The organism is Ottowia oryzae, assembly GCF_003008535.1.
GTDB classification, from domain to species: domain Bacteria; phylum Pseudomonadota; class Gammaproteobacteria; order Burkholderiales; family Burkholderiaceae_C; genus Ottowia; species Ottowia oryzae.
The window spans coordinates 1,787,501-2,013,439 of sequence record NZ_CP027666.1 but is presented as its reverse complement, the minus strand read 5'-3'; the positions used below and the strand labels follow the sequence as shown (position 1 = coordinate 2,013,439).

At 65.4% G+C, this 225,939-nt stretch carries 201 protein-coding genes, 5 tRNA genes, 2 rRNA genes, 1 other RNA gene, 3 pseudogenes and 2 other annotated features (2 of these 214 only partly in view); of the genes and pseudogenes, 84 read left to right on the top strand and 128 right to left on the bottom strand.

Annotated elements, in window-relative coordinates:
- Positions 1–762, top strand: the 3' portion of a protein-coding gene (locus C6570_RS09355; protein WP_245896145.1) for a 4Fe-4S binding protein. 711 nt of this gene lie to the left of the window's left edge; 762 of the gene's 1,473 nt are visible here — the last part of the coding sequence; its start codon lies off the left edge, out of view; its stop codon occupies positions 760–762.
- 137 nt (positions 763–899) lie between these two features.
- Here the strand turns inward: C6570_RS09355 and C6570_RS09350 are convergent, their stop codons facing one another.
- A complete protein-coding gene (locus C6570_RS09350; protein ID WP_164675520.1) occupies positions 900–1,676 on the bottom strand; it encodes a transporter in 777 nt (258 codons plus the stop codon).
- A gap of 356 nt (positions 1,677–2,032) precedes the next feature.
- Between C6570_RS09350 and rpsU the strand changes: the two genes are divergently transcribed.
- The 3 genes from rpsU (at position 2,033) to C6570_RS09335 (ending at position 5,343) form a co-directional block, all read left to right on the top strand.
- Positions 2,033–2,245 (top strand): 30S ribosomal protein S21, encoded by a 213-nt coding sequence (gene rpsU / locus C6570_RS09345; RefSeq protein ID WP_106702960.1) that lies wholly within the window; start codon positions 2,033–2,035, stop codon positions 2,243–2,245.
- 113 nt (positions 2,246–2,358) lie between these two features.
- The gene (locus tag C6570_RS09340; protein WP_106702959.1) at positions 2,359–2,805 is read left to right on the top strand and encodes a GatB/YqeY domain-containing protein; all 447 of its coding nucleotides are present in this window, start codon (positions 2,359–2,361) and stop codon (positions 2,803–2,805) included.
- A gap of 300 nt (positions 2,806–3,105) precedes the next feature.
- A complete protein-coding gene (locus C6570_RS09335) occupies positions 3,106–5,343 on the top strand; it encodes a DUF6600 domain-containing protein (RefSeq protein ID WP_106702958.1) in 2,238 nt (745 codons plus the stop codon).
- A gap of 71 nt (positions 5,344–5,414) precedes the next feature.
- On the opposite strand, the gene pmbA is transcribed toward C6570_RS09335, so the two are convergent.
- The gene (pmbA, locus tag C6570_RS09330; protein ID WP_106702957.1) at positions 5,415–6,788 is read right to left on the bottom strand and encodes a metalloprotease PmbA; all 1,374 of its coding nucleotides are present in this window, start codon (positions 6,786–6,788) and stop codon (positions 5,415–5,417) included.
- A gap of 550 nt (positions 6,789–7,338) precedes the next feature.
- Here pmbA and C6570_RS09320 point away from each other — a divergent pair.
- The 4 genes from C6570_RS09320 (at position 7,339) to C6570_RS09305 (ending at position 11,151) form a co-directional block, all read left to right on the top strand.
- Positions 7,339–8,409, top strand: coding sequence for an IS30 family transposase (locus tag C6570_RS09320; protein WP_425437858.1), 1,071 nt, complete (start codon positions 7,339–7,341; stop codon positions 8,407–8,409).
- Positions 8,410–8,659: 250 nt separating this feature from the next.
- Positions 8,660–9,358, top strand: coding sequence for a ribosome biogenesis factor YjgA (gene yjgA / locus C6570_RS09315; RefSeq protein ID WP_106702955.1), 699 nt, complete (start codon positions 8,660–8,662; stop codon positions 9,356–9,358).
- Positions 9,359–9,392: 34 nt separating this feature from the next.
- The gene (gene mog / locus C6570_RS09310; RefSeq protein ID WP_106702954.1) at positions 9,393–9,986 is read left to right on the top strand and encodes a molybdopterin adenylyltransferase; all 594 of its coding nucleotides are present in this window, start codon (positions 9,393–9,395) and stop codon (positions 9,984–9,986) included.
- A 145-nt stretch (positions 9,987–10,131) separates the two neighbouring features.
- The gene (locus C6570_RS09305; RefSeq protein WP_106702953.1) at positions 10,132–11,151 is read left to right on the top strand and encodes a PDDEXK family nuclease; all 1,020 of its coding nucleotides are present in this window, start codon (positions 10,132–10,134) and stop codon (positions 11,149–11,151) included.
- A 75-nt stretch (positions 11,152–11,226) separates the two neighbouring features.
- Here the strand turns inward: C6570_RS09305 and cysE are convergent, their stop codons facing one another.
- Positions 11,227–11,997, bottom strand: a complete 771-nt coding sequence (gene cysE / locus C6570_RS09300; protein ID WP_106702952.1) for a serine O-acetyltransferase — start codon at positions 11,995–11,997, stop codon at positions 11,227–11,229.
- 354 nt (positions 11,998–12,351) lie between these two features.
- On the opposite strand from cysE, the gene C6570_RS09295 reads away from it, so the two are divergent.
- Complete coding sequence (locus tag C6570_RS09295) at positions 12,352–13,245, top strand: IPTL-CTERM sorting domain-containing protein (RefSeq protein WP_123812241.1); 894 nt, start codon at positions 12,352–12,354, stop codon at positions 13,243–13,245.
- Here C6570_RS09295 and C6570_RS09290 read toward each other — a convergent pair.
- A complete protein-coding gene (locus C6570_RS09290) occupies positions 13,175–14,077 on the bottom strand; it encodes an RNA methyltransferase (protein WP_106702950.1) in 903 nt (300 codons plus the stop codon). The genes C6570_RS09295 and C6570_RS09290 overlap by 71 nt on opposite strands.
- Before the next feature lie 86 nt (positions 14,078–14,163).
- Here C6570_RS09290 and ppnP point away from each other — a divergent pair, with 86 nt between their 5' ends.
- From ppnP to C6570_RS09270, 4 genes are all read left to right on the top strand, one after another.
- On the top strand, positions 14,164–14,481 hold the full coding sequence (ppnP, locus tag C6570_RS09285) for a pyrimidine/purine nucleoside phosphorylase (protein WP_106702949.1): 318 nt from the start codon (positions 14,164–14,166) through the stop codon (positions 14,479–14,481).
- A 162-nt stretch (positions 14,482–14,643) separates the two neighbouring features.
- The gene (locus C6570_RS09280) at positions 14,644–15,585 is read left to right on the top strand and encodes a bifunctional helix-turn-helix transcriptional regulator/GNAT family N-acetyltransferase (RefSeq protein WP_245896144.1); all 942 of its coding nucleotides are present in this window, start codon (positions 14,644–14,646) and stop codon (positions 15,583–15,585) included.
- Positions 15,586–15,848: 263 nt separating this feature from the next.
- Positions 15,849–17,123: an MFS transporter gene (locus C6570_RS09275; RefSeq protein ID WP_106702947.1), complete on the top strand. Its 1,275-nt coding sequence runs from the start codon at positions 15,849–15,851 to the stop codon at positions 17,121–17,123.
- 26 nt (positions 17,124–17,149) lie between these two features.
- Entirely contained in the window at positions 17,150–17,410 is a 261-nt protein-coding gene (locus C6570_RS09270) for a TOBE domain-containing protein (RefSeq protein ID WP_106702946.1), read from the top strand.
- Position 17,411: 1 nt separating this feature from the next.
- Here C6570_RS09270 and tsaA read toward each other — a convergent pair whose 3' ends face one another.
- The 3 genes from tsaA to murB form a co-directional block, all read right to left on the bottom strand.
- A complete protein-coding gene (gene tsaA / locus C6570_RS09265; protein ID WP_106702945.1) occupies positions 17,412–17,912 on the bottom strand; it encodes a tRNA (N6-threonylcarbamoyladenosine(37)-N6)-methyltransferase TrmO in 501 nt (166 codons plus the stop codon).
- Between the two features lie 88 nt (positions 17,913–18,000).
- Positions 18,001–18,459: a hypothetical protein gene (locus C6570_RS09260; RefSeq protein WP_106702944.1), complete on the bottom strand. Its 459-nt coding sequence runs from the start codon at positions 18,457–18,459 to the stop codon at positions 18,001–18,003.
- Positions 18,460–18,520: 61 nt separating this feature from the next.
- Complete coding sequence (gene murB, locus C6570_RS09255; RefSeq protein WP_106702943.1) at positions 18,521–19,573, bottom strand: UDP-N-acetylmuramate dehydrogenase; 1,053 nt, start codon at positions 19,571–19,573, stop codon at positions 18,521–18,523.
- An 84-nt stretch (positions 19,574–19,657) separates the two neighbouring features.
- Between murB and C6570_RS09250 the strand changes: the two genes are divergently transcribed.
- The 3 genes from C6570_RS09250 (at position 19,658) to C6570_RS09240 (ending at position 21,231) form a co-directional block, all read left to right on the top strand.
- The gene (locus C6570_RS09250; RefSeq protein ID WP_106704615.1) at positions 19,658–19,924 is read left to right on the top strand and encodes a DUF2164 domain-containing protein; all 267 of its coding nucleotides are present in this window, start codon (positions 19,658–19,660) and stop codon (positions 19,922–19,924) included.
- Between the two features lie 48 nt (positions 19,925–19,972).
- A complete protein-coding gene (locus tag C6570_RS09245) occupies positions 19,973–20,458 on the top strand; it encodes a YajQ family cyclic di-GMP-binding protein (RefSeq protein WP_106702942.1) in 486 nt (161 codons plus the stop codon).
- Between the two features lie 131 nt (positions 20,459–20,589).
- The gene (locus tag C6570_RS09240; protein ID WP_106702941.1) at positions 20,590–21,231 is read left to right on the top strand and encodes a retropepsin-like aspartic protease family protein; all 642 of its coding nucleotides are present in this window, start codon (positions 20,590–20,592) and stop codon (positions 21,229–21,231) included.
- 134 nt (positions 21,232–21,365) lie between these two features.
- Here the strand turns inward: C6570_RS09240 and C6570_RS09235 are convergent, their stop codons facing one another.
- From C6570_RS09235 to C6570_RS09215, 5 genes are all read right to left on the bottom strand, one after another.
- Positions 21,366–21,725 (bottom strand): RidA family protein, encoded by a 360-nt coding sequence (locus tag C6570_RS09235; protein ID WP_106702940.1) that lies wholly within the window; start codon positions 21,723–21,725, stop codon positions 21,366–21,368.
- The gene (plsY, locus tag C6570_RS09230; protein ID WP_425437924.1) at positions 21,722–22,354 is read right to left on the bottom strand and encodes a glycerol-3-phosphate 1-O-acyltransferase PlsY; all 633 of its coding nucleotides are present in this window, start codon (positions 22,352–22,354) and stop codon (positions 21,722–21,724) included. The genes C6570_RS09235 and plsY overlap by 4 nt, the downstream gene beginning before the upstream one ends.
- Before the next feature lie 145 nt (positions 22,355–22,499).
- Complete coding sequence (locus tag C6570_RS09225) at positions 22,500–22,997, bottom strand: aminoacyl-tRNA deacylase (protein ID WP_106702938.1); 498 nt, start codon at positions 22,995–22,997, stop codon at positions 22,500–22,502.
- Between the two features lie 34 nt (positions 22,998–23,031).
- Entirely contained in the window at positions 23,032–23,298 is a 267-nt protein-coding gene (locus tag C6570_RS09220) for a hypothetical protein (protein ID WP_106702937.1), read from the bottom strand.
- 113 nt (positions 23,299–23,411) lie between these two features.
- Complete coding sequence (locus C6570_RS09215; protein WP_106702936.1) at positions 23,412–24,470, bottom strand: aldo/keto reductase; 1,059 nt, start codon at positions 24,468–24,470, stop codon at positions 23,412–23,414.
- A 298-nt stretch (positions 24,471–24,768) separates the two neighbouring features.
- On the opposite strand from C6570_RS09215, the gene C6570_RS09210 reads away from it, so the two are divergent.
- From C6570_RS09210 to C6570_RS09175, 8 genes are all read left to right on the top strand, one after another.
- Positions 24,769–25,710, top strand: a complete 942-nt coding sequence (locus C6570_RS09210; RefSeq protein ID WP_106702935.1) for an alpha/beta fold hydrolase — start codon at positions 24,769–24,771, stop codon at positions 25,708–25,710.
- Between the two features lie 333 nt (positions 25,711–26,043).
- A complete protein-coding gene (locus tag C6570_RS09205) occupies positions 26,044–27,705 on the top strand; it encodes an L-lactate permease (protein ID WP_106702934.1) in 1,662 nt (553 codons plus the stop codon).
- Between the two features lie 188 nt (positions 27,706–27,893).
- Positions 27,894–28,998 (top strand): peptide chain release factor 2 gene (prfB, locus tag C6570_RS09200; protein ID WP_106702933.1). Its coding sequence is split into 2 segments (ribosomal slippage): positions 27,894–27,974 and positions 27,976–28,998, totalling 1,104 coding nucleotides; the frame shifts between segments, so codons are not numbered across the junction.
- 511 nt (positions 28,999–29,509) lie between these two features.
- The gene (gene pepN, locus C6570_RS09195; RefSeq protein WP_106702932.1) at positions 29,510–32,314 is read left to right on the top strand and encodes an aminopeptidase N; all 2,805 of its coding nucleotides are present in this window, start codon (positions 29,510–29,512) and stop codon (positions 32,312–32,314) included.
- The gene (locus C6570_RS09190; protein WP_106702931.1) at positions 32,311–33,330 is read left to right on the top strand and encodes a class 1 fructose-bisphosphatase; all 1,020 of its coding nucleotides are present in this window, start codon (positions 32,311–32,313) and stop codon (positions 33,328–33,330) included. The genes pepN and C6570_RS09190 overlap by 4 nt, the downstream gene beginning before the upstream one ends.
- Positions 33,331–33,695: 365 nt before the next feature.
- Entirely contained in the window at positions 33,696–36,959 is a 3,264-nt protein-coding gene (locus C6570_RS09185) for a helicase-related protein (protein WP_342747924.1), read from the top strand.
- A 76-nt stretch (positions 36,960–37,035) separates the two neighbouring features.
- Positions 37,036–40,236 (top strand): Eco57I restriction-modification methylase domain-containing protein, encoded by a 3,201-nt coding sequence (locus C6570_RS09180; protein ID WP_106702929.1) that lies wholly within the window; start codon positions 37,036–37,038, stop codon positions 40,234–40,236.
- Entirely contained in the window at positions 40,233–40,751 is a 519-nt protein-coding gene (locus C6570_RS09175; RefSeq protein ID WP_106702928.1) for a DNA-processing protein DprA, read from the top strand. The genes C6570_RS09180 and C6570_RS09175 overlap by 4 nt, the downstream gene beginning before the upstream one ends.
- Positions 40,752–40,850: 99 nt before the next feature.
- On the opposite strand, the gene polA is transcribed toward C6570_RS09175, so the two are convergent.
- Positions 40,851–43,628, bottom strand: coding sequence for a DNA polymerase I (gene polA, locus C6570_RS09170; protein WP_106704614.1), 2,778 nt, complete (start codon positions 43,626–43,628; stop codon positions 40,851–40,853).
- Between the two features lie 142 nt (positions 43,629–43,770).
- Here polA and C6570_RS09165 point away from each other — a divergent pair, with 142 nt between their 5' ends.
- The 3 genes from C6570_RS09165 to C6570_RS09155 are packed head-to-tail and all read left to right on the top strand — an operon-like array spanning position 43,771 to position 45,951.
- Complete coding sequence (locus C6570_RS09165) at positions 43,771–44,133, top strand: hypothetical protein (protein ID WP_106702927.1); 363 nt, start codon at positions 43,771–43,773, stop codon at positions 44,131–44,133.
- Positions 44,134–44,155: 22 nt separating this feature from the next.
- Positions 44,156–45,142 carry a homoserine kinase gene (locus C6570_RS09160; RefSeq protein WP_106702926.1) on the top strand — a complete coding sequence of 329 codons (987 nt, stop codon included), beginning with the start codon at positions 44,156–44,158 and terminating at the stop codon, positions 45,140–45,142.
- Positions 45,139–45,951: a BPSS1780 family membrane protein gene (locus C6570_RS09155; protein ID WP_106702925.1), complete on the top strand. Its 813-nt coding sequence runs from the start codon at positions 45,139–45,141 to the stop codon at positions 45,949–45,951. The genes C6570_RS09160 and C6570_RS09155 overlap by 4 nt, the downstream gene beginning before the upstream one ends.
- Before the next feature lie 152 nt (positions 45,952–46,103).
- Here C6570_RS09155 and C6570_RS09150 read toward each other — a convergent pair whose 3' ends face one another.
- Complete coding sequence (locus tag C6570_RS09150) at positions 46,104–48,503, bottom strand: UvrD-helicase domain-containing protein (RefSeq protein WP_106702924.1); 2,400 nt, start codon at positions 48,501–48,503, stop codon at positions 46,104–46,106.
- Positions 48,504–48,854: 351 nt separating this feature from the next.
- Between C6570_RS09150 and C6570_RS09145 the strand changes: the two genes are divergently transcribed.
- From C6570_RS09145 to C6570_RS09135, 3 genes are all read left to right on the top strand, one after another.
- Positions 48,855–51,032 (top strand): TonB-dependent receptor domain-containing protein, encoded by a 2,178-nt coding sequence (locus C6570_RS09145; RefSeq protein ID WP_211297582.1) that lies wholly within the window; start codon positions 48,855–48,857, stop codon positions 51,030–51,032.
- An 89-nt stretch (positions 51,033–51,121) separates the two neighbouring features.
- The gene (locus tag C6570_RS09140) at positions 51,122–51,865 is read left to right on the top strand and encodes a hypothetical protein (protein WP_245896143.1); all 744 of its coding nucleotides are present in this window, start codon (positions 51,122–51,124) and stop codon (positions 51,863–51,865) included.
- Positions 51,866–51,989: 124 nt separating this feature from the next.
- Entirely contained in the window at positions 51,990–52,967 is a 978-nt protein-coding gene (locus C6570_RS09135) for a GMP reductase (RefSeq protein WP_106702922.1), read from the top strand.
- Positions 52,968–53,131: 164 nt separating this feature from the next.
- On the opposite strand, the gene azu is transcribed toward C6570_RS09135, so the two are convergent.
- The gene (gene azu / locus C6570_RS09130) at positions 53,132–53,578 is read right to left on the bottom strand and encodes an azurin (RefSeq protein WP_106702921.1); all 447 of its coding nucleotides are present in this window, start codon (positions 53,576–53,578) and stop codon (positions 53,132–53,134) included.
- Positions 53,579–53,807: 229 nt separating this feature from the next.
- Positions 53,808–54,689, bottom strand: coding sequence for an alpha/beta hydrolase (locus C6570_RS09125; protein ID WP_106702920.1), 882 nt, complete (start codon positions 54,687–54,689; stop codon positions 53,808–53,810).
- 261 nt (positions 54,690–54,950) lie between these two features.
- On the opposite strand from C6570_RS09125, the gene C6570_RS09120 reads away from it, so the two are divergent.
- A tRNA-Ala gene (locus C6570_RS09120) sits at positions 54,951–55,026 on the top strand.
- 186 nt (positions 55,027–55,212) lie between these two features.
- Positions 55,213–55,542 (top strand): thioredoxin family protein, encoded by a 330-nt coding sequence (locus tag C6570_RS09115; protein ID WP_106702919.1) that lies wholly within the window; start codon positions 55,213–55,215, stop codon positions 55,540–55,542.
- A 66-nt stretch (positions 55,543–55,608) separates the two neighbouring features.
- Here C6570_RS09115 and C6570_RS09110 read toward each other — a convergent pair whose 3' ends face one another.
- Both C6570_RS09110 and C6570_RS09105 read right to left on the bottom strand, forming a co-directional pair.
- Complete coding sequence (locus tag C6570_RS09110; RefSeq protein ID WP_106702918.1) at positions 55,609–55,983, bottom strand: copper-binding protein; 375 nt, start codon at positions 55,981–55,983, stop codon at positions 55,609–55,611.
- 42 nt (positions 55,984–56,025) lie between these two features.
- Positions 56,026–57,009 (bottom strand): LysR family transcriptional regulator, encoded by a 984-nt coding sequence (locus tag C6570_RS09105; protein WP_106702917.1) that lies wholly within the window; start codon positions 57,007–57,009, stop codon positions 56,026–56,028.
- A gap of 111 nt (positions 57,010–57,120) precedes the next feature.
- Between C6570_RS09105 and C6570_RS09100 the strand changes: the two genes are divergently transcribed.
- Entirely contained in the window at positions 57,121–58,353 is a 1,233-nt protein-coding gene (locus tag C6570_RS09100) for an MFS transporter (RefSeq protein ID WP_106704612.1), read from the top strand.
- 203 nt (positions 58,354–58,556) lie between these two features.
- On the opposite strand, the gene C6570_RS09095 is transcribed toward C6570_RS09100, so the two are convergent.
- The 3 genes from C6570_RS09095 to C6570_RS09085 form a co-directional block, all read right to left on the bottom strand.
- Positions 58,557–59,975, bottom strand: a complete 1,419-nt coding sequence (locus tag C6570_RS09095; RefSeq protein WP_106702916.1) for a phenylacetate--CoA ligase family protein — start codon at positions 59,973–59,975, stop codon at positions 58,557–58,559.
- Positions 59,976–60,335: 360 nt separating this feature from the next.
- Positions 60,336–60,767: a ribonuclease HI gene (gene rnhA / locus C6570_RS09090; protein WP_425437856.1), complete on the bottom strand. Its 432-nt coding sequence runs from the start codon at positions 60,765–60,767 to the stop codon at positions 60,336–60,338.
- 1 nt (position 60,768) lies between these two features.
- Entirely contained in the window at positions 60,769–61,635 is an 867-nt protein-coding gene (locus C6570_RS09085; protein ID WP_425437855.1) for a class I SAM-dependent methyltransferase, read from the bottom strand.
- A gap of 82 nt (positions 61,636–61,717) precedes the next feature.
- On the opposite strand from C6570_RS09085, the gene gloB reads away from it, so the two are divergent.
- Positions 61,718–62,488, top strand: coding sequence for a hydroxyacylglutathione hydrolase (gene gloB / locus C6570_RS09080; RefSeq protein ID WP_106702914.1), 771 nt, complete (start codon positions 61,718–61,720; stop codon positions 62,486–62,488).
- Entirely contained in the window at positions 62,485–64,212 is a 1,728-nt protein-coding gene (locus C6570_RS09075; protein WP_106702913.1) for a transglycosylase SLT domain-containing protein, read from the top strand. Before gloB ends, C6570_RS09075 begins: the two co-directional genes overlap by 4 nt.
- Positions 64,213–64,309: 97 nt before the next feature.
- On the opposite strand, the gene C6570_RS09070 is transcribed toward C6570_RS09075, so the two are convergent.
- The 4 genes from C6570_RS09070 to dnaX form a co-directional block, all read right to left on the bottom strand.
- The gene (locus C6570_RS09070) at positions 64,310–65,245 is read right to left on the bottom strand and encodes an ABC transporter substrate-binding protein (protein ID WP_164675519.1); all 936 of its coding nucleotides are present in this window, start codon (positions 65,243–65,245) and stop codon (positions 64,310–64,312) included.
- A gap of 490 nt (positions 65,246–65,735) precedes the next feature.
- Entirely contained in the window at positions 65,736–66,326 is a 591-nt protein-coding gene (recR, locus tag C6570_RS09065; RefSeq protein ID WP_106702911.1) for a recombination mediator RecR, read from the bottom strand.
- Between the two features lie 129 nt (positions 66,327–66,455).
- Positions 66,456–66,791, bottom strand: coding sequence for a YbaB/EbfC family nucleoid-associated protein (locus C6570_RS09060; protein ID WP_106702910.1), 336 nt, complete (start codon positions 66,789–66,791; stop codon positions 66,456–66,458).
- Between the two features lie 37 nt (positions 66,792–66,828).
- The gene (gene dnaX, locus C6570_RS09055) at positions 66,829–69,060 is read right to left on the bottom strand and encodes a DNA polymerase III subunit gamma/tau (RefSeq protein ID WP_106702909.1); all 2,232 of its coding nucleotides are present in this window, start codon (positions 69,058–69,060) and stop codon (positions 66,829–66,831) included.
- 206 nt (positions 69,061–69,266) lie between these two features.
- Here dnaX and C6570_RS09050 point away from each other — a divergent pair, with 206 nt between their 5' ends.
- Both C6570_RS09050 and ffs read left to right on the top strand, forming a co-directional pair.
- Positions 69,267–69,515 carry a hypothetical protein gene (locus tag C6570_RS09050; protein WP_106702908.1) on the top strand — a complete coding sequence of 83 codons (249 nt, stop codon included), beginning with the start codon at positions 69,267–69,269 and terminating at the stop codon, positions 69,513–69,515.
- Positions 69,516–69,520: 5 nt separating this feature from the next.
- Positions 69,521–69,617: signal recognition particle sRNA small type (ffs, locus tag C6570_RS09045), an RNA gene on the top strand.
- A gap of 331 nt (positions 69,618–69,948) precedes the next feature.
- Here the strand turns inward: ffs and C6570_RS09040 are convergent.
- From C6570_RS09040 to C6570_RS09000, 10 genes and pseudogenes are all read right to left on the bottom strand, one after another.
- The gene (locus tag C6570_RS09040) at positions 69,949–70,215 is read right to left on the bottom strand and encodes a hypothetical protein (RefSeq protein WP_106702907.1); all 267 of its coding nucleotides are present in this window, start codon (positions 70,213–70,215) and stop codon (positions 69,949–69,951) included.
- Between the two features lie 37 nt (positions 70,216–70,252).
- Positions 70,253–70,594 (bottom strand): FixH family protein, encoded by a 342-nt coding sequence (locus tag C6570_RS09035; RefSeq protein WP_245896377.1) that lies wholly within the window; start codon positions 70,592–70,594, stop codon positions 70,253–70,255.
- Between the two features lie 4 nt (positions 70,595–70,598).
- Positions 70,599–72,008 (bottom strand): cytochrome c oxidase accessory protein CcoG, encoded by a 1,410-nt coding sequence (gene ccoG / locus C6570_RS09030; protein WP_106704610.1) that lies wholly within the window; start codon positions 72,006–72,008, stop codon positions 70,599–70,601.
- Between the two features lie 155 nt (positions 72,009–72,163).
- Complete coding sequence (locus C6570_RS18400; protein ID WP_245896456.1) at positions 72,164–72,388, bottom strand: OmpA family protein; 225 nt, start codon at positions 72,386–72,388, stop codon at positions 72,164–72,166.
- Positions 72,389–72,535: 147 nt separating this feature from the next.
- A pseudogene (gene ccoP, locus C6570_RS09025) lies at positions 72,536–73,447 on the bottom strand (cytochrome-c oxidase, cbb3-type subunit III); the annotation flags it as partial.
- Between the two features lie 23 nt (positions 73,448–73,470).
- The gene (locus C6570_RS09020) at positions 73,471–73,611 is read right to left on the bottom strand and encodes a cbb3-type cytochrome oxidase subunit 3 (protein ID WP_106702904.1); all 141 of its coding nucleotides are present in this window, start codon (positions 73,609–73,611) and stop codon (positions 73,471–73,473) included.
- Between the two features lie 24 nt (positions 73,612–73,635).
- Positions 73,636–74,253: a cytochrome-c oxidase, cbb3-type subunit II gene (gene ccoO / locus C6570_RS09015; protein ID WP_106702903.1), complete on the bottom strand. Its 618-nt coding sequence runs from the start codon at positions 74,251–74,253 to the stop codon at positions 73,636–73,638.
- Between the two features lie 14 nt (positions 74,254–74,267).
- The gene (gene ccoN / locus C6570_RS09010) at positions 74,268–75,704 is read right to left on the bottom strand and encodes a cytochrome-c oxidase, cbb3-type subunit I (protein WP_106702902.1); all 1,437 of its coding nucleotides are present in this window, start codon (positions 75,702–75,704) and stop codon (positions 74,268–74,270) included.
- 68 nt (positions 75,705–75,772) lie between these two features.
- Positions 75,773–75,910: a cbb3-type cytochrome oxidase assembly protein CcoS gene (gene ccoS, locus C6570_RS09005; RefSeq protein ID WP_106702901.1), complete on the bottom strand. Its 138-nt coding sequence runs from the start codon at positions 75,908–75,910 to the stop codon at positions 75,773–75,775.
- A gap of 1 nt (position 75,911) precedes the next feature.
- Positions 75,912–78,344 carry a heavy metal translocating P-type ATPase gene (locus C6570_RS09000; RefSeq protein ID WP_425437914.1) on the bottom strand — a complete coding sequence of 811 codons (2,433 nt, stop codon included), beginning with the start codon at positions 78,342–78,344 and terminating at the stop codon, positions 75,912–75,914.
- 117 nt (positions 78,345–78,461) lie between these two features.
- Between C6570_RS09000 and C6570_RS08995 the strand changes: the two genes are divergently transcribed.
- Positions 78,462–78,905: a universal stress protein gene (locus tag C6570_RS08995; protein WP_106702899.1), complete on the top strand. Its 444-nt coding sequence runs from the start codon at positions 78,462–78,464 to the stop codon at positions 78,903–78,905.
- 318 nt (positions 78,906–79,223) lie between these two features.
- Here the strand turns inward: C6570_RS08995 and C6570_RS08990 are convergent, their stop codons facing one another.
- The 8 genes from C6570_RS08990 to C6570_RS08955 all read right to left on the bottom strand — a co-directional run bounded on the left by C6570_RS08990 (position 79,224) and on the right by C6570_RS08955 (position 88,414).
- Complete coding sequence (locus C6570_RS08990; protein ID WP_123812240.1) at positions 79,224–79,859, bottom strand: LapA family protein; 636 nt, start codon at positions 79,857–79,859, stop codon at positions 79,224–79,226.
- Positions 79,860–79,981: 122 nt separating this feature from the next.
- Complete coding sequence (locus tag C6570_RS08985) at positions 79,982–81,571, bottom strand: malonate--CoA ligase (RefSeq protein ID WP_106702897.1); 1,590 nt, start codon at positions 81,569–81,571, stop codon at positions 79,982–79,984.
- Between the two features lie 40 nt (positions 81,572–81,611).
- Positions 81,612–82,415, bottom strand: coding sequence for an enoyl-CoA hydratase/isomerase family protein (locus tag C6570_RS08980; protein WP_245896453.1), 804 nt, complete (start codon positions 82,413–82,415; stop codon positions 81,612–81,614).
- A gap of 33 nt (positions 82,416–82,448) precedes the next feature.
- Complete coding sequence (locus C6570_RS08975; RefSeq protein WP_106702895.1) at positions 82,449–83,435, bottom strand: Bug family tripartite tricarboxylate transporter substrate binding protein; 987 nt, start codon at positions 83,433–83,435, stop codon at positions 82,449–82,451.
- A gap of 90 nt (positions 83,436–83,525) precedes the next feature.
- On the bottom strand, positions 83,526–84,914 hold the full coding sequence (locus tag C6570_RS08970; RefSeq protein ID WP_106704609.1) for a malonyl-CoA decarboxylase: 1,389 nt from the start codon (positions 84,912–84,914) through the stop codon (positions 83,526–83,528).
- A 51-nt stretch (positions 84,915–84,965) separates the two neighbouring features.
- Entirely contained in the window at positions 84,966–85,817 is an 852-nt protein-coding gene (gene lgt, locus C6570_RS08965) for a prolipoprotein diacylglyceryl transferase (RefSeq protein WP_106704608.1), read from the bottom strand.
- Positions 85,818–86,092: 275 nt separating this feature from the next.
- Positions 86,093–87,958 (bottom strand): dihydroxy-acid dehydratase, encoded by a 1,866-nt coding sequence (gene ilvD, locus C6570_RS08960; protein WP_106702894.1) that lies wholly within the window; start codon positions 87,956–87,958, stop codon positions 86,093–86,095.
- 207 nt (positions 87,959–88,165) lie between these two features.
- Positions 88,166–88,414, bottom strand: coding sequence for a TIGR04438 family Trp-rich protein (locus C6570_RS08955; RefSeq protein ID WP_106702893.1), 249 nt, complete (start codon positions 88,412–88,414; stop codon positions 88,166–88,168).
- Positions 88,415–88,511: 97 nt separating this feature from the next.
- Here C6570_RS08955 and C6570_RS08950 point away from each other — a divergent pair, with 97 nt between their 5' ends.
- Positions 88,512–88,823, top strand: a complete 312-nt coding sequence (locus C6570_RS08950; protein ID WP_106702892.1) for a c-type cytochrome — start codon at positions 88,512–88,514, stop codon at positions 88,821–88,823.
- A 130-nt stretch (positions 88,824–88,953) separates the two neighbouring features.
- On the opposite strand, the gene acs is transcribed toward C6570_RS08950, so the two are convergent.
- The gene (acs, locus tag C6570_RS08945; RefSeq protein WP_106702891.1) at positions 88,954–90,936 is read right to left on the bottom strand and encodes an acetate--CoA ligase; all 1,983 of its coding nucleotides are present in this window, start codon (positions 90,934–90,936) and stop codon (positions 88,954–88,956) included.
- A gap of 174 nt (positions 90,937–91,110) precedes the next feature.
- On the opposite strand from acs, the gene C6570_RS08940 reads away from it, so the two are divergent.
- A complete protein-coding gene (locus C6570_RS08940; protein WP_106702890.1) occupies positions 91,111–91,728 on the top strand; it encodes a TIGR00645 family protein in 618 nt (205 codons plus the stop codon).
- A gap of 220 nt (positions 91,729–91,948) precedes the next feature.
- Here C6570_RS08940 and C6570_RS08935 read toward each other — a convergent pair whose 3' ends face one another.
- On the bottom strand, positions 91,949–92,884 hold the full coding sequence (locus tag C6570_RS08935) for a LysR family transcriptional regulator (protein ID WP_106702889.1): 936 nt from the start codon (positions 92,882–92,884) through the stop codon (positions 91,949–91,951).
- Between the two features lie 190 nt (positions 92,885–93,074).
- On the opposite strand from C6570_RS08935, the gene C6570_RS08930 reads away from it, so the two are divergent.
- On the top strand, positions 93,075–93,692 hold the full coding sequence (locus tag C6570_RS08930; protein WP_106702888.1) for an NAD(P)-dependent oxidoreductase: 618 nt from the start codon (positions 93,075–93,077) through the stop codon (positions 93,690–93,692).
- A gap of 250 nt (positions 93,693–93,942) precedes the next feature.
- On the opposite strand, the gene fumC is transcribed toward C6570_RS08930, so the two are convergent.
- Both fumC and C6570_RS08920 read right to left on the bottom strand, forming a co-directional pair.
- Entirely contained in the window at positions 93,943–95,331 is a 1,389-nt protein-coding gene (gene fumC, locus C6570_RS08925; protein WP_106702887.1) for a class II fumarate hydratase, read from the bottom strand.
- Positions 95,328–95,582 carry a DUF6582 domain-containing protein gene (locus C6570_RS08920; RefSeq protein WP_106702886.1) on the bottom strand — a complete coding sequence of 85 codons (255 nt, stop codon included), beginning with the start codon at positions 95,580–95,582 and terminating at the stop codon, positions 95,328–95,330. Before C6570_RS08920 ends, fumC begins: the two co-directional genes overlap by 4 nt.
- A gap of 213 nt (positions 95,583–95,795) precedes the next feature.
- Here C6570_RS08920 and C6570_RS08915 point away from each other — a divergent pair, with 213 nt between their 5' ends.
- Positions 95,796–97,346 carry a fumarate hydratase gene (locus C6570_RS08915; protein WP_106702885.1) on the top strand — a complete coding sequence of 517 codons (1,551 nt, stop codon included), beginning with the start codon at positions 95,796–95,798 and terminating at the stop codon, positions 97,344–97,346.
- A 197-nt stretch (positions 97,347–97,543) separates the two neighbouring features.
- Positions 97,544–98,389 carry a glutamate racemase gene (murI, locus tag C6570_RS08910; protein WP_106702884.1) on the top strand — a complete coding sequence of 282 codons (846 nt, stop codon included), beginning with the start codon at positions 97,544–97,546 and terminating at the stop codon, positions 98,387–98,389.
- Positions 98,390–98,523: 134 nt separating this feature from the next.
- On the opposite strand, the gene C6570_RS08905 is transcribed toward murI, so the two are convergent.
- The 11 genes from C6570_RS08905 to C6570_RS08855 all read right to left on the bottom strand — a co-directional run bounded on the left by C6570_RS08905 (position 98,524) and on the right by C6570_RS08855 (position 109,821).
- On the bottom strand, positions 98,524–99,147 hold the full coding sequence (locus C6570_RS08905; protein WP_106702883.1) for a DUF6806 family protein: 624 nt from the start codon (positions 99,145–99,147) through the stop codon (positions 98,524–98,526).
- Positions 99,148–99,164: 17 nt separating this feature from the next.
- Positions 99,165–99,256 (bottom strand) — tRNA-Leu (locus C6570_RS08900).
- Between the two features lie 157 nt (positions 99,257–99,413).
- Positions 99,414–99,487, bottom strand: a tRNA-Cys gene (locus tag C6570_RS08895).
- A gap of 87 nt (positions 99,488–99,574) precedes the next feature.
- Positions 99,575–99,650 (bottom strand) — tRNA-Gly (locus C6570_RS08890).
- A gap of 107 nt (positions 99,651–99,757) precedes the next feature.
- Positions 99,758–102,199 (bottom strand): endopeptidase La, encoded by a 2,442-nt coding sequence (gene lon / locus C6570_RS08885; protein WP_106702882.1) that lies wholly within the window; start codon positions 102,197–102,199, stop codon positions 99,758–99,760.
- A gap of 208 nt (positions 102,200–102,407) precedes the next feature.
- On the bottom strand, positions 102,408–103,673 hold the full coding sequence (gene clpX, locus C6570_RS08880; RefSeq protein WP_106702881.1) for an ATP-dependent Clp protease ATP-binding subunit ClpX: 1,266 nt from the start codon (positions 103,671–103,673) through the stop codon (positions 102,408–102,410).
- 128 nt (positions 103,674–103,801) lie between these two features.
- Positions 103,802–104,413, bottom strand: a complete 612-nt coding sequence (gene clpP / locus C6570_RS08875) for an ATP-dependent Clp endopeptidase proteolytic subunit ClpP (protein WP_106702880.1) — start codon at positions 104,411–104,413, stop codon at positions 103,802–103,804.
- A 157-nt stretch (positions 104,414–104,570) separates the two neighbouring features.
- The gene (tig, locus tag C6570_RS08870; RefSeq protein WP_106702879.1) at positions 104,571–105,884 is read right to left on the bottom strand and encodes a trigger factor; all 1,314 of its coding nucleotides are present in this window, start codon (positions 105,882–105,884) and stop codon (positions 104,571–104,573) included.
- A 426-nt stretch (positions 105,885–106,310) separates the two neighbouring features.
- Entirely contained in the window at positions 106,311–107,996 is a 1,686-nt protein-coding gene (locus tag C6570_RS08865; protein ID WP_106702878.1) for a rhodanese-related sulfurtransferase, read from the bottom strand.
- The gene (locus tag C6570_RS08860) at positions 107,993–108,610 is read right to left on the bottom strand and encodes a cysteine dioxygenase family protein (protein ID WP_106702877.1); all 618 of its coding nucleotides are present in this window, start codon (positions 108,608–108,610) and stop codon (positions 107,993–107,995) included. The genes C6570_RS08865 and C6570_RS08860 overlap by 4 nt, the downstream gene beginning before the upstream one ends.
- Entirely contained in the window at positions 108,607–109,821 is a 1,215-nt protein-coding gene (locus tag C6570_RS08855; RefSeq protein WP_245896449.1) for an acyl-CoA dehydrogenase family protein, read from the bottom strand. Before C6570_RS08855 ends, C6570_RS08860 begins: the two co-directional genes overlap by 4 nt.
- A gap of 346 nt (positions 109,822–110,167) precedes the next feature.
- Between C6570_RS08855 and C6570_RS08850 the strand changes: the two genes are divergently transcribed.
- The 4 genes and pseudogenes from C6570_RS08850 to C6570_RS08835 form a co-directional block, all read left to right on the top strand.
- The gene (locus tag C6570_RS08850) at positions 110,168–111,277 is read left to right on the top strand and encodes an LLM class flavin-dependent oxidoreductase (RefSeq protein ID WP_106702875.1); all 1,110 of its coding nucleotides are present in this window, start codon (positions 110,168–110,170) and stop codon (positions 111,275–111,277) included.
- Between the two features lie 262 nt (positions 111,278–111,539).
- Positions 111,540–112,541, top strand: a complete 1,002-nt coding sequence (locus tag C6570_RS08845) for an ABC transporter substrate-binding protein (protein ID WP_106702874.1) — start codon at positions 111,540–111,542, stop codon at positions 112,539–112,541.
- Between the two features lie 11 nt (positions 112,542–112,552).
- Positions 112,553–113,620 carry an ABC transporter permease gene (locus tag C6570_RS08840; protein WP_106704607.1) on the top strand — a complete coding sequence of 356 codons (1,068 nt, stop codon included), beginning with the start codon at positions 112,553–112,555 and terminating at the stop codon, positions 113,618–113,620.
- Positions 113,614–114,072 (top strand): annotated as a pseudogene (locus C6570_RS08835) (ABC transporter ATP-binding protein); the annotation flags it as partial. The gene C6570_RS08840 and the pseudogene C6570_RS08835, both read left to right, overlap by 7 nt.
- Positions 114,073–114,179: 107 nt before the next feature.
- Here C6570_RS08835 and C6570_RS08830 read toward each other — a convergent pair.
- From C6570_RS08830 to C6570_RS08790, 9 genes and pseudogenes are all read right to left on the bottom strand, one after another.
- A protein-coding gene (locus C6570_RS08830; protein ID WP_106701051.1) for an IS3 family transposase occupies positions 114,180–115,414 on the bottom strand; the annotation gives its coding sequence in 2 pieces (ribosomal slippage) (positions 114,180–115,126 and positions 115,126–115,414; 1,236 coding nt in all).
- Positions 115,020–115,136, bottom strand: a sequence feature (AL1L pseudoknot). Its footprint overlaps the gene before it by 117 nt.
- A 49-nt stretch (positions 115,415–115,463) precedes the next feature.
- Positions 115,464–116,662: pseudogene (locus tag C6570_RS08825) on the bottom strand (IS3 family transposase); the annotation flags it as partial.
- Positions 116,268–116,384 (bottom strand) — a sequence feature (AL1L pseudoknot). It overlaps the preceding pseudogene by 117 nt.
- Complete coding sequence (locus tag C6570_RS08820) at positions 116,562–118,919, bottom strand: copper-transporting P-type ATPase (protein ID WP_106702873.1); 2,358 nt, start codon at positions 118,917–118,919, stop codon at positions 116,562–116,564. The pseudogene C6570_RS08825 and the gene C6570_RS08820, both read right to left, overlap by 101 nt.
- Positions 118,920–119,011: 92 nt before the next feature.
- Entirely contained in the window at positions 119,012–119,437 is a 426-nt protein-coding gene (locus C6570_RS08815) for a c-type cytochrome (protein WP_106704606.1), read from the bottom strand.
- 326 nt (positions 119,438–119,763) lie between these two features.
- Positions 119,764–120,234: a hypothetical protein gene (locus C6570_RS08810; protein ID WP_106702872.1), complete on the bottom strand. Its 471-nt coding sequence runs from the start codon at positions 120,232–120,234 to the stop codon at positions 119,764–119,766.
- Positions 120,235–120,267: 33 nt separating this feature from the next.
- Positions 120,268–120,753, bottom strand: a complete 486-nt coding sequence (locus C6570_RS08805; RefSeq protein WP_106702871.1) for a DUF411 domain-containing protein — start codon at positions 120,751–120,753, stop codon at positions 120,268–120,270.
- A gap of 31 nt (positions 120,754–120,784) precedes the next feature.
- The gene (locus C6570_RS08800) at positions 120,785–121,291 is read right to left on the bottom strand and encodes a cupredoxin domain-containing protein (RefSeq protein WP_106702870.1); all 507 of its coding nucleotides are present in this window, start codon (positions 121,289–121,291) and stop codon (positions 120,785–120,787) included.
- Positions 121,292–121,324: 33 nt separating this feature from the next.
- The gene (locus C6570_RS08795; RefSeq protein WP_245896374.1) at positions 121,325–122,320 is read right to left on the bottom strand and encodes a copper resistance protein B; all 996 of its coding nucleotides are present in this window, start codon (positions 122,318–122,320) and stop codon (positions 121,325–121,327) included.
- Positions 122,317–124,191 carry a copper resistance system multicopper oxidase gene (locus C6570_RS08790; RefSeq protein ID WP_106702869.1) on the bottom strand — a complete coding sequence of 625 codons (1,875 nt, stop codon included), beginning with the start codon at positions 124,189–124,191 and terminating at the stop codon, positions 122,317–122,319. Before C6570_RS08790 ends, C6570_RS08795 begins: the two co-directional genes overlap by 4 nt.
- A gap of 117 nt (positions 124,192–124,308) precedes the next feature.
- Between C6570_RS08790 and C6570_RS08785 the strand changes: the two genes are divergently transcribed.
- Both C6570_RS08785 and C6570_RS08780 read left to right on the top strand, forming a co-directional pair.
- Positions 124,309–125,001: a heavy metal response regulator transcription factor gene (locus tag C6570_RS08785; protein WP_106702868.1), complete on the top strand. Its 693-nt coding sequence runs from the start codon at positions 124,309–124,311 to the stop codon at positions 124,999–125,001.
- A complete protein-coding gene (locus C6570_RS08780) occupies positions 124,998–126,398 on the top strand; it encodes a heavy metal sensor histidine kinase (RefSeq protein WP_106702867.1) in 1,401 nt (466 codons plus the stop codon). Before C6570_RS08785 ends, C6570_RS08780 begins: the two co-directional genes overlap by 4 nt.
- A 305-nt stretch (positions 126,399–126,703) precedes the next feature.
- On the opposite strand, the gene C6570_RS08775 is transcribed toward C6570_RS08780, so the two are convergent.
- The 3 genes from C6570_RS08775 to C6570_RS08765 all read right to left on the bottom strand — a co-directional run bounded on the left by C6570_RS08775 (position 126,704) and on the right by C6570_RS08765 (position 130,297).
- On the bottom strand, positions 126,704–128,023 hold the full coding sequence (locus C6570_RS08775) for a sigma-54-dependent transcriptional regulator (RefSeq protein ID WP_106702866.1): 1,320 nt from the start codon (positions 128,021–128,023) through the stop codon (positions 126,704–126,706).
- Positions 128,001–129,077 (bottom strand): sensor histidine kinase, encoded by a 1,077-nt coding sequence (locus tag C6570_RS08770; RefSeq protein WP_211297668.1) that lies wholly within the window; start codon positions 129,075–129,077, stop codon positions 128,001–128,003. The genes C6570_RS08775 and C6570_RS08770 overlap by 23 nt, the downstream gene beginning before the upstream one ends.
- 371 nt (positions 129,078–129,448) lie before the next feature.
- Complete coding sequence (locus C6570_RS08765; RefSeq protein ID WP_164675517.1) at positions 129,449–130,297, bottom strand: PhnD/SsuA/transferrin family substrate-binding protein; 849 nt, start codon at positions 130,295–130,297, stop codon at positions 129,449–129,451.
- Between the two features lie 169 nt (positions 130,298–130,466).
- Between C6570_RS08765 and C6570_RS08760 the strand changes: the two genes are divergently transcribed.
- Genes C6570_RS08760 through C6570_RS08750 form a run of 3 tightly spaced genes read left to right on the top strand, consistent with a single transcriptional unit; the run spans position 130,467 to position 134,179 of the window.
- The gene (locus C6570_RS08760; protein ID WP_106702864.1) at positions 130,467–131,000 is read left to right on the top strand and encodes an arsenate reductase (azurin) small subunit; all 534 of its coding nucleotides are present in this window, start codon (positions 130,467–130,469) and stop codon (positions 130,998–131,000) included.
- A 12-nt stretch (positions 131,001–131,012) separates the two neighbouring features.
- Positions 131,013–133,496, top strand: coding sequence for an arsenate reductase (azurin) large subunit (locus C6570_RS08755; RefSeq protein ID WP_106702863.1), 2,484 nt, complete (start codon positions 131,013–131,015; stop codon positions 133,494–133,496).
- On the top strand, positions 133,493–134,179 hold the full coding sequence (locus C6570_RS08750) for a nitroreductase family protein (protein WP_106702862.1): 687 nt from the start codon (positions 133,493–133,495) through the stop codon (positions 134,177–134,179). Before C6570_RS08755 ends, C6570_RS08750 begins: the two co-directional genes overlap by 4 nt.
- A gap of 68 nt (positions 134,180–134,247) precedes the next feature.
- Here the strand turns inward: C6570_RS08750 and arsB are convergent, their stop codons facing one another.
- The 19 genes from arsB to C6570_RS08655 form a co-directional block, all read right to left on the bottom strand.
- A complete protein-coding gene (gene arsB, locus C6570_RS08745; RefSeq protein ID WP_425437913.1) occupies positions 134,248–135,294 on the bottom strand; it encodes an ACR3 family arsenite efflux transporter in 1,047 nt (348 codons plus the stop codon).
- A 41-nt stretch (positions 135,295–135,335) separates the two neighbouring features.
- Complete coding sequence (locus C6570_RS08740; RefSeq protein WP_106702860.1) at positions 135,336–135,854, bottom strand: arsenate reductase ArsC; 519 nt, start codon at positions 135,852–135,854, stop codon at positions 135,336–135,338.
- A 48-nt stretch (positions 135,855–135,902) separates the two neighbouring features.
- The gene (gene arsJ / locus C6570_RS08735; RefSeq protein WP_106702859.1) at positions 135,903–137,144 is read right to left on the bottom strand and encodes an organoarsenical effux MFS transporter ArsJ; all 1,242 of its coding nucleotides are present in this window, start codon (positions 137,142–137,144) and stop codon (positions 135,903–135,905) included.
- A gap of 2 nt (positions 137,145–137,146) precedes the next feature.
- The gene (locus tag C6570_RS08730) at positions 137,147–138,190 is read right to left on the bottom strand and encodes an ArsJ-associated glyceraldehyde-3-phosphate dehydrogenase (protein ID WP_106702858.1); all 1,044 of its coding nucleotides are present in this window, start codon (positions 138,188–138,190) and stop codon (positions 137,147–137,149) included.
- Positions 138,191–138,271: 81 nt separating this feature from the next.
- Positions 138,272–140,053, bottom strand: coding sequence for an arsenical pump-driving ATPase (gene arsA, locus C6570_RS08725; RefSeq protein ID WP_164675516.1), 1,782 nt, complete (start codon positions 140,051–140,053; stop codon positions 138,272–138,274).
- 22 nt (positions 140,054–140,075) lie between these two features.
- Positions 140,076–140,492, bottom strand: coding sequence for an arsenite efflux transporter metallochaperone ArsD (gene arsD / locus C6570_RS08720; RefSeq protein ID WP_106702856.1), 417 nt, complete (start codon positions 140,490–140,492; stop codon positions 140,076–140,078).
- A 70-nt stretch (positions 140,493–140,562) separates the two neighbouring features.
- Positions 140,563–140,949 (bottom strand): ArsR/SmtB family transcription factor, encoded by a 387-nt coding sequence (locus C6570_RS08715; protein WP_106702855.1) that lies wholly within the window; start codon positions 140,947–140,949, stop codon positions 140,563–140,565.
- Between the two features lie 450 nt (positions 140,950–141,399).
- Positions 141,400–141,897, bottom strand: coding sequence for a helix-turn-helix transcriptional regulator (locus C6570_RS18575; protein WP_416365995.1), 498 nt, complete (start codon positions 141,895–141,897; stop codon positions 141,400–141,402).
- Positions 141,898–142,243: 346 nt separating this feature from the next.
- Positions 142,244–142,320: transfer RNA gene (locus tag C6570_RS08705), tRNA-Pro, on the bottom strand.
- 36 nt (positions 142,321–142,356) lie between these two features.
- Positions 142,357–142,818, bottom strand: a complete 462-nt coding sequence (locus C6570_RS08700) for a MerR family transcriptional regulator (RefSeq protein ID WP_106704603.1) — start codon at positions 142,816–142,818, stop codon at positions 142,357–142,359.
- 151 nt (positions 142,819–142,969) lie between these two features.
- On the bottom strand, positions 142,970–143,359 hold the full coding sequence (locus C6570_RS08695) for an integration host factor subunit alpha (RefSeq protein WP_245896372.1): 390 nt from the start codon (positions 143,357–143,359) through the stop codon (positions 142,970–142,972).
- A gap of 30 nt (positions 143,360–143,389) precedes the next feature.
- A complete protein-coding gene (pheT, locus tag C6570_RS08690; RefSeq protein WP_106702853.1) occupies positions 143,390–145,831 on the bottom strand; it encodes a phenylalanine--tRNA ligase subunit beta in 2,442 nt (813 codons plus the stop codon).
- Between the two features lie 150 nt (positions 145,832–145,981).
- Entirely contained in the window at positions 145,982–147,055 is a 1,074-nt protein-coding gene (gene pheS / locus C6570_RS08685) for a phenylalanine--tRNA ligase subunit alpha (protein WP_106702852.1), read from the bottom strand.
- Between the two features lie 119 nt (positions 147,056–147,174).
- On the bottom strand, positions 147,175–147,531 hold the full coding sequence (rplT, locus tag C6570_RS08680; RefSeq protein WP_106702851.1) for a 50S ribosomal protein L20: 357 nt from the start codon (positions 147,529–147,531) through the stop codon (positions 147,175–147,177).
- Between the two features lie 26 nt (positions 147,532–147,557).
- Positions 147,558–147,761, bottom strand: a complete 204-nt coding sequence (rpmI, locus tag C6570_RS08675; protein WP_009517525.1) for a 50S ribosomal protein L35 — start codon at positions 147,759–147,761, stop codon at positions 147,558–147,560.
- Positions 147,762–147,919: 158 nt separating this feature from the next.
- Positions 147,920–148,540 carry a translation initiation factor IF-3 gene (gene infC / locus C6570_RS08670; protein WP_106702850.1) on the bottom strand — a complete coding sequence of 207 codons (621 nt, stop codon included), beginning with the start codon at positions 148,538–148,540 and terminating at the stop codon, positions 147,920–147,922.
- Positions 148,541–148,620: 80 nt separating this feature from the next.
- Positions 148,621–150,528, bottom strand: a complete 1,908-nt coding sequence (thrS, locus tag C6570_RS08665) for a threonine--tRNA ligase (protein ID WP_106702849.1) — start codon at positions 150,526–150,528, stop codon at positions 148,621–148,623.
- Between the two features lie 463 nt (positions 150,529–150,991).
- Complete coding sequence (aceA, locus tag C6570_RS08660; RefSeq protein ID WP_106702848.1) at positions 150,992–152,320, bottom strand: isocitrate lyase; 1,329 nt, start codon at positions 152,318–152,320, stop codon at positions 150,992–150,994.
- Positions 152,321–152,559: 239 nt separating this feature from the next.
- Positions 152,560–153,018, bottom strand: a complete 459-nt coding sequence (locus tag C6570_RS08655) for a gamma-glutamylcyclotransferase family protein (protein WP_106702847.1) — start codon at positions 153,016–153,018, stop codon at positions 152,560–152,562.
- 23 nt (positions 153,019–153,041) lie between these two features.
- On the opposite strand from C6570_RS08655, the gene C6570_RS08650 reads away from it, so the two are divergent.
- Positions 153,042–154,055, top strand: coding sequence for a DMT family transporter (locus C6570_RS08650; protein WP_245896370.1), 1,014 nt, complete (start codon positions 153,042–153,044; stop codon positions 154,053–154,055).
- Between the two features lie 250 nt (positions 154,056–154,305).
- Positions 154,306–155,655, top strand: coding sequence for a serine hydrolase domain-containing protein (locus C6570_RS08645; protein ID WP_106702845.1), 1,350 nt, complete (start codon positions 154,306–154,308; stop codon positions 155,653–155,655).
- Positions 155,656–155,717: 62 nt separating this feature from the next.
- Here C6570_RS08645 and rraA read toward each other — a convergent pair whose 3' ends face one another.
- A complete protein-coding gene (rraA, locus tag C6570_RS08640; protein ID WP_106702844.1) occupies positions 155,718–156,218 on the bottom strand; it encodes a ribonuclease E activity regulator RraA in 501 nt (166 codons plus the stop codon).
- A gap of 305 nt (positions 156,219–156,523) precedes the next feature.
- Between rraA and C6570_RS08635 the strand changes: the two genes are divergently transcribed.
- Complete coding sequence (locus C6570_RS08635; RefSeq protein ID WP_106702843.1) at positions 156,524–156,820, top strand: SWIB/MDM2 domain-containing protein; 297 nt, start codon at positions 156,524–156,526, stop codon at positions 156,818–156,820.
- Positions 156,821–157,010: 190 nt separating this feature from the next.
- Here C6570_RS08635 and C6570_RS08630 read toward each other — a convergent pair whose 3' ends face one another.
- Together C6570_RS08630 and C6570_RS08625 are read right to left on the bottom strand one after the other, a co-directional pair.
- Positions 157,011–158,705 carry a thiamine pyrophosphate-binding protein gene (locus C6570_RS08630; RefSeq protein ID WP_106702842.1) on the bottom strand — a complete coding sequence of 565 codons (1,695 nt, stop codon included), beginning with the start codon at positions 158,703–158,705 and terminating at the stop codon, positions 157,011–157,013.
- A 39-nt stretch (positions 158,706–158,744) separates the two neighbouring features.
- The gene (locus tag C6570_RS08625; RefSeq protein ID WP_106702841.1) at positions 158,745–160,013 is read right to left on the bottom strand and encodes an MFS transporter; all 1,269 of its coding nucleotides are present in this window, start codon (positions 160,011–160,013) and stop codon (positions 158,745–158,747) included.
- Between the two features lie 210 nt (positions 160,014–160,223).
- On the opposite strand from C6570_RS08625, the gene C6570_RS08620 reads away from it, so the two are divergent.
- Positions 160,224–161,045, top strand: coding sequence for an AraC family transcriptional regulator (locus C6570_RS08620; RefSeq protein ID WP_106702840.1), 822 nt, complete (start codon positions 160,224–160,226; stop codon positions 161,043–161,045).
- Between the two features lie 192 nt (positions 161,046–161,237).
- Here the strand turns inward: C6570_RS08620 and C6570_RS08615 are convergent, their stop codons facing one another.
- Complete coding sequence (locus tag C6570_RS08615) at positions 161,238–162,137, bottom strand: LysR family transcriptional regulator (protein ID WP_106702839.1); 900 nt, start codon at positions 162,135–162,137, stop codon at positions 161,238–161,240.
- A gap of 117 nt (positions 162,138–162,254) precedes the next feature.
- Between C6570_RS08615 and C6570_RS08610 the strand changes: the two genes are divergently transcribed.
- Both C6570_RS08610 and C6570_RS08605 read left to right on the top strand, forming a co-directional pair.
- Positions 162,255–163,028: an SDR family oxidoreductase gene (locus C6570_RS08610; protein ID WP_106702838.1), complete on the top strand. Its 774-nt coding sequence runs from the start codon at positions 162,255–162,257 to the stop codon at positions 163,026–163,028.
- Between the two features lie 157 nt (positions 163,029–163,185).
- Positions 163,186–163,770, top strand: a complete 585-nt coding sequence (locus tag C6570_RS08605) for a DUF924 family protein (protein ID WP_106702837.1) — start codon at positions 163,186–163,188, stop codon at positions 163,768–163,770.
- 97 nt (positions 163,771–163,867) lie between these two features.
- Here C6570_RS08605 and clpB read toward each other — a convergent pair whose 3' ends face one another.
- Entirely contained in the window at positions 163,868–166,465 is a 2,598-nt protein-coding gene (gene clpB / locus C6570_RS08600; protein WP_106702836.1) for an ATP-dependent chaperone ClpB, read from the bottom strand.
- A gap of 151 nt (positions 166,466–166,616) precedes the next feature.
- Entirely contained in the window at positions 166,617–167,225 is a 609-nt protein-coding gene (locus C6570_RS08595) for a thermonuclease family protein (protein WP_245896369.1), read from the bottom strand.
- A gap of 166 nt (positions 167,226–167,391) precedes the next feature.
- Here C6570_RS08595 and C6570_RS08590 point away from each other — a divergent pair, with 166 nt between their 5' ends.
- Entirely contained in the window at positions 167,392–168,282 is an 891-nt protein-coding gene (locus C6570_RS08590; protein WP_106702834.1) for an acid phosphatase, read from the top strand.
- Positions 168,283–168,525: 243 nt separating this feature from the next.
- On the opposite strand, the gene C6570_RS08585 is transcribed toward C6570_RS08590, so the two are convergent.
- Complete coding sequence (locus C6570_RS08585; protein ID WP_164675514.1) at positions 168,526–169,011, bottom strand: molybdenum cofactor biosynthesis protein MoaE; 486 nt, start codon at positions 169,009–169,011, stop codon at positions 168,526–168,528.
- 45 nt (positions 169,012–169,056) lie between these two features.
- Between C6570_RS08585 and C6570_RS08580 the strand changes: the two genes are divergently transcribed.
- Both C6570_RS08580 and C6570_RS08575 read left to right on the top strand, forming a co-directional pair.
- On the top strand, positions 169,057–169,380 hold the full coding sequence (locus tag C6570_RS08580) for a hypothetical protein (RefSeq protein WP_106702833.1): 324 nt from the start codon (positions 169,057–169,059) through the stop codon (positions 169,378–169,380).
- 96 nt (positions 169,381–169,476) lie between these two features.
- The gene (locus tag C6570_RS08575) at positions 169,477–170,250 is read left to right on the top strand and encodes a transporter substrate-binding domain-containing protein (protein WP_106702832.1); all 774 of its coding nucleotides are present in this window, start codon (positions 169,477–169,479) and stop codon (positions 170,248–170,250) included.
- Between the two features lie 21 nt (positions 170,251–170,271).
- On the opposite strand, the gene moaD is transcribed toward C6570_RS08575, so the two are convergent.
- The 7 genes from moaD to C6570_RS08540 form a co-directional block, all read right to left on the bottom strand.
- Entirely contained in the window at positions 170,272–170,538 is a 267-nt protein-coding gene (gene moaD / locus C6570_RS08570; protein ID WP_106702831.1) for a molybdopterin converting factor subunit 1, read from the bottom strand.
- Positions 170,535–171,830: a molybdopterin molybdotransferase MoeA gene (locus C6570_RS08565; RefSeq protein ID WP_106702830.1), complete on the bottom strand. Its 1,296-nt coding sequence runs from the start codon at positions 171,828–171,830 to the stop codon at positions 170,535–170,537. Before C6570_RS08565 ends, moaD begins: the two co-directional genes overlap by 4 nt.
- A 4-nt stretch (positions 171,831–171,834) precedes the next feature.
- A complete protein-coding gene (mobB, locus tag C6570_RS08560) occupies positions 171,835–172,374 on the bottom strand; it encodes a molybdopterin-guanine dinucleotide biosynthesis protein B (protein ID WP_106702829.1) in 540 nt (179 codons plus the stop codon).
- Positions 172,375–172,443: 69 nt separating this feature from the next.
- Positions 172,444–173,871, bottom strand: a complete 1,428-nt coding sequence (thrC, locus tag C6570_RS08555) for a threonine synthase (RefSeq protein ID WP_106702828.1) — start codon at positions 173,869–173,871, stop codon at positions 172,444–172,446.
- Positions 173,868–174,437, bottom strand: a complete 570-nt coding sequence (locus tag C6570_RS08550) for a DNA-3-methyladenine glycosylase I (RefSeq protein ID WP_106702827.1) — start codon at positions 174,435–174,437, stop codon at positions 173,868–173,870. The genes thrC and C6570_RS08550 overlap by 4 nt, the downstream gene beginning before the upstream one ends.
- Positions 174,438–174,468: 31 nt before the next feature.
- Positions 174,469–175,794 (bottom strand): homoserine dehydrogenase, encoded by a 1,326-nt coding sequence (locus C6570_RS08545; RefSeq protein ID WP_106702826.1) that lies wholly within the window; start codon positions 175,792–175,794, stop codon positions 174,469–174,471.
- A 44-nt stretch (positions 175,795–175,838) separates the two neighbouring features.
- Entirely contained in the window at positions 175,839–177,113 is a 1,275-nt protein-coding gene (locus C6570_RS08540) for a pyridoxal phosphate-dependent aminotransferase (RefSeq protein WP_106702825.1), read from the bottom strand.
- A gap of 95 nt (positions 177,114–177,208) precedes the next feature.
- Between C6570_RS08540 and C6570_RS08535 the strand changes: the two genes are divergently transcribed.
- The 5 genes from C6570_RS08535 (at position 177,209) to C6570_RS08520 (ending at position 180,944) form a co-directional block, all read left to right on the top strand.
- Positions 177,209–177,601 (top strand): Mth938-like domain-containing protein, encoded by a 393-nt coding sequence (locus tag C6570_RS08535; RefSeq protein WP_106702824.1) that lies wholly within the window; start codon positions 177,209–177,211, stop codon positions 177,599–177,601.
- Between the two features lie 123 nt (positions 177,602–177,724).
- Positions 177,725–178,201: a peroxiredoxin gene (locus C6570_RS08530; RefSeq protein ID WP_106702823.1), complete on the top strand. Its 477-nt coding sequence runs from the start codon at positions 177,725–177,727 to the stop codon at positions 178,199–178,201.
- Positions 178,202–178,260: 59 nt separating this feature from the next.
- Positions 178,261–178,395, top strand: coding sequence for a hypothetical protein (locus tag C6570_RS18490; protein WP_281260867.1), 135 nt, complete (start codon positions 178,261–178,263; stop codon positions 178,393–178,395).
- 12 nt (positions 178,396–178,407) lie between these two features.
- Positions 178,408–180,174, top strand: coding sequence for a PhoH family protein (locus C6570_RS08525; protein ID WP_106702822.1), 1,767 nt, complete (start codon positions 178,408–178,410; stop codon positions 180,172–180,174).
- A gap of 14 nt (positions 180,175–180,188) precedes the next feature.
- On the top strand, positions 180,189–180,944 hold the full coding sequence (locus C6570_RS08520; RefSeq protein WP_106704600.1) for a GntR family transcriptional regulator: 756 nt from the start codon (positions 180,189–180,191) through the stop codon (positions 180,942–180,944).
- A gap of 188 nt (positions 180,945–181,132) precedes the next feature.
- On the opposite strand, the gene C6570_RS08515 is transcribed toward C6570_RS08520, so the two are convergent.
- The 5 genes from C6570_RS08515 to C6570_RS08495 form a co-directional block, all read right to left on the bottom strand.
- Positions 181,133–182,167 (bottom strand): PfkB family carbohydrate kinase, encoded by a 1,035-nt coding sequence (locus C6570_RS08515; RefSeq protein ID WP_106702821.1) that lies wholly within the window; start codon positions 182,165–182,167, stop codon positions 181,133–181,135.
- Positions 182,168–182,545: 378 nt separating this feature from the next.
- Positions 182,546–185,137, bottom strand: a complete 2,592-nt coding sequence (gene acnB, locus C6570_RS08510; RefSeq protein ID WP_106702820.1) for a bifunctional aconitate hydratase 2/2-methylisocitrate dehydratase — start codon at positions 185,135–185,137, stop codon at positions 182,546–182,548.
- Between the two features lie 104 nt (positions 185,138–185,241).
- On the bottom strand, positions 185,242–185,847 hold the full coding sequence (locus C6570_RS08505) for a hypothetical protein (protein WP_106704599.1): 606 nt from the start codon (positions 185,845–185,847) through the stop codon (positions 185,242–185,244).
- A gap of 53 nt (positions 185,848–185,900) precedes the next feature.
- Positions 185,901–186,875 carry an HpcH/HpaI aldolase/citrate lyase family protein gene (locus C6570_RS08500; RefSeq protein WP_211297666.1) on the bottom strand — a complete coding sequence of 325 codons (975 nt, stop codon included), beginning with the start codon at positions 186,873–186,875 and terminating at the stop codon, positions 185,901–185,903.
- 23 nt (positions 186,876–186,898) lie between these two features.
- On the bottom strand, positions 186,899–187,885 hold the full coding sequence (locus C6570_RS08495) for a malate dehydrogenase (protein WP_106702818.1): 987 nt from the start codon (positions 187,883–187,885) through the stop codon (positions 186,899–186,901).
- A gap of 204 nt (positions 187,886–188,089) precedes the next feature.
- Here C6570_RS08495 and C6570_RS08490 point away from each other — a divergent pair, with 204 nt between their 5' ends.
- From C6570_RS08490 to C6570_RS08450, 8 genes are all read left to right on the top strand, one after another.
- On the top strand, positions 188,090–188,890 hold the full coding sequence (locus tag C6570_RS08490) for a GntR family transcriptional regulator (protein ID WP_106702817.1): 801 nt from the start codon (positions 188,090–188,092) through the stop codon (positions 188,888–188,890).
- A 141-nt stretch (positions 188,891–189,031) separates the two neighbouring features.
- A complete protein-coding gene (gene sdhC, locus C6570_RS08485) occupies positions 189,032–189,463 on the top strand; it encodes a succinate dehydrogenase, cytochrome b556 subunit (protein ID WP_106702816.1) in 432 nt (143 codons plus the stop codon).
- Positions 189,464–189,487: 24 nt separating this feature from the next.
- A complete protein-coding gene (sdhD, locus tag C6570_RS08480) occupies positions 189,488–189,853 on the top strand; it encodes a succinate dehydrogenase, hydrophobic membrane anchor protein (RefSeq protein WP_106702815.1) in 366 nt (121 codons plus the stop codon).
- A gap of 61 nt (positions 189,854–189,914) precedes the next feature.
- A complete protein-coding gene (gene sdhA / locus C6570_RS08475) occupies positions 189,915–191,720 on the top strand; it encodes a succinate dehydrogenase flavoprotein subunit (protein ID WP_106702814.1) in 1,806 nt (601 codons plus the stop codon).
- A gap of 29 nt (positions 191,721–191,749) precedes the next feature.
- Entirely contained in the window at positions 191,750–192,454 is a 705-nt protein-coding gene (locus C6570_RS08470) for a succinate dehydrogenase iron-sulfur subunit (protein ID WP_106702813.1), read from the top strand.
- Positions 192,455–192,480: 26 nt separating this feature from the next.
- Complete coding sequence (locus C6570_RS08465) at positions 192,481–192,762, top strand: FAD assembly factor SdhE (RefSeq protein ID WP_106704598.1); 282 nt, start codon at positions 192,481–192,483, stop codon at positions 192,760–192,762.
- Between the two features lie 40 nt (positions 192,763–192,802).
- Positions 192,803–194,098 carry a citrate synthase gene (gltA, locus tag C6570_RS08460; RefSeq protein ID WP_106702812.1) on the top strand — a complete coding sequence of 432 codons (1,296 nt, stop codon included), beginning with the start codon at positions 192,803–192,805 and terminating at the stop codon, positions 194,096–194,098.
- Positions 194,099–194,543: 445 nt separating this feature from the next.
- Positions 194,544–195,149 (top strand): PadR family transcriptional regulator, encoded by a 606-nt coding sequence (locus tag C6570_RS08450; RefSeq protein WP_106702811.1) that lies wholly within the window; start codon positions 194,544–194,546, stop codon positions 195,147–195,149.
- A 305-nt stretch (positions 195,150–195,454) separates the two neighbouring features.
- On the opposite strand, the gene C6570_RS08445 is transcribed toward C6570_RS08450, so the two are convergent.
- From C6570_RS08445 to C6570_RS08430, 4 genes are all read right to left on the bottom strand, one after another.
- On the bottom strand, positions 195,455–195,883 hold the full coding sequence (locus tag C6570_RS08445; protein WP_106702810.1) for a VOC family protein: 429 nt from the start codon (positions 195,881–195,883) through the stop codon (positions 195,455–195,457).
- A 401-nt stretch (positions 195,884–196,284) separates the two neighbouring features.
- Positions 196,285–197,562, bottom strand: coding sequence for a purine-cytosine permease family protein (locus tag C6570_RS08440; RefSeq protein ID WP_106702809.1), 1,278 nt, complete (start codon positions 197,560–197,562; stop codon positions 196,285–196,287).
- 343 nt (positions 197,563–197,905) lie between these two features.
- A complete protein-coding gene (locus C6570_RS08435; protein ID WP_106702808.1) occupies positions 197,906–198,514 on the bottom strand; it encodes a class I SAM-dependent methyltransferase in 609 nt (202 codons plus the stop codon).
- Between the two features lie 47 nt (positions 198,515–198,561).
- A complete protein-coding gene (locus C6570_RS08430; protein WP_106702807.1) occupies positions 198,562–199,227 on the bottom strand; it encodes a YceH family protein in 666 nt (221 codons plus the stop codon).
- Between the two features lie 67 nt (positions 199,228–199,294).
- Here C6570_RS08430 and purN point away from each other — a divergent pair, with 67 nt between their 5' ends.
- The 5 genes from purN to C6570_RS08405 all read left to right on the top strand — a co-directional run bounded on the left by purN (position 199,295) and on the right by C6570_RS08405 (position 205,420).
- On the top strand, positions 199,295–199,888 hold the full coding sequence (gene purN, locus C6570_RS08425) for a phosphoribosylglycinamide formyltransferase (RefSeq protein ID WP_106702806.1): 594 nt from the start codon (positions 199,295–199,297) through the stop codon (positions 199,886–199,888).
- A gap of 112 nt (positions 199,889–200,000) precedes the next feature.
- Positions 200,001–201,872 carry a M48 family metallopeptidase gene (locus C6570_RS08420; protein WP_106702805.1) on the top strand — a complete coding sequence of 624 codons (1,872 nt, stop codon included), beginning with the start codon at positions 200,001–200,003 and terminating at the stop codon, positions 201,870–201,872.
- Positions 201,873–201,993: 121 nt separating this feature from the next.
- Positions 201,994–203,289, top strand: coding sequence for an RsmB/NOP family class I SAM-dependent RNA methyltransferase (locus tag C6570_RS08415; protein WP_106702804.1), 1,296 nt, complete (start codon positions 201,994–201,996; stop codon positions 203,287–203,289).
- A 188-nt stretch (positions 203,290–203,477) separates the two neighbouring features.
- Complete coding sequence (locus C6570_RS08410) at positions 203,478–203,951, top strand: hypothetical protein (RefSeq protein ID WP_106702803.1); 474 nt, start codon at positions 203,478–203,480, stop codon at positions 203,949–203,951.
- Between the two features lie 257 nt (positions 203,952–204,208).
- Entirely contained in the window at positions 204,209–205,420 is a 1,212-nt protein-coding gene (locus tag C6570_RS08405) for a DesA family fatty acid desaturase (protein WP_106702802.1), read from the top strand.
- Between the two features lie 287 nt (positions 205,421–205,707).
- Here C6570_RS08405 and leuB read toward each other — a convergent pair whose 3' ends face one another.
- From leuB to C6570_RS08380, 5 genes are all read right to left on the bottom strand, one after another.
- Positions 205,708–206,778: a 3-isopropylmalate dehydrogenase gene (gene leuB / locus C6570_RS08400; protein ID WP_106702801.1), complete on the bottom strand. Its 1,071-nt coding sequence runs from the start codon at positions 206,776–206,778 to the stop codon at positions 205,708–205,710.
- A 252-nt stretch (positions 206,779–207,030) separates the two neighbouring features.
- Positions 207,031–207,675, bottom strand: a complete 645-nt coding sequence (leuD, locus tag C6570_RS08395) for a 3-isopropylmalate dehydratase small subunit (protein WP_106702800.1) — start codon at positions 207,673–207,675, stop codon at positions 207,031–207,033.
- A gap of 73 nt (positions 207,676–207,748) precedes the next feature.
- A complete protein-coding gene (locus C6570_RS08390; RefSeq protein WP_106702799.1) occupies positions 207,749–207,943 on the bottom strand; it encodes a pyrrolo-quinoline quinone in 195 nt (64 codons plus the stop codon).
- A 66-nt stretch (positions 207,944–208,009) separates the two neighbouring features.
- Positions 208,010–209,464 (bottom strand): 3-isopropylmalate dehydratase large subunit, encoded by a 1,455-nt coding sequence (leuC, locus tag C6570_RS08385; RefSeq protein ID WP_106702798.1) that lies wholly within the window; start codon positions 209,462–209,464, stop codon positions 208,010–208,012.
- A 45-nt stretch (positions 209,465–209,509) separates the two neighbouring features.
- Positions 209,510–210,499, bottom strand: a complete 990-nt coding sequence (locus C6570_RS08380; RefSeq protein ID WP_106704597.1) for a LysR substrate-binding domain-containing protein — start codon at positions 210,497–210,499, stop codon at positions 209,510–209,512.
- 418 nt (positions 210,500–210,917) lie between these two features.
- Between C6570_RS08380 and C6570_RS08375 the strand changes: the two genes are divergently transcribed.
- A complete protein-coding gene (locus tag C6570_RS08375) occupies positions 210,918–212,126 on the top strand; it encodes an acyl-CoA dehydrogenase family protein (RefSeq protein WP_106702797.1) in 1,209 nt (402 codons plus the stop codon).
- An 18-nt stretch (positions 212,127–212,144) separates the two neighbouring features.
- Positions 212,145–213,260 (top strand): acyl-CoA dehydrogenase family protein, encoded by a 1,116-nt coding sequence (locus tag C6570_RS08370; RefSeq protein WP_106702796.1) that lies wholly within the window; start codon positions 212,145–212,147, stop codon positions 213,258–213,260.
- 108 nt (positions 213,261–213,368) lie between these two features.
- Here the strand turns inward: C6570_RS08370 and C6570_RS08365 are convergent, their stop codons facing one another.
- Entirely contained in the window at positions 213,369–214,100 is a 732-nt protein-coding gene (locus C6570_RS08365; protein WP_106702795.1) for an OmpW/AlkL family protein, read from the bottom strand.
- A 300-nt stretch (positions 214,101–214,400) separates the two neighbouring features.
- Here C6570_RS08365 and mdtD point away from each other — a divergent pair, with 300 nt between their 5' ends.
- The gene (mdtD, locus tag C6570_RS08360; protein WP_106702794.1) at positions 214,401–215,834 is read left to right on the top strand and encodes a multidrug transporter subunit MdtD; all 1,434 of its coding nucleotides are present in this window, start codon (positions 214,401–214,403) and stop codon (positions 215,832–215,834) included.
- Positions 215,835–215,928: 94 nt separating this feature from the next.
- Here the strand turns inward: mdtD and C6570_RS08355 are convergent, their stop codons facing one another.
- Positions 215,929–216,513 carry a P-loop nucleotide/nucleoside kinase family protein gene (locus C6570_RS08355; protein ID WP_106702793.1) on the bottom strand — a complete coding sequence of 195 codons (585 nt, stop codon included), beginning with the start codon at positions 216,511–216,513 and terminating at the stop codon, positions 215,929–215,931.
- Positions 216,514–216,583: 70 nt separating this feature from the next.
- Positions 216,584–217,141: an HNH endonuclease gene (locus C6570_RS08350; RefSeq protein WP_106702792.1), complete on the bottom strand. Its 558-nt coding sequence runs from the start codon at positions 217,139–217,141 to the stop codon at positions 216,584–216,586.
- Between the two features lie 281 nt (positions 217,142–217,422).
- Between C6570_RS08350 and C6570_RS08345 the strand changes: the two genes are divergently transcribed.
- Positions 217,423–218,274, top strand: coding sequence for an enoyl-CoA hydratase-related protein (locus C6570_RS08345; RefSeq protein WP_106702791.1), 852 nt, complete (start codon positions 217,423–217,425; stop codon positions 218,272–218,274).
- A gap of 62 nt (positions 218,275–218,336) precedes the next feature.
- Here C6570_RS08345 and queF read toward each other — a convergent pair whose 3' ends face one another.
- The 4 genes from queF to yaaA all read right to left on the bottom strand — a co-directional run bounded on the left by queF (position 218,337) and on the right by yaaA (position 221,804).
- On the bottom strand, positions 218,337–219,191 hold the full coding sequence (gene queF / locus C6570_RS08340; protein WP_106704596.1) for an NADPH-dependent 7-cyano-7-deazaguanine reductase QueF: 855 nt from the start codon (positions 219,189–219,191) through the stop codon (positions 218,337–218,339).
- A gap of 10 nt (positions 219,192–219,201) precedes the next feature.
- Entirely contained in the window at positions 219,202–220,110 is a 909-nt protein-coding gene (locus C6570_RS08335; RefSeq protein ID WP_106702790.1) for an alpha/beta fold hydrolase, read from the bottom strand.
- Between the two features lie 67 nt (positions 220,111–220,177).
- Entirely contained in the window at positions 220,178–221,026 is an 849-nt protein-coding gene (locus tag C6570_RS08330) for a 2OG-Fe(II) oxygenase (protein WP_106702789.1), read from the bottom strand.
- Between the two features lie 4 nt (positions 221,027–221,030).
- Complete coding sequence (gene yaaA / locus C6570_RS08325; RefSeq protein ID WP_106702788.1) at positions 221,031–221,804, bottom strand: peroxide stress protein YaaA; 774 nt, start codon at positions 221,802–221,804, stop codon at positions 221,031–221,033.
- On the opposite strand from yaaA, the gene C6570_RS08320 reads away from it, so the two are divergent.
- Positions 221,803–222,513 carry a pseudouridine synthase gene (locus C6570_RS08320; protein ID WP_106702787.1) on the top strand — a complete coding sequence of 237 codons (711 nt, stop codon included), beginning with the start codon at positions 221,803–221,805 and terminating at the stop codon, positions 222,511–222,513. The two genes, yaaA and C6570_RS08320, sit on opposite strands and share 2 nt — an antisense overlap.
- A 103-nt stretch (positions 222,514–222,616) precedes the next feature.
- Here C6570_RS08320 and C6570_RS08315 read toward each other — a convergent pair whose 3' ends face one another.
- From C6570_RS08315 to C6570_RS08300, 4 genes are all read right to left on the bottom strand, one after another.
- Entirely contained in the window at positions 222,617–223,432 is an 816-nt protein-coding gene (locus C6570_RS08315; protein WP_106702786.1) for a hypothetical protein, read from the bottom strand.
- A 255-nt stretch (positions 223,433–223,687) separates the two neighbouring features.
- Positions 223,688–224,458, bottom strand: coding sequence for a 3-hydroxybutyrate dehydrogenase (locus C6570_RS08310; RefSeq protein ID WP_106704595.1), 771 nt, complete (start codon positions 224,456–224,458; stop codon positions 223,688–223,690).
- 238 nt (positions 224,459–224,696) lie between these two features.
- A 5S ribosomal RNA gene (gene rrf / locus C6570_RS08305) occupies positions 224,697–224,809 on the bottom strand.
- Positions 224,810–224,919: 110 nt separating this feature from the next.
- Positions 224,920–225,939 (bottom strand): 23S ribosomal RNA (locus C6570_RS08300); it runs 1,847 nt beyond the window's last position.

The following is a 225,939-nucleotide window of genomic DNA, read 5'->3' as shown; positions in this document are numbered from 1 at the left end:
GATTGCGGCCCCATGGTGGCGCTGCGCCACATGGAGGGCAATTCCGGCTGCCACATGTGCGGGCGCTGCAGCAGCCACCACGACGCCATCGCGCTGCAATGGCGTTCGCCCGACGACGAAGTGGTGCGCGTGGCCGCCACCGAGGCCGACCACTGGCAAACCTGGCTGATCGTGTTCGGCCTGCTGGGCGTGGCCATTGGCGCCTTTCACTGGAGCGCCAGCCCCTGGTTCGTGGCCGCCAAGCAGTGGATCGCCACGTGGCTGATCGACCACGACGTGATGTGGCCGCTGGCCGACAACGCGCCCTGGTGGGTGCTGACGCACTACCCTGACCAGAACGACGTGTTCACCTGGCTGGACGGCGGGCTGCTGCTGGGCTACGTGGCCGCGACCGCGCTGGTCTGGGGCAGCGTGACGCTGACGCTGCTGGCGCTGAGCGTGCGCCTGGCCGGGCCGTGGCGCACGCAGCGGCTGCACCACCTGGCGCAGTCATTGATCCCGATCGCGGGCATCGGCGTGTTTCTGGGCCTGTCTGCCGTCACGCTGACGCTGCTGCGCGGCGAAGGCATTGTGCTGAGCTGGATCGGGCCGCTGCGCCTGGCGCTGCTGGCGGCCGCCAGCCTGTGGTCGCTGTGGCTGGGCTGGCGCATTCTGCGCAGCTGGGGCCTGGCCGCGCCACGCACCGTTCTGGCGCTGGTGCCCATGGTGGCCGTGCTGGCCTGGGTCTGCAGCGCCTGGGGCTGGCTGTTCTGGTGGTGGTGAGGGTGGCTGGCGGCGGCCTGGCGCAGCGCGCAGTGCACCGCCGCTGTTCACCATCTTGCCATTTACTATCTATTTGATAGCTTCCAGCGCTGGTCGCACCTGCGCCAGCGGCAGTTTTCATTGCGATCAGCGCTGCGTTACCAGCGCAGCGTCAAGCCTACGCCCACGGTGTTGGACACGGGCTTGGCGCCCAGGCTGCGGCGCCAGCCGATGTCCAGATCGGTCTTGTCGTTTAGGTGGTAGATCGTGCCCAGCACGGCGAACTTGTTCGTGCGGCTCGCGCTGGCGTCGGTGCCGCGGCTGGCGCCCACGTCGGCCACCAGCGACCACTGCTCGGTCAGCTTGTACAGCAGCGCGGTGGATGCCGCCCACAGGTGCTTGCGGTCGCCCAACCGGTTGTCGTTGAAGGTGTAGCCTGCGTTGGCCAGCCACGTCCAGTCGCCCGCTTCCAGCGTTGAAATCAGTGTGGCCGCTGCCGTGGCGCGCCCGTTGCCCAGCCCCTTGCTGTCACTGCCGGTGGGCAAAGTGACGGCCGGGCGCAAGGCCAGCGACCAGCCTTGCTTGTTGTCGTAAAAGCGCCATTTGGCCTGCACCGTGACGTCGGCCACGCCGCTTTGGGCGGGCTCGCCGCTGGCGCTGTTGCGCTGCAGCGGCACGTTGGCGGCGACGTCCAGCTCATCGGTCACGCCCCGAGTCAGCGTGGTGTTCAGCTGGCGCGCCCAAGCGGTCTGCCCATCGTCGCGGGTGCGCGTATGGTCGGTGTTGACCTCCAGTTGCCAGATGCCGGCGCCCTGGGTGCCGCTGTCGTCAGAGATCAGCGGGTGCGCGGCGTACGCTGATGGGGTGAAGCCAGCAAGCAGCAGCAGGGCAGCGACAGCGCCTCGCGGAAGAATGAACGTGATAGGGATTGACATAGCGATTTCGGTATCGGGCAGTATTTTCACAAAGCGTCTTACAGCAGAAAGACAACCCTCCGCCGGCGGCGCCACCAGACCATCTTGCGGCCCCAGCCCAATGGGTGAAGCCACGCTTGGCATCATCAATGACAATACGAACCATTCGCATTGACTTGGCGCAAGGAGTGCGATGAATCGGCTCGGCGTGCACCCGTTTCGCACAATCGGACGATTTCCCCCTATAATTGAAGGCTTTGCTGGCAAACGCCCTGCCGGCCACATACTAGTTTCAAGAGGCAGGGCAACATTTGCGGCGCATGGCGTGAAGCCTGATCTACTTCACACCCGCTGGCCGCGCACCGATCGAAAATCGAATGACCACCATCCGTGTAAAAGAAAACGAGCCGTTTGACGTGGCACTGCGCCGCTTCAAGCGCACCATTGAAAAACTGGGCCTGCTGACCGAACTGCGTGCACGCGAGTTCTACGAAAAGCCCACCGCTGAGCGCAAGCGCAAGAAGGCCGCCGCCGTCAAGCGCCACCACAAAAGGGTGCGCAGCATGCAATTGCCGAAAAAACTCTACTGAGTTTTTCGCACCGCGCGCGGCCCTGTCACCAAGGCCGCTGCGCAACCAAAAAAGGCTCGCCGGGGACGCTCTGCGGGCCTTTTTTGTTTCCGATTCCGACCAAGGACATTGCCATGAGCCTCAAAGACCAGATCACTGAAGACATGAAAACCGCGATGCGCGCCAAGGACACCGAACGCCTGGGCACCATCCGCCTGCTGCAAGCGGCCATCAAGCAAAAGGAAGTGGATGAGCGCGTGACGCTGGACGACACGGCCGTCATCGCCATCGTGGACAAGCTGATCAAGCAGCGCAAGGACAGCATCGCCGCCTTCACCCAGGCTGCGCGCCAAGACCTGGCCGACAAGGAAGCCAGCGAAATCACCGTGCTGCAGGCGTACCTGCCCGCCCGCCTGTCCGCTGACGAAGTGGCGGCCGAGGTGAAGGCTTTGGTGGCCGAACTGGGCGCCACGGGCGCGGGCGACATGGGCAAGGTGATGGGCGCAGCCAAGTCGCGCCTGGCCGGCAAGGCCGACATGGGCGCCGTGAGCGCCGCCGTGAAAGCCGCATTGGCTGGCTGATGGCACAGAGCGCTGAAGGCTGAATCACCGCGATGCGCTGCCACGGCGCGGCTCGCACCAGCGGCTGTGGGGCTCGGCAAGCTTGCCGCTGCGGCAGCGGGCGCATCGCCAACGAGATGCGCTTTCACATCCAAAGCGCAGCGGCTCCCAACAGCCTGCAACACCTCGTTGCAAAAATCGTAACAGCTTTGCGCGAACGCCCCCATCCGCGCAAACCACTTCAGCCCGTCGCGCGTTGAAGAAGGCACGAGAACGTTCTCGGCGGCGGCGTTGACTGGCCGCTGCGCTTTGGAGATGCGAATGCCTTCTTTCACCTTTGTCTCAACCCGCACGCCGCCCGACTGGCGGCGCTGCCTGGCCGCGCTGGCCTTGCTGGCGGCGCCGCTGCTGGCCACGGCGCAGCAGCAAGATCCGCCCGACCGTGTGCTGTACATCAGCGCGCAGCAAGGCACCGCCCGCATGCTGACCGACGGCACCAACTGGTCGGCCGCCAGCGTCAACTGGCCGATCGTCAACGGCGCGCAAGTCTCGACCGACCCCGGCGCCCGGCTGGAGCTGGATGGTGGCTGGGTGGTGCTGCGCACCGCCGGCCAGTCCGACATGGGGGTCACCCAGCTGGACAACCAGAACACCCAGGTAGCCCTGACCAACGGCGGCATGTCGGTGCGCGTGCGCCAGCTGCAGCCCGGTGAGCGCGTGGAAATTGACACACCCCAGGCCGCGCTGGTTGCCAACCAGGCGGGCGACTTCCGGGTGGACGTCGATCCCGTGAGCGCCACATCGCGCGTCACGGTGCAAAGCGGCACCGTGACCGTGTACGGCGCGGGTGGCGAAGCCACCGCCGTGGGCGCGCGCCAGGCCATCACGTTCGCCGGGCGCGATCTGGCCGTGGTGGCCCGCACCGGCCTGCCGCCGCGCGACGGGCTCGATCAATGGGTGGCCGCACGCGAAGGTCAGCTGCAAACCTCAGTCACGTACCAGTACGTGTCACCCGCCATTCCCGGCATCGCCTTGCTTGACCAGCACGGCCAATGGGCGCAAGACCCCACCTACGGCGCCGTGTGGTACCCACAGGTGGTCGAAGCCGATTGGGCGCCTTACCGGTATGGCCGCTGGCGCTGGGTAGAGCCCTGGGGCTGGACATGGGTGGACGACGCACCCTGGGGCTTCGCGCCGTCGCACTACGGGCGCTGGGCGCAGATTGGGCCGCGTTGGGCCTGGGTGCCGGGTCCGCGCGTGGCGCGCCCCGTGTACGCCCCTGCCCTGGTCGGCTTCGTGGGTGGCGGCAGCGGTGGCAACTGGGGCATTTCTGTCGGCGCCGGATTGCCGGCGGCGGCGTGGTTTCCGCTGGCCCCTGGCGAAGTGTGGCAACCGCATTACTACGCCAGCGCCGTCTACGTGCGGCGCCTGAACCCCTGGGTGGCCATGCAGGCGCCTGTGCGCCCACCTGACAGCTTCTATTTCCAGCGGCGGCCCACTGCCGTGTCGTTCGCGCCACCCGGCGACTTTGGCTGGCGCGGCGACCGTGGCCCGGATCACCGCCCCCGCTTCGTTGATGGCTCGCGTCTGCCGCCCGGCGTGCTGGAGGCCGCACGGCCGATCGGCCCGCCGCCGCGTGGTTTTGCGCCCGGCCAGGCCGCGCCGATCGCGCCGCCGGTGGGCCGCCCCGAGCGCATGGCCCTGCCCGCTGCCGCCCATATGCCCCAACCCCTGATCAACCCTGCTCACCCGGGCGGGCCCAACAACGCCGCGGCACCCGGCAGGGGGTTTGACCCGGTGGCCGCCCAGTTGCGGCCTGCCGCGCAGGGTCTGCCAGACGCGGCGGGGCGCCCCGGTGGCGCTGTGGCGCCCGCCGCCCGCCGACCCGATGGCCGCCCTGGCGGCGACGTGGGCCGTCCTGCAGACGGCTGGATGCAGGAGCACGGCCCGAATCCGCGGGCACCGGGCACTTCGGGCGCAGGCAATGCGCCTGGCAACCGCCCGACGCCCAACGGCTTCGACCGCGATCCGGCCCGCATGCCGCAACCCGGGGCCAACCTGCCCGCGCCGCAGCGGCCGGTCTCTGCCCAACCGGCACCGGCCCAGCCCCGGCCGCCCATGCACGTCCCGGAATCGGCCCCGGCGCAAAGCCAGCCAGGCCACCATGACGCCGCCGCGCCCGCATGGCCGCAGCGCCGCCCAGAGATGGCTGTGCCGCAGCAGATACAACCCGCCGTGCAGCAGCCGCAGACGCAGCGCCCGCCGCAGAGCCACCCGGGCGACGCCACGCCCTGGCAGCGGGGCGACCGCCCACCGCGCGCGCAGTTTGAACCCGCGCCCCAACGCCCGGCTGCGCCGCAGCCGATGGAGCGCCCGCACTTCGACCAGCGCCGCCCGCCCGAAGGCATGCCCATGACGCGCGGGCCGGCGGAAACCATGCGCCCGCCGCCTCAGCGGCCCATGCAACAGCCCAACGCGGGCGGCAGGCCTGAGCAGGGCCAGCGGCCACCGCACCCGCCGCGCGAGCAGCACGAGCGCCGCGAGGAGCCCCGCGGCTAAAGCGCCCAGCGCAAACAAAAACCAGCAGCCTGCGCTGCAGGTTTTTTATTCAGGGCACGCCAACAGCCCGGTCAGTTGCCCGCCACCGTCATGCGGTCGATCAGCACCGAACCCACGGTCTTCGCGCCGTAGGTGTACGCATCGGCACCCACCGCCTGGATGCCCGCCAGCATCTTGCGCAGGTTGCCAGCGATGGTGATTTCCTGCACCGGAAAGGCGATGCGCCCGTTTTCAACCCAAAAGCCACTGGCGCCGCGCGAATAGTCGCCCGTCACGTAGTTCACGCCCTGCCCCATCAGCTCGATCACGAAAAGGCCCGTGCCAAGCTTTTGCAGCATGGCGTCCAGGTCGTCACCGGGCCGCGTCTGGCGCGATGTCATCGTCAGGTTGTGCGAACCGCCCGCGTTGCCCGTGGTCTTCATGCCCAGCTTGCGCGCCGAGTAGGTGGTCAGAAAGTAGCCCTGCACGCGCCCGCGCTCGACCACGTTGCGCGCCTGCACCCGCACGCCTTCCTCGTCGAACGGCGACGAGCCCTTGCCGCCGAGGATGAACGGGTCTTCACTCACGTCGATGTGGCTCGGAAAAACCTTCTTGCCCAGCGAATCGGCCAGGAACGTGGTCTTGCGGTACAGCGCGCCGCCGCTCACGGCCTGCGCAAAGCCGCCCAGCAAGCCCGCTGCCAGTGGCGATTCAAACAGCACTGGGCATTCGCGCGTGCTGATCTTGCAGCTTTTCAGGCGGCTCAAGGCGCGCTCGGCCGCGTAGCGGCCCACGGCCTCGGGGCTGGCCAGGTGGCGCGCGTCGCGCTCTGAGCTGTACCAGTAGTCGCGCTGCATGTCCTTTCCCTTGCCCGCGATGGGCGCCACAGACAGGCTGTGGCGCGAACTGGCGTAGCCGCCGCGAAACCCGTGCGTGTGCGCGCTGAAGAAATGGCTTTGCTGGGCCGACACGCCCGCGCCTTCGCTGTTGGCGATGCGCTTGTCCACGCCAAACGCCGCCGCCTCGCAGGCCAGCGCCATCTCGGCCGCCTGTTCGCTGGTGATGGGCCAGGGGTGGAACAGGTCCAGCTCAGGCTGCTCGGCGGCCGTGGCGATGTCCGCCTCATCCGGCAGGCCGGCCGTCGGGTCTTCGGCGGTGAAGCGCGCGATGTCGTACGCGGCCTGGACGGTGCGCTCGATCGCCGCGCGCGAGAAATCCGACGTGCTGGCGTTGCCGCGCCGCTGGCCCAGGTACACGGTCACGCCCAGCGACTTGTCGCGGTTGCGCTCCACCGTCTCCAGGTCGCCCTTGCGCACGCTGACACTCAGGCCTGAGCCTTCCGACGCTTCAGCGCCCGCATCGGTCGCGCCCAGCTTTTTGGCATGGGCCAGCGCGGTATCGACCAGGTCTTCGAAAAACGCGCGGGAATAAGAAAAGCCCGCCAGGGGCTTGGTGGTTTCTTGCATGAGAGCATTTTAGGACTCCCCCCTGAGGCGCTGACGCGCCTTCCCCCCTCTCTCTTCGCGCTGCGCGCTTCGGGAGGGGGGACAACGCGAGTGGCCGCCACAGGTGCGGCCACCGCGTTTGCTGGCACGGCCTGCTCCGCGGCCTTGGTTCGGCGGGGTGCTGGGCGTGGCTGGGCTTTGGCTTGTGGTGTCGTTGAATTCGGCGTTGACAGCGGGTGAAACTAGCGCGGGTAGACGGGCTCCATCTCAGGCCGAGCGCAGCGATCGCCCGTGTCGGGCTTCGATCCCCTCTGGACGTGCCGAGAAGCGCAGCGGGTGAGGCGCGCGGGGGCACCGAAGGATGCCCACGCTTCGTGCTCTGATTTGCCGCAGTTGTCTGAGCGAAGCGCTGCAAGCGCGAAGTGAGTTCTGCGGCAGCGGCTCTCCCGCGAGCATCGCAGGTTGCCCGCAGCGAAGCGGAGGGACACGGCAAGCGGGGTCGCCTTTCTTTTCAGTGGCGGTTTCTATAGTGAAGTGCAACACCTGAATCCAACTGGACAGGAGCCACTTCATGAGCAAGAGTTACCGACAGCTGAGCGAGCAGGATCGAGAGACGATCATGGCGATGAAGCTGGAGCACGCCAGCGCCAGATCTATCGCCCAGGCATTGAATCGCGCCCCCAGCACCATCACGCGAGAGCTCTCGCGCAACGGCTACCAGCCTCCTTGCGATACACCCGTGATAGGCCGCCCCCGGATCGCTGGAGGCTACGACGCACATCGAGCCAGCCTGCGCAGCCGCAGACAGCGCAGGCTGGCTCGGCCCCCACGCAAGCTCCATCCATGCACGGCCCTGTGGGCCCAGGTGCGCATGCTGCTGCAGCAGGGCTGGTCGCCCGCCCAGATTGCCGCCACACTCAAGCGCCAGCACCCGCGATGCGTTGCCTTGCAAGCCAGCCACGAGACGATCTACACCGCCATCTATGCCACGCCCCGCGGGGCCTTGCGCCGGGAGTTGGTCGCCTTGCTGCGCCAGGGGCGCGGAGCAAGACGCCCGCGCTCGCGCGGCGAGGATCGCCGCGGCACGCTGGCGGACATCGTGAGCATCCATGTGCGCCCGCCCGAGATCGAAGAGCGGCTCATGCCTGGACATTGGGAGGGGGACTTCATCAAGGGCTCGCGCAACCAATCCTCGGTGGGCGTGCTGGTCGAGCGCACCAGTCGCTTGGTGGTACTGGCCAAGATGACGGATGCGACAGCGACAACAGCGCTACAAAGCTTTGCAGCCAAGCTCAATGCGATTGCCCAGCCGATGCGCCAGAGCCTGACGTACGACCAAGGCAAGGAGATGGCGCACCATGCGCAGCTGACGGCCAAGACGGGCGTCAAGGTGTACTTTTGCGATCCGCACAGCCCGTGGCAGCGAGGCAGCTGCGAGAACACCAACGGATTGCTGCGGCAGTACCTGCCCAAGAACGCAGACCTGTCACTGCACTCACAGCAAGAGTTGGATGCCATTGCCGATCTGCTCAACACCCGGCCGCGCCAGACGCCAGACATTGGACTGGAGAACACCACTTCAGGTATTTGCCCTGGCTCTCAGTCAGGACCAAGGCAACACCGCATCTCCGCAATAGCCTAGGTGTTGCACTTCGCACTTGACTCCGCCCCTACTTTCTTTTGGCGAAGCAAAAGAAAGCAGGTCGGCCGCCGGGCCGAGACCCGGCCTCCGCCCTCAGCCAAATCCACACGACAATTTCATAAGCAAAATCCCCTTCCAGCGCCCACCCCACCTGCGCCACCAGCTATAAAATCCAAAGCATTCACCGCGACGCACCCACGCCCCGACCGGCGCCCACCCGGCACGCGCCCTTCGCCTGTAGAGTCACACCATGTCCCGTAAACCCAAAAAAGGCTATTTCGTTCGCGGCCAGTTCGTCGCCGAAGGCAGCGAGATGGACGAACAACTGCAGCGCGAAATGCGCGGCGACGGCCCCAGCAAGACCGAGCTGAAAGCGCAAAGCACCGAGTTGCAGGCGCTGGGCGAAGAGCTGCTGGGCCTGCGCGCCGACCTGTTCACGCCGCTCGATCTGCCCACCAAGCTGGTCGACGCGCTGGCCGAGCTGCGCCGCATCACCAACTTTGAAGGCAAGCGCCGCCAGGCCCAGTTCGTGGGCAAGCAAATGCGCCTGCTGGACGAAGAGCAAATCGCCGCCATCCGCGCCGCGCTGGAAGTGCAGCGCAAAGGCTCGGCCAAAGACACGCTGCGCCTGCACGCAGCCGAAAACTGGCGCGACCGCCTGATCGCCGATGACGCGGCCGTCAACGCCTGGGTCACGCAGTTTCCTGAAACCGACGTGCAGCAGCTGCGCGCGCTGGTGCGCCAAGCCCGCAAAGACGCCCCCAGCGCCGCAGAGGCCCAAGTGGCCGAATCCCAAGGACAAGCGCCGCGCCAGGGCCGCGCGTTTCGCGAACTCTTCCAGCTGGTGCGCGACGCGCTGGAGCGCGCCGAAGCCGAGGCCGAGCAGCGCCCGGTGCAGCCGGTTGACCCGGATGACGCAGGTTATACCGGTGAAGCGCACGCCCGATAAGCGCCAGCAGCTACCGATTGAATAGCAAACAAGCATGAGCGAACGCACGCCAGACCCCGTCACCATCGGCATCGTGTCGATCAGCGACCGCGCCTCCACCGGCGCCTATGAAGACAAGGGCCTGCCCGCGCTGCAAGACTGGCTGACGCGCGCGCTGAAGAACCCGATCCGGTTTGAGCCGCGCCTGATCCCCGACGAGCAGGCCACCATCAGCCAAACGCTGATCGACCTGGTGGACGCGGGCTGCGCCCTGGTGCTGACCACCGGCGGCACCGGCCCCGCGCCGCGCGACGTCACGCCCGAAGCCACCCTGGCCGTGGCCGACAAGACCCTACCCGGCTTTGGCGAGCAAATGCGCCAGATCAGCCTGGCCTTCGTGCCCACCGCCATCCTGAGCCGCCAGGTGGCGGTGATCCGCGGGCAATCGCTCATCATCAACCTGCCCGGCCAGCCCAAGGCCATCGCCGAAACGCTGGAAGGCCTGAGGGCGGCCGACGGCAGCCAGAAAGTGCACGGCATCTTCGCCGCCGTGCCCTACTGCATCGACCTGATCGGCGGGCCCTACCTTGAAACGCACGACGCGGTGTGCAAGGCGTTTCGGCCCAAGAGCGCGGTGCGGCCAGCGTGACGCTATCGCCGCTGGCGGCGCATTCGTGCAGGATGTGCCGCAGCGCGGCATGTATCCTGGTGTAAAAACACGGGCTAAATTGCCTTTAAAACAAGTCGCCAGCGCCGGAGGGATCTGCGCGACCAGCTAGCTTTCTCATAGCAACATGCCTATCTACCGCTGCAACGCATGCGGCTTTGTGTCAGAAGACGCAGCCACACCTGTCGGCCAAACCACGGCCTGCAGCCGCTGCGGCCGCGCCAGCACCGTGTACGGCACGGTGTTCTTCGTCGAAAAACTGGTAGAGCGCTACGCCGCCGCCATGCGCGAATTGCAAGCCTTGCGCGCGGCGGACGACGACGAGCCGGCTAACCAGGGCGCTGCCGCGGAGGCTGCTGCCACCGCAGCGGGCGCAGGTGCCCAATTCACGGACGTGGACGCCCAGAACACGGCCAACTTCGCCACCGCAGAGCAACACCTGCCGTTGCAGGCGTGGTTTGCCGGCCGCAAGATCAACGCCACGTTCGACTACGCCCAGGTCGACACGACCGGCTTTTTTGACGACGCCGCGCGCCTGCTGGGCGACCGCCTGGACTTGTTCGGCGAGCTGATCGACCGCGTGGCTTTTGCCTACCGCAAGGGCCACGGCTGGATCAACCTGGAACTGGCGCGCCTGCCGCAGAAGGACGCCCAGGCCGTCAACCAACTGTGCCGCACGCTGTACGGCCACACGCTTTTTGGCCGGTACCACTACCAAAAGCCCGAAAAGATCGTGCGCCTGACGCTGCAAACCGCGCCTGCCGTACGCCGCTTTTTTGAAGGCGGCTGGCTGGAGTGGTACGTGTTTCTGGAAGCGCTGGAGGCCTGCAAAGCCGTCGGTCGGCGCCAAATCTCCTGCGCGCGCGGCGTGAAAGTCACCTTCCCGAATGAGGACCTGCACGAGCTGGACGTGGTGGTGCTACCCGCTGGTCGCACGCCGGTGGTCGTCGAGTGCAAAAGCGGTGAGTTTCAGCGCGACCTGGACAAGTACCTGCGCCTGCGCAAGCGCCTGGGGCTGGAACGCCAGCACTTCGTGATCTGCTCGCCGCACATCGCCGACGACCAGGCTGGCGGCCTGTCGGCCATGTACGACCTGACATTTGTCAACCTGCGGCTCCTGCGGGCACACCTGCAGACCGTGCTGTAGGCGACTTATCCCGATCCTGCGCATGGCCAGTGCTGCGTCGCCGCCCAAGCGCGAAAGCAGCGCGAAGCGTCGTGCCTACTTGCCCACCAGCTCGTTCAGCTTGTCGGCCTCGAAGCTCTCTTCCAGCGCCGCTTCCTTGGGCACGCAGCCCGGGTCCATCTTGCAGGCCAGGCGTTCGACGGCCTGCCACAGCAGGGCGATCTGGTGTTCCTGGCTGGCGGTGCCGTCGATCAGGCCGCGCAGCGCCAGGCTGACCGGGTCATCGCTCTGGGTGATGCCGTAGGCCGAAAAGCCCAGCTTGGCCGCTGCGGCTTCGCGCCGGGCGTCGGCCTCGGCGTGGATGATGCGCGCGGGGTTGCCCACCGCCGTGGCGCCCGCGGGCACCGGCTTGGTGACCACCGCGTTGCTGCCGATCTTGGCGCCGTCGCCCACCGTGAAGCCGCCCAGCACTTGGCTGTTGGCGCCCACGATCACGCCCTTGCCCAGCGTGGGGTGGCGTTTGCTGCCCTTGGTGAGCGAGGTGCCGCCGAGCGTGACGCCCTGGTAGATGGTGCAGTCGTCGCCGATCTCGGCCGTCTCGCCAATCACCACGCCCATGCCGTGGTCGATGAAGACGCGCTCGCCAATCGTGGCGCCGGGGTGGATTTCGATGCCCGTGAGAAAACGCCCCCAGTGCGATATCCAGCGCGCCAGCCAGAACCAGCCGGCGCCCCACAGCGGGTGCGCGATGCGGTGCAGCACCAGCGCATGAAAGCCGGGGTAGGAAAACACGACGTCCCACACGCTGCGCGCGGCGGGGTCGCGCTCCAGAATGGCGTGGGTGTATGAGCGGATGCGCTGCAGCATGGTGGGGAGCGAGTCTACCGCCGCTGCCGGCTATGGGCGGCAGGCTGAGTTGGGAAACCCCAGGGGGCCAGTGCCATGTGAGTGGCGCGGCTCTACACAACTCATCAATCGGCCTCAGAGCGCGCCTAGGCCCGATTTCCTACCAAGCGCAAGCCACCTCCATGGCGTGTCCGGGCACCCCTGCCGGCGGTGCACGCTGGTAGGCAGCGGGTTCAGCGGCTCCCGAGTTCCGGTCGTTCCGCTAAGCCCGGAGCGGCGCGGACCGGAAACATTCGGCTGTATTTAGATGTTTTTTGATACAAAATACCTACCTTCACCAACCGCAGTTCACCCACCTTCGCCAAGGATTCGCCGATGCCCACGCTGCCCCCTCTACGCTTCGCCCCGTTGGCTTCACGCACAGACGCCCCGCGCGGCCGACCGGGCCTGCGTCGTGCACTGGCCGTTGCGGGCTGTGCCTGGCTGCTGGGCCTGGCGGCGCCCTCGGCCCACGCGCAGGCGATGTTGCTGAACTTCGATGCCATTCCTTGTCCCACCAGCGCTATCCCCAACGGCACGGGCGGCCTGAATTGGGCCAACATGTTCTGCGCCGATGGCCCAACAACGGGAGGGGGTTACGCTACTGGCACCGTCTCCAGCCCCAACATCGCGTTCAATGCGGGCGGGAACCCCGCCACGGTCACGCGCAGCGGTGGCGGCGTGTTTTCACTGAGCAGCGCGCAACTGACGACAGCGTTCACACCCGCTCCGCAGGTGCGAGTCGAAGGCTTTGTCGGCGCCACGTCGGTCGCCTTGCTGACCTTCTCGCCCACCAACACGGGCCCCACGCTGGTGGACCTGAGCCCGATCGTCAATGTCGACCGGGTGGTTTTCACCAGTGTGCCTGGGGGAGCGTACCAGCAGTTTGTGCTGGACGACCTGAACTACATCCTGGGGTCGGCGCACACCATCACCGCCACCGCAGCACCCGCCGCCGGTGGCAGCGTGTCCTGCACGCCCAGACCGGTGCCGGACGGCGCCAGCACCACCTGCACCGCCGTGCCGGCCGCCGGTTACACCGTGGCCAGCTTCACCGGCTGTACCCGCGTGGGCACCACGGACACCTGCACCCTCACCAACGTCACGGCGCCGGCCACGGTGTCGGCCAGCTTCGCGGCGGCGGTGCCGGTGCCCACACTCAGCCAATGGGCGCTGGCGCTGCTGGGTTTGCTGGCGGCGGCGCTGGGGCTGCGGCGGCTGCGCCGCTGAAGCGGCTGGCGCGGCGCCGTCTGCCGTGCGCGGCGGCGCCCTGCATCGCCTTCGCGATCCCGCGCAGGATGTGGATTTCCTCCACCGTGGGTTGCGCGCGGTTGAACAGCTGCGTGAGGCGCGGCATCAGCTTCTTGGGCGCAGCTGGGTCCAGAAAGCCGATGTCGACCAGCGCGCTTTCCCAGTGCGCCAGCATGCCGGCCTGTTGGGCGGCGTCGGCGTGGTGGGGGGCGGCGGTGGCGGGTTGCACGCCGAAGCCCCAGCCGCACGCGGCCAGCGCCTGGCGCCAGTCGTAGGCGATCAGCTGCACGGCGGCGGCGATGTTGAGCGAGCCGTAAGACGGATCGGTGGGGATGCTGAGGGCCACGTTGCAGCGGTACACGTCTTCGTTGGCCATGCCGTAGCGCTCTGAGCCAAACAAGAACGCCACGCCCTGCGGCTGGCTTAAATCCAGTGTGCCATTGATAGCCAAATCGCCTTCTAGCGCTGGTGTAGTCTGCGCTGGCAGCTCTGGTTTCAATAGCAAATTGAAGTGCTCGCGCGGGGCGCGCGTGGGCGGGCCGAAGTCGCGCGGGGTCATGGCGGTGGCGCACAGGTGGGTCATGCCGTGCAGCGCTTCTTCCAGCGTGGCCACGCTGCGGGCGCGCTGCAGCACGTCGGCGGCGCCGCTGGCGCGTTCGATGGCCTCGTCGCGGCTCAGCACGTCGGGCCAGCGGGGGCGCACCAGCACCAGGTCGTCAAAGCCCATCACCTTCATGGCGCGGGCGACGGCGCCCACGTTGCCGGCGTGGCTGGTTTCTATCAAGACAAAGCGCGTGCGGGGCTGAAGCATGCGGCGATTGTCGCGCGCCGGGCTGGGCCGCCCCCGGCACGGCAGGCGGCTAACATCGCCGCTTTCCTTTCAACCAACGCCTGAGCATGACCACCGAAACCATCGCCAACGTCACCCTGACCACCAAGGCCAACGTCTACTTTGACGGCAAATGCGTGTCGCACGGCTTCACCGCCGCCGACGGCAGCAAGGCCAGCGTGGGCGTGGTGCTGCCCGCCACGCTGACTTTCACCACCGGCGCCGCCGAAACCATGGAATGCGTGGCCGGCAGCTGCGAATACAAGCTGGCCGGCTCGGACGCATGGCAGCGCTCATCCGCTGGCGAAACCTTCAGCGTGCCGGCCAATTCGTCGTTCGACATCCGCGTGACCGACAGCTACCACTACATCTGCCGCTACGCCTGAGCGCTAACCCAACGCTACTGAAGCGATAGCTGCCAGCGCCGGCTGCACCAGCGCTGGCAGCTTTTTTTATGCCCTGTTCGCACCACCTGACAGTCCGGTATACAGGTGCCATCAGCATCTAATTAATTGCTTAAAGCAATCAATTGCCGTATGCTGACCCGCATGACCCGCGACGAAATCGACCCTGCCGACGTCAAGCTGCTGCGCGCCTTCAACCGCACGTACACCCAGCGCATCAGTGTGCTGGAGCCTTACCTGGGCAGCGCGCTGTCGCTGACCGAGGTGCGCATCCTGTATGAGCTGGCGCACCAGGGGCCGTGCGCGGCGGCCGATCTGGCGCGCGATCTGACGCTGGACGCGGGCTACCTCAGCCGCGTGCTGCGCCAGTTCACGCAGCAGGGCTGGATCACCGCCGCGCCGCACCCCGATGACGCGCGCCGCAAGCAACTGGCGCTGACGCCCGCCGGCTGGGCGGTGTTTGAGCCGCTGCAGCAGCGCTCACGCGAGCAGGTCGCCGATTTGCTGGCCACGCTGGCGCCCGATCAGCGCGCGCAGCTGGTGGCCGCGCTGCGCACCGCGCACGGGCTGCTGGCCCCGGCGCAGGCGCCCACCCGCACTGCCGTGCTGCGCGAGCCGCGGCCCGGCGACATGGGCTGGGTGATCGAGCAACACGGCGCGCTGTACGCCAGCGAGTTTGGCTGGAACAGCGAATTCGAGGCGCTGGTGGCCGAGATCGTCGCGGGCATGCTGCGCACGCACGACCCGGCGTGGGAGCGCGGGTGGATCGCCGAGCTGGACGGCCAGCGCGTGGGCTCGGTCTTCGTGGTGCGCAAAAGCGCCACCGAGGCGCAGCTGCGCCTGCTGATCCTGGCGCCCGCCGCGCGCGGGCTGGGCCTGGGCGGGCGGCTGACCGACGAATGCGTCGCCTTCGCCCGCGCCAAGGGATACGCCAAGCTGGTGCTGTGGACCAACGCCAACCTGGCCGCGGCGCGCGCCATCTACGCGCAGCGCGGCTTTCAGCGGGTGGCCAGCAAGCCGTACCACGGCTATGGGCAGGATTTGGTGGGCGAGACGTGGGAGCTGGGGCTGCAAGCTGCGGGGTAAGGCGCGACTGGCGGCCGGCGCGTCGCGGCGGGCATGGCGTCGGACCGCATGAACCCGTGAGTTTTCGGCGAGTGCGTTCATTCGTTTGACCACCGGCACCGCCCAGCCAACGCTATCGTTCAGATAGCTGCCAGCGCCCATCTGGCCTGCGCCAGAGGCATTTTTCTTCATCCATCCATCGACTGACGGACTGCGGGTAACACCCGTCGCCGAGGCGCCAGAACCACCGCCCACGCGCGCCAGCCCCGTGCTACGCTGACCCGATGCCCCCAAACAATGCACGAGACAGGCCCACCGACGATGGCGCCAGCCTGGTGGATTCGCGCACCGCAGCGTGGCGGCTGCTGACCACGCTGGGGCTGGTGGCGCTGGGCAACAGCAGCATGTACGTGGTGTCGGTGGTGCTGCCGGCGGTGCAGGCCGAATTCGGCGTGGGGCGCGGCGCTGCATCGCTGCCCTACACGCTGATGATGGTCAGCCTGGGCCTGGGCGGCATCTTCACCGGCCGCCTGGCTGACCGGCACGGCATTGCCCCTGTGTTGACGATGGGCGCGGCGGCGGTGTGCGCGGGCTACCTGTGGGCGGCGCTGTCGCCCAGCATCTGGTCGTTTGGGCTGGCGCACGCGCTGCTGGGCTTTCTGGGCGGCGCCGCCACGTTCGCGCCGCTGATGGCCGACACCACGCTGTGGTGGGCCAAGCGGCGCGGCATGGCGGTGGCCGTGTGCGCCAGCGGCAACTACCTGGCCGGCGCGGTGTGGCCGCCGCTGGCGCAATGGGGCATCACCCACTACGGCTGGCGGCCCACTTACATGGTGCTGGGGCTGGTGTGCGGCGTGGGCATGGCGCTGCTGGCTTTGCGCATGCGCCAGCCGCCGCCCGCGCTGAACGCGGCAGCGGCGGCGCCGGTGGCCGGGCGCGCATCGCCCAGCGACCGCCCGTTTGGCCTGCCGCCCGTGCAGGCGCAATGGTGGCTGTGCGTGGCGGGCGTGGCCTGCTGCGTGGCGATGGCCATGCCGCAGGTGCACATCGTGGCCTACTGCACCGACCTGGGTTACGGCGCCGTGCGCGGGGCAGAGATGCTGTCGGTCATGCTGCTGTGCGGCATCGTCAGCCGCCTGGTGTCGGGCTGGATTTGCGACCACATTGGCGGCATCCGCACGCTGCTGCTGGGCTCGGCGCTGCAGGGGCTGGCGCTGCTGCTGTTCTTGCCCTTCAACGGGCTGGTGCCGCTGTATGTGATTTCGGGGCTGTTCGGGCTGTTTCAGGGCGGCATCGTGCCGTCTTACGCGATCATCGTGCGCGAGCATTTTTCGCCGCGCGAAGCGGGCGCGCGCGTGGGCGCCGTGATCATGGCGACCATGCTGGGCATGGCGCTGGGCGGGTGGATGTCGGGCTTCATCTTCGACCAGACGGGCAGCTACCGCGCGGCCTTTCTCAACGGCATCGCCTGGAACCTGCTGAACCTGAGCATCGCCAGCTGGCTGTACTGGCGCACGCGCACCGGCGGCGGCGCACACGCGCGCTGGCGCGCGGGCTGAGGCCGCGCATCCACCAGCAGCGGGCCATGTCTTGGGCGCATGGCTACCATCGGCGGCACCACCTAAGGAACTGCCATGAAATCAGCGCGCGAAATACCCTGCCCGGCAAGATCGTCTCGATCGTGCGGGGGCCTGTTTCCACCGAGGTCACGCTGGAAATAGCGCCCGGCATCCAGATCACGTCCAGCATCACCACGCACTCGGCCGACGCCCTGCAGCTGAAGGAGGGCGGGCAGGCCTACGGCGTTATCAAGGCGTCGTCGGTGATGATCGGCGTGGACGACTGAATCACTTCATCCGCTCGTCCGACAGCGTGGTCGGCAAGCGGGTAAGACCCTGGGCGAACCAGCCGATGCGCTCTGTCTGGCGCACGTCCAGCGCGGGCACATAGGGCTTGATGTCCAGCACCGGCGTGCCGTGCAGCATGTCGTTGCCCAGAAAGTGCAGCACGCACCCTTGCACGCGCACCAGCTGCACGATCGACAAGCCAATGCGGTTGGGCCGCGCCGGTGCGCGCGTGGCAAACACGCCGTGGCTTTGCGTGTCCATAAAGGGCACCACCTCCAGCTTTTCGGTCGCCTGATGCAGGTGGGTGATCAGCATCAGGTATTCAAACCCTTCGATGTCGCGCAGGCCCGCGGCGAATTCGTCGAACACCTGCAGGCTGCCCTGCACTTCGCCCGTCGCCAAGGTCTGGATGGGCATGCCGCCGGTCGATCTGAACGGGCTTTGCACCACACCGATGGGGCGCAGCGTGACGGGGGCTGATTGGGGCAGTGGTGGCGGCATGGCGGCTTGGGCGTTCAATGAGCAGACTGAGGTGCCGAAGGGCACGCCTTGGCATTCTGGCCGCAGCCGAAACCCGCCGTCACCCCGCTCAGCCGTTGCCCTGCCAACCCATCTGCAAGCCGACCTCGATGGCCGCTTCTTGCAAGCCCTGCTGCGCCGCATTGCCCAAGGCGTCTTGCGCACCCTGCAGGCACACGGCCAGCGCGCTTTCCCAGTCGCCTTGCAGCAGCAGCGCGCCAGCGCGGTCGCTGATGGCGGCGGGCAAGTGCGGCACCGCCGCCAGGATCGCGGCCTCGGCCCGGCCCTGCGCGTCAAAGCCGGGTGCGGCCGCAAACCGCGCCACAAAGCCGGTGGGCAGCAGCGCGGCGATGCACTGGCGCGCGGCCGCATCGTCCGGCAGGCGCAGCACGGGCTTGCCGCCGCCCACGGCTTGGTTGACCACGGTGCGCGCTTCGTCGGCATTCAAACCGGCGTGCGCCTGCATCGCGGCCAGCGCGCGCGGCTTGTCGCGCACACGGCGCAGGCGAAAGATTTCAATGGCGCGCACGGGCGACGGATTTGCTACACAGTTGATAGCTGCCAGCGCTGGTGGCGCCTGCGCTAGCAGGCTAAATGACCACAGGCTCCGGCTCCAGCCGGATGCCGAAGCGCTCGTACACACTGGTCTGGATGGCCTTGGCCAGGGTCATCACTTCGCCGCCGGTGGCGGGGTTGTCGGCGCCGCCGCGGTTGACCAGCACCAGCGCCTGCTTGTCGTACACGCCAGCATTACCCACGGCTTTGCCCTTCCAGCCGCAGGCGTCGATCAGCCAGCCGGCGGCCAGCTTCACGCTGCCGTCGGGCATGGGGTAATGCACCACCTTCGGGTCGCGCCCGATGATGTCCTGGCACTGCTCGGGCGTGACGGTGGGGTTCTTGAAGAAGCTGCCGGCGTTGCCGATGACGGCCGGGTCGGGCAGCTTGGCGCGGCGGATGTCCACGATCCAGTCAAACACCTGCTGCGCGCTGGGGGCGGTGACGCCCGTCTCGGCCATCTTGCGCTCCAGATCCAGGTAGCCCAGCATGGGCTGCCAGGCGTGGGGCAGCGCAAACCGCACGCGCAAAATCAAGGCGCGGCCGGCCAGGCCAAAGTCGCCCTCGGCCAGCGCGGTGTGCTTGAACACCGAGTCGCGGTAGCCAAAGCCGCACTGCGCCGCGTTCAGCGTGAACTGCTCGCCCGTGTGCAGGTCGATCGCGTCCAGCTCGTGAAAGCGGTCTTGCAGCTCCACCCCATACGCGCCGATGTTCTGCACCGGGCTGGCCCCCACAGTGCCGGGGATCAGCGCCAGGTTTTCCAGGCCGGGCAGGCCTTGCGACAACGTCCAGGCGACGAAGTCGTGCCAGACCTCGCCCGCGCCAGCTTCCACGATGGTGTGCCGCTCGTCGCTGCGCACCACCCGGCGCCCGGGCACTTCCACCTTCAGCACGGTGGCCTTGACGTCGCCAGTCAGCACGATGTTGCTGCCGCCGCCCAGCACGAAGCGCGGCTGCATCGCCAGTTCGGCATCGGCCAGCACGGCGCGCACGTCGGCTTCGCTGCGCACGCGCACCAGTTGGGCGGCGCGCGCGGCAATGCCAAAGCTGTTGAGCGGCTGCAGGGGCACGTTGCGTTCCACGATCATGGGAGAATTGTCGCACCGCAACACCTCGCCCCCCTGCGCGCCATGCGCCCGAAACGGGCCAATGGCACCGCAGCGATGCACCCCATGGCCATCGAAATCTCCAAGCAGGATCGCCAGCAGGCCATTGAGTCGCTGATGCGCTACGCCGCCGAGAACTTTGACGAGCGCATGGGCAACGTGGGCGCGGGCGCCCTGCTCGGCTTTTTCCTGGAAGAGATCGGCCCGCTTGTCTACAACCAGGCGGTGGCCGACGTGCAGGAGCGCCTGCTGGCGCGGGTGCAAGAGGTGGACCTGGAAGTCCACCAAGACGCTTTTCAATACTGGCGCAAGTTCGACCGGCCCCACCGCTGACCAGCGGCCCCGGCGTGTGCGCGCCACGGCAGCCTAGGAGTGAAAACCATGCCTTCTTTCGACACAGTGTGCGACCCCGACATGGTGGAAGTGAAAAACGCGGTAGAGAACACCGCCAAAGAGATCGGCACGCGCTTTGACTTCAAGGGCACCAGCGCCGGCATCGAGCTGAAAGACAAGGAAATCACCCTGCTGGGCGACGCCGACTTTCAGCTGCAGCAGGTGGACGAAATCCTGCGCAACAAGCTGGCCAAGCGCAACGTGGACGTGCGCTTTCTGGACAAGGGCACCGTGCAAAAGGTGGGCGGCGACAAGGTCAAGCAGGTGGTGAAGGTGCGCAGCGGCATCGCCACCGAAGACGGCAAGAAGATTCAGAAGCTCATCAAAGACAGCAAGCTGAAGGTGCAGGCCTCGATCCAAGGCGACGCGGTGCGCGTGACGGGCGCCAAGCGCGACGACCTGCAGGCGGTGATGGCGCTGCTGCGCAAGGACATGGCCGACCTGCCGCTGTCGTTCGATAACTTCAGGGATTGAGCCCTCTCCCCCCTTGAGTCGCGCTGCGCGCGCCTTCCCCCCTGGGGGACGCGCCTGGTGCCCGGGGAAACCCCGTGCACGGGCGCCCGGGCTGTCGGCGCGCTGATTGATCCTTTTTAGTCCATCTATCCATGCGCCTTCTTCACGCCCTGTTGGCCGCTACCGTGGTCACCGCCAGCCTGTCTGCGGTTGCGCAAAGCGTTTCCCTGCAAGGCATGCTGGGCAACAAGGCGCTGTTGATCGTCAACGGCGGGGCGCCGCGCGCCGTGGCGCCGGGGGACACGCTGCAGGGCGTGAAGGTGCTGTCAACCAACGGCGACCAGGCCGTGGTGATGGTGGACGGCCAGCGCGTCACGCTGCGCGTGGGCGAATCGCCCGCCAGCGTGGGCGGCGCGATGCGCTCGGGCGCAGACCGAGTGTCGCTCACGGCGGATGCCGCCGGGCATTTCTTCACCGCGGGCAGCATCGACAACCGGCCTGTGCAGTTCATGGTGGACACCGGCGCCACCGTGGTCGCGCTGGGGCAGGCCGAGGCCGACCGCCTGGGCCTGAACTACCGCAGCGGGCGCCCAGTGCGCATGGGCACGGCCAACGGCGTCGCCACCGGCTGGGCGATCAAGCTGGGGCAGGTGCGCGTGGGCGACGTGATCGCCTACGACGTGGACGCTGTCGTCACGCCCATGGGCATGCCCGCGGTGCTGCTGGGCAACAGCTTTCTCAAGCGTTTCAACATGCGGCGCGACGGCGATGTGATGACGCTGGTGCGGCGCTGATGCGCGACCCGCGCGGATCTGCCCTTGGCTTGTCGCGGCGATAGCTGATCGGCCTTAGTGACCGAATCGGCCGCGGCGGCAGGCTGCACAAGCGCCGCAAGCTACACAATAAATAGCAAAAAGGCTGCTCGCACTCAGCGCTGCGCGGCCGTCACCACCACTTCAATCTTCCAGCCCGGCTGGCCCAATGCGGCCTGCACGGTGGCGCGCGGCGGCGTGTGGCCTGGGGCCACCCAGGCGTCCCACACCTCATTCATGCCCGCCATATCGGCCATGTCGGCGAGGTAGATCTGCGTGCGCAAGATGCGCGTTTTGTCGGACCCGGCCTCGGCCAGCAGCCGGTCGATCTGCGCCAGCACATCGGCGGTCTGCCCGCGGATGTCGGTGGCGCCGTCCTCGGGCACCATGCCCGCCAGGTAGACCACGCCGTTGAACACCGCCATTTCAGACAGCCGCGCCCCCACGTGAAAGCGCTGGATATCGGTTGATCTCATGGTTTTTTCTTGCTCCCTAGTTTGGATTCGGTGCCTGCCCACAGGCGGCGGATGTTCTCGCGGTGGCGCCAGATCAGCAGCACACCCATGGCCATCAGGGCCAGCGTTTTCTCGCCCGATGCCTGCCAGGCCACGCCGTTGCCCAGCAGGTAGTAGGCCGGGGCAAACAGCGCCGCCACCATGGAAGCCAGCGAAACGTAGCGAAAGAAGAAAACGATGATGGCGAACGTTGCCACCGTGGCCAGCGCCAGCAGCGGCTGGAAGGCCAGCAGCACGCCCACCGCAGTCGCCACGCCCTTGCCGCCTTGAAATTTGAAGAACACCGGGTACAGGTGACCCAGGAACGCCGCCAGGCCCACGGCAGCCATCGTGCCGTCGCCCAGGCCGTAGGGTTCGCCAAACCACTTGACCAGCATCACCGGCAGCCAGCCTTTGAAGGCGTCCAGCAGCAGCGTCGCGATGGCCGCCTTTTTGCTGCCCGAGCGCAATACGTTGGTGGCACCCGGGTTGCCGCTGCCGTAGCTGCGCGGGTCGGACAAGCCCATCGCCCGGCTGACGATGACGGCAAAGCTGAGTGAGCCCAGCAAGTACGCCGCCAGCGCGGCCAACCAGGGCAAGACCATGAAAATACTCCTGAAACAATAGCTGCCGGCGCAGGTGCTTCTTGCGCAAGATGGCTATTTTGCCATCAGCTTCTGCCGGCAAAAGACGGCCACTACCTGCCCCGCCGCCGAGCAGGCGAAGGCGATGCGCGCCCCCGGCGAAGAGGTATGGCTACAGGTCAATGGCGCAGTGCACCGGCTTGGCGCCCAGCAGCTGCATGCACACCTGCGGATCGATGCCCACCAGGTAGCCGCGCCGCCCGCCGTTGATGCCGATGCGCGGCAGCTCGAGGATGGTTTGCTCGATGTAGACGGGCATGTCGCGACGCGTTGCAAAGGGCGATGTGCCGCCCACCAGGTAGCCGCTGTGGCGGTTGGCCACCTCGGGCTTGCACGGTTCGACCGACTTGGCGCCGATCTGGCGCGCCAGGTTCTTGGTGCTGACCTTGCGGTTGCCGTGCATCAGCACGATCAGCGGCTTGGCGTCCTGGTCCTGCATGACCAGTGTCTTGACGACGGTGTACGGGTCAAAGCCCAGCACCTCGGCGCTGTGCTCGGCACCGCCGTGTTCAACGTATTCGTAGGGATGCTCAGTGAACGCCACGCCCCGCGCGCGCAGCAAGGCGGTAGCGGGGGTTTCGCTGACGTGGGCGGCTTTGGCCTTGCTCATGGCGCGGCGACCGTGTCGGGGTGGATGGCGCCCGTCAGGCGGCGCCCGCGTCGTCGTCGGACTCGTGCAGCTCTTCGTCGCGACTCTTCACGGCGGCGCGCAAGTCCAGCAGGATCGAAGTCAGCTCCAGATTGCCCTTGCGACCGGCGATTTCGGCCATGGTGACCAGGTCGCGCCCAAAGCGCTCGCGCTGCTCTTGCGACAGGATCTGCGTCAGGCACAGGGTGACGACGGCCATGGCGTCGATCACGGCGTTGAGCGAGGCCGTGTTCAGCGGCAGTTCGGTGTGGCGTGCGGGCATGGCGTGGGCGTTTCGGGTGACGTGTAAGGCTCAGTGGGCCGGTATCTTAGCCTTCGACGGCACGGGCGCGGCGCGCGGCCGCCTGCCAGCGCAGCCGCACGCGCAGCGGTGGCTTACGCCGCCGGGTCGCGCCACTGCTGGCGCAGCGCATCGCAGGCGGCCAGCACTTCGGGGGTGAGCTGCACGGCCCACGCATCCAGGTCTTGATCCAGCTGGGCCAGCGTGGTCACGCCGATGATGGTGCTGGCCACGCGCCAGCTGCGGTAGCAGAACGCCAGCGCCAGTTGCGTGGGCGTCAGCCCGTGCTCGCGCGCCAGCGCGTTGTAGCGCTGGGCGGCCTGCAGCGCCTCGGGGCGGCCCCAGCGCTGGTTCTTCATGCGGTCGAACAGGCTCATGCGCCCGCGCGGCGCGTCGGCCGCGTGGATGCCGGTGGCGTCGTACTTGCCGGACAGCGTGCCGAACGCCAGCGGCGAATACGCCAGCAGGCTGACGTGCAGGCGGTGGCAGGTTTCGTCCAGACCGTTGTCGTACACGCGGCTGGTCAGCGCATAGGGGTTTTGCGTGCTGACGATGCGCGGCAGGCCATGCTGTTCGGCCAGGCGCACGAATTCGTGCACGCCATACGGCGTTTCGTTGGACAGGCCGATGTGGCGCACCTTGCCCGCCTTGACCAGGGCCGCCAGCGCGTCCAGCTGCTCGCGGATGGGCGTCTCGGTGGTTTCCTTGGTGGGGTCGTAGTAGATGCCGCCGAACGCGGGCACGTGCCGCTCGGGCCAGTGGATCTGGTACAGGTCGATCACGTCGGTCTGCAGCCGCTTCAAGCTGGCGTTGCACGACGCATGGATGTCGGCCGCCGTCATGCCCTTGCCTTCGCGCACCCAGGGCATGCCGCGCGACGGCCCGGCCACCTTGCTGGCCAGCACGATGCGCTGGCGCATGCCCGGGCGCGCAGTGAGCCAGTTGCCGATGATCGTCTCGGTCGCGCCGTAGGTGCCGGCGCTGGGCGGCACGGGGTACATCTCGGCCGTGTCGATGAAGGTCACGCCGCGCTCCACGGCGCGGTCCAGGATGGCGTGGGCGTCGGGCTCGGCCACTTGTTCGCCAAAGGTCATGGTGCCCAGGCAGATGGGGGTGACGCGCAGGTCGCTTTCGCCCAGGGCGACGGGGTTCATGGCAAGGCTCATGCTGAAAGGCGTTGGGTTCGGTTGCTGAAGGCTCGTCAGTTTACGGATTTGCGAACGTGGGCCAAGGCGGCCCTGGCACGGCGCGGGCAGTGCAGGCACTGGGCGATCGGTAGCGACCCGCTTGCGCAGAAACTGACAGCAAAAAACGGCCCCAGCGCACGCTGCACCAGCGCTGGCAGCTATCAACTTGATAGTCTCCAGCCAACCAAATGGGCCCGCGTGCGGCCATGGCGCGATGTCGCCCACGGCTCGCCACGCCAGCGCGGCTTTCGGAATAATCCGCGCCATGCCATCTGTCGCCCCCTACCAGCCCCTGCGCCCCTCGCGCAGCGAAACGCTTGCCATCCGCCACCAGCGCTACCACGTGCGGCTGTGGGGCAACGCGGCGTCCACCCAGCCACCGCTGGTGATGGTGCACGGCTGGATGGACGTGGCCGCGTCGTACCAGTTCACCGTGGATGCGCTGTCGCCCGAGCTGTTGGCGCAGCGCCTGATCGTGGCACCCGACTGGCGCGGCTTTGGCCACACCACCGGGCCCGCCTGCGACCACTACGCCTTTGCCGACTACCTGGGCGACCTGGACGCGCTGCTCGACCACTACGCCCCCGGCCAAGCCGTGGACCTGATCGGCCACAGCATGGGCGGCCACATCGCCATGATGTACAGCGGCGCCCGGCCCGCGCGCATACGGCGGCTGATCAACCTGGAAGGCTTTGGCATGCCCGCGGCGCAGCCCGCCCAGGCGCCCACGCGGTACGCCAAGTGGCTGGATGAGCTGAAGGCGCTGCACCGCGGCGACAACGCCCTCAAGACCTACGACAGCGTCGCCGGCGTGGCCGAGCGCCTGATGAAGACCAACCGCCGCCTGCCCGCCGACAAGGCGCATTGGCTGGCGCGCCAGTGGTCGGCCGAGCGCGTGCAGGCCGACGGCAGCACGCGCTGGGAAATCCTGGGCGATGCCGCGCACCGCGTGGTCAATGCGCACCTGTTTCGCGTGGACGAAATCCGCGCGCTGTACGCCGCCATCACCGCGCCGGTGCTGATGGTGCTGGCCAGCGACGACAGCCTGGGCGGCTGGTGGGGCGGACGCTTCACGCAGGCCGAATTCCAAGAGCGGCTGGCCGCGGTGCCCAACTTGAAGCAAGCCACGCTGCCGGATTCGGGCCACATGCTGCACCACGACCAGCCCGAGCTGCTGGCGCGCCAGATCGAAGCCTTTTTGGGCTGACGGCAGCCCCGCCGGGGCCCGCGCGGCCAAGCGCTCGGCCCCGCCCCCTGAACAGCCCCACCGGGCCTTCGGCCCCTGAGCCCCCGCGCGCCCATCGGCGTACGCGGGGGAGTTTCTGTCTGGCGGCCCCCAAAGCAGCGCCGAGGCCCAAAGCACAGGTTTCTGTGCTGTGCAAGATACAGATTTCGCTAAAAAACTGGCGCGCAGATGCCCTGCCCGCTATAACCGGGGGGCGCAAAAAATTACAAGCGTAATCAACGCCCTGCGGCCAGACCGCACCAGGCTGACTCAGCGACGACGCCTGAACCATTGCACTTAGAGGAGACCCGCAGCATGCCTTGGCAGCAAATTTACGACCCGATGGGCAGCATGGTGCTGTCCACTTTCTTGGCCGCCATCCCGGTGGTGGTGATGCTGGGCGCGCTCGGCTTCTTTCATATCAAGGCGCACATCGCCGCGGGCATGGGCCTGATCGCGGCTCTGGCGGTGGCGATCTTTGCCTACGGCATGCCCGCCGACATGGCTGGCCGCGCCGCCATGCTGGGCGGCTTCACCGGCCTGCTGCCCATCGGCTGGATCGTGCTGAACATCATCTTCCTGCACCAGCTGACCGAGCAAAACGGCAGCTTCAAGGTGCTGCAGGATTCGCTCTCGGGCATCACCGAAGACCGCCGCATTCAGTTGCTGCTGATCGCCTTCTGCTTTGGCGCCTTCTTTGAGGGCGCGGCAGGCTTCGGCACGCCCGTGGCGGTGACGGCGGCCATCCTGATCGGCCTGGGCTTTTCGCCGCTGGCCGCCTCAGGCCTTTCGCTGATCGCCAACACCGCGCCCGTGGCCTTTGGCGCCCTGGGCACGCCGGTGATCACGCTGGCCCAGGTGCACGGCTACGACCTGCACCAGGTCACCGCGATGATCGGCCGCCAGCTGCCCTTCTTCTCACTGCTGGTGCCGTTCTGGCTGATCTGGGCCTTTGCCGGCCGCAAGGGCATGATGGAAATCTGGCCCGCCATCCTGGTCACCGGCCTGTCGTTTGCAATTCCGCAGTACCTGGTGTCCAACTTCATGGGCCCTGAGCTGGTGGACATCATCGCCGCCATCGTCTCCATGCTGACCCTGGTCGCCTTTCTGCGCGTGTGGCAGCCCAAGCGCGTCTGGACGTCGCCCGCCATGCGCGGTAAGGACCCGAGCGCCGCCGAGGCCAAGCCGCCGCAGCCCGTGGTCAAGCATTCCAAGGAAGCCCTGATCGCCGCCTGGACGCCCTGGGCCATCCTGTCGGTGTTCGTGTTCATCTGGGGCCTGCCGCCCGTCAAGGCGTGGCTGAACAGCATCTTTGCGCCCAAGTTCCCGATCGACGGGCTGCACAACCTGGTGATGAAGGTGCCGCCGGTCGTGACCACGCCGCACCCCGAGGCGGCCGTGTACACGCTCAACCTGCTGTCGGCCACGGGCTCGGGCATTCTGCTGGCCGCCATCGTCAGCGCGCTGGTGATGAAGTACAACCCCGTCGCCATCGTGCGCACGTTCTTCAAGACGCTGTGGCTGGTGCGCTATTCGCTGCTGACCATCGTGCTGATGCTGGCACTGGGCACGCTGACGCGCTTCTCGGGCACCGACACCACGCTGGGTCTGGCCTTCGCCAACACGGGCATCCTCTACCCCTTCTTCGGCACCCTGATGGGCTGGATGGGCGTGGCGCTGACGGGCTCGGACACCGCGTCCAACGTGCTGTTCGGCGGCATGCAGAAAGTGGCGGCCGAGCAGCTGGGCCTGTCGCCCAACCTGATGGGCGCAGCCAACAGCTCGGGCGGCGTGATGGGCAAGATGATCGACGCGCAGTCGATCGTGGTGGCCTCTACCGCCACGCGCTGGTTCAACAAGGAAGGCGAGATCCTGCGCTACGTCTTCTTCCACTCCATCGCGCTGGCTTGCCTGGTGGGCCTGTACGTGACGATGCAGGCCTACGTGTGGCCGTTCACGCTGATGGTGGTCAAGTAAGCACGGCGCTTTGCCGCACACTGACCGCAAAGGACCGCTTCGGCGGTCCTTTTTGCTTTTTGGCCGGCTGCGGGCCAGCCCCCGGCTGTCCGCAGCGGCCGCGATGCCGCCACGGCGCAGGCATGAGAAAATTGCGGGTTACGCGCGCCTGAAGCGGCGCCACGCTTTTAATCGAAAGACAGAATTCCATGGACGCAGAACGCATCAACCAGATTGGCTCTCGCATCGACGACCTGCGCGCGCGCGCCGACGCGCTACGGGGGTATCTTTGACTACCCTGCCAAAGCCGAACGCCTGAGAACCGTCAACGCTTCGCTGGAAGACCCGGCGGTCTGGAACGACCCCAAGAAAGCCCAGGAGCTGGGCAAGGAAAAGAAGGCGCTGGACGGCGTCGTCATCGTGCTGGACGAGATCACGCAGCAGCTGTCGGACAACGCCGAGCTGTACGACATGAGCCGCGAGGAAGGCGATGAAGGCGCGCTGCAGTCGATCGACGACGACGTGTCCGGCATTGCCACAACGGTGCAGGACCTGGAGTTCCGCCGCATGTTCAACCAGCCGGCCGACCCGAACAACGCGTTCCTGGACATTCAGGCCGGCGCGGGCGGCACCGAAGCCTGCGATTGGGCCAGCATGCTGCTGCGCCAGTACCTGAAGTACGCCGAACGCAAGGGCTTTTCCACCGAGATCCAGGAAGAAACGCCGGGCGACACGGCGGGCATCAAAAGCGCCACGATCAAGATCGACGGCGAATACGCCTTCGGCCTGCTGCGCACCGAAACCGGCGTGCACCGCCTGGTGCGCAAGTCGCCCTTCGATTCGTCCGGCGGGCGCCACACCAGCTTTGCCAGCGTGTTCGTCTACCCCGAGATCGACGATTCGATCGAGATCGAGATCAACCCGTCCGACGTGCGCACCGACACGTACCGCGCGTCCGGCGCAGGCGGCCAGCACATCAACAAGACCGACTCGGCCGTGCGCCTGACGCACATCCCCACGGGCATCGTCGTGCAGTGCCAGGACAGCCGCAGCCAGCACAGCAACCGCGACGTGGCCTGGCGCCGCCTGCGCAGCCGCCTGTACGACTTCGAGATGCGCAAGCGCCTGGAAGAGCAGCAGAAGCTGGAAGACAGCAAGACCGACGTGGGCTGGGGCCACCAGATCCGCAGCTACGTGCTGGACAACAGCCGCATCAAGGACTTGCGCACCAACGTCGAGATCAGCGCCACGCAGAAGGTGCTGGACGGCGACCTGGACGCGTTCATCGAGGCTTCGCTCAAGCAAGGCGTTTGACGTCGCGGGCGTGAGGCGCCGCCTGCGCCCAGTGCGCGGCGGCGGGCACACGCCTCGGACCCAACAGGCAGCACGGGCTTGGAATGAGGCGCTATCCGTTCCGCCAAGCGCCCTTGGAGCCGCCGCCGGCCCTGTCTGCCTTGGCAAAACCCGCCCGCCAGCTGACCCAGGTGCCTGCCACTTGTACACGTCACCGGATGTACGCAGGCGTTGTCGGCGCCGGCAAGCGTGGGACAATCCGCTGCTTGGCGCGGCTGAGGGGCGGTCGGCCGCAGCGGTTGCCGCTGGGGCGTTCAGGCTGGCGCCCACCGCCTTCGATCCGATGGATGAAAGGCAAAGCCCAGCGGCCTGGTAAAGGCGTTCACGCTCAAGCACCCTGCAGCCCCGGCGATGGCGACCCGCGTGGCGCCCCACAGGCAGACATTCAGCCAAAGATCACATTCATATCGGCCGCCAGCGCTTACGCCAACAGCGCTGGCAGCTATTAACTTCATAGTAAATAGGAGCTCGGATGCGCGAAGGACACAACACCGTCACCCGACGTCAAGACTACGCCCCGCCCGCTTTCTGGATCGACATCGTCCACCTGACGTTCGACCTCGAGCCGACCAAGACGCGCGTGCTCAACAAGATGGTGCTGCGCCGCAACCCCGACGTGCCGGCGCAGCCGCTGCGCCTGGACGGCGACGAGCTGAACCTGGCGCGCGTCATGCTGGCCGGCCAGGGCTGCAGCTTCCGCATGGAAGGCGAAACGCTGGTGCTTGAAAACGTGCCCGAAGGCACCGAGCCTTTCGAGCTGGAGGTGTTCACCACCTGCAACCCCGAGAAGAACAGCAAGCTGATGGGCCTGTTCATGAGCGGGGGCGACTTCTTCACCCAGTGCGAGGCCGAGGGCTTCCGGCGCATCACCTACTTCCTGGACCGGCCGGACGTGATGGCCACCTACACCGTCACGCTGCGCGCCGACAAGGCGCGCTACCCGGTGCTGCTGTCCAACGGCAACCTCGTGGACGAGGGCGACCTGGAAGGCGGGCGCCACTTCGCCACCTGGCACGACCCGTTCAAGAAGCCCAGCTACCTGTTCGCCGTGGTGGCGGGCCAGCTGGTGGCGCGCGAGCAGCGCATCACCACCCGCGCGGGGCGCGAGCATCTGCTGCAGGTGTACGTGCGCCCGGGCGATCTGGACCAGACCGAGCACGCGATGAATTCGCTGATCCACTCGGTGCTGTGGGACGAAGCGCGCTTTGGCCTGGCGCTGGATCTGGACCGCTTCATGGTCGTGGCCACGTCCGACTTCAACGCCGGCGCGATGGAAAACAAGGGCCTGAACATCTTCAACACGAAGTACGTGCTGGCCAAGGCGTCCACCGCCACCGACGCCGACTTCGACGCCGTGGAAAGCGTCATCGGCCACGAGTACTTCCACAACTGGACGGGCGACCGCGTCACCTGCCGCGACTGGTTCCAGCTGAGCCTGAAAGAAGGCCTGACCGTGTTCCGCGACCAGGAATTCAGCCAGGACCTGGCCGGCACGCCCAGCGCGCGCGCCGTCAAGCGCATTCAGGACGTCATCAACCTGCGCGCCGCGCAGTTCCCTGAAGACGCCGGCCCCATGGCCCACCCGGTGCGGCCCGACGAATACCTGGAAATCAGCAACTTCTACACCACCACCATCTATGAAAAAGGTGCCGAGGTGGTGCGCATGTACCAGACCCTGGTGGGCCGCGATGGCTTCCGCAAGGGCATGGACCTGTACTTCCAGCGGCATGACGGCCAGGCCGTGACCTGCGACGATTTCGCCGCCGCCATGGCCGACGCCAACCCCGACAGCGAGCTGGCGCGCCTGCTGCCGCAGTTCAAGCGCTGGTACAGCCAGGCCGGCACGCCGGTGGTGAAGGCGCAGGGCCAATACAACGCGGCCGCCCGCACCTACACCCTCACGCTGTCGCAAAGCTGCGCGGCCACGCCCGGCCAGCCGCACAAAGCGCCTTTTGTCATCCCGGTGCGCATGGGCCTCGTGGGTGCCGACGGGCGCGACCTGCCCCTGCAGCTGGACCACTGGCAGCGCCCGGTGGAAGGCAGCCACACGCTGGTGCTGACCGAGCCCACCGCCACCTACACCTTCGTGGGTGTGGATAGCGAACCCGTGCCTTCGCTGCTGCGCGGCTTCTCTGCCCCCGTCGATCTGGAATGGGAGGCCACGCCCGAGCAGCTGCTGCACCTGCTGGCCAACGACAGCGACCCGTTCAGCCGCTGGGAAGCCGGCCAGCGCCTGGCGCTGCGCACCGCTATCGAACAGATAGCTGCCAGCGCAGGCGCCACCAGCGCTGCACCGCTGAATGATGCTTATCTGGCGGCGCTGCGCACCGTGCTGCGCCACCCCGATCTGGACGCCGCCTTCAAGGCCCTGGTGCTCACCCTGCCTGATGAGGACTACATCGCCGACCAGCTGGACGTGGTGGACCCGCAGCGCATCCACGCCGTGTGCGACGCGATGGCGCTGCAGCTGGCCACCGCCCTGCAGGCCGACTGGGCCTGGGCTTTTGAAGAGCACCAGCACACCGGCGCCTACTCGCCCGACCCGGTCTCCGCAGGCCGCCGCGAACTGGCGGGCCTTGCGCTGCACCAGCTGTGCCTGGCCGCCACGCACGGTGGCGAGCTGGTCTGGCCTGGCCGCGCCTACCAGCGCTTCAAGGACGCGGGCAACATGACAGACCGGCTCAACGCCCTGTCCGCCCTGGTGGGCAGCGGGCACGATCTGGCGGGCCGCGCGCTGCAACGCTACTACGAGCTGTTCCGCCACGAGCCGCTGGCGCTGGACAAGTGGTTTTCGCTGCAAGCCCGTGCGCCCGACCGCGGCGGCAACGTGCTGCCGCAGGTGCGCGCGCTGCTCAAGCACCCGGATTTCAGCCTGCGCACGCCCAACCGCGCGCGCAGCCTGGTCTTCAGCTTCTGCCACGGCAACCCCGCCGCCTTCCACCGCGCCGACGCCGCCGGCTACGCCTTCTGGGCCGACCGCGTGCTGGAGCTGGACGCAATCAACCCGCAAGTCGCCGCCCGCCTGGCCCGCGCCATGGACAGCTGGGCGCGCCTGGCCGAGCCCTACCGCAGCGCCGCGCGCGAAGCCATCGCCCGCGTGGCCGCCAAGCCCAGCCTGAGCAACGACGTGCGCGAGGTGGTGACCCGCTCGCTGGCCGATCACGGCAACGGCGAAGCCGCTGCGGCCAAGGCCCTGGCCGACAGCCCCGAAGCGCCCGCCCCCGAGGCGCGCACCGCCCCCACCCCCGACACCCAGATGAGAGACCAACAGCAATGAGCAGCCGCATTTCCCTCACCCGTTACCTGGTTGAAAAGCAGCGCGTCGACGGCCACATCCCCGGCCAGCTCCGCCTGCTGCTGGAAGTGGTGGCGCGCGCCTGCAAGCGCATCAGCTTCGAGGTCAACAAGGGCGACCTGGGCCACGTCATGGGCAGCGCCGGCAGCCAGAACGTGCAGGGCGAGGTGCAGAAGAAGCTGGACATCATCGCCAACGAGGTGCTGATCGAAGCCAACGAATGGGGCGGCCACCTGGCGGCCATGGCCAGCGAGGAAATGGAAGGCATCTACGTGGTGCCCAACCGCTACCCGCAAGGCGAATACCTGCTGCTGTTCGATCCGCTGGACGGCTCCAGCAACATCGACGTGAACGTCAGCATCGGCACCATCTTCAGCGTGCTGAAGATGCCCGACGACGCCAGCGGCGTGAGTGAAAAAGACTTCCTGCAATCCGGGCGCCACCAGGTCGCGGCTGGCTATTGCGTGTACGGCCCGCAGACCACGCTGGTGCTGACGGTGGGCGACGGCGTGCACGTGTTCACGCTGGACCGCGAGCAAGGCAGCTTCGTGCTCACCCAGGAAAACCTGCGCATTCCTGAAGACACGAAGGAATTCGCCATCAACATGAGCAACATGCGCCACTGGGACAGCCCCGTGCGCCGCTACATCGGCGAATGCCTGGCCGGCAAGGAAGGCCCGCGCGGCAAGGACTTCAACATGCGCTGGATCGCCAGCATGGTGGCCGACGTGCACCGCATCCTGATGCGCGGCGGCGTCTTCATGTACCCATGGGACAAGCGCGAGCCGAACAAGCCCGGCAAGCTGCGCCTGATGTACGAGGCCAACCCCATGAGCTGGCTCGTCGAGCAAGCCGGCGGCGCCGCCACCAACGGCCGCCAGCGCATTCTTGAAGTGCAGCCCACGCAACTGCACGAACGCGTCAGCGTGATCCTGGGCAGCAGGAACGAGGTGGAGCGAGTGACGCAGTACCACCTGGAGGCAGGCTCGGCGACCTGAGCCGCACAAGCCGGTTGGTCGGGCCGAGTGCTGTCAAAAAGCATAGCTGCCAGCGCTTGATGGGCAAGCGTGAGGCCGAGTTTCAATCAGTAAGAACCATTCCCAGCAAGGCCACTAACAGGACAGCCCATCAAAGGTAACAGCAGCGACGACGCATTCGCTTGACACCGCCCCTTCCCCCTCGTAACTGCTCCATCCCACGGTCGAATTCATCAAGCAAGTGCAGAGAAATGCCAAGAATATTTGACAACATCGAAACGCCCTTGATGCCTGCGCTCCAAAAGACGCTTCTGGTTGCAAGGCGCGCCGACTTCTGCGTTGGCTATTTCAACCTGCGCGGCTGGCAGCATCTCGCGCCCCACCTGATGAAATCAGGAGAGGAGAGGAGAGGAGAGGAGAATGGAACATGCCGCCTGCTGGTCGGTATGCATGTCTCGCCCAGTGAAGAACTGCGCCACGCCTTACGTCACCAAAACGACGACGAACTTCTAGACAATCAAACGGCGCAGCGCGACAAGCGCCGCATCGCCGAAGAGTTCCGCCAGCAACTCACCTTCGGCGCCCCGTCCAACGGGGACGAAGCCGCCTTGCGGCAACTGGCCGCACAAATCCATTCTGGCCAACTGACCGTCAAGGTCTATCTGCGCCACCCGCTGCACGCCAAGCTCTACCTGCTATTCACGCCGCAGTTCCCCAACAACCCCGTCACGGGTTTCCTCGGCAGCTCCAACCTCACGCTCGCGGGCCTTTCCAAACAGGGCGAACTCAACGTTGACGTGCTGGAGCACGATGCCTGCAACAAGCTGGCCGCGTGGTTCGATGACCGCTGGAACGACCGCTGGTGCGTCGACATCTCCAAGGAACTGGCGACCATCATCGACGAAAGCTGGGCGGGCGAGCGCCTGTTACCGCCCTATCACGTCTATTTGAAGATGGCCTACCACCTCGCGCAGGAAGCGAGGGCCGGGCTCACGGAATTCCGCATTCCCGCGATCTTCAGCGGCACGCTGTTCGACTTCCAGACCGCCGCCGTCAAGATCGCCGCGCACCACCTCAACAAGCGCGGTGGCGTGCTGATCGGCGACGTGGTGGGCCTGGGCAAGTCGATGATGGCCACGGCGCTGGCCAAGGTCTTCGAAGACGACTATCACACCGAAACCCTCGTCATCTGCCCCAAGAACCTGGTGCCAATGTGGGAGGACTACGTCCACCGCTACCGCCTGCACGCCAAGGTGCTGTCGCTGTCTAGGGTCATCAATGAGTTGCCAGAGAAAACCCGGCGCTACCGGCTGGTACTGATCGACGAATCGCACAACCTGCGCAACAAGGACGGCAAGCGATGGAAGGTCATCCGCGAATACATCGAACGCAACGAAAGCCTCACCGTCCTGCTCTCGGCCACGCCGTACAACAAGACCTACCTCGACCTCTCGGCGCAACTCGGCCTGTTCCTGAATGAAGACGCCGACATCGGCATCCGCCCCGAACACCTCCTCAAAGACCTGGGCGGCGAGCACGAATTCATCCGCCGCCACCAATGCGGCGTGCGCACCCTCGCTGCTTTCGAGAAAAGCGACATCCCCGACGACTGGCGCGAACTCATGCGGCTGTACATGGTGCGCCGCACGCGCGGCTTCATCATGCAGCACTATGCGCAGCAAGACGAACACGGCAAATACCTGCTCTTCGCCGATGGCCGCAAGTCCTACTTCCCCAAGCGGGTGCCCAAAAGCCTGGGCTTTGCCATCGACGAAACCAACCCCGAAGACCCCTACGCCCGCTTCTACAGCAACACGGTCGTGGGCACCATCAACGATCTCCTGCTGCCACGCTACGGCCTGGGCAATTACATCGCACCCAAACCCAAGACGCCACCCACACCGCAGCAGAACAAGATCATCGATGGACTGTCACGCGCAGGCACGCGGCTCATGGGTTTTTGCCGCACCAACCTGTTCAAGCGACTGGAAAGTGCCGGGCCTGCCTTCATCCTGTCCATCGAGCGGCACATCCTGCGCAACTTCATCGTCCTACACGCCGTCGAGAACGGGCTGGACATTCCGCTGGGCACCCAGGGCGCGGAACTGCTGGACACTCGCCACTACGACGAAGACCCGGACGGTGTACTTGCCGATGAGGAAGGCGACGAGGAAGCTGACACCACCAGCAGCAACGGGCTGCGCACCGAAGCCGACTACCGCACTCGCGCCACCCAAGCCTATGCAGCCTACAGCGGCCCACTGAAAAGCCGCTTCAAGTGGTTGCCCGGCGCGCTGTTCAAGAAAACGTTGGCCAAGGATTTGCTGGCCGACGCCCACGCCCTGCTGGGCGTGTTGCGCACCTGCGGCAACTGGCAACCTCAGGCAGACGCCAAACTTGCCGCCCTGGCCGAACTCATCGAGAAGCAGCACCCCAAGGACAAGCTGCTCATCTTCACCCAGTTCGCCGATACCGCACGCTACCTGAATACGCAACTCGCGGCACGCGGCATGCTGCAAGTGGCCGAAGCCACCGGCCAAAGCGCCGACCCCACAGCCCTGGCCTGGCGCTTCTCGCCGCAGTCCAACGACAAGCGTCAACAGGTCAAGAAGGCCGACGAACTGCGCGTGCTCATCGCCACTGACGTGCTGTCCGAAGGCCAGAACCTGCAAGACGCGCACATCATCGTCAACTACGACCTGCCCTGGGCCATCATTCGCCTGATCCAGCGCGCGGGCCGCGTGGACCGCATCGGCCAGCAGTCCGACACCATCCTCTGCTATTCCTTCGTGCCTGCCGATGGCGTCGAGCGTCTCATCAGGCTGCGCGCTCGCGTCAGGCAGCGCCTGATCGAGAACGCCGAAGTCGTCGGCTCCGACGAAACCTTCTTCGACGACGACAGCGATGACGACGACCGTCTGATCCGCGACCTGTACACCGAGAAGAACGGCATCCTCGACGACGACGGCGACACCGAGGTCGATCTGGCCTCCTACGCCTGGCAGATCTGGAAGAACGCCACCGACGCCGACCCATCGCTCGCCGCCACCATAGAAAGCCTGCCCAACGTGGTCTATGCCACCAAGGCACACACGGCCACGCCCGCCGCACCTCAGGGCGTGCTCGTCTATCTGCGCACCGACCAGGGCAACGACGCACTCGCATGGGTGGACGAAAGCGGCCAGCCCGTCACGCAGTCGCAATTCACCATCCTGAAGGCCGCCGCCTGCGCGGCCGACACCCCTGCCCTGCCGCGCACGGACAACCACCACGCCCTCACCCAGCAGGGCATGGCGCACATCGCCGAAGAAGAGAAATCCACCGGCGGCGCACTGGGCCGGCCCTCCGGCGCGCGCTTCAAGACCTACGAGCGCATCAAGCGCTGGCGCGAGCGACAAGGCAGCACGCGCGACCTGTTCATCACCGAAGACCACATCCGCCGCATCGACAAGGCGCTGGAAGACATCTACCGCTACCCGCTGTACCAAAGCGCCACCGACACGCTCAACCGCCAGCTCAAGGCGGGCATCAACGACCACGACCTGATCGACCTCGTCTTCTCGCTGCGCGAAGACGGTCGCCTGTGCCTGGTGGACGAACAAGACCAGCAACGCGAGCCTCGGCTCATCTGCTCGCTCGGCCTGGCCTGAAGCGCCAACGCCCTGCAATCACTCAAATTTCATAGCTGCTCGCGCTTGTCAGGCGGGCGCTGGAGGCCAATTTGACATGAATATCGACGCCACCCGCTTTCAGCAGCTGCTGAGCCAATTCAAGCTGCCTCAACTGTTCAACGAACTCGGTTGGGACCAACCCGCGCTGAAGGCTCAAACTATCCATGCGGGTGGCGCGGCCTTCACGCTCACACCCATCGCCCACAAGCGCGGCGTGGCCGTGCTGCGCTGCTCGCCAGACGCCAGCGGCAAGATTCCGCCCCGCCCCGTGCTGCTCAAGATCGAGCACGAAGCCCGCAAGCTCGCCCATGAACATCTGCTGGTCTTTGCCGACGCGGACGAAACCATGCTCACCTGGCTGTGGGTGCTGCGCGCGCCGGGCCAGCCCGCCAGTACCCGCACCCATACCTGGCACAAGGGGCAAAGCGGCGAAGCGCTGCGTCAGAAGCTCTCGCAAATCGTCTGGTCGCTGGAAGCAGAAGAGGCCATCACCCTCACCGACGTCATCACCGGCCTGCGCAGGGCTTTCGACCGCGACAGGGTCTCCAAGAGCTTCTACGACAAGTTCAAGGCCCAGCACGACGCCTTTGCCGCCTTCATCACCGGCCTGAACCAGACGGCAGACCGAGCCTGGTACGCCTCGCTCATGCTCAACCGGCTGATGTTCGTCTATTTCATCCAGAAGAAGGGGTTTCTGGACGGCGACGAAAACTATCTGCAAAACCGCATGACCCAGGTGCAGCAGGCGGCGGGCAAAGGCCAGTTCCACAGCTTCTACCGCCAGTTTCTGCGCCGCCTGTTCCACGAAGGGCTGGGCCAGCCCCAACCGCGCGACGCGGGCCTGAACCAACTGATTGGCGAGCGCATCCCCTATCTGAACGGCGGCCTGTTCGACGTGCATGAACTCGAAGCCGCTCATCACGACATCGACGTTCCCGACGAAGCCTTCGAACAACTGTTTGCATTCTTCGACGCCTGGGACTGGCACCTGGACGACCGCCCACTGAAAAGCGGCAAGGAAATCAACCCCGACGTGCTCGGCTATATCTTCGAGAAGTACATCAACCAGAAGCAAATGGGGGCGTACTACACCAAGGAAGACATTACCGAATACATCAGCAAGAACACCGTCATCCCGCACCTGCTGGAGCAGGCGCGCGAGCGCTGCAAGGTGGCGTTCGAGGGCGAATCATCGGTGTGGAAGCTGCTCCAGGCCGAGCCAGATCGCTACATCTACCCGGCCATGAAGGCCGAGGACGCATTGCCCACAGAAACCGAGCGCGAACTGGCCGACCGCCGCCACCGCTGCCAAGACCTGCGCAACAAACTTGCGCGGGGTGAAGTCAAGTCTGCCGACGACCTCATCACGCTGAATCTGGATATCCGCCAGTTCATGCAGGACGTGATCGACACCGCCACCGGCCCCGAACTGCTGCGCGCCGTGTGGCAGGCCATTGTGGGCCGCGTGCCGGAGAAGTCGAACGAGAAATTCCGCCACGGCATCACCATCCTCGACCCGACCTGCGGCTCGGGCGCATTTCTATTCGCCGCGCTGGGTGTGCTGGAGCCGTTGTATGCAGCCTGCCTGGATCGCATGGCAGGTTTTGTCGAAGACGCTCAGAAACTCGGCAAACCCGCCGAACCAGATTTTGTGAAAGTTCTGGATGAGGTGAAGAAACACCCATCGCCCGACTACTACATCTACAAAAGCATCATCCTGCACAACCTTTTCGGCGTGGACATCATGGCCGAGGCAGTGGAGATTTGTAAGCTGCGCTTGTTCCTCAAGCTCGTCTCGCAGGTGGACAAAGGCCAGCAACTGGAGCCGCTGCCCGACATCGACTTCAACATCCGCACAGGCAATACGCTGGTCGGCTACGCGACCGAAGCGCAGTTCGATACATCGGGCGACCTGGCCAGTGACCAGCAGCACAAATCCGACATCAAGGCGGACATTGCCGATTTGGCCGACCTGTTCACCCGATTTCGCGAACAGCAAACCGTGCAAGGCGGCAAGGTCACGGCGCAGGACAAGCACACGCTGCGCGACAAGCTCAAGGGCTTGAGCCTGGAACTCGACCGCTATCTGGCACGGGATTACGGCATCGACCCGGATAAATCGAAGGCACTCTATGCCTGGCGCTCAAGCCACCAGCCTTTTCACTGGTTCGCCGAGTTCTACGGCGTGATGAGCGCGGGTGGATTTGATGTGGTCATCGGCAATCCTCCTTATATTTCTACGCGCAAGGTTACTGATTATTCAGTGCGCGGCTACAAAACCGCATCATGCACAGACATTTATGCCTGGTGTTTGGAAAAGGTCATGGAAATTGCAGGCCCAAAAGCGCATACAGGTATGATTGTCTTTTTGAGTCTTGCGTTCAGTAATGATTTTGGCGTTTTGCGGCAGTTAATTTACGGTAAATATCAGAAAAATTGGTTTTCTCACTACAGCAACATTCCTTCCAGTTTGTTCGACGGCGTTGGCATCCGCAATGTAGTTCACATCGGTAAAATCGGCGATAGCAACACAGCGAACCAAAACTATACATCACGCCTGCATCGCTGGTTCAGAGCTGCCCGTCCACATCTATTCGCTGCGCTATCTTATGCCAGTTTCACGCCGAAGCTTTGGCAAGGACGTATCCCCAAGCTCAACACGCAGAAGTTGATTGATGCTTTTGAGCAAAAGTTGGGCAACGAAACGCTTCAGCTTTCGTTGAGCCGCCGAGCAACACCCTATCCGTTGAACTTTAGAAACTCCGCACGCAACTTTTTGTCCTTCGCATATGATGAAGCACCGTGCTTTGACCAGAGGGGAAAACAGATTCCACACACGGGCTACGGAAAACTCTATATCACTGATTCAGAAATACGGGATTTGGCATTTCTTCTGTTGAATGGAAAAATTACGTGGGCTTTTTGGATAGCTATCGGCGACGACTTCCATGTCACTCCTTCGACCATGGCCGACTTGCCATTAAATTTGCAGAGAGTTCGGGTCGAAAAACGTTCTGGCCTCAGAGTTATTGTTCCTGAGCTGAAGGCGGCAATCAAAAAGGCAGAACAGTTCAAGCTCAATGCCGGCAAGCGCGTGGGCAATTACAACTTGGGAAAGTGTCGCGGTGTCACCGACAAATCAGACATTGCTCTCTTGAAAGCCTTTGGCATGGAGGCAGTGTGGGACGACTTGGAATTGCTCTACTCGCAAACGGTCACCCCCGACTTTGAAGACGGCGCGGACGATGGAGCATGAAACCCGTCCCCATCCAACTGCCGCCCCACCTTGCCCCGCGCATCGCCGCTGACATCGCCGCGCGCCTCATCGGCATCGGCAATCCGGCCCTGCTGGCCGAACCCCTGCTGGGCCTCATCGCCTCGCGCCAATGCCCCGGCCACGTCTTCATCGAAACACTGGAGCGCGTACCGCAATGGGCCAAGGCGGGCCGCGTGCTCGTCAGCGGCTTCCACTCCCCGCTGGAGCAGCAGGTGCTGCGCTCCCTGCTGCGCCGCCAGGGCCGCGCCGTCAAAGTGCTGGCCCGCCACCTGCTCCCAGACCGCGACTATCGCCCCGCCGCAGAGGAGCGCGAGCCCCTGGCACAAGGTCGCCTTCTCATCGTCAGCGCCAGCCCCGCCACTGAAACCCGCACCACCCGCGCCTCGGCGCTTGCCCGCAACGGTCTGGTGCTGGTCCTTGCCCGTGAGCATTGGGCGCCTCGGATTGCGCCGGAGAGCCCGCTGACTGCACTGCGGGCCGACGACGTGGTGTGAACACCTCCACGGCACCTATAAATTGGATAGCGCAAACTGCAGAATCGACGGCGACCGGGGCCTGGAATCGCTTGAAATGGAAGCGCCCGGCCGGGGGCATCAATGGGCCTGCTCCCAATTCGGCCCCACGCCGACTTCCGCCAGCAGAGGCACCTTCAGCTCGGCCACGCCGGCCATCAACCGGGGCACTTCGCCCTTGACCCAATCGACCTCGGCCTCGGGCACCTCGAACACCAGTTCGTCGTGCACCTGCATGATCATGCGCGTGGCGCGCTTTTCTTTTTGCAGCGCGCTCTGCACAGCCAGCATGGACTTCTTGATCAAGTCGGCCGCCGTGCCCTGCATCGGCGCGTTGATGGCGGCGCGCTCGGCGCCCGAACGGCGCGGGCCGTTGGGGCTGTTGATCTCGGGTAGGTACAGACGCCGGCCGAACACGGTTTCGACATAACCCTTGGACTTGGCCGACAGCTTGGTCTCGTCCATGTAGCGCTTGACGCCGGGGTAGCGCTCGAAATAGCGCTCGATGTAGTTGCGCGCCGCCGTGTTGTCGATGCCCAGATTGCGCGCCAGACCAAACGCGCTCATGCCGTAGATCAGGCCAAAGTTGATGACCTTGGCGTAGCGGCGCTGCTCGCTGCTGACTTGCGCCACCTCAACGCCAAACACCTCGGCCGCCGTGGCGCGGTGCACGTCCAGGCCCTCGGTAAAGGCGGCCAGCAGCGCCGCGTCGTCTGACAGGTGGGCCATGATGCGCAGTTCGATCTGGCTGTAGTCGGCGCTGACGATGACGTGCCCCGGTGCGGCGATGAAGGCTTCGCGGATGCGGCGGCCTTCGGGCGTGCGGATGGGGATGTTCTGCAGGTTGGGATCGTTACTGGACAGGCGCCCGGTCACCGCCACGGCCTGCGCGTAGTGCGTGTGCACGCGGCCGGTGGCCGGGTCGACCATCAGCGGCAGCTTGTCGGTGTAGGTGCCCTTGAGTTTGGACAGGCCCCGGTGCTCCAGGATGCGGGCGGGCAGCGGGTAGTCTTCAGCCAGCTTTTCCAGCACTTCCTCGTCGGTGCTGGGCGCGCCGGTGGCGGTTTTCTTGACGACGGGCAGGCCCAGCTTGGTGAAGAAGATCTCGCCAATCTGCTTGGGGCTGCCCAAATTGAAAGGCTGGCCGGCCAGCGCGTGCGCCTCCTGCTCCAGCGCCAGGATGCGCTGGCCCAAATCGTGGCTTTGCTGGCGCAGCTGGTCGGCGTCGATCAGCACGCCGTTGCGCTCTACCTTGAACAGCACTTCGCTGGTGGCAATTTCGAGCTCGTAGATGCCGCGCAGCCGCTCGTCCTGCGCCAGCTTGGGCCACAGGGCCAGGTGCACATCCAGCGTCTGGTCGGCGTCTTCGCAGGCGTAGTGCGCGGCCTTGTCCACCGGCACTTGCGCAAACGGAATTTGGTGCGCTCCCTTGCCGCACAGGTCTTCGTAGCTGACGCCCTTGCGGCCCAGGTGGCGTTCCGCCAGGCTGGCCAGGCCGTGCGGGCGGTGCACTTCCAGCACGTAGCTTTGCAGCATGGTGTCGTGCACGAAGCCGGCCACCTGAATGCCGTGGTTGGCGAACACATGGCGGTCGTACTTGACGTGCTGGCCCAGCTTTTGGCGTGCGGAGTTTTCAAGCCAGGGCTTGAGGCGCGCCAGCACTTCGTCGATCGGCAGCTGCTCGGGCGCGTCGGGCCCGCTGTGGGCGAGCGGTATGTAGGCCGCCTGGCCCGGCGCCACGCTGAGCGATAGGCCGACGATGCGCGCCTTCATCTCGTCCAGCGACGTGGTTTCGGTGTCCAGCGCCGTGAGATCGGCCTGCTCGATGCGGGCCAGCCAGGCGTCGAACTGCGGCCAGGTGAGCACGGTTTCATAGTCCACCGCATCGCCCACGTGCGAGCTGGCGGGCAGGCCGCCAAACAGGTCGTCCTGCGGCGACGGCGCGGCGCCTGCGGCGGCGCGGCTGGATTGGCTGCCCCCCGCAGCGCCCCCGCCCTGCAGCGCCTTGGCCAGCGTGCGAAAGCCGTATTTCTCATAAAAATCGGCCAGGGCGCCCGTCTGTTCTGCGCCAGCAGCTATCGAATCCAGAGCAGGCAGGCCATCGACGTGCCCGGCCAGATCGCAATCGGTGCGGATGTGCAGCAGCTGGCGGCCGATGGGCAGCCAGTCCAAGGCCTTGCGCAGGTTCTCGCCCGCGGCGCCCTTGACCTTGTCGGCCTGCGCAACGATGGCGTCCAGCGATCCGTATTCGTTCAGCCACTTGGCCGCCGTCTTGGGGCCCACTTTGTCCACGCCGGGCACGTTGTCCACGCTGTCGCCCACCAGCGTCTGGTAGTCCAGCATCTGGCTGGCGGCCACGCCGAATTCGGCCTGCACGCCGGCCAGGTCGCGGCGCTTGCCGCTCATGGTGTCGATGATGGTGATGGCGGGGGTGACCAGCTGCGCCAAGTCCTTGTCGCCGCTGGAGATGATCACATCCAGCCCCTGCGCCTCGCCCGCCTTGGCCAGGGTGCCGATCACGTCGTCGGCCTCCACGCCCGGCACCGCCAGCACCGGCCAGCCCATCAGGCGCACCACTTCGTGGATTGGCTCGATCTGGCTGCGCAAATCGTCCGGCATGGGCGCGCGCTGGGCCTTGTAGTCGGGGTAAATGTCGTCGCGGAAGGTGGGGCCGGAGGCGTCGAACACGCAGGCCACGTGCTGCGCCTCGGGGTAGTCCTTGCGCAGGCTGTTCAGCATGTTGATCATGCCGCGGATGGCGCCGGTGGGCTGGCTGGCGCGGTCGGCCGGGTCGGCGCGCAAGTCGGGCATGGCGTGGTAGGCGCGGTACAGGTAGCTGGAGCCGTCCACCAGCAGCATCACCGGGCGCGCGGTGGGCGCTGGGGGCGTGGCCTGGGGGTTGTCAGCGGGGGCCGATTCGGCGGTGGAAGGCGCGTCGTTCATGGGCGGATTGTGCACGCCGTCCTACAGGTGCGTGGGTGCTCGCCACTAGAATTGGGGCATGTGTGCATCTGTTCAACTTCGGGCCGGCACGGCCATCCTGGCGCTCGCCGCTGCGGCGGCCGCTTCGGCGCAAGCGCCGGCACCGGCTGCGTCTCCTGCGGCGGCTTCTTCGGGCGCGGCCGTCACGCGCGATGAGCTGCAGCTGGACCGCCGCACCCAGCGGGTGGAACACATCCGCACCGAAGACGCCGGCAGCCGCGTAGACGAAGTGCGCGCGGGCGGCGAAACGAAAAGCATCACCGTGCAGCCCAAGGCCAACGTGCCGCCCTACAGCGTGCAACCGGCCGACCCCACGAACATGAGCCATGGCGAAGCGGGCCCGGGCGCACCGGGCCGTCGGGTCTGGAAAGTTGAGTTCTAAGCCCGGCTGAAGCGTTTGCACCATGGCGGTTTACACCGAAGTCTCTGAAGCCGAGGCCGGCGCGCTGATGCGCGCCTTGGGCCTGGGCACGCTCACCAGCCTGCGCGGGATCGAAGGCGGGATCGAAAACACCAACTATTTCGCCAGCACCGACCAGGGCGAATGGGTGCTGACGCTGTTCGAGCGGCTGAACCACGCGCAGCTGCCCTTCTACCTGCACCTGATGAAGCACCTGGCCCAGCACGGCGTGCCGGTGCCAGAGCCGCAAGCCAAGATCGACGGCACGCCCATTCCCCCGGGCGAGGACGACATCCTGCACACCGTCTGCGGCAAGCCGGCGGCGGTGGTCAACCGCCTGCGCGGCAAGAGCGAACTGCAGCCGGGCGTGGCCCACTGCGCCGCCGTGGGCGACATGCTGGCGCGGGCGCACCTGGCCGCGCGCGACTACCCACTGCGCCAGCCCAACCTGCGCGGCCTGCCCTGGTGGAACGAAACCGTGCCGGTGGTGCTGCCGTACCTGGATGCGCCGCAATCCGCGCTGATCCGCACCGAGCTGGCCTACCAGAACCATATCGCCGCCGGGTCGGCCTACGCCGCCCTGCCCCGCGGCGCCGTGCACGCCGACCTTTTCCGCGACAACGTGATGTTCGCCGGCACCGCCGAGCAGCCCGAGCTGTCGGGCTTCTTCGACTACTACTTCGCCGGTGTCGACACCTGGCTGTTCGACCTGGCCGTCACCCTGAATGACTGGGCCATCGATCTGAGCACCGGCCAGGGCGACCCGGCGCGCACCGCCGCACTGCTGAACGCCTACACGGCCGTGCGCCCGCTGACCGACGCCGAGCGGCGCCTGCTGCCCGCCATGGCGCGCGCCGGCGCGCTGCGCTTCTGGATATCCCGCTTGTGGGACTTTCACCTGCCGCGCGAGGCCAGCATGCTCAAGCCTCACGACCCCGGACACTTTGAACGCGTGCTCAGCGCCCGCGTGGCCGAGCCGCTGCTGCCATGAGGCTGCGCGTCGTCCCCGCCCGCACCGGCGCGCAATGGGTGCGCGAAGGCCTGCGCCTGTTCTTCAAGCAGCCGCTGGCCTTCGCCGGGCTGTTCTTCGTGTTCATGGCGGTTACCCAGGTATTGGGCTTGGTGCCCGTGGTCGGCAACTTCGTGGGCCTGGCCCTGGTGCCAGCGTTCACCGTGGGCATGATGACCGCAGCCCGCCACGTGGAGGCCGGCCGCTTTCCGATGCCCGCCGTGCTGCTGAAGGCATTTCGCGACTCGCCGGCCAAGACGCGCGCCATTCTGCTGCTGGGCGTGCTGTACGCCGCCGCGCTGTTCGCGATCATGCTGGTGGCTTCTGACGACGGCAAACTGGCCGCATTGATCGCAGCCAACCAGGGCCAGATCACCGAAGAGACCATGAAAGACCCGGCCATGCAGGAGGCCGTGCGCAACGCAATGGGCAACATGCTGCTCGCGTCGATCCTGTACCTGCCCGTTTCGATTCTGTTCTTTCACTCACCCGCGCTGGTGCACTGGTACGGCGTGCCCGTGGTGCGCAGCCTGTTCTTCAGCGCGGTGGCCGTGCTGCGCAACACGGGCGCGTTCTTCGTCTATTTCATGGGCTGGACGATGGTGGGCATGACCGCCTCGCTGGTGCTGCTGATGGTGTCCGGCATGCTGGGCAGCATGGCCATCGCCACGGCCGGGCTGCTGCCGATCAGCCTGGTGGTGGCGTCGATGGTGATGGCGTCGCTGTGGCCCGCTTTCCGCGACTGCTTCGATACCGGCGAAGAGCAGCCTGCGGGCGACTTGGCGGCCTGAGGCCGGCGTGCTGCCTGGCGCGTTTGGGGTGCTGATCCCAGCCCTCACCTAGACCGCCGCATGAGGCCAGCGGCGCTCAGGCTCAAGCATCAAAATAGCCGCCAGCGCCCGTTGCACCAGCGCCGGCAGCTTCTCTTTTTATAGCAAACGGTTTACTCGACGACCGTCAGCTTGGCCACGGCCAGCGCCAGCCACTTGAGCCCGTGTCGGGGGAAGTTGACCTGCGCACGCGCGTCGTCGCCGCTGCCCTCCACCGCCATCACCTGCCCCTCGCCAAACTTGTTGTGGAACACCTTGGCGCCTGTGCGAATGCCGTGTTCCGGCTCGGCCTTGCGGGGCGGCAGCGGTGCGCTGGCCACCATGTCAGGGTAGATGGCGCTGTTACCCCAAGCGGGCCGGGCACGGTGGCCGCCCGACTGCGCCGCCGCGATGGACGCGAAGCCACCCTGGCGCGGGGTCAGCCACTTCAGCGCGCCCTCGGGCAGCTCTTCCAAGAAGCGGCTGCGCACGTTGTAGCGCGTCTGCCCGTGCAGCAGGCGGGTCTGGGCGTGGCACAGGTACAGGCGCTGGCGCGCGCGGGTGATGGCCACGTACATCAGGCGGCGCTCTTCCTCCAGGCCCTCGAAGTCGGACAACGAGTTTTCGTGCGGGAAAAGCCCCTCTTCCAGCCCGGTGATGAACACCGCATCGAATTCCAGCCCCTTGCTGGCGTGCACAGTCATCAGCTGCACGGCGTCCTGGCCGGCCTGCGCCTGGTTGTCGCCCGCCTCCAGCGCGGCGTGGGTCAGGAAGGCGGCCAGCGGGCTCAGCGTCTCGCCGGTGTCTTCGTCCACCACCCCCGGTGGGGCGGCGATGGGCTCGTTCAGCAAGGGCGCATTCGGGTCCAGCCCCTGGCTGGCCGGGCTTTGGGTCAGCGCGGCGGTCTCGTCCACGGGCAAGGCGACGGCGTCGCGGCCAAAGCCTTCCTGGGTGACGAAGCTTTCCGCGGCGTTGACCAGTTCCTGCAGGTTTTCCACCCGGTCGGCGCCATCACGCTCGGCCCGGTAGTGCTCCAGCAGGCCACTGTCGTCCAGCATGCGTTCGATGATCTCGCGCAGGGTCTGGCCCTCGGTCTGCTCGCGCAGCACGTCGATCCTGGCGACGAAGGCGGCCAGATTGGCCCCCGCCTTGCCGGGCACGCTGGCCACCGCGTCGGCCAGGGCCGTGCCTGCGGCGCGGGCGGCGTCCTGTAACTGCTCGATGCTGCGCGCGCCAATGCCGCGCGGCGGAAAGTTCACCACGCGCAGAAAACTGGTGTCGTCGCGCGGGTTCTCCAGCAGGCGCAGGTAGGCCAGCGCGTGCTTGACTTCAGCCCGCTCGAAAAAGCGCAGGCCGCCATACACGCGGTACGGCACACCGGCGTTGAACAGCTGCGTTTCCAGCACCCGGCTTTGCGCGTTGCTGCGGTACAGCACGGCGATTTCCTTGCGCGCCATGCCTTCGCCCTTGACCAGCTGGCGCATCTCGTCCACCACCCATTCGGCCTCGGCAAAGTCGCTGGGCGCCTCGTACACGCGCACCGGCTCGCCCGCGCCCTGGTCGGTGCGCAGGCTTTTGCCCAGCCGCTTGGTGTTGTGCGCGATCAGCGCGTTGGCCGAATCGAGGATGTTGCTGTGGCTGCGGTAGTTCTGCTCCAGCTTGATCTGGTGCTGCACGTGGAATTCGCGCACGAAATCGGCCATGTTGCCCACGCGCGCGCCGCGAAAGGCGTAGATGCTCTGGTCGTCGTCGCCCACCGCCATCACCGCGCCGCCGCCTTCGCCCGGCAGGCCCACGATCATCTTGACCCAGGCGTACTGCAGGCGATTGGTGTCCTGAAATTCGTCGATCAGCACGTGCCGAAAGCGCCTGCGGTAGTGATCGCGCACGGCGTCGTTGTCGCGCAGCAGCTCGTAGCTGCGCAGCATCAGCTCGCCAAAATCCACCACGCCTTCGCGCTGGCACTGCTCTTCATAGAGCTGGTAAATCTCGACCTTGCGGCGTGAATCGGCGTCGTGCACGGCCACGTCGCCCGGGCGTTCGCCGTCTTCCTTGCAGCCGGCGATGAACCACTGCATCTGCTTGGCCGGAAAGCGCTCGTCGTCCACGTTGTGCTGCTTGTACAGCCGCTTGATGGCCGACAGCTGGTCTTGCGTATCCAGGATCTGGAAAGCCTGCGGCAGGTTGGCCAGCTTGTAGTGCGCGCGCAGCAGGCGGTTGCACAGGCCGTGGAAGGTACCGATCCACATGCCGCGCGCATTCAGCGGCAGCATGGCCGTCAGGCGCGTGAGCATCTCCTTGGCGGCCTTGTTGGTGAAGGTGACCGCCAAGATGCCGCCGGGCGAGATCTGCCCGGTCTGCAGCAGCCAGGCGATGCGCGTGGTCAGCACCCGCGTCTTGCCAGAGCCAGCGCCAGCCAGGATCAAGGCGTGTTCGGGCGGCAAGGTCACCGCCGCGAGTTGTTCAGGGTTCAGTCCGGCCAGGATCGGCATCGCCGCGGCCCGCGCATCGCGCGCGTCTTCCACAAAAGGCATGGGGCGATTCTAGGTGCGCTGTGCATCACGCGACGTGCAGGCTGCGGCCAGCGGACAAAAGCGGTGCGGCGTCGCCAGCACGTTAGGCGAACCATTGCGCGCTTAGGGCGACGCAACGCGCGGACTGCTGCGAAGCGCATCCCCGGCGGATCCGCAGTTCTGCGCCGGGTTGATGTCGCCATGGTGATACAGGCTGGTAGTATTCAAATGAATGCGGATCATTCTCATTTATAGTTCATTTGTAAGCTTTGGTAGTCATCGCGGCGTGTCGCGTCGTCTTCACGCTTTTCGTTCACCGGCTGTGCGCATCTTTTCTGCCCAGCCGCATTCCCCAAGAAAAGGAGCCATGTTTTGACCCGATCCCGTTTCCGCCGCCATCTGAGCCCGCTGGCGTTTGCGCCTGTCCTGTTTTGCCCTCTCGAAGCCAGTGCCCAGGCCGAATCCGGCGAAACGCGATCACTGGAAGAAGTGGTGGTGACGGCGTCCGGCTTCGAGCAGGAACTGAAAGAAGCGCCGGCCTCCATGTCGGTGGTGACGCGCCAGGACCTGGAAACGCGCAACTACCGCGACCTGGCCGAAGCCCTGCAGGATGTGGAAGGCATTGACGTGCGCGGCGGCACAGGCAAGTCGGGCGGGCTGGACATCAGCATCCGCGGCATGCCCAGCGACTACACGCTGATCCTGATCGATGGCCGCCGCCAGAACGTGGCCGGCGACGTGACGCCCAACGGCTTCGGCGCGGCGCTGAACAGCTTCATGCCACCGGTGTCGGCCATTGAGCGCATCGAGGTGATTCGCGGCCCGATGTCGACCCTGTACGGCTCGGACGCGATGGGCGGGGTCATCAACATCATCACGCGCAAGGTAGCCAAGCAATGGGGCGGCGCGGCGAACGTGCAGTTGGGCCTTCCGCAGCACGGCGACGAAGGGCAGCAGCGCAAGATCAGCCTGTATGCCAACGGCCCCATCGTGCAAGACAAGCTGGGCATCGCCTTGCGCGGCGACGTGTTTCAGCGCGAGGCGTCAGACCGCATCTGGACGGGCGGCGGCAATGCGCGCGACCCGCGGCCCGGCGAAAGCCGCCAGCACAATCTGGGCGCCAAACTGACGTTCACCCCCACGCGCGACCAGGAATTCTGGGCCGACGTGGAGACGGCCCGCACCTGGTACGACAACGCCGACTGTCGCCTGGGCACGGTCGATTTCGTCAACTGCGCCACCGGCGCCAGATCGAACACCGCGTCGGGCTACAAGGATTACCTGCGCTTCCATCGCGACCAGGCGGCCATCGGGCACCGCAGCCGCTTTGGCTTTGGCCTGGTCGAATCGAGCCTGATGCGCAGCAAAACCGAGACGCTGGGGCGCACCCTTCCGTCAGCGGCACTGCCCGCGCGCGACCCGCGGATCGGCGGGGCCCGCCAGCTCGAGACAACCAACACCGTGTTCGACACCAAGCTGGTGGCGCCCATCGGCGACAAGCACGTTGTGACCACCGGCGCCCAGTGGTGGGACGCCAGCTTCAAGGACGGCCTCCTGCCCCAATCCCACAGCCAGCGGATGTGGGCCTTGTTTGCCGAGGACGAATGGCGCCTGTCCGACCAGGTCACCGCCACCCTCGGCGGGCGCTACAACCGCCACGACGCGTTCGGCGGCGAATTCAGCCCCCGCGCGTACATGGTGTGGAAGGCCACGCCGCAGATCACCGTCAAGGGCGGCGTCAGTCAGGGTTTTCGAGCCCCGCGCCTGAACCAGCTGATCGACGGCGTCAGCGGCGTCAGCGGCCAGGGCACGGTGCTGAACATCGGCAACCCCACGCTCAAGCCCGAGACCAGCACCAGCACCGAGCTGGGGCTGCTGTACGACAACGGCGGCGGACTGACCGCCTCGGGCACGCTGTTCCACAACAAGATCAAGAACCGCATCAGCTCCGGTGGCGAATGCGCGTCGGTCTGGATCTCCAGCTGCGCGGCCAACCCCACCGCCGCCTACGCCGTCAACATCGACCAGGGCAAAACCTGGGGGCTGGAATTGGCGACCGGCATCCCGCTATCGGCCGAGTGGAAGCTGAACCTGAACTACACCTGGACCGACACGGAGGCCATCGTGGGCGGCGTCAAGAGCGGCAAGCTCAGCGATACCGCGCGCCACGTGGCCAACGCGCAACTGCAGTGGAAACCAAACGACCGCGCCACCCTGTGGCTGCGCGGCGAATACCGCGGCAAAAGCCAACGCTTTGACGGCAACCCTTCGTCGCTCACTGGCAACAACCAGCGTGAATACCAGGCGCTGGGCGACCTGAAGGGCTACGCGCTGTTCCACCTGGGTGGCTCGTACCGCATCACGCGCAACGCCACGATCTCGCTGAACGTGTTCAACCTGTTCGACAAGAACTTCAACAAGTTCCGCACCTGGCAGGACACCACGGGCGCGACCCAGCTGGGCAGCCTTTACTACCGCACCACTTCCGCCACCAAGGGCACGGCGGCGGGCGGGCGTACGTTCTGGGTTTCGGCCAACATCGCCTTCTGACGCGGGCGCCAGGGCGGCGGGCGGCGGGCTGCCTGCCCGCCTATGGGAAGATGCGTTGATCGCCAGCCCGTCGCCAAGCGAACCCGCACATGTTCCCCTCACCCTGCCGCACTCGCCCTCACCTGCCCAAGCTCATGGCAACGGGGCTGGCGGCGACGCTGTCCTTGGGCATGCTGGCGAGCGGTTCGGCGCAGGCACAGGCCGTTGCCAACTGCAGCAGCGACGGGCACGCGGCGCCGCGCTGGCTGGCAGAGCGCTTCATGAGTGCCGATTGCACCACCTGCTGGAGCGAAACCACCCAGCCCCGGCCGCCGCGCGGCGCCGCCACGCTGGACTGGGTGGTGCCCTCGCCCACGGGTGAGGACGCGCCGATGGCCGCCGTGGCACGCCCCGATGCGCTGGAGCGGCTGCAGGCGCTGGGCCACAGCGCCGACGACCTGCGCGAATGGGAGCACCGCAGTGCGGTGGCGTCACGCGGCCATCGCCCGCGTCTGCGCGTGGCGCACGGCCTGGCGGTGGGCGACCACATTGGTGCGTCGCTGGCCTTTCATGCGCCTGCCAATTCGGCTCACGGGCGTTTCACCGCCTGGCTGGCGCTGGCCGAATGGCTGCCCGCGGGCACCGAAGGTTCGCCCGTTGCGCGCGTGCTGGTGCGCAATGTTTTGACCGCACCGATCGACGCACAGCCCGCATCCAATTGGCCGCAGCTGTGGCGCCCGATGAACGTGCCCGAAGGCGCGCAGCCCGCGCGCCTTGGCGTCGTCGGCTGGGTCACCGACGCGCGGGGCCAGGTGATTGCGCTGGCCCAAGCGCGCTGCGCCGCAAAGCCTTAGAATCAATCACCGGGCCCAAGATTTCTTGGCCCGGTTTTTTGTGCGCGTCCTCCGGGCGTGCACGGCAAAGCCGGGCCAGACCAAGCGCCCACGATGATCAACCTTCGATGGAGCTTGGAAACTCATGGAAATCTTCGACTACGACCAGGTTTTGCTGCTGCCGCGCAAATGCCGCGTGGAAAGCCGCAGCCAGTGCGATGCCGGTATCGACTTTGGCGGCCGCCGCTTCAAGCTGCCAGCCGTGCCGTCCAACATGAAGACGGTGGTGGATGAATCCATCTGCCAATGGCTGGCGGCCAACGGCTACTTTTATGTGATGCACCGTTTCGACATCGACAACGTGGCCTTCGTGCGCGACATGCAGGCGCGCGGGCTGTTCGCGTCGATCTCGCTGGGCGTGAAGGCGCCCGACTACGCCACGGTCGATACCCTGGCCGACGCCGGCCTGACGCCCGAATACATCACCATCGACATCGCGCACGGCCATTCCGACACGGTGCGCGACATGATCTGGCACATCCGCAAGAAGCTGCCCAACGCCTTCATCATCGCGGGCAACGTGGCCACACCCGAAGCCGTGATCGACCTGGAAAACTGGGGCGCCGACGCCACCAAGGTGGGCGTGGGCCCGGGCAAGGTGTGCATCACCAAGCTGAAAACCGGCTTTGGCACGGGCGGCTGGCAGCTGTCGGCGCTGAAATGGTGCTCGCGCGTGGCGACCAAGCCCATCGTGGCCGACGGCGGCATCCGCAGCCATGGCGACATCGCCAAATCCATCCGCTTTGGCGCGACCATGGTGATGATCGGCTCGCTGTTCGCGGGGCATGAGGAATCGCCCGGCACCACGGTGGACGTGAATGGCGAGCGCTTCAAGGAATACTTCGGCTCGGCCAGCGACTTCAACAAAGGCGAGTACCGCCACGTGGAAGGCAAGAAGATCCTGGAACCGATCAAGGGCAAGCTGTCCGACACGCTGGTCGAGATGGAGCAGGACGTGCAAAGCTCGATCAGCTACGCCGGCGGCACCAAGCTGCTGGACATCCGCAAGGTGAACTACGTGATCCTGGGCGGCGACAACGCGGGCGAACACCTGCTGATGTAAGCGGCGGGGCCGACCCGCCAGCGCGCCGCGCCTGCGGGATCAGCGGCGCAGCGCGTTCAATGCGTTTTCGGCCTCCAGCGCTGGCTGCACCTGCGCCAGGCGCTATCTATATTGAAGCAAAAAAAGGGGCCCGAGGCCCCTTTTTTCTGCAGCGCTTGAGGCGCTTACTTGACTTGCAGCGTACCCTTCATCAGGGCAGCGTGGCCAGGGAAGGAGCAGAAGAAGCTGTACGCGTCGCCAGCTTTCAGCTTGGCCACGTCAAAGCTGGCCGTGGCGCTTTCGCCACCGCCGACCAGTTTCGTGGCGGCGATCACGCGGGGGTCTCCGCTCTTGACGTAGTTGTTGGCAGCGCCTGCGGCAATGCCGTCTTTCTCGACGGCTTCCATGTCAGCGGTCTTGGCGAGCACCCAGTTGTGGCCCATGGCGGTCTTCGGCAGTTTGCCCACGTGCTTGAGGGTCACCGTGAAGCTCTTGCACGACTTGGGCACGTCGATGCTCTTGGTGTTGAACTGCATTGCATCGTTGGCTTCGACCTGAACCGAGCAGTCGGCGGCGAACGCCGGCGCGGCCAGAACCAAAGAAGCAACGGCCATAGCGGCAAAACGGAACATGATGATGAAAACTCCTGAAAGCATCGGGCTGATGAGATGCAAAGGCAGCGCGCGCAACCCGCCCGGCGCTACTTGACCGCATCGTACGGCGGTTGCGCCATCAAGATATTGATGCGCGTCAATAGCGCTTCACCGTGGGTGGCGTGATGCGGCAGCGACGCACGGCGCGCCCTGCCCTGGCTCTTGGCCTAAGCACCGCAGGCCGCCAGGCCTGCACCCGGCGCCACCGTCAAGCCGTGCGCAAAAGCTGGCGCGCCAGCGTATTGAGGCGGTGGCCGCGCGTTGCCAGCGCGTCCAGGATGCTGAAGTGGTTCAGCCCCGGCAAGGCCTGCGCCTGCGGCACGCGGTCGCGCCCCCAGGCCTGCTGGATCAGCCTGTTCTGGCGCAGGTATTCGCCGCTTTCGTCCGCGCCCACCATTGCCACAAAACGCCCGTTGCCGCTGTAGGGCACGCGCGCCGGGCTGGCCTGCTGCACCTGTGCGGGCGACAGGCGCAAGGCTTCTTGCAGACTGGGCGTGCGCATCAACGGCTCCAGGTCGTACAGGCCCGACAGGCCGATGCCCCGCCGCACCGCGCCGCTGGGCATGCCCGCCTGAACCAGCGGCCACGCGCAGGCCATCATCATCGCGGCCATGGTGCCACCCGCCGAATGGCCGACGACCACCAGGCGCCGCCGGTCGGCCTTGAGCGCTCGCGCATGGCGCCACGCCCAAGCCACGGCCTGCGCCACGTCCATGGTGCTCTGCGGCACGCTGGCCTGCGGCGCCAGCGCGTAGTTGGGTACCACCACCGCCGCGCCCGCGTCGTGCAATTCGCCCGCCACGAAGCTGTGGAAGGACTTGTCCAGCGCCTTCCAGTAGCCGCCGTGCACAAAAACCACGAGCGGCGCGCCAGCCTGGCGGGCGGCGAATGCATCCAGGCGCTGGCGCGGGCCATCGCAGTAGGGCACGTCCAGCTGACACGGCAAGCTGCGTCGAACCATGGCCGACTGCGCGGCCCAGCGGGCGAAGTAATCCCCGTGATCAGGCACGCGCATGCGGTTGTTGTACATGCGTTCCAGCCATTGAATGTCTGGCAGTTCGCGGCGAATGGGTGCGGTAATGCGGGCCATGAGCACGCTATTGTCTCAAAACGCAAGCGCACCTCGGCAAGCCTGCTGTCGCCCCGGGCTGTGCGAACCTTTTAAGCCGAAACAGGCCCTGGCGCCTGCGCAGCCTGCGCTAGCAGCTATGAGTATCGGAGCGAAGCCCTTTTCCTTCGAAGCGGCAACGCCGACGGCACCAGGCGCTAACGTGCCTTCAACCGGCGTTGCCATCGGCAAGGCCCGGCACGGTGCAGCGCCCAGTTGGACTAGAATTCACCTCAACCTTGTGGGGGGGTAGCTCAGCTGGGAGAGCGCCGCGTTCGCAATGCGGAGGTCGGGAGTTCGATCCTCCTCCTCTCCACCACAGGTCTCGGCGAACACGCCGTTCTTCTGCAGTCGGCCAGCCGTTGCGCCGCCTTGCAAATGCCCGGCGCCCTGGGCTTTCGCCTCTCTCCTCCCCATCCTGCCTGCGCCACCAAGCTCTGCTGGCGCGCGGCGCGATAGCCGCAGCGCACACCCTGGTGCGGTACACGCTATCCTCCTCAGCGCCATGCCGTACACCCCCACTTTCACCCCCGAAACACTGACACGCGCCGACGTCGATGCCGCGCGAGGCCCTCAGGTGCTGGAATTCGGCACGAACTGGTGCGGTTGGTGCCGCGGCGCGCAGCCCCATATCGAAGCGGCCTTCGCCGCTGCGGGCGCAGACGTCCCGCACGTGAAGGTGGAAGACGGCCCTGGGCGGCGTTTGGGGCGCAGCTTTGGCGTGAAGCTGTGGCCCACGCTGGTGTTCATGAAAGACGGCCAGGAGGTGCACCGGCTGGTGCGCCCCCAGGGCCAGCAGGAGATTGAGCAGGCGCTGCGGCAGCTGGGCGGCTAGCCGCTTTGCCATGCGGTGGCCAGCGGCCTGACTAGCCGGTGCGCCGCCGCGCTGCTCGGCCGCTCTTCAGTCGTCCCGCACAGCCGGGCAAGGCTGAAAGCGCACGCAGGGCGCCAATTTGCGCAGCCGGACGATCGTGTTGCCCGCCTCCGTGCGCTCGGCGATGAAGCCCACTTCGTCGCCCACCTGGATGCCTTGAGCCAGCTCTGGCCGCGCCAGGCCAAACGCAATCGTTGTGAACGGCAGCTTTCCACGCGGCAGCACCTTCAGCCGAAGCGTGTTGGGCTCGGCCGGCCCGGGCAGGCTGCGCACGACGGCGCGGGTCAGCACGCGCGAGCTGGCTTCGCCGCCGGCGCTGGGCGGCGTCTGCCTGGCGGCCGTGCCCATGCCTGCCGCCAGCAGGCAGATCACCCAATCCAGGTCACGAGCCGAACTTTGCATGGCGGCATGCTGGTGCGATTCGCGGCTTTGGCCTACCCACGCTCACCTGGCCCACGGCGGAACGGGCTCCAGCAGCTCGGTCAGCGCCTGCAGCATGACGCGCACCTTGGCGATGCGCACGCGGCTGGGGGTGTAGCAGGCGTACAGGTGGCTGCCGAATTGGGTATGGGTCTTGAAATCGGGCAGCACCTGCACCAGCCGCCCATCGCGCAGATGGGGAATGGCCAGGTAGATGGGAATGATCGCCAGCCCCAGGCCCGCCAGGGCCGCGTCCACCATGCAGTCCACGCTGTTGAAGCGCAGGCGGCTGGTGGCGGTGTGCACGTGCTCTTCGCCGCCCGAGCCCACCAGGTGCCAGCGGTGCTCTTCGGTCATCAGGTAGCTCAGCGTCTGGTGGTGGGCCAGCTCTGCCGCGGTCTGTGGTGTGCCGTGCGCGGCCAGGTAGGCCGGAGATGCGCAGATCAGCCGGTCCAGCGTGGCCAGGCGGCGCACCACGGCGTCTTGGGGCGGCATGCGGGTCATGCGCAGCGCCAGGTCGATGTCTTCGGCCTCCAGGTCGATCACGCGGTCGGTGAGGATCAGCTCGCCCGTGAGGCCTGGGTGCTCGGCCACCACTTTGGCCAGCAGTGGCGCCACGTACTGGCGGCCAAAGGTCATGGTGGCGCTGACACGCAACACGCCCAGCGGCGTTTCGCCCTGGTTGAGCACGGCCACTTGCGCGGCCGACACCGCATCCAGCGCGGCCAGGGCGTGCAGGTGAAAGATCTCGCCGGCGGGTGTCAGGCGCAGGCGGCGGGTGGAGCGCTCCAGCAGGCGCGCGCCAAAAGCGGCCTCCAGATCGGCGATCTGCTTGCTGACCTGGGCGCGGGTGCAGCCCATGGCCCGCGCGCCGGCGGCCATGCTGCCCGTTTCCACCGCCTTGACGAAGGCCTGCCACGCCGGCAACCATGCCGACCCGGCGCGCAGCTGCGGGTTGGATCGCCCGGCGGCACGCGGGCCATTGGTGGCTGGGTTGAAGGCCTTCATTGTCAATTTATCGTTGACGTAAAAGCCTGAGTTTTGCGCTTTTTGTCTTCGATAACAACACCTATGATCGGCGGCAGACCGCCCCGCACCACCCTACCCGCACGCACCACCATGTTCAAAGAGCTTCGCCACTCTGGCGCCCTGGGCATCACGCTGGCAGCCGCCGGCATCTTGATGGTGACCATGGGCGCGCGCCAGTCGATGGGCTTGTTCCTCGGCCCGCTGAACACGTCTACGGGGCTGGGCATTGTCACCATCAGCTTTGCGATGGCGGTGGCGCAGTTCACCTGGGGCGCGGTGCAGCCGCTGGCCGGCGCGGCGGCAGACCGCTGGGGCCCGCGCCCCGTGTTGGTGGCGGGCATCCTGATTCTGGCGCTGGGCACGGCGCTGACGCCGCTGCTGGCCTCGGCCTGGGGGCTGATGTTCACCATTGGCCTGCTGTCGGCCATGGGCGCGGGCGCGGGCAGCTTTTCAGTGCTGATCGGCGCGGCGGCGCAGCGCATGCCGGCGCAGTCGCGCGGCGCCGCTTCGGGCGTGATCAATGCGGGCGGCTCTTTCGGGCAGTTCGTATTTGCCCCGCTGGCGCAAAAGCTGATTCAGCTGCTGGGCTGGATGGGCGCCATGTGGTCGATGGCCGCCATTGCGCTGCTGGCCTTGCCGCTGGTGGGCAAGGTGACCGGCGGCGCACAGCCGCCATCCGCGGCCGCAGCGACAGCACCCGCCGCGCAGGATGGCGAAGGCTTGGGCCGCGCGGTGCGCCGCGCGCTGGGCGACCGCAGCTATCTGCTGCTGCACCTGGGCTTTTTCACCTGCGGCTTTCACATCGCCTTTTTAGTGACGCACCTGCCCACCGAGGTGAATTTGTGCGGGCTGCCGCCGTCGGTGGCCAGCTGGTCACTGGCCTTGATTGGCCTGGCCAACATCGTCGGGAGCCTGGTGGTGGGCAAGCTGGTGGGCCAGTACCGCAGCAAGATGATTCTGGCGCTGATGTACGCCAGCCGCGCGGTGCTGATCGTGTGGTACCTGCTGATGCCGCGCGACCCGTGGGTTTTTTACGTGTTTGCCGTGGGCCTGGGCCTGACGTGGCTGGCCACCGTGCCGCCCACGGCAGGGCTGGTGGCCAAGCTGTTCGGCGTGCGTTACCTGGGCACGCTGTTCGGGCTGACGTTGCTGTCGCACCAGATCGGCAGCTTTCTGGGCGCCTACCTGGGCGGCCTGGCGATCACGCATTTTGGCGACTACACCTGGATGTGGTGGGCCGACATCGCCCTGGCAGCGCTGGCCGCGGTGATCAACCTGCCGATTCGGGAAGCACCGGTGCGCCCCGCGCTGCAGCCCGCGTAAGCCGTGCGGCCCGGCGCACTCAGCCGAGTCATCACCCACCCTCAATACTAAATATTTGATAGCTGCCAGCGCTGGTGGTGCCTGCGCTAGGGCTGGTTTTTATTTGAATGCTTGAATCTGCGATGGGAGACGGCCGGGGCTGACGCGCCAGCCAGCGGCGCCCGTGGCACCGGCGCGCCTCAGCGGCACATCGGCGAGCCGCATCACGCCATCATCGTGCGGCAGGCCTTGCCGCTGCGGCCGCGCGGTACGGCGCAGCCCAGCTCGCCCAGCACGCTGATGGGCTCGGCGCCGTGGGCTTGGGCGAAGTCCTGCAGCGCGTCGCAGCAGCGGTCGATCGCGGCCTGCGCGGCCTCGCCATGCTGGGGCACGCGCAGCACCAGGGTACGGGCGTCGCGCTGCTCAAGCTGAAAGTCAAACAGCCCGCACTGCTCTTCCACCACGGTGCACAGCGCCATCGGCAACAGGCTGATGGTTTCACCCTTGCGGCGGCGCGAGGGCACGCGCAGCACGTCGTCGCGGCGGCCGGCCACCTCCAGCGTGGGCAGGGCCGAGCCGCATTCGCAGCGCTGGCTGTGCAGGGTGACCTGGTCGCCCAGGTCGTAGCGAATCAGCGGTTGCACCAGGTTGGCCAGGTTGGTCAAAAGCACGGTGTGCGACGGCTGGCCGCGCGGCACGGGGCGGTAATGCTCGTCCACCGGCTCCAGGATCAGCCAGTCTTCGTTCAGGTGCAGGTGGCCATGCGCGCATTCCCAGGCCATGGGCAGAAACTCCGACGCGCCATAGCTGCTGCGCACCACGGTGTCCAGGCTGCGGTGCACGTGTTCGCGCGCGGCGCCGCTCAGCGCTTCGCCGCCGGTCAGCACGCAGCGCGGGCGAATCCGCAGGCGCCCCGCCGCCGCCTCGTCGGCCAGCACGGCAGCGGCCGTGGGGTACGTGGCCAGCACGGTGGGCTGGAATTCGTTGAGCGCCGCCACCAGCGCATCGGTGGGCTGCATCAGGCTGAAGCAGTGCGCCGTTTGCGCGATCCAGGGGTTCAGGCGGCGCAGGCGCTCAAAGCTGACCACGCTGGCAAAGTGCCCGCCCGTGGCGGCCACCATGGCGGTGCGGTCGGTGGCGCCCAGCGCGTCGAACGCCGAGAAAGAGCCGAACCACCGGCCTGCCCCGCCGCCGCGCCCTGCCGATGCGCGGTGCCGCACCATTTCAAGCGCGTCGTACACGGCCATGGCCTGCGCGTCTTGCACGAACACGCCCGGCAGCGAGCTGGTGCCAGAGCTTTCCCACACCACGTAACGGCCCTGCCACGCATCGCCCACGCGGCTTTCATCGGCGGTGAAGTCGCGCAGCTCGTCCAGGCGCAGGGCCGGGTCGGTCACCCAGTCGTCAAAACGGTCCATCAGCTCGGCCCGCGCCACGGGCGCCATGCGGCCCAGGTGCGCGGCGCGCGCTACTGCGGGGTCAATGCGTTCGCGGTAAAGGGCAGAGCCGGATCGCGCGGCGTCCAGCAAACGGGCCAGCCGCTGCTGCTGGCGCTGCAACAGCAGCGACGCGGGGGCGTGGGTGGCCGCGATCACATCCAGTGTGGCGGCCTGCAAGTGCAAGGCGTTGAACACGGCGGTCATGGGCGGCCCTTCCCATGGCGGCCGAGCACGGCCCGCAAGCGCGCTGGCTGGGTTGTCATTTTTGTCTCCTTCAGGCTGTCCGACGCGGTGCATGCGCGTCAAGTTCCGCCGGCCCGGTCGATCGCGTCAAGCGCGCGCTGCGACTGGCCTTGTCTCGCACGCATGGTGCCAGACGCGCGTACCCGAGGCTTGACCAGGGTCAACCCTGCGAGAAAACGGTCTCAGTCGGGCTCAACGGCGCAACAAGGCAACCGCATCCGGCCATTCAAGCCACGCGCTCGGTCGACAAATGCGAGGGCGCGCAAGACAAAGAGAGACAAACAGCGCCATCAACGCGCGCGATGATCGCGCGGCGCCGCTTCAAGCGCCGCGCAGGGAAGCCACACCGCGGTTGGCCAGCGCGTCAGCACGCTCGTTGCCTTCGTGCCCCGCGTGGCCGCGCACCCAGTGCCAGCGGATCACGTGGCCCGCGCCGCTGACCAGCGCATCCAGCCGCTGCCACAGGTCCACGTTCTTCACCGGTTGCTTGGTGGACGTGCGCCAGCCCTTGGCCTTCCAGCCCGCGATCCACTCGGTGATGCCCTGGCGCACGTACTGGCTGTCCAGGTAAAGATCCACCTCGCAGGGGCGCTTGAGGGCTGTCAGGCCTTCGATCACCGCCGTCAGCTCCATGCGGTTGTTGGTGGTGTGCGCTTCGCCGCCAAACAGCTCTTTTTCGTGGCCGGGCGCGCGCAGCAGCACGCCCCAGCCGCCGGGGCCCGGGTTGCCCTTGCAGGCCCCGTCGGTGAACATCTCAATTCGATTCAAGGTCATTTTGGCTCACAGCCGCCGCCGGCGTGGCGCGGCCAGCTACAGAAACAGGAGCACCCGACGCCACGGGCGCCTTGCGCCAACTTGCGCCCATCAGCATCGCCCCGCGCGTGCGTTTGACGGCAACGATGACGTACGCAGCGCCCAGCACGGGCCACCAGCGGGCGCCCAGGCGGTCCATCCACTCAAAGCGCGCCAGCGAACCTGCACTGCGTACCGCTGGGCGATAGCAGCCAAAGGCCACCGATTCCAGCTCGAACTCCAGCAGCCGCAGCCAATCGCGCAGGCGCCAGTGGCCGATGAATTCGCAGCCGTCCGGCAGGTACAGGCTGCCACTGCCCAGGCTGCGGTACACGTGGGCACGGTACTGCCGCCAACCCCACAGGCTGGCGGGGTTCAAGCCTGAGATGGCCACGCGGCCCTCGTGCACCAGCACGCGCTGGACTTCCCGCAGCGTGGCGTGAGGGTCGGGGCTGAATTCGAGCGTGTGCGGCAGCACCACCAGATCGACACTGGCTTCGGCAAAGGGAAGCGCGCGGCTGTCCGTGGCCAGCGCGGGCTGCCACACGAAGGGCTGGGGCGCGTCTGCGGTGCCTGGGGGCTGCTGCGCGGGCGACGGCGACACCGAAGCGGCGTCGCCTGGCGGCACCGCTTGCGGGTCGGAATCTCTCAACTCGGCATACCAGCGGTGCGGCATGCGGTTGGCGGCCAGCGCGTCGAGTGCGGGCAAGCCCAGCTGAACCGCGTGGTAGCCAAAGGCGTCGACCAGCGCCGCATCGAACTGGGCCTGCTCCCAGGCCAGCGCGTAGCGGCCCGGCGGGGTGTGAAACCAGTCAGACAGGCCGTTCATCGGCAGCGGGGGCGGCGGGCATGTGTAAAGAAGGGTAGACGCTTCGGGGCATCGCAAGCGGCGTTTTTATAATCGGCCGCTCATGAATTTGATTGCACTGCCCGCTTTCCAGGACAACTATTTCTGGATGTTGCACAACGGCCGACAGGCGCTGGTTGTAGACCCCGGCTCGGCGGCGCCCGTGCTGGCCACCTTGCAGCAGCACGACCTGGCGCTGGCAAGCATTCTAGTCACGCACCACCACGCCGACCACACCGGCGGCGTCGCCGAGCTGCATGGGCTGACTGGCGCCACCGTGTACGGCCCTGCGTATGAGCGCATCCCGGAGCCGTTTCATCGCCTGAACGGCGGCGACCATGTGCAGGCGCTGGGCATCAGCTTCCGCGTGATGGACGTGCCCGGCCACACGGCAGGGCACATTGCCTACTTTGCTGAAGATGTTGACGGCGCGCCGCTGCTCTTTTGTGGCGACACGCTGTTCTCGGGTGGCTGCGGGCGCTTGTTTGAAGGCACACCGGCGCAAATGCTGGCTTCACTCGATGCGCTGGCTGCGCTGCCGGGCAACACGCGGGTGTGCGCGGCACACGAATACACTTTGTCCAACCTGCGTTTTGCACGGGCGGTAGAGCCCGGCAACCAAGCGCTGGCTGAGTACCAGGGCCAGTGTGAGCGTCTGCGCGAGCAGGGCCTGCCCACGCTGCCCTCCACGATCGCCACCGAGCGGGCGATCAACCCCTTTCTCCGCAGCCGCGAGGGTGCCGTTGTGCAATCCGTGCGCGCGCATGCGCCTTCCGCAACGGACGAGGTGTCGGTTTTTGCCGCGCTTCGCGAATGGAAAAACAACTTCCAATGAAATGGTCCTATCTGCTGGCGTTGACCGCCAGCGTCTGGCTGGCCGGCTGCGCCGCACCCGGCACTTCCGGCGATGCTTCCTCCCCCTTTGGCACGACCAAACCCGGCGCGCGGCAGCCGGCTTCGGGCGACATGTCGCCCGTGAGCGTGACCGAACTTCATTCCAACGGCGTGGCCCCTCTGGACGCACCGGCCGATCTGTGGGTGCGCATTCGGCGGGGCTACGCCATGCCGGACCTGGACACCGATCTCGTGCGCCAGCAAGAGGCCTGGTACAACAGCCGGCCCGACTACATCCAGCGCATGACCGAGCGTTCGCGCATGTACATCTTCCACATCGTGGAAGAGCTGGAACTGCGCGGCATGCCGACCGAGCTGGCGCTGCTGCCCTACATTGAATCGGCCTTCAACCCGCAGGCCGTCTCCAGTGCCAAGGCTGCTGGCATGTGGCAGTTCATGCCCGCCACGGGCAGCTCGTTCGATCTGCGCCAGAACATGCTGCGCGACGACCGGCGTGACGTGATCGCGTCCACCCGCGCCGCGCTGGATTACCTGCAAAAGCTGCACGACCGCTTTGGCGACTGGCACCTGGCGTTGGCGGCGTACAACTGGGGCCAGGGCAACGTGAATCGCGCCATCGAGCGCAACAAGGCCGCAGGCCTGGGCACGGGTTACCTCGACCTGAACATGCCCGCCGAGACGCGCAACTACGTGCCCAAGCTGCAGGCGGTCAAGAACATCATCGCGCGCCCCGAAAGCTACGGCGCCATCCTGCCGCTGATTGAAAACCACCCGTTCTTCGACACGGTGGACATCACCAAAGACATCGACGTGGATGTGGCGGCCCGCCTGGCCGAGGTGCGCGTCGAAGACTTCCGCGCGCTGAACCCGTCGTTTCGCAAGCCGGTGATCTTCGCGGCCGGCACGCCCCAGGTGCTGCTGCCGTGGAACAACGCGGTGATCTTCAACCGCAATCTGGCGCAGGCCGATGCGCAGTCGCTGGCGTCATGGACGGCTTGGGTCGCGCCTTCCAACATGCCTTCGCGCGAGGTGGCCAGCCGATTCGGCATGGATGAGGAGAGCTTCCGCGAGATGAACAGCATCCCGCGCGGCATGCTGATCAAAACGGGTTCGACGGTGCTGGTCAAGCGCAGCAGCGGTGCGGCGCCGGCCGTTGCGAGCCATGTGGTGAACAACGCGCAGCTGTCGTACACGCCCGAGATCGTGCTGCGCCGCACCTCGGTGCGGGCACGCAAGGGCGACACGATTGCCAGCGTGGCCGGCCGCTACGACCTGCCCGCCTCCACCGTCGCCGGCTGGAACAAGCGCCCCGCCAACGCCAGCCTGAAGCGCGGCCAGGCCGTGGTGCTTTACCTGCCGGTGCGTGCTGCGGCCGCCGCAGCCGCCAGCGAAGCAGGCAACTCGCCGCGCAGCAAATCGCGCGTCGAGCGCGCCTCGCAACCCAGCGGGCGCGAAGCTGCAGCCAGCGGGCGCAACGCGCGCCATAACAAGGCCGAGGCCACTTCCGCACGTTCGGGCAGCGGCCGTTCGACGGCCAACGCCAAGTCTGCCGCGGCCGGCAAATCGGGTGGTAAAGCCGCCGCCAAATCGGCGGCCAAGCCCACAGCCCAATCCACCAAAGGCGCAGCCAAATCCGCGCCCGCGGCCAAGGCAGCGGCGCAGTCTTCCGGCAAGTCCACCGCCAAGGCCAAGGGCAAGCACTGAACGCGTCGCGCAAGAGGCACATCGCCCTTGCCCGTCGCCGCCGTCTGAGTGGCACACAGTGCGCCCCGCGGGGCCCGGGCTGCCCCGACGCCACCAATTACGCCTGAAACCGCTGCTTGGCCCGGCGGGCAAACTCGTTGGTGTAGACGGTGTCTGCCGCCAGCCGCGCAGGATGCGTCGCGGGGGCGTAGCGGTCCATCAGCCGCAGCAGGTTCTGCGCGCCCTGGTCACTCAGCACCCCGTCGGGTGAAAGCGCCTCGCGAGACTTCTCGAACGCGTTGAGAAAAACGGCTCGATCGCCTTGCTGGCCGACTTCGGGCACCGCACGCACGATGTCGCTCGGGCCCGCGGTTTGCAGCCATTTAAGCGCCTTGACCACCGCGTTGGTCACGCCCTGCGCCGTGCGGGGATTGCGCTGCAGGAATTCAGCCGTCGCATACAGCGCGCCACCGGGCATCGGGCCACCGAACAGCTCTTGCGTGCTGCGCAGCAGGCGCGTGTCCACGGCCACGCGGATGTCACCGCGCGCCTCCAGCAGGCTGATCAGCGGGTCGCCATACGCGATGGCAGACACCTCACCATCGCGCAGCGCCACCACGGCGGCCAAGGGACTGGCCAGTGCCACGTATTCCACATCGTCAGGCCCCAGCCCGCTGCGCGACATCACCTGCTTGGCAAACCAGTGCGTGGCCGGGTCCTGCGCCGCAATGCCGATCTTGCAGCCGCGCAGTTGCGCCAGCTGGCGAAAGCCGGGCAGCGCCCGCGTACCCACCCCGAACACCAGCTGCGGCGCGCGGGCGAGCAGCGTGAACGACTGGCATTCCAGGCCGCGCTGGCGCAGCATCACCGCGTTTTCCAGCCCGCCCGCCGCCAGGTCGCAAGTGCCCTTCGTCAGCGCCTGCTGTACAGGGCCCGCGCCGTTGTATTCGTGAAACTCAACGTCCAGCCCTTCCGCCGCGAAGTACTGCAGCTGCGCAGCCACCATGAGCGGCAGCTGGTACAGCGCGCCGCTGTCGCCCAAGGCGACGTTCACGCGGGGGCGTTCGGGCTTGCTGGCGCTCGCAGCGCCTTGGGCCCTGACGTTGCCCGCAGACCAGGCCAAGGCGGGAAAACCCCAGAGGAGGGAACGGCGCGTGAGACACGAAACAGACATTGGCAAACGACACGGCAAGGCTGTTGAGGACAGCCCCCAATCCATTGAAGAGCCATCGAACGTTGGACGTTATCGGATCGCCCCGCCCCCTGCATCCGGGCGAGCCCCAATCGGGTTTGTCTGTAGCCCTTAAGCGGATCTGTACGCCGTTCAGGCAAAGTGGTGCGATGCGCGAAAAGGAAAGTGCTAACCCGAACGCCCCTCAACACCACATGGCATCGCCTTGGTGCGCTGAGGACGCAACAAGGCATGAAGCCTATGCGCCGTCAGCGCCCATGGCACCAGCGCAAGGCGCTATCACTTTGATATCAACTCGACGCAAGACGACCCGAAGCGGGCGTCAGCCAAAAACGGCTGCTCAGAAAAGCCATCAGCGCCTGTCGACCAGCGCGTGCGCGATGGTGCCCAGATCGACGTATTCCAGCTCACTGCCGGCAGGCACGCCCCGCGCCAGCCGGGTCACCACCAAGCCCCTGCTCTTGAGCGCCTGGCCGATCACGTGCGCGGTGGCTTCGCCCTCTGCGGTGAAATTGGTGGCCAAGATCACTTCCTGCACGACACCGTCGCTGGCCCGGTCGATCAATTTGTGCACGCCGATGTCGTGCGGGCCCACGCCGTCCAGTGGGCTGAGCTTGCCCATCAGCACGAAATAGCGTCCCTTGAAGGCGCCCGTACGCTCCAGCGCCGCCTGATCGGCGGGCGTTTCGACCACCGCCAGCTTGGTCGCGTCGCGGCGCGGGTCCAGGCAGGTGGCGCAGACTTCGCCTTCGGTGAAGGTGTGGCACAGCGCGCAGTGGTGCACGTGGGTGACGGCCTCTTGCAGCGATCGCGCCAGCAGTTGCGCGCCGTCGCGATCGTGCTGCAGCATGTGAAAGGCCATGCGCTGGGCCGAGCGCACGCCCACGCCCGGCAGGCGCCGCAACGCCTGCACCAGGGCATCCAGACTGTGGGTGTCGCTCATGGCTCAACCGGGTGCGGTGCGCGCATCGCCCCTGCGAACACCTGCCCATCAAGTCGCGGCAGAGCCGCCGCAGCCCGTGAATGTGGCACGCAGGTAGGGCCGATGCGCATCACCGGCACGCGAGTGGGTTCAAAACGGAAACTTCATGCCAGGCGGCATGCCGGGCATGCCCGCGGGCATCAGCTTGCCCATTTTCTCGGACGACAGCTCTTCGGCCTTGCGCACGGCGGCGTTAAAGGCGGCGGCCACCAGGTCTTCCAGCATGTCCTTGTCGTCGGCCAGCAGGCTGGGGTCAATGGTGACGCGCTTGACGTCGTGCTTGGCGGTCATCAGCACCTTGACCATGCCCGCGCCCGATTCGCCTTCGACTTCCATCAGCGCCAGCTCATCCTGCGCCTTCTTCAGGTTGTCTTGCATGGCCTGCGCCTGCTTCATCAGGCCGGCCAGTTGTCCTTTGTTGAACATCGATCAAATCCTTTTTACACACTCAAATCAAAAAGCATCACAGCGGCTTGATGCTGCCAGGGACGATTTTCGCCCCAAAGTCACGCATCATTTCCTGCACGAACGGATCGGCCAGCACCAGCGCCTCGGCGGCCTTCAGCCGCTGCGCCGCAGCGATGGCGTTGCGGCGCGACGGGCTGTCGCCCACGCGGCCGATCAGCACTTCCAGCCGCACCGCGTGCCCGGCGTCGCGCAGGGCATTTTGCAAGCGGTCGCGCGCGCCGCTTTGGCCCAGGGTTTCGTTTTCGACGCGCAAAGTCCACTGATCGGGCTGGCGCTCGACCAATTGCGACTGCAGCGCCAGCTCGCGCACCAGCGCGGTGACGGCTTCGCGCGCAACCAGGTCCTGCACCAGCGTGTGCCAGAAGTCGCCCAGCGCGTCGCCCGTCACGGGCGGTGGCTCTGGTGGCGGCATCGCGCGCTGCGGCGCCTGATCCTCACTGCCTTCGCGTACGCGAACTGCTACAGATTCTGCAGCTGCCACCGCAGGCTGCACCTGCGCCAGCGGCTGATTAGGCACTGAATCAGCCTCATCCACATGGGCATGCGGGCGCGGATTCACCACCGGCAGGGGCTGCAGCGGAGAGCGCGTGGGCGCCGGCGCTGCAGCGGGGGCCGAGGCGGCTGCGATATCGGCCGCCGCCGAATCGGCCCAATCGTCCGGCCACGGCGCGCCGTCGTCCATGTCGGCGCTGTCCGCATCCTGCGCATCGAGCGGCGCAAACGCTTGGTCGCCCATGTCTTCGGCCAAGTCGGCCGGCGGCAAATTGGCCGCGGATGGCGCGCTGGCGTTGGTAGCCGGCAAGGCGGCGCGGCCAGAATCCTCGGGCTTGGCGATAGGCTGCGCGACGGCGGGCGCGGGTGGCTGCGGGCTTGCAGCGGCCGCAGCGTCGGCGGCCGACGGGGCATCGTGAGCCGGCTGCGGCAGAGCGCCGGGCCTTTGCTGCGAAGGGGCGTTGTCCGCCTGCGCACTGGCAGCGTCTTGCGATGCTTCGGGCGCTGGCGCGCTGACAGCGGGGCGAACTGGCTGGTCGGCCGACGTGGGCGTAGAACGAAGATCGGGCGAGGCCGGAACCGGCGGCGCCTCAGCCGATTTCAGAGTTTTTTTTTCCGCCGAGCCGGGCGTTGCCCCGGCCTTGAAGGGCAGCATGCGCAGCAAGACCATGGTCAGGCCCGCGTATTCATCGGGCGCCAGCCCCAGCTCGCCCCGGCCGTGGATGCACAGGCTGTAGAGCAGCTGCGTTTCATCCGCAGGCATCAGCGCGGCCAGGCGCGCGGTTTCCTGCGCGTCTGGGTCGGCCGGGTCCACGGCCATGTCGGGCACGGCCTGGTACACGGCCATGCGCTGGAGCACGGTGGCCATGTCTTCCAGTGTGGTAGCAGCGGACAGGCCCGTGCTGCGCAGCTGATCGGCCAGCTCCACCACGGTCTTGCCGTGCCCGTTGGCCAACGCATCGATCAGGCGGAACACCACGGTGCGATCCACCGCGCCCAGCATCTGCCGCACACCGGCTTCCTGCAGCTGGCCAGAGCCAAAGGCGATCGCCTGGTCGGTCAGGCTGAGCGCATCGCGCATGGAGCCGCGCGCCGCCCGCGACAGCAGGCGCAGGGCTTGCGGTTCGGCCGGTACGTGCTCGGCCGCCAACACATTGGTGAGGTGTTCCAGCACCGTCTCGGGCACCATGGGCCGCAGGTTGAACTGCAGGCAACGGCTGAGCACCGTGACGGGCACCTTCTGCGGATCGGTGGTGGCCAGCACGAACTTGAGGTACTCCGGCGGCTCTTCCAGCGTCTTGAGCATCGCGTTGAAGGCGTGCCCGGTGAGCATGTGCACCTCGTCGATCATGAAGACCTTGAAGCGCCCCTGCACCGGCTTGTAGACGGCCTGCTCCAGCAGTTGCTGCACCTCGTCCACGCCGCGGTTGCTGGCGGCGTCCAGCTCGGTGTAGTCGACAAAGCGGCCGGCGTCGATTTCGGTGCACGCCGCGCACACGCCGCAGGGCTCGGCCGTGATGCCACCGTTGCCGTCGGAGCCTGTGCAGTTCAGCGACTTGGCCAGAATGCGCGACACCGTGGTCTTGCCCACGCCGCGGGTGCCGGTGAACAGGTACGCGTGGTGCAGCCGCTGCTGCGTGAGCGCGTTGGTGAGGGCCTGCACGACGTGCTCCTGACCCACCATTTCCGTGAACTTCCGCGGACGGTATTTGCGGGCCAGCACCAGATAAGACATGGCCCGGATTTTACGGTGCGAAAAGCACCGCCCCCGGTTTAGAGTCCACCCTCGGAAACTGATGCGTACACGCCACGATGTAGCCTTTTTTATACAAAACTGGGTATGCTGCAACGCGATACACGCGCAACCGTTTGCTTCGAGCCGATACGTGCTGGCGAACGGTTACCCCATCGCACCCCAGGCGCTGCCTGAGCCGATCCCACATGCTTGAAATCATCAACGCGCCCGCGCCGGTTCGCCCAGAAGCTTGCGCGGACATCGACCCCAAAGCCGCCGTGCTGATGGGCACGCTGCAGGGTTGCTGCCACCCGCGCGCCCTGCGGCTGAAAGCGCGGTTGGCGACCTGCCGGTGCGGCGATCCGCTGGCCGCGCTGCAGGCCGAAATCGCCCATCTGCTGACGTTGAGTTTTGGCCCCGCTGAAGCCGCCCGCCGCCTGCAGGCACTACAATAGTCGGTGACGGGCCTTCCCGCATGGTGAAGGAGCCAACCGGGTCAGGTGGGGAACCAAGCAGCCCTAACTTTGGAGCCAGTGCCGGGGTCAAGGCTCGTCACCTTTTCACTGAAATGCGTTGCCACCTTTGAGCACCGCGTTTCCATCCAATCGGCGAGTCGGCTGCCTGCGGGCCTATTCAGCAGCGCTGGCTGTATCGGGCCGGTTCATCTTCCTCAAGTTCTGATTGGCTGGCTTTCAGCGCAGCCTTTGCTCGCTTTGCCGCGACTCCAGCGGTTGCGCCTAGCCAAGGCCGGCGCCTGACATTCGGCGCCCCATGCTTGCGCGCCGATCAGACAGTTGCTTCAATTTAAATAGCACTCAGCGCTCGTCCCACCTGCGCCAGCAGCCATTTTGATTCAGAACCCGGCCATCCGGCGGGTTGTCAATGCACTTAGCGCGTGTCGTCACCGATCTGCGGCTGATGGCGATTGACGTCGGTGGGCGACAAGGCCAGGAGCATCGTCAACGCGCTGGAGACCATGGTCATGCCCCAGAAGATGAAGAACGTGACCGTGTAGACCGAATAGCGCGACCAGGCAAGGCGCTCGCCAAACAGGCTGAGCGATTCCGGATCCAGTACGGCAAACACCAGCATTTCCAGCACGGCGGCGACGAGAAACGCTGGCCAGGCCACCCACATCAATCGCTCACGCAGCATATCGAAGCTCCTCGGATGGACATGAACCCCGCGTGGCTCAATGCTGAGGCGTGGGGCGAGACTCAGTTTCGGCGTGCGCCGGGGCTTGCGGCACCACGCCGGTGGCGGCATGGTTGCGCGCCTGCATGGCGGGCGCGAGGGGATGGCCGACCTTGTCCGTTGCCAGCGAGCGGGCTGCGTCGCGGGCCTGCAAGTCGGCTTCCGTGTAGACGGGATCAGGCGTGCTGACAGCCAGCCACAGTGTCACGAAAGAGGCCACTACCACCACCAGAGGGCCGCCAATCACCATCCAAACGTGGCCGTAGCGCCACCAGGGACCCGACACAGGGGGCGTGGCGCCGACTGCGGCAGGGGAAGAAGTTACTTGGGCTGTAGTCATGCGATTACCTCGGCACGATGAAAACGGATTTTTCCTGAACAACGCCATCGGGCGCACTCACGCCGATGCGGATCTCATGAGAGCCTGGGCTGGCTGCATCGTAGGGCACCCTCAGGCGCACCGGCACCCACAGCGACTCGGCGGCATCCACCGTGACCTGTTTGTCCGTCACCATTTCGATGCCCGGAAGCCCTTCAGCTGAAAGCGTGTACTGCCGAGCGTGCTCGGTCGCGTTCATGATCTGAACGCGATAGACGTTCTCGATCTTTCCACCTTCGACGATGCGCGCCAGCGTGGCGCGGTCGCGCACGATGTCTACCTTGAAAGGCGTGCGCATGACCAGGCTGGCCAGCAAGGCAATGGTGACCACGGCCAGGATCGCCGAATAGATGAGCACGCGCGGGCGCAGCACGCGCTGGAGAATCTGGGCGCGATTCCACCCCTCCTCCATCGCGCGCTCGGTCGAGTAACGGATCAAACCGCGCGGGTAGCCCACCTTGTCCATCACGTCGTCGCACACGTCGATGCACGCGGCGCAGCTGATGCATTCGTATTGCAGCCCATTGCGGATGTCGATACCCGTCGGGCACACCTGCACACACAGCGTGCAGTTGACGCAATCGCCCAGGCCCAAGGCGCGCGGATCGGCTTTCTTCGAGCGCGCACCGCGCGGCTCGCCGCGTTTGGCGTCGTAGGTGACGATCAGCGTGTCCTTGTCGAACATGGCGCTCTGAAAGCGTGCGTAAGGGCACATGTACTTGCAGACCTGCTCGCGCATGTACCCGCCGTTGCCGTAAGTGGCAAAGCCGTAGAAGCAGATCCAGAACGTTTCCCACGGGCCAAGACTCATCCCCACGACGTGCATCGCCAGTTCGCGGATGGGCGTGAAATAGCCGACGAAGGTAAAACCCGTCCAAAGACCGACGGCGATCCAGGCCAGCTGCTTGCCGGTCTTGCGCCAGAACTTGTTGAGCGACATGGGCGACGCATCCAGGCGCAGGCGCGCTGAACGATCACCCTCGAACTTGCGCTCGATCCACAAATAGATTTCCGTATAGACGGTTTGCGGACAGGTGTAGCCACACCACTGCCTGCCTGCCACTGCCGTGAACAGGAACAGCAGCATGGCGGAGATGATCAGGATGCCGGCCAGATAAATCACGTCCTGCGGGTACAGCACCAACCCGAAGATGTAGAACCGCCGCGTGTCCAGATCGAACAGCATGGCCTGGCGGTCGCCCCACTGCAGCCACGGCATGCCGTAGAAGAACAGCTGAGTGGCGAAAACAAAAAACCAGCGCCACTTGGCGAAAACGCCCGTGACGCTGCGTGGGTAAATCTTCTTCTGGGCCTCGTACAGCGAGACCTCAACTTCTTGGTTGGCCGCCGCGGCGACCTTGTCCTTCGATGCCATCTCGCCCACTCAGTTCAGAGCGCGGTTTGGCCCGTATCCCGTACCAATTGACGGGTAAGCGGGGCGGTGGCGCTCAACACCGCTCATGATGCGCTGCTCGCAACGGGAGAGCACCATGCCCTGCATGGCACCCTCGCCGTTCGCTGGCTGCGCCGTCAAACCAGACTGACTTCCACTCGACGAGCCTGCGCACCGGCGCCAGCGTCGATGTTCTTCGGCTCTTTCAAGTCGATCTTGTCTTCCGCAATGCCCAATGCCTTGAGCTGGTCGCGCACGGCAAAAGCGCGTTGCTTGGCCAGTTCAGCGTTCTGAGCAGCGTCGCCGGTGCTATCAACAAAGCCGCTGACTTGCACTTTCTTGCCCGCTTTCACGCCAGCCACCACTTCCGCCAACGCTTTGTCGGCATCTGCAGCGACGTCCGACTTGCCGGTGGCGAAGAAGAAGCTGACGACGCCGCCTTCCACCGCGACCGACGCTCTGTCGGCGCTGGCTGCGGCCGCTGGCGCTGCCGGGGCAGCGGCTGCCGGTGCGGGTGCAACGCCACCCCCACGACCCCAGACATAGGCGGTCAGAACGTTCAACTGCTCGGGCGTGAACTTGCTTTCCCAAGCCGGCATCACGCCGGTGCGGCCATTGGCGATCATGTCGGCCACGTGGGACTCGACCGCCGGGCCGTAGATGAAGATGCCGCGCGTCAGGTTCGGGGCGCCCAGTGCTTGGTTGCCTTTTCCGTCGGCGCCATGGCAGGCAGCGCACACGGTGAACTTCGACTTGCCAAGGTTGGCGCGAACCGAATCGTGGGGACCGTTGGACAGGCTCATCACGTAGTTGGCCAGGTTGCGAATGTCGTCCGAAGACCCGACAGCCGCGCCCATGGGCGTCATGATGGCCATCCGGCCCTTGGTGATCGTCTCGTGGATCTGCTCGGGCGTGCCGCCCCAGGTCCAGTTGTCGTCCGTCAGGTTGGGAAAGCCCTTGCTGCCGCGAGCGTCCGATCCATGGCACTGGGCGCAATTGTTCATGAACAAGCGGTCACCAATGGCCATGGCCTGCGGGTCTTTCGACAGGGCCTCGATCGACTTGCCAGCGAAGCCGGCATAGATCGGTGCCACTTGTTCGTTACCGCGCTCAACCTCACGCTCGAACTGACCAGTCTGCGTCCACTTCAGCGAGCCTTGGTACGAACCCAGGCCAGGGTACAGATACAGATAGATCAGGCTGAAAACACAGGTAATGATGAACAAACCGACCCACCAGCGCGGCAGCGGGTTGTTCATCTCGCGCAAGTCGCCATCCCACACGTGACCGGTGGTGTTGTCGGTATGCGTCATGGCCTTGGTCTTGCCACTGAACCACAACAGGGCCAGACATCCCAGAATACCCGCCAGCGTGATGCCGGCGACGTAAACCGACCAGAAGTTACTCGTAAAGTCGCTCATTTTTTATTCCTTGACCGCCGCGCTCAGTTCTCTTCAAACGGCAGCCGAGCCGCCTCCTCGAACTGAGCCTTATTCCGGCTCGACCATGCCCACACCACGATTCCGATGAACAGGGCGAAAGACGCCACGGTCACGATGATGCGCAACACATTGATGCTGTCCATGACACGCTCTCCTTCGGTTGAGGGTTACTTGCGGTGGATTCCGAGCACTTGCAGGTAAGAGATCACCGCATCGAGTTCGGTTTTGTCTTTCACCTCTTCTGGCGCCTTGGCGATCTCTTCGTCCGTGTACGGCGCGCCCAGGGTGCGCAGACCGCGCATATGCGCCTGGATCGTGTTCGCGTTGGCGGGCGTAGCCTCAAGCCAGGGGTAAGCCGGCATGTTCGACTCGGGCACCACATCACGCGGGTTGTGCAAGTGGGCACGGTGCCAGTCGTCGCTGTAGCGGCCACCCACGCGCGCCAGGTCGGGGCCGGTGCGTTTACTGCCCCACTGGAACGGATGGTCGTAGACGAATTCACCAGCGACCGAGTAGGGACCGTAGCGAAGCGCTTCTGCCCGGAAGGGGCGAATCATCTGTGAGTGGCAGTTGTAGCAGCCCTCGCGGACGTACACGTCGCGACCGATGACCTGCAAGGCGGTATATGGCTTGAGGCCTTCGATCGGCTGCGTGGTCGACTTCTGGAAGAACAGCGGAACGATCTCAACCAAACCACCGAACGACAGAACGATCAGCGTCAGGACGATCAGCAGGAAGTTGTTGGTCTCGACCCGGCCGTGGCCGGAGATTTTTTCTTGTGCCATGGTTATTTACCTCCTCAGGCGTGGGCAGCCATGGCCGGAATCTGAACCGGCACAACCCGCCCGGCCGTCATCGTCTTGACCGTATTCCAGAGCATGACCACCATGCCGCTCAGGTACAGCACGCCACCGATCAGGCGCAGCACGTAGAACGGATAAGTTGCCTTGACCGATTCAACGAAGGTGTAGGTCAGCGTGCCGTCGGCGTTGACCGCGCGCCACATCAGGCCCTGCATCACACCGGCAATCCACATTGCGGCGATATAGATCACGATACCGATGGTGGCCACCCAGAAGTGCACCTCGATGGCCTTGACGCTGTACATCTCTTTACGGCCAAACAGGCGCGGGATCAGGTAGTACATCGAACCGATGGTGATCAAGCCCACCCATCCGAGCGCACCAGAGTGCACGTGGCCAATGGTCCAGTCGGTGTAGTGCGACAGTGCGTTGACGGTCTTGACGGACATCATCGGACCTTCGAACGTGGACATGCCGTAGAACGACAGCGACACGATCAGGAAGCGCAGGATGGGATCGTCACGCAGCTTGTGCCAGGCACCCGACAGGGTCATGATGCCGTTGATCATCCCGCCCCAGCTGGGGGCCAGCAGGATCAGCGAGAACACCATGCCGACCGACTGCGCCCAATCAGGCAGCGCGGTGTAGTGCAAATGGTGAGGGCCGGCCCACATGTACGTGAAGATCAGCGCCCAGAAGTGGACGATCGACAGGCGGTAGCTGTAGACAGGACGTTCGGCCTGCTTGGGGATGAAGTAATACATCATGCCTAGGAAGCCAGCGGTGAGCAGGAAGCCGACCGCGTTGTGGCCGTACCACCACTGCACCATCGCATCCTGAACGCCTGCATAGGCGGAATAGGATTTCATCGGGCCCACCGGCAGCTCGGCGTTGTTCACGATGTGAAGCATCGCGATGGCCAGGATGAAGGCGCCGTAGAACCAGTTGGCCACGTAGATGTGGCGAACGCGGCGTGTACCAACCGTCCCGAAGAACACGATCGCGTACACAACCCAAACGGCCGTGATCAAGAGGTCGATGGGCCATTCCAGCTCAGCGTACTCTTTCGAGGTCGTGAAGCCCAAGGGCAAGGAAATCGCCGCTGCGACGATGACCAGCTGCCAGCCCCAGAAGACGAAGGCCGCCATCTTGTCGGAGAACAGTCGAACCTGGCAGGTTCGCTGCACGACGTAGAAGGAAGTGCCAATCAGCGCACAACCCCCAAACGCAAAAATCACCGCATTGGTGTGCAGTGGGCGCAATCGGCCATAGCTCAACCACGGTATGCCGTGCGTCAGATCTGGCCAAGCCAGCTGTGCAGCAATCAGCACGCCCACAAGCATGCCTACGACGCCCCACACCACCGTCATGATGGCGAACTGTCTGACCACTCTGTCGTTGTAGACCGTGGCCTGGGTATTGGCGAATGTCATTTCCACCTCATCCTCAAAAATAGCTAATGGAGTGTCCGCGAAGATCGAATGGGTTTGGTTGACGCCGATCAATCCTGATCAAGAATCCGCTGCCCCTCGCGATCGACGTCGTCAAACTGGCCACGGTAGATGGCCCAGGCCAGCACGCCCAGAATGACGAACACCAGCCCTACGGACAGCGGGATCAACAGATAAAGAATGTCCATGTCACGCCGCTCCGGTTGTGCCGATGTCGCGCCTGGCCAGCCGCAGTGCGTTGCCCACCACCAGCAGCGAGCTCAAGGCCATACCCAAGCCTGCCGCCCAGGGCGGCATCCAGCCGACCATGGCCATGGGTACACCCACCGCGTTGTAGGCCGCAGCCCAGGCCAGGTTCTGGCGAACGATGCGCATGGTTTTGCGCGACGTCAGGCGCGTGTCCGCGATCGCAGCCAGCCGCTCGCCCAACACCACGAAGTCGGACTGCGCGCGCGCCAGCGGCACGGCGCGCCCGAACGCAAATGACACGTGGGCGCCGGCCAGTACGGGGCCATCGTTCAGGCCATCGCCCACCATCGCGACGGTGTGCCCGGCCCGCTGCTCGGCCTGCATGAGGGCCAGCTTGTCGTCTGGCGTGCAGGCGCCGCGCACCTGCGCAATACCCGCCATGGCCCCCAGCGCTTGCGCCGCCGCGGGTGAATCACCAGAAAGCAGCTGAACCCGCACCCCGTCGGCCTCCAGCGCCTGCACGGTGGCCAGCGCGTCGTCGCGCAGATCTTCGTGAAAAACGAAAGTGGCCAGCCAGCCCTGGCTGTCAGACAAATGGCTTACAGGCCCCTCGGCCGCTGCCGCTGCGTCGCGCACCCGGGCATCCTGACCAACGTCGCAGAAGGCGGATGAGCCCAATCGCACGCTCTGCCACGCGCCCGCCAGCTCGGCCGAAGCGCGCACGCCCTGGCCTGCGACTTCGGTGACATCGCGCACCGGTACGGCAATGGGCGCGCCGCCCAGGTCAATCTGCGCTTCGGCGGCACGCACCAGCGCGCGCGACACCGGGTGCAGGCTGCCTTTGGCCAGTTGCGCCGCCAACACCATCACCTCCGTTTGCGCAGCCCCTTCGCGCAGGCGGATGTGCTTCAAGACAAATGCGTCGCGCGTGAGGGTGCCGGTCTTGTCGAAGACCAGGGTATCCACCTCGGCCAGCGTTTCCAGCCCCTGCAGGCGGCGCACCAGCACGCCGTTGCGCGCCAGCGCCCCAGCGCTGGCCAGCATGGCCGCAGGCGTCGCCAACGACAAAGCGCAGGGGCACGTCACCACCAGAATCGCGACGGCGATCATCAGCGCATGGCCCGGATCGCTGGGCCACCAGTAGGCACAGGCCACCGCCGCTGCCACCAGCACCAGCACCAGAAACGGCTTGGCCATGCGGTCCGCCAGCTGCGCCAGTTGCGGTTTGCTGACGGAAGCCTGTTCCATCAACGACACGATCTGCGCATACCGCGTGTCGCCGCCGATGCGCAAAACCTTCACTTCCACCGGGGCAGCCAGGTTGTGGCTGCCAGCAATCACCTGATCGCCGTCCCGGCGGGCCACGGGGGTGGATTCGCCGGTCAGCAGCGCCTCGTCCACCGAGGTATGGCCGCGCAACACCACGCCGTCGGCCGGAAAGGCCTCGCCCGGCAAGACCAGCAGCACGTCGCCCACGCGCACGCGCCGCGTCACCACGCGCTCCCATTCGCCGCTGGCAGAAAGCCGCTGAACGCTCTCGGGCAGGCGGTGCATCAATGCTTCGAGTGCGCCGGCCGTGCGGTCGCGCATGCGCAACTCCAGCCAGCGCCCGGTCAGCAGGAAAAAGACAAACATGGTGAGCGAGTCAAAGTACACCTCGCGCCCAAACAATCCACCCGGTTCGAACGTGCCCAGCGAGCTGACCACGAAGGAGATGCCCATGCCCAGCGCCACCGGCAAATCCATGCTGATCGAACGCTGGCGCAAATCACGCAACGCATTGGCAAAGAACGGCCGGCAAGAAAAAAGCACCACGGGCAGCGAAAGCACCCACTGCGCCCAGCGCAAGAGGTTGACCAGATCGGGGGCGATATCGCCCGGCGCGGCGAAGTACGTCGGCGCGGCGTACATCATGACCTGCATCATGCAGACACCGGCCACGCCCAGGCGCCAGAGCATCTTGCGGGTTTCGGCCTGGCGGCGCGCGCTGGCGAAGGCGTCGTGGGCGGGCAGCGGGCGGTAGCCTGTGCGCTGCACCGCGCGCATCCAGGCGGAAGGGCGCGTGCCCTGCTCGTCCCAGACGATGCGGCCGCGGTGGCTGGCCGCGCTGACATCGGCCTCCAGCACGCCGGGGGTGGCGCGCAGTGCCTGCTCGATGGTGCCGGCGCAGGCGGCGCAATGCATGCCTTCAAACACCACCGTCGATTCCCAGCGGCCAGGGCCGACGGGTTGCGCCGTGGCGGCCCCGCCGCTGGCCTGGGTGTCGCCCAGAGGGCGGCTGAATTCGAGCCACGTGTCGCGCTCGTCCAGCAGTGTGAAATCGTCCGGCGCCCGTGGCGCGGGCGACGCCAAGCCGCCCGCGGGAGCGTCAACCCGCGTCAGTGGAGGAACAATCGCACTGGCGCCCTGCATAACAGAAGCGACTCTAACCATGCCGCCCGCCGCCGGGCTTGACCTATGTCAAGCACAGCACCATCGTCAGGAGAGTATGGTTTCAGGCTGAGCGGCACTGTCGCGTGCCAAAGCAGGCCCAACCAAGGAAGAAAAACCATGTACCAACGCATTCTGGTGGCCACCGATGGCTCCAAGCTGTCCACCAAGGCCGTCAACAGCGCCATCGAACTGGCCGCGCTGGCCGGCGCCGAGTTGATCGCGCTGAAGGTGATTCCGCGCTACCCGCAAAGCTATTTCGAAGGCTCGGTGCCGCTGTCGGCCGAAGACGTGGCGCGGGTAGAACAGAAATGGAGTGACGACGGCCGCAGCGTGGTCGATGCGGTCAAGGCCGCGGGCGAGGCGCAGGGCGTGAAAGTGAAGGCGATCCTGGCCAAGTCGGACGTGGTGTCCGACGCGCTGATCGCCGCCGCCAAGAAGCACAAGGCCGATTTGATCGTAATGGCGTCGCACGGCCGCAAGGGCGTCAAACGCCTGCTGCTGGGCAGCGAAACCCAGCAGGTGCTGACCCATTCCGAAATCCCGGTGCTGGTGCTGCGCTGAGGGCCCGCCGCCCTTCGCTATGACAAACATAGCTGCCAGCGCTTGTAGGTAGGGCGCTGGCGGGCGATTTGACTTGCTTTTTTAAGCCAGCTGTTTCTGGATGGCTTGGCGCTGCACTGCGCCGCCCTTTGCCCTTTCCTCCGGTCTGCGATGAGACATGCGCTCCGCCGCCGTAGGTAAGCCGAAACGCGCGAAAGCCGCAGATTCACTGACAGGCACAGCCCCAAAACGCGAACGGCCAGCTATCTATTGCATAGCTGGCCGCGCTGATTGCGCCTAGGCTAGAGGCGCCAAAGACCAGGAAATTGGCGGTATCGCTCAGCGCGGAACCGCGCTGCCGATAGGGTCTTGCGTGGGGTCTGGGTTGCGCTCAGCCGGTGCCGGCTGGTACGACTGGCCCGTCAATGCCGCGGGCCGCACCGAAGCCGGTGCGGGCACGTAGCCAGCCAGCCCGTCGCGCAGGCCCATCTCCAGGCGGTCCACCCGCGCGTGCAGGTCGCGGTTGTGGTTCTCCACGGCTTGCACCAGGCGGGACACTTCGGCGTCCACCGGGCGGTCGCGCAGGCCCATTTCAGCGCGGTCCACACGCGACAGCATTTCGCGCGTCTGCATTGCCACCGAGTCGGTCAGGCGCGTCATTTCCTTGTCCAGATGCGCGCGCAGATCGGTAAAGCGCGATGCCTCGGCCTTGTCGGCCAGCTCGCGCTGGGCGGCCAGTTCCTTGGCGTGGCGGCGCGTTTCCACCAGCACCGTACCCTGGGTGTAGGCAACCATGGCGACAAACACCACCGACAGCGCGGCCATCAGGCCCAGCAGCACCAGGCCGAGCGGCGCGCGAATTTCGGTGAAGCCCAGGTTCAGGTCGGTGGGCGTGTTCATGGCCGCCCAGTTCAGGCCGACGAAGGCCAAGACGGCAATGCCAATAATGAGCAGTAACAAGGATTTCAAGGACATCCGTCTTCCCTTCTCGCTGGACGTGTCTGGTCGTGGGGGCGCGCGCTGTCGCTGCGAACCTGCTTAGCTGCCGAGTTTAGCCCCCTGCCCGGCCCCGCTTTGTCAGCGAAGGCCCCCAATCGTCATGGCGTGCCGGTGGTGAACAAGCCCTTGTGCTGGTCGCGCAGCAGGTTCTTCTGCACCTTGCCCATGGTGTTGCGCGGCAGTTCGGGCGCGATGAAGCAGCGCTTGGGAACCTTGAAGTTGGCCAGCTTGGCCTTCAGCGCGGCCATCAGCGCCTCGCCATCCAGCTGGGCGCCGGGTTTGGCGATGACCACCGCCACGCCCACTTCGCCGAAATCCGGGTGCGGCACGCCGACGACGGCACTTTCGGCCACGCCGGGCATGTCGTTCAGGTAGCCCTCGATCTCGGCCGGGTACACGTTGTAGCCGCCGCTGATGATCAAGTCCTTGCTGCGCCCGACGATGGTGACGTAGCCGCGCTCGTCCTGCAGGCCCACGTCGCCGGTCTTGAAGAAACCGTCGGCGGTGAATTCTTCCTGGGTCTTCTCCGGCATGCGCCAGTAGCCCGCAAACACGTTGGGCCCGGCCACCTGCACGCCGCCGATGTCGCCCGGCGGCAGCGCCTGCCCGTCGTCACCCTGGATGCGCACCTGCACGCCCGGCAGCGGAAAGCCCACCGTGCCGCCCCGCCGCTCGGACTGGCCGCCGTAGCGCGCGTCGGCCTGGTAGGGGTTAGAGGTCAGCATGATCGTCTCGCTCATGCCATAGCGCTCCAGAATGGTGTGGCCGGTGCGCTCGCGCCAGGTGTTGAAGGTCTCGATCAGCAGCGGCGCCGATCCGCTGATGAACAGGCGCATCTTTGCCGGCGGTTCGCGCGTCAGCGCAGCATCGGCCAGCATGCGCACGTACAGCGTGGGCACGCCCATGAAGACGGTGGCGCGCGGCAGGTCGGCAATCACCTTTTTCGGGTCGAACTTGCCGTGCCACAGCATGGTGCTGCCGTTCAGCAGCGCGCCGTGGATGGCCACGAACAGGCCATGCACGTGGAAGATGGGCAGCGCGTGGATCAGCACGTCGCCGCGCCCCTGCGGGCCGCCGGTCTGCGTCCAGCCCCAGTAGTCTTTCAGCATCGCCGCGTTCGACAGCAGGTTGCCGTGCGACAGCATGGCGCCCTTGCTGCGCCCGGTGGTGCCGCTGGTGTACAGGATGGCGGCCAGGTCGTCCGCCTGCCGCGCCACCGGCGCCTGCTGGTCGCTGCAATGGGCGGCGCGCTCCAGCAGGCTGCCGGTGCGGTCGTCGTTCAGCGTGAAGACGTGACGCGTGCCCGCCTTGAAAGCAATCTGGCTGACCCACGGAAAGTGCGCCCCGCTGCACACCACCACCGCCGGTTCGGCGTTGCCGATGAAGTATTCGATCTCGGCGCTCTGGTAGGCGGTGTTCAGCGGCAAAAAGGCAAAGCCCGCGCGCAGCGTGGCCAGGTACAGCACCATCGCTTCCACCGACTTTTCCACCTGCACGGCCACGCGCGGCGGCACGCCGTCGCTTGACTTCGGAATGTCCAGCGACTGCAGCAGGTTGGCCATCATGGCGGTGGCGCGGTCCAGGTCGCGCCAGGAATAGCGCAGGCCTTCGTCCGTTTCGACGGCCAGGGCGTCCAGGTCGGCGGGAAAGGCGTTGCGCAGGGCGACAAACAGGTTCTGGTTGCTCATCTCGGTTGGCGTATTTAGCGGGGTGATGAAAGGCGCGGCGCTAAAAGCGGGCGCGGCGCTTGGTCAAAAAGGCGTCAATGCCCTCGCGGTGCTCTGGGCTGTCGGCGTAGTCGTAGGCGCCTTCTACTATCAATTGCATAGCTGCTGGCGCTGTTGCAGCTTGCGCTGGCGGCCATTTCAATGCCCTGAGCGTTTGTTTGTTCAAGCGCGCCGCCTGGGGGCTGAGCATGGCGATGCGCTCGGCGCGGGCGCGTGCGTGCGCAGCCAGCTCTGGCGCGGGCAGCACGGCTTGCAGAAAGCCGCGCTGGCGCAGCTCGGCGGCGTCTAGCACGGCGGCCTCCAGCAGCATTTCGCGCGCGGTGGCCTCGCCCAAGGCACCCGCCACCAGCGCGGCTTCGCGCGGCGCCATCGGAAAGCCCAGCTTGGCGATCGGTGCGCCAAAGCGTGCCGATTCGGCCGCCACCCGGATGTCGCACGCGCTGGCGATTTCCACGCCGGCGCCCATGCAGTTGCCCTCGATGGCGGCGACGATGGGCACGTCGCAGTCGATCACCGCCTGCAAACCGCCCCACACCTCGTCTTCGTGAAAGGCGCGCAGGCGTTCACGGTCGAAGCGAAACGCCGGGTATTCGGCGATGTCCCCGCCCGCACAAAAATGCCCGTCGGCCCCGCGCAGCAGCACGCAGCGCCAGCGCCCGCTGTTCAAAGCATCTGCCTGAATCGCCCGGAAAACCTCGGCCAGCTCGCGCCACATGGCGCGCGACATGGCGTTGTACTTGCCAGGGTGATTCAGCTCCACAACGGCGATGGCGCCGTCCTCCATTAACCGCACTTCACCTGCCACGGGCACCGGCCCTCCTTGCTTGCGTCGGGGCCGTCACTCCAGCTTGGCCCCCGACAGTTTGACAACCTGCGCCCATTTTCCGATCTCGGTGTGGATCAGCTTGGCGAACCGCTCGCCCGACACGTTGGGAAAGTCGGCGCCCTGGCCGGCCCACACGGTTTTGGATTCTGACTCCTGGCAGGCCTTGCGGATCGCCTCGATGGCGCCCGCCTGCGCGTCGGCCGGCGTGCCCTTGGGCGCCCAGATGCCGTACCAGGTGTGCACATCGTAGGCGGGCAGGCCCACTTCAGCGGCGCAGGGCACGTCCGGAATGGCGGGGTTGCGCTGGCTGCCCGCCACCATCAGCGCCTTGATGCGCCCACCCTTGATGTGGCCCGCCGAAGAGCCCAGGCCGTCGAAGTTCATGTCGACATTGCCCGCTATCAGATCTTGCAGTGCCGGGCCGGCGCCGCGGTAAGGGATGTGGGTGATGAAGGTCTTGGTCTGCTGCTTGAACAACTCACCTGCCAGGTGGTGCACCGATCCGGCACCGGCGGACGCGTAGTTCAGCTTGCCGGGGTTCTTGCGGATCAGCTCGATGAACTCCTGGTAGCTGCCCGTGTTCGCCCGCTTGGCGTTGACCACCAGCACCTGCGGCACGCTGGCCACCTGGATCAGCGGGACGAAGTCTTTCTCGATGTCGTAGTCCAGCCTGGGGTACATGCTGGGCGCCACCACGTGGTGCGCCCCGCCCATGAACAGGTTGTGCCCATCGGCCGGCAGCCGGGCCGCCACCGACGCGCCCAGCGTGCCACCGGCCCCGCCGCGGTTGTCGATCACCAGCGTCTTGCCGGTGAGCTTGGAAAACTGCGTGGCCAGGGGCCGGGCAAAGGCGTCGGTACCGCCGCCCGCCGGAAAGGGCACCACCAAATTGACCGGCTTGGCGGGCCAGCTGGATTGGGCGCGGGCGGCCCAAGGCGCGGCGACGGCGGCACTGGCGCCCGCCAGCAGGACGTGGCGACGGCGAATGCGGGGGTTCATGCGGCTTGTCTCCTGTCGTGCGGCGCACTGAACGCGCGCCATTTTTTGATCGTCGCCCCCCGCGCGCTGTGCGCGCCGAAAGGCTACGAATCAATCTAACAGGCTTTGCACCGCGCCCGATACAGGTATTTTTCCCCGTGCCAACGCGGCGCGGTGCTTGTCCAGGCGCTTGAGGTCGTACAGGTAATTCACCATCAGGCCGTACGACTGCTTGACGCCCTTGGCAGACGGGTCGCCCAGCCAGTTGATGCGCTCTACCCGCGCGCCGTTGCCCAGGTGAAAGCGCGCCACCGCGTCCAGCGGGCGATCGCCGGGTGCCAGCTCGGGCGCAAGGTAGCGCGCGGCCGCGCCTTGCAGCCAGCGCGCCAGGGGCGACTTTTCGTCCAGCTCCTTGGGTTTGTCCAGCGCCGCCAGCAGCGCTGCGCTGGTCAGCCCCGATGTGCCCAGCTGCTTGTCGATAGCCTGGCGCGTGCGCGCGGGCGTGGCGGCCCACAGCGCCTCTGCCTGCTTGCCCAGCCAGCCGCGCAAGCCCGGAATGGGCGACAGCGTGGCGAATTCCTTGAGCTGCGAAAACTCGGCGCGCAGGGTTTCGACCACGCGCTTGATCAGCGAATCGCCAAAACCCACGCCCTTGAGGCCCTGCTGCGTGTTGCTGATGGAATAGAAGATGGCGGTGCTGGCCTTGCCTAAGTCGGCCGCATCGGCGCTTTCGTCCAGCAGCGGCGGCATGCTGCTGGCCAGGCCCTGCAGCAGCGCCACTTCGACAAAGATCAGCGGCTCGCCGGGCAGGCGGGGGTGAAAGAAGCCGTAGCAGCGCCGGTCTTCGTCCAGGCGGTTCTTGGCGTCGGCCCAGCTGGTGACGTCGTGCACCGCTTCGTACTTGATCAGCTTTTCGACCAGCGCGGCGGGCGACTGCCAGCTGATGCGCTGCAAGTTCAGAAAGGCCACGTCGAACCAGGTGGAAAACAGCGCCTCCAGCTCGGCGTCCAGCGCGACCAGGCGCTTGTCGCTCTTGAGGTGCGGCAACAGCTCGGCACGCATGTCGAGCAGAAAGCGCAGCCCTTGCGGGAAGGCGGCAAAGCGCTGCAGCAGCCGCGTACGAGGCGACACGTAGGCGCGGCGCAGGCGCACTTCGGCCTCGGCCTCGCCGGGCGTGCCCAAGGCGACTTCGTAGTCGCGCCGGGCTTCGTCCAGCGCGCTGACGTCGGGGGCGAACTGCTCGCTCATCAGCAGCCAGCAGTCGCGCCGCTCTTCGGGCGAGGCGCCGGCGTACCAACTCGCCACCCCGGCGGCGCGGCGGCCGCCTTCGACATCGCTGACAGCCGGGTCGTTGACGGCCTGCAGCTCGCCCAGCGTGCGGCGCAGCACCCAGGGCGACAGCGCTTCATGCCGCCGCCCCAGCAGCGCGCCCAGGCGTTCACGCATGGTGCGGGCGGTGGCGCCTTCGCCCGCCGCATCGGATTTCACTACATTATTCATAGCTTCTCCCGCTTGCTGCACCAGCGCCAAAGGCCAATTTGGCTTAAAAGATCAGTTAGGCTGGCCACCCATCGCCAAGGGCGGCTGCGGGCGGCGCGTGGCCCACACCCACAGCACCGCGCCAGCGACGATCATCGGAACGCACAGCCACTGGCCCATGCTCATGCCCAGCGCCAGCAGGCCCAGGTAGGCGTCGGGCTGCCTGAAGTATTCGGCGATGAAGCGGAAAGCGCCATAGCCCACCAAAAACGCCCCACTGACTTGTCCGGTCTTGCGCGGGTGGCGCGCGTATAGCCACAGCAGCACGAACAGCAGCACGCCTTCCAGCAAGAACTGGTAGATCTGCGAAGGGTGACGCGGCGGGTTGGTGCCATCGGGCAGCGCCGCGCCCGGAAAGACCATGGCCCAGGGCAGCGACGGGTCGGCCAGGCGGCCCCACAGCTCGCCATTGATGAAGTTGCCCACGCGCCCCGACGCCAGGCCCAGCGGCACGCAGGGGGCAATCAGGTCGGTGACTTGCAGCCAGGGGCGCCCGGTGCGGCGCGCCCACAGCATCATGGCGATGATCACGCCCAGCATGCCGCCATGAAAGCTCATCCCGCCTTGCCACACGGCGAACACTTCCAGCGGGTGGCTCGCGTAATAGCTGGGCTTGTAGAACAGGCAGTAGCCCAGGCGCCCGCCCAGGATGACGCCCATCACGCCCCAGAACAGCAAGTCTTCGATGTCGCGCCGCGTCCAGGGCGCGGGCTGCGTGATGCTGGCATAGGGCTCATGCTTCAGGCGGCGCGTGGCCAGCAGGAAGAACAGCCCAAAAGCCACCAGGTAGGTCAGGCCGTACCAGTGGACGGCCAGTGGGCCCAGGCGAATGGCGATGGGGTCGATTTGGGGGTACATCAGCATGGCGCCGATTGTGCCTGTGCGAAATGGCGGGCGCATGGCCTTGGGCTTGGCGGTAGCCACCGCGGCAGGGCCGCGTGGGCGCGCAGGCGATTCCCGTTCGGGCGGCGCGGCGATGGCGTTGCAGGCACGCCGTCGCGCGTCGCGGGACGGAGCGGAGCCATCGTCGAGCCGTAAGCCCCGGCGGCGCAGCACCCTCCGCAGCGGCTTCACCCTTCGACCAAAAAGCAAAAAGCCGCCCGCAGGCGGCTTTCTTGTTCCGATGGCCCGTGCGGCGATCAGTCCAGCAGGCTGGCGTCGCGCACGGCACCTTTGTCGGCTGACGTGACGAGCTTGGCGTAGGCCTTCAAGGCAGTAGAAACCTTGCGCGGGCGCGGCAGGGTGGGCTTCCAGCCCTTGGCATCTTGCTCGGCGCGGCGCTGGGCCAGCTCTTCATCGCTGAGCAGCACGTTGATCGTGCGGTTGGGGATGTCGATGCGGATGCGGTCGCCGTTGCGCACCAGGCCAATCGCGCCGCCGGCGGCGGCCTCAGGCGAGCAATGGCCGATCGACAGGCCCGACGTACCGCCCGAAAAGCGCCCGTCGGTCAGCAGCGCGCAGACCTTGCCCAGGCCCTTGGACTTGATGTAGCTGGTGGGGTAGAGCATTTCCTGCATGCCCGGGCCGCCCTTGGGGCCCTCGTAGCGCACCACGACCACGTCGCCAGCCTTGACCTTGTCGGCCAGGATGTTTTCAACCGCCTCGTCCTGCGATTCGACCACGTGGGCCGGCCCCTCAAACACCAGGATCGAATCGTCCACGCCAGCGGTTTTCACCACGCAGCCGTCCAGCGCAATGTTGCCGTGCAGCACGGCCAGGCCGCCTTCCTTGCTGAAGGCGTGGTCGTACGAACGGATGCAGCCTTCCTGGCGGTCGGTGTCCAGGCTGGGCCAGCGCGTGTTCTGGCTGAACGCCACCTGCGTGGGAATACCCGCGGGGCCGGCCATGTAGAAGGTCTTGACGGCCTCGTCCACCGGGCCAGTCACGTCCCATTGGGCCAGCGCGTCCTTCATGGTGCGCGCGTGCACCGTGGGCACGTCGGTGTGCAGCTTGCCGGCGCGGTCCAGCTCGCCCAGGATGGCCATGATGCCGCCTGCGCGGTGCACGTCTTCGATGTGGTACTTGTTGGTGTTGGGCGCCACCTTGCATAGCTGCGGCACCGCGCGCGAAAGACGGTCGATGTCCTTCATCGTGAAGTCGATGCCCGCCTCTTGCGCGATGGCCAGCAGATGCAGGATGGTGTTGGTGGAGCCGCCCATGGCGATGTCCAGCGTCATCGCGTTCTCAAACGCCTTGAAGCCCACGGCGCGCGGCAGCACGCTGGCGTCTTCCTGCTCGTAGTAACGCTGGCACAGCTCAACCGCCAGGCGGCCGGCGCGCTTGAACAGCTGCTCGCGGTCGGCGTGCGTGGCCACCACCGTGCCGTTGCCCGGCAGCGCCAGACCCAGCGCCTCGGCCAGGCAGTTCATCGAGTTGGCGGTGAACATGCCCGAGCAAGAGCCGCAGGTCGGGCAGGCAGAGCGCTCTACCTCGGCCACCTCGGCGTCGCTGACCTTGCTGTCGGCGGCCATCACCATGGCGTCGATCAAATCCAGCTTCTTGATCTGGATGGTTTTCTCGCCGCCCTGCCCCGGCACCGCCAGGCGCACCTTGCCGGCTTCCATCGGGCCGCCAGAGACGAAAACCACAGGAATGTTCAGGCGCATGGCGGCCATCAGCATGCCGGGGGTGATCTTGTCGCAGTTGCTGATGCAGACCATGGCGTCGGCGCAGTGGGCGTTGACCATGTATTCGACCGAATCGGCGATCACCTCGCGACTGGGCAGCGAATACAGCATGCCGTCATGGCCCATGGCGATGCCGTCGTCCACGGCGATGGTGTTGAATTCCTTCGCCACGCCGCCAGCGGCCTCGATTTCACGCGCAACCAGCTGGCCCAGGTCCTTCAAATGGACGTGGCCAGGCACGAACTGCGTGAACGAGTTCACCACCGCAATGATGGGCTTGGAGAAATCACCGTCTTTCATGCCGGTGGCGCGCCACAGGGAACGCGCACCCGCCATGTTGCGGCCGGCGGTGGAGGTCTTGGAACGGTAGGCAGGCATCGTGGTCAGGGAAATCGGGGTGAGACAGGCACACGTCGCTTCGGCGTGCGTGCTGACCCGCATCCCATGCGGCCAATCCACACGGCGCAGCTAGGGCTGCGGTTCACCTGGGATTATGGACGACCTGCGCGCGCGGCGCTGGGCCTTGGCGGCTGCAGCGCTGTGTCGGGAAAGGTGGGGGTTGGCGACCGCGGCCGCACGGCGCCGTCAGCGGCGACGGGCGTCGCGCGGCTTTTGGCCGATGGCCTCGAGGTGGCGGTTGATCCGGTCCTGCTTGCGCTGGTCGTCACGCTCCATCGCCTTGCGCTTGGTGTAGCCCGACCAATCGGCCCAGGTCCACCAAACCACGGCCAGCGCGAAGGGCGCCAGCACCGTCCACCAGGACCATTCGGCCACGGGGCCGATTTCCTGCCATTTCAGGAGCAACAAAACGATGCCCAAGCCCAAAAAGTACATGGTATTCCTCTAACCGCACCGGGCGGGCCGGTCAACCTCGCCGCCTACAATGACGTTGATTGACTGTAGCGCAACTACCCGCGATGGAGAACCGACGATGAAGCGTATTGTGATGACTATTGCCACCTTGGCTGCGGTGACCGCGGTCGCGCCAGCCATGGCTGACGAAGCGATGGCCAAAGCGAAGAACTGCATGGCCTGCCACGCGGTGGACAAGAAGCTCGTGGGCCCTGCCTACAAAGATGTGGCCGCCAAATACGGCAAGGAGGCCGGCGCGGTAGACAAGCTGGCCGCTAAGATCCAGAAAGGCGGCTCGGGCGTGTGGGGCGCCGTGCCCATGCCGCCCAACGCCAACGTCAGCCCGGCGGAGGCGAAAGCCCTGGCCACCTGGATCCTGTCGCTCAAGTAAACGACTGGCATCCCGCAAAAAAACCCGCCGCTGGCGGGTTTTTTGTTGAGGCGTCGAGGCGAGCGCCTGTCGCAATCCAGTCAGAACGCCAGTGCTGGGGCCGAGTGCCCCGCACTGGCGTCCCGGCCGATCAGTACGTTTGATCCAGCTGCGTCAGGATGGCCGGGTTTTCCAGCGTGCTGGTGTCCTGGGTGATCTGCTCGCCCTTGGCCAGGCTGCGCAGCAGGCGGCGCATGATCTTGCCCGACCGCGTCTTGGGCAGGTTCTCACCAAAGCGGATGTCCTTGGGCTTGGCGATGGGGCCTATCTCCTTGGCCACCCAGTCGCGCAGCTCCTTGGCGATGGCCTTCGCTTCGTCGCCCTCCGGCAGGCTGCGCTTGAGCACCACGAAGGCGCAAATCGCCTCGCCGGTCAAATCGTCGGGGCGACCCACCACGGCGGCTTCGGCCACCAAGTCGGTCTTGGCGACCAGTGCGGATTCAATCTCCATCGTGCCCATGCGGTGGCCCGACACGTTCAGCACGTCGTCGATGCGCCCGGTGATGCGGAAGTAGCCGCGCTCGGCATCGCGCACGGCGCCGTCGCCCGCCAAGTAATAGCCCTTGAGCTCTTCAGGAAAGTAGCTTTTCTTGAAGCGCTCCGGGTCGCCCCAGATGTTGCGGATCATGCTGGGCCACGGCTTCTTGACGACCAGGATGCCGCCCGAGCCGTTGGGCATGTCGTTGCCCGCCTCGTCGACGATGGCCGCCATGATGCCCGGCAGCGGCAAAGTGCACGAGCCCGGCACCAACGGCGTGGCGCCCGGCAGCGGGGTGATCATGTGGCCGCCCGTTTCGGTCTGCCAGAACGTGTCCACGATGGGGCAGCGCTCGGCGCCCACATTGCGGTAGTACCACATCCACGCCTCGGGGTTGATGGGCTCGCCCACGCTGCCCAGGATGCGCAGCGACGACAAGTCCCAGTTCTTCGGGTGCACCTTCTCATCGGTGTCGGACGCCTTGATCAGCGAGCGGATGGCCGTGGGCGCCGTGTAGAAGATCGTGCACTTGTGCTTTTCGATCATCTGCCAGAAGCGGCCCGCGTTCGGGTAGGTGGGCACGCCTTCAAAGATGATCTGCGTGGCGCCAGCGGCCAGCGGGCCGTAGGCCACGTACGTGTGGCCGGTAATCCAGCCGATGTCGGCCGTGCACCAGAAGACGTCCGAATCCTTCAGGTCGAAAGTCCAGTCCATCGTCATCTTCGCCCACAGCAGGTAGCCGCCCGTGGCGTGCTGCACGCCCTTGGGCTTGCCGGTGGAGCCGCTGGTGTACAGCACGAACAGCGGATGCTCGGCGTCCACCACTTCCGGCGGGCAGTCGGTGCTTTGCCCGGTCAGGATCTGGGTGAAGGTCTTGTCGCGCCCTTCGACCATGGCGCAGGCGGTGGCCGTGCGTTCAAAAACAAAGACGTTCTGGATCGACTCGCACCCGCCCATCGCCAATGCTTCGTCCACGATGGCCTTCAGGGGCAGTTCCTTGCCGCCGCGCATCTGGTAGTTGGCGGTGATGACCGCGACGGCGCCGCCGTCGATGATGCGTTCTTGCAGCGCCTTGGCCGAAAAGCCGCCAAACACCACGCTGTGCGTGGCGCCGATGCGCGCGCACGCCTGCATGGCGATCACGCCTTCCACCGTCATGGGCATGTAGACCAGCACGCGGTCGCCCTTCTTGACGCCGCTGACCTTCAGCGCATTGGCGAACTGGCCGACGCGCGCCAGCAGTTCTTTGTAGGTGACCTTCGTCACCGCGCCGTCGTCCGCCTCGAAGATGATGGCGGTCTTGTTTTCTACCGGCGTGCCGACGTGCTTGTCCAGGCAGTTGGCGCTGGCGTTCAGCTGCCCGTCGGCAAACCAGCGGTAGAAAGGCTTGTTCGATTCGTCCAGCACCTGCGTGAACGGCTTGGCCCACACGAGGTTTTCCTTGGCGTGCCGCGCCCAGAAGCCCTCGAAGTCGTCTTCGGCCTCTTTGCACAGGGCGTTGTAGGCGTCCATGCCGCCCACGCGCGCGGCCTTGACCACCGCTTCGCTGGGTGGGAACACCCGGTTCTCAACCAAAACCGATTCAATCGCGCTCATGGAATTTGTCTCCTGTTTTGTTGGCTGGTGCGCGCGCCGCCGACGCTGGCCGACGCAACCAAATCATGATCAACGGGCGCTCTTACAACGCACTGACTGGCAGACGCCGCCCATCTCTAGAATACGCCCTCGCCCCACCGCGTGCCCCGCGCGCGCCACCCTTCCCACGCCTCCATGAGCGAACCGCAACTGCCCCCTTCCGTTGAGCGCGTCCTGCGCCCCCTGCCCCGGCTGATCTTTGCCAGCCGCTGGCTGCAGCTGCCGCTGTACCTGGGCCTGATCGTGGCGCAGGCCGTGTACGTCGGCTACTTCATGATCGAGCTGTGGCACCTGGTCGAGGCGGCGCTGGGCAACAAGGACGCGCTGCAGGCGCTGGTCGACAGCATTGGCTACAAGACGTCCGCACCGGTCGGGTCGCTGAACGAAACCATCATCATGCTGGTGGTGCTGGCGCTGATCGACGTGGTGATGATCTCCAACCTGCTGATCATGGTGATCGTGGGGGGCTACGAGACCTTTGTCAGCCGGCTGAACCTGGAAGGCCACCGGGACCAGCCTGAGTGGCTGGATCACGTGAACGCCAGCACGCTGAAGGTGAAGCTGGCGCTGTCGATCATCGGCATCAGCTCGATCCACTTGCTGAAAACCTTCATCAACGCCGACAACTATTCCGACAGGACGCTGGTGGCGCAGACGGTGATCCACATCACCTTCCTGCTGTCGGCCATGGCCATCGCCTACACCGACAAGCTGATGAGCGGCGGCCACAGCGGGCACCACGGCGGGCACTGAAAGACGGCGGGCAACGGTCAGGCGCCCGCTGGGCGGTGCGAAAACCCTACCCGGTCATCTACCTATAAAAACAGCCTCCAGCGCTGGTGCCACCTGCGCTGGCAGCTATCAATAGCATAGTATTCGCTGCGCAGGCGCGGCCGCCCAGACTGCGAGCTGCAATCCATCCACCCGCCCGCCGCGGCCAGCAAGCTGCACCGCAGCTTGCACAGCGCGCCGCTCAGGCGCCCAGCGGCGCCGCATCGCCCAGCGGGCCCCAGGCGGGCTCGGCCGCGAAGCGTTCCACCAAAAAGCCCAGCAGCGCGCGCAGCGCAGGCAGCATGTGGCGGCGCGAGGTGTATACCGCCCACACGCCCGCGATTTGCGGTGTCCAGCCCGGCAGAACGGGCAACAGGGCGCCGCTGGCCAGCGCCGGCCGCGCCAGGATGGTCGGCAGGCGCGCCACGCCGGCGCCGCACTCGGCCGCGCGCAGCAGCGCCATCGCGTCGTTGGCGGTCAAATTGCCGCGCACCGCCACCGAGGTGGGTTGGCCCTGCGCATCGGTGAACTGCCACACGCTTTGGCCGAAGTAGCTGTGCGTCAGGCAGTTGTGCGCCGCCAGCGCTTCGGGCCGATCGGGCCAGCCGCGCGCGGCCAGGTAGGCGGGCGCCGCGCAGACGACCGAATGGCAGTCGCACAGGCGGCGGGCGATCAGGTTCGGGTCCAGCTCCACAGCGATGCGAATGGCCAGGTCGATGCGCTCTTGCACCAGGTTCACCGCGCGGTCCTGCATTTGCAGATCGACCGACACGCCCGGGTGCCGCGCCACGAAATCGGCCAACGCGGGCGCCAGCTGCACCTGCCCGACCGAGTTGCTGGCCGTCAGCCGCAGCTGGCCGGTGAGCGGCGCCGCGCCGTCCGCCGGTGCGGCCTGCGCCTGCATGCCCTGCGCCAGCGACAGCACCTGCCGACACGCGGGCAGCACGGCTTCGCCCGCCGTCGTCAGGCCCAGGCGGCGGGTGCTGCGGTGCAACAGCCGGGCGCCGGCCCAGGCCTCCAGCTCGGCCAGGTAGCGCGTGACCACCGGGCGCGACAGCCCCAGCCGATCGGCGGCGCCGCTCAGGCTGCCGGCCTCGACCGTGGTCACGAAAACCTGCATCGCTTGCAGACGGTCCATGTGCGCCCCTCAGCCCTCAGTTGAACGATTTCAGCAATAAACCAGTGCCATTGACGGTCTATTTCAATCGAATTCAGAAATTTACCATCGGTACACCGTGTGGCGCTGCCGGCTGACACATCCGCCAGCCACCGCGCCGCACACTGGTTCATCTCATCCGTTCGACTTGTTTATTTGAAAGGACACCACCATGGCCCACATCGCCATCATCGGAGCCACCGGCCGCGCAGGCGGTCAATTGCTGGAAGAAGCCCTGCGTCGGGGCCACCGCGTCACCGCCATTGCGCGCCACGCCAGCAGCCAGCTGTCCGGGCGCGACGGCGTGATTCCCGTCGATCTGGACGTGCTGGACAGTGCCGCGCTGGCCAAGGCCATCGGCAGCCACGACGCGGTTTTCAGCGCCGCGCATTTCGCCACCGTGCCGCCCCAGGCGGTGATCGGCCCCGTGAAGCAGGCCCACGTGCCGCGCCTGATGGTGGTGGGCGGTGCAGGCAGCCTGCGCGTGGCCGGCGGCGCGCGCGTGATCGATTCGCCCGATTTCCCCGAGGCGTACAAGGCCGAAGCCGCCGCGGGCGGCCAGTTTCTGGACGCCCTGCAGGCCGAGCCCGCGCTGAACTGGACCTTTCTGTCGCCATCGGCTGAATTCGTCGAAGGCCCGCGCACCGGCCACTTCCGCCTGGGCAAGGACGACCTGCTGGTCAGCGCTGAAGGCCGCAGCTGGATCAGCTTTGCCGACTTCGCCATCGCCTTCCTGGACGAGTTCGAGCGGCCCCAGCACGCGCGCGAGCGCTTCACGGTCGGTTATTGAGCCGCACGCGGCGGCGGGCCGTTGCGTGAAGCGGGCTGGGCCGCTGGGCGTTCGCCTGCGTGGCGTTGTGCATCAAATCAGCCTCTGGCGCCCGCCCTACCAGCGCCAGCAGCTATCAATTTGATTGCGAACAGGAAGGACGTTGATCTGGGCGGTGACCTGAAAGAAGGCTGGGTGACCACCGCACGCCCACCCGCCAAGCAATGGCAAGGCAGGGCGCAGCCCGCGCGGGGCCGCCCCACCCGCCGATTCAGCGCCCGATCATGTTGGCGGGCACCACCCAGGCGTCGAACTGCTCGGGCGTCAGGTAGCCCGAGGCGATGGCCGCCTCGCGCAGGCTGCTGCCTTCCTTGTGCGCCTTCTTGGCGATGAAGGCGGCCTTGTCATAGCCGATGTGCGGGTTCAGCGCGGTCACCAGCATCAGCGACCGCTCCAGCAGCTCTTCGATGCGGCCACGGTTGGGCTCGATGCCCACCGCGCAGTGCTCGTCAAAGCTGACCATGCCGTCCGCCAGCAGGCGGATGCTTTGCAGCACGTTGTGCGCCACCAGCGGGCGGAACACGTTCAGCTCGAAATTGCCCGACGCGCCGCCGATGTTCACCGCCACGTCGTTGCCAAAGACCTGCGCGCACAGCATGGTCAGCGCCTCGCACTGCGTGGGGTTGACCTTGCCCGGCATGATGGATGAGCCGGGTTCGTTCTCAGGAATGCTGATCTCGCCCAGGCCGCTGCGCGGGCCGCTGGCCAGCCAGCGCACGTCGTTGGCGATCTTCATCAGGCTGGCGGCCAGCCCTTTCAGCGTGCCGTGGGCGTAGACCAGCGCATCGCAGCTGGCCAGCGCCTCAAACTTGTTGGGCGCGGTGACGAAGGGGTAGCCCGTCAGCCGGGCCAGCTCGGCGGCCACGGCCACGGCGTAGCCCTTGGGCGCGTTCAGCCCCGTGCCCACGGCCGTACCGCCCAGTGCCAGCTCGTACAGGTGCGGCAGCGCCGCGCGGATGTGCCGCTCGCCATGCGCCAGCTGCGCCACCCAGCCCGAAATCTCTTGCCCCAACGTCAGCGGCGTGGCGTCTTGCAGGTGCGTGCGGCCAATCTTCACGATGCCGTCAAAGGCCTCGCTTTTGGCGTGCAGCGTGGCGCGCAGGCGCTCCAGCGCGGGCAACAGGTGCTGGTGAATGGCGGTGACCACGGCCACGTGCATCGCCGTGGGGTACACGTCGTTGCTGCTCTGGCTTTTGTTCACGTCGTCGTTAGGGTGCACCAGCCGCGCCTCGCCGCGCTCGCCGCCCAGCAGTTCGCTGGCGCGGTTGGCCAGCACCTCGTTGACGTTCATGTTCGTCTGCGTGCCCGAGCCGGTTTGCCACACGGCCAGCGGGAATTCGCCGGGGTGCTGCCCGCCGATCACCTCATCGGCCGCCTGCGCAATCGCCTTGGACTTGGCCGCGTCCAGCAGGCCCAGATCGGCATTGACCACCGCCGACGCACGCTTGACCTGCGCCAGCGCGTGGATGATCTCGGCGGGCTGCTTTTCGGTGCTGATGCGGAAGTTGTTCAGCGACCGCTCGGTCTGCGCGCCCCACAGCCGCTCGGCGGGCACGTCGATGGGGCCGAAGGTGTCTTTTTCCTGCCGGGTGGCGCTCATGGGCGACCTCCTTGGTGGCCCAATTCGCGCCAGCTTTGCTCGTGCACCTGCACGCCTTCGCGCTGCGCGGCGGCCAGCAGGCGCTGCCAGGCGGCGTCGCGCTCGGCGTCGGTCACGCCTTCAACCTGGTCAAAGCGCGCAATGGCGTTGCGCACGTGCTGCGCGTCTTCCAGGGGCAGCTTGCGCTGCTCGGGAAAGGCAAACTCGCCCGGCGGCAGTTCGTTGCGCCGGGCGGCATTCAGCTCGCTCATGGAGGGGCTCCGTTGGTGGTGGTGATGCGGCTACGGTACACGAGCGCATTGCCTGCGCCGCGATCAGGGGAAATCTGCGGTGGCCAGCCCTGTAGACAGCCCCGTGCGCAAGCCTTCGCCGCCGTCAGCCCCGTGTGGCCCACCACGCCCGATAATGCGAGGGTTTGCCCGAAGCCTGACGGGCCACCTCTCGAACCCACTGCCATCATCACTATGACCACGATCCGCCAGCAAGACCTGATCGACTCCGTCGCAGGCGCCCTGCAGTACATCAGCTACTACCACCCTGCCGACTACATCCAGCACCTGGCGCGCGCCTATGAGAAGGAGCAAAGCCCGGCCGCCAAGGACGCCATGGCGCAGATCCTGACCAACAGCAAGATGGCCGCCACCGGCCACCGCCCCATCTGCCAGGACACGGGCATCGTCAACGTGTTCCTGAAAGTGGGCATGGACGTGAAGTGGGAAGGCTTCACCGGCAGCCTGGAAGACGCCATCAACGAAGGCGTGCGCCAAGGCTATAACCACCCCGACAACACGCTGCGCGCCAGCGTGGTGGCCGACCCGCAGTTCGCACGCAAGAACACCAAGGACAACACGCCCGCCGTCATCAGCGTGCAGATCGTGCCCGGCGACAAGCTGGACGTGACGGTGGCGGCCAAGGGCGGCGGCTCTGAAAACAAGTCCAAGATGATCATGATGAACCCCAGCGACAACCTGGTCGACTGGGTGCTGAAAACCGTGCCCACCATGGGCGCCGGCTGGTGCCCGCCGGGCATGCTGGGCATCGGCATTGGCGGCACCGCCGAAAAGGCGGTCTTGCTGGCCAAGGAAAGCCTGATGGAAGACCTGAACATGTACGAGCTGCAGGCCAAGGCCGACCGCGGCGAAAAGCTGGACCAGGTCGAAGAACTGCGCATGGAGCTGTACGAGAAAGTGAACGCACTGGGCATCGGCGCGCAGGGCCTGGGGGGCCTGGCCACCGTGCTGGACATCAAGATCAAGATGTACCCCACGCACGCGGCCAGCAAGCCCGTGGCCATGATCCCCAACTGCGCCGCCACGCGCCACGCGCACTTCGTGATGGACGGCAGCGGCCCCGTGTACCTCGAAGCCCCGTCGCTCGACCTGTGGCCCAAGATCGACTGGGAACCCGACTACAACAAGTCCAAAAAGGTCGACCTGAACACGCTGACCAAGGCAGAAGTGGCCAGCTGGAAGCCTGGCGACACGCTGCTGCTCAACGGCAAGATGCTGACGGGCCGCGACGCCGCGCACAAGCGCATGCAGGACATGCTGGCCAAGGGCGAGAAGCTGCCGGTGGACTTCACCAACCGCGTGATCTACTACGTTGGCCCGGTCGACCCGGTCAAGGGCGAGGCCGTGGGCCCCGCCGGCCCGACCACCGCCACGCGCATGGATAAGTTCACCGACATGATGCTGGAGCAAACCGGCCTGATCGCCATGATCGGCAAGGCCGAGCGCGGCCCGGTCGCCATCGAAAGCATCAAGAACCACAAATCTGCGTACCTGATGGCCGTGGGCGGCGCCGCCTACCTGGTCAGCAAGGCGATCAAGGCCGCCAAGGTGGTGGGTTTTGAAGACCTGGGCATGGAAGCCATCTACGAATTCGATGTGGTCGACATGCCCGTGACGGTGGCCGTGGACGCGGGCGGCACCAGCGCCCACATCACCGGCCCCGCCGAATGGCAGAAGAAGATTGCCAGCGGCGAATACAAGGTGATCGACCTGGCGAGCGCCTGAGGGCAGCGCGCCAAGGGCGCCATGGCGGGCGGCGCCTTGCAGCGCTCGCCCGCCGCTTTTTTTATAAGCAAATTGGCCCCTGGCGCCCGCCCCACCTGCGGCAGAAGCTCTTTTATTGATAGCAAACAGCGCTTTCACCCCCAGCGCCGCCCACACCGCATGGTGGCGCTTGCCCTGCCCCACTCTCCCGATTCGCCATGTCCACCGAGCAGCCAAGCATTGGCGTTTTTGACAGCGGCATCGGCGGGCTGAGCGTGCTGCGCGAATTGCAGGCCGCGCTGCCGGGCGAACGCTTCGTTTACTGGGCCGACAGCGGCCATGCGCCGTATGGCGAACGCAGCACCGCCTTCGTGCGCGAACGCTCGCACGCCGTCGTTCAGGCTCTGCGCGAGCAGCACCGCGTGAAGGCGGTCGTCATCGCGTGCAACACCGCCACGGCGGCGGCCATTGATTCACTGCGCCACGCGCACCCTGATGTGCCCATCGTGGGCATCGAGCCGGCCCTGAAGCCCGCCGCGGCGCTAAGCCGCACCGGGCACGTCGGCGTGCTGGCCACCCGCAGCACGCTGGCCAGCGACCGCTTTCAGCAGCTGGCCGAGCGTGTCGGCGGCGATTGCCACTTTCATCCGCAGCCCTGCGACGGTTTGGCAGACGCCATCGAACAGCTGGCAGCGCATTCGCAGGACGACGCGGCCGAAGACGGTGCAGCGGTTCGCAGCTTGATCCGCACCTACGTACAAGCGCTGGGGCCCATCGGCGGCGGCGCTGGCGCTATCGACACGCTGGTGCTGGGTTGCACGCATTACCCGTTGGCTTGGTCGGATTGGGTGTCGGCTACCGGTGCCAAGGTGCAGCTGATCGACCCTGCCGCGGCCGTGGCACGGCAGCTGCGCCGTGTTCTGGCCGCGCGCGGTGCCCTCAGCGAGGACGGCAGCTGCGCGCGTGCGGGCGAGCCGCGCGTTCACCTTCAATTGGAATTGGTATCGACGGGGGAATTGGCACCGCTGCAGGCTGCGGTGGCACGCTGGGCGTCGCCGGGCTGACCCAACGGCGCAGAAGCAGCACGCCTGCAGCCAGGCGCCGAATCGGCCTCTAGCCCTTGCCCCACCAGCGCTGGAAGCTCCTTATTCAGGAGCAAACAGCAGGTTGAACAGGCGCGGCAGGCGCCAGTCAGCCATCAATGCAGATGGCGTGGGCGGCGTCCGCTGCCGTGACCATTCCCACCCGCGCCAGGGCTGCGCGGGGGCTTACCCAGTTCCAGCGAACTGACCAGCGCCGTGAAGCGGTCGGAAAACAGCTTGTCGATCTCGGCCACCACGCCGCCCAGCTCGGCGCCGTCGAAATGGCGCTCCATCAGCGCCACCACGTCTTCCACCAGCAGATTGCGCTGCGCCTGCATGATCGCCTCGGGCGTCGGGCCAACGAACAGCAGCACGAAGTCGTCGCGCGATTCGCGCCCCTGCTCTTCGTCCTCTTCGTCGTACTGCGCGTCGTAGAACGTCACCTCGATCTGGCTGCCCTCGGCCGACAGATCGTTCAGGTTCATGCACAGGTCGTCGAGTTGCTGGCGGAAGTCTTCGTCGCCAGCCACCGTCCAGCACATCTGCAGCAAATGATCGGGGGCGTCGAAGCGGATGCCCGGCTCATCCTCGTACAGGCTCGCGGCACCGTCGGCCAGCGAGCGAGCGCGGGCGTACTTCCAAAGTGGCTTGAGGGCGTCTTGCAGCGCATCGAAACCCACATCGCTGCGCAGCTTCACGTCGCCATGCACGTGTATTTCGAAAGGTGCGTCTTCACTCATGGCGTATTCCTCACAGCTGGTGCCCCGGGCCGGAATCGAACCGGCACGCACCCTTTCGGGAAGCGGCGGATTTTAAGTCCGCTGTGTCTACCAGTTTCACCACCGGGGCCAAACGTGCATTGTCGCACTCAATTCGAGTGCATCTCGTTGAAGCGGCGTTGGCTCACTTGCTACTGCTACGGGTAGCAGACAAGCAGCCATCGCCAGAAAAAAGAAAGCCGCTATAGAGGCTATAGCGGCTTAGCTAGCATTTACGCTGTTCTAACTGGAGGCGCGATCCGGAGTCGAACCGGACTAGACGGATTTGCAATCCGTTGCATAACCGCTTTGCTATCGCGCCAGCTGTGCGAGAACCATCTGCCTGAAAAAAAAGGAAGCGGCTGCTTCCTTTTTTAAGTGCCCCGGTTTGGTGACCGGAGCTAGCGTATGGAGCGGGAAACGAGGCTCGAACTCGCGACCTCAACCTTGGCAAGGTTGCGCTCTACCAACTGAGCTATTCCCGCGTTGCAAGCCTTGCATTGTATGCTGAAAAATCGGCATTGGGAAGAGGCATGCAAAAATTTCTTCAATTATTTGCAACCCCCTCTCAGCGACCACGTTCAGCGGCGGCTCAGTGCTTCACCGCGCCGCGGCGCTCAGTGGTTTTCTTGGCCACGGCAGGGGCAGCCGCAGCCTCAACAGCAGCGGGCGCCACGTCGTCGTCGAGCAGTGGCGACGGCTGCCGCTCCAGTGCGACTTCAAGCACCTTGTCGATCCAGCGCACAGGCACGATCTTCAGCGCCTCCTTCACGTTGGCGGGAATGTCCTGAAGATCCTTCACGTTCTCCTCGGGAATCAGCACGGTCTTGATGCCGCCGCGCAGCGCGGCCAACAGCTTTTCCTTCAGACCGCCGATGGCCGTGACTTCGCCACGCAAGGTGATCTCGCCGGTCATGGCCACGTCGCCGCGCACCGGAATGCCGGTCAGCGCCGACACAATCGCCGTCGTCATCGCAGCACCAGCGCTGGGGCCGTCCTTAGGCGTGGCGCCATCGGGCACGTGCACGTGGATGTCCCGTTTCTCGAACACCTCGTCCTTGATGCCCAGCACCCGCGCCCGCGACCGCACCACGGTGCGCGCCGCTTCCACGGACTCCTTCATCACGTCGCCCAGCTGGCCGGTGCGCTGAATAGCGCCCTTGCCCGGCATGGTGGCGGCCTCGATGGTCAGCAGATCGCCGCCCACTTCGGTCCAGGCCAGCCCGACCACCTGGCCGACCTGGTTCTGCTGCTCTGCGCGGCCGTAGGTGAACTTGCGCACTCCGAGGAAGTCGTTGAGGTTGTCTTCATTCACCACCACTTTCGGCGTCAGCTGCTTGAGCTGCAGCCCCTTGATCACCTTGCGGCAGATCTTGGACAGCTCACGTTCCAGCGAACGCACGCCCGCTTCGCGCGTGTAGTAGCGCACGATGTCGCGCACGGCGCCTTCGGTGACTTCCAGCTCGCCGTCTTTCACGCCGTTGTTCTTCATCTGCTTGGGCAGCAGGTACTTCACGGCGATGTTGGTCTTCTCGTCCTCGGTGTAACCCGACAGGCGGATGACTTCCATGCGGTCCAGCAGGGCCGGCGGAATGTTCATCGAGTTGCTGGTGGCCACGAACATCACGTCCGACAGGTCGAAATCGACCTCGACGTAATGATCGCCAAACGTGTGGTTCTGCTCAGGGTCTAGCACCTCCAGCAGCGCGCTGGACGGGTCGCCGCGGAAATCCATGCCCAGCTTGTCGATCTCGTCCAGCAGGAACAGCGGATTGCGCGTGCCCACCTTGTTCAGGCTTTGCAGCACCTTGCCTGGCATGGCGCCGATGTAGGTGCGGCGGTGCCCGCGAATCTCTGCCTCGTCGCGCATGCCGCCCAGCGCCATGCGCACGTACTTGCGGCCCGTGGCCTTGGCCACCGACTGGCCCAGCGAGGTTTTGCCCACGCCAGGTGGCCCCACCAGGCACAGGATGGGCGCCTTGACCTTGTCCACACGCTGCTGCACCGCGAGGTATTCCAGGATGCGGTCCTTGACCTTTTCCAGCCCGTAGTGGTCTTCGTTCAGCACCTCTTCGGCGTGCGCCAGATCGTGCTTGATCTTGGTCTTCTTGCTCCAGGGCAGGCCAACCAGCACGTCGATGTAGTTGCGCACCACGGTGGCCTCAGCCGACATGGGCGACATCAGCTTGAGCTTTTTCAGCTCGCTCTCGGCCTTCTTGCGCGCGTCCTTGGGCATGCGCGCGGCCTTGATCTTTTTCTCGATCTCTTCGATGTCGGCGCCTTCTTCGCCCTCACCCAGCTCTTTCTGGATGGCCTTGACCTGCTCGTTCAGGTAGAAGTCGCGCTGGTTCTTTTCCATCTGGCGCTTCACGCGACCACGGATCTTCTTGTCGACGTTGAGGATGTCGACTTCGCGCTCAATCTGCTCAAACAGATTTTCCAGCCGCTCTTTCACGCTGGCCAGGTCCAGCACGTTCTGCTTGCTTTCCAGCTTGAGTGGCAGGTGCGCGGCGATGGTGTCGGCCAGGCGGCCGGGCTCGTCGATGCTGGCGATCGAGGTCAGGATTTCCGGCGGGATCTTTTTGTTCAGCTTGACGTACTGGTCAAACTGCTGCATCACCGCGCGGCGCAGCGCCTCGACCTCCGGGTCGTCCTGGTCGTTGGCCGGCTCGATGGGCGTGACGGTGGCCACGAAGTGCGACTCACCGCCGTCCTCGATGTGAGTCACGGTAGCGCGCTGCTGGCCTTCAACCAGCACCTTCACGGTGCCATCGGGCAGCTTGAGCATCTGCAGGATGGTGGACACGCAGCCCACCTCGAACATGTCGCTCACCGTGGGCTCGTCTTTGGCGGCCGCCTTTTGGGCCACCAGCATGATGCGCCGGTCGGCCGCCATGGCGGTCTCCAGCGCCTTGATGCTCTTGGGTCGCCCCACAAACAGCGGGATGACCATGTGCGGGAACACCACGACGTCGCGCAGCGGCAGCAGCGGCAGATCAATCGGCGTGGCGGGCAATGGGGTGGTTCCGGACATGCAATGTTCCTTCGGGTGATTCGCCAGTAAATGGCTGCTCAGGCGCCATTTTCAACCCAGCGCCACAAGGCGCGCCCCGTCAGAGACATGGCGCGCCTTGCAAAGAGGTTAAGCCGCGAAATATGCTATCTAAAAAATAGCGTCCAGCGCAAGTGGCGCCTGCGTCAAAGGCCGATTTGTCCATTGGCCTCGCTGGCCAACAGCCCACTCAGGCCTTCTTGGCCGACTCGCGGTAAACCAGCAGCGGCGGCTGGTTTTCTTCGATGGTGTTCTCGTCGACCACCACCTTTTCGACGTTGGCCGTGTGGGGCAGCTCGAACATCGTGTCGATCAGCGCCTGTTCCAGAATCGAGCGGAGCCCGCGCGCGCCGGTCTTGCGCGCCAGCGCCTTGCGGGCGATGGCCTTGAGCGCGGACGGGCGAATTTCCAGCTCGACGCCTTCCATGTTCAGCAAGCGGGCAAACTGCTTGACCAGCGCGTTCTTCGGCTCGGTCAGGATCTGCACCAGCGCGTCTTCGGTCAGCTCGGCCAGCGTGGCGACCACGGGCATGCGGCCCACCAGCTCGGGGATGATGCCGAACTTGATCAGGTCTTCTGGCTCCACTTCCTGGAAGGCCTCGCTGATCGAGCGCTGCTGCTTGCTGCGCACGGTGGCGCCAAAGCCAATGCCCGAGGTTTCGGTGCGCGCCTCGATCACCTTCTCCAGCCCCGCGAACGCGCCGCCGCAGATGAACAGGATGTTGGTCGTGTCGATCTGCAGGAAGTCCTGGTTCGGGTGCTTGCGCCCGCCCTGCGGCGGAATGCTGGCCATGGTGCCTTCGATCAGCTTGAGCAGCGCTTGCTGCACGCCTTCGCCCGACACGTCGCGCGTGATGCTGGGGTTGTCGGCCTTGCGGCTGATTTTGTCGATCTCGTCGATGTAGACGATGCCGCGCTGGGCGCGCTCGACGTCGTAGTTACAGCTTTGCAGCAGCTTGCTGATGATGTTCTCGACGTCCTCGCCCACGTAGCCAGCCTCGGTCAGCGTGGTGGCGTCGGCCATGACGAAGGGCACGTCCAGCTGGCGTGCCAGCGTCTGCGCCAGCAACGTCTTGCCAGAGCCCGTGGGGCCGATCAGCAGGATGTTGCTCTTGGCCAGCTCGACGTCGCCGCCCTTGGCGTCTTCCTTGTGCTTGAGCCGCTTGTAGTGGTTGTACACCGCCACAGCCAGAGTGCGCTTGGCCTTTTCCTGGCCAATCACATAGTTGTCGAGGTTGTGCTTGATGTCGGACGGCGTGGGCAGGTCGCTGCGGGCCTCACCCTCGGGTGCATCCGCGGGCACTTCCTCGCGGATTATGTCGTTGCACAGGTCGATGCATTCGTCGCAGATGAACACCGACGGGCCGGCAATCAGTTTCTTGACTTCGTGCTGGCTCTTGCCGCAGAAGGAGCAGTAGAGCGACTTCTCGCCAGAAGAGCCTTTTTTATCGGCCATTGAATGACAGTTCAGTGAAGAATCGGCGCATGATAACCAAATCAGGCGCACCAAAATAAAACCCCGTTGCCATCGGGCCACGGGGGTCAGGCGGATTTAAGCGGGCATTGCAGCCCGCTCGGCCTCCGTCAGGGGCGGTTGGCGATGACTTGGTCGACGATGCCGTAATCCTTGGCTTCGTCGGCGGTCATGAAATAGTCGCGCTCGGTATCGCGCTGCACTTTTTCCAGCGGCTGGCCGGTGCGCTCAGCCAGGATGCGGTTCATCTGGTCCTTGGTGCGCAGGATGTCGCGCGCATGGATCTCGATGTCGGTCGCCTGGCCGCGTGCGCCGCCCAGCACTTGGTGGATCATGATCTTGCTGTTGGGCAGGCTGTAGCGTTTGCCTTTGGCGCCCGCAGCCAGCAAGAACGCGCCCATGCTGGCGGCAAAGCCCAGGCACATGGTGGACACATCGGGCTTGATGAACTGCATGGTGTCGTAGATCGACATGCCGGCCGTCACGCTGCCGCCGGGCGAGTTGATGTACAGCGAAATGTCCTTGTCGGGGTTTTCGCTCTCAAGGAACAGCAGCTGCGCCACCACCAGGTTGGCCGTCTGGTCGTTGACTTCGCCCACGAGGAAGACCACGCGTTCGCGCAGCAGGCGCGAATAGATGTCGTAGGAACGTTCGCCGCGGCCCGACTGCTCGATCACCATGGGGACGAGGCCGAGGTTGGTCGGGGTGTCGTACTGGCTCATAAAAACTCCAAGTTGCGTCTGCAAAAGCAAATGGGGCTGGAACCCGCAGATTCCAAGCCCCATGGCAGGGGCCAGTCCAGCCGCCCCAGATCAACAACGATTTCAGCCTCTAGCGCAGGCACAGCAAGCGCAAGCAGCTATCAAAATCGAAGTAGGCTCAGGCCTGTTGGCCCATCAGCTCGTCGAACGCGAGCTTCTTGTCGGTGACCTTGGCCTTGCCCAGCACGAAGTCGGCCACGTTGTTCTCGGTGGCGATGGCCTGCACTTCGGCCAGGCGGTTGCCGTCGGCGAAGTAGTAGCGCACCACCTCTTCCGGGCGCTCATAGCTGGCGGCCATGGTTTCGACCTGGGTCTTGACCTGCTCGGGCGTGGCTTGCAGCGCGTTCTTGTTGACCAGCTCGGCCACCACCAGGCCGGTGCGCACGCGGCGCTCGGCTTCGGGGATGAAGGTGTCTTCAGGAATGGGCAGCTTTTCCACGTCCTTGATGCCGCGCGACTTCAGGTCGGCGCGGGCGGTTTCGATCATGCGGGCCACTTCGTTCTTGACCAGCGCGTTGGGCACGTCCAGCTCGGCGCCGTTCACCAGCGCCTGCATCACGGCTTGCTTGTTGCGCTGGTTGACGCGGAAATTCACTTCGCGCTCAAGGTTCTTGCGGATGTCGGCGCGCAGCGCTTCGACGGTGCCTTCGGCCACGCCCAGCGACTTGGCCAGCTGCTCGTTCACTTCGGGCAGGTGCGCGGCTTCGATCTTCTTGACGGTGACCAGGAAGTCGGCGGTTTTGCCGGCCACTTCGGCGCCGTGGTAGTCGGCCGGGAAAGCCAGCGGGAAGGTCTTGGATTCGCCGACTTTCATGCCACGCACGGCGTCTTCGAATTCCTTGAGCATCTGGCCTTCGGCAATGACGAACTGGAAGTCTTCGGCCTTGCCGCCTTCAAAGGGCTCGCCGTCGATCTTGCCGGCAAAGTCCACCGTCACGCGGTCGCCGTCTTCGGCGGGCGTGCCCTGGGCGCGCTGGGCAAAGCTGCGGCGCTGCTTGCGCAGGATGTCCAGCGTGCGGTCGATGGCGTCGTCGCCCACGTCCACCGAGACTTTTTCCACCTCGGCGGCAGACAGGTCGCCCAGCTTGACTTCGGGGAACACCTCGAACACGGCGTCGAAGGTCATCTGGCCTTCGGGCGCGCCTTCTTTTTCAGAGATCGAAGGCTGACCGGCCACGCGCAGCTTGGCTTCGTTGGCGGCGTTGTAGAACGCTTCGCCGACCTTGTCGTTCATCACCTCGTACTGCACCGAATAGCCGTAGCGCTGGGCCACGACACCCATCGGCACCTTGCCGGGACGAAAACCGTCCATCTTGACGGTGCGCGACAGCTTGCGCAGGCGCGCTTCCACCTCGTTCTGGATCACGTCCACGGGCAGGGAGAGCGTCATCTTGCGCTCCAGCTTGTCAAGGGTTTCCACGTTCACGGCCATGGTGTGTTTCTCTCAAGGGTTGAAGTTGCGGTGCGCAGGACGCGCCGCCGCGGCTGTCAGCCGGGCCACGCTCCCTGCGCGGGAATTCATTCGGGTTGATTTGCCGGCACCGGGGCGCGCGGCAAAACCGGGTATTTTAGCGGGCTGGAGAGAGTGAGCTCTGCGTGGCGCTTGCGCGGCGGCACGGGCGCCTGGAAGTCGTACAGCGGCGGGCGCTGCGTGAAGCCCCTTGTTACCGCGGCGGGGTGCGACACTCAGCGTTCGACGCAATCGATTTACCCAGCGTCAGGCCAGGCAGCAATCGGGTTTGTCGGGCGGCAGGCGCCTACGCGGCGGCCCGGCCGCTATCGCCGCGCTCTATGATCAGAAATCCGGCCCAAGCGCAGGCTGATAGGGCGCGATCAGCTACCAATAGTGCAGCAATACTCACACCACGTGAAAGTGGTGAGTTCCGTCGCGCGCCAGTTGCGCGACCAGACCGTATTCCCAATCAAGGTAGGCCTGCATCGCATCGCGCGGTGCCCCCGTTCCCTCGTACGGCCGTTGATAGCGGTCAGTGCGCGGGGTGGCCAGGTGCGTCTCACCCGCTTCGGCCGGCAACCCCAGCGCAAACCACCCCGTGTTGCCACCATCGAGCACCTGCACTTCCGCTTGCTGCTGGCCCCGGGCGTCCAGCCAGTCGCGCACATCGTCGGCCGCGTAGCGTGCCAACAGCGCGGTGCCGCAGGTCAGCACATATCGGCCCGCCTTGGGCAGGCGGGCCAGCACCTGGGACAACTGAGCGCGCACGGCGAACCAGGCGCCGGGGATGTGGCGCTTGACATAGTTGGCGCTGGCCCCCACGTCGATCACCACTGCGTCGCCTGAGCGCAGCAGCGCTGCCAGCGCTGCAGGCGGAACACGCTCAATAGCGTGACGGTGCGGCGGGTAAGGCGGGTGCGGGCTTGCTCTCTCGGTGAAATCCACTGCTTGGGCGTCGGCCACGACATAGGCGTCCCACCCCATCTGCGCCAGCCAGGACGCGGCCATGTGGGCGCGCACACCATCGTCATCGGCCAAAACGATCCGGGCGCCGCGCACCGGGGCGTGATGGTCTGTTTCCTGCACCAACTGGCCGCCCGGAGCGCTGGCGAAGCCGGGGAGGTGCCCTGCGGCGTATTCCTCTGGCGTGCGCACATCGAATCGGTAGACCGTGCGCGCACCACCTTCGGCCAGTGCGTCCACCGCCGCCCGTCCGATGCGTTGCACACCCGCGCGCTCAGCCACCGCGCCAGCCCCTTCGCGCGCCAGCGCTTGCTGTTCGGGCGCAGCCCGTGCGGTGGCGGCGCGGTCGGCGCCGTGTTCCAGTGCCTGCCCCGCCAACAGCCAGCCTATGGTGCCGTTGCGCAGCGCGGCGATGGGATTAGGCAGTGACGCGTTGACCAGCGATTGCGCGCCGATGATGCTGCGTGTGCGACCGGCGCAGTTGACAATGATGCGCGTTTCGGGGTTGGGCGCGAGGGCCCTGGCGCGCAGCACCAGCTCTCCGCCCGGCACGCTGATGCCGCCCGGGATGTTCATCGTCTGGTATTCGTCGAAGCGGCGTGCGTCGAGCACCACCACGTCGGCTTTCGCGTCAAGCAGCGATTTCACTTGTTCGGCAGACAGCGAAGGCGTTGCACGCTCGTGCTCGACCAGCTCGCCAAAGGCTTTGCTGGGCACATTCACGTCGCGGAACACTTCGCCACCCGCACCCTGCCAGCCGGCGAGCCCGCCAGCCAACACATTAACCTGGGTGTAGCCCTGCCGCGCCAGCACGGCTGCGGCCTTGGGTGCAAGGTCCTCACCCTCGAAATCACCGAAGAGCACGATGCGTGTGTCAAGCCGAGGAATACGGCGCCACGCTTCAAGTTCGATGCGCGACAGGGGCAGGTTGGCAGCCCAAAGCGGGTGCGCCTGCGCGTAAGGGTGTTCCTCGCGAACGTCCAGCAGCGCGATCTCGTCGCGCGCGAGAAGATGAGCACGCACCTGATCGGCGGTGAGCGTCGGCCAGCCTGGGCCCACAGTGTCGGCGAAGGCATCCCAACTGATCGGATCTGCAAGCGGGGCTTCGACCAAGGCGAGATGACTCATACACGGCTTCCTGAAATGACTTTGCGCACGTCGGCGCTGCGATCCCAAAGATTGGGCAAAACGGTATTCGAGTACCCGGAGACGAAGGGCTTGGTGCCGCCCTCGACGGGAAGAACGTGTCGCGCAACGGCGCCGATGTTTGCGCCATAGACGTGGATGCTGATGGACACGCGGTCGACGTACGCGTTGTGCACGCGATGCACGTCGCCCACTGCTGGCGATACGGCCTCCACGTCGCCCGGCAGCAAGCGCTGCGCTGGGCCGTGCGGGCGCCACCGGCCACCCTGTTCGACGTAGCGCTGGCTGTACTCGCTGCCACGCAACATGCCGATCAGGCCCCACACCGTGTGGTCGTGGACCGGCGTGGCCTGGCCGGGCCCCCAGACGAAGCTCACCACCGAGAAACGCTCGGTCGAATCGGCGTGCAACAGGAACTGCTGGTAGCGCTCAGGGTCTGGCCGCGCGAAGGCATCGGGCAGCCAGCCGTCGCGCGCGACCAGTTGGCGCAGCAGCGCACCGCCGTCGCGCAGCACCGCGCCCTCGTGCGGCGCGGTGTCGATCAAGCGGCCGAAGGCCACGACGAAATCGCGCAGCGGGGTCAGCGCGCCGCTCACGACTGAAGCACCTGACGGCCTACCGCCGAAAGCACCGCATCGTTCTGCGGCGTATGGATGCGGCTGCACAACACGTCGCGGTAATGCCGCTCGAGCGGGTTGTGTCGCGACAGCCCGTGGTTGCCCGTCAGTTGCAGGGCGGTCTCCACCGCTTGGATCGCTTGCTTGGTCACGACATACTTGATCAGCCCACTTTCATGGGGCGCTGGCGGCGAACCAGCATCGGTCGTGCGTGCCAACTCGTCCAACAGCACTCGGTTGGTGTGCAAAAGCGCCTCCAGCTCACCCACCTGCTCCTGGATGCGCGGCAGCGTAGCCAAGGGCGCCCCCAGACTGGCGGGCGCGCGTGTGCGCAGGAACTCCACCAGCCAGTCGCGGGCAGCGCCCGCAACCGCGTCGTACAGTGTGCCCAGCAGCGCGATCATCCAGGCCTGCTGGCTCGCGTGGGCATCGACGTCGGTCTGACTGCCTGCGTGCGGCGCCCATTCGGCCGGTGCACGCACGTCGACCGCATGATCCAGCGGCACGCGCACGTCTTCCAGCACGACCTCGTGGCTGCCCGAGGCACGCAGGCCCAGGTGGTCCCAGCTCTTGATCACACGCAGGCCACGCGCTGCGCGTGGCACCAAAAAAAAGCCTGTTCGAGGGGCTGGTTCGTCGGTGCGCGCCCACACGGCCAGCCAACTCAATCCGTCGATGCCGGTGGTGTAGATCTTGTGCCCTGAGATAGACCACTGGTCGCCGTCGCGACGCGCGACAGTCCCCGGCAATCCGCCTCGCGCCGGTGATCCCAGCGCCGGCTCTACACGCAACGCATTGATGAGCGCACCGTGCCCCACCGCATCGCGGACCACGCGCTCTCGCAAACGCTGTGGCCACCTGCTTCCCGCATGGCCAAGGCTGTGGCGCTGCAAGTAGGTCATCACGAGAATGAGTGCCGTGGCTGGCTCACCTTTTGCGACCGCCGCGATCACTTCGCGGGCTTGCGCCAGCGTGGCACCGCCTCCGCCATAGGCCTTGGGCGCGACGAACGCAACGAGGCCTGACGCCTGCAGCGCATCAAAGTTATCGCGCGGGAAGCTGCCGACGGCATCGTGCTCGCTCGCGCTGGTCGCGAACTGGCGGCTCAGCCGTTCAAGCAACGCGGCATCGACGCCCTCTTGGGGCACATCGGCGCTGGACAGTTGAGATGACAGGTGTTTTGGAAGCATTCGCATGGGTCAACCATAGGTCGCCCTGCGCCTGCGGTGAACGACGGAAGACGCATATGCAAGCGCGTTTTTCTGCGTTCACTGACGAGCACCGCGCCGCTACCTTCACGGCTCCAGTCCAAAAACCTCGTCCACCAATGCCAAACCTTCACCACCGATCGCACCTTACGCACCGGCGTTGTGGGCTGAAAGAGCGACAGGTCCCGCCCGCGCACTCGCCGCTGCGCATCGGCGCGCTTGAGCCCGTAGCCCCAAGTCACATTTTGCCGGCGCGGGGCGCCAGCGCGAAGCGCCATCCGGCAGCGGACTGACCTTTGTTCTTGTCGACTTTTCACTAGGAACCACCATGAGCCATCAAGACGTCGAATTCATCGGAATGATCCAGGGACAGAAGGTCTCGGAAATCCACGCTGCGCACGGCCCTGCTTTCGACCCCAACTACGTGCGCGCCTTCGCACAAGCCCACGAGGCTGCTGGCTTCGACCGCATCCTGGTGCCGCACCACTCGACCAGCCCAGACGCCACGCTCACCGTGGCGCATGCGGCGGCAGTCACCGAGCGCATCCACTTCATGCTGTCGCACCGGCCGGGCTTCGTGGCCCCCACGCTCGCGGCGCGGCAGTTCGCCACGCTGGATCAGCTCAGCGGCGGGCGCCTGGCCGTGCACTACATCTCGGGGGGCTCCGACGAGGAGCAACGCCGAGACGGCGACTGGCTGGACCACGACCAGCGCTATGCACGCACCGACGAATACCTGGACGTGCTGCGCAAGGTCTGGACGGCCGAGAAACCCTTCGACCACGAAGGCGCGCATTACCGCGCGCAAGGCGCCTGGTCAGAGATCAAGCCGCGGCAGACACAAGGCGGAAAACCGCATGTGCCGGTGTACTTCGGCGGCGCTTCGGAGGCCGCAATCCCGGTGGCCGGCAAGCACGCGGACGTGTACGCGCTGTGGGGCGAATCGCTCGATCAGACGCGCGAACTCACGGCCCGGGTTCGCGCGGAGGCGGCCCAGCACGGACGCAGCGTGCGCTTTTCTGTTTCGTTCCGGCCCATCTTGGCCGACACCGAAGACGCCGCCTGGGCGCGGGCAGACCGCATTCTGGAAGAAACGCGCCGCCTTCGCGTGGTGGCTGGTTACGCGCGCGGTGGACCGCAGCAAAGTGAAGGCGCGCGCCGCCTTCTGGCCGCGGCCGACAAAGGGCCGCGCTTGGATAAGCGCCTGTGGACGGCCATCGCACAGGAGACGGGTGGCCGCTCCAACACGACCGGCCTGGTGGGAACACCCGAGCAAGTGGCCGACGCACTGCTCGACTACTGGGATCTGGGCGTGAGCACCTTCCTGATCCGCGGGTTCGACCCGCTGGACGACGCGATTGACTACGGCCGTGCGCTGATCCCTCTCACCCGCGAACTGGTGGCCCGACGCATTGCGAACCAACGCCGCGCCGCTTGAACACATGGCTCCAGTCCCTTAGCGGCCAGGCCCTATGAGCGCCACCCTGCACCAGCGTGAACGCCCAACGTTGCCGTAGCCGTCTGCTTGCTGGCACAGCCAGCAAAGCACACGCCGATCACGAAACCAGGGTGTGCGCCAAACGCACCAGCAGATGAGCAGGCCCAACGGCGCGCTCCATGCTTTCAAAGGCCTTCACGAGAGGCTTGAAGAAGAAGAACCCCAAGGCCTCGATTAACCCTTCACTTGCCACCAACGCCCTATGACCTACTCGACCCTCTCACGTCGCAACGCCCTTCGCGTCGCTGGTGCCGCCGCCACCGTGGCCGCCGGCAGCCTCCTCGCCTCCCGCGCCTGGTCTCAGCCTCGCAAGCTCACGTTTGCGTGGAACGCCAATGCCTTCTGCTTGTCGCCGGTGGTGGTGGCCCAAGAACGAGGCCTGTTCGAGAAAAACGGACTGCAAGTCGAGCTGGTCAATTACACCGGCTCGACCGACCAGTTGCTTGAATCGTTGGCCACGGCCAAGGCCGACGCCGCAGTAGGCATGATTCACCGCTGGCTCAAGCCCCTGGAATCCGGCTTCGACGTCAAGATCGTAGGCAGCTCACATGGTGGATGCGTTCGGTTGGTCGGTGCCAACGACGCCGGCGTAACGAGCCTGTCCAAGCTCAAGGGCAAGATCATTGGCGTCTCAGACATCGCCAGCCCTGGAAAAAACTTCTTCTCGATCCTGCTCAAGAAAAACGGCATTGACGCGGACAAGGACGTGCAGTGGCGCCAGTACCCTGCCGACCTGCTCGACGTCGCGGTGAACAAGGGCGAGATCCAGGCCATCGCCGACGGCGACCCGGCGCCCTATCTGATCGAAAAGCGCAACAAGGGCAAGTTCACCGAGCTGGCGACCAACCTGTCGGGCGAATACAAGGACAAGGTCTGCTGCATCGTCGGTGCGCGCGGCGAGCTGGTGCGAAAGGACAAGCCCACCGTGGCGGCGCTGGTGCGTTCGATCGTGCAGGCCTCCGACTACGTGGCGGAAAACCCGAACGAATCCGCCAAGCTCTTCGCCAAGTACTCGCCGAAGGTGCCTGTGCCAGATTTGCAGGCGTTGCTGGGAACCTTAACCCACAAACACCACCCGCTGGGCAAGAGCCTGCGCGACGAAGTTGAGTTCTACGCCAGAGATTTTCGCTCGGTAGGCGTACTCAAAGCATCCACCGATCCCGCACGTCTGGCCAATCACGTGGCCGTGGACGTGCTTGCCTGATGGAGCACGGCATGACTGCGATTCCAAACGCACTACCTGGTCCCTACAGCGCGCGTGCTGCCGCGAACGCGGTCGAGCCGCCGGCAACCGTTGGCGAGCGCACGGACGCCTCCCAGATCACCCACCAGGTGTGGCGCACTGGTGTGCTGGCCTCATTTGCCTGGGCGGCTCTAGGCTCTCTCACACTGGCTTGGCCTAACCATGAAGCGGGTTTCACAGACTGGGCGTTCACTTCTGAGTTCGGTGTCGCTGCCTTGTTCGTCGCATTGGTCTTGGTGGTTTGGTCCGTCCTGGCCCCGAAAGGCGGACGTTGGTCAAGCTCGGTTCGCGCAGCAGGCCAGTGGTTGGTCGCTGCGCCATTGCTGATCACCCTTTGGGAAGTGCTGACGGCCAAGCTCGGCGCATTGCCGCCGCCATTTTTTGCGCCGCCTCAAAGCCTGATAGAGGTGGTTCACGAAGATTGGTCGCGCTTGGCGCTGTCGACCGGACACTCGGTTCGTTTGCTGGCACACGGCTTCGTGCTCGGCGCACTGGTGGGGTTCGCCACCGGCGTATGGATTGGCTGGTCCCGCGTCGCGGGCTATTGGGTTCACCCGCTGCTGCGCTTCCTCGGGCCGATTCCGGCATCTGCGCTGCTTCCGCTGGCGTTCTTCTTTGCGCCTTCGAGCTATGCCGCGGCGGTCTTTCTGATTGGCTTGGCCACGTTTTTCCCTGTCGCCGTTCTGTCATGGTCCGGTGTTGCGTCGGTCAACAAAAGCTACTACGACGTAGCTCGCACGCTAGGCGCGAGCGAATGGTTTCTGGTGTGGCGTGTCGCCATACCTGCGGCACTTCCGCAAGTGTTCGTCGGCCTTTTCATGGGTTTGGGTGCTTCGTTTTCCGTGTTGGTAACGGCCGAAATGATGGGCGTGAAAGCCGGCTTGGGTTGGTACCTGCAGTGGGCGCAGGGGTGGGCGGCTTACGCCAACATGTACGCAGCACTGCTCGTCATGGCCGTGCTTTGCTCCGGGCTTATCACACTGCTTTTTGCCGTGCGTGACCGCGTCTTGTCGTGGCAGAAAGGAACGGTGAAATGGTAGAGCTCAAACCCAGTGCAGAAAGCACGCAAGAACCCGGCAACATCCGCGGAGCACATATTCAGGTCAAGAGCGTCAGCCATTGGTTCGGCTCTGAATCTGACCCGCTGCAGGTGATCGAAGATATCGACCTCGAAGTCCCGCCCGGCGAGTTCGTCGCCCTGCTGGGACCAAGTGGTTGCGGCAAATCGACGCTGTTGCGGCTGGTCGCGGGCCTGGAGCCCGCCACGGCGGGCAGCATCACTCAGGATGCAGCATCGATTGCCAGACCGGATCCGTCTCGCATCGTTGTGTTCCAGGATCCGACGCTCTATCCATGGCGTACCGTGCGCGACAATGTGGCGCTCGGCTTGCAAGCGCGCGGTGTCCTCAAGACACAAGGGCATCGCATAGATGAGGCGCTGGAACGCGTCGGCCTGTCGGATTTTGCAAAGGCGTTTCCGCACCAACTGTCTGAACCGCCCCGACTTTCGAGGAGGCCGCTTGGTTTAAGTTGACACCTCTGCCGAGGTGTCGCTGACGGCTAGTTGAACCGCCCCGACTTTCGAGGAGGCCGCTTGGTTTAAGTTGACACCTCTGCCGAGGTGTCGCTGACGGCTAGTTGCCTCCAGTAGTTTGCCTCAGCTTCTGCCGGAGGGATGCCCCCAATCGGCGTGAGCAATCGGACATGGTTGAACCAGTGCACCCATTGCAAGGTGGCCAGTTCCACGGATTCCCTGGTCTTCCAAGGTCCCCGGCGGTGAATCAACTCGGCCTTGTACAGACCGTTGATGGTCTCGGCCAGCGCGTTGTCATAGCTGTCTCCCCTGCTGCCCACTGAGGGCTGTATGCCCGCCTGGTCCAACCGTTCGGTGTAGCGGATGCTGACGTATTGACTGCCCCTGTCGGAATGGTGCGTCAAGGCATGGGCTGCTGGCTGGCGGTCATACAGCGCCTGCTCCAGCGCATCCAGCACGAAGTCCGTTTGCATGCTGCGGCTGACTCGCCAGCCCACGATGCGCCGGGCATACACGTCCACAACAAAGGCCACATACAGCCAGCCCTGCCAGGTGGAGACATAGGTGAAGTCCGACACCCATAGCTCGTTGGGACGGCTGGCCTTGAAGTGCCGGTTGACGTGGTCCAGCGGGCACGGGGCCGAGGTATCCGGCGTGGTGGTGCGCACCGCCCTGCCACGGCGTGCCCCTTGCAAGCCCATGGCACGCATCAGACGCTCGACCGTGCAGCGCGCCACCACGATGCCCTCGCGGTTCATCTGCAGCCAGACCTTGTCGGCCCCGTAGACCTGCCAGTTGGCGTGCCACACGCGCTGGATGTCGGCCTTCAAGCCCTCGTCACGCTGGGCGCGTTGACTGCGCAGTTGCGGGTTGCGTTGTCGGGCTGCGTGGCGCCAGTAACACGACGGGGCCATCTGCAGCACCCGGCAGATGGGCTCGACCCCGTAGTCATCACGGTGGCGGTCGATGTAGGCCTTCACGACTTCAATCGGCGGTCGAGCTCCGCCTGCGCGAAAAACGCGCTGGCCGTCTTCAGGATGTCGTTGGCCCGGCGCAATTCCTTGACCTCACGCTCCAGCTCCTTGATGCGCAGGGCGTCTGCAGTGGTGGTGCCGGGGCGCTGGCCGCTGTCGACATCGGCCTTCTTGACCCAGTCGTTCAAGGTCTGCGGCGCGCAGCCAATCTTGGGAGCAATCGATTCAATGGCTGCCCACAGCGACGGGTAGTCGGCTCGGTGCTCCTGCACCATGCGCACGGCGCGCTCGCGCACTTCCGGGGAGAACTTCGGTGACTTGTTCATGGCTCCATCTTCTCAAGTGTTGGAGCCTCCTCAAAATACGGGGCGGTTCAAGTTGCCTCCAGTAGTTTGCCTCAGCTTCTGCCGGAGGGATGCCCCCAATCGGCGTGAGCAATCGGACATGGTTGAACCAGTGCACCCATTGCAAGGTGGCCAGTTCCACGGATTCCCTGGTCTTCCAAGGTCCCCGGCGGTGAATCAACTCGGCCTTGTACAGACCGTTGATGGTCTCGGCCAGCGCGTTGTCATAGCTGTCTCCCCTGCTGCCCACTGAGGGCTGTATGCCCGCCTGGTCCAACCGTTCGGTGTAGCGGATGCTGACGTATTGACTGCCCCTGTCGGAATGGTGCGTCAAGGCATGGGCTGCTGGCTGGCGGTCATACAGCGCCTGCTCCAGCGCATCCAGCACGAAGTCCGTTTGCATGCTGCGGCTGACTCGCCAGCCCACGATGCGCCGGGCATACACGTCCACAACAAAGGCCACATACAGCCAGCCCTGCCAGGTGGAGACATAGGTGAAGTCCGACACCCATAGCTCGTTGGGACGGCTGGCCTTGAAGTGCCGGTTGACGTGGTCCAGCGGGCACGGGGCCGAGGTATCCGGCGTGGTGGTGCGCACCGCCCTGCCACGGCGTGCCCCTTGCAAGCCCATGGCACGCATCAGACGCTCGACCGTGCAGCGCGCCACCACGATGCCCTCGCGGTTCATCTGCAGCCAGACCTTGTCGGCCCCGTAGACCTGCCAGTTGGCGTGCCACACGCGCTGGATGTCGGCCTTCAAGCCCTCGTCACGCTGGGCGCGTTGACTGCGCAGTTGCGGGTTGCGTTGTCGGGCTGCGTGGCGCCAGTAACACGACGGGGCCATCTGCAGCACCCGGCAGATGGGCTCGACCCCGTAGTCATCACGGTGGCGGTCGATGTAGGCCTTCACGACTTCAATCGGCGGTCGAGCTCCGCCTGCGCGAAAAACGCGCTGGCCGTCTTCAGGATGTCGTTGGCCCGGCGCAATTCCTTGACCTCACGCTCCAGCTCCTTGATGCGCAGGGCGTCTGCAGTGGTGGTGCCGGGGCGCTGGCCGCTGTCGACATCGGCCTTCTTGACCCAGTCGTTCAAGGTCTGCGGCGCGCAGCCAATCTTGGGAGCAATCGATTCAATGGCTGCCCACAGCGACGGGTAGTCGGCTCGGTGCTCCTGCACCATGCGCACGGCGCGCTCGCGCACTTCCGGGGAGAACTTCGGTGACTTGTTCATGGCTCCATCTTCTCAAGTGTTGGAGCCTCCTCAAAATACGGGGCGGTTCAAACAGCAGGTTCTGCTGCATATTGCGAACCGTCTCTATGGAGATGTCACGCGCCGCCGCGATGCCGCGCAGATCGCCCTTGACGAGCGTAACCTGCCCGCTGCTCATGGCGACGTCTGTGCCGGTTCCCATGGCAATGCCCACGTCAGCCTTGGCCAGCGCCGGGGCATCGTTGATGCCATCGCCCGCCATGGCGACGACGCGCCCTTGCTTCTGCAGGCGCTCAACCAGCGCTAGCTTGTCTGCTGGCGTGACCTCGCCATGCACCTCATCGATGCCGAGCTTCACACTAACGGCCCGTGCGGTCGTCAGTCCATCTCCCGTTGCCATCACGATACGCATGCCACTGTCGTGCAGCATCTTGATGGCATCGGGCGTGGTCGCCTTAATTGGGTCTGTGACCGCCAGCAGACCTGCCAGTTGTCCGTCTACGGCTAGATGCATAACGCTGGCGCCTTCGCCGCGTAGGCGCTCACCATCGCCTTTCATAGCATCGGTCGAGATGCGCTCCTGCTGCATCAGCGCCGTGTTGCCGAGCACAAGACGTTTGCCCTGAACGCTGCCGCGTACTCCGATGCCGCTGCCCGAATCGAAATCGGCGGGCGCAACCAAACTGAGGCCCTTCTCACGGGCTGCACTGACGATGGCATCGGCCAGAGGATGCTCGCTGCCTTGATCAAGACTGGCGGCCAGGCGCAGCACCTCGTCTGGCGTGTAGCCCGACGCGGCAACGGCAGTGTCGAAAGCGGGCTTGCCTTCGGTCAGGGTACCGGTCTTGTCCACGATCAGGGTATTTACCTCGCGGAGCTTTTCGATGGCGCCGGCGTCCCGAAACAGAATGCCCTGCGTCGCCGCGCGCCCCGTGGCGACCATGATGGACATCGGGGTCGCCAGCCCGAGCGCGCACGGGCAGGCAATGATCAGCACCGCCACGGCGTTGATCAGTGCGAAGACCCAGCTCGGTTCTGGCCCGAAGAAACCCCATACAAAGAACGTAGCGATGGCGATCAGTACCACGACGACGACAAATTTTCCTGCCACCACGTCCGCCATGCGCTGCATCGGAGCCTTCGAACGCTGCGCGTTCGCCACCATCTGCACGATCTGCGACAGCAGGGTGGCCGCGCCAACCTTCTCCGAGCGCATCACCAGTGCACCGCTGGTGTTCAAGGTGGCGCCGATCACCTTGTCGCCAACACGCTTGGTGATCGGCAAGGGCTCGCCCGTCAGCATGGATTCGTCGACGGCGCTGCTGCCTTCGGTCACGACGCCATCGACCGGCACCTTCTCGCCCGGGCGCACACGCAGCAGATCATCGACGTGGACATGGCTGAGCGGAATGTCGTCCTCACTGCCGTCGGCATTGATCCGGCGCGCGGTCTTGGGCGCCAGACCCAGAAGCGCCTTGAGTGCCGCCGATGTCTGTGAGCGCGCCTTCAATTCGAGGACCTGGCCCAGCAAGGTCAGCGAAATGATGACGACGGCCGCCTCGAAATAGACGGCGACACGACCCATGGAAACGAATGAGTCGGGGAACATGCCGGGCGCCAGTGTAGCGACCACGCTGTAAATGAAGGCGGCGCCTGTACCCAGACCGATCAGCGTCCACATATTGGGACTGCCATTGATGATGGATTGCCAGCACCGCACGAAGAAGGGCCAGCCGGCCCACAAAACCACGGGCGTTGACAGCACCAGTTCGATGCAGGACTGGGTGTCCATGTCGAACCAGCCCAGACGGTGGCCAAACATCGCCAGCACGGTGACGATAACGGTCAGCGGCAGCGTCCACCAGAAGCGGCGTTGGAGGGCCACCAGCTCGTGGCTCTCCTCTTCATCCAACGGAATGACTGGCTCCAGGGACATGCCGCAGATGGGGCAGTTGCCGGGATGGTCCTGTCGGACTTCTGGATGCATCGGACAGGTGTAGATCGTGCCGGCCGGAGTGGCGGGCGCCTCGCGTGACGAGGCAACCGACACAGCGACGGTACCTAGTGTTCGGTTAACACCTTGGTCGTGCGCGTGCTGCTCGCTAAGAATGTGGCCTGTCTGCGTTGCTGAGCCTTCGAGGACCAAGTGCATCTGGCACTTCGGGCAGCGCCCGGGATGGTCCTGCCGAACCTCGGGATGCATTGGGCAGGCGTAGGTCGTGGGCGCTAAGCCCGATGCAGGCCCAGAGGGGTCGCGACCATTGTGATTAGAGTTCATCGGTTAGCCTTTCGGTCGATTCGTCAGAGCGGCAAAGGCATCGTCGTGCCTACCATCGTAGAAAGGTCAACAGCCAAGAGGCCATGACCCCTTCAGAGTCCAGCTTTGCGCGCTGCTTGATTGATCTCGTCATGACGTGCTTTGACATCGGGCGGCCACTGGGCTTTGATCCAAGAGAGCACAGCAACTATTTCGTCGTCGCTCAGCACACCGCTATAGATGGGCATGGCGGTCTTGTAGTCAGGCTGGTCGATGAGCTTGGCAAGGCCAAACTTCGTAATCGCAAACAACTGAGAGTCCGGGTGATGCCAGGTATGGCCGCTCGGATCGTGCGGAGGAGCGGGCAACAGGCCATCCGGACCACGTTCACGCCAATCGGGTTGACCTTCTCCCCGCGCCCCATGACAGGCCGCGCAGTGCTGGGCGTAGATGCGAGCACCAACACTCACAACCTGCGGATCGTCTGGACGCAGCGTGTACAGTTGCAGCTTGGCCCATGGCTTGTTTTCCACCACCATGTACGTGCCCGCAGCGAGCAGTGCCACGAACAACAGCGCCCCTAGACCTATCACCACCCAGCGCGGTCTTTTGTGAGTAATCAAGTCACTCACAGCCTGCCACAGCAAGGCCGCGGTGCATAAACATGTGCGCTAGGGGATTCAGAAGTACAACAGCGCAGGCCACGATTGCTCCAGGTTGGCACGGTGCCCAATCCACGGGAAATGGCCTGCGACCGCGCCGAACATGAGTAGACCAACCGCATAGCGAGACCGCCACTATCCTCGTCCGCCCTCATCAGCGCTGGCTCAAGCGAGATCGCCGTGAGCATGGTCCATGGTGAGCTTCACTTGATTGAGGAAGAACCTGGCGGCGTCGGCGGCAGACGGTCCATCATCATTTTCATCATCGACTCCATCATCGCCATGCGCTTTTCCATCATTTGATGGTGATGCTGCATACCAGCCATGCCTGCAGGTGGACTCGCCGCTGCCTGGCCGTGCATCATGCCCATCATCTGTATGCCGCCCTGCATGGTCTTCATGTGCTCGTCCATGAGCGCCTGGCGGGCTTCCGGCGTCTTTGCTGCATTCATGTTCTCGTGCATCTCTCGCATCGCTTGCATGTGTGCATCCATGTTCTGCATCATTGCAGCGTTGGGCAAATTGGGCGCGCCGGCAGTTGCTGGCGGGGTGGCGGCGGCTTGGCCAGGGTGGTGGGCGACATGGTCGTTGCTTGCCGGCGCCTGTGCCTGCGCGCTGACAAGAGAGCCAAGCGCCAGCAACACGCCAGCGGACAACTTGATCAGTGATTTCATCGTCAACTCCTTCAGAGAAGCACTTTCGAACTCTTACGCATGGCTTTGGAACACACGGCTGCTACCGTCGCGCGACACCAGCAGCGTGTCGTAGCGGTCGCGGCGACCGCCGTAGACCGCGCCGTCCATGCCCGGCGAGCCAATCGGCATGCCGGGCACTGCGAGACCCAGCGCCTGTGGCTTTTCCCGCAGCAGGCGCTGCACATCCGAGGCCGGCACATGCCCTTCGACGACGTAACCGCCCACCAGCGCCGTATGACAGGACCCGTACTTGGTGGGAAGTCCAAGGCGTGCACGCACGGCGTTGTTGCCTGTGTCGTGGACGGTGATCTTGAAGCCGTTCTTTTCCATATGCGTGATCCAGTCGCCGCAGCAACCGCAACTGGCGTCCTTCCAGACCTCAACCGCAACACCTTCGCGCCTAGCTTGAGCACGAGGCGAACCTAAGGTGAGCAAGCCCAAGCCGCCCGCTATCGCCCATTGCCCAAACTGCCGGCGACGCAAATCATTGGTGCTCATGTTGTTTCTCCTGTTCTGTCCTGTGGGTCACTCAAGGCGCGACCTTGACCTTGCCCACCATGCCTGCTTCGAGGTGACCGGGCACGGTGCATGCGAAGTCCACCGTTCCAGACTGGGTGAACTGCCACACCATGCCGCCGCGCTGTCCGGGCTTCAGATGAACTTGATTGGGCTCCTTGTGCACCATCCCCGGGTTCGCTTGCATTTCCTTGGCATGTGCCTTCAAATCGTCGAGTTGGCCAAGAACCATCTCATGATCGACTTTTCCGTTGTTGCGCACGAAGAAGCGAATGGTCTCTCCCGCTTTCACTTCGATGGCGGACGGCGTGAACCGCATGTCATCGCTGAGTGCAACTTCGACGGTGCGTGAGACCTTCTTGGGATCACCCGGTTGTCCGTACATACCTGCGTGTTCTGCGGCCGTCATGTTTCCGTGCGAAGCGGGCATGCTGTGACCATGGGAGTGGTCGCCGGCGGCCAGTGCAGAGATGGGGAAGATCGCTGCCAGCAGCAGCGAAGTGAACAGGTGCCTATTCATCGAATACTCCAATTCAAATTGCGCAAGTGATGTTTAAAACCAGAAGCTGAGGCCAGCCACCCAACGAGTCTGGCTATCTCGGCCTCCTGACGCCCGCACGAAATCGCTTGTGCGACCGAAGGATTTTTGCCACTCCACGCCAACGTATGGCGCGATCTGGCGCGTGATTTCATAGCGCAACCGCACGCCGGCGGTCGCTGTGCTCAAGCCTTTGCCACGGCCGTTTTCACGGTCGTCCTTGCCGTAGAAGGTCCACTCAGTCCGGGGCTTCAGGATCAGCTTCTGCGTCAGGCGCCAGTCGTATTCGCCGTCCAGTCGCAAGGCCGTCCGGCCGCCGTTGCCTAGGTAGGCGGTGGCACTCAAGTCAAACCAGTAGGGTGCGAGGCCCTGGATGCCGACGGCTAGCCACTGACGGCTTCGTCCCGTGCCTTTGTCGAGGCGCACACCAAGCTGGCTGTCCCAGTACCCAGCGACCGCATGGGCCCACAAGAACTCGGTTCGCGAATCGTGGAGCTTGCCCTTGGCAACCTCACCTTCGGCCTTGACGACCAAGTAATCGAAGTCGCGTCCGAATCGGCCTTGCAGGTCGTAGGCGGTGAAGTTTGAACCCCGACGCGTCCAGACCCGTTCCAAGCGATTCACCCGCAGGTTTCCGAACGCGTGCTGGTCGCCCAGTTCCAAGCGCGTCACCCCTGGGGGAACGTGCTCTCCTGTTCCCCGCTCGAACCCTTCGGAGTACGCGTTGGGGTCGCGAGCGTCCTCTGGAGGGCTCCCGCCTTGCATCTGCATGCTGCCGTGATCCATCGTTGCCGAGTTGGCGATGGGTGTCGACGAAGCATCGTGCGTAGCATGTGCTGCTGTCGGCTGGACGGCCTGCGACCCGACTGCGCTTTGTGGACCACTGTGGCTTTGGTGGCCCTGCGCTAAGGCACCTGATCCGCTCGCGAGCAACAGGAGCGCAAGCGACAGGGAGGTTGCTTCTGCGAGGGTCGTCCGGGCTAGCCGCGATGAAAATTTGATACCGTTCATGCAACCACCACCTCTCGGAACATACCCAAGTCCATGTGGAACATGAGGTGGCAATGCCACACCCAACGGCCCAGGGCATCTGCGGTGACCAGGAAGCTCACGCGCTGTGCCGGTTGGACCGGGACGGTGTGCAGGCGTGCCAGGAATTCACCGCCGGGCGATTCCAGTTCACTCCACATCCCGTGCAGGTGCATGGGGTGCGTCATCATGGTGTCGTTGTGCAGGATGACTCGTAGCCGCTCCCCATAGCGAAAGCGCAGTGGTTTGCTGTCGGCGAAGGCCAGACCATCGAGCGACCACGTGTAGCGCTCCATGTTTCCGGTGAGGTGAAGCTCCATCTCTCGTTCGGCGCCCCGTGGATCGAGCGGGCCACCAATAGTCTTGAGATCGGCCAGATTGAGCACGCGCCGGCCGTTGTTGCGCAGCCCGACCCCGGGGTCGTCCAGGTTGGTGCGTGGCATGTCCACCCGCATGTCGGTGCCCGGCCCCCACTCTGTGCGCGCATGCCGCACCGTGGTCGATGGCTTGGCCAGGTCGTTGGACGCCGTGCCATGGGCACCGTGGTTCATTCCACTCATGGACCCGTGATCCATTCCACCCATAGCACCATGGTTCATGCCACCCATGGCACTGTGGTTCATTCCTCCATGGTTTGAGACAGAGTCGATTTGATGGCTTTGGGTCTGCGCGCCATGACCGCCGCCGTGGTCCATGCCGCCCATCATGTCTGCCATGGTCAACCATTGGACCGTGTCCAGCGCGGGAACCGGCGCACTCAAACCTTGGCGGACAGCCAGCGTGCCGCGGGCGTAGCCAGTGCGATCCATGGATTGCGCGTAGATGGTGTAGACGTCGTCCGTGGGCTGCACCAACACGTCGCAGGTCTGGCCCGGGCCGAACCGAAACTCGTCAACGGTCACGGGTTCCACGTCCTGCCCGTCCATTTGCACCACGGTGAGCTTGAGGCCGGGTAGGCGCACGTCGTAGAAAGTGTTGCCGGCGCCGTTAATGCAGCGCAATCGCACACGCTCACCCCGCTTGAACTGGGCGGTCCAGTTGGCGCCCGGCGCACTGCCGTTGATGAGGTAGCTGAGCACAGTTGAAGACAGGTCTGCCAGATCGGTTGGGCTCATGCGCATGGCGTTCCACATGTCACGCTCGCGAAGTGCAGCGCTTAGCCCGCTCGTATGCACATCGCGCAGCAATTCACGCATGACGGGACGGTTCTGATTGAACACATCACCCTGCGCCTTGAGCTTGTGGAGTGCACGCATCGGGTCGGTGCCGGTCCAGTCGGACAGCAACACGACATGCTCGCGGTCGGCGCGGATACGCTCGCCATCTCGCGGCTCGACGATCATCGCACCGTAGATGCCTGTCAACTCCTGCATGCCACTGTGCGAGTGATACCAGTAGGTGCCGCTTTGCTCCAGCGTATAGCGGTAGGTGAAGGTCTCGCCGGGTGCAATGCCAGCAAAGCTGACTCCGGGCACGCCATCCATCTGAAACGGCAGAATGATGCCGTGCCAATGGATGGAAGCTGTTTCTCGCAAGCGATTGGTCACCCGGATCGTGACTGTCTCTCCCTCGCGCATGCGCAGGGTGGGACCGGGGAGGCTGCCATTAATGGTGGTGGCGATGCCGGTTCGGCCATCGAAGTTGACGGTGGTTTCAGCCAACGTCAGGTCGAAGTTCGGGCCGCGCAGCTCAGGTGGCGTGCCGGTGCGCGCGGCTACCAAGGTCTCTTGTGACCATGCAGGCAGGTGGCCAAAAGCGCCGAACGCTCCACCAGCCGCCAGCGCCTGCATGAATCGGCGACGGGAGGCTGCCGCACGCGGGGAGTCGGTGGGGGAAGATGAAGAAAATCTCATGACGGTGAGTGTGGTTCCCGCCAGCCGACGGGACACTTACCGCCCAATTACATTTTTGTCATCTTGCGGGCGGCGACGGGGACTGAGGGCACACTTGCGTCGTGAGATGCTGTGGCCATGAAGATACTGATCGTTGAAGACGAGACCAAGACCGGCGACTATCTGCGCCAAGGGCTGACCGAGGCCGGTTACGCGGTCGAATTGGCGCGCAACGGTGTCGATGGTTTGCACTTGGCGCTGACCGACGACCACGACCTGATCGTGCTCGATGTCATGCTGCCGGGTCTAGATGGCTGGCAGATTCTGGGTGCATTGCGCCAGGCTGGAAAATCGATGCCGGTGCTGTTCCTGACCGCACGAGATTTGGTCGAAGACCGCGTCAAGGGCCTGGAGTTGGGTGCGGACGACTACCTGCTCAAACCTTTCGCATTCGCCGAGTTACTGGCTCGCGTGCGGACGCTGCTGCGCCGCAATACGCGTGGTGTGGCCGAGTCCACCGTTCTTGAAGCGGCAGACTTGTCTCTCGACCTGTTGCGCCGCCGTGCCGCCCGCGCCGGCCAGCGCATCGACCTGACAGCCAAGGAGTTTGCGCTGCTGGAACTGCTGCTGCGTCGGCGCGGCGAGGTGCTGCCACGTTCGCTGATCGCATCGCAGGTGTGGGACATGAATTTCGACAGCGACTCCAACGTGGTCGAGGTCGCGGTGCGACGCTTGAGAGCGAAAGTCGATGATCCGTTCGATCTCAAACTAATCCAGACCGTGCGCGGCATGGGCTATCTGCTTGACGACGGAACAAGCGAAACGCGATGACAGAGCGCGCCTCGCTCGGAACGCGCCTTACGGTGTTGCTGGCGACAGTGGCAAGCACCGCACTTGCCCTGATGGGTGGCGTCACGTTGTGGGCACTTGACGATCACTTCGAAGCGCAGGACCGCGGCACGTTGCACAGTCACCTGCAACAAGCACGGCAAATGATCGCGCAGGTTGCCGACCAGGCTGATCTCGAAGCGCTGCCGGCGAAGTTCGAGTACGCCTTTGCCAGCCACCACGATCTGGCCGTCCGCTTGGAGGATGCGGCTGGCCTATCCTTGTTCCGTCAGAACGCCATTACGGTGCCGGCCGAATTGCTACGACGCCCGGATGACGCGCATCCCACGACCACGCTGAGTTGGCGCGAGGGGGACCATGCATGGCGAGGCAGCGCCATGCTGATGCCGGTGTCGATGAGCGGTGCGGCTCCTCTCACCGTTGCGATGGCACTCGACATCCACCACCACGAGACCTTCATCTCAAACTTTCGCAAAGCCTTGATCGGCTATGTGTTGTTAACCGCGCTCGGCTGCGCTGTGCTGGCCTGGTGGGCGGTGCGTCAAGGGCTGAAGCCGCTGACAGCGATGCAGGAAAAGGCCGCCCTTATCGGCTCGGGCCAACTCGATGTGCGCATGCCGGTTGATGAAGGTCCAAGTGAATTGGCTGAACTTGCCGCGTCGCTGAACGCGATGCTTGCGCGCTTGCATGACGCGTTCGAGAGGTTGACGCGTTTTTCGTCGGACATCGCACATGAGCTGCGCACACCGCTGTCCAACCTCTTGACCCAGACCCAGGTCGGCCTCAGCCAGCCGCGCAGCACGGCCGACTACCAGGAGATTCTGGCTTCAAACTCGGAAGAGCTGGAGCGCCTTTCACGCACGGTGGCCGACATGCTGTTGCTGGCCAAGGCCGAGCATGGGCACCTTTTGCCATCGCGTGAGCCCGTTGCGCTCGGCCACGAGGTGCGTGCGCTCTTTGAGTTCTATGAAGCGCTGGCAGATGATCGTGGCGTAACTCTGCATGTATCCGGCGATGCCACGGTCATGGGTGATCGCCTGATGCTGCGGCGGGCAGTGAGCAATCTGCTTTCGAATGCGCTGCGCTATACGCCACGAGCCGGGACTGTGGAAGTGCGTATCGAAGAGCGTGGAGGTGAGGTCCGGCTGGCGGTCGAGAACGCCGGTACGCCCATTGCGCCCGACGTGATGAAGCGGCTTTTCGAGCGTTTCTACCGCGCTGAGCAGGATCGCAGCCACTCCATCGGTGAGGGTGAGGGAGCAGGCTTGGGCCTTGCCATCACGCAGGCGATTGTGCAAGCGCACGGAGGGCGCATCCAAGGCTATGCCAATGCCGAAGGAAACGTGTTCGAAATTTTTCTCCCACCAAATGCTAATTGACGCAGCACTCTGACAGGCGCCGCATTCAGTCTGAACGACGCGCGGCAGGGGAGATCTTGTCGTGCGAATGGGACCTCAGATAGCAATGACTAACGGGCTCTGGTTGATTCCGACCGGCGCGCCTGTCACGGCAGGCCGCGATGTCCGCTTTGGCGTCTGCATCAGTCCAAACGGGTGAAGGAACTAAGTTCCGCAATGGGTCGACGGCACCCGTTCGCGGCCATGAGCGGCTGCGCACTGGACAACAACGACCGACAGCTTTCAGATCGTTAGCAGCCGGACTTGGATTAGCGACACCGCGGGGGTCAGGGTTGATTGACACGCTGCTGAGGCGCTTCGATCATGCCCCGCTTCATCTTTTCCCAAAGGGTTTTTCGGCTGATGCCGAGCAGTTCTGCTGCTTTGCCGATGCTGCCGTTCGAGGTGGTCAGCGCGCGCCGAATATGAGTTGTCTCAGCGCGTGTGAGGACTTCGTGAAGTGGGGCAAGGTTGCCATCGCGGTCGTGGCTGCCAGCGAGCTCGGGCGCGCCATCCAGCACATCAAGTATTCCCGCCTCGCTCAATGCGACGGCCTGCTCCAAATGCGCCCTGAGCTCTCGCGCATTTCCCGACCATCGTTGAGCCATGAGGCTGCGCATAAACGCCTCTGACGCCGCGACCGGAGCTCCTTGCTCTTCGGCAATTTGAAGCAGCATTTGCTCGGCCAACCAGCGAATGTCTTCTGGTCGTTCGCGCAGAGGAGGTAGATGCACGCGAACCACCGCAAGCCGGTAGTACAGATCCTCCCGAAAAGCGCCTTGCTGCATGGCTTCCTGGAGGTCGCGATTGGTCGCTGCGACGACTCGGAAGTCGCTGCGCATGACAGATTCCGAACCGAGACGGAAGAAGCTTCGCTCTTGCAGGGCCCTCAGCAACTTCGCCTGCATGCTGGCCGGCAGATCAGCGACCTCGTCAAGAAACAGCGTACCGCCGTCGGCACGTTCCAGATAGCCTCGATGCGCGCGGTGCGCTCCTGTGAACGCGTGCTTTTCATAGCCGAAGAATTCCGCCTCCATGAGTGTTTCCGGAATGGCCGCGCAGTTCACGGCGACAAATGGAGCATCACCCCGCGCACCGCTTCGATGAACCAACTGTGCAGCCACTTCCTTGCCGACCCCCGACTCACCGGTGAGGAGCAACGAAACTCGTTGGGGCCCCACTTTCTGCAGCATGCTCTCCACTTGGCGCATTGCCATTGAGATTCCCATAACGACATCGTTCTCCGCAGATCGGCCAGAAGTCGCCACCAGCACCGAGGCCACCAGCGCTTCTATGTCGAATGGCTTGGTGAGGTACTGACGAGCGCCCGCTTGGACGGCTCGAACAGCGTCATTCACACTGCCGTAGCCAGTGAGAAAGAACCAAGGGATGCCACGAACCCGGGCAGGAAGATTGACGTACCAGTCAGACGCAAGACCGTCGGGCAGTCTGATGTCACTAACGACTGCCAGGGGATCTTCGTCGATAGCCTGACGAGCTTGATCCAACGTATGGCACCAGCGGACATTGAAGCCTTCAAGCTCGAAACGCTGCAAGAGCGATTCGCCCATGATGGGATCATCTTCAACTAACAGAATGGTCTTCATGTGACTCGCGATTGGGTATGCGGAACACCATCCGCGTTCCAGGTTTGTGACTCTCGTCCACGCCAAAGCGCCCCCCTCGCTGGAGAGCAATCTGGTGGCAGACCCAGAGACCAAAGCCCCTAGGGTCATCTCCCATGGTTGAGTCGACGATCGTTTGCAGATCGGCTTGGCTGAAGGCCTTGCCGCGATGTTGCACCGTGATCTCGAACGCTTCATCATCGATCGCGCACTTGACCAGGACTTCGTCGTCAGCGTCTGCGGCCTTCACAGCATTGAGAACAAGGTTCAGAAGGACCTGCCGAAGGATGGACGCCGCAATGTGCGCATCTGCCTCGATGCTGGACACCCCGCGGATAACGACCGATCGGCTGACTGCTGCCGGACCGGCCAGAGTCAACACATCGTCGAAGTCTTGGGCGCCAAAGTCCCTGTCTTCAATTCGCGCTTGAGGCAGGAGTGCCGAGACAGTGACGCGAATTTGGTGCAATCCGCGCTGGAGGAGATCGACCGAGCGACGGCGAGTTGCTTCGGAATCCCCATGGACCTTCAATGTCTGAACAGCGTTGATCAATCCTCCCAACGGGTTGTTGATTTCATGCGCGACGGCCGCTGTCATGCGACCGACCGCAGCCAACCTTTCAGACGACAGTGCTCGCCGCTGGGCTTGTTGCCTCTCCCGCAGTTCTGCAATCAATCGGCGCACTGCCGAATAGATGCGCGCCAGTTCCGGGTCGGCATTGGAAGACAGTTCGGATTCAATCTGCGTGGATGGATCTTGGCCGATACGTGAAATTGCCCGTGCCAGTTCGCGAATCGGCCTTGTCATGCGTCTTCCCGCGATCCATCCAAGAGGAGCAAGGAAGAGTACGGAAAGTGCCGCGCCGAGTGCAGCAGACTTTCCGAGCGTTGCCCAGTCAGGCTCGAACGCGGCCCGCTCCACGGCAACAAGGGAGTAGCCCATCTTGGCGCCGTCCTCACTCAGGACGGGATTCACCAAAGCAACGCCACCGTCGGGCAGATCCACCTTGCTCGGTCCTTTCAGGTGTTCAATCAAATTGAATGGAACTCCTGGAACGGGCGCGCTAGTTGGGAACCGGCTTGGGTCTGACGACGCGAGCGTGTGCGCGTCTGCGCCGAGGATGGCTGCATTCGAATGACCTTCCGCCGCTGCCGGTAGGAGGCCTGCAATGTCACGCAGGAGAACGAACGCTCGCCAAGTGTCGTTCGACAGGAGGTACGGCTTGGCTTGACCAGACAGCAACACGGACGCGCGAGAAATGGCAGCTTCAATCTCGGATCGGGCTGTTGCGGCAGCACTTCTCGCAGCCACCACCGTGACAAGCAATGCAGTCAGAAGCACGGCCAACGATAGTCCCAGAGGAATCTGGAGGCGATACGGCAGTCGGAACCACATGGCGGTTTCGCCTAGCTCGGTACGCCCGAGTTGGGTGTCTGCGAGGCCATCTGACGAATCGAGTCGTAGAGTGCGGGCGATCCGTCTACGAAGCCCGATAGGTTCAGACTGTCGAGCAGTCCCTGCCCCGTCGGATCTTTCGACATTTCGATCAATGCATTCCTCAGAGGCTCCACGGAGGCAGGGCTGACAAGGCTTGGCGTTACAAACGGTGGAAACCCACAGGGCGTAGAGCGCCATACAACCTCGGTCTGCAGGGCGCCTTGCATTCCCAGTTTCAGCATCGTGTCCCAGATGTACCCATCTATCGCACCCGCATCGGCAAGGCGTGCCGCTACCGCATCGGCGACGTTGCGATGCCCATACGCAAAAAACTGACCGCGCAAGTCGGTTGAAGCAACGCCGGCCGCCGCCATTTGTGCTTGCGCCACCAGCCACCCAGAGTTCGACAGCGGATCCGAATACGCGAGAACTTTGCCGCGCAGGTCTGACCAGCTCTGGGGCGTTGTTGTCCCACGTGGACGGATCAAATAGGCTTGATACTGAGGCATCCCGCGATACAGCGGTACCGCCAAAAGCCTCAAAGAAGATTGATACCGAACGAAGGGGTAACCGCATATCCAGGCCGATTCCACCTGACCGGCGGACATCAGTTCCATCACGGCGCGGTACTGATCTCGAACCACGAAAGAGACGCTGGTCTGCGTCCGGTCCGATAGATATGCGGCCCAACGAGTCAGGAATGCTGTCTGATCCGACAGCATCACCGCAGTCACGCCAATGCGCAAGCGACGCGAGGGTTGTGCACTAAGCCCTGTCCCGTAGGCAGCGCTCCCTGCGATGAACAGTCGCCGTTTCATGTCGGCCTCGGTAGGTTACGAGATTGGAACATTAACGCGACCGTGACGTTACTAAATCCGGACATACCCGGAGGTGGCCGCGCGTAACCTGTTGATTTTCATAGCCCGCTGGACGGGCATGGATCCTGCATTCCCACTCGTGTCCAAAGACGACTACTAGGAGACACGTATGGAAAATCAGAAACTCAGTCGCCGCATCTTCCTCAAGACCAGCGGTGGCACGGCAGTCGCGTCCATGGGCGCCGCCAGCGCCGCATTGATGCCGTCGACGGCACAAGCCCAGGCTGCCTCGCCCGCTGGAACAACCACGTTGCCGTATCCCAAGGCCAACGTCGGCAAGGCAGGCGGCATGCCGGTCAACAAGGTCGTCAGCTTCACCTACCCCGACTCATCCTCACCGTGCGTGGCCCTACGGATGGGCGCACCTGTCCATGGTGGGGTTGGGCCCAACAAGGACATCGTGGCATTCAGCGCGATGTGTACGCACATGGGCTGCCCAGTGGCGTACGAAGAAGCCACCAAGACCCTGAAGTGCGGCTGCCACTTTTCGATCTTCGATCCCGAGAACGGCGGACAAATGGTTTGCGGGCAGGCGACCGAGGATCTTCCGCGCGTGATGCTGAACTACGACGCGGCCACCGACACAGTCAGCGCAATCGGGATGGATGGGTTGATCTATGGCCGTCAGGCCAATGTCCTTTAAGGAGATCTTGCCATGAGCAGCACCATCAACGACCGAATCGCGCTCCCACCGACTGACGCCCAGAAGTCCAACATGACATGCCACTTCTGCATCGTGGGATGTGGCTATCACGTCTACAAGTGGGATTCCAACCGCGAAGGTGGACGAGCCGCATCGCAAAACGCCTTGGGCGTGGATTTCACCCAGCAAGTGCCGCCGCTGCAGGTCACGCTCACGCGGGCCATGACAAATACGATCACCGATCGAGCCGGCAAGCGCTGGAACATCATGATCGTCCCCGACAAGGAGTGCGTGGTGAACTCGGGGCTGTCGTCGACGCGCGGCGGAAAAATGGCGTCATACATGTACGCACACGACGGCATCGGCCGCGAGCGACTCAAGACCCCCCGCATTTTCCGGGGCGATCAGTGGCTCGACACCAGTTGGGAGAACGCGCTTGCGATCTATGCGGGCCTGACCAAGAAAATTCTCGACAACGATGGGCCAAGCGGTCTGTTCTATGACTGCTTTGACCATGGGGGGGCTGGCGGCGGATTCGAGAACACCTGGGGTACCGGAAAACTGATGTTCTCGGCGCTAAAGACGCCAATGGTCCGCATACACAACCGACCAGCCTACAACTCGGAGTGCCACGCCACGCGCGAGATGGGTGTTGGCGAACTGAACAACAGCTATGAAGACGCGCAGTTGGCAGACTGCATCATGGCCATTGGGTGCAACTCATACGAAACGCAGACCAACTACTTCTTGAACCACTGGCTGCCCAACCTCAATGGAGGAACGGTGGAGAAAAAGAAGCAGCGCTTTCCCGGCGAGACGGCAGCGGCTGCAAAGATCATCATCGTCGATCCACGCCGGTCGGCAACGGTGGCAATCGCCGAACAAATCGCGGGCAAGGACAACGTGCTGCATCTGGACATTGAGCCTGGTAGCGATACCGCCTTGTTCAACACGCTGTTCACCTATGTCGTGGAGCAGGGTTGGCACGACAAGGATTTCATCGGCAAGTACACCAAGGGCTTCGACGACGCGGTCCGCACCAATCGCATGAGCCTGGAAGACGGCGCCAAGGCGACCGGCATTCCTGTAGCCAAACTGCGTCAGGCGGCCGAGTGGGCCTACAAGCCCAAGGCCAGCGGCCACCGTCCCCGCACCTTCCATCCCTACGAGAAGGGCATCATCTGGGGCAACGACAACTACGTTATCCAGAGTGCGCTGGTGAGTCTCGCCCTGGCGACACACAACGTGGGGCGTCGAGGCACCGGCGTATGCCGCATGGGCGGCCATCAGGAAGGCTATACCCGTCCGCCCTATCCGGGTGACAAGAAAATCTACATCGACCAGGAGGTCATCAAGGGCCGCGGGTTGATGTACACGCTCTGGGGCACCAACCCGTTCCAGACGACCCTGAACGCTGAGCAGCATCGCCTCGCACTCCACAAGCGGACAGCCATCGTTAACGAAGCAATTGCAAAGGCGCGCGGCGCGAACACTGAGCAATTGATCGATGTGATCTACAACGCCTGCAAGACCAAAGGCGGAATGTTCGTGGTGGGGATCAACCTGTACCCGACGATGATCGCCGAAGAGGCGCACATGCTGTTGCCTGCCGCCCACCCAGGCGAGGCGAACCTCACGTCGATGAATGGCGAGCGACGTCTGCGACTGTCCGAGAAGTTCATGGACCCGCCGGGCTCTGCCAAGGCAGACTGCCTGATCGCGGCGGACATCGCCAACACGCTGAAAGCGATGTACCAGAAGCAGGGAAAGGCCGACATGGCTGCTCGCTTCGACGGCTTCAACTGGACGAGCGAGGAAGACGCCTTCAATGACGGTTTTCGTCGCGCGGGGCGGCCTGGCTCGCCGCCCATCGACAGCCAGGGTGGCGACACGGGTTACCTCGCCACCTACGAACTGCTGCGCAAGGCCGGCAACAACGGCGTGCAGTTGCCAATCAAGGAGGTCAAGGACGGCAAGTTGATCGGCACGGAAATGCTGTATGCCGACTACAAGTTCGACACCAAGGACGGCAAGGCTGAATTCAAGCCAGCGCCGTGGAACGGATTACCGAAGATGGTGTCCGATCAGAAGGCAAAGCACAAATTCTGGATCAACCAGGGACGCGCCAACGAGGTGTGGCAGACCGCATACCACGATCAATACAACAGCTTTGTGCGCGATCGCTATCCCATGGCCTACCTGGAAATGAATCCAGCGGACGCCTCGCAACTCGGCATCAAGGCTGGCGATGTGATCGAGGTGTGGAACGACTTCGGAAGCACCTATGCCATGGCATACCCGATGAAGTCGATCAAGCCCGGGCATACATTCATGCTGTTCGGCTACATCAAGGGCGTTGCAGGCGACGTCGTGACATCCTGGGTGGATCGGAACGTCGTGCCGTATTACAAGGGCACCTGGGCCAGCGTCCAGCGCGTTGGCAGCGTTGAGGACTGGAAGCAATCTATCAGCTTCAAGGAACGGCGCTACTCATGATCCGCGGCACGGCGACGAGCCCGGAAAAGGACGAACCTGCAACGCTGCAGGTCGCGGCGAATGGCTTCGAGCCCATAGCACGGGTCGATTTCGATCGGGCACGTGATCTGATTCAGTCACGCCGCCACGTCGGGCCGCGGTGGCTGGTCGATCCGGGTCCGAACAGTGATCAGTTGGAAGAGCTGCTCTGGCTCGCCGCCGCCGCGCCAGATCACGGTCGATTGATTCCGTGGCGTTTTGTGCTCGTTCCTGCCGAGTCACGGCACTTGCTCGGGCGTGCCTTCGCGCTGGCGCTCCTCGACCGAGATCCTGGTGCCTCTGAAGAGCAACTGGTCACCGCACGCGAGAAGGCAGACCGCGCTCCAGTTCTTTTGGTTGCCATAGCGTGCACTGTCTCCGACAGGGCAGATGTGCCGCCCGTGGATCAGCTTGTGTCGCTTGGAGCGGCGATACAAAACATCCAGCTTGGGGCTGTGGCCATGGGATTCAGCGTTGGCCTGAGCAGTGGGCGTGCCATGGACTCCATGCACGTCAGATCCCTCTTTGAGCTTGCGGAGAGCGAGCGCGCGATCTGCTGCATCAGCATTGGACGCTCCGTCAAATCGAATGGAGTCGGACGCGTGCGTCCAAATGTGGATGACTTCTTTGGCGTCCTGGGGGTACCTCGCTCACAGAGTTTGTAGACGACCGTGGAGCGCAAAACGCCCTCACAGGTCCGCCGAAGAATGCAATTGCACCGCAGTATCCGCGTCTAAGAAGCGGCAGATTGCCGGGTCTGGCGACCTCCCTCGTACCAGCCTTTGCTGGCGTTCACCACGCGCACCACAAGCAGCATCACCGGCACCTCGATCAGCACGCCCACCACCGTGGCCAGCGCAGCGCCAGATTCAAAACCGAACAGAGCAATCGCGGCCGCCACCGCCAGTTCGAAAAAATTGCTGGCACCAATCAACGCCGACGGACAAGCCACGCTGTGCGATTCGCCCAGTGCGCGGTTCAGCCCATACGCCAACCCCGAGTTGAAGAGCACCTGAATCAGGATGGGCACTGCCAGCATGGCGATGATGAGTGGTTGGCGCACGATCTGCTGGCCTTGGAAGGCAAACAGCAAAACCAGTGTCAGCAGCAGCGCGCCGATCGACCACGGCCCGCTGCGCGCCATGACGGATTCGAATACTGCTTGTCCCCTGGATAGCAATGCCTTGCGCCAGACTTGGGCGATCACGAGCGGTACCACGATGTACAGCACCACAGAGACGATTAGCGTGTCCCATGGCACCGTGATGGCCGAAACACCCAACAGAATAGCAACCAACGGCGCGAAGGCCACAACCATGATGCCGTCGTTCAGCGCTACCTGGCTCAGCGTGAAATTGGCGTCACCGTTCGTCAAACGGCTCCACACGAACACCATGGCTGTGCAGGGCGCCGCGGCCAGCAGGATCAGGCCAGCGATGTAGCTGTCGAGTTGGTCCGCAGGCAGGTATGGCGCGAACACGTGGCGGATGAATACCCAACCGAGGAAGGCCATCGAGAACGGCTTGACCAGCCAGTTGACGAACAGGGTTACACCAATACCGCGAGCGTGCCGACGCACTTGTCCGAGCGAGCCGAAATCGACCTTCGCCAGCATCGGAATGATCATCACCCAGATCAACGCACCGACCGGTAGGTTGACACGCGCCACTTCCATGCGGCCAATCGACTGAAACACGCTCGGCAGGCTATGTCCCAGCAACGTGCCGAGCACGATGCAGGCGAAAACCCACACAGTGAGGTAGCGCTCAAACACACTCATCGGTGCAGGCGCCGAGGGCGCTGCCTGAAAAATCCGCGCCGTCATACGCTCTGTGAAGGCAAAGAGGTCCCGATCTCGTCGAGCTTCTTCTTGAGCGCCAGCCGGTCGAGCTTTTCCATCGGCAACGCGGCGAACATGGCGATACGGTTCTTCAGAACCAGAAAGGCGTTGGCAAAAGCCTTTCGCTTCTGCTCTTCCGTTCCCTCCACCGCGACCGGATCCTCGACACCCCAGTGCGCTGTCATGGGCTGGCCAGGCCAGTAGGGACACGCCTCGCCAGCGGCTTTATCGCAAACAGTGAAGACGAAGTCGAGTTCTGGCGCGCCTTTGGCGCTGAATTCATCCCAGCTCTTGCTGCGCAGGCCTTCGGTCGGATAGTGATACTGCTTCAGGAGCTCCAACGCCATCGGTTGGACTTGACTCGAAGGATGGCTGCCGGCGCTGAACGCCCGAAAGCGCCCACCTCCGATGGTCGGGTTATTCAGTACCGACTCAGCCAGAATGCTGCGCGCTGAATTGCCGGTACAGACGAAAAGGACGTTCATGACTTTCTCTGACATGGTGGACTCCAGGTGAATGGATTGAGGCGCGTTGCACGGTCCTTGAGTTCAAGCCTGAACCCCGGTGAGCTGAGCATGGCGCGTTGGCAGGCCCAGCGTGATGAGCCAGCAAATGACCAGCATCGTCGCGGAGCCGATCAGTGCATAGAGCAGGCCACCCCACTGATAGAGCAGGCCCGAAAGCAGGGTGCCCATGAAGCGGCCCAGTGCATTTGCGGCGTAGTAGAACCCGACGTCCTCTGCGGCCTTCTCGGAGCCAGCGTAGGCCAGGATCAGATAGGAATGCACGGATGAATTGATGGCGAACGCAAAGCCAAAAAGTCCCAGGCCGCCAACGACCACCCATTGCAGGTTCGGCACATTTATTCCCACGGCGATAGTCAGGCAAGTCGCGACCACGGCCAATAGCGCCGACCACGTTCGAGCGGCCGGCACTTCGCGGCTTAGGCCATCTGGACTCCGCGTGACGATGCTCGGCGCGAGCGCCTGAACCAAGCCATAGCCAATGGTCCAGGCGGCAAGAAAGGTTCCGACGCCGGTGAAGCTCCAACCAACCGAATAAAGGAATACCGGCAGGCCGACGACAAACCACACATCGCGTGCGCCAAACAGGGCCACACGCGCCGCCGCCAGCGCGTTGATGCCTGAGCTCTTCGCGAACAACTCCTTGGCGCTGCCCGATGCCTTACTCTTACCCATCATCTTGGGCAAAGAGGTCGTCACACCAATCAGGACGATTGCGAGCAATCCCGCCATCGCCCACAGAGACGCCTGAAAGCCAAGTGTCTGGAGCAGCAGACCTCCGAGAAAGAAGCCAGCGCCTTTCATGGCGTTCTTGCTCCCGGTGAACCAGGCGACCCACTTAAAGAGCTGACCTGAACCCTGCTCCTTGGCCTGCGCCTGGGTCACCTTGATCGCCGACTTGCTCGCTGTCTTGGTCAAGTCCTTGGCCACGCCGCAAATGCCCTGGGCCATCACGACCCAGACCACCGACGTCGTCGCAGTCCATTCAGGATTGAGCATCGACAATAGGCTGAATCCGGTGATCTGAGTTATCAGGCCAACCGTCAACATTCGTGTGATGCCGTAGCGGGTGGCCAGCCAACCGCCAATCAGGTTTGCCAGAATCCCGGCCGCCTCGTAGAGCAAGAACAGGAACGCCAGCGTGATGGACGAGTAGCCCAAGCGATAGAAATGCAGCAGCACCAGCATGCGCAGGGCGCCATCGGTCAGGGTGAAACCCCAGTAGGCGGCCGTGACGATGGCATAGTTGCGCGCAGCATTCTGCATTTCTAAATGCCCACCTGCCGCATGTGGCAAGCCAGATCGACCATCCGGCATGCGTAGCCCATTTCGTTGTCGTACCAAGCGTAGACCTTGAGGAGGGTGCCGTCGGTCACCAAGGTTGAAGGCGCATCCACGATGGAACTGCGCGTGTCCCGCGCGTAGTCTGCGCTGACTAAAGGTCGCTCTTCGTAGCCAAGAATGCCTGCGAGGTCTCCTTGCGCGGCGGACTTGAACAAGGCATTGATCTCTTGCGAAGTGGTCGCCCGATTCAACTCGAACACGCAATCTGTCAGCGATGCGTTGAGCACCGGCGCGCGCACCGCGTGTCCATTCAGCTTTCCCTTCAAGTCGGGATAGATGAGGGCGATGGCCGTGGCACTACCGGTGGTCGTCGGCGCCAGACTCATCATGGCGCTGCGCGCACGGCGCAAGTCCTTGTGCGGCGCGTCGACGACCAGGTTGGTGTTGGTGGGATCGTGAATCGTTGTGATCTGGCCGTGCCTGATACCGATGTTCTCGTGAACCACTTTGACAACCGGCGCCAGGCAGTTCGTGGTGCACGACGCGGCTGTGACGACTCTGTCTTTTGTCGGGTCGTAGAGGTGCTCATTGACCCCCACCACCACGTTCAACACGTTTCCGGTCTTGACGGGTGCGGCGACGATGACTCGCTTGGCGCCGCGGTCTAGGTGTCCCTGAATGGTTTCCGGTGTCAGAAATTTGCCGGTGCACTCCAGCACAAGATCGACACCCAGCTCGCCCCAAGGAATGTCTTGCGGCGCTGAGTGACTACTGAAACTCAAAGTCCTACCGTCAATGCGGATCCGCTCTTCGCCTTCAGCCGCGATGTCGGCCCGCCACTTGCCCTGCACGGTGTCGAATGCCAACAGGTGTGCGGTCGTTGCCGCCCCCCCTTTGAGTTCATTGAGATGCACCACCTCAAGTCGGTTACTCGCCCTCGGGTCATCGGACTGGCGCTCTGCCGCGCCAAACGCCGCCCGCAGTGCAAGGCGGCCGATACGACCCATCCCATTGATGCCAACTTTCATCACTTTAATTTAACCCTTAGAGAACTATTGAATTGTCCGCACGTATGTGACGATTTCGTGAAGCCCGAGCGGATGCCTGGGTTAGCCTCTCAGTTCAGCCGTGTGCTCGCAATTGGCCAGCGCACGCAAGCGCGCCGCGCCCACAGGCTCGTTCGCCAGCAGCGGCACCACGGCCCAGCGCTGGGCGTGGCGGCTGCGGATCCCGTCGATCTCACGCAGTTCGCTGTCTGCGCGGCGGCGCAGCAGCGGCGAGGCCACGGGTGCAGCGGCGATGCAGTTATTCACCACCCAGGCCCAGGGCTCGATGCCGGCGCGGCGCAGGTCGTCTTGCAGGTGCGCGGCTTCCAGTACGGGCGTGGTTTCAGCCAGCGTGACGATCAGCACCTTGGTGCGGGCCGGGTCCTGCAACTGCATCATGGGCGTGGTGAAGTGGCTGCCGGTCGCCATCTGGCGCGCCACGTCGCGGTGGTAGGCGCCGGTGGCGTCGAGCAGCAGCAGGGTGTGGCCGGTGGGCGCAGTGTCCATCACCACGAACTGGCGACCGGACTCGCGGATAGCGCGCGAGAAGGCCTGGAACACGGCAATCTCCTCGGTGCAGGGCGAGCGCAAATCTTCGGCCAGCAAAGCGCGGCCGGCCTCATCCAGCGCCGCACCCTTGGTGGCCATGACATGGGCCCGATAGGCCTCGGTGGCGGCGTGCGGATCGATGCGGCTTACGGCGAGGTTGGGCAACTCGCCCGCCAGGGTCTCGCTCAGATGCGCGGCGGGGTCGGAGGTCGTCAGGTGCACGGGCAAGCCGCGCGCGGCTAGCTCCACGGCGATGGCGGCCGCCAGCGTGGTCTTGCCGACGCCGCCCTTGCCCATCAGCATGACCAGGCCGTGGCCGGGCGCGGCGATGCCGTCGACCAACGTGGAGAGGGTGGGTGCGTCCGGCAGACCGATATGGGGTTCGCTCCCAATCGGCGTGATTCCAGATACCTCGGCTTGCAGCAGTTGGCGTAGCGCTTCCAGACCCACCAGATTGAAGGCTTTGAGCGCGATGTTATCGACCGGCAATTCACGCAGCGCGGCGGGCAGATTGGCCAACGCCGCCCGCTCGCGCCGCAGCACGGCGGCGGCCAGTGGGTCGTGCGCGGCTTCGCTTTCGGGCAGCAGGCCGTTGATGACCAGGTATTGCCGGCTCAATCCAATGGCCGCCAATTCCTCGTGCGTGCGCGCGGCTTCGCGCAGCGTGGCGCCCTGGCCGCGCGCGACCAGCACCAGTCGCGTGCGGGCGCCGTCCTGCAGTGCGGCGACGGCGGCCTGGTATTGCGTGCGCTGCTTGTCCAGCCCCGCCAGTGGGCCGAGGCAAGAGGCATCGCCCTGGCCCGCTTCCAGAAAGCCGCTCCAGGCGCCAGGCAGGCTGAGCAGGCGGATGGTGTGGCCGGTGGGCGCGGTGTCGAAGATGACGTGGTCAAACCCGCGCGTGGCCGCGTCGTCAGCCAGCAGGGCGGTGAACTCGTCAAATGCGGCGATCTCGGTGGTGCAGGCGCCGGAGAGTTGCTCCTCGATACCCTTGACCACCGCATCCGGCAGCACGCCGCGCACCGGGCCGACGATGCGGTCACGGTAGGCCTGCGCGGCGGCGGGAGGGTCGATCTCCAGCGCGCTCAAGTTGGACACCGCCGGCACGGCGACGACTTGGTTGCCAATGGAAAGGCCAAACACCTGGCCGACATTTGACGCCGGGTCGGTGCTGACCAGCAGCACCTGCTTGCCGGCATCGGCCAGTTGCACTGCGGCGGCGCAAGCGATGGAGGTCTTGCCGACGCCGCCCTTGCCGGTAAAGAACAGGAAGCGGGGTGGGTTGTGCAGGAAGTTCATGATTGCCCTGAAAGCACTTCAGTCAGCAGCACTTGCCACTGCTCGCTTCGGTTTTGGGCGCGCAACAGCCGATCATTGGCGAGGCATCTGCGCCGCAGCATCCACTTGCTTCCGGCCCAGCGTCGACTTGCAGCAAGGCCCAGCGCGCCAGCTCCGCTCGTTGCGGGTAGCGACCAGCCAGAGCCACCTCACCATCAACGAGCACGAGGGGTAGCGCCTCGGCTCCAGAACGTTCGAGGAAACGTTTCACGATGGCGTTCTGCGCGAATTCCAGCGGTTGTTGCGATAGATTGAAGCGCTGAATGTGTGCGCCCTGGCCAGTGGCCCAGGCGGCGTCGGTCGCAAAGCTCACCAAGGCCTGATCGACGTCAGTGCCGCATACACCGCTCGCGCAACACAGGGCAGGGTCGAAGATTTGGATGCGGGCTGAAGCGGTCATTTTGAATCTCCAACGATCTTTAAAATAATGAATTAATGCTACAACTTTTATAGCCGAACTCAGCCGCAAACTATGATTGGTGACCAACGGTGCGTTGGACGCTCGCCTTCTTCGAAGGGCTGCATGCAACAGGCTCACACGCTGCATCATGCAGTTCAGCGCACTCCTCCGGATGGCCAGCGCAGCACTCGGCGGTCAGGTATTCGATCAAGTCCTGCATCAACGACAGATTGGCGCGATAACGCTGGAACCGCCCCTCGGGCGTGACGCCCAAGAGGCCGGCGTGAGTCAGCGCTTTCAAGTGAAATGACAGGTTGGTTGGAGGAATGTCCAACGTGCTTGCAATCTGTCCCGCAACCAAACCTTCGGGACCCTGGCGCATCAGCAGACGGTAGATGTCCAACCGTACGCCTGACGCGAGCGACTCAAAGACCTTGATGGCTTCATCCTGTTCCATGAATTCAATTATTGTTGAATTATCGTTCGCCGGCAACTGACGTAGGTCAAGCGCCGCTTCTGGATGAATGTTGAGGCCCGAAGGGCTGACGACCAATCACCGAGCGACGGCAAGCTGCACCAGTCCAGAAATTCGCCAAGCTTGGTCAACTGGCGGCTTTGGGTCGTGAAGGGCCGAACACACATCGCCAGCTTGTCCCGGAAGCGCGCCACGAGTGTCACGCGGCGGCAACTTGGCGCACCTTGAAGCGCTAATCCCAGCAGGCGCCGCCACAAAAAAAAACATTTTGGGTGCCAAATTTGGCACCAAGGCGAGTTCACATGATGCGTCAGACATGCAAACCTTTTGAGGGGATGGCTCTGGAGATGCGAGCAGGCGATACGGCCATTGCTTGTTCGTCCGCCTCGTGGCCGAGCGTGCCTGTCGAGTGGCGACGCTCAAGCTGCGTGCCTATCGAAACAAGGTGAGCCATCGTGTGCTCATCTGAAGTCCTGACGAACTGGTCTCGATCGCAAGCAGGCGTTTCACCCATTCAATTTCGTATGAGACCCAACGCTTCGACCTGCCTATCAAATGCAGCCCCTGGGGGATTAGCCCCTGCTCGATCGCCTCGTACAACTTCGTGCGTCCGACGCAGAGTTCCTTACGAACCTGTCGCTCCGTCAGGAACGTGAGAGGCTTTATCTCTTGATCGACATGACGAAGTGCCGAGCCTTGAAGCCAGACTTGACGGGAGGGCGCTACGGGCGCGCATCGGGTGGCCTGTAACCACGCGACCAAGCTCTCGATGGCACTGCGGTCAGCCGCAGTCGCGAGGCTATGTTTGACAGTCTCAATTTCGTATTCGACCCACCGAACCGACCTTCCGAGCACATTGACTCCCCGGGGTAGCAGCCCGTCCCGGATCAACTCATAGAACTTGGATCTTCCGATGGTGAGACTGCCCATCGCTTGCTCCGCCGAGAGGAACACGATGATCGGTCTTGGTGGGATCTGCATCGGCATATCCACAGAGGAAATAGCACTGATTGAATGCATTGGGGGCACCTCCTTAAACGTCTGCTGCTCGACGTGAGCACATGACGCAAAGTAGACCAATTCCCAAAATTCGCCAAAAACGACCCTGTTGCTTCTCGCCCACATAGTCGAGTGCTTACTTGGCGTTGAGCAGACGCCCTTCGAAACATCGACTCAGTTCCACGCCGGTGTGGGCAAAAGTGTGGGCAAATCTGCCTGGAGCGCTCGGAAACGAGAAACGGGTTACAGCATTTCTGCTGTAACCCGTTGATTTTATTGGTCGGCGTGGCGGGATTCGAACTCGCGACCCCTTGCACCCCATGCAAGTGCGCTACCAGGCTGCGCTACACGCCGACAAGCCTTGCATTATAGCGCGGGAATGACGCGGTTTCAGCCAATCGTCAACAGATCGCGAATTTCGCTCAGCTCTTGCGACAAATCGCGCCATGACGGAGCAACTGCAGTGGCAGTTGGCGTGAGATCGTCAACCGGGCCGTTAGCCAAAGAAGCCAAGGTCTCGTTCGGTTGATCGTGCGCGCCAGCGCGTACACCGCTCGTCGCCACGGCCGTGGCGGCCAACGCGCCGCGAACGCCGGACTCCAGCTCCTGCAGGCGTGTTCTGGCGCCGCTGATGGTGAAGCCCTGGTCGTACAACAGTTCGCGGATGCGCCGGATCATCAACACTTCGTGGTGCTGGTAATAGCGGCGGTTGCCGCGACGCTTCATTGGCCTCAGCTGCGTGAATTCTTGCTCCCAATAGCGCAGCACATGCGGTTTGACACCGCACAGGTCACCGACCTCACCGATGGTGAAGTAGCGCTTGGCAGGAATGGGGGGCAAGGCGGATTCCATGATCATCGATCACTGCAACGTGCGCCGCAGGTTAGCCGATGTTGGCGGATACGGCCATGGCCGCGTCTGCGAGCGGCAACATGTGCAGCGAAAACTTGACTAGATGCCGCAGAAGGTCACGCGTTGGCGCGACGTGGATGCGACTGGCGCGTCAGTCTTTTTCCGCGCCGGACGTGGGCCCCGCGGGTGCCTCTGAACCGGCATCGTCAGGCTGCAGCATTTCCTTGAGCTTCTGGCTGGCATGGAAGGTAACCACGCGGCGCGCAGCGATAGGGATCAGCTCACCCGTGCGCGGATTGCGCCCGGGCCTGGGAGCCTTCACACGCATCTGGAAATTACCAAAGCCAGACAGCTTCACATCGTCACCGGCCACCAGTCGCGCACCGATCAGGTCGTAGAAGGCATCGACCATATCCTTGGATTCGCGCTTGTTCAGGCCGATCTGCTCGTACAGCATCTCCGCCAGCTGGGCCTTGGTCAGCGCAGTGGTCTCCAGGCTGTCAACCGCCAGCAACAGCATCTCGTCTCCGTCCCCCGCCATGGTGTGTTTTCCTCAGGTCATATCCGCAGTTCAGCCACGAAGGCGCGCACCAACGTCGGCCTGCCATTGGGCGAGCACCGACTGCACAGCCGCCTCAATGCGCTCATCGGTCAGCGTTTCCTGCCCGCCGTCCAACACGAGCCGAACGGCCAGGCTTTTCTCGTCGATGCCCAGATTGGCTCCGCCAGCAGCGTCGGCGCCTGGTTTCGGGCGATAGATGTCGAACAGCGTGGCGCTGCGGACCAGATCGGCCGCAGGGGCATCGCGAAGGGAGCCCATGAGCTGGTCGTGCGTCACAGACTCTTTCACAACGACGGCAACGTCGCGCTCAACGGGCTGTTGGCGGGGCAATGGCACGGCCGTGGGCAGCGGATGGCTCAGGACGGCGTCCAGCGCCAATTCGAACAACACAGGTGCATGGGGCAAATCCCACTGCTGGCGCCAACGGGGATGCAGCTCGCCCACGTAACCCACCGGCCGGCCATCCACGATGACGCGCGCTGTGCGGCCAGGGTGCAAGGCCGGGTGGCTGTCTGCCTCAAACACCGCTTTGCGCGGGCTGAGCAAGGCTTCGACATCGCCCTTGGCGTCAAAGAAATCCGCCGGCGTTTGCTTGCCCGACCAACCCTGCTGACGGGCTGGGCCATAGATCGCACCGGCCACGCGCATGGGCTGAGCTACGCCGCGCACCGCGCCCTCACCGGTTTGGACCGTGTGGTCTCGCCGGAACACGCGGCCAATCTCGAACACGCGGATTCTGTCGGCACGGCGATCCACGTTGCGCTTCACAACTTGTAGCAGCGAACCCAGCAGGGTCGAGCGCATCACGCTCATTTGACTCGCAATCGGGTTCAGCAAGCGCACGGGGTCGGTGTTGCCCGCGAGGTCGCGCTCCCACGCCTCTTCGACAAAGCTGAAGTTGATGGTTTCCAGGTAGCCCAACGCCGCCAGCGTATGGCGCGGCTCGAAACGGCCGCGCAGCGCCTCGGAGCGAACGCGCGGCTCAATCGGTGCCAGGGGCGCTGTTTCAGGCAGGTTTTGGTAGCCGATCAGGCGCGCCACTTCTTCGATCAAGTCTTCTTCGATCGTGATGTCGAAGCGGTAGGCCGGCGGCGTGATGGTCAGCACGCCTTCACCCTCGACAAAAGGCAGTTGCAGGCGCGAGAAAACGTCGGCGCACTGGGCCTGTGTCAACGGCATACCGATGACTTTGGCCGCGCGCGCCACGCGCAGCGTGACGGGCTGCGGTTGCGGCATGTTCGGCTGCTGATCGTCGACCGGCCCGCACACGGTTTCAGGCGTGCCGCAGATGTCGATGATCAAGCGACTGATGTGCTCAATGTGCGCGGCGGTGCCGTCCGGGTCTACCCCTCGCTCGAAGCGGTGCCCCGCATCGGTGGCAAAGTTGAAGCGGCGCGAGCGGCCCGCAACGGCTTCGGGCCACCAGAAAGCGGCCTCGACATACACGTTGCGTGTGTCGTCAGAAACGGCCGTGGCGTCACCGCCCATGATGCCGGCCAGCGATTCCACTTCGCGCTCATCCGCGATGATGCCGACAGCCTCATCCAACGCCACCGTGTTGCCGTTCAGCAGTTTGAGCTGCTCGCCTGGGCGCGCCCAACGTACATCCAGGCCGCCATGAATCTTGTCCAGATCAAAGATGTGCGAGGGGCGGCCCAGTTCGAACATCACGTAGTTGGAGATATCCACCAGCGGGGACACGCTGCGCTGGCCGCACCGCGCCAGACGGTCGACCATCCAAGCCGGGGTTTTCGCCTGCGTATTGACGTGGCGAATCACGCGGCCCGAAAAGCGCCCGCACAGGTCGGGCGCACTGATCTTGACAGGCACGACATGGTTTGTCTGCACGGCCACGGGCGCAAAGGTGGGCGTGAGCAGGGGCGCGCCCGTCAACGCAGACAGCTCGCGCGCCACGCCATACACGCTGAGCGCGTGGCCCAGGTTGGGCGTCAGCTTGAGTGTGAAGACCGTGTCGTCCAGATTCAGCGCGGTGCGAATGTCCTGGCCCAGCGGAGTGTCAGCAGGCAGTTCAAGCAGGCCTTCGTGGTCTTCGGACAGATGCAGCTCGCGGGCCGAACACAACATACCCTGGCTTTCCACGCCACGCAGCTTGCCCAGCTTGATCTTGAACGGCTTACCGTCTTCGCCGGGGGGCAGCTCCGCGCCCACAGTGGCGCACGGCACCTTGATGCCCGCACGCGCGTTGGCCGCGCCGCAGACGATGTTGAGCAGCGCGCCCTGTCCCACATCCACCTGACAGACGCGCAGGCGATCCGCGTTCGGATGCTGCTCGGCAGACTTGATTTCGCCCACGACCACGCCGGCAAAAGGGGGTGCCACGGGGCGGGCCTCTTCCACCTCGAAGCCGCCCATGGTCAGCACATTGGCCAGCTCGTCGGTGCTCAGCGCGGGGTTGCAGAACTCGCGCAGCCAGGATTCAGGAAATTGCATAGTCGATCACTCAATTCACTCAGACGCAGCCAGCGCTTGCGGCGGAACCGGTTGCTGCGAAGCCAACCTTGCTTCGCCGGCCCAATTCAGCGCAACGCGTTTCTCATTTGGGGGACGTGGGCGGGAGCCAGACCATTCACTGATGTGCCGTCAGCGAAACTGGGCAAGAAAGCGCACATCGCCTTCAAAAAACTGGCGCAGATCGCTGACGCCATAGCGCAGCATGGCCAGGCGATCAATCCCTGACCCGAACGCAAAGCCGACGAAGCGCTCAGGGTCCAGCCCCATGTTGCGCACGACTTGCGGGTGCACCTGGCCCGAGCCAGACACCTCCAGCCATTTGCCAGCGAGCGGCCCGCGCTGAAACTGGATGTCAATCTCAGCGCTGGGCTCAGTGAACGGGAAGTAGCTGGGCCGAAAGCGCAAGATGAGGTCGTCCGTCTCGAAGAACGCCTTGCAGAAGTTCAGGTAGGTGACCTTCAGATCCTTGAAGCTCACGTTCTCGCCCAGCCAAAGGCCCTCGACCTGGTGGAACATGGGCGAATGGGTGGCGTCGTTGTCTACGCGGTAGGTGCGGCCCGGCACGATGACGCGCACTTCCGGCATGTCGCCCCGCGCCAGCGCTGCTGCGTGCTTCTTGGCGTGCGCGGTGGCGTAGCGAATCTGCATCGGGCTGGTGTGCGTGCGCAGGCAGTAGGGCTGCCCCTGCTCGTCGTTCATGTCGACGTAGAAGGTGTCCTGCATCGAACGCGCGGGGTGGTTGGGCGGGTTGTTCAGCGCGGTGAAGTTGAACCAGTCGTTCTCGATCTCAGGCCCGTCGCCCACGTCAAAGCCCATGCTGGCGAAGATCTGCTCGATGCGCTCCCATGCCCGGCTGATGGGGTGCAGGCCACCCTGCCCGCGCTGGCGCCCTGGCAAGGTCACATCCAGCGCCTCGGCCTGCAGCTGGCGCTCCAGCTCGGCGTTGGCCAGCGCCTGGCGGCGCTCGGTCAGGGCCGCCTCGATGCTTTGCTTGGCCAGGTTGATGGCGGCGCCGCGGGTTTTCTTCTCGTCCACGCTGAGTTGGGCCATGCCCTTCATCAGCTCGGTCAAGCGGCCGGTTTTGCCGAGGAACCGCGCCTTGGCGTTTTCCAGATCGGCGGGAGCGTTGGCGCGCGCAAAGGCTTCGGCGGCGCTCCTGACAAGCTCGTCCAGATCGGTGGCAGCGACAGTCGGGGCGTTCATCGGCAGCAATTCAGAAATTCAATAAACGAAAAAGGGATTGAAGCCCGATAGGCCTCAACCCCTGGAACCACCAGCGCAAGCAGCTACTATATCAATAGCAATGCGCGGCGGCAGCGGCATCAAGCCAGTTTGGCTTTGGCCTGCGACACGATGCTGGCGAAGGCCGCCTTGTCGTGCACAGCGATGGCGGCCAGAACCTTGCGGTCCAGCGTAATGCCAGCTTTGTTCATACCGTTGATGAACTGGCTGTAAGTCAGGCCCAGTTCACGGGTAGCGGCATTGATACGGGCGATCCACAGACGACGGAAGTCGCGCTTTTTGTTGCGGCGGTCACGGTAGGCGTACTGGCCCGCCTTCATCACCGCTTGCTTGGCAACACGGTAGACGTTCTTACGGCGGCCGCGGAAACCCTTGGCAAGGGCCAGTATTTTCTTGTGACGAGCGCGAGCGGTCACACCACGTTTGACGCGAGGCATATGAGTTCTCCTAGTCCGTCAGTTGATCAAAGGCCAGCGAAGGGCAGCATCTGCGCCATGTGACCCATGTTGGTCTCATGCACATTCACCGCACCGCGCAGGTGGCGTTTGTTCTTGGTGGTCTTCTTGGTCAGAATGTGACGCTTGAAGGCTTGGCCGCGCTTGACGGTGCCACCGGGACGGACGCGAAAACGTTTCTTCGCGCTGCTTTTGGTCTTCATTTTGGGCATTTACATGCTCCTGTTTCGTTGTGCTCGCGAGGCGTTCACAGCATGTTGCTGCGCCCTTGAGGGCCCCGAGCCACTTCTTTTGGCAAGCCTTTCAACTTGCCCGTTCGCCCAGCAGGCCAGCCTGCAGGGCAAATACACTTACCTGTGCGAAGCGCGCTTCAGCTTTCCGCTTGCGCAGCGGGCGCTGCGTCCGCAGGCGCGGCAGCGGGCTTGGCGCCACCGGGCTTTTTGCGCGCAGGCGCCAGCATCATGATCATCTGGCGGCCTTCGAGCTTGGGGAACTGCTCCACTTGCACGATGTCGCTCAACTCGTCACGAATGCGGTTCAGCAGAGCCAAGCCGAGTTCCTGGTGGGTGATCTCGCGCCCGCGGAAGCGCAAGGTCACCTTGACTTTGTCGCCATCCGCCAAAAAGCGGCGGATGTTGCGCATCTTGATGTTGAAGTCGCCGTCATCGGTACCTGGGCGGAACTTGACTTCCTTGATCTCGATGACCGTTTGCTTGGCCTTCGCTTCAGCGGCTTTCTTCTGCTCGAGGTATTTGAACTTGCCATAGTCCATCAACCGGCAGACCGGCGGATTGGCAGTGGCCACAACTTCCACCAGATCCACGTCGTACTCGCCAGCAAGGCGCAGGGCCTCCTGGATGGGCACGACGCCCAGCGGCTCGTTCTCAGGCCCGTTCAGACGGACCTCGGGGGCCATGATTTCTCGATTCAGACGGTGCGCGCGTTCCTCACGATGGCGGCGGTCACGGAAATTGGTAGCGATGGTAGGGATTCCTCAAATCAAAATGCTATTATTAAAATAGCGTTTGCCGCACAACGGGCGTGCGCCAGAGCCATTTTTCGGTGTAAAAATCAAGCTTTGGCAGCGATGTCCGATGTCATGCGGTCAATGAACGCTTGCAAGGACACCACACCGAGGTCCTGGTTGCCCCGGGCGCGCACTGCGACGGCGCCAGCTTCCCGCTCCTTGTCGCCTACGACGAGGATATAGGGCAGCTTTTGCAACGAATGCTCCCGTATTTTATACGTGATCTTCTCGTTACGCAGGTCGGTCTCCACCCTAAAGCCCTGTTGGCGCAGCGTTTTCGCCACGGATTGAACGTAGTCGGACTGCGCATCGGTGATGCCGGTGACGACCACCTGCACCGGCGACAGCCACACCGGCATGGCGCCGGCGTAGTGCTCAATCAGCATGCCGATGAAGCGCTCAAGGCTGCCGACGATGGCTCGGTGCAGCATGATGGGGCGATGGCGCGCGCCGTCTTCGCCGACGTATTCGGCATCCAGGCGCTCGGGCATGTTCGGGTCGACCTGCATCGTGCCGCACTGCCATTCGCGGCCCAGCGCGTCTTTCAGCGTGTATTCGATCTTGGGGCCGTAGAAGGCGCCCTCGCCCGGGCTGATCTCAAATTCGCACCCTGAAGCCCGCAAGCCATCCTTCAGCGCTTGTTCCGCCTGGTCCCAGCTTTCTTCAGAGCCAATTCGTTGCTCCGGCCGCGTCGCCAGCTTGTAGACGATGTCGGTAAACCCGAAATCCTTGTACACCTTCTGCAGCAGCGTGGTGTAGGCCGTGCATTCGGCCTGGATCTGGTCGGGCGAGCAGAAGATGTGGCCGTCATCCTGCGTGAAGCCACGCACCCGCATGATGCCGTGCAGGCCGCCGCTGGGCTCGTTGCGATGGCAGTTGCCGAATTCGCCGTAGCGCAGCGGCAGGTCGCGGTAGCTTTTCACACCCTGTTTGTAGATCAGGATGTGGCCGGGGCAGTTCATCGGCTTGAGGGCGTAGTCGCGCTTTTCGCTCTCGGTGATGAACATGTTCTCGCGGTATTTGTCCCAGTGGCCGGTTTTCTCCCACAGGGATTTGTCCAGGATCTGCGGGCCCTTGACCTCCTGGTAGCCGTTGTCGATGTACACGCGGCGCATGTACTGCTCGACCTGCTGCCACAGTGTCCAGCCTTTGGGGTGCCAGAACACCGTGCCGGGCGAATGCTCGTCGATGTGGAACAGATCCAGCTCTTTGCCCAGCTTGCGGTGGTCGCGCTTCTCAGCCTCTTCCAGCATGTGCAGGTAGTTCTGCAGTTCGTCCTTGGTGGACCATGCCGTGCCGTAGATGCGCTGCAGCATCTCGTTGCGGTGGTCGCCGCGCCAGTAGGCGCCGGCCACCTTCATCAGCTTGAAATGCTTGAGCTTGCCCGTGCTGGGCACGTGCGGGCCGCGGCACAGGTCTTCAAAGGCGCCCTCGCGGTACAGCGAAACGTCTTCGTTGGTGGGAATGCTGGCGATGATCTCGGCCTTGTACGCCTCGCCCAGTCCCTTGAAATAGGTCACCGCCTCGTCGCGCGGCAGCACGCGGCGCACCACCGGCTCGTCCTTGGCGGCCAGCTCGGTCATCTTTTTCTCGATGGCAACCAAGTCTTCGGGCGTGAATGGGCGCTTGTAGCTGAAGTCGTAGAAAAAGCCGTTGTCGATCACCGGGCCGATGGTGACTTGCGCCTCGGGGAACAGCTCTTTGACCGCATAGGCCAGCAAGTGGGCGGTGGAGTGGCGGATCATGTCCAGCCCCTCGGGGTCTTTGGCCGTCACGATCGACAGCGCCGCGTTCTGCGTGATCGAGTAGCTGGTGTCGACCAACTTGCCGTCCACCTTGCCGCCCAGCGCCGCCTTGGCCAGGCCTGCGCCAATCGATTGGGCAACCTCTGCCACGGTCACGGGGCCCGGATAGTCGCGCTGCGAACCGTCGGGTAGCGTGATTTGAACCATGGGAATCCTTCTTGAAATCGTTTTGTAAGGGCGCCGCGCTACGCAGCAGAGCAATAAAAAAGCGCGGCAGGGGCCGCGCTCGGTTCACTTTTAATAGCACCCTGCGCAAGCTGGGCACCGGCAAACACCGCAAAGCGTGGCTTAAATGAAGCTCCTGGCCGGGGTAGTTCGCGGTGTCATAACCGGGGTGCCTTTCTCGCTCTTGTGGGGTGGATAGGGAAGTTCGACTGCTCGCAAGTGCGACGCGATTGCCGCATGACTTATCAGAGCCGTCGCTGATCCATGCATTTTAACAGCCGCCAAGCAATGCCGCATGCCAGCAGCGCCGTCCCCCACACCTGCGCGCTCAACCTAGCTACGCCATGGCGCTGCGTCCACAAAAAAGGCCGCCCGAAGGCGGCCTTTTCAACTGTCAGCGTTCCAACCCGGGCGCTTCGCACCCAAGTCGGCACACCGGTACAGCTCAGTGGAACTGCTCTTCTTCGGTCGAGCCCGTCAGCGCCTTCACGCTGGACGAGCCACCCTGGATGACGGTGGTCACGTCGTCGAAGTAGCCTGCGCCCACTTCCTGTTGATGCGATACGAAGGTGTAGCCCTTGTCGCGTGCGGCGAATTCGGGTTCTTGCACCATCTCGGTGTAGTGCTTCATGCCTTCGCCGCGGGCGTACGCATGGGCGAACTGGAAGGTCTGGAACCAGTTGATGTGGATACCGGCCAGCGTGATGAACTGGAACTTGTAGCCCAGCGCAGACAGGTCTTCCTGGAACGAGGCGATCTGCTTTTCGTTCAGGTTTTTCTTCCAGTTGAAGGAAGGCGAGCAGTTGTAGCTCAGCAGCTTGCCGGGGCAGGCGGCGTGCACGGCTTGGGCGAACTCACGGGCAAAGCCGATGTCGGGCACGCCGGTTTCGCACCACACCAGGTCAGCATACGGGGCGTACGCCACGCCGCGGCTGATCGACTGCTCCAGGCCGTTTTTCACGCGGAAGAAGCCTTCTTGCGTGCGCTCGCCCGTCAGGAAGGGCTTGTCGTTGGCGTCGTGGTCGCTGGTGATCAGGTTGGCGGCTTCTGCGTCGGTACGGGCCAGCACGATGGTGGGCACGCCCATCACGTCCGCGGCGAAGCGGGCGGAAATCAGCTTTTCAACCGCTTCCTGCGTGGGCACCAGCACTTTGCCGCCCATGTGGCCGCATTTCTTCACGGCGGCCAGCTGGTCTTCGAAGTGCACGCCAGCAGCGCCAGCGTTGATCATGTTCTTCATCAGCTCGAACGCGTTCAGCACGCCGCCGAAACCGGCTTCAGCGTCGGCCACGATCGGCAGGAAGTAGTCGATGAAGTCCTTGTCGCCAGGGCCCACGCCACGGCTCCATTGGATTTCGTCGGCGCGCTTGAAGGTGTTGTTGATGCGGCGCACCATGGTCGGCACCGAGTCGTAGGCGTACAGCGACTGGTCGGGATACATGGTTTCGCTGGTGTTGCCGTCGGCAGCGACTTGCCAGCCCGACAGGTACACCGCTTCCAGGCCCGCCTTGGCCTGCTGCATGGCCTGGCCAGCGCTGATGGCACCGAAGGCGTTCACGTAGCCTTTTTTGGAGTCGCCGTTGATGGCGTTCCACAGGCGCTGGGCGCCGCGCTTGGCCAGCGTGTGCTCAATCTGCAGGCTGCCGCGCAGGCGCACCACGTCGGCGGCGCTGTAGCCGCGCTTGACGCTCTTCCAGCGCGGGTTGGTGGCCCAGTCTTTTTCGAGGGCGGCAATCTGTTGGTCGCGGCTGAGTTGGTCGTTGGTGTTCGGCATGAAACGCTCCGAGGTGGTGAGTTGAAACGGTGTTTTCTGACGGCGCCGCTGCACTGTGCAAGCTGCCCGTTGACCAGAATCATAACTCTTCTATAAGACTCAATTCCATTCTTATGTCTTATACAAGACAAAAATTTAACCGTTGAAATTCAACAGCTTGCAAATCGAATTCCACATTGCAAAAATCTATCTTTCGTATTGAGAAATTTTGCGGCAATGCAACATTGTTCTATTTCACATTATGGTCGATCATTTCGCGGCGAATTCGGGCTGCGCAGGCGCTCCGCCTCCACCCAGTCGCCGCTGGCAATCACCGGCGCGCTGCCAAGGTAAGCGGGGTTGTAGACGTAGCAAAGGCAGTTCAGCCAGCGCACCAGGCCGTTGTCCAGCGCCACCGCCACCGACAGCTCGCGCTTGAAGTATTCGTCGCGCTGCTGGGGGTAGATCATCTCGATCTCATCCAGCTTTTCTTCCAGCGCGGGCGCAATCTCGTACACCTCGCCGCGCACCAGGGCGGTGCCGCCCAGCACAACGCCGGGGTAGCGGCCCAGGTCGTACAGCGTGCCGTGCACGCTGGCGCGCCCCACCCAGGCAGGCGCAGGCTGCAGCGCCATGATGTCGTTGGCCTGCCCGCGCCGCAAAGTGCCGTAGACGAACACATGGCGCGACGCGGCGCGGGTGGGGCTGTCCTGGTGCATGATGCCAAGCCTAATCAAGATTGATGCCAGTTACTGGCGCCGCCACCTTGCCCACCGCTGCCCCCACCGCCCTTCCCAGGCCGCTGGCCTACGGGTGCCTTGCCTTGTCGATGTGTCTGGTGGGCTCTTACGTGGCGCTGTCCAAACCGCTGGCGGCCGCGTTTCCCGTGCTGCTGCTGGCGTGGTTGCGCTTTGGCATTGGCGCCGTGGCAATGATCACCTGGCTGAAGAAGCCAGCCACGGAAGCCCCCTTGACGCGGCAAACGCGCGGCCTGCTGTTTCTCGAATCTTTCCTGGGCAACTTTCTCTTTACGCTGTGCATGATCAGTGGCGTGAAGCTGACCACCGCCGTCTCGGCGGGCGTGATCATGGCGGCCATTCCGGCAGCGGTGGCGGTGCTGTCGTGGCTGTTCCTGCGCGAGCGGGTCGCCCCGCGTGTCTGGGCGGGCGTGGTGTGCGCGGTGCTGGGCATTGGCTTGCTTTCACTATCAAATTCAGAGCTACCAGCGAACGGTGCACCAGCGCTGGCGCCTCAAAACACCCCCAACCTGGTCTGGCTGGGCAACCTGTTGCTGATGGGCGCGGTGCTGTGCGAAGCGAGCTACGCCGTCATCGGCAAAAAGCTCACCGCCACGCTGGGGCCAAAGCGGATCACCTCGCTGATCAACTTGTGGGGCTTTGCACTGGCCACGCCGTTCGGGCTGTGGCTGGCGTGGCGCTTTGACTTTTCGGCCGTGCAGCCCGGCACCTGGGTGCTGCTGGTGTTCTACGCGCTGGCGGCCTGCATGTGGACGGTGTGGCTGTGGATGACGGGGCTGAAAAGCGTGCCGGCGGCGCAGGCTGGCGTGTTCACCGTGATGCTGCCCATCAGCGCAGCCACGGTGGGCGTGCTGGTTCTGGGCGAACGGCTGGCGGGCGCGCAACTGGCGGCGTTTGGCGTGGCGCTGGTGGGCGTGCTGCTGGCCACGCTGCCTTCGCGCGGCCAACCGTCTGCCAACGTGGCCGCAACGCCGCCCCGCCCTGGCGATCAGCGGTGACGGCCCTGCCCGCCCGGCCTCGCTGACGGCCGCCACTGAGACGGCGGCAGGGTGCATTTGCACCGCGTTAGCGCCGCATGGGCTCGGCGCGGACAGCCGGGCGCGGTCGCCTTGGCTTGCCACCCTGGATGCCTTACGCCGCATGCCCCGCCAAGCGAAGGCATTGATTCGCACAGGTGACTGCGCGGCAACCCTGCCCGGCTGCACGCGGCTTACGATGGCCGTCCCACAAAACAATGAGGAGACAGCCATGACCCAGCCCATCACCCGCCGCCGCTGGCGCCTTGCTGCCACGGCCGCGGCGATCGCCGCCACCTGCCTGGGCGCCACCGCGTTCGCACAGCAGCCGCCCAGCCCCGCGCTGCCTACCGCCGATCAAACCGACCCCGTCAAGCTGGGCTGGATGGTGGGCTCGCCGCCGCCGGCAGACCGGGTGATTCGCTTTGCCGATGGCTCTGGCTACCGCTTTCCGCAGCTGCGCTGGTCTTTTTCGCACTTTCGCCAGCTGGTGCCCACCACCGGGGTGTCGCGCGGCGTGGGCGCGCCCGACCCGCTGCCGCGCGCTGAGCGCCCCGAGCTGGACGCCATCACCTTCACACCCCTGGGCGGCACCGCGCCCATGACCTGGCGCCAGTCGTTCGACGCCAACTACACCGACGGCATCGTGGTGCTGCACCGCGGCAAGATCGTGTACGAGCGCTACGCGGGCGCGCTGCAGCCCGAGGGCCAGCACATTGCCATGTCGGTCACCAAATCCTTCTTTGGCCTGCTGGGCGCCACGCTGGTGGCCGAAGGTAAGCTGGATGAAAACGCCCGCGTGTCGCAGTACGTGCCCGAGCTGAAAGACAGCGCGTTTGGCGACGCCACCGTGCGCCAGCTGCTGGACATGCGCACCGGCCTGCAATACAGCGAGAACTACGCCGACCCGAACGCCGAGATCTGGGCCCACACGCGCGCCGGCAACGTGATGCCGCGCCCGCCCGGCTACCAAGGCCCGCAGACCTTCTACGAATACCTGCAAACCGTGCGCAAGGACGGCGAACACGGCGGCCAGTTCGCCTACCGCACCATCAACACCGACGCGCTGGGCTGGGTGATCCGGCGCGCCACGGGCCAATCCATCGGCGACCTGCTCTCAGAGCGCATCTGGAAAAAACTTGGCATGGAGCAAGACGCCTACTTCACCGTGGACACGGTCGGCAACGAATTCGCAGGCGGCGGGCTGAACGCGGGCCTGCGCGACCTGGCCCGCTTTGGCGAACTGATGCGCAACGACGGGCGCTACCGCGGCCAGCAGATCATTCCGGCGGCCGTGGTGGCCGACATCCGCTCGGGCGGTGACAAGGCGGCCTTCCCCGCCGCCGCGTACCCCACGCTGCCGGGCTGGAGCTACCGCAACATGTGGTGGGTGACGAACAACGCCCACGGCGCATACGCGGCGCGCGGCATCCACGGCCAGCTGATCTACGTCGACCCGAAGGCCGAGATGGTGATCGCGCGCTTCGCATCGCACCCCATCGCGGCCAACTCACGCATCGACCCGACATCGCTGCCGGCCTTCAGCGCCATGGCCGAACATTTGATGAAGCTGCCGCGCTGATCGAAAACGCGGCTTTAGCTATCTAACCGATAGCTAGAGATGCAGGCCAGCCGGGCGCTGGCTTATGAAAGGGTGCGGTCGGCCACCACCATGCCGTCTTCGTCGGCGTACAGCCAGTCGCCGGGGCGCACCCACACGCCCTGGATCTGCACCGGCTCGCCGGCCTGGCCTTCACCGCGCTTTTCGGTGCGCAGCGGCATCAACGCCAACGCACGCACCGGAATGCCGGCGGCGCGCAACTCGGCCACGTCGCGCACGCAGCCATCCACCACGATGCCCGCCCAACCGTTCTTGGCCGCCGCCACGGCCAGGTTGCCGCCCACAAGCGCGCGGCGCAGCGAGCCACCGCCGTCAACCACCAGCACCCGGCCCTCGCCGGGCGAATTGACGGCCTCGCGCACGCGCGAGTTGTCTTCCAGCGCGCGCAACGTGTGCACCGGCCCGGCGAACGCCCGCACGGCGCCGTAGTCGTGAAACGCGGGCGCCAGCACGCGAAAGGCGCCGCTGGTGTCGCCCTCGTGCGCGTCACACAAGTCGCAGGTGGCAAAGGAAGGGGCGCTCAACGGCTTCTCCTGGTGAATTGAGGGATCGCACAGCATACCCAAGCGCCGCCTTGGGCGATCGAACTGCGCCCGTGGGTGAAAACGGGCGGGCGCCGTCACACTTGCACACATCCAAACGGCCAGAGGTGCCCGAAAGTTCTCGCCCACGTTGCCCTAGGGCAAAAATGCGAAATAACAGCACCAAAAACCCAATTTCCCCTTGGAAGCGTGCTACTTATCCAGTAGCATCCGCATCAGCCTTCAACGGGATTCAACCCGGCATAAGGGCAAGATAGTTCAGAACCCGATTAAGAGGATCAACAAACATGGCAACTGCAAAGAAAGCCCCGGCCAAAAAAGAAGCGCCGGCCAAGCGCGCCCCCAGCGCAGCCTTCATGAAACCCATGAAGGCCAGCCCGGCCCTGGCTGCCGTCATCGGCGACAAGCCCATGCCGCGCACCGAAGTGACCAAGAAGGTCTGGGAATACATCAAGGCCAACAACCTGCAAGACAGCGCCAACAAGCGCAACATCAACGCCGACGCCAAACTGAAGGAAATCTTCAAGAAGCCCCAGGTCACGATGTTCGAGATGACCAAGCTGATCAGCGCACACCTGTCCTGATGGCAAGCGCCGCGCGTTCTGCGCGGTGCGGCCTCATGATGAAAAGACCGGCTCTTGCAGCCGGTTTTTTTGTGGGCGCTTCTCCAAGGTAAATCAGCCGCCAGCGCATGCCCGGCCAGCGCCGACAGCTATCAACTCAATAGCGAACCGCGCGCAGCGACGCCAGCCACAGCTGGCCCACGCCTGCGCATCAGCGCGGGTTCTCGATCTTGTCCAGCGTGGTGCGCGTGGTGATGACCTGCTCGCTCAGCATCACCTCGATCAGCGTGCCTTGCGGGCGCTGCAGCGCGGCCTGCAAGGCAGGCTCAAACTGCTCGGTGCGCTCGACCCGGTCGCCCGCATAGCCGTAGCTTTGGGCCAGCTGCACGAAGTCGGGGTTCACCAACTCGGTGCCTGCCGGATGGTGCGGGTATTCGCGCGCCTGGTGCATGCGGATGGTGCCGTACACGCCGTTGTTGACGACGACGATGATGGTCTTGGCGCCGTACTGGTTGGCGGTGGCCAACTCCTGCCCGTTCATCAAAAAATCGCCATCGCCCGCGATGGTGACCACCGTGCGGCCCGTGGCAATGGCCGCACCAATGCCAGCGGGCACGCCGTAGCCCATGGCGCCGTTGGTGGGCGCCAGCTGCGTCTTGTGGCCCTTGGCCAGGCCGTGGTAGTGAAAGTAACGGTGCGCCCAACTGGCGAAGTTGCCCGCGCCGTTGGACAGCACGGCGTCTTCAGGCAACAGGCGCTGCAGCGTGCAGATGATGGCGTGCATGTCGATGGGGCCCGGCAGCGCTTGCGGCTGCGCGTTGGCCACGTAGTCGTCATGCACGGCGGCCGTCCAGTCGCGCCATGCCACGGCCGCGGCGCCGCCAGGCGGCGAGGCCAGGTCGGCCAGCGCGGCGGCGGCGGCGGGCAGGCTGGCGCACAGCGCCAGGGCGGGCTGGTAGACCCGGCCCAGCTCTTCAGCGCTGGTGTGGATGTGCACCAGTTTCTGACTGGGCTGCGGCACCTTCAGCAGCGAATAGCCGCTGGTGGTCATTTCGCCCAGGCGCGGGCCGATGGCCAGCACCAAGTCGGCTTCGCGCACGCGCGCGCCCAGGCGCGGGTTGATGGCGATGCCCACGTCGCCCGCGTACAGCGGATGGCGGTTGTCGAACGTGTCCTGAAAGCGCATGGCGTTGCCCACCGGCAGATGCCAGGTTTCGGCAAAGCGCTGCAGCGCCCGCGCGCCCTCGGGCGTCCAGCCGCCGCCGCCTGCGATGACCAGCGGACGCTCTGCTTTCAATAGCATCTCGCGCAGCTGCTGCATGGGCTGCGGCGCAGGCGCGTAGGCAGGCGGCTGCCAGGCGGCAGTGGGCTGCAAGGTGTCGGGCACGACCTGCACCAGCATGTCTTCGGGCAGCACCAGCACCACCGGGCCGGGGCGGCCGTTCATGGCGGTGGCGAAGGCGCGGGCCACGTATTCGGGCATGCGCTCGGCGCTGTCGATGCGTTCGACGCGCTTGGCCATGCCAAAGGCGCCGTAGAAGGCGCCGTAGTCCACCTCTTGGAAAGCCTCGCGGTCGCGCTGGTCGCTGGCCACGTCGCCCACGAAAAGCACCATGGGCGTGGAATCCTGCGAGGCGGTGTGCACGCCGATGCTGGCGTTGGTGGCGCCGGGCCCGCGCGTCACAAAACAGACGCCGGGCCGGCCCGTGAGCTTGCCGTGCGCCTCAGCCATGAAGCTGGCGCCACCCTCCTGGCGGCAGACCACAAACTGGATCTGCTCACGGTGCAGGTAGAAGCCGTCCAGCACCGCCAGGTAGCTTTCCCCCGGCACGCCAAAAGCATGGGTGACGCCCTGGGCCAGAAGGCATTCGACAAGCAGGTGGCCGGCAATTCGCGGTGATGACATGCACCCATTGTGCATGGGTGAAAGCCCCCGGCTGGCCAGTCAGGCAGCGGCAGCGCCCGCCGCGCCTTCCGCGGCCCGCGTGCGCAAGCCCACGCCCAGCGCCGCGCCCACGGCCAGCAGCAGCGTGAAGGCACCGCCCAGCAGCACGGCGCGGTACCAGCCGTTGTCCATCATCACGCCGAACACCAGCGGCGCCACGGCAAAGCCGGTGTCCAGGCCCGAATAGACGATGCCGTACACGCGCCCCGTGGCGCCCTTGGGCGTGGCGCGCTTGATCATCATGTCGCGGCTGGGGCCGCCCACGCCAATGGCAAAGCCGGTGGCGGCCAGCGCCACCATGGTGCCGCTGGCGCCCATCAGGCCCGACGCGCACACCGCCATCAGCACGGCCCCGGCCGTCATGCACAGCGCGACCACGCGGTCGCTTCGGCGCGGCATGCGCGCGGCCACAAAACCGCCGATCAGCATGCCCAGCGCGCCGCACAGCATGTAGGCCGTGATCGTCATGGCCGCCGTTTCAAAGCTGACCTGAAACAGCGCCTTGAGGATGGGCGATGCGTAGTTCTGCACCACCGCCAACGTCATGGTGGACAGCAGGAAGAACGAAAAGCACCACCACACCACCGGCAGCTTCAAAAAGCCCACGGCGCTGCCGCCCACGTCCTGCGTGGCGCGGTGGTGCACCACCACCTCGGTGCGCAGCTTGTCGCGGCCCAGGTACATCACCACGATCACGCCCACGTACATGCACGCCGCCACCAGGTAGGCATTGCGCCAGTTGGAGAAAGCCACCATCAGCGCGAAAAACGCCGGGGCCAGCGCCCACCCCAGGTTGCCGCTAAGCCCGTGCGCGCTGAAGGCGTAGCCCAGCCGCGCGCCCGATACGCGCTGGTTCAGGATGGAGAAATCCACCGGGTGAAACGGCGCATTGCCCAGGCCGGCAAACACCGCTACCACCAGCAGACCGCCCCAGCCCTGCGCGACCGAGCCGGCCAGGCAAGCCGCCAGAAAGCACCCCAGCGCCGCAAACAACACCGGGCGCGCGCCCACCTTGTCCACCAGAAAGCCGGACATGGCCTGCCCCACGCCCGAAATGAAGAAGAACACCGTCATCAAGAAGCCCAGCTCGGAGAACGACAGGCCGAACTGCACCGCGAACACCGGAAACAGCGGCGGCAGCAGCAGGTGCGCAAAGTGCGAACTGGCGTGCGCCAGCCCCACCAGGCCGATGATGCGGGCGTCCTGGCGCAGCGGCGTGGGCGTGATGGGCACCGCGGCGGCGGCAAGGGTGGAGGCGGCTGGATTCATGCTTGCGTTTTCCGTGCGAAGGGCCTGAGCGGCGCGCCGCGGGCCAGCGCCGGGCTTGAAAAGCACACTCGAGCGGGCAATGGTAGGCGCAGCACGCCCCAAGCGCAGCTTGCAGAAAAGCGCGCAAGGGCCAAGAATCGTCGGCAATCCGCCAAACGTGGCGCCACCCGTGCGTCCGCCCGCCACCGATTCCGCCCCACGCCTCGCGCCATGCCCGCCCGCCCACCGCCAAGCTCGCTGCCGCTGCTGGACGACCCAGCGATGTACCAGCCCTCGCCCACCCGCCCGGTGCGCGGCAAGCGCGCCCGCGAGATGCGGCCCGACACGCATTTCGAGCCGCATGAGCACGCCTGGGCGCAAATCGCCTACTGCGTCAGCGGCACGCTGCAGGTCAGCGTGCAGGACATGCGCGCCGACCACGACATGAGCTACGTCGTGCCCTCGTCCCGCGCGGTGTGGATCGCGCCGCGCAGCCGCCACACGGTGGCGGTGCTCAGCTGGGCCGAGTTGCACACGCTCTACATTGACCCTGGCGCCGCGCCGCCCGGCTGGCAAGCCAGCCGGATGTTGGCGGTCTCGCCCCTGCTGCGCGAGCTGATCGTGGCACTGGAGCATGGCGAGCCCGGCCCGCGCGAGGCGCACCTGGCTGCGCTGACCTTGCTGGAGTTGCGCAGCGCCGAAGCCGCCCCGCTGGGCGTGCCGCTGCCGCGCGCCGAGGGTGGCGACAAGCGCCTGCGCGCGCTGTGCGAGGCGGTGCTGCACGCCCCGGCCGAACGCGCCACGCTGGCCGACTGGGCGGGGCGCGTGGGCGCCAGCGAACGCACGGCGGCGCGCCTGTTCCGCGACCAGCTGGGCACGTCCTACCCCCACTGGCGGCGCCAGGTGGTGCTGGCGCACGCCCTGCCGCTGCTGGCGCGCGGCGTGCCGGTGGGCCAGGTGGCCGCGGCTTGTGGCTACGCCAGCGAAAGCGCCTTTGGTGCGATGGTGAAGGCGCAGCTGGGGCAGCCGCCCAGCGCTTTTCAAGGAAAATAGGCCTCCAGCGCCTTGTGCGACAGCGCTGGCAGCTATTCAATACATAGCAAATGTAGATCACGGGTTCGGCGGCGCTTGGCCGGTTCGGCCGCTCCCCGCCGCTCCACTTGCGGTAGGCGCGACGCGCACGACATGCGACCCAAGCGACCACCTGCAAGCAGCGCCCCGCCCTCGCCCCGCCTCAACCCCGCTTCAACGCAGGTGCGGCGCCAGCACGTCGGCCAGCCAGGTCGCAAACGCCTGCACGCGGCGCGACAGGTGCCGCCGGTGCGGGTAGACCAGGTTGACGGGCATGGTCGGCGCTGGCCAGGGCTGCAGCAGCTCCACCAGTTCGCCGCTGCGCAGGTGGTCTTGCACGTCGTACGCGGGCACCTGGATCAGCCCCAGCCCTGCCAGGGCGCAGGCGATGTAGGTTTCCACGTTGTTCACCGCCACCGCGCCGGGCAAAGGCAAGGTGCGCCACTCGCCGTCTTCCAGCCATTCCCACGGCACGGTGCGCCCGCTGCTGGCCGATGCGTAGTTGACCGCCTGGTGCGCAGGCAAATCGGCCGGTGACTGCGGCACGCCATGCCGCGCCAGGTACGCGGGGCTGGCGCAGTGGATCAGCCGCATCGTGCCCATCGGCCGCGCCACCAGGCTGCCAGAGGCCAGCTCGCCCACGCGCAAGGCGCAGTCGATGCCCTCGTGCAGCAAATCCACCGGCCGGTCGCTGGAGCCCAATTCCAGCGCGATGCCTGGGTGGCGCGCCAGAAAGCCGGGCAGCGCGGGCGCCACCAAGCGCCGGGCCACGCGGCTGGGCATGTCCACGCGCAGGCGCCCGGCCAGCGGCGCGCCTTGCGGGTTGAACTGCTGCTGCAGCTCTTCGGCGTCGGCCACCAGCGCGGCCGCCCGCTCCAGCAGCGCCTGGCCGTCCTGCGTCAGGCTGACGTGCCGCGTGGTGCGGTTCAGCAGGCGCACGCCCAGGCGCGCCTCCAGCCGCTGCACCGCCAGCGACACCGTGGGCCGCGGCATGCCCAGCTGCTCCGCAGCGGCGGTGAAGCCCCCGCTGTGCGCCACGCGCAGAAAAACACGCAGTTGCTCGATCAGATCCATGGGCTTGATTGGTACGGATTGATGGATAGTCAATCCAGTTTGCGCCAGTTTATCCGCGCAAACATCAACAATAGACTGCGCCCATCGTTTGGTTTTCTACACAGGAGCGTTTTCCCCATGTCCAGAAACAGCATCCAAGGCAAGGTGGCCTTGATCGCCGGCGGCGCCAAGAACCTGGGCGGCCTGATCGCCCGCGACCTGGCCGAGCGCGGCGCCAAGGCCGTGGTCATCCACTACAACAGCGCCGCCAGCCAGGCCGAGGCCGAAGCCACCGCCGCCGCCGTGCAAAAAGCCGGCGCCAAGGCCGTCACGCTGCAGGGCGATCTGACGTCTGCCGCCGCCGTGGCCAAGCTGTTTGCCGACGCCGTGGCCGCCGTGGGCCGCCCCGACATCGCCATCAACACCGTGGGCAAGGTGCTCAAGAAGCCGTTTGCCGACATCAGCGAAGCCGAGTTCGACGAGATGGACGCCGTCAACAACAAGGCCGCGTTCTTCTTCCTGAAGGAAGCGGGCCAGCACGTGAACGACAACGGCAAGGTGTGCACGCTGGTCACCTCGCTGCTGGGCGCTTTCACGCCGTTCTATGCGTCGTACGCGGGCACCAAGGCGCCGGTGGAGCACTACACCCGCGCCGCGGCCAAGGAATTCGGCGCGCGCGGCATCTCCGTCACCGCCGTGGGCCCCGGCCCCATGGATACGCCCTTCTTCTACGGCCAGGAAGGCGCCGATGCGCAGGCGTACCACAAGAGCGCCGCCGCGCTGTCGCCTTCCAGCAAGACGGGCCTGACCGACATCGAGGACGTGGTGCCCTTCATCCGCCACCTGGTCAGCGACGGCTGGTGGATCACCGGCCAAACCATTCTGATCAACGGTGGCTACACGACCAAGTAAGCCGAATCGCTTGGGGCGCCCTGCCTTATTCGGCTGTGCCGACGGTGGGCGCGCGCGCCGGGCTGTGTGCAAAACACACGGGCTGGCGCGCACTGGCGGGCAGCGCATCCATCCCCGCGGTTCTGCCTGCCCTTGCCATACACACTGACGCGCAACCATGTCCCAGCAACCCCGCGTGCACACGGCCCCGCCGCCGCAGCCCACCACCCCGCCGCGCGCTCAGGCCGTGGTTGATTTCTGGCGGGAGTCCAGCAGCGACTGGTTCAGCCACAGCGCTGCGTTTGACCGCCGCTTTCGCGACCGCTTCTTGACCTTGCACGAAGTCGCCGCCGAAGGCAGCCTGGACGGATGGGGGCATACGCCGCATGGCGCGCTGGCGCTGCTGATCCTGCTCGACCAGTTCCCGCGCAACGCCTTTCGCGGCACGGCGCGGATGTACGCCACCGACGCGGCTGCGCGCCGGCACGCCCGCGCCGCGCTGGCGGCCGGCCACATGGCGGCGGTAGAGCCCGCGCTGCAACTGTTCTTCTGCCTGCCCTTTGCGCACTCGGAAAACCTGGCGGACCAGGATCTGTCGGTCGAGTTGAACACGCACCTGGGCGCCACGGCGCGGGCGCACGCGCTGGGCCACCGCGACATCATTCGGCGCTTTGGCCGCTTCCCGCACCGCAACGCGCTGCTGGGGCGAAGCACCACGGCCGAAGAGCGCGCCTTTCTGGACGGCGGCGGCTTCGCCGGTTGAAGCGCGCCATCGTCTCTGCAAGCTGAATCCACATAAAAAAGCGCCTTGCGCGCCCACTGGGCTTGCGCAAGGCGCTATCTTTTTGTGACGAACCGGCTCAGGCAGGCTGGCTGGTGAAGGTGAACTCACCGGGCCGGTTGATCGGGTCCACCTTCACGTGGATGTCCGTGTTCGGCGGGAACTTGCCTTCCAGCAAATCCTTCGACAGCGGGTTTTCGATACGCTGCTGAATCGCCCGCTTGAGCGGCCGCGCTCCAAACACCGGGTCGAACCCGACCTTGGCCAGCTCGTCCACCGCCTGGTCGGACACATGCAGGTGCAGGTCCATCTTTTCCAGCCGCGCGCCCAGCGTCTTGAGCTGGATGCGGGCGATCTGGCCGATCTGTTGGGCGTCCAGGCTGTGGAACACCACGATCTCGTCGATGCGGTTCAGGAACTCGGGGCGGAAGTGGTTCTTCAGCTCGCCAAGCACCGCGTCCTTGACGTCTTCATACGGCTTGTCGCCCATGCTCTGGATCAAGTGCGAGCCGATGTTGCTGGTCATGATGATCACGGTGTTCTTGAAGTCCACCGTGCGGCCCTGGCCGTCGGTCAGGCGGCCGTCGTCCAGCACCTGCAGCAGGATGTTGAACACGTCCGGGTGCGCCTTCTCGATCTCGTCGAACAGGATCACGCTGTAGGGCATGCGGCGCACGGCTTCCGTGAGGTAGCCGCCCTCGTCGTAGCCCACGTAGCCGGGGGGCGCGCCAATCAGGCGGGCCACAGAATGCTTTTCCATGAACTCGCTCATGTCGATGCGGATCATGTGGTCGGTGCTGTCGAACAAGAAGCCCGCCAGCGCCTTGGTCAGCTCTGTCTTGCCCACGCCCGTGGGGCCCAGGAACAAAAAGCTGCCCAGCGGGCGGTTCGGGTCCGACAGGCCCGAGCGTGAACGGCGGATGGCGTTGGACACGGCCGAGATCGCCTCTTCCTGGCCCACCACTTTTTGATGCAGCGCGCTTTCCATCTGGATCAGCTTCTCGCGCTCGCCTTCCATCATCTTGCTGACGGGAATGCCCGTGGCGCGGCTGACCACTTCGGCAATCTCTTCGGCGCCCACCTGCGTGCGCAGCAGCTGCGGCGCGGCCTTCTCGCTCTTGCCCTCGCTGGCCTGGGCTTCCTTCAGCTGTTTTTCCAACGCGGGCAGCTGGCCGTATTGCAGCTCGGCCACCTTGTTGAAGTCGCCCTTGCGGGTGGCTTCCTGAATCTGGAACTTGAGGTTGTCGATGTCCTTGCGCAGCTGCTCGCTGCCCTGCGCATTGGCTTTTTCAGAGCGCCAGATCTCGTCCAGGTCGGCGTATTCCTTTTCCAGCTTGGCCAGGTCTTCCTCGATCAGCGCCAGGCGCTTCTTGGAGGCCTCGTCGGTCTCCTTCTTCATCGCCTCGCGCTCGATCTTGAGCTGGATGATGCGGCGGGCGAGCTTGTCCATCGCCTCGGGCTTGGAGTCGATCTCGATCTTGATCTTGGCCGCCGCCTCGTCGATCAGGTCGATCGCCTTGTCGGGCAGGAAGCGGTCGGTGATGTAGCGTGCGCTCAGCTCGGCCGCGGCGACGATGGCCGGGTCGGTGATGTCCACGCCGTGGTGCACCTCATACTTTTCCTGCAGGCCGCGCAGGATGGCGATGGTGTCTTCCACACTGGGTTCGCCCACCAGCACCTTTTGAAAGCGCCGCTCCAGCGCCGCGTCTTTTTCGATGTACTTGCGGTATTCGTCCAGCGTGGTGGCACCGATGCAGTGCAGTTCGCCGCGCGCCAGCGCGGGCTTGAGCATGTTGCCCGCGTCCATGGCGCCTTCGGCCTTGCCAGCGCCCACCATGGTGTGGATTTCGTCGATGAACAGGATCACGCGGCCTTCCTCGGCCGCCACTTCCTTCAGCACGGCTTTCAGGCGCTCTTCAAATTCGCCGCGGTACTTGGCGCCGGCCAGCAGGCCCGCCATGTCCAGCGCCAGTACCCGTTTGTCCTTCAGCGTGTCGGGCACTTCGCCCGCCACGATGCGCTGGGCCAGGCCCTCGACGATGGCCGTCTTGCCCACGCCGGGCTCGCCGATCAGCACGGGGTTGTTCTTGCTGCGCCGCTGCAGCACCTGGATGGCGCGGCGGATTTCGTCGTCGCGGCCGATCACCGGGTCCAGCTTGCCCTGGCGGGCGCGCTCGGTCAGATCCAGCGTGTATTTCTTCAGCGCCTCGCGCTGGCTTTCTCCGTCTGCGGAATCCATGGTTTGTCCTCCTCGAATGGCGTCAATGGCTTTTTCCAGCGCGGGGCGCGACAGCCCGGCCTCTTTGGCGATGCGGCCGGCTTCGCCCTTGGCTTCGGCCAGCGCCAGCAGGAACATCTCGCTGGGGATGAACTGGTCGCCCCGCTTGATGGCTTCTTTCTCCGTGGCCTGCAGCGCCTTGACCAGATCAGGGCCGGGCTGCACCTGCTCTTGCCCCTGCACGGACGGCAGGCGCTTGATGGCGTTTTCAGCATCTTGCGAGAGCTTGCCCACGTTCACGCCGGCGCGTTGCAGCAGCGATTTGGGGCCGTCTTCCTGGCGCAGCATGGCGGCCAGCAGGTGAACGGGTTCGATGTAAGCGTTGTCGTTGCCCAGCGCGAGCGATTGCGCGTCGCTCAGGGCTTCTTGGAATTTGGTGGTGAGTTTGTCGAGTCGCATGAAAGCCTCCGAATGGCCAGCATATAGGGTTGACCCCGATTTGTTCAAGCGCCGCCGCTGCGCGCGTTGCGCAATCGCCATTCGCGGGTTTTAGCACCAAATCGGCCGCCAGCGCAGGCCCCACCAGCGCCGGCAGCTATCATTTTTAATACTATTTTCCGACGCGCTGGCACGGGCCATGCCGGCGGCGAAAGTCGGCCGGGCTTTCCGCCCCGGCTTGCGCAAACAAGCCACGGCCTGCGGCGCGGGCGGCGTCCTCGTCTTCCTGATAGGGCTTGTGCCAGCCGCGATAGCGGTCCACCCACGCCCAGCCGCCTGCGGCCATGGCCTGTGACAAATCCAACCCGTCTTGCGTGCGGTGCACCGTGGCCAGCGCCCGGCCGTAGCGGTCGCGGGCGCGCACCGTGACTTGCACCGGCTGGTTCAGCGCCAGGCGGCGCAGCGCATCGCGCGCTTGCGGGCCCAGCGGCTGGCAGACTTCCGGCGCGTCGATGCCCAGCAGCCGCAGCTTGACGCGCGCACCGCGATCGGCCGAGCGCACCCAGACCGAATCGCCATCGACCACGTAGGTGACCACGGCGGGCCAGGTGTCGGCCCCCGGCTGGCCATCGCCCCTGGGCGCCGACGCCTGGGCGAGCGCCGGCAGCGCGCACAACGCCACGGCCCCTGCCACCAGCATCCTTGGCAGCGCCGCCGCTGCCCTGTGCCCGCAAAGCACCCACCGCGCCACGCTGGGGCGCATCCACACTGTCATTTGCATGCCTGCGATTCTGCCGCCGCCATGCGCAGGTCACCGGCGTTAAGGCCAGCGCAAAGGGGGCGCCGCCATCACGCAACTGTCACGCGGCTGTCACCAAAGCGCGCGCCGCGCCGGGACGACTGCCTACACTGGCCCGGCACCGCCCAACCACCACCGAGGAGACCCCATGCGCCCCACCGCCGCCCTGCGCGCTCAGCCGTGCTTCTTGCCCCGCACCCTGGTCCTGGGCTCCGCCGCCCTGCTGCTGGGCGCCTGCAGCACCACATCGCCCACAGCGCCAACACCGCCCGTCAGCGCCGCCGAGGTGGGCGAATACCGCGCGGGCAGCGGCATCCTCAAGGGTTATCTGGCACCGGGCGAGATGCCCGACAGCCTGGCGCTGGTCGCTGCGCCGCCCGCCGCCGGCTCGGCCGCCCAGGCTTCCGATGAAGCGACGACGCGGCAACTGACAGCCCTGGCCAACGGCCCGCGCGGCGCGCTGGCCCGCAAGGACGCCAACCTGCACTTTCCCGCCGCGGCCTCGGTCTATGCCTGCGCCCTGGGCGTGCGAATTTCAGAAGCCGACACGCCCAACCTGAACATGCTGCTGCGCCGCACGCTGACCGACGCGGGCCTGGCCACCTACAAGGCCAAGAACCACTACCAGCGCACCCGCCCCTTCGTCTCGCTCAAACTGCCCAGCTGCACGCCCGACGAAGAGGCCAAGCTGGCCAAGGACGGCTCGTACCCCTCGGGCCATTCGTCGCTGGGCTGGGCCTGGGCGCTGGTGCTGACCGAAGCCGCCCCCGACCGTGCCGACGCGCTGCTGCAGCGCGGCCGCGCCTTTGCGCAAAGCCGCGCCGTCTGCGGCGTGCATTGGCAAAGCGACATCCAGGCGGGCATGCTGGTGGGCGCTGGCACGGTGGCGCGCCTGCACGCCAACGAAACCTTCCGCGCCCAGCTGAACGCCGCGCGCGCCGAGATCACCGCCGCACGCCAGGCTGGCAAGGTGCCCGCCGCAGCCGACTGCGCGGCCGAAGCCGAGGCGCTGACCATCAGCAGCCTCATCGCGCCGTAAGAAACCTGTTCGCGCCTGTCGCGTCGGGCGCGACTGGCGTCCGCGCACTTTCTGATCGGCACCGCTTTTGGAATGCAATTGCCTTGCAGCGCTGGTGCACACTGCGGCAACAGCTATTAACTTAAGAGCAATCAGGGGTGTGGCGCAACCTGGCCGCCCTACGCCCTGGCGCAGCCGGGCAGCGAGGTGGCCGTGGCGCCGGGGCACCTCGCCAACGTCGCCCCACCGTCCGCAGGCCGCAGTTCAGGCGTTGCCCGCCGCGATACCCCAGCGCGCCAGCGCCGCGTCGTCGGCCACGCGCGCATCTACCCAGCGCGCGCCTTCGGGCGTGGTTTCCTTCTTCCAGAACGGCGCCTGGGTCTTGAGGTAGTCCATCAAGAACTCACAGGCCTGGAACGCCTCGCCCCGGTGCACCGAGCTGACGGCCACCAGCACGATCTGGTCCATGGGCTGCAGCACGCCCACGCGGTGGATCACCCGCGCGCCGAAGATGTCAAAGCGCTGGCGGGCGGCGCCGATCATGGCTTCGATGGCTTTTTCGGTCATGCCGGGGTAGTGCTCCAGCTCCATCGCGCGCACGCTGCCCGCCGCCTGCGGCCCGCTGCGGTCGCGCACGGTACCGATGAAGCTGCACACCGCGCCCACGCGCGCGTCGCCGGCGCGCAGCGCGGCCAGCTCGGCCGACACGTCAAAGTCCTGGGTCTGGATGGAAACCACGTTCACGCTCATGCCGCTATTCTCTGGCATCCACCGCCAACCGTAACGCCCACCCCCGTGTCTGCCGACAGCCAGATTTTTATCCCGCCCTCGTTCATTGCCCTGTACACCGACGCGCGCGGGCGCCTGCGCGGCACACCCGCTGAGCTGGCTGCCCGCTACGAGCTGTGCGAAGACCTGGCCAACCACCTGGTCGAGCAGGCGCAGCTGCTGTACCACGGCGCGGGCGCCCCTTCGGAGGGCGACATCCTGCTGGGCATCCACGCCGGGCTGGCGGCGCCCGAAGCTGGTTTTCCTGATGGGCAAGCGGACTGGATCGTGCTGCGCCTGGCAGAGTTGCTGGGCTGGCGAGCACCCGCGTTGCCGGGCGCGGCGGCGTAGCGACGCGCCGGGCCGGCCAGCTTGCCGCCTGGACGACCACGCTCGCGCCGCGCGATAAGCTTGGGCGCTTTCCCACTTGCAATCAGGATTGGCACCATGCGTTACCTCAAGCACCTTGTTTCAGCACTCGCCTTCTCGCTGGCCGCAGCGGCCCCTGCCTGGGCGGGCGAGCGCCTGAACCAGATCCTGGACACCAAGGTGCTGCGCGTGGGCACGCCGGGCGACTACCGGCCGTTTGCCATCAAGACCGACGCTGGCTACCAAGGCCACGACATCGACACCATCGAAGCCATGGCCAAAGAGCTGGGCGTGAAGATCGAATACGTGCCCACCACCTGGCCCAATCTGCTGAAGGATTTGCAGGCCAACCGTTTCGACGTGGCCGTGGGCGGCATCACGCGCAACGTGCCGCGCCTGCGCTACGCCGCCATGCTGCCGGGCTATGCGCCGTTCGGCAAAGTGGCGCTGGTGCGCACCGAGGACAAGGCCAAGTTCAAGACCGTGCAAGACCTGAACCAGCCCGGCGTGCGCGTGATCAAGAACCCCGGCGGCACCAACGAGGCTTTCGTGCTGCAAAACCTGAAGGCCGCCCAGGTCAGCACGCACGAGAAGAACGCCGAGATTCCCGCCCTCATCGCCAGCGGGAAAGGCGACGTGATGATCACCGAAACCTATGAGGCGCTGCACTACAGCAAGGCCGACCCGCGCCTGACGGCGGCTTTCATCGACGCGCCGCTCACGCCCACCAACTGGCTGGGCTTCATGCTACCGGCCGAAGACGCCGACTACCTGCGCGTGATGAACTTCACCTGGGACTTGCTGGACAAGCGCGGCGCGCTCAAGGCCATCGACGACAAGTGGCTGCGCTGAGGCGCAGCCGCCGCCGACCAATCAGCCGCCGGTGACCGGCGGGAAGAAGGCCACCTCGTCCCCATCGGCCAGGGCGTGCGTGTCGTTGGCCATCACCTGATTGACGGCAGCGCGCACCGCCTTGCCCAGCGCCAGGGCGTCGGCATGGGCATCGCTGCGCGCGATGAGCTGCTGGCGCAGGGCGCCCACCGTGTCGGCGGCGGTGGTTACGGATTCGCGGTCTGTGCCCAGCGCCTCGCGCAGCGAGGCAAAGTACCGCAGCTTGAGCGTGCGCGTGGCGGCCGTCATGCCATCAACTCCTGAAGCGAAATGAAGCGCACATAGTCGCCGCGCGCAATGGTGTGGCCCGCAGGCACATCGACCAAGCCGTCGGCCCAGTGCATGGATGTGAGCACACCCGAGCTCTGGTTGCCAAACAAATCCACCCCGCCCTGCGCGTTGCGGCGCGCGCGCAGGAATTCGCGGCGCTTGTCGGGCCGCGTGGTGGCGAAGTCGGCGCGCAGCTCCATCACGGGCGGCGCCACGGCCACCGCGCCCTGCAAGCGCAGCAGGAAGGGGCGCACCAGCAGCAAGAACGTGACGAAGCTGGACACCGGGTTGCCCGGCAAGCCGATGAAGTGGCAGACCGCACCGGCGGCACCGGCCGCGCCGGCAGAAGATGACGGCGCAAGCACGCCGATGGTGCCGTACGCCAGCGGCTTGCCGGGCTTCATGGCGATCTGCCACAGATCCAGCTGGCCCAGCTGCTGCACGGCGGGCTTGACATGGTCTTCCTCGCCCACCGAAACGCCGCCGCTGGTCAGGATCAGGTCGTGGCCTGCCGCGGCAGCCTGCAGCGCGGCCAGGGTGGCGGCGCGGCTGTCTGGCACGATGCCCAGGTCGGTCACCTCGCAGCCCAGGCGCAGCAACAAGGCGCGCAGGAAGAAGCGGTTGCTGTTGTAGATGGTGCCCGGCTTCATGGCCGCTGGCGGCACCGCGCCGGGCATGACCAGCTCGTCACCGGTGGACAGCAAGGCCACGCGCGGGCGCGCCGCGACCAAGAGCTTGTCCATGCCGATTCCGGCCGCCAGCCCAACACCAGCCGGTGCCAGCCGCTCGCCTTTTTGAAGCACCGTGCTGCCCTTGCGCACGTCTTCACCGCTGCCGCGCACCCATTCGCCGCGCTGCGGCACCTGGTGGATGCGCACCCGCGCGCCCTCGTCCAACGCGGTGGTGTCTTCCTGCATGACCACGGTGTTTGCGCCGGGCGGCATGGGCGCGCCGGTGAAGATGCGCGCCGCCGTGCCCGCCGCCAGCGGGGCGCCCGCGTGACCGGCGGCAATGCGCTGCGACACGGGCAGCTCCACGCCCGCTGCCATCACGTCGGCGGCGCGCACGGCGTAGCCGTCCATGGCAGAGTTGTCGTTGGGCGGCACCTGCAGCTCGGCCACCACGTCTTGCGCCAGCACGCGGCCGTCGGCATCGAAGGTGCTGACCAGCTCGGTGCGCGCCAAGGGCGTGGCCTGCGCCAGCATGCGCGTCAGCGCTTCATCCAGCGGCATCAGGGGCGGGCGGGGGCGGGCGTGGGAGGTGTCGGGCATCGTTTCAGTCTGCGGGGTGCAGCGTGGGGTCGTAGTCAAACCGATGGCCATTGTCGAGCAGCCACTGGGCGATGGCGGCGGGGTCGTTCACATCCAGCACGGGCCGCAAGGTGGCTGCGGGCAGCGCCTGCGGGGCGTCCGTGGCGATGGCGGTGATGAAAACGTCATCGGGGTACTGCACGGGCTTGCCAGCCGACGGGCGCCACACCTCGATCTTGTGCAGGTCGCTGAACTTGAAGCCCTCCACCAGCACCCAGTCCACGCCGTCGTGCAGCTCAGCGATCATCTGGTGGACGTTCAGCTGCGTGGGCACCTCGAATTCGCGCATCAGCGCCAGGCGGCGGTCGGAGGCGATCACCACCTCGAACGCGCCGGCCTGCCGGTGGCGCCAGCTGTCTTTGCCGGGGTGGTCCACGTCGAAGTTGTGGTGCGCGTGCTTGACCACGGACACCCGCAGCCCGCGCTGCTTCAACTCGGGGATCAGGCGCTCCAGCAACGTGGTTTTGCCCGAGCCGGAATAACCGGCAAAGCCGATCACCTTCAACGCATTCCCCCTGGATACTCTGATTTTGATAGCTGCCAGCGCACTACCCACCAGCGCTGGCGGGCTGTTTTATTCACAAGCGGTGGCCACAAAGCGCTTGACAGCCTCGGCGTCGGCGGCCATCACGCGCACGCGCCGCGGCAGCGCCTCGATGCCTTCGAACTTGGCCGGCCGATCCGGCTCGCGCCCCAAGGCTTCGACGATGGTCACCGCAAACTTGATGGGCAGCGCGGTTTCCAGCACGATCATCGGCTCGCCCGCCTTCAGGTGTTCGCGCGCCACCTTCACGCCGTCGGCGGTGTGGGTGTCGATCATCACGCCGAACTTTTCGTAAACGTCGCGGATGGTGGCCAGGCGGTCGGCGTGCACGCTCTTGCCGCTGACGAAACCGAAGCGTTCGCGCGCCTGGGCAAAGACGGGGTCGCCGCTCAGGTCAAAGTAGCCCTGCTGGCCGACACCTTGCTCAAACAGCGCCTTGGTGCGGGCGCCATCGCGGCCCACCAGGTCGAACACGAAGCGCTCGAAGTTGCTGGCCTTGCTGATGTCCATCGACGGGCTGCTGGTTTCGTGCGTGTCGGCACTGCCGCGCACGCGGTACACGCCGGTGCGAAAGAACTCGTCGAGCACGTCGTTCTCATTGGTGGCCACCACCAATTGCCGGATGGGCAGGCCCATCATGCGCGCCACGTGGCCCGCGCATACGTTGCCGAAGTTGCCGCTGGGCACGGTGAAGCTGACTTGCTCTTCATTGCTTCGGGTGGCCTGAAAGTAGCCAGCAAAGTAATAGACCACCTGCGCCAGCAGGCGCGCCCAGTTGATCGAGTTGACGGTGCCGATCTTGTACTTGCGCTTGAACGCCAGGTCGTTGCTGGTGGCCTTGACGATGTCCTGGCAGTCGTCAAACACGCCTTCGATGGCGATGTTGTGGATGTTCTCGTCAGGCAGGCTGAACATCTGCGCCTGCTGGAAGGCACTCATGCGGCCGTGCGGGCTGAGCATGAACACGCGAATGCCCTGCTTGCTGCGCATGGCGTATTCGGCCGCGCTGCCGGTGTCGCCGCTGGTGGCGCCCAGGATGTTGAGCTGCTCGCCGCGCCGCGCCAGCTCGTATTCGAACAGGTTGCCCAGCAGCTGCATGGCCATGTCCTTGAAGGCCAGCGTGGGGCCGTTGGACAGCGCCTCCAGGTACAGGCCCGGCTGCAGCGATTTCAGCGGCACGATTTCCAGCGTACCGAACACTTCGGGCGTGTAGGTTTTCTCGCAGATCGCCTTCAGGTCGGCGGCGGGAATGTCGTCGATGTAGAGGCTGAGGATTTCGAACGCCAGCGTGGCGTAGCCGTGCTGCGCGTACAGGTTGCGCCAGTGCGCCAGCGTGGTGGCGTCGACCTGCGGGTAGTGCTCGGGCAGGTACAGTCCGCCGTCGGGCGCCAGGCCTTCCAGCAGGATGTCGCAGAAACGGCGGGGCGTGGCGTCACCACGGGTGGAAAGGTAGTTCATCTGGCAATCACTCCGTTGGGGCTGCGCAACCAGGGCGGCTGCGCGGCGCTCACCCGCGCGTACACGGGGCAGTCCGGGCGATGGGCGCCGGGCAGGTAGCCGGTGCTCATCAGAAATTCATTGACGATCTCGCCACCCACAAACTTGAAGTGGCGCTTGAACAGCTTCACCCACTCTTCTTTCGATAGCGGGTGGTGCGCGTCCAGCCAGCGCTTGAAGCTGCCATGGCTGGCCTGCAGCGCCTGAATCTGCTGCGCGTTGTGGATGGCGGCGTTCACCTTCAGGCGGTTGCGCACGATGCCCGCGTCGGCCAGCAGCCGTTCGCGGTCTGCGTCGCTGTAGGCGGCCACGCGGGCGATGTCGAAGCCGTCGTAGGCGGCCTCGAAGGCGGCCTGCTTCTTGAGCATCAGCGTCCAGCTCAGGCCGGCCTGGTTGATCTCCAGCAGCAGGCGCCCGAACAAGGCGTTGTCGTCCTCGATCGGAAAGCCGTAGGCGTGATCGTGGTAAGCCTTGTTGGGGTCGGCTGTGTCGGCGGGCAGCTCGTTGACGAACGCGCAATAGCTCATGTCACACCCGCTGCCCGCGCATGGCGCGGCCTCAGTTCAGCTCTTCCTTGCGGATGCGCACGATCGGCGCCAGCACGCTCGGCAGCGCCTGCAGCTTGGCCTGCGCCGCGTTCATTGCGCCTTCGCGCGCGTCGTGCGTGAGGATGATCAGGTCGGTTTGCGTGCTGCCTTCGCCGCCCACTTCGTCGGCTTCGCGCTGCAGCAGCGCGTCTACGCTGATGCCGGCGTCGGCCAGCGTGGTGGCCACGCGCGCCAGCACGCCGGCCTCGTCGGCCACGCGCAGGCGCAGGTAATAGCCGGTGACCACGTCGTCCATCGGCAGCACGCCCATGTCGTGCATCTGCCCCTGGCGGAAGGCCAGGTGCGGCACGCGGTGATGCGCCTCGCTGGTGGCCAGTCGGGTGACGTCGACCAGGTCGGCAATCACCGCGCTGGCCGTCGGCTCGCTGCCCGCGCCCTTGCCGTAGTACAGCGTGGTGCCCACGGCGTCGCCGTTCACAACCACCGCGTTCATCGGGCCTTCGACGTTGGCGATCAGCCGCTTGGCGGGCACCAGCGTGGGGTGCACGCGCAGCTCCACGCCCTCGCCTTCGCGGCGCTTGGTGATGCCCAGCAGCTTGATGCGGTAGCCCAGCTGCTCGGCGTATTTGATGTCGGTGGCGGCCAGCTTGGTGATGCCTTCCACGTACGCCTTGTCGAACTGCACCGGAATGCCGAAGGCGATGGCGCTCATCAGCGTGGCCTTGTGCGCGGCGTCCACACCTTCGATGTCGAAGGTGGGGTCGGCCTCGGCGTAGCCCAGGCGCTGCGCTTCTTTGAGGACGACGTCGAAGTCCAGGCCACGCTCGCGCATCTCGGACAGGATGAAGTTGGTGGTGCCGTTGATGATGCCGGCGATCCACTGGATGCGGTTGGCCGTCAGCCCTTCGCGCAGCGCCTTGATGATGGGGATGCCGCCGGCCACCGCGGCTTCAAACGCCACGATCACGCCCTTGTCGTCCGCCGCCTTGAAGATCTCGCTGCCGTGCACGGCCAGCAGCGCCTTGTTGGCCGTCACCACGTGCTTGCCGGCGGCAATGGCCTCCAGCACCAGCGTCTTGGCCACGCCGTAGCCGCCGATCAGCTCGACCACCACGTCGATGTCGGGGTTGGCAATCACCTCGCGGGCATCGGCCACGACCTTGACCTGCGGGCCCACCACCTGGCGGGCGCGCTCGGTATCCAGGTCGGCGACCATCGTCACTTCAATGCCGCGGCCAGCGCGGCGCTGGATTTCTTCCTGGTTGCGGGTCAGCACGTTGTACGTGCCGCTGCCCACGGTGCCGATGCCCAACAGGCCCACTTGAATCGGTTTCATGGCTTCTAAGGTTCTATTCAAAAAATGCTTCTAGCGCCCGCCCATCAAGCGCGGGCAGCTTCTTTTTTGGTAGCAATATCAACCACGGCGGCCGCCTTGGCGTGGCGCGCGCGGTACTGCTCAAGGAACTTCGCCAGGCGGCTGATCGCCTCGCGCAGGTCGCCCTCATGGGGCAGGAAGACGATGCGAAAGTGCTGGTGGTCGGGGTAGTTGAAGCCCGAGCCCTGCACCAGCATCACGCGCGTGGCGCGCAGCACTTCCATGAAGAACTGGCGGTCGTCGGCGATGGGATACATGTTCGGGTCGAGCCGCGGGAACATGTACAGCGCCGCGTGCGGCTTGACGCAGGTGACGCCGGGAATCGCGGTGATCAGCTCGTACGCCAGATCGCGCTGCCGGCGCAGGCGCCCGCCCTCCTTAACCAGATCGTTGATGCTCTGGTAGCCGCCCAGCGCCGTCTGAATCGCCCATTGGCCGGGCACGTTGGAGCCCAGCTTCAGGTTGGCCAGCATGTTCAGGCCTTCGATGTAGTCGCGCGCATCGGCCTTGGGGCCTGACACCACCATCCACCCGGCGCGAAAACCGCAAGAACGGTACGCCTTGGACAGCGAGTTGAAGGTGAGCGTGAGCACGTCTGTCGACAGGCTGGCCATGGCGGTGTGCTTCACGTCGTCGTACAGCACCTTGTCGTACACCTCGTCCACCAGCAAGACCAGGCCGTGCTCGCGCGCGATGGCGATGATGCCCAGCAGCACCTCATTCGGGTACAGCACGCCGGTGGGGTTGTTGGGGTTGATGACCACAATCGCCCGCGTGCGCGGCGTGATCTTGGCGCGCGTGTCCGCCAGGTCAGGCAGCCAGCCATTGGCCTCGTCGCACAGGTAGTGCACGGGGTTGCCACCCGCCAGGCTGGACACGGCCGTCCACAAGGGGTAGTCGGGGGCGGGCACCAGCAGCTCGTCACCATCATTGAGCAAGGCGTTGGTCGCCATCTGGATCAGTTCGCTGGCGCCGTTGCCCAGGTAGATATCGTCCAGCGTCACGCCAGCGATGCCCTGCTGCTGCGTGTAGTGCATCACCGCCTTGCGCGCGGCGAAGATGCCTTTGCTGTCCGAGTAACCCGCCGAATCCGGCAGGTTGCGGATCATGTCCTGCGTGACTTCTTCGGGCGGATCGAAGCCAAACGGCGCCATGTTGCCGATGTTCAGCTTGATGATCTTCTGGCCTTCGTCTTCCATTTGCTTGGCCGCGTCCACGATCGGTCCGCGAACGTCGTACAGAACGTGGGCCAACTTGTCGGACTTGGGGATCGGCTTCATGGAAACACCTTGGAAGGCAATGGCTCGCCAGGAAAACCTAGAATTGGAACACATTCGCCATGCACTGCGCCGGTGCTGCGCTTCACGGGTTCCGCATGAAATTTCAGCCTGACGTCTTTGGTTCCGCCATCACCGGCTATGGCCCCGGTTGGGTCGCCGTGGGGGGTGAGCGCATCCGCCATAGCCTCATCCTGGACGGCACCACGGGCGAGCGGCGCGACTGGCACGCCGACCGGTTCGAGGCGCTGGACGCCGGCCACTTTGACCAGCTGGCGTCGCTCAAGCCTGAACTGGTGATCTTCGGCAGCGGTGAGCGGATGCGATTTCCGCGACCGCCGTGGATTCGTGCGCTGGTCGAGGCACGCATTGGACTGGAAACGATGGATACCGCGGCAGCCTGCAGGACGTACAACATACTGGCAGGAGAAGGGCGGCGCGTGGTGGCGGCCATTCTGGTCGAACAGGACAGCGACCGCGCAATCGGATAAAATAGCGGCTGGTAACTGTTGCCGACGGCTTCAACGCGGCGTAGCTTGCGCGGCGTGGGAAAACCCGTGCGCTACAGATGTGCCAAGCAGCCTATCAGAAACCGTCCGGAGATTGAAGTTCACATGGCGATCGTTGTCAATAAACCCCTGCCCGAATTCGAAGCGATTGCCACCGGCGACGTCAAGGTTACCAATACTTCTCACATCGGCCAAGCACTGGTTCTGTATTTTTACCCAAAAGATAACACTCCAGGCTGCACCACCGAAGCGATGCAGTTTCGCGACAAGTACAAGGATTTCGTGAAAGCCGGCGCCGTGGTTTTCGGCGTGAGCCGAGACAACATGAAGTCGCACGACGACTTCAAGGCCAAGCTTGAGCTGCCCTTCGAGCTGATCGCCGACACCGAAGAGAAGATGTGCCACATGTTCGGCGTGGTCAAGAACAAGATCATGTACGGCAAGAAGGTCAAGGGCATCGAGCGCAGCACTTTCCTCGTCAACGCCGACGGCATCCTGGTGCAGGAATGGCGCGGCCTGAAGGTGCCCGGCCACGTGGAAGAAGTGCTGAAAGCTGTCAAAGTTCTCAAGAAAGCCGCGTAAGCGCATTGATCGGGAAGCCCGCAACGCGGCTTCCAACTCGTCGTGCATAATGGCCCGACATGCTGTTGCAGTACGTCCTTCCGACGAGCTATCTGATCGAAGCCGCCTTGGCTACCTTGGCGGCTTTTTCATTGGCGCCGCGCTCCGCTGCCTGCGCGCGCCCCTGCACCCTGCGGGCTTCCCGCGTCATCTGAGCATCCAAGTCCATGCCCTTGCCTCCTCCTCCCACGAAGCGCGGCGCCCGCTTGGCGCACGAAGCTGTTGACTCGACCGCCGGGCGGCGCACGCGGGGCCCGGTGACAGCGACGGCGGAGAACGAGCTCGAACACCAACCCGCCGATGCTTCGGCACGCCCCGTCAAGGTCAACACTGCACCCGCGCGCGCCGCCGGCAATGCCCCACGCCGCAGCAGCCCTGCGACGCGCGCGCGCAAGCCGGCCGAGCCGGCCCGCCCTGTGAGCAAACCCGCGTTGTTGCGCGCCCAACCAGCCACCACCGCCGCGCCGCGCCTGCCTGCCGCGCCGGCACAACGCACGCGAAAAGCCAAGGCCAGCGGGCCCAAGCGCCTGTTCGTGCTGGACACCAACGTGCTGCTGCACGACCCGGTGGCGCTGTTCCGCTTCGAAGAGCACGACATCTACTTGCCGATGATCGTTTTGGAAGAGCTGGACGGCCACAAGAAAGGCATGACCGAGGTCGCCCGCAACGGCCGCCAGACCAGCCGATTGCTGGATGCGCTGGCGGGCGTCAAGGGTGCCGACATGGTTCACGGCCTGGCGCTTGATTCCACCGGCCACAGCGAAGCGACGGGCAAGCTGTACTTTCAGACCGCACCGCTCGACGTGACCATGCCGGCGGCACTGCCGCAAGGCAAGGCCGACAACCAGATCCTGGGCGTGGTGGCAGCGCTGCAAAAGCTGCACGCGAAGGAAGACGCAGCCAAAGACCCCGGCCACCGTGAAGTGGTGTTGGTGTCCAAGGACATCAACATGCGCGTCAAGGCGCGCGCGCTGGGGTTGGCCGCCGAGGACTACGAGAGCGACAAAACGCTGGAAGACGGCGACCTGCTCTACCCCGGCACGCTGCAGCTGCCGCCCGATTTCTGGACGCGCCAGAGCAAGACGGTGGAAAGCTGGCAGTCCGGCAGCCACACGTACTACCGCATCAGCGGCCCGATCGTGCCGCAGCTGCAAATTAACGAATTCGTGTACTTCGAGTCGCCCGGCGAGCCCAGCCTGTACGCCCGCGTCACTGAGATCCGTGACAAAACCGCCGTGCTGAAGACGCTGAAAGACTTCACGCACCTGAAGAACGGCGTGTGGGGCGTGACCGCACGCAACCGCGAGCAGAACTTCGCACTGAATGTGCTGATGGACCCGGAGGTGGATTTCGTCACCCTGGCGGGCACAGCCGGCACAGGCAAAACACTTCTGGCGCTGGCCTCCGGCCTGACGCAGGTGCTGGATGACCGCCGCTACACCGAGATCATCATGACCCGCGCCACCGTCAGCGTGGGCGAAGACATCGGCTTTCTGCCCGGCACCGAAGAAGAAAAGATGGGCCCGTGGATGGGCGCGCTGGACGACAACCTCGAATTTCTGGCCAAGGGCGACGCCGGCGGCGCAGGCGAATGGGGCCGCGCGGCCACCAACGAGCTGATCCGCAGCCGCATCAAGATCAAGAGCATGAACTTTATGCGCGGCCGCACGTTCCTGAACAAGTGGATCATCATCGACGAGGCGCAAAACCTGACGCCCAAGCAGATGAAGACGCTGATCACGCGCGCCGGCCCTGGCACCAAGATCATCTGCATGGGCAACTTGGCGCAGATCGACACGCCGTACCTGACCGAAGGCTCCAGCGGGCTGACCTACGCTGTCGACCGCTTCAAGGGCTGGCCGCACGGCGGACACATCACGCTGGCGCGCGGCGAACGCTCGCGACTGGCGGATTTCGCCAGCGAGGTGCTTTGACCGTGCCTGACAAGATGTTCACCACCGCGATCCAGGCCGGCATTCAGCTGTCCGACGCGCAACCCGGCCCGTATTACGTGCAACTGCAGCGCCAGTTGCAGGCGCTGATCGACAGCGGCACGCTGGGCGAAGGCAGCTACCTGCCGTCCGAGCGCGACCTGGCCGAAGCGCTCAACGTCAGCCGCACCACCGTGAAGCGCGCCTATGACGCCCTGCGCGAGGCCGACGTGATCGCCAGCAGCGCCGGGCGCGGTGGCACCATGGTCAAGCGCGCCCCGCGCGTCAGCCCGGAAATGTCGCGCCTCAAAGGCTTCACCGAGGAAATGCGCGAGCTGGGCATGGAGCCCTCCACACGCCTGCTCGCGCTGGAAGTGGTGCACGACCGCACCATCGCCAGCATCTTCGGCCGCCCATCCCACGCCCCGCTGCTGCATGTGCGGCGCCTGCGCCTGGGCAATGGCGCCCCGATGTCGCGCGAGTTGGCCTGGTACGACCTGACCCTGGCGCCGCAGCTGGAAGACTGGAGCGGCGAAGGCTCCGCCTACGCCTGGCTGCGCGAGCACTGCGGCATTCACATGGGCGAGGCCGAGCAAAGCATCGAAGCCATCATGAGCACCCCCGCCGAGATGGAAGCGTTTGGGTTCGATACGCCCATGCCGTGCCTGCTGATCAAACGGCGCAGCCAGGACGTTGAAGGCCGCATGGTCGAGTACGTCGAAGGCACGTTCCGCGGCGACGCCTACGCGTACCGCGTGCGGCTGGCGGGCTGAGCCCCAGCCGTTGGCCGCCAGCGGCTCGGCGCTCCACCGAGTTGTAGGGGGGCTGAGTTTCAAGCCATTTCTGCCGCCAGCGCAGGTGCAGCCTGCGCTGGCAGCTATCATTTTTGATGAACGTGCACCTGAATGGTGTCGGCCATGTAGACCCCTCCTCGCGGAACCTGGGCCAGTGCCCGCTGGCGTTACTCCAGGCCAGCGTCGGCTGAGCCGCCATCGCCAGGCGGCGCATCCGCCACCAGCAGCCGTTGCACCTCTGCCCAACGCGGCAGCCCCGAGATGATTCCGGCCCGTCCCGCCGCCAGCGCACCGCAGGCATTGGCCAGGCGCAGTGCCTCGCTCATGGCACCATCCGCTGCCAGCGCACGGCACAGCCCGGCGCTGAACCCGTCGCCCGCCCCAATGGGGTGCGGGTGCGCCACGGCATGCGCGTGCTCTCGGTACCGAGCGCCGTCGCGGCCGTACGCCACGCAGCCGTGCCCGCCCAGGGTAACGACCAACCATCCCCCGGCGGGCCAGGCGCGCCAAATCGCCGCCAGCGTCGACGGCGCCAGTGCGTCCAGGCGCCTATCGACCACGCCTAGCTCGCTCAGCCAGCGCGCGGCCTCTGCCCGGTTCACCACCAGAATGCGTGCAGCAGCCAGCGTTGCCGCCCAGTTCGCGAGGTCTTCTTCGCCCGCAGCGCCCTCTTGCGCTGATGGCCAAGGGGAGGCGTTCAGGACGGTCACGGCGCCCGCCTTGCCCCCCATTTCAAGCGCCGAGCGCACCAGGGCCAACGGCGACTCCAGCTGCGCATAGACCACCGCCGCCCGCCGCAGATGCGGAGCCGCTTCGTGCAACTCGGCCTCACCCAGCAGGGCGTTGGCGCCCTGAAACACCGTCACCGTGCTTTCCCCCTCGGCGGCGATCAGCCCGCACCCGTGCCCAGAGACTGCGCCTAAGCGCTGCACGAGGGCTGTGCTGAGCCCTTCGCGCTTCAGCAAGGCCACCAAGCCATCGCCCGCCGCGTCGGCGCCCGCCGCAACCAGCAGGTCCACCGCTGCCCCCAGCCGGTGCGCGCCCACGGCCACCGCCAGGCCCTTGCCGGCACACTCGCGCACGTACCCGTGCGCCAGCTGGCTTTCGTCCGGGCGTGGGCGCGTCGCCACCGTCCAGCAATGGGCTTCCACAAAGCTGCCCACGACAAACAGGCGCGACGGGTTGGGTGACTGTCCGACCATGCGCACAGGATATTCGACGTGCGTGACGAAAGGTGCAGGCGCCGTCGCCTGGCGGACAAGGGCGAACTGGTCGAATGTCCGACAGGCATGCCGGCCCCAGAGCTCTCAAAGCTATCAGATTCGTAGCACCCAGCGCCCTTCTGGCAAGCGCCAGAACCGAATTTGAGCACTCATGCCGCGCTTGATGGTCGCACACGACCATGGCGCGTCTGAAAGCTGGGTCAGCAAATGTACTGCCGCCCCAACGAACCCGACGTCGCAAGAAACGGAGATGGCCTCAGCGCTCTAGGCATAAAAAAAGCCCGCCGACATACAACTGTCGACGGGCTTGGTGATCGGCCCAAGAAAGCCAGATCACACAGCGGGACGAAACCGCGATCAGGCGGCCACGGTCTTGGCGACTTCGGCGTATTCGTCGATCTGGTCGAAGTTCATGTAGCGGTACACGCTGGCCTTGTCGGCGTCGATCACGCCCATTTCCTTCAGGTACTCGGCCTTGGTGGGCAGCTTGCCCAGGCGCGAGGCGATGGCGGCCAACTCGGCCGAGCCAAGGAACACGTTGGTGTTCTTGCCCAGGCGGTTGGGGAAGTTGCGGGTGGACGTCGAGATGACCGTGGCGCCCTCACGCACCTGCGCTTGGTTGCCCATGCACAGCGAGCAGCCCGGCATTTCGGTGCGTGCGCCGGCCGTGCCGAAGGCGGCGTAGTGGCCTTCCTTGATCAGCTCGTTCTGGTCCATCTTGGTGGGCGGTGCCACCCAAAGCTTGACCGGAATGTCGCGCTGGCCGCCCAGCAGCTTGGCCGCTGCGCGGAAGTGCCCGATGTTGGTCATGCACGAGCCGATGAAAGCTTCGTCGATCGGGGTGCCCGCCACTTGCGAGAGGAACTTGGCGTCATCCGGGTCGTTGGGGCAGCACACGATGGGCTCTTGGATGTCGGCCAGATCGATCTCGATCACGGCGGCGTATTCGGCGTCCTTGTCGGCTTCGAGCAGGTCGGGCTTGGCCAACCAGGCTTCGACCTTGTCGATGCGGCGGCGCAGCGTTTTCTCGTCCTCATAGCCGTCGGCGATCATGTTCTTCATCAACACAATGTTGGACTGCAGGTACTCCTTGATCGGCTCAGGATTGAGCTTGATCGTGCAGCCAGCGGCCGAGCGCTCTGCCGAGGCGTCGGACAGCTCAAACGCCTGTTCCACTTTCAGATCCGGCAGGCCTTCGATCTCAAGGATGCGGCCAGAGAAGATGTTCTTCTTGCCGGCCTTGGCCACCGTGAGCAGGCCGGCCTTGATGGCGTACAGCGGAATGGCGTGCACCAGATCGCGCAGGGTGACGCCGGGCTGCAGCTCGCCCTTGAAGCGCACCAGCACGCTTTCGGGCATGTCCAGCGGCATCACGCCCGTGGCGGCGCCGAAGGCCACCAGGCCGGAGCCTGCGGGGAAGGAAATGCCGATCGGGAAGCGCGTGTGCGAGTCACCGCCGGTGCCCACCGTGTCGGGCAGCAGCAGGCGGTTCAGCCAGCTGTGGATCACGCCATCGCCGGGGCGCAGGGCCACGCCGCCGCGGTTGCTGATGAAGGCGGGCAGCTCGCGGTGCGTCTTGACGTCGACCGGCTTGGGATAGGCGGCCGTGTGGCAGAACGATTGCATCACCATGTCGGCGCTGAAGCCCAGGCAGGCCAGGTCCTTCAGCTCGTCACGGGTCATGGGGCCGGTGGTGTCCTGCGAACCCACCGTGGTCATGCGCGGCTCACAGTAGGTGCCCGGGCGCACGCCCTGCCCTTCCGGCAGGCCGACGGCGCGGCCGACCATCTTCTGCGCCAGCGTGAAGCCGGCGTTGGAAGCCTCGGGCGCCTGCGGCAGGCGGAACACGGTCGAAGCGGGCAGACCCAGCGCCTCGCGCGCCTTAGCGGTCAGCGAGCGGCCGATGATCAGGTTGATGCGGCCGCCGGCGCGCACTTCGTCCAGCAGCACGTCGGACTTGAGCGCGAAGTCGGCGATCCTGGCACCGTCTTTCTCGATCTTGCCCTCGTAGGGGAAGATGTCGATCACGTCGCCCATGGCCATCTTGGACACGTCCACCTCGATCGGCAGCGCGCCAGAGTCTTCCTGTGTGTTGAAGAAGATCGGCGCGATCTTGCCGCCCAGCGTGACGCCGCCGAAACGCTTGTTCGGCACGAAGGGAATGTCGGCGCCGGTGGCCCAGATCACGCTGTTGGTGGCGGACTTGCGCGACGATCCGGTGCCCACCACGTCACCCACGTAGGCCACCAGGTGGCCTTTTTTCTTCAGGTCGTCGATGAACTGCATCGGGCCGCGCTTGCCGTCTTCCTCGGGCTTGAAGGCCGCGTCAGGGCGGGTGTTCTTCAGCATCGCGAGGTAGTGCAGCGGGATGTCGGGGCGGCTCCAGGCGTCGGGCGCGGGCGACAGATCGTCGGTGTTGGTTTCGCCTGGCACCTTGAACACCGTCACGGTGATTTTTTCAGCCACTTTCGGGCGGCTGGTGAACCATTCGGCCTTGGCCCAGCTGTCCATCACTTCCTTGGCCTTGGCGTTGCCGGCCTTGGCTTTCTCGGCCACGTCGTTGAAGAAGTCGAACATCAACAGCGTCTTCTTCAGCGCGTCGGCGGCCACGCCCGCCACTTCTGCGTCGTCCAGCAGCTCGATCAGCGGGTGCACGTTGTAGCCACCCACCATAGTGCCCAGCAGCTCGGTCGCCTTGGTCTTGGAGATCAGATCGACTTTGATGTCGCCATGAGCCACCGCGGCCAGGAAGCTGGCCTTCACCTTGGCCGCATCGTCCACCCCGGGTGGGACGCGGTAGGTCAGCAGGTTCAGCAGAAAGTCTGCTTCGCCCGCAGGCGGGTTCTTGATCAGCTCGATCAGCTCGGCTGTCTGCTTGGCGTCCAGCGGCAGCGGCGGGATGCCGAGGACGGCGCGTTCGGCTTCGTGGGCACGGTAGGCTTGCAACATCGTTTTTTCTCCTGCGTTTCAATATCTGCAGGGCGAGGTTCGCGACACCTCGCCCCTGTCACCGCGGTAGGAAGCCGGCCCGTGGCCAAGGCCCATCCAGCGGCTTACTTTTTCGGCGCGCCGTCCAGCAGGCCAGGGCCGCCGGAGCTTTCAAGTTGGGCGGCGAACTGTTTCTGTTCGGCGGTCTGGCAGTCGTCGGCCACGCGTTGGCCCAGTTTCTGGTTCAGCACCATCGACTTATTGCCCAGCTGCAGCATCATGGCTTCGGCACGGCCGTCTTCCAGGCGGATGGCGCCGGTGCGGCTTTCCACGGGGTGCATGTAGTAGCGCTGCTTGCCGGCGCTCACGTTGAAGAACCCGGGGTTTTTCTCATCGGCCGTCACGGTGATGTCGGCGCCCAGCTCGCACTGGATGCGGCCGGTATGCACGCGCTGTGCGATCGCCAGTTCTGCGTCGGTCAGGCGGGTGGACAAGGATTCCACCGGCGTGTTCGACTCCACGGCCTTCACGGTCTTGGCAGGCACGCGCTTGCCAGCGGCCTTCTTGGCAGTGGATTTTTTAGCAGCCGTGGCCTTCTTCTCCGGGGCTTTCTTGGCGGTTGCAGCAGGCTTCTTGGCGGTGGTGCTCGTGGTGTTCGTTTGAGCCTGCGCCGCGCCCAGAGGCAGGACCAGTACAGCAGCCGCAACGATGGAAAGCGCAATATGCTTCATGGGAAAACTTCCGTTGAACAAAAACAAGAGCGGGATGATGCCATGGCGATGCGTCAAAACCAGGCCATTGCTTCCGCCGGAAGTGCCCGCCCTGTGGCATGCGCACGCTCCAGCACTTGCCAGTAATGGCGATAGCTGGCGCGATCGTGCAGCTGGCCAGCGTGGCTGATGGGCGCCCAGTCCTGGCGCTCGGCGGCCGTCAGAATCTCGACCGCTTGTTGCACATCTTTCTCTTCAGGCGCAAATGCGTCGAGGATGGGCCGAATCTGGCTGGGGTGGATGCTCCACATGCGTGTGTAGCCAAATTCGCGTGCCGCCCGGCGGGCCGCAGCACGCATGGCGTCCACATCGTTGAACTCCGTCACCACGCAATGCGAGGGCACCTTGCCTGACGCATGGGCGGCGGAGGCAATGTCCAGCTTGGCGCGAACGACCAAGGGGTGCGCAAACTGACCTGCCACGCCCATGCCCTCGGCGGGAATGGCGCCAGCGTGCGCGGAGACGAAATCCATCAGACCAAAGCTGAGCGATTGCACGCGGGGGTGGGCTGCAATATCAAATGCACGGTGCACCGCGCCCGGCGATTCAATCAACACCTGCAGCGGCATGCCCTGCGGGTACGCCGCCAGAACGGCGGCCTCGGCGCGCTGGACATCCGCGACAGATTCCACCTTGGGGATCATCACGTGCGTCAGCCGATGGCCTACCTTACCCACGATCTGAGCCACGTCGGCTTCAAAAGCGGGGTGATCCACGGGATGCACGCGAACGCCCACCCGCGCCTCGGGCGCGGCACCGCGCACCAGCTCGGTCACCAATTGCGCATGCTCGGCTTCGGCCCCCACGGGGGCGCCGTCCTCGCAGTCGAGTGTGACGTCGAACACGCAGGTGCCGAACTCTTGCGTCATCTCGGCCTGCAGCTGCAGGCTCTTGCGCATGCGCGCCTCCACGCCACTGTAGTGGTCGCACACCGGCAGCAGGCCGGTGCTGGCCTGGGCGCCGAGAAGGACGTCACGCGGATGAGCCATGGGCTGCAGTGAAGACCTGCGGATCAGAGCAGGTGTTTGACGCCGTCTTGCTCGCCTTGCAGCTCAGCCAGCGTCTTGTTGATGCGCTCTTGCGAGAAGGCATCAATGTCCAGACCTTCGACGATCTTGTACTCGCCGTTCTCGGTGGTAACCGGGAAGCCAAACACCACGTCCTTGGGAATGCCGTATTCACCGTTGGAAGGCACGCCCATGGTCACCCAGTGGCCGTTGGAGCCCAGTGCCCAATCACGCATGTGGTCGATGGCGGCGTTGGCAGCCGATGCGGCCGACGACGAGCCGCGCGCTTCGATGATGGCAGCACCGCGCTTGCCCACGGTGGGCAGGAACACGTCGGCATTCCACACCTGATCGTTGACCATGTCCTTTATGGACTTGCCATTGGCCGTGGCGAAACGGTAGTCGGCGTACATCGTGGGCGAGTGGTTGCCCCAGACGGTCAGCTTTTCGATATCGCCCACTTTCACGCCGGTCTTGGCGGCCAGTTGCGAAGCAGCGCGGTTGTGGTCCAGGCGCAGCATGGCGGTGAAGTTCTTGGCCGGCAGATCCGGGGCCGACTTCATGGCGATGTACGCGTTGGTGTTGGCCGGGTTGCCCACCACCAGCACCTTGACGTTGCGCGAGGCAACGGCGTTCAGCGCCTTGCCTTGGGCGGTGAAGATCTGCGCGTTGGCGGCCAGGAGATCGGCGCGCTCCATGCCTGGGCCGCGTGGGCGAGCACCCACCAGCAGCGCGTAATCGACATCCTTGAAGGCTTGCATGGGGTCGCTGTAGGCTTTCACACCCTCCAGCAGCGGGAACGCGCAGTCTTCCAGCTCCATGATCACGCCCTTGAGGGCTTTCTGGGCTTTCTCGTCCGGAATCTCAAGCAGTTGCAGGATGACGGGCTGATCCTTGCCCAGCATCTCGCCAGAGGCGATGCGAAACAGCAATGCGTAACCAATTTGACCTGCTGCGCCGGTGACGGCCACTCGTACGGGCTTCTTGCTCATGGTTGGAGACTCCAGATAGTGGTGATGGGTGCGGACAATGCCTGGCGTTCGTTGCGCTTTCATGATGAAACCGCCGCCCAGACAACCGCTGATTGGAAAACCTGCGAAGTGTATCCGCGATAACCCTTAGGGGTCAATTTGTCTTGTGTCTTATATAAGATATTATTGCAACCTCCGCTTACCGACCCCTGACCCGCTTCCTCCATGGCTTCCAACGCTCCCCTTACCCCGCCCGACGGCGGATCGACCGAGTCGACCTCGGGCGCATGGTCGGGCCAGGCGCCTGCGTTCAGCCCGCTGTACCAGCAGATCAAGGGCCTGATCCTTCAGAGCCTGCAGCAGGGCGAATGGAAGCCCGGCGAGGTCATTCCCAGTGAATTCGATCTGGCCGCCCGTTACAAGGTCAGCCAGGGCACGGTTCGCAAGGCGGTGGACGAGTTGGCTGCCGAAAACCTGCTGGTGCGGCGGCAAGGTCGCGGCACCTTTGTGGGCACGCACGCCGAACAGCAAGCGCAGTACCGCTTCCTCAGGCTGGTGCCTGATCACGGCACCATCGACAGCGAAGGCCCTGCGCAACGCGATTTCGTGAATTGCAAGCGCCAGCGCGCCAGCGCCGACGTCGCCCGCCTTCTGGGCCTGCGCACCGGCGATCCGGTCTTGCAGGCGCGACGCCTGTTGCGTTTCAACGGCGTGCCGACGATCTTGGAAGACATCTGGCTGCCCGGAGGCCCGTTCAAGGGCCTCACGGCCGAGCGGCTGTCGCAATACCACGGGCCGATGTACGCTTTATTCGAATCGGAGTTTGGCGTTCGCATGGTGCGCGCCGATGAAAAAATCAGGGCCCTCGCGCCCGATGCGTCGCAGGCCGCCCTGCTGGAAGTCCCCGCCACCACGCCTTTGCTGAGCGTGGAGCGGATTGCCTACACCTACAACGACGCTCCCATGGAGCTTCGTCGCGGGCTCTATCGCACCGACACCCACCACTACCGCAACGAGTTGAGTTAGCCAAGCAGGCCGCGCGGCGTCAGGCTCAGGACAGGGCCATGCGTCAGTGTCGCGCCCTCGCGGTTGCTGCATTGCAATAGAATTTAACGGTTTGCCCGCACCCCAGAACAACATCGTCACTTTTTCCACGAGAGCCTGCCCATGAGTGAAGTCTCCAAACCCCGCCCCCAATACCGCAACCTCAACCTGTTCACGGACGTGCGAACCTATCGCTTGCCCCTGGCAGGCCTGGTGTCCATCCTGCATCGCGTCAGCGGCTTTCTGATGTTCTTGCTGCTGCCCTTCATCATCTGGTTGTTCGACAAGTCGATTTCCTCCGAGATTTCGTTCGGCCAGTTCAGCGCCGCCTTCAGCGCCGGGCTGTGGATTTTTCCGGGCTGGTTCGTCAAGCTGGTCGTGCTGGCACTGATCTGGTCGTACCTGCATCACCTGTTTGCCGGCGTGCGCCACCTGTACCTGGATGTCTCGCATCGCACCACCAAGGAGTTCGGCCGCCATTCGGCTGCGACGGTGCTGGTGGCCAGCATTGCGCTGACCCTGATCCTGGGCGCCAAGCTGTTTGGTTTGTATTGAGTCACGAGAGCAAGGAAGAACGACATGTCTGCAACCTATGGCTACAAGCGCACCGTGGTGGGCGCGCATTACGGTTGGCGCGATTTCCTGGTGCAGCGCTTGAGCGCGGTGCTGATGGCGGTGTTCACCCTGGTGCTGCTGGTGCAGGTGCTGTTCACCAAGGGCCCCATCGGCTACGACGTCTGGGCCGGCATCTTTGCCGCGCAGTGGATGAAGGCGCTGACCTTCGCCGTTATCGTCGCCCTGATCTGGCACGCCTGGATCGGCATGTGCAGCATCTGGTACGACTACGGCAAGCCGGCCGGTCTGCGCCTGCTGCTGCAGGCGGCGACCATCGTCTGGCTGGTGGCTTGCGGCGGCTGGGCGGTGCAAGTGCTGTGGCGCTCGTGATGTGCGCTTGACGTCGTCGGCCCCGAGCGGCCACCCCTGAATTCACCAAGACTGCAAAACCATGAGTTACACCAAGGAAAACACCGCCGTTCGCAAGTTCGACGTCGTCATCGTCGGCGCGGGCGGCTCGGGCATGCGCGCCTCGCTGCAACTGGCGCGCGCCGGCCTGAACGTCGCCGTCCTCTCCAAGGTCTTTCCCACCCGCTCGCACACCGTGGCGGCGCAGGGCGGCGTGGGCGCTTCGCTCGGCAACATGAGCGAAGACAACTGGCATTACCACTTCTACGACACCATCAAGGGCTCTGACTGGCTGGGCGACCAGGACGCCATCGAGTTCATGTGCCAGGAAGCGCCCAAGGTCGTGTACGAGCTTGAGCACTTCGGGATGCCTTTCGACCGCAACCCGGACGGCACGATCTACCAGCGCCCGTTCGGTGGCCACACCGCCAACTACGGCGAGAAGCCCGTGCAGCGCGCCTGCGCCGCAGCCGACCGCACCGGCCACGCCATGCTGCACACGTTGTACCAGCAGAACGTGGCGGCCCACACCACTTTCTTCGTCGAATGGATGGCGCTGGACCTGGTCCGCGATGCCGACGGCGACGTGGTCGGCGTGACCGCGATCGAAATGGAAACCGGCGACTTCTACATCCTGCAAGCCAAGACCGTGCTGCTGGCCACCGGTGGCGCCGGCCGCATCTTCCAGGCCTCCACCAATGCCTTCATCAACACCGGCGACGGCCTGGGCATGGCGGCGCGCTCGGGCATTCCGCTGCAGGACATGGAGTTCTGGCAGTTCCACCCCACCGGCGTGGCCGGCGCGGGCGTTCTGCTGACCGAAGGCTGCCGTGGCGAGGGCGCCATCCTGATCAACAGCGAAGGCGAGCGCTTCATGGAGCGCTACGCCCCCACGCTGAAAGACCTGGCCCCGCGCGACTTCGTTTCGCGCTCGATGGACCAGGAGATCAAGGAAGGCCGCGGCTGCGGCCCCAACAAGGATTACGTGCTGCTCAAGATGGACCATCTGGGCGCCGAAACTATCCACAAGCGCCTGCCTTCGGTGTACGAGATCGGCATCAACTTCGCCAACGTCGACATCACCAAAGAGCCCATTCCCGTGGTGCCCACGATCCACTACCAGATGGGAGGCATCCCGACGAACATCAACGGCCAGGTGGTCGTGCCGGTGGGTGACGAGCCCAACGTGCCCGTCAAGGGGCTGTATGCGGTCGGTGAATGCTCTTGCGTCAGCGTGCACGGCGCCAACCGTCTGGGTACCAACTCGCTGCTCGACTTGCTGGTGTTCGGCAAGGCCGCAGGTGAGCACATCATTGCCCACCACAAAAACAATGCGCACAAGCCGCTGCCTGCCGACGCCGGTGACTTCTCGCTGGCGCGCCTGAACCGCCTGGAAGCCGCGAGCAACGGCGAATACCCCCAGCGCATCGCCAACGACATCCGCAGCGCCATGCAGCAGCACGCCGGCGTGTTCCGCACGCAGGCCAGCATGGACGAAGGCGTCGCCAAGATCGCCGCGCTGCGCGAACGCGTGAAGGGCCTGGGCCTGCAAGACCATTCCCGCGTGTTCAACATGGCACGCCAGGAAGCGCTGGAAGTCGAGAACCTGATCGAAGTGGCACAGGCCACCATGGTTTCGGCAGCCGCTCGCCACGAATGCCGTGGCGCCCACACCGTGGTGGACTACGAGCGCCCTGCCGACGACCCGGTCGCGCCGCTGGGCCGCGACGACGCCAACTGGATGAAGCACACGCTGTGGCTGTCGCAAGGCAACCAACTGGCCTACAAGCCAGTGCGCACCAAGCCGCTGACCGTCGACACCGTCCCGCCCAAGGTTCGCACGTTCTGAGCGCCGCCCCGCATTAAGAAAGATCCACGATGGAAAAACGTACTTTCAAAATCTACCGCTACGACCCGGACAAGGACACCAAGCCTTACATGGAAACGGTGGAGATCGAGCTGGACGGCCATGAGCGCATGCTGCTGGACGCGCTGATCAAGCTGAAGGAAAAAGACCCGACGCTGTCGTACCGCCGCTCGTGCCGCGAAGGTGTGTGCGGCTCCGACGCCATGAACATCAATGGCAAGAACGGCCTGGCCTGCCTGACCAACCTGCGCACGCTGAAAGACCCGATCGTCCTGCGCCCACTGCCGGGCCTGCCCGTGATCCGCGACCTGATCGTGGACATGACGCAGTTCTTCAAGCAGTACAACTCGATCAAGCCCTACCTGATCAACGACACGCCGCCGCCCGAGAAAGAGCGCCTGCAGTCGCCGGAAGAGCGCGAAGAGCTCAACGGCCTGTACGAATGCATTCTGTGCGCCAGCTGCTCGACCGCCTGCCCCAGCTTCTGGTGGAACCCCGACAAATTCGTCGGACCCGCCGGTCTGCTGCAGGCCTACCGCTTCATCGCCGACAGCCGCGACACGGCAACGGGCGAGCGCCTGGACAACCTGGACGATCCGTACCGGCTGTTCCGCTGCCACACCATCATGAACTGTGTGGACGTGTGCCCCAAGGGCCTCAAGCCCGCGGCCGCGATCAGCAAGATCAAGGAATTGATGGTGCGCCGGGCCGTTTGACGGCCCCGCACCAAGGCAGCGCGCGCATGAACGGTGCTTTCCTGGACAGCCGGTTCCTGGCCAAGCTGCGCTGGCGCTGCCGGCGCGGCATGCTGGAGAACGACCTGTTCATCGAGCGCTTCTTCGAGCGCTACGAGAACGAAATCACGCCTGAGCGCGCTACCGCGCTGGGCATGCTGATGGATCTGTCCGACAACGACCTGCTCGACCTCCTTTTGGGTCGAAAGGAACCGTCGGACGATCTGGATACGCCAGATGTGCGTGACTTGCTGGCGCTGATGCGGGTTCAACCCCGCATCACGTCGTAAGGCTTCGCCTTCGCCTGCCAACCCGTATAGGAACCAAGACATGAAACTCGCCGACAACAAATCGACCCTGTCCTTCTCCAACGGCAGTCCCCAGGTGGAGCTGCCGGTGTACCAGGGCACCATCGGTCCCGACGTGATCGACATCCGCAAGCTGTACGCGCAGACCGGCATGTTCACGTACGACCCGGGCTTCATGTCCACCGCCTCGTGCCAGTCCGCCATCACCTACATCGACGGCGACAAGGGCGAGCTGCTCTACCGCGGCTACCCCATCGAGCAGCTGGCAGAAAAGTGCGACTACCTGGACACCTGTTACCTGCTGCTGAACGGCGAATTGCCCGACAACGCGCAGCGTGACGATTTCCACCAGCTTGTGACCAACCACACCATGGTCAACGAGCAGATGCAGTTCTTCCTGCGGGGCTTCCGCCGCGACGCGCACCCCATGGCCGTGCTGACCGGCCTGGTGGGTGCCCTGTCGGCCTTCTACCACGACAGCACCGACATCCATAACCCCGAGCACCGCAACATCGCCGCGATCCGCCTGATCGCCAAGATGCCCACGCTGGTCGCCATGGCCTACAAGTACGGCCTGGGCCAGCCCTACATGTACCCGCAGAACAACCTGAGCTACGCGGGCAACTTCCTGCGCATGATGTTCGGCACGCCCTGCGAGGAATACAAGGTCAACCCGGTCATCGAAAAAGCGATGGACCGCATCTTCATCCTGCACGCCGACCACGAGCAGAACGCCTCCACCTCCACGGTGCGCCTGTGCGGCTCGTCGGGCACCAACCCGTTTGCCGCCATCGCGGCCGGCGTGGCCTGCCTGTGGGGCCCCGCGCACGGCGGCGCCAACGAGGCGGCGCTGAACATGCTCTACGACATCCAGAAGCAAGGTGGCGTCGAGAAGATTGGCGACTTCATCAAGCAGGTCAAGGACAAGAACAGCAACGTCAAGCTGATGGGCTTTGGCCACCGCGTGTACAAGAACTACGACCCCCGCGCCAAGCTCATGCAGGAAACCTGCAACGAAGTGCTGGAAGCGCTGGGCCTGCAAAACGACCCGCTGTTCGCCCTGGCCAAGGCGCTGGAAAAGATCGCGCTGGAAGACGAATACTTCGTCTCCCGCAAGCTCTACCCCAACGTGGACTTCTATTCCGGCATCGTGCAGCGCGCCGTGGGCATCCCGGTCAACCTGTTCACCGGCATCTTCGCGCTGGCCCGCACCGTGGGCTGGATCGCCCAGCTGAACGAGATGATCGCCGACCCCGAGTACAAGATCGGCCGCCCGCGCCAGCTGTACGTCGGCTCGCCGCGCCGCAACGTGCCCTGATCGGCGCGCCTTTCGGCTCAGAAAACCCGCCCGCGTGGCGGGTTTTTTTATGGCCAAACGGGCCTAATCGCTTCACTTTCGATAGCTGCCACCGCACTGTGCACCAGCGCTGGCAGCCAGTTTCATTGAATTTCCGCATGCCCCTGCCATTCCGGCCGGGCAAGGATGCGTGCGCCGCGTGGGTGCGTGGGTGCGTGGGTGCGTGGGTGCGTGGGTGCGTGGGTGCGTGGGTGCGTGGGTGCGTGGGTGCGTGGGTGCGTGGGTGCGTGGGTGCGTGGGGCAGCGTTGGCTTGGAAAGGCACATTGCATCCGTCGCCGCGGGGCGCGGGCGCCGCAGCGGTGAAGCGCTGCTTCGTAAAGTTATGCAATGCCGCGCCCAGCCCTTGAATTTCGTTGTGTTTAGATATATCTTCGCTACATCTTCAACGAACCCAAGGAAAGCAACATGCCTCCCCATCACCATCACCACCATGCCCCGCACCAAGCCCACGGCGACGACTTTGGCATGGGCTCGGGCCACGGCCCGGGCCACCATGGCCCGCGTCATGAGGAACAGCATCGGGCGCGTCGGCGCGAACGCATGTTCGAAGCCGGGGGCCTGCGCCTGCTGGCGCTGCACCTGATCGCCCAGCAACCCAGCCACGGCTACGACCTGATCCGCGCCGTGGGCGAGCTGGTGGGCGGCGACTACCAGCCCAGTCCCGGCACCATGTACCCCACGCTGAGCGTGCTGGTGGACATGGGCCACGTCACCGCCACCGAGGCCGCCGGCGGCCGCAAGCAGTACGCGATCACGCCGGAAGGCCAGGACGCGCTGGCCGAGCAGGACGAGGCGCTGCAGCAGCTGCTGGCGCGCCTGTCCGACGGCCGCAAGCACGAGCGGCATCAGCGCCCCGCGCAGCTGATTCGCGCGCTGGAGAACTTCCGTACGGCCTTGCGCCTGAAGCTGGACGGCCGCCCCGGCCACCCGGCCGATCCGCTGACCGAGGCGCAGATCAAGGCACTGGCGGCGGCGCTGGACCAGGCCGCGCTGCAGATCGAGCAGGTCTGAGGCTGGCGCGCGAAGGCGCCAGGCCGCCGGGCTGACCAGCCCTGCGCTGCGCGACTGGGCCTGTGCCGGTCGCAGCGCGCGGGCCCGCCCCGGTGCCGATGCAAGGCGCAGCGCTTACACCGAAAGCTGGGCGGCAGCCACGCCACATCGCCCAGCGATAGAGGCCGACAGGACACTGCCTGTCGGCCCTTTTTTATGCGCGCTGCCACAGCAAGGTGCGCAACCCAATGGGAATGCGACCCAGCGTCGCTTGGCATCAAAAATGGGCACTGGCGCCCGCCCATCCTACGCCAGCAGCTATGTATTTATGAGTAGTTTGGCGGGCGAAGCGCTGGCCCAAGCTGCCGTTCAGGCTCTTTGGGTTCGCGGTAGACGGCGCAGATCTTGTTGCCCGACGGGTCGCGCAGGTAGGCGATGTACATGCGCCCCGGCTTTTCGCCGCGCCAGCCGGGCGGCTCTTCACAGGGGGTGCCACCGTGCGCCAGGCCCGCCGCGTGGAACGCGTCTACCTGGGCCGTGCTGGCGGCGGCAAAGCCGATGGTGCCGCCGTTGGCGTGCGTTGCCGCCTGGCCGTCGATGGGCGTGCTGACCGAAAACGTGCCGCCCGCGCCGCGCCAGAAGTAGCGGTGCCGGTTGGCCACGCCGGGCGCGGTGCCCAAGGGGGCGAGCACGGCGTCGTAGAACTGGCGCGATACCTCCAGATCGGCGGCGCCGAGCATGACGTGACTGAACATGGTGTCTCCTTTTCGTTGTGCGTGCGCCCGGCGTGGGGCCTGCGGCGCGTTGGCCCTTGCCTCGCTTCACAGGCAGCGGGCGGGCGGGATCGCCGGTATCGTAACGGGCCGCTGGGGCGCCACTGAATCCATCGCGGCCCAGCGCAGATTGACGACAGGCTGCCTGACCGTAGGGCGCCTGACAAGCCATATGACGAAGCGGCGCGGGGGATTTGCCAACATCCCTGTCTCTGACGATGTCGCGCTCCGAGACGGCGAAAGCCGCTCTAGAAGAATCCTTATAAAAACAGGCTCTGGCGCCCGTCCCACCTGCGCTGGCAGCTACTCTTTTTGAAGCATCTGGCAGTCAGCAGACGACAACCTCGTCAGCTCAACCCGCCCCGCCTCAGCCCCCGCAAGCCTCAACGCGGCCGCGTCAGCCGCGCCAGGACGAAGCACACCGCCAGCGTGGGCAGCGCCGCGCCCCAGCCCGGCAGGTATTTGGGCAGCAGGTGGAACAGCGCCACGCCGCCCAGCCACAGCCCCACCGGCACCCAGTGGACGCTGGCTGTGCGCTGCAGCGCGGCGGGAATGTCTACGCCCAGCGCCAGCCGCCCCAGGATGACGCCGAACAGCGGCACGAAGACCGAGCTGAGCAGCAGCAAGAACGGCTCCAGGCTGTGCATGGGCAGCAGCAGCGCCAGCACCGTGCTCAGCGCTGCGACCAGCAGCCCCCAGGCGCGCACCGACAGGCGCGGCCACAGGCTGTGGGCCGACACGGCGCCCGAATACGCATCGCCGTAGGCGTTGTCCACCTCGTCGATCAGGATGAGCGACAGCGCAATCAGCCCGCCCTGAGCCAGCAGCAGCGCGGTGACCAGGTCTTGGCTGGGCAGCGTCAGCGCCACCAGCACGCCCAGCGAATAGCACCAGATGTTGGCCACCGCATAGCCCAGCCAGGTGCCGCGCAGTGCGCTGGCGCCGCGCTTGCCGTGGCGCGCGTAGTCGGCCAGCAGCGGCAGCCACGAGATCGGCATGGCGATCACCAAGTCCAGCGCGGGCAGCACGCCCAGGCCGCCCTCGCCCTGGCGCTGCCAGATCTGCTGCAGCCCCTGGGCGTTGGCCATCGAGAGAAACTGCCACGTCAGCCACAGCAGCGACAACACCACCAGCGGCAGCGCCACGCGCGCGATGAGGCGGCGCACCAGCTGCACCATCGACCCGCTGATCAGCAGCGCGACCACGCCACCCCACAGCAGCGTGGCAGCCACCGGCCACCCGCTGGCGGCCATCGCGCCGGACTGGCGGCCGATGGCCACCGTGGCGTCGCGCATCACCACCAGCTCGAACGTGCCCCAGCCCAGCAGCTGCACGATGTTCAGCACGATGGGCAGGCCGGCGAAGTGGCGCCCGTACACGGCGTGCATCAGCCCCGCGCTGGCCAGGCCGCTGTCGCAGGCCAGCTTGGCCACCCAGCCCAGCAGGCCCGCGCCAATGACCGAGCCCGCCACGATGGCCAGCAGCGCCTGTTGCGTGCCCATGGCGGGCATCAGGTAGGCGCCCATCTGCATGACCAGCAGGCCCACGCCCAGGCTGAACCACAGCGAAGCGTGGTCGTGCCAGCCGAACACGCGCTGGCTGGCGGGCAGCGGGGCCAGCGCCTCGTTGGAGGCAGGTTGGGATGAAACGGCGGTGCTCATGCGGCGGATTCCTTGCGGCACAGCACAAGGAGCGCCCCGGCCCTGCGCAGCGTTGGCAAGGCGTGGTGGAGCGGGCTTCCCTGCGCGAGGATGACCTCAATCAGGTTCAAAGGGACTCTCTCAGCCCACGCACCGGCTGCGGCGCGGGGCACCCCCAGCGAAAGCCGCCCTCAGCGGGCGGCGTGGCGATTCTGCCATGCGGGGCGCGGCGGGCTGATGGGCGGGGCGAGCGCCGCTTTGCGGCCCACGCTGCGGCGCCAACGCTGCGATGCCCACGCTGTGAGGGCGGCGGCCCGCAGGCGGATCCAGCAGGCAATGGCCTCAGCCGCGGATCAGCCCCGGCTCAGTCAGCGTCCAGATGCTCCAGCGCGAACAGCGGCACCTCGGCCTGGCGGCTCAGCCACAGGCCGCCACCCAGCTCGCGCGAATGGGCGCGCAGGCCGCGGCGGTACAGCTCGGCGCGGTGGCGGAACAGGCGCGCGTCGGTCAGCTGCTCGTCGATCACGTCGCGCTCGTAGTCTTCGCGCGACACCGCTTCCACGTACAGCGCGCCCTGGCTCAGGCGCCCCAGGTTGGCCAGCGCGCGGCGCAGATCGGGCGGGCTGAGGTAGGGCAGCACGCCCTGGCAGATGACCAGGTCAAACGGCGCGTCGGCGGTGTAGTCGACCACCGAGCCGCGCTGCCAGCCGTAGCGATCGCACAGGTAGTCGCTCAGCTCCACGCCCTGGTAGCTGGCCTGCGGAAAGTGCCGCGCGATCAGCCCCTGCCACAGGCCGATGCCGCAGCCCACGTCCAGCACGCGGCGCACCGGCACGCGCAGGTACTGCAGGTAGGCGCCCACGAACGCGCCCAGGCGGTCCATGTGCGCGGGGTCGACCACGCTGGTCTTCTTGTCGAAGTAAAAGCGCTGGTAATACGCTTCGTCAAAGGTGGCGGCGGGGGCAGATTGCATGCGGCGTTGGGCAATTCAGGCAGTTCAGGCTGGGGGGCACGGGCGGCTCAGGTGCCACCCAGCTGCGCTACCGCCGCCTGCAGCGCGGCCAGCTGGGCGGCCAGCTCGTCCACCCGGGCCTCCAGCGCGGAAATACGGTCATTTTGGCCTGTAGCGCCCGCTGCACCTGCGCTGGCAGCTATCGTATTTGAAGCAACCGCCGCCTCCACCGGCCCGCACAGCAGGTGGGCGATGCGCGCCTCGCGCTCGCCCGGCGCGCGCGGCAGCACCACCACCAGCGGGCCGCCTTTTTCGGCGGGGCGTTCGGCCAGCTCGTTCAAGAAACCCTCTACCGACGAGATGTCGGCAAAGCGGTGCCAGCGCTCGGCGTTGATGCGCAGCTCGCCCGCCGTTTGCGGGCCGCGCAGCATCAGCAGCCCCAGCAGCGCAGCAGACTGGTCGGGCACCTGCAGCACGCGCTGCGCGTTGTGTTCGTAGCGGGCCACGCGGCTGCCGTGCGATTCGATCACCAGGCCCAGGCGCTTCAGATCGTCCAGCGCTTCCTGCGCGTCGGCGTCGGTCAGGCTCATCACCGGGTCGCGGCTGCTTTTCTGGTTGGCTCCGGTCACCACCAGGTTCAGCGACAACGGGTAGGTGTCGGGCACGGTGCGGGCTTTTTCCATCAGCGTGGCCAGCACGCGGGCTTCGTTGGGGGTCAGGGGGCGCAGACTCATCGCCCAAGCATAGCGGGCCGCGCCAGTGCGCTGCCCCCGCTGATGGCGCAGGGATAATCGCCCGCGCATGAAGAACATCGTCATCCTGATTTCTGGCGCGGGCAGCAACATGGCCGCCATCGTGCGCGCGGCCGAGCGCGAACACTGGGCCGACGCGCCACCGCGCGGCCTGGGCGCGCGCGTGGCGGCGGTGATCAGCAACCGGCCCGACGCCGCCGGGCTGGCGCTGGCGCAGGCCGCGGGCATCGCCACCGCCGTGGTGGACCACCGCGCCCACCCCAGCCGCGAGGCCTTCGACACCGCCCTGGCCGCAGCGATCGAGCCGCACGCGCCCACGCTGGTGGTGCTGGCGGGCTTCATGCGCATCCTCACGCCGGGCTTTGTGGCGCGCTACGCCGGGCGCATGCTCAACATCCACCCCAGCCTGCTGCCCGCGTTTCCGGGGCTGCACACGCACCAGCGCGCCATCGACATGGGCTGCCGCGTGGCCGGCGCCACCGTGCACCACGTCACCGCCGAGCTGGACCACGGCCACATCGCCGCGCAGGCCGTGGTGCCCGTGCTGCCCGGAGACACGGCCGACACCCTGGCGGCGCGCGTGCGCACGCAAGAACACCTGATTTACCCGCGCGCCGTGGCCGAAACGCTACGCAATCTGTAGCTGCCAGCGCCCGTGCCACGGGCGCCAAGGCCCGTTTTAGCCACCCAGAGCCCACAAGAGCAGGCACCGCCCACGCCAACCGGCAGCCCGCCCCGCCCGCAGGAGACACCCCATGGAACGCGCGCAATTCATGCACCTGCTGCGCCTGTCTGAGCAGGCCAGCGCCGAAAACCCTGGCGCGTACCGGCGCAGCGTGGGCGCCTTTGCCGCGCTGGGCTATGTGTGGGTGCTGGGCTGCGTGGTGGCGGCACTGGCGCTGCTGGGCTTCGTGGGCTGGCAGCTGCTGCGCGGCGGCGGCTTGAGGGGCTACTACGTCTGGCCGGTGCTGGCCGCGGGCGCGCTGCTGCTGGCCAGCCTGCGCGCGCTGTGGCTGCGGCTGGACGCCCCGGACGGCGAGGTGCTGCGCCGCGAAGATGCCCCGGCCCTGTTCGACTTGATCGAGCGCGTGCGCGCCAAGGTGCAGGGCCCGCCCGTGCACCAGGTGCGGCTGGATGGCGACTTCAACGCCAGCATCGTGCAACTGCCGCGCTGGGGCGGGCTGGGCGGCAGCGTCAACCACCTCACCGTGGGCCTGCCGCTGCTGATGGCGCTGGACGCGCGGCGCCTGGGCGCAGTGCTGGCGCACGAATACGGCCACCTGCGCGGCGGCCACGGGCGCTTTGCCGCGTGGATCTACCGCAGCCGCCTGGCCTGGGCGCGCCTGCACGAGGGCCTGCGCGCCGACCCTGGCCCCGCCGGCTGGGCCACCAACGCGTTTCTGGGCTGGTACGTGCCGCGCTTTTCCGCCCGCACCTTCGCGCTGGCGCGCCAGGACGAATACGAGGCCGACCTGGCCTCCGCCCAGGTGGCGGGCCGCACCGCTGCGGGCGCGGCGCTGGTGGAAATCGCCGTCAAATCCGCGTGGTTGAACGCCGAATTCTGGCCCGCGCACTTTCGCGCTGCCGCCACAGCGCCCACGCCCGTCGGGCCGTACGGCGCCATGCGCCGCCTGCTGGCGCAGGCGCCCCCAACCGCCTTCGCCCAGCAGGCGCTGCGCAGCGCGCTGAAAACCCTGCCGGCCGTAGACGACACCCACCCCGGCCTGCGCGACCGTCTGGAGGCGCTGCAGGCCCCGGCCAGCCTGCCCGAAGCCTGGTCCACACAGCCGGCCATGGCCCTGCTGGCCGACCGGCGCCGCTGGGTTGAAAAGTTCGACCACCACTGGTGCCGCGACCACGCCACCGTCTGGAAGCGCCGCCACGCCTACCTGGCGCGCGTGCAGCAGCGCCTGCAACAGCTCAAGGGGGGCGCCGGCAGCGCCAGCGCCGCCCAATGGTGCGAAATGGGCGGCCTGCTGCTGCGGCTGGACCCCACCGGCCGCGGGCCGGAAGCGCTGGCCTGCTTTGAGCGCGCCCTGACCCAGTCGCCCGGCCTGGCGCTGGCCCTGCGCGGCAGCGCCGCCACCTTGCCCGCCGATGCGCCGCAGCGCCTGGCGCGCCTGACTGAGCTGCACGAAGCCAGCCCCGGCGACCGCTGGTGGGCCGCGCAACAGGCCGTCGCCCTGCTGGAGCCGCAGCTGGCCGCCGGCACCACCGACCTGCCCACCCTGCAGGCCTGGCGCCAGCGCCTGAAAGCGGCCGAACAAGCCGAGCAAGCTGCCTGGCAAGAGCTGACCGAATCGCCCTTTGCCAGCGGCGCGGCGGCGCACGACCTGAACGAATTCGAGCTGGGCGAGCTGCGCGCCGACCTGGCCGCCTACCCGCACGTCGCGCAAGCCTGGCTGGTGCGCAAGAGCATCCCGGCCTTCCCCTGGCGGCGCGCCTACCTGCTGGTGCTTTCGCTGCCCGATCTGGGCGACGAAGACCGCTTTGCCCTGTGCCGCGAGCTGGAGCACACGCTGGACCTGCCCGGCACCGTGCTGGTGGCGTGGCGCGAGCAGGCCGACGCGCTGGACGACGTGGTGCGCCGCATCGCCCGCAGCCCCACCTACCCCGAGCCCGCCTGAGCCGCCCCGGGCTACAGCTACAAAAAAACTAGCTTCTGGCGCAGGCTGGACAAGCGCCAGCGCCTGTTTTTGCACTCAATCCAGTCGCCACGGCGCTGGCGGCCAATGCGACAATCGCACCATGCATCCCAAAGCCCTGCTGGAAGAAACCACCGAACTGGTGCGCCGCGTGCTGCTGCTGGACCACCCGGCCGACGCCGTGGTCTCGCGCTACTTTCGCGAACACCGCAACCTGGGCCCGCGCGAACGCGCCACCCTGGCCGAAACCGCCTACGCCGTGCTGCGGCGCAAGCGGCTCTATGAATTTCTGGCCCGCTCGGGCAGCGGCCCGCAGCCGCGCCGCCTGGCCATCCTGGCCTTTCAAGCCCCGCGCGACTTTCTCAAGCAGGCGCTGAACGAGCCCGAGAAAGCCTGGCTGGACGCCTGCGACGCCGCGGGCGACGCCGACCTGCTGCCCGCGCACCACCACAACCTGCCCGACTGGCTGGCCGACAAACTGCAGGCCGAGCTGGGCCAGCCCGAGCGCGACGCCCTGGCCGCCGCCCTGCTGGACGGCGCGGCGCTGGACTTGCGCGTCAACACCTTGCAAGCCAAACGGCCTGAAGTGCAGGCAGAGCTTGCGAAGGCCGCTATTCAATCCGAAGCAACGCCGTACTCGCCCTGGGGCCTGCGCCTGAAGGGCAAGCCCGCGCTGCAGAAGCTGGACGCCTTCACGCGCGGCGCGATCGAGGTGCAGGACGAAGGCTCGCAACTGCTCGCGCTGCTGCTGGACGCCCACCGCGGCGAAATGGTGGCCGACTTCTGCGCAGGCGCTGGCGGCAAGACGCTGGCCATCGGCGCCACCATGCGCAACACCGGGCGGCTGTACGCGTTCGACGTATCGGCGCACCGGCTGGCCGCGCTCAAGCCCCGGCTGGCGCGCAGCGGCCTGTCCAACGTGCACCCCGTGGCCATCGCGCACGAGCGCGACGAACGCATCAAGCGCCTGGCCGGCAAGATGGACCGCGTGCTGGTGGACGCCCCCTGCACCGGCCTGGGCACCCTGCGCCGCAACCCCGACCTGAAATGGCGCCAGTCGCCCAAGGACGTGGCCGAGCTGAACGCCAAGCAACTCGCCATCCTGAGCAGCGCGGCGCGCCTGGTCAAAGCCGGCGGGCGGCTGGTGTACGCCACCTGCAGCATCCTGCAGTCTGAAAACGAAGACGTGGCCGCCGCCTTTGGCGCAGCCCACCCCGATTTCGAGCCACTGAACGCAGCCCAACTGCTGACGGCGCTGAAGGTGGAAGGCGCCGAGGCCCTGTGCGCCCCCGACGCCGAAGCCGCCGGCGTGGCGCCGGGCAGCTACCTGCGCCTGTGGCCGCACCGCCACCACACAGACGGCTTCTTCGCCGCCGTGTGGCAGCGCCGGGGCGGCTGAGCCGCTTGGGCGGGTCGTTGCCGCACGTTGGCGGAGCCGCAAGTCACCCTTTCCTCCGTCGCCCGCAGCGACCAAGCGGCGCGCGCCGTACGGGCCAAATCAGCGGCGGCGAAGGGCAGATGGGCAGTGACGTACCGCCCGCTCGATGAATGACCGCATCCGTGCCTGAATCAGCGCCCTCCCACCGAATGCCCGCCACGCACCTGCTGGGCGCGGCGCTGGCGGTGCTTTGCTACGCCGCAGCGCTGTACTTTCTCGCTGCCACCACATCGCTCTACGACGACTATGTGCCCGGCATCCGGGCGTTGCGGAGGGGGGTCTGGCCCAGCGCGTTTTGGCTGGTGCCGCTGGCCATTGCATGGGCTTCGCGCTCGGCCACCTGGGCGCGCACTTCGGTGCTTATCAGCGCGGGGGCGGTGCTGTCTTGTGGTCTTCTGCTGGCGCTGGTGCTGGTGCATAAGGCCGCACCCGGCACTCGAGTGCACGCCGATGATCGCAGCTTGGCCAGCACGGTGCGCGTGGCGCTAGTGCACCCCTCTTTCTCGAACCGATCGACGGGCACCTTGGTGGGCGGTGCGGTGGGCGCGGCGATCGGGCTGGGCCTGTCGATGGCGCAGGTGCGCCGCTGTAGACGGACCGCGCCGGCCTCCGAGTCGCGCTGAACGCCCAAGGCCATCGGCCATCGCCTGTAGCACTTGCACACACGGGTTTCAACCGAGCGCCGGCAGCCGGCGGCCCACCTCGTGCAGGGCTTCTACCGGTGCGCGGCGCATAGCCTCGCTCCTAGAATGCCGAGACGGCTGGCGAACCTTTGGCGCTGCCGGCACTCGAACAGGCTGCAGCGCGGCAACGCGCTCCTGCGGCGGCCAGCCCGGCCTGGGTGGCAGCCCTCTTTTTCTTGACCCGGACACCCCTGCGCATGGTAACGTTTTTGGATTCTGCAGTTTTCAGTTCGCTGCTGAACTGGGCGGCGCACGGCCTGCTGGGCTGGGCTTGGTGGCAGGTGCTGCTGCTCGGGCTGGTGTTGACGCACATCACCATCGTCAGCGTCACGCTGTACTTGCACCGCCATTCGGCCCACCGCGCGCTGGACTTGCACCCCGCGGTGCAGCACTTCTTCCGCTTCTGGCTGTGGCTGACCACCGGCATGACGACCAAGGCATGGACGGCCATCCACCGCAAGCACCACGCCAAGTGCGAGCAGGCCGAAGACCCGCACAGCCCGCAGATCCACGGCCTGCGCAAGGTGCTGTGGCAGGGTGCCGAGCTGTACCGCGCCGAGGCGCTGAACGCCGACACCATGGCCCGCTTTGGCCATGGCACGCCCGACGACTGGATCGAGCGGCACCTGTACAGCCGCTATTCCGTGCTCGGCGTCAGCCTGCTGCTGGTGATCGACGTGCTGCTGTTTGGCGCGCTGGGCGCCGCGCTGTGGGCCATGCAGGCGGGGTGGATTCCGTTCTGGGCAGCGGGCGTGGTCAACGGCGTGGGCCACTATTCGGGCTACCGCAATTTCGAGGCGCAGGACGCCTCCACCAACCTCGTGCCCTGGGGCATCCTGATCGGCGGCGAAGAGCTGCACAACAACCACCACACCTACCCCACGTCGGCCAAGTTCTCGGTCAAGCCGTATGAATTTGACGTGGGCTGGCTCTACATCAGCGTGCTGAGCCGCCTGGGCCTGGCCAACGCCAAAAAAACGGCGCCGCGCATGGCCTTGGGCGAAGTGCGCCCCGTGGCGGACGAGAAAACGCTGGAGGCCATCATCGCTCACCGCTACGAGCTGATGGCCGGCTACGCCCGCCACATGCGCGAGGTGTTCGCCCAGCAAACCCACTCAGCCAGCCGCAGCGGCGCCCTGCAGGCAGCCCGCCGCTGGCTGCACCGCGACGCCGACAAAGTGCCCGCCGCCGCCGTGCCCCAGCTGGCCGAAGCCCGCGCCGCCTACCCCGTGCTGGACAAGATGGTCACCATGCGCGAAGAGCTGCGCCAGCTGTGGCTGAACACCGGCCGCACGCGCGAGCAGCTGGTGACCGATCTGCAAGCCTGGTGCCGCCGCGCGGAGGAAAGCGGTATCGCGGCGTTGAGCGAGTTTTCGCTGAAGCTGCGTGCGGTGCGTGTGGCGGGGTGATCGTGGTTTGACGCGCTGCGGAGGCCGACCTCCGGCAGTTCGCGCTGCCAGCCGGCTGGCGCTTTGCGCGATGGTTGCCACCGGGCTCGCTATGAATTCAGAAGCTGCCAGCGCTGATGGGGCGGGCGCTGGCGGCACATTTGCCTCAAAAAATTAAAGCCCGCTGAGGAGGGCTGCCGTGCATCGAATCGACCCGGACGCCCCTTCAGCGGGCTTGTTCTGGTTGCGCGGGTTCGGGCACCGGGGGGCCTACAGGCGCCGCCCCGGTGCAGCGAACCGCGCAGCGCTTACTTCAGCGCCTTGACCACCGCCTCACCCATCTCGCGCGTGCCGACCTTGGTGGTGCCTTCGCTGTAGATGTCGGGTGTGCGCAGGCCTTCGGCCAGCACGGCTTTGACAGCGTTTTCCACGCGGTCGGCGGCTTCGGGCTGGGCCAGCGAGAAGCGCAGCATCATCGCCGCGCTCAGGATGGTGGCCAGCGGGTTGGCGATGCCTTTGCCCGCGATGTCGGGCGCGCTGCCGTGGCTGGGTTCGTACAGGCCCTGCTTCTTGTCGTTCAGGCTGGCGCTCGGCAGCATGCCGATCGAGCCAGTCAGCATGGCCGCTTCGTCGCTCAGGATGTCGCCGAACATGTTGCCGGTGACGACCACGTCAAACTTCTTGGGCGCCTTGACCAGCTGCATGGCGGCGTTGTCCACGTACATGTGGTCCAGCGCGACGTCGGGGTATTGCTTGCCGACTTCGGTGACCACATCTTTCCAGAACTGGAAGGTTTCCAGCACGTTGGCCTTGTCCACGCTGGTCACGCGCTTGCTGCGCTTTTGTGCGGCCTGGAAGGCGACGTGGGCGATGCGCTCGATCTCGGGGCGCGAATAGCGCATGGTGTCGAAGGCTTCTTCGGCACCCGGAAAGTGCCCGTCGGTAGCCGTGCGGCGCCCGCGCGGCTGGCCGAAGTAGATGTCGCCCGTCAGCTCGCGGATGATGAGGATGTCCAGCCCCGCGATCAGCTCAGGCTTGAGGCTGGACGCGCCCACCAGCTGCTCGTAGCAGATGGCGGGGCGGAAGTTGGCGAACAGGCCCAGCTCTTTGCGCAGGCCGAGAATGGCCTGCTCAGGGCGCAGCGGGCGGTCCAGCGTGTCGTACTTCCAGTCGCCCACGGCGCCGAACAGCACGGCGTCGGCCTCTTTGGCCAGCTTGAGCGTGGCGGGCGGCAACGGGTGGCCGCTGGCCTCGTAGCCCGCGCCGCCCACGGGCGCCTGCTCCATCTCCAGGCCCAGATCCAGCGCGTTGAGCACCTTCACCGCCTCGGCCACGATCTCCGTCCCAATGCCGTCACCCGGCAACACTGCGATTTTCATGTTGATTTACTCTACTTTTGATAGCTGCCGGCGCTAGTGCGACCAGCGCTGGCAGCCAATTGGATTGATAAACGACAGGTAAAGCGCTCTGAGCTTATCGCAAGGCCAAGAACCACTGATTGCCCGCAAGCGTCCCACCGTGGCACCCAAACCAGCAAACGCGGTGCCCGCACCCGCGCCGGGACTCGCGTTGTCCCCCTTCCCGCGCAGCGGCAAAGAAGGGGGAAGCCGCGCCAGCGGCTCAGGGGGATGTCACAAGCTATGCGCCAGCCAAGGCTTGGTGGCCAGGCGGTTGGCCTCGAACGCCTTGATCTTGTCTTGCTGGCGCAGCGTGAGGCCGATGTCGTCAAAGCCGTTGAGCAGGCAGTATTTGCGAAACGGCTGCACGTCAAAAGGCAGCTCGGCGCCGTCGGGCTTGACGATCACCTGGCGAGGCAGATCGACCGTGAGCTCATAGCCCGGGAAGGCGGCCACTTCGTCGAACAGCTGGGCGATCACGCTGCCCTCCAGCAAGATGGGCAGCACGCCGTTCTTGAAGCAGTTGTTGAAGAAGATGTCGGCAAAGCTGGGCGCCAGGATGGCGCGAAAGCCGTATTGCTGCAGCGCCCAGGGGGCATGCTCGCGGCTGGAGCCGCAGCCAAAGTTCTTGCGCGCCAGCAGCACGCTGGCCCCCGCGTAGCGCGGCAGGTTCAGCACGAATTCGGGGTTGGGCTTGCGGCTGGCCGGGTCCATGCCGGGCTCGCCGTGATCCAGGTAGCGCCACTCGTCAAAGAGGTTGGGGCCAAAGCCGGTCTTGCGGATCGACTTGAGGAATTGCTTGGGAATGATGGCGTCGGTGTCGACGTTTTCCCGGTCCATGGGGGCCACGAGGCCCTGGTGTACGGTGAACTTTTCCATGATGCCTTGGGTTGAAAGATCCTGAAATCGCCACCGTACGCGCACCCACCGTGGGGTGCGCGAAGCAGGTGGCTTACTTGCCGGTTTCCTTGACTTTTTCGCCGGCTTTCTCGATGCCGTCACCGGCTTTTTCCAAACCGGTGCCCACCGCGTTGGTCACGGTGCCGGTGTTCTTCCTGGTGTCCTGCTTGGCGCCACTCCAGGTGTTGCCGCAGCCGCTCAGGGCGACGACGGCAGAAACCAGCAGCAGGGGAACGATGCGTTGCATGAGAAGCTCCTTGTAATAAATAGTACAGAGGCCCTCAGCGTATCAAATTCCCCGGCGTTTGGCGCGTCAGACAAAACGCCGAACGTCGACGAAGTGCCCGTGCACGGCCGCCGCCGCCGCCATGGCGGGGCTGACCAGGTGGGTGCGCCCGCCATTGCCCTGGCGGCCTTCGAAGTTGCGGTTGCTGGTGCTGGCGCAACGCTCGCCGGGCTCCAGCCGGTCGGCGTTCATGGCCAGGCACATGCTGCAGCCGGGTTCGCGCCATTCAAAGCCGGCGGCGGTGAAGATCTTGTCCAGCCCCTCGGCCTCGGCCTGCTTCTTGACCAGGCCCGAGCCCGGCACCACCAGCGCCTGCTTGACGTTGCCCGCCACTTTCTGGCCCAGCTTCTTGACCACGGCGGCGGCTTCGCGCATGTCCTCGATGCGGCTGTTGGTGCAGCTGCCGATGAACACCTTGTCGATGTGCACGTCGGCCAGTGCCTTGTTGGGCTCCAGCCCCATGTAGGTCAGCGCGCGTTCGATGGCGCCGCGCTTGTTCGCGTCTTTTTCCTTGTCCGGGTCGGGCACGCGGCCGTCGATGCCCAGCACCATCTCGGGGCTGGTGCCCCAGGTGACTTGGGGCACGATCTGTGCGGCATCCAGCTCGACCACGGTGTCGAATTTGGCATCGGGGTCGGAGTGCAGCGTCTTCCAGTAGGCGACGGCCTGATCCCACTCGGGGCCGCCGACGAACTTGCCGCTGGCGGCATCGGTGCCGGGCGCGAGCAGGCGGCCTTTCACGTATTCGATGGTCTTGTCGTCCACGGCGACCAGGCCGGCGCGGGCGCCGGCTTCAATCGCCATGTTGCACACCGTCATGCGGCCTTCCATGCTCAGGGCGCGGATGGCGTCGCCGGCAAATTCAATCGTGTAGCCCGTGCCGCCGGCGGTGCCGATCTTGCCGATGATGGCCAGCACGATGTCCTTGGCGGTCACGCCCGGCGCGGCCCGGCCGTTCACGCGGATCAGCATGTTCTTGGCCTTCTTGGCCAGCAGCGTCTGCGTGGCCATGACGTGCTCGACCTCGCTGGTGCCGATGCCGTGCGCCAGCGCGCCGAAGGCGCCGTGCGTGCTGGTGTGGCTGTCGCCGCAGACCACGGTCATGCCGGGCAGCGTGGCACCGTTCTCGGGCCCGATCACGTGCACGATGCCCTGGCGCTGGTGCAGGAAGGGGAAGAAAGCCGCGGCGCCGCTTTCTCGGATGTTGGCGTCGAGCGTGGTGACCTGCTCCTTGCTGATCGGGTCGTCAATGCCGTCGTAGCCGCGCTCCCAGCCGGTGGTGGGCGTGTTGTGGTCGGCGGTGGCGACGATGCTGCTCACGCGCCAGACCTTGCGGCCGGCTTCGCGCAGGCCCTCGAACGCCTGCGGGCTGGTGACTTCGTGCACCAGGTGGCGGTCGATGTAGAGGATGGCGGTGCCGTCTTCTTCGGTGTGGACGACGTGTTCGTCCCAGATCTTGTCGTAGAGCGTGCGTGCGGTCATGGCTTCGTTCTTCGTGGGAATGGAAATCGTGGTGGGTAAAAAAGCTCAGGCGGCATGCGCCAGCGGCGGATGTGCTGCCAGCGCGGGCGCGGGCTGTGCCACCAGCGCCGGCGCAGGCTCGGCCCGCAGGTGATCGACCAGCGCCCGCGCAGGCACGGGCAAGGTGGCGAAGTCGCGGGCGATCAGGCGGATGTCGCGCCGCGCCCAGTCGTCTGTCAGGCGCACGGCGTGCAGCGCACCGGCGGCGCGCATCAGCTCAAAGGCGCGCGCGGGCATCACACCCACGCCCAGGCCGTTGTCGATCATGCGGCACATGGCGTCCAGCCCGGTGACGCGAATGCGCAGCCGGATGGTGCGCCCAGCCCGCGCCGCCGCCTGGTGCATGGCCAGCGCGATGGAGCTGCCGGCGTGCAGGCCCACATGGTCGTAGTCCAGTGAATCTACAAAATTGATAGCTGCTTGCGCAGACAGGGCGTGCGCTGCAGGCACGACAAGCACCAAATCGTCCTGGCGGTACGGCAGGGTTTGCAGCGTGGTGCCGCCCGCACTCAGGGCGCTGGCGTTGCAGATGCCCAGGTCGGCCGCGCCCTCTTGTACGGCGCGCACCACGTCGCCCGACAGGTGCTCCTCCAGGTCGATCTTGACCTGCGGGTGCGCGCGCGCAAAGCGGCCCAGGTCGTCCGGCAGAAACTGCACGATGGCCGAAATGCTGGCGTGCACCCGCACATGGCCGCGCACACCGTCGGCGTATTCGCCCAGCTCGGTCTGCATCTTTTCAAGCCCGTAAAGCACGTTGCGCGCGTGGTGCAGCAGGCTTTGGCCGGCGGGGGTCAGATCCACCCCGCGCGCGTGGCGGTACAGCAGCGGGGTGCCCAGCGCCGCCTCCAGGTCGGCCAGACGCTTGCTGACGGCCGAGGCGGCGATGAATTCCCGCTCGGCCGCCTTGCCGATGCTGCCGGCCTCGCACACGGCCACGAACAGCTGAAGGCTGATCAGGTCGATGCGGCGGGCAAAGCTGCGTTCGGAGAGTCTCACGGCGGGCAACGGGGCGTCTTGGTTCAAGAAGTCTTGGCCGGATTTTCCCATCAAATCGACCGGAAGGCATCGTGAATGGCGATGGCCAGCGTGTTAAGTGGGGATGGCTGAGGGGTCTTGGCCCAAGGGCGCCAAGCGCGCCGTCACGCGCCTGTCACTTATGCCCAGCCGCTGTGGGCTGAGCTGTTGAAAACTTCAGGGACAAGTCTGGCAGGCGGCGCCAGCGTTGGGCTGGCGGGCGATGCCTATTCTTTAAGCAATCCGTCGCCGTGGGGGAAGTGGCTCGCCCTGGATCGTGCCGAAGGCGCAGAAAACGGGCCTGCGGGCTCGGTGCGCCGACTTGGCGCGCCACTGTCGCCGGCCGGACGCAAGATGGCGAGCGAGCGTGCTACAACCACAGGCTGAGGAGACGACTGTTATGGATTTGGCATTCACCCCTGAAGAACTGGCTTTCCGGGACGAGATCCGCAGCTGGGTCAAGCAAAACCTGCCGGCGGATATTTCCACCAAAGTGCTTCAGGCCCAGCGCCTGACGCGCGACGACATGCAGCGCTGGGCCAAGATCCTGGGCAAGCAGGGCTGGTTGGGCTACGGATGGCCCAAGCAGTTCGGCGGCCCTGGCTGGACGGCCGTGCAAAAGCACCTCTTTGAAGAGGAATGCGCCATGGCGGGCGCGCCGCGCATCGTGCCTTTTGGCCCGGTGATGGTGGCGCCGGTGATCATGGCCTACGGCACGCCCGAGCAGCAAAAGCGCTTCCTGCCCGGCATCGGCAGCGGCGAAGTGTGGTGGAGCCAGGGCTACAGCGAGCCCGGCTCCGGCTCTGACCTGGCTTCGGTGCGCACCCGCGCCGAGCGCCAGGGCGACAAATACATCGTCAACGGCCAGAAAACCTGGACCACGCTGGGCCAGTTTGGCGACTGGATGTTCAACCTGGTGCGCACCAGCACCGAGGGCAAACCGCAGACCGGCATCAGCTTCTTGCTGATCGACATGAAGTCGCCCGGCGTGAGCGTGCGCCCCATCAAGCTGCTGGATGGCGAGCCTGAGGTGAACGACGTGTTCTTCGACAACGTCGAAGTGCCGGTAGAGAACCTGATTGGCGAAGAAAACAAGGGCTGGACGTACGCCAAGCACTTGCTGAGCCACGAGCGCACCAACATCGCCGACGTGAACCGCGCCAAGCGCGAGCTGGAGCGCCTCAAACGCATCGCCAAGGCCGAAGGCCTGTGGGGCGACCAGCGCTTTCGCGACCAGATCGCGCTGCTGGAAGTGGACATCGTTGCACTGGAAATGCTGGTGCTGCGCGTACTGTCGGCCGAAAAGAGCGGCAAGAACTCGCTGGACATCGCCGGCCTGCTCAAGATCAAGGGCAGCGAAATCCAGCAGCGCTACACCGAGCTGATGATGCTGGCCGCTGGCCCCTACAGCCTGCCCTACATCTGGGAGGCGATGGAAGCCGGCTGGCAAGGCGATCAGGCTGCGGTGGCGGCACTCAAGGGCTTTCCTGGCGGCGAAGTCGCCAACGCCACACTCGCGCCCAACTACTTCAACATGCGCAAGACGACGATTTACGGCGGCAGCAACGAAGTGCAGCGCAACATCGTTGCGCAAACCGTGCTGGGCTGAACGCAGGAGACACACAACATGGATTTCGATTTCTCCGACGACCAGCAGGCCCTGCGCGACGCGGTGGCCAAGTGGGTTGAAAAAAGCTATGGCTTCGAGCGCCGCCAGCGCATCGTGGCCGCAGGCGGCTTTGACCGCGCGGTGTACAACGAACTGGCCGAACTGGGCCTGACCGGCATCTACATCAGCGAAGACCACGGCGGCCTGGGCATGGGCCCGGTGGAAGCCATGGTGGTGCTCGAAGAGCTGGGCAAGGGCATCGTGATGGAGCCGCTGATCCAGGCCTTCGTGACCAGCGCCGCCATCGGCGCCTATGGCAACGAGGCCGTCCAAGCCCAGTGGCTGCCCAAGATCGCCAGCGGCGAGGCGCTGGTGGTGCTGGCCCACCAAGAGCGCAAGGCGCGCTACCGCCTGGACGTGTGCGAAGCCAAAGCCACCCAGGCCGGCGCCGGCTATGCGGTAACAGCTATCAAAAACATAGTTCCCGCTGGCGACCAGGCCGACGCCTTCCTGGTGCCCGCCATGCTGGAAGGCCAGCTGGCCCTGTTCCTGGTGGAACGCGGCGCGGCGGGCGTGCACACGCGCGGCTACCTCACGCAGGACGAATCCCGCGCCGCCGACGTGCAGCTGGACAACGCGCCTGCCACCCTGGTCACCACCAATGGCCTGGCCGCGCTGAGCTACGCGGTGGACGTGGGCATCGCCTGCGTGTGCGCTGATGGCGTAGGCACGATGGAGCGCTTTCTGTCGATGACGGTGGATTACATGAACCAGCGCAAGCAGTTCGGCGTGACCATCGCCAGCTTCCAGGCGCTGCGCCACCGCGTGTCGGACATGAAGATGCAGCTGGAGCTGGCCCGCAGCATGAGCTACTACGCCACGCTGAAGCTGGGCGCGGACGAAGCCGAACGCCGCCAGGCGCTGTCGCGCGCCAAGGTGCAGCTGGGTCAATCTCTGCGCTTCGTCGGCCAGCAAGGCGTGCAGCTGCACGGCGGCATTGGCGTAACCGACGAATACGCCGGCAGCCACTACTTCAAGCACCTGACCCAGCTGGAAATGACCTACGGCGACACCTTGCACCACCTGGGCGAGGTGAATGAGCGCATGACCGAAAGCGCAGGCGTGTTCGCCTGACCCGGCTGCAACGGCTGTCGGCCGGCCACAAAAAAGCCCGCGCACTGCGCGGGCTTTTTGATGCCTGTGAGGGCAACCCACCGAGTGGGTCGCACCCCGAAAGGGCCGTCAGAACTTGTAGGTCAGGTACAGGAAGGGCACGATCGGGTCGAGGCGCACGCGGGTCTGAGAAACCGCCACCGTGTTGCCACCGACACTGGTAGTCAGCGTAGCCTTGGTCTTCATAGGGATGTAGGAGACCGAGAACGTCATGCCCAGGTTTTTGGTAAACGCGTAGTTCACACCCACGTTCAGCACCGGGGCAAACTTGCTGCCGATCTTGGCCGTTGTAGTGGACATACCGGGGGGCATGCCCAGCGCGCCGCCCAGGGCGTTCTGCAGGCCGCTGTCCAGGCGCACGCTGCTGAACTTGGAGTAGGTCACCCCCAGACCGGCTGAGAAGCGCAGCTTGTCATCGGCGTTGCCGAAGAAGTACTTGCCCAGCAACGTCGGTGCGTACAGGCGGGCGCTGCCCAGTTGGCCCAGCGGGGCCAACGTACCGGCGCCGTCCAGCTTGATGCGTGGCGGCACGCCCAGCACGCCTTCCACCGCCCAGTTGTCGGTGACGAAGTAGTGCAGGTTCATGCCCAGCGTGACGGCGTTTTTCACGTCGGCACCAGAGCCGGGCAACTCACGATCAACGGGGCTGACGAAGCGCAGCGGCGTTGTCTTGTCTTGCGGCAGGTAGCCCAGCGCGCCTGCGCCGAACACCCAGTCGCCAGCTTTCTGGGCCTGGGCCGAACCGGCGCAAACGAGCATGGTGGCGGCGATCAGGCCGGCTTGGAAAGTGGTGCGTTTCATCGATGTCTCCTTGTGGGTAATGCTTGTCCAATGACCGAAGCCAGCATACTGCGCGGCCGCCGCGGTGTCGACGCATGCTACCCCCAGTGTGGATATAAAAGCACAGTCGTTCGAATCTACAAGTCAGGCGAATGCCACGCGCTGGGCCCAGCGCGGCTAGGACAGCCCGCGCGCGCCGGCGCCCGGCCCGTGCCCGGCATCTCCAAAGACCGCGCTGGGCTGGCAGCGGCCCGGGGGCGCCCGAGCGCCCAACGGAGTGCGCCGCTATCATGGCCGCGCGCTATCCGGCGCTTCTGACGCATGAATACTGAGACCAGCGCCCCCTCTTCTCGACTGCTGCTGTGGCTGGTCGCCATCGGCTTTTTCATGCAGACGCTGGACGCCACCATCGTCAACACCGCCTTGCCGGCGATGGCGCGCAGCCTGGGCAAAAGCCCGCTGCGCATGCAGGCGGTGGTGGTGTCGTATGCACTGGCGATGGCCACGGTGATTCCGGCCACGGGCTGGCTGGCCGACCGATTTGGCACGCGGCGCGTCTTCATGCTGGCCATCGTGCTGTTCGCCCTGGGCTCGGGCGCCTGCGCCATGTCGCGCACGCTGACCGAGCTGACCGCCTCGCGCATCCTGCAAGGCACGGGCGGCGCCATGCTGCTGCCGGTGGGGCGCCTGACGGTGCTGCGCGCCTTTCCGCGCGAAAAATTCCTGGAGGCGATGAGCTTCGTTGCCATCCCGGGCCTGATTGGGCCGCTGGTCGGGCCCACGCTGGGCGGCTGGTTGGTGCAGTACGCCTCCTGGCACTGGATCTTCCTGATCAACCTTCCCGTGGCCGCGGTGGGCCTGTGGACCACGCTGCGCTTCATGCCCGACTTTCGCGGCAGCGACCTGACGCGCTTCGACCTCTCGGGTTACGTGATGCTGGTGGTGGCCATGCTGGCGATTTCCATCGCGCTGGATGGCGTGGGCTCGCTCGGGCTGCAGCACGCGGTGGTGGTGGCCTTGCTGATGATGGGGCTGGCCGCGCTGGCGGCGTATTGGCTGCACGCGCTGCGCACGCCGGCGCCGCTGTTTCCGCCCAGCCTGTTCAAGATCCAGACCTTCCGCGTGGGGCTGCTGGGCAACCTGTTTGCGCGCATCGGCTCAGGCGCCATGCCGTACATGATTCCCCTGCTCATGCAGCTGGCCATGGGCTACAGCCCGTCGCACGCGGGCATGCTGATGCTGCCCATGGCGCTGGCGGGCATGGGCATGAAGCGGGTGGTGACGCGCATCGTGGTGCGCCTGGGCTACCGGCGCGTGCTGGTGTTCAACACGCTGGCGCTGGGCCTGATGATCGCCAGCTTCGCGCTGATGACGCCCTCGCAGCCGCTGTGGCTGCGCATCCTGCAGCTGGCGGCGTTTGGCGCCGTCAATTCGATGCAGTTCACGGCGATGAACACCGTCACGCTCAAGGATTTGGGGCCCGGCCACGCGTCCAGCGGCAACAGCCTGATGTCGATGGTGCAGATGCTGGGCATGAGCCTGGGCGTGAGCGTGGCCGCCGCGCTGCTGAGCACTTTCTCAGGCTGGTTTGGCGCGGTGGACGCGGGGCCGCAGGCCGTGTCGGTGTTTCGCGGGGCGCTGGTCACGATCGGCGTGCTGACGATGACCTCGGCCGCCATCTTCTGGCAGCTGGCCGACGACAGCCACCGCGTGCCCGAGCGCGCCGACACGGCAGACCCTGGCCAGGCGAGCTGATTCGCGCGACGTGCCGGACGCGCCAAATACTATTGTTTTGATAGCTGCCAGCGCTGGCTGCAACTGCGCCAGAGCCTGATTTGGCTCTTGGCGCTTAGTTTGAACCCAGCAGGTCCGCCAGCAGCGCATCCACCTGCGCGGGCGTGGCGCCGGTGTTGTCGAACAGCGTCAGCTCCGGGTAGTCCGCCGGATCTGGCATGAACAGGCGGGTGCGGTAGTCGCCCCAATGCGCCAGCTTCCATGCGTCGTTGGGGTTGGCCCGGGCGGTGATGCGGCGGCGCGCTTCGGCCTCGTCCAGATGCACCCAGACCACGCGCACGGTGACGTCGCCTTCCACGCCCAGCCAGGCGCGGTCGGTCAGCAAGTGGGCACGAATCTCGCGCGACAGCGGCCCCACCACGATCACGTTCACGCCCAGGGCCAGGTTTTCGCGCGCGGTGGCCATCAGGCCGGCGTATTCCGGCTCGCGCAGGTTTTGCAGGTAGGTGGGGCTGTCGCGGTCGTTCGGGTCGCCCGTCAGCGCGCGCATCACCGCTGCGCTGTAGCCGCCGTACAGCGTGTCTTTGTCCAGCAGGCAGAAAGATTCACCGGTGCGCGCCATCAGCGGCGCAATGAGCTGCTTGGCCAGCGTGGTCTTGCCAGTGCCCGCGTGGCCGCAGAAAAAGAGGAGTCGAGGCATGCGCCGCAGTATGCCCGCGGCGGCGCGCGCGCTCGGCGGGGGCCAGTTGCGGCGTGATGCGCCGCACGCGCTAGGCGTACAGGCGCGAGGATTTGGGCAGGTGCGCCATCAGAAACTCCATCTGGTCGGCCAGGATGCGCCGGTTGCGCAGGATGAAGTCTTCCCACAGCGTGGGCACGTACGGGGTGTACAGCAGCGGCATGTGCGCCTGCTCGGGCGTGCGGTCGCTCTTGCGGTGGTTGCAGGCGCGGCAGGCCGTCACCACGTTCATCCAGCCGTCGCGGCCGTTTTGCGCAAAAGGGATGATGTGCTCGCGCGTTAAATCGGCCTCGGCAAACTCGTCGCCGCAGTAGGCGCAGATGTTGCGGTCGCGCGCAAACAGCTTGGCGTTGGTCAACCCCGGACGCAGGTCGAAGGGGTTGATGCCGGGCACGCCCTTGGTGCCGATGATGCTGTTGACGGTGATGATCGACTGCTCGCCCGTGCGCCCGTTGTGACCACCCCGGAACGTGGCCACCGTCTGGCCGACTTCCCAGCGCACTTCTTCCGCCGCGTAATGAATAACCGCCTGTTCCAGCGAAATCCACGATTGCGGCAAACCCTGTGCCGATAGCTTGAGCACCTTCACACAACGCCCCCAATTCAAGGAAACCATGTTGGTGTGGCCCGCGTTGCCAGCGCCTGGCCGCTCTGTGCGCCACCGCATCGGGCAGCGCCAAACCCCAATATAGCCTGTTTTGATGGCAGATTTATGGCTTTGGCGCCCGCACCATCTGCGCGAGCCGCTACAAAAACTATAACGATACGTCGCCCGCACCGCGCCAGCGCCGCACCAACGCTGCGCCCACCCCGTCACCCGCGCGACGGCGCACCCTGCCCGCAGCGCCACCGTTGCCCTACATTGGCGCCATGACCGACACCGCCCTGCCCCCATTGACGCGCTTTGCCCTGACGCTGGACAAGCACGTCGCGCACCTTCGCCTGAACCGCCCCGAGCGCATGAACAGCATGGACCCGGTGTTCTGGGGCGAGCTGGATCGCACGCTCAAGCACCTGCACCGCAGCGGCGAAGCGCGCGCGCTGGTCATCTCGGGCGAGGGCAAGCACTTTTGCGCGGGCATGGACCTGGCCGTGTTCCAGGGCAGCCTGCAGCTGGACGACCAGACCGCCGAGGGCCGCGCCGCCGTGTTCGACCTGCTGGGCGACATGCAGGCCACTTTCTCCCTGCTGGAATCGCTGCGCATGCCGGTGATCTTCGCCATCCAGGGCGCCTGCGTGGGCGGCGCGGTGGACCTGGTGACGGCCGGCTGCATCCGCTACGCCACGGCCGACGCGTTCTTCTGCGTGCAGGAAATCAACATCGGCATGGTGGCCGACGTGGGCACGCTGCAGCGCCTGCCCAAGCTGCTGCCGATGGCGCTGGTCAAAGAGCTGGCCTACACCGGCCGCCGCCTGAGCGCCGCCAAGGCGGCGGCGCACGGGCTGGTCAACGACGTGTTCGACACGCCCGAGGCTTGCCTGGCTGCCGCGCTGCAATGCGCCCAGGAAATCGCCGCCAAGCCGCCCGTGGCCATTTGGGGCACCAAGCAGGTGCTGCACTACGCGCGCGACCACAGCGTGGAAGACAGCCTGCGCCAGATGGGCTGGCTACAGGGCGCGGTTTGGAGCACGCGCAACGTGCAGGAATCGGTGAAGGCGATGAAGGAAAAGCGGGCGGGTGAATTCCCGCCGCTGGTTGATCTCAAGTACTTCGGCGAATGATTCAACGCCCGGCGCAAGCGGCCAAGGCGGGGCGTCAGCCGCGCGCGCCGTAACGGCCGCGCTTACTGCCGCGCCGTGCGCACATTCGGCGGCAGTGCGCCGGGGTGGCTGGTCCGCCAGGGGTTGATGTCCAGGCCGCCGCGGCGTGTGTAGCGGGCGTACACCGTCAGCTTAGTGGGCCGGCAGCGCTGCCAGATGTCGGTGAACATGCGCTCCACACAGTGCTCGTGAAAATCGCTGTGGTTGCGAAAGCTGATGATGTAGCGCAGCAGGCCAGCCTGGTCGATCTGCGGGCCGGCGTAGCGGATTTGCGCGCTGGCCCAGTCGGGCTGGCCGGTCACCGGGCAATTGCTTTTCAGCAGCTGGCTGGTCAGCGTTTCTTCTACGGGCTGCTCGTCGAAAGCGGCGGTCAGCAGATCGGGCGCGGGCTGGTAGCGGTCGCAATCGACGTCCAAACGGTCGAGGCTGAGGCCATCCAGCTCGTGGATGGGCTCGCGGTCAAAGTCGGCCGGCAACACCAGGCGCACGCTGGCCGACGACTGCACGGCACCGCCTTGCCACAGGGCGGCGCTGACGTCGGCCTGAATGCGCTGGCGCACTTCCTGTTCACTGGCGAACGCGGTGCCGTTGAAGCTGTTCAGGTACAGCTTGAAGGACTTGCTTTCGACGATGTGCGTGGTTTCGCACGGCACCATGATGTGGGCGACGGCCACCTGCGGTTTGCCGCGCGCGTTCAGCCACGACAGCTCAAACGCCGTCCACAAGTCGGCGCCAAAAAACGGCGGCTGCGAGCCGATGCCCAGGCTGGCGCGCTGCGGCGCGCGGGGGATGGGGAACAGCAGCGCCGCGTCGTACTGGTCGGCGTAGCCGCTGGCTTTGCCCAGCAGTGAATCTTGCGGGGTGTGCGGTGAAGTCATGCGAACGCCTTCAAGCTGCCTGCGCATCGACCGACTGCAGGAAGGGCAGCAGGTGCGCCAGCGCGCGGCGGAGGATTTCCGGGTGGGGCGCGGGGGCCAGGTCATGCGCCATGTCGGGCACCACGGCCAGCTGCGCGCCGGGGATGCGGCGCGCCGTGTCTTGCGCGCCGTCCAGCGGCACCAGCGGATCGTCGGCGCCGTGCAGCACCAGCGTGGGTGTGCGGATGTGCGCCAGCTGCTCGGCGCGGCCCGTGTCGGTCAGGATGGCGGCCAATTGCCGCATTGTGGCGGCCGTATTGGGCGGGTGGCGCGCCGCGGTGGCGCGAAACACCGCCTGCAGCGATTCGTCGGTGGGCGCAAAGCGCTGGCTGCTGATCGCCCTGAGAAAGCGCGTGTAGAAGGCCATCAGCGCGGCTTCGTCCTTGGCGCCGGGGCGGGCCATGAACAGCCGCAGCACGTGGCCTTGCGGGCGCGACAGCCCACGCGCCCGGCTGCTGCCCATCACCGAGCTGAGGCTGATCGCCCGCTGCGGCGCGGCCAGCGCCACGCGCTGCGCGATCATGGCGCCCATGCTGAGGCCCACGATGTGCGCGCGCTGCACGCCCAGCGCATCGAGCACGCCCAAGGCGTCGGCCGCCATGTCGGCAAGCGCGTACGGCGCCCGCGGCTTGGCGCCCAGCCAGGCGCGCAACGCAATCCAGGGAATGGCGGGCGCGCCGTGCTGCGTGAAGTGCGTGGACAGCCCGCTGTCGCGGTTGTCGAAGCGGATCACGCGGTAGCCCGCATCCACCAGCGATTGCACCAGCGCGGCGGGCCAGTGGATCAGCTGGCCGCCCAGGCCCATCACCAACAGCACGGGCGTGCCGCTGCCGCCGGTGTCTTCCACCTCAATTTGAAGGCCGTTTGCTTCAATTTTCATAGCTTCCAGCGCTGGTGGCACCTGCGCCAGAGGGCCAATTCACTCAGAATGGGATGCGCGTGCGGTTTCAAACGAACTCGCGCTCGCGCAGCCATTTGGTGGCGATCCACTTCTCGCCCGCCGTCACCGGCGCGCCGCCGTGCAGCGTGCGAGTGGACGGGTCGGCCCGGTCGTAGCTGAAGAACACCGCGTTGCCACGCTTGGGCGCCACGGTGAGCTGCACGTCGGGGAAGACCGTGCCGCCGCCGTTATCGGGCTCGCTGAGGTACATGACCACTGTGCCCACGCGCTGGCCGCCGCGTTGCAGGATGGTGGGCGTGCCGGGCTCGGCCGGGTCGAAGTAGTCGTAGTGCGGCTTGTATTCGGTGCCGGGCACGTACTGCAGCACCTGGATGCCTTCGCCGTTCACCTCGGGCCAGTTGACCAGCTTGGCGATGCGCGCGTCGATGCGGCGCACCAAGTCGCTCTCGCCGCGCTGGAAGAACATGCCCTGGCTGGTGCGATCAGCGTTGATTTCTTCGCCGCCGGTCTTGGTCGCCACGGTGAGCGAGCGGCGCAGGCGCGGGCGGGCAGCTTCCATCAGCGCATCGCATTCTTCGTCGCTGAGCAAGCCGCCGAACACGACGATGCGGGGCGCCGCCATCACGCTGAGCACCGCCACCTGGCGATCGCCACCGTCCAGGTACAAGGGTGCGTTGGCCACATCGGGCTCGGGCACCGGCACAGCGGGCGGCAGGTTGGGCTGGGCCGACTGCGCCTCCAGGTGGCCGCGCAGGGTGGTTTCCATCGCGTCGACGGCCACGTCTTCGTCCCAGCCTGAGGCCTTCATGGATTGCAACACCGATTCGGCGCTGTGCCCGGCCTGGGCCTGCGCAATGATCCAGCTGCGGAGTTCGGGGGTGATTTGTTGGCTCATGGCGTCACTGCTTGCGCCGGAAGACCAGGCGCTCGGGGGTGGAAACGGCGGGGGCCAGTGCGTAGCCTTCCAGGTCGAAGCCTTCCAGCCCGCCCGGGTGGGTGATGCGGTGCTGCGCCGCGTAACGCGCCATCAGGCCGCGCGCGCGCTTGGCGTAGATGCCAATCACCTTGTACTGGCCGTCTTTTTCATTCTCGAACACGCAATCGATCACCCGCGCCTTGATGGCCTTGCGCTGCACCGCCTTGAAATACTCTTGCGACGCCAGGTTGACCAAGACCGGGGTGGTTTCTGCGGCCAGGCGGCGGTTGAAATACGCGGTCAGCCGGTCGCCCCAGAATTCGTAGAGGTTGGCGCCGCGGTCGGTCTTGAGCGCCGTGCCCATCTCCAGCCGGTAGGGCTGCATCCAGTCCAGCGGGCGCAGCACGCCGTACAGGCCGCTCAAGATGCAAAGGTGCGCCTGCAGCCATTCCAGCTCAGCGGGCGACAGGCTGCGCGCCTGCAAGCCGCCGTACACGTCGCCGTTGAAGGCCAGCACCGCCTGGCGCGAATTGCTGGCCGTGAAGCGCGGGCGCCAGGCCGCATAACGCGCCACGTTAAGCGCCGACAGCGGGTCGCTCAGGTGCATCAACTGCGCCACCTGCTGCGGCGAATAGGCGCGCAGCACGTCGATCAGTTCGGCCGCGGGCTTGGCAAACTCCGGGCTGGTGTGCGGCACCGCTTCGGGCAGCGGGCTTTCATAGTCCAGCGCTTTGGCCGGAGACAATACAAAGAGCATGCTGCCGATTTTGTACCAAGACGCGCACCTGATCGCCATCGACAAGCCAGCCGGCCTGTTGGTGCACCGCACCGGCCTGGACGCGGGTGAGACGCGCTTTGCCGTTCAACTGCTGCGCGACCAGATCGGCCAGCCGGTCTGGCCCGTTCACCGACTGGACAAAGGCACCAGCGGCGTGCTGCTTTTCGCGCTTGACGCAGATACAGCCAGCGCCACCAGCTCTCTTTTTGCTAGCAACGGGATCCGCAAGCGCTACCTGGCCATGGTGCGCGGCTGGCCGCCCGAAGCTGGGCGCATCGACCATCCGCTGAAACGGATGCTGGACGATGCTCGCCGCACCAGCAGCGCCACCGAGGTGCAGGATGCCGTCACGCATTTCCAGCGTTTATCGACGTACGCCCTGCCCATCCCCTATGGCGCTTTCAGCCAGACGCGGTGCGCCCTGGTCGCGCTGATGCCCGACACCGGGCGCCGTCACCAGCTGCGGCGGCATTGCAAGCACCTGTCGCACCCCATCCTGGGCGATGCCACCCACGGCAAAGGGCCACTCAACCGCGACGTCGCCAATTGGGTGGGCATGCAGCGCCTGTGGCTGCACGCGCAATCGCTGCAACTGCCTCATCCGTGGCGCGCCGAGATTATTGAGATCGATGCTGCCTGCGGGCCAGAGTGGCAGCGCTGGAATGCGGCCCGAGTGGACGGAGCTTAGGCTTCAGACATGGCGCTGAGCTGCCAACGCATTGAGGCGGCGCCGGTCGACAGATGGGGCGTCAGCTGAGGAATGATGCGCGCCGCTTGGGACCCGCCGCAGGTCAAAAACTGGTTTCACGGCCCGCCAGAACGAATTCATACAGCAGCACGCTGAAACCGCTGGGCGTGTAATCCAGCGTGCAATCCAGCAGCATCGGTACCTCGCGCTCGGGCAACAAGCGGCTGACACGCATGGCCACACGCAGCGTCACGTCCTCACCCGCCACCGCATAGGTGTGGCCCAGGCCTTGCGCCAGGTAAAGGAGCACATCAACGTCGTGGCGCACGTCGCCGCTGGTCTCGATCAGCTGGGTGGCCGCGTCGGTGGCGAGCGCCATCAACACCTGCGTCATGTAGATCTGCGCCGCCAGGGCGGACCGCTGGGGCATGTGCTCGGCGTCGATCCCGTTGACCACCGCAGCCAGCTGCCCCTTCTTGAAACCGCGACGGGGCGGCTCATCCGCCGCAAGCTCATCGTCCTTGTGGCCGGCCAGTGCGGCGAAGTTTGGCGGAGGCACATCGGCCAGTGCCGTCAGCTGATCCAGGGACATGCGTGGCACGGAGGCGGGTATGTCCAGCGACGGTAGAGTCGCGTCGATCGTACTGGCCAGAAACTGCGTCGGCGGTGGCAAATCGGGCTCGGCCAAGTCGCTGAAGGCTGCCGCTGCGGGCGGTCGCGCCGGGCCGGGTTGCAACACGATCAAACCGCGGCGTCTCAGGTGTTCGACATCGACACCCACGCTTTCGCCGAACAGATCGACCAGGTCCGCCATCGACCGATTGCCGTTGAACAGCACCATGACCTGACGTTCACGCAGGCTCAGCGCCGCGCGCTCACGCAACGCAGCTTTACCTTCGTGGGTCTTCTGATAGAACATAGGGAACGTCAAGTGAGTCGCGGATTGTAAATAAGACGCGCCTCGCCTGGCTATCTTCTGAGGCCCAGGAAAACCATAACGCCCGGCCAAGCCGTGACATTTAGTCGACCGGCGTTGCGTGCCGCGCGACAGCGCTATTCATAGCGTTCGGTTGTGCCACCGCGCGTGCAATGCCAACCGGTAACGCTATATATTACGCAGCAGGAAGCGCACATCCCGACTGCGCCAGCCGGGATTTCTATCAATTGATCCGGTTTACTGAGCGCTCCAGCCGCCATCGGACGCCCAGGACTGCCCCGTCACGTTGTCCGTGGCAGGCGAGCAGAAGAACACCGCCAGTCCACCCAGCTGCTCTGGCGTGGTGAACTTCAAGGACGGCTCCTTCTCCTGAAGCAACTCACGCGTGGCGTCTTCCGCGCTGATCTTCTCCCGCGCAGCGCGATCGTCGATCTGCTTTTGCACCAAAGGGGTCAACACCCAGCCCGGACAAATGGCATTGCAGGTCACCCCGGTCTTGGCCGTCTCGAGTGCCACGGTTTTCGTCAGTCCGACCAAACCATGCTTGGCTGCAACATAAGCGGACTTACCCGCTGACGCCACCAGCCCGTGGACGGACGCGATGTTGATGATCCGTCCCCACTTCTGCCGCTGCATGTGGGGAAGCGCCAAGCGCGTCGTGTGAAAGGCTGAAGAGAGGTTGATGGCAATAATCGCGTCCCAGCGCTCCGTCGGAAAATCCTCAACGTTGGACACGAACTGGATGCCGGCATTGTTCACCAGCACATCGACACCGCCGAAAGCGGCCGTAGCCGAGTTCATCATGTCCTCGATCTCGGCCGGTTTGGACATGTCAGCGCCGTGGTACTCGACCTTGACACCCTGCGCGGAGATCTGCGCCTTGGCACCGTCCACGTCACCAAACCCATTCATGACGATGTTTGCGCCCTGTTTGGCCAGCTCAATAGCGATGCCCAAGCCGATGCCGCTGGTAGACCCAGTCACCAGGGCGGTTTTTCCTTGAAGAATCACGGATGCTCCTACATGCAGAGTTGAAGGTACTCAGCATCATAGCGCTCAGGGGTGTTCACCGCGCGACGAGACGACGAGCACCAAGACGACCTGTGTCGTAGAGCGACTGGCCAAAACGCAATCAATTCGCAGCCGGTCACAATTGAAACATTGAACACGGGCATCAGACGGCGGATTTTCACCCCCAAAAGCAAAACGCCCAGTCATTGCTGACTGGGCGTTTGCTGCTGTAATAGCCTGACGATGTCCTACTTTCACACGGGAATCCGCACTATCATTGGCGCTAAGGCGTTTCACTGTCCTGTTCGGGATGGGAAGGAGTGGTACCACCTTGCTATGGTCATCAGGCATAACTTTTTGCCGGCCTGACTAGGTCAGGGCGACGAATTCATAGAGTGAATCAGTTTGTTTTGATTGGCGTCACTTGGCATAACACCTGATCGATTGATCAAAGTTATAGGGTCAAGCCGCACGAGCAATTAGTACTGGTTAGCTTAATGCATTACTGCACTTCCACACCCAGCCTATCAACGTCCTGGTCTTGAACGACTCTTTAGGGGGCTCAAGGCCCCGGCAGATCTCATCTTGAAACGAGTTTCCCGCTTAGATGCTTTCAGCGGTTATCTCTTCCGCACTTAGCTACCCTGCGATGCCACGGGCGTGACAACAGGTACACCAGAGGTGCGTCCACTCCGGTCCTCTCGTACTAGGAGCAGGCTTTCTCAAATCTGCAGCGCCCACGGAAGATAGGGACCAAACTGTCTCACGACGTTTTGAACCCAGCTCACGTACCTCTTTAAATGGCGAACAGCCATACCCTTGGGACCGGCTACAGCCCCAGGATGAGATGAGCCGACATCGAGGTGCCAAACACCGCCGTCGATATGAACTCTTGGGCGGTATCAGCCTGTTATCCCCAGAGTACCTTTTATCCGTTGAGCGATGGCCCTTCCATACAGAACCACCGGATCACTATGTCCTGCTTTCGCATCTGCTCGACTTGTCAGTCTCGCAGTTAAGCACGCTTATGCCATTGCACTATCGTCACGATGTCCGACCGTAACTAGCGTACCTTCGAACTCCTCCGTTACACTTTGGGAGGAGACCGCCCCAGTCAAACTGCCTACCATGCACTGTCCCCGATCCCGATAAGGGACCTAGGTTAGAACCTCAAACACACCAGGGTGGTATTTCAACGTTGGCTCCATGCGATCTAGCGACCACACTTCAAAGCCTCCCACCTATCCTACACAGATCTGTTCAAAGTCCAATACAAAGCTACAGTAAAGGTTCATGGGGTCTTTCCGTCTTTCCGCGGGGAGATTGCATCATCACAAACATTTCAACTTCGCTGAGTCTCTGGAGGAGACAGTGTGGCCATCGTTACGCCATTCGTGCAGGTCGGAACTTACCCGACAAGGAATTTCGCTACCTTAGGACCGTTATAGTTACGGCCGCCGTTTACTGGGACTTCGATC

What these genes read in the sequence shown, in the direction of transcription:
- C6570_RS08975 (WP_106702895.1), bottom strand. Translation starts at nt 83,435, where the DNA reads ATGAACCCCCGCATTCGCCGTCGCCACGTCCTGCTGGCGGGCGCCAGT.
- C6570_RS08700 (WP_106704603.1), bottom strand. Translation starts at nt 142,818, where the DNA reads ATGGAATCCGCCTTGCCCCCCATTCCTGCCAAGCGCTACTTCACCATC.
- clpB (WP_106702836.1), bottom strand. Translation starts at nt 166,465, where the DNA reads ATGCGACTCGACAAACTCACCACCAAATTCCAAGAAGCCCTGAGCGAC.
- C6570_RS08585 (WP_164675514.1), bottom strand. Translation starts at nt 169,011, where the DNA reads ATGAGCGTGAACGTGGTTTCCATCCAGACCCAGGACTTTGACGTGTCG.
- C6570_RS08495 (WP_106702818.1), bottom strand. Translation starts at nt 187,885, where the DNA reads ATGAGCAAGAAGCCCGTACGAGTGGCCGTCACCGGCGCAGCAGGTCAA.
- C6570_RS08905 (WP_106702883.1), bottom strand. Translation starts at nt 99,147, where the DNA reads ATGAGTGAAGACGCACCTTTCGAAATACACGTGCATGGCGACGTGAAG.
- C6570_RS08330 (WP_106702789.1), bottom strand. Translation starts at nt 221,026, where the DNA reads ATGAGCCAACAAATCACCCCCGAACTCCGCAGCTGGATCATTGCGCAG.
- C6570_RS09135 (WP_106702922.1), top strand. Translation starts at nt 51,990, where the DNA reads ATGGAAATCTTCGACTACGACCAGGTTTTGCTGCTGCCGCGCAAATGC.
- C6570_RS09085 (WP_425437855.1), bottom strand. Translation starts at nt 61,635, where the DNA reads ATGAACGGCCTGTCTGACTGGTTTCACACCCCGCCGGGCCGCTACGCG.
- C6570_RS09275 (WP_106702947.1), top strand. Translation starts at nt 15,849, where the DNA reads ATGCCCCCAAACAATGCACGAGACAGGCCCACCGACGATGGCGCCAGC.
- aceA (WP_106702848.1), bottom strand. Translation starts at nt 152,320, where the DNA reads ATGCCGAACACCAACGACCAACTCAGCCGCGACCAACAGATTGCCGCC.
- C6570_RS08520 (WP_106704600.1), top strand. Translation starts at nt 180,189, where the DNA reads ATGTTCACCACCGCGATCCAGGCCGGCATTCAGCTGTCCGACGCGCAA.
- C6570_RS08575 (WP_106702832.1), top strand. Translation starts at nt 169,477, where the DNA reads ATGCGTTACCTCAAGCACCTTGTTTCAGCACTCGCCTTCTCGCTGGCC.
- C6570_RS09295 (WP_123812241.1), top strand. Translation starts at nt 12,352, where the DNA reads ATGCCCACGCTGCCCCCTCTACGCTTCGCCCCGTTGGCTTCACGCACA.
- C6570_RS09270 (WP_106702946.1), top strand. Translation starts at nt 17,150, where the DNA reads ATGTCTTGGGCGCATGGCTACCATCGGCGGCACCACCTAAGGAACTGC.
- C6570_RS08985 (WP_106702897.1), bottom strand. Translation starts at nt 81,571, where the DNA reads ATGAGCAACCAGAACCTGTTTGTCGCCCTGCGCAACGCCTTTCCCGCC.
- C6570_RS08595 (WP_245896369.1), bottom strand. Translation starts at nt 167,225, where the DNA reads ATGCAAATGACAGTGTGGATGCGCCCCAGCGTGGCGCGGTGGGTGCTT.
- C6570_RS08800 (WP_106702870.1), bottom strand. Translation starts at nt 121,291, where the DNA reads ATGAATAGGCACCTGTTCACTTCGCTGCTGCTGGCAGCGATCTTCCCC.
- C6570_RS08390 (WP_106702799.1), bottom strand. Translation starts at nt 207,943, where the DNA reads ATGCAACGCATCGTTCCCCTGCTGCTGGTTTCTGCCGTCGTCGCCCTG.
- ilvD (WP_106702894.1), bottom strand. Translation starts at nt 87,958, where the DNA reads ATGCCTGCCTACCGTTCCAAGACCTCCACCGCCGGCCGCAACATGGCG.
- C6570_RS08650 (WP_245896370.1), top strand. Translation starts at nt 153,042, where the DNA reads ATGCCAGTTACTGGCGCCGCCACCTTGCCCACCGCTGCCCCCACCGCC.
- C6570_RS08590 (WP_106702834.1), top strand. Translation starts at nt 167,392, where the DNA reads ATGCGCCCCACCGCCGCCCTGCGCGCTCAGCCGTGCTTCTTGCCCCGC.
- C6570_RS09105 (WP_106702917.1), bottom strand. Translation starts at nt 57,009, where the DNA reads ATGAAGGCCTTCAACCCAGCCACCAATGGCCCGCGTGCCGCCGGGCGA.
- leuC (WP_106702798.1), bottom strand. Translation starts at nt 209,464, where the DNA reads ATGACCGCACGCACGCTCTACGACAAGATCTGGGACGAACACGTCGTC.
- C6570_RS09250 (WP_106704615.1), top strand. Translation starts at nt 19,658, where the DNA reads ATGGCCATCGAAATCTCCAAGCAGGATCGCCAGCAGGCCATTGAGTCG.
- acs (WP_106702891.1), bottom strand. Translation starts at nt 90,936, where the DNA reads ATGAGCGCGATTGAATCGGTTTTGGTTGAGAACCGGGTGTTCCCACCC.
- leuD (WP_106702800.1), bottom strand. Translation starts at nt 207,675, where the DNA reads ATGGAAAAGTTCACCGTACACCAGGGCCTCGTGGCCCCCATGGACCGG.
- C6570_RS08375 (WP_106702797.1), top strand. Translation starts at nt 210,918, where the DNA reads ATGGATTTGGCATTCACCCCTGAAGAACTGGCTTTCCGGGACGAGATC.
- C6570_RS08930 (WP_106702888.1), top strand. Translation starts at nt 93,075, where the DNA reads ATGGCCCACATCGCCATCATCGGAGCCACCGGCCGCGCAGGCGGTCAA.
- rpsU (WP_106702960.1), top strand. Translation starts at nt 2,033, where the DNA reads ATGACCACCATCCGTGTAAAAGAAAACGAGCCGTTTGACGTGGCACTG.
- C6570_RS08815 (WP_106704606.1), bottom strand. Translation starts at nt 119,437, where the DNA reads ATGGTGGTGGAAAACAAGCCATGGGCCAAGCTGCAACTGTACACGCTG.
- C6570_RS09050 (WP_106702908.1), top strand. Translation starts at nt 69,267, where the DNA reads ATGCTTGAAATCATCAACGCGCCCGCGCCGGTTCGCCCAGAAGCTTGC.
- arsA (WP_164675516.1), bottom strand. Translation starts at nt 140,053, where the DNA reads ATGAACTTCCTGCACAACCCACCCCGCTTCCTGTTCTTTACCGGCAAG.
- C6570_RS09235 (WP_106702940.1), bottom strand. Translation starts at nt 21,725, where the DNA reads ATGAGATCAACCGATATCCAGCGCTTTCACGTGGGGGCGCGGCTGTCT.
- C6570_RS08655 (WP_106702847.1), bottom strand. Translation starts at nt 153,018, where the DNA reads ATGCACCAGGACAGCCCCACCCGCGCCGCGTCGCGCCATGTGTTCGTC.
- C6570_RS08940 (WP_106702890.1), top strand. Translation starts at nt 91,111, where the DNA reads ATGAGCGAACCGCAACTGCCCCCTTCCGTTGAGCGCGTCCTGCGCCCC.
- yaaA (WP_106702788.1), bottom strand. Translation starts at nt 221,804, where the DNA reads ATGCTCTTTGTATTGTCTCCGGCCAAAGCGCTGGACTATGAAAGCCCG.
- ppnP (WP_106702949.1), top strand. Translation starts at nt 14,164, where the DNA reads ATGACCACCGAAACCATCGCCAACGTCACCCTGACCACCAAGGCCAAC.
- C6570_RS08605 (WP_106702837.1), top strand. Translation starts at nt 163,186, where the DNA reads ATGTCCCAGCAACCCCGCGTGCACACGGCCCCGCCGCCGCAGCCCACC.
- C6570_RS09340 (WP_106702959.1), top strand. Translation starts at nt 2,359, where the DNA reads ATGAGCCTCAAAGACCAGATCACTGAAGACATGAAAACCGCGATGCGC.
- C6570_RS18575 (WP_416365995.1), bottom strand. Translation starts at nt 141,897, where the DNA reads ATGGGCAGTCTCACCATCGGAAGATCCAAGTTCTATGAGTTGATCCGG.
- C6570_RS08845 (WP_106702874.1), top strand. Translation starts at nt 111,540, where the DNA reads ATGACCTACTCGACCCTCTCACGTCGCAACGCCCTTCGCGTCGCTGGT.
- dnaX (WP_106702909.1), bottom strand. Translation starts at nt 69,060, where the DNA reads ATGTCTTATCTGGTGCTGGCCCGCAAATACCGTCCGCGGAAGTTCACG.
- rpmI (WP_009517525.1), bottom strand. Translation starts at nt 147,761, where the DNA reads ATGCCCAAAATGAAGACCAAAAGCAGCGCGAAGAAACGTTTTCGCGTC.
- cysE (WP_106702952.1), bottom strand. Translation starts at nt 11,997, where the DNA reads ATGCTGCAGCGCATCCGCTCATACACCCACGCCATTCTGGAGCGCGAC.
- pepN (WP_106702932.1), top strand. Translation starts at nt 29,510, where the DNA reads ATGCGCGAAGGACACAACACCGTCACCCGACGTCAAGACTACGCCCCG.
- C6570_RS08695 (WP_245896372.1), bottom strand. Translation starts at nt 143,359, where the DNA reads ATGGCGGGGGACGGAGACGAGATGCTGTTGCTGGCGGTTGACAGCCTG.
- C6570_RS08775 (WP_106702866.1), bottom strand. Translation starts at nt 128,023, where the DNA reads ATGAAGACCATTCTGTTAGTTGAAGATGATCCCATCATGGGCGAATCG.
- rnhA (WP_425437856.1), bottom strand. Translation starts at nt 60,767, where the DNA reads ATGTTCACCGACGGGGCCTGCAAGGGCAACCCGGGCCCCGGCGGCTGG.
- C6570_RS08740 (WP_106702860.1), bottom strand. Translation starts at nt 135,854, where the DNA reads ATGTCAGAGAAAGTCATGAACGTCCTTTTCGTCTGTACCGGCAATTCA.
- C6570_RS08540 (WP_106702825.1), bottom strand. Translation starts at nt 177,113, where the DNA reads ATGAAGCCGATCCCCAAGTCCGACAAGTTGGCCCACGTTCTGTACGAC.
- C6570_RS09060 (WP_106702910.1), bottom strand. Translation starts at nt 66,791, where the DNA reads ATGTTCAACAAAGGACAACTGGCCGGCCTGATGAAGCAGGCGCAGGCC.
- moaD (WP_106702831.1), bottom strand. Translation starts at nt 170,538, where the DNA reads ATGACGGCCGCCACGCGCACGCTCAAGCTGCGGTACTTTGCCTCGCTG.
- C6570_RS09155 (WP_106702925.1), top strand. Translation starts at nt 45,139, where the DNA reads ATGAGGCTGCGCGTCGTCCCCGCCCGCACCGGCGCGCAATGGGTGCGC.
- C6570_RS09100 (WP_106704612.1), top strand. Translation starts at nt 57,121, where the DNA reads ATGTTCAAAGAGCTTCGCCACTCTGGCGCCCTGGGCATCACGCTGGCA.
- C6570_RS09020 (WP_106702904.1), bottom strand. Translation starts at nt 73,611, where the DNA reads ATGGACAGCATCAATGTGTTGCGCATCATCGTGACCGTGGCGTCTTTC.
- ccoN (WP_106702902.1), bottom strand. Translation starts at nt 75,704, where the DNA reads ATGACATTCGCCAATACCCAGGCCACGGTCTACAACGACAGAGTGGTC.
- C6570_RS09160 (WP_106702926.1), top strand. Translation starts at nt 44,156, where the DNA reads ATGGCGGTTTACACCGAAGTCTCTGAAGCCGAGGCCGGCGCGCTGATG.
- C6570_RS08420 (WP_106702805.1), top strand. Translation starts at nt 200,001, where the DNA reads ATGGAACGCGCGCAATTCATGCACCTGCTGCGCCTGTCTGAGCAGGCC.
- C6570_RS09350 (WP_164675520.1), bottom strand. Translation starts at nt 1,676, where the DNA reads ATGTCAATCCCTATCACGTTCATTCTTCCGCGAGGCGCTGTCGCTGCC.
- arsD (WP_106702856.1), bottom strand. Translation starts at nt 140,492, where the DNA reads ATGACCGCTTCAGCCCGCATCCAAATCTTCGACCCTGCCCTGTGTTGC.
- C6570_RS08950 (WP_106702892.1), top strand. Translation starts at nt 88,512, where the DNA reads ATGAAGCGTATTGTGATGACTATTGCCACCTTGGCTGCGGTGACCGCG.
- C6570_RS08840 (WP_106704607.1), top strand. Translation starts at nt 112,553, where the DNA reads ATGACTGCGATTCCAAACGCACTACCTGGTCCCTACAGCGCGCGTGCT.
- thrS (WP_106702849.1), bottom strand. Translation starts at nt 150,528, where the DNA reads ATGGTTCAAATCACGCTACCCGACGGTTCGCAGCGCGACTATCCGGGC.
- gltA (WP_106702812.1), top strand. Translation starts at nt 192,803, where the DNA reads ATGAAACTCGCCGACAACAAATCGACCCTGTCCTTCTCCAACGGCAGT.
- C6570_RS09240 (WP_106702941.1), top strand. Translation starts at nt 20,590, where the DNA reads ATGCGCCTTCTTCACGCCCTGTTGGCCGCTACCGTGGTCACCGCCAGC.
- C6570_RS08990 (WP_123812240.1), bottom strand. Translation starts at nt 79,859, where the DNA reads ATGTCCTTGAAATCCTTGTTACTGCTCATTATTGGCATTGCCGTCTTG.
- C6570_RS09175 (WP_106702928.1), top strand. Translation starts at nt 40,233, where the DNA reads ATGAAACCCGTCCCCATCCAACTGCCGCCCCACCTTGCCCCGCGCATC.
- C6570_RS09125 (WP_106702920.1), bottom strand. Translation starts at nt 54,689, where the DNA reads ATGGCCCGCATTACCGCACCCATTCGCCGCGAACTGCCAGACATTCAA.
- acnB (WP_106702820.1), bottom strand. Translation starts at nt 185,137, where the DNA reads ATGTTGCAAGCCTACCGTGCCCACGAAGCCGAACGCGCCGTCCTCGGC.
- C6570_RS09205 (WP_106702934.1), top strand. Translation starts at nt 26,044, where the DNA reads ATGCCTTGGCAGCAAATTTACGACCCGATGGGCAGCATGGTGCTGTCC.
- C6570_RS08765 (WP_164675517.1), bottom strand. Translation starts at nt 130,297, where the DNA reads ATGAAACGGCGACTGTTCATCGCAGGGAGCGCTGCCTACGGGACAGGG.
- C6570_RS09225 (WP_106702938.1), bottom strand. Translation starts at nt 22,997, where the DNA reads ATGAGCAAGGCCAAAGCCGCCCACGTCAGCGAAACCCCCGCTACCGCC.
- C6570_RS08515 (WP_106702821.1), bottom strand. Translation starts at nt 182,167, where the DNA reads ATGGTCGGACAGTCACCCAACCCGTCGCGCCTGTTTGTCGTGGGCAGC.
- thrC (WP_106702828.1), bottom strand. Translation starts at nt 173,871, where the DNA reads ATGAACTACCTTTCCACCCGTGGTGACGCCACGCCCCGCCGTTTCTGC.
- C6570_RS08855 (WP_245896449.1), bottom strand. Translation starts at nt 109,821, where the DNA reads ATGCTTCCAAAACACCTGTCATCTCAACTGTCCAGCGCCGATGTGCCC.
- C6570_RS09165 (WP_106702927.1), top strand. Translation starts at nt 43,771, where the DNA reads ATGTGTGCATCTGTTCAACTTCGGGCCGGCACGGCCATCCTGGCGCTC.
- clpP (WP_106702880.1), bottom strand. Translation starts at nt 104,413, where the DNA reads ATGAGCCAGTACGACACCCCGACCAACCTCGGCCTCGTCCCCATGGTG.
- murB (WP_106702943.1), bottom strand. Translation starts at nt 19,573, where the DNA reads ATGATCGTGGAACGCAACGTGCCCCTGCAGCCGCTCAACAGCTTTGGC.
- C6570_RS09040 (WP_106702907.1), bottom strand. Translation starts at nt 70,215, where the DNA reads ATGCTGCGTGAGCGATTGATGTGGGTGGCCTGGCCAGCGTTTCTCGTC.
- C6570_RS09180 (WP_106702929.1), top strand. Translation starts at nt 37,036, where the DNA reads ATGAATATCGACGCCACCCGCTTTCAGCAGCTGCTGAGCCAATTCAAG.
- C6570_RS08790 (WP_106702869.1), bottom strand. Translation starts at nt 124,191, where the DNA reads ATGAGATTTTCTTCATCTTCCCCCACCGACTCCCCGCGTGCGGCAGCC.
- pheS (WP_106702852.1), bottom strand. Translation starts at nt 147,055, where the DNA reads ATGAACGCCCCGACTGTCGCTGCCACCGATCTGGACGAGCTTGTCAGG.
- clpX (WP_106702881.1), bottom strand. Translation starts at nt 103,673, where the DNA reads ATGGCCGATAAAAAAGGCTCTTCTGGCGAGAAGTCGCTCTACTGCTCC.
- C6570_RS09210 (WP_106702935.1), top strand. Translation starts at nt 24,769, where the DNA reads ATGCCATCTGTCGCCCCCTACCAGCCCCTGCGCCCCTCGCGCAGCGAA.
- purN (WP_106702806.1), top strand. Translation starts at nt 199,295, where the DNA reads ATGAAGAACATCGTCATCCTGATTTCTGGCGCGGGCAGCAACATGGCC.
- C6570_RS09000 (WP_425437914.1), bottom strand. Translation starts at nt 78,344, where the DNA reads ATGGTTAGAGTCGCTTCTGTTATGCAGGGCGCCAGTGCGATTGTTCCT.
- C6570_RS08320 (WP_106702787.1), top strand. Translation starts at nt 221,803, where the DNA reads ATGCTGCCGATTTTGTACCAAGACGCGCACCTGATCGCCATCGACAAG.
- ccoS (WP_106702901.1), bottom strand. Translation starts at nt 75,910, where the DNA reads ATGGACATTCTTTATCTGTTGATCCCGCTGTCCGTAGGGCTGGTGTTC.
- C6570_RS08440 (WP_106702809.1), bottom strand. Translation starts at nt 197,562, where the DNA reads ATGAGCACCGCCGTTTCATCCCAACCTGCCTCCAACGAGGCGCTGGCC.
- C6570_RS08750 (WP_106702862.1), top strand. Translation starts at nt 133,493, where the DNA reads ATGATCCGCGGCACGGCGACGAGCCCGGAAAAGGACGAACCTGCAACG.
- C6570_RS08535 (WP_106702824.1), top strand. Translation starts at nt 177,209, where the DNA reads ATGAAATTTCAGCCTGACGTCTTTGGTTCCGCCATCACCGGCTATGGC.
- leuB (WP_106702801.1), bottom strand. Translation starts at nt 206,778, where the DNA reads ATGAAAATCGCAGTGTTGCCGGGTGACGGCATTGGGACGGAGATCGTG.
- C6570_RS08630 (WP_106702842.1), bottom strand. Translation starts at nt 158,705, where the DNA reads ATGTCATCACCGCGAATTGCCGGCCACCTGCTTGTCGAATGCCTTCTG.
- C6570_RS08410 (WP_106702803.1), top strand. Translation starts at nt 203,478, where the DNA reads ATGCCCGCCACGCACCTGCTGGGCGCGGCGCTGGCGGTGCTTTGCTAC.
- C6570_RS09115 (WP_106702919.1), top strand. Translation starts at nt 55,213, where the DNA reads ATGCCGTACACCCCCACTTTCACCCCCGAAACACTGACACGCGCCGAC.
- tig (WP_106702879.1), bottom strand. Translation starts at nt 105,884, where the DNA reads ATGGCCGTGAACGTGGAAACCCTTGACAAGCTGGAGCGCAAGATGACG.
- C6570_RS08365 (WP_106702795.1), bottom strand. Translation starts at nt 214,100, where the DNA reads ATGAAACGCACCACTTTCCAAGCCGGCCTGATCGCCGCCACCATGCTC.
- C6570_RS08465 (WP_106704598.1), top strand. Translation starts at nt 192,481, where the DNA reads ATGAACGGTGCTTTCCTGGACAGCCGGTTCCTGGCCAAGCTGCGCTGG.
- polA (WP_106704614.1), bottom strand. Translation starts at nt 43,628, where the DNA reads ATGCTGCTGGTGGACGGCTCCAGCTACCTGTACCGCGCCTACCACGCC.
- C6570_RS08995 (WP_106702899.1), top strand. Translation starts at nt 78,462, where the DNA reads ATGTACCAACGCATTCTGGTGGCCACCGATGGCTCCAAGCTGTCCACC.
- gloB (WP_106702914.1), top strand. Translation starts at nt 61,718, where the DNA reads ATGAATTTGATTGCACTGCCCGCTTTCCAGGACAACTATTTCTGGATG.
- C6570_RS08645 (WP_106702845.1), top strand. Translation starts at nt 154,306, where the DNA reads ATGACCCAGCCCATCACCCGCCGCCGCTGGCGCCTTGCTGCCACGGCC.
- C6570_RS08850 (WP_106702875.1), top strand. Translation starts at nt 110,168, where the DNA reads ATGAGCCATCAAGACGTCGAATTCATCGGAATGATCCAGGGACAGAAG.
- C6570_RS09190 (WP_106702931.1), top strand. Translation starts at nt 32,311, where the DNA reads ATGAGCAGCCGCATTTCCCTCACCCGTTACCTGGTTGAAAAGCAGCGC.
- fumC (WP_106702887.1), bottom strand. Translation starts at nt 95,331, where the DNA reads ATGAGCGCCACCCGGCAGGAAAAAGACACCTTCGGCCCCATCGACGTG.
- C6570_RS08820 (WP_106702873.1), bottom strand. Translation starts at nt 118,919, where the DNA reads ATGAACTCTAATCACAATGGTCGCGACCCCTCTGGGCCTGCATCGGGC.
- C6570_RS08525 (WP_106702822.1), top strand. Translation starts at nt 178,408, where the DNA reads ATGCCCTTGCCTCCTCCTCCCACGAAGCGCGGCGCCCGCTTGGCGCAC.
- C6570_RS09095 (WP_106702916.1), bottom strand. Translation starts at nt 59,975, where the DNA reads ATGACCGCCGTGTTCAACGCCTTGCACTTGCAGGCCGCCACACTGGAT.
- C6570_RS08795 (WP_245896374.1), bottom strand. Translation starts at nt 122,320, where the DNA reads ATGAACGGTATCAAATTTTCATCGCGGCTAGCCCGGACGACCCTCGCA.
- arsJ (WP_106702859.1), bottom strand. Translation starts at nt 137,144, where the DNA reads ATGCAGAATGCTGCGCGCAACTATGCCATCGTCACGGCCGCCTACTGG.
- C6570_RS08715 (WP_106702855.1), bottom strand. Translation starts at nt 140,949, where the DNA reads ATGGAACAGGATGAAGCCATCAAGGTCTTTGAGTCGCTCGCGTCAGGC.
- lgt (WP_106704608.1), bottom strand. Translation starts at nt 85,817, where the DNA reads ATGCTGATGTACCCCCAAATCGACCCCATCGCCATTCGCCTGGGCCCA.
- C6570_RS08865 (WP_106702878.1), bottom strand. Translation starts at nt 107,996, where the DNA reads ATGAGTCATCTCGCCTTGGTCGAAGCCCCGCTTGCAGATCCGATCAGT.
- C6570_RS08785 (WP_106702868.1), top strand. Translation starts at nt 124,309, where the DNA reads ATGAAGATACTGATCGTTGAAGACGAGACCAAGACCGGCGACTATCTG.
- C6570_RS09035 (WP_245896377.1), bottom strand. Translation starts at nt 70,594, where the DNA reads ATGACTACAGCCCAAGTAACTTCTTCCCCTGCCGCAGTCGGCGCCACG.
- C6570_RS08345 (WP_106702791.1), top strand. Translation starts at nt 217,423, where the DNA reads ATGACCGACACCGCCCTGCCCCCATTGACGCGCTTTGCCCTGACGCTG.
- mog (WP_106702954.1), top strand. Translation starts at nt 9,393, where the DNA reads ATGAGCGAACGCACGCCAGACCCCGTCACCATCGGCATCGTGTCGATC.
- pheT (WP_106702853.1), bottom strand. Translation starts at nt 145,831, where the DNA reads ATGCAATTTCCTGAATCCTGGCTGCGCGAGTTCTGCAACCCCGCGCTG.
- yjgA (WP_106702955.1), top strand. Translation starts at nt 8,660, where the DNA reads ATGTCCCGTAAACCCAAAAAAGGCTATTTCGTTCGCGGCCAGTTCGTC.
- C6570_RS08730 (WP_106702858.1), bottom strand. Translation starts at nt 138,190, where the DNA reads ATGAAAGTTGGCATCAATGGGATGGGTCGTATCGGCCGCCTTGCACTG.
- C6570_RS08500 (WP_211297666.1), bottom strand. Translation starts at nt 186,875, where the DNA reads ATGGCTCATCCGCGTGACGTCCTTCTCGGCGCCCAGGCCAGCACCGGC.
- C6570_RS08315 (WP_106702786.1), bottom strand. Translation starts at nt 223,432, where the DNA reads ATGTTCTATCAGAAGACCCACGAAGGTAAAGCTGCGTTGCGTGAGCGC.
- C6570_RS09220 (WP_106702937.1), bottom strand. Translation starts at nt 23,298, where the DNA reads ATGCCCGCACGCCACACCGAACTGCCGCTGAACACGGCCTCGCTCAAC.
- C6570_RS08470 (WP_106702813.1), top strand. Translation starts at nt 191,750, where the DNA reads ATGGAAAAACGTACTTTCAAAATCTACCGCTACGACCCGGACAAGGAC.
- C6570_RS08625 (WP_106702841.1), bottom strand. Translation starts at nt 160,013, where the DNA reads ATGAATCCAGCCGCCTCCACCCTTGCCGCCGCCGCGGTGCCCATCACG.
- C6570_RS08405 (WP_106702802.1), top strand. Translation starts at nt 204,209, where the DNA reads ATGGTAACGTTTTTGGATTCTGCAGTTTTCAGTTCGCTGCTGAACTGG.
- C6570_RS08435 (WP_106702808.1), bottom strand. Translation starts at nt 198,514, where the DNA reads ATGCAATCTGCCCCCGCCGCCACCTTTGACGAAGCGTATTACCAGCGC.
- lon (WP_106702882.1), bottom strand. Translation starts at nt 102,199, where the DNA reads ATGTCCGGAACCACCCCATTGCCCGCCACGCCGATTGATCTGCCGCTG.
- C6570_RS08335 (WP_106702790.1), bottom strand. Translation starts at nt 220,110, where the DNA reads ATGAAAATTGAAGCAAACGGCCTTCAAATTGAGGTGGAAGACACCGGC.
- azu (WP_106702921.1), bottom strand. Translation starts at nt 53,578, where the DNA reads ATGTTCCGTTTTGCCGCTATGGCCGTTGCTTCTTTGGTTCTGGCCGCG.
- C6570_RS08430 (WP_106702807.1), bottom strand. Translation starts at nt 199,227, where the DNA reads ATGAGTCTGCGCCCCCTGACCCCCAACGAAGCCCGCGTGCTGGCCACG.
- C6570_RS09280 (WP_245896144.1), top strand. Translation starts at nt 14,644, where the DNA reads ATGACCCGCGACGAAATCGACCCTGCCGACGTCAAGCTGCTGCGCGCC.
- recR (WP_106702911.1), bottom strand. Translation starts at nt 66,326, where the DNA reads ATGAGCGACACCCACAGTCTGGATGCCCTGGTGCAGGCGTTGCGGCGC.
- C6570_RS08780 (WP_106702867.1), top strand. Translation starts at nt 124,998, where the DNA reads ATGACAGAGCGCGCCTCGCTCGGAACGCGCCTTACGGTGTTGCTGGCG.
- ccoG (WP_106704610.1), bottom strand. Translation starts at nt 72,008, where the DNA reads ATGGCATCGAAGGACAAGGTCGCCGCGGCGGCCAACCAAGAAGTTGAG.
- C6570_RS08490 (WP_106702817.1), top strand. Translation starts at nt 188,090, where the DNA reads ATGGCTTCCAACGCTCCCCTTACCCCGCCCGACGGCGGATCGACCGAG.
- C6570_RS08610 (WP_106702838.1), top strand. Translation starts at nt 162,255, where the DNA reads ATGTCCAGAAACAGCATCCAAGGCAAGGTGGCCTTGATCGCCGGCGGC.
- C6570_RS08615 (WP_106702839.1), bottom strand. Translation starts at nt 162,137, where the DNA reads ATGGATCTGATCGAGCAACTGCGTGTTTTTCTGCGCGTGGCGCACAGC.
- ccoO (WP_106702903.1), bottom strand. Translation starts at nt 74,253, where the DNA reads ATGGCACAAGAAAAAATCTCCGGCCACGGCCGGGTCGAGACCAACAAC.
- C6570_RS08935 (WP_106702889.1), bottom strand. Translation starts at nt 92,884, where the DNA reads ATGGACCGTCTGCAAGCGATGCAGGTTTTCGTGACCACGGTCGAGGCC.
- C6570_RS08805 (WP_106702871.1), bottom strand. Translation starts at nt 120,753, where the DNA reads ATGAGCACCAATGATTTGCGTCGCCGGCAGTTTGGGCAATGGGCGATA.
- C6570_RS08355 (WP_106702793.1), bottom strand. Translation starts at nt 216,513, where the DNA reads ATGCCTCGACTCCTCTTTTTCTGCGGCCACGCGGGCACTGGCAAGACC.
- murI (WP_106702884.1), top strand. Translation starts at nt 97,544, where the DNA reads ATGTCCACCGAGCAGCCAAGCATTGGCGTTTTTGACAGCGGCATCGGC.
- C6570_RS09320 (WP_425437858.1), top strand. Translation starts at nt 7,339, where the DNA reads ATGAGCAAGAGTTACCGACAGCTGAGCGAGCAGGATCGAGAGACGATC.
- pmbA (WP_106702957.1), bottom strand. Translation starts at nt 6,788, where the DNA reads ATGCAAGAAACCACCAAGCCCCTGGCGGGCTTTTCTTATTCCCGCGCG.
- C6570_RS08565 (WP_106702830.1), bottom strand. Translation starts at nt 171,830, where the DNA reads ATGCCCGACACCTCCCACGCCCGCCCCCGCCCGCCCCTGATGCCGCTG.
- C6570_RS09305 (WP_106702953.1), top strand. Translation starts at nt 10,132, where the DNA reads ATGCCTATCTACCGCTGCAACGCATGCGGCTTTGTGTCAGAAGACGCA.
- C6570_RS09290 (WP_106702950.1), bottom strand. Translation starts at nt 14,077, where the DNA reads ATGCTTCAGCCCCGCACGCGCTTTGTCTTGATAGAAACCAGCCACGCC.
- C6570_RS09110 (WP_106702918.1), bottom strand. Translation starts at nt 55,983, where the DNA reads ATGCAAAGTTCGGCTCGTGACCTGGATTGGGTGATCTGCCTGCTGGCG.
- sdhC (WP_106702816.1), top strand. Translation starts at nt 189,032, where the DNA reads ATGAGTGAAGTCTCCAAACCCCGCCCCCAATACCGCAACCTCAACCTG.
- C6570_RS08370 (WP_106702796.1), top strand. Translation starts at nt 212,145, where the DNA reads ATGGATTTCGATTTCTCCGACGACCAGCAGGCCCTGCGCGACGCGGTG.
- C6570_RS09150 (WP_106702924.1), bottom strand. Translation starts at nt 48,503, where the DNA reads ATGCCTTTTGTGGAAGACGCGCGCGATGCGCGGGCCGCGGCGATGCCG.
- C6570_RS08635 (WP_106702843.1), top strand. Translation starts at nt 156,524, where the DNA reads ATGGCAACTGCAAAGAAAGCCCCGGCCAAAAAAGAAGCGCCGGCCAAG.
- sdhA (WP_106702814.1), top strand. Translation starts at nt 189,915, where the DNA reads ATGAGTTACACCAAGGAAAACACCGCCGTTCGCAAGTTCGACGTCGTC.
- C6570_RS08920 (WP_106702886.1), bottom strand. Translation starts at nt 95,582, where the DNA reads ATGAGCGAGCTGAATGCCGCCCGGCGCAACGAACTGCCGCCGGGCGAG.
- C6570_RS08810 (WP_106702872.1), bottom strand. Translation starts at nt 120,234, where the DNA reads ATGAAATCACTGATCAAGTTGTCCGCTGGCGTGTTGCTGGCGCTTGGC.
- C6570_RS09185 (WP_342747924.1), top strand. Translation starts at nt 33,696, where the DNA reads ATGAAATCAGGAGAGGAGAGGAGAGGAGAGGAGAATGGAACATGCCGC.
- C6570_RS08550 (WP_106702827.1), bottom strand. Translation starts at nt 174,437, where the DNA reads ATGAGCTATTGCGCGTTCGTCAACGAGCTGCCCGCCGACACAGCCGAC.
- C6570_RS09335 (WP_106702958.1), top strand. Translation starts at nt 3,106, where the DNA reads ATGCCTTCTTTCACCTTTGTCTCAACCCGCACGCCGCCCGACTGGCGG.
- tsaA (WP_106702945.1), bottom strand. Translation starts at nt 17,912, where the DNA reads ATGCCGCCACCACTGCCCCAATCAGCCCCCGTCACGCTGCGCCCCATC.
- C6570_RS09245 (WP_106702942.1), top strand. Translation starts at nt 19,973, where the DNA reads ATGCCTTCTTTCGACACAGTGTGCGACCCCGACATGGTGGAAGTGAAA.
- C6570_RS18490 (WP_281260867.1), top strand. Translation starts at nt 178,261, where the DNA reads ATGCTGTTGCAGTACGTCCTTCCGACGAGCTATCTGATCGAAGCCGCC.
- C6570_RS09075 (WP_106702913.1), top strand. Translation starts at nt 62,485, where the DNA reads ATGAAATGGTCCTATCTGCTGGCGTTGACCGCCAGCGTCTGGCTGGCC.
- C6570_RS08955 (WP_106702893.1), bottom strand. Translation starts at nt 88,414, where the DNA reads ATGTACTTTTTGGGCTTGGGCATCGTTTTGTTGCTCCTGAAATGGCAG.
- sdhD (WP_106702815.1), top strand. Translation starts at nt 189,488, where the DNA reads ATGTCTGCAACCTATGGCTACAAGCGCACCGTGGTGGGCGCGCATTAC.
- rplT (WP_106702851.1), bottom strand. Translation starts at nt 147,531, where the DNA reads ATGCCTCGCGTCAAACGTGGTGTGACCGCTCGCGCTCGTCACAAGAAA.
- C6570_RS08755 (WP_106702863.1), top strand. Translation starts at nt 131,013, where the DNA reads ATGAGCAGCACCATCAACGACCGAATCGCGCTCCCACCGACTGACGCC.
- queF (WP_106704596.1), bottom strand. Translation starts at nt 219,191, where the DNA reads ATGACTTCACCGCACACCCCGCAAGATTCACTGCTGGGCAAAGCCAGC.
- mdtD (WP_106702794.1), top strand. Translation starts at nt 214,401, where the DNA reads ATGAATACTGAGACCAGCGCCCCCTCTTCTCGACTGCTGCTGTGGCTG.
- C6570_RS09140 (WP_245896143.1), top strand. Translation starts at nt 51,122, where the DNA reads ATGTTCCCCTCACCCTGCCGCACTCGCCCTCACCTGCCCAAGCTCATG.
- C6570_RS08760 (WP_106702864.1), top strand. Translation starts at nt 130,467, where the DNA reads ATGGAAAATCAGAAACTCAGTCGCCGCATCTTCCTCAAGACCAGCGGT.
- C6570_RS08545 (WP_106702826.1), bottom strand. Translation starts at nt 175,794, where the DNA reads ATGAAACCGATTCAAGTGGGCCTGTTGGGCATCGGCACCGTGGGCAGC.
- C6570_RS08915 (WP_106702885.1), top strand. Translation starts at nt 95,796, where the DNA reads ATGACCACGATCCGCCAGCAAGACCTGATCGACTCCGTCGCAGGCGCC.
- C6570_RS08415 (WP_106702804.1), top strand. Translation starts at nt 201,994, where the DNA reads ATGCATCCCAAAGCCCTGCTGGAAGAAACCACCGAACTGGTGCGCCGC.
- C6570_RS08505 (WP_106704599.1), bottom strand. Translation starts at nt 185,847, where the DNA reads ATGAAGCATATTGCGCTTTCCATCGTTGCGGCTGCTGTACTGGTCCTG.
- C6570_RS08620 (WP_106702840.1), top strand. Translation starts at nt 160,224, where the DNA reads ATGCCCGCCCGCCCACCGCCAAGCTCGCTGCCGCTGCTGGACGACCCA.
- C6570_RS08450 (WP_106702811.1), top strand. Translation starts at nt 194,544, where the DNA reads ATGCCTCCCCATCACCATCACCACCATGCCCCGCACCAAGCCCACGGC.
- arsB (WP_425437913.1), bottom strand. Translation starts at nt 135,294, where the DNA reads ATGAGTGTGTTTGAGCGCTACCTCACTGTGTGGGTTTTCGCCTGCATC.
- C6570_RS08970 (WP_106704609.1), bottom strand. Translation starts at nt 84,914, where the DNA reads ATGAATAATGTAGTGAAATCCGATGCGGCGGGCGAAGGCGCCACCGCC.
- C6570_RS08445 (WP_106702810.1), bottom strand. Translation starts at nt 195,883, where the DNA reads ATGTTCAGTCACGTCATGCTCGGCGCCGCCGATCTGGAGGTATCGCGC.
- C6570_RS09215 (WP_106702936.1), bottom strand. Translation starts at nt 24,470, where the DNA reads ATGAACCCCGTCGCCCTGGGCGAAAGCGACCTGCGCGTCACCCCCATC.
- C6570_RS08530 (WP_106702823.1), top strand. Translation starts at nt 177,725, where the DNA reads ATGGCGATCGTTGTCAATAAACCCCTGCCCGAATTCGAAGCGATTGCC.